Origin of the sequence: Sinorhizobium chiapasense (assembly GCF_036488675.1) — a bacterium.
Lineage (GTDB): Bacteria > Pseudomonadota > Alphaproteobacteria > Rhizobiales > Rhizobiaceae > Sinorhizobium > Sinorhizobium chiapasense.
This window is the reverse complement of record NZ_CP133152.1, coordinates 341626-571626: the sequence shown is the minus strand read 5'-3', so window position 1 is coordinate 571626 and position 230001 is coordinate 341626. Positions and strand designations below refer to the sequence as shown.

Genomic DNA, 230001 nt, shown 5'->3' with positions numbered 1-230001 from the left:
CGCGTTCGACGTGAGATACGATGGGGTGGGACACGGTTTTGATCACGCCCCGCGGATGCCGCATTACCACCAACGGTGGAAGTGGTGCACAGGCCCCCGTCCCTCGCCCACAGATAGGGCATTCGCAGCGGAAAGCGCAGCATGCAGGTAGGTCTTCGCCTCGCGCACTGCGTCAACCAATGGGCGTCCGAGCGCGAGGCCGGCAGTGACGGCCGCCGAAAGCGTACAGCCCGTGCCGTGATCGTTGCCCGTCTCGATCCTCGCTGCCGGGAGGCGGACAAGCGTGTTGCCGTCAAAGAAGAGGTCGGTTGCCTCGCTGCCCTGCCGATGGCCGCCCTTGAGCAGCACCGAGCGGGCACCGGTCTTGAGAATGACCTCGGCCTGCCGCGCCATCTCCGTTTCATCCTCGGCGATCGAACGGCCTGTCAGCAGTGCGGCTTCCGGCAGGTTCGGGGTGGCGACCAGCGCTAGCGGCATGAGTTCTTCTACCAGCGCCGCCACCGCATCCGGCCGCAGCAACCGGTCACCGGAAGTCGCCACCATGACCGGATCGATAACTGCCTGCTTGCCGAAGCGGCGCAGCCCGTCGGCAATGGCGGCGATTGTCTCCTGGCGCGAGACCATGCCGATCTTGACGGCGGCGACGTTGAGATCGGAAAAGACCGCGTCGATCTGTGCCGTCACGATTTCCGGTGAAAGATCGGCAACGGCGGTGACGCCCTTCGTGTTTTGCGCCGTCACGGCGGTGATGACGCTGGCGCCATAGACACCGAGGGCGGAGAATGTCTTGAGGTCAGCCTGAATGCCGGCCCCACCGCCGGAATCGGAGCCGGCTATGGTCAGCGCGATCGCCGTCATCGGACTTTCACCTCGAAAAGCGGCAGAAACGAAAAATAGCGCATCATGGTCGGTCTCCCGATTGGAACATCACGGAAATCCAGGAAATCGCGGAGACGTGGCGAAAGCGCCTTCAAAGGTGCTGTTCCCGTTCCTACGCCGGCATGACCCGGATCAGGTTCAAGGGTCCGGCTCACCGCCATCTCAGCACCGCCCGGTGCTCCCCTCGGAATGTTGGCATTGTATCGGACAGCGGTGCCAGTCTGTCAACAAAGTAGCCGGGCCTCAGGCCAAGACTGACTGCCGGTAGCCGGCACTGTCGAGCACGGGCCCGCCGGGGGACCGGAGAGCCGCTGCGGCGATACGGACCAGATCGGCGTTCGCGGCTGCGGTCCCGCCATCCGGTAGCAGCATCTTCTGCGAAGGCCCTCTCAATCTCGTTGCCCGCGAACTCGGCGAACGCGCCATCGACGCGCTCGCGCACGCGAGCGCTTGGTCGCCGCGATTTAGGTCGAGCACGACTGACGGCGAAGCGCCTATGTCCTTTCGTGCACGAAGGCCCGCGATGCGGTGCGCCCGATCGCGCGCAGGCGGTTAACGTCGAGACCGTCACGCGCACTTGCAGAGATGCCCGCCAGCACCGCCATCGCATAGTCCGCGATCTCATCCGGCCGGTCGGTCTCCCGGCGGGCGATCGCATCGCGCACCACCTGCCGGCTCTGACGCCAGAGCGTCTTTACCTTGTCGCAAGCGATGGCATCCGTCCCGCCCCGCGCACCTTCGATGACCAGGCAACCGGTTGCGTCAGGGTGTGCCGTGTAGGCCACCGCTGCAGCTTCGAACAGCGCCGCCAGCGCGTCCTCCAATGACTTTTCCGGCGCGAGCAAACGCTCGAAGTCCAGGCCTTCCGTCTTCGCGTAGCGCTCCAGCGCACGCCCGTAGAGATCGGCCTTGCTGCCGAATGCGGCATAGAAGCTCGGCGGATTGATCCCGAGGGCCCCCGTCAGGTCCGTGAGGCTGACGGCGTCGTACCCCCGTTGATGGAACAGCGCCTGTGCCTTGCCAACGGCTTCGTCGACATCAAAGGCACGGGGCCGCCCCCGCGGTTTGGCATTTTTTGTATCAATCACTACAAAATTCCTTGCATTCGCTTCCCGCCCATATTATGTAGTGCTTACTACATTTTTTCTCAAGGAGCGAACAATGGCAAATTTCAATGGAAAGAAAATCTTGGTCATCGGCGGCAGCCGCGGGATCGGTGCGGCGATTGTCCGGCGCTTCGCCAGTGAAGGCGCAACTGTTGCGTTCACCTATGCTGGGGCAACCGACGCGGCAAAGGTACTCGCCTCGGAAACGGGCTCGACTGCAATCCGATCGGATGCCGCGGACCGTGATGCCGTCATCAAGGTCGTGAAGGATCAAGGCGCGCTTGACGTACTCGTCGTGAACGCAGGGACCCTGGTGCTCGGCGATCCGCTCGAGGTGGATGCGGATGCCGTCGACCGGATGATCGACGTGAATGTACGCGCACCTTATCACGCGGCGGTCGAGGCCGCGCGCCAGATGCCCGAAGGCGGTCGCATCATCATCGTCGGTTCGGTAAACGGCGACCGAATGCCCTTCGCCGGCGGTGCCGCTTATGCGCTGACCAAGTCGGCCGTGCAGGGCATGGCCCGTGGTCTCGCCCGCGATTTTGGCGCCAAAGGCATAACGGTCAATGTCATCCAGCCCGGTCCGACATCGACGGACATGAATCCGGAAGACGGGCCGATGAGCGATTTCATGCACAGCTTCATGGCGATCAAGCGCCATGGCCGCCCGGAGGAAGTCGCCGGTCTTGCAGCCTATCTCGCCGGCCCCGAAGCCGGCTTCACGACCGGAGCGCTTCATACGATCGACGGCGGCTTTGGCGCCTAAGGCGCCGCGATCCTGCCCCGTGCAGCGGTTGCGACCGGGCACGGGGTCGTGGCGTGTCGGCAATAACCCCGGATACGCACAAAATGGACGCGCGACACGGCCACGCCGTTGCTAAGGCTGCACATTTTGGTGAAGGCGGCCCTCCAGCACACATCGTGATTGGACTTCGGGACCCGCAAGAGTCACCTTTATAGCGGGCTGAATTCGGAACTGGGGCGGAGCAACTATCGTCTGAATGGAGGCCAAAATGAAGCACCATGCACTCGAGCAACTGCAGATCGTCGCAGAGGTCAAACAGGACTTCCCGCGCCGGGTTACAACGCGCGCAGAGCGTCTGGAACGCTGGGCGGAACTCCTGGAACAAATCCCGCACAGACACCTCTCGACGCTGCACGAGACCGAGTATCAGCCGGCCAGAGTGCGTGCGACTATGCGCGGCGACGACTCGCCGATCTCGGTCGCATTCAAGGATCCCGTCCTGCGCGCTGCCGGAATGGAAAATGACACTTATGGCGAAGCAAAGCGGTTCTTCGAACTGAGCGATGAGCAACTGCACAGGGTTATCTGCTATTGCCACTTCGGCGCTACGGTGAGCGCTGCGACGGCAGCCCGTCACATCCGCTCGGCGATAGCCGGCAAGCAGACAGGCCTGTTCGCGCGTTTGCGCGCTATATTTGTCGGTTGAGGCCAGCCGGCCACGCTCTGCGGGCTGATGGTTGAAGCGGCTGGCCGCTTGGCCTGACCGCAAAGCAGATGCTTATGGCTGGCTCACTTACATCAACCCGGCCGCTTCGGCCGGGATGAGAGCGTTTGGTCTCCTGGGTTCGGGGCCCGTCTGTGGCCCCGCCTCTTCATGCGCGCGGGATTTCCCCGGGATTTCCCCATGAGTGGGAATTGAGTGGGAATTGGCCGCTGTGGTCCCGCGAGATAAGCCAACATCATTTCGCAAACGGAATACCGCTCGTGCGGCGATCACAACGCGCAACTAAACAGCGTCACGTCGGGATCGCGCCTTCTGCCGTGCCATTGTCTTAGAGCAATTCCAGGAAAAGTGTGTAACGGTTTTCCGTCCGGAATTGCGTAATTTCAAAGAGTTAGATCATTTCACTGTGTTTCAAAGAAACAATGAAACGATCTAGTCCCCCGCCCCCTCCACGTCGCGACCGGTTTGCGCCACCGCCTCCAGTCGGGTGGCAAACTCGCGCCTCAGCGTCCGGCGCAACTCGGCTGCGCGATGTCGGCGCTGATCCGTCGCCGTCTCGGGACGCCACTGCGGCACTTCCACCGGGCGGCCCCCGCTGTCTACGGCAACCATCGTGAAGTAGCAGGAGTTCGTATGCCGCCGGGTACCGGCACGGATATCTTCCGCCTCCACGCGAATGCCGACCTCCATGGAGGTCCGGCCGGCATAGTTGATCGAGGCGCGGAAGGTCACCAGTTCGCCCACGTGGATGGGCTCCTTGAAGATCACCTGGTCGACGGACAACGTCACCGCATATTGCTTGGAAAAGCGCGAGGCACAGGAAAAGGCCACGCGATCGAGCAGGTTCAGGAGCGCACCGCCATGAACCTTGCCACTGAAGTTGGCCATATCCGGCGTCATCAGAACCGTCATTTCAAGGCGTCGCGCATCCTGTTCCGTCGATGTCATGAGTCCCACCCTTTCGTTTTCACCACAATAGCCGCGCGCGCAATCCGATGCGCAAGGGACGCAGCACTTTAAATCGCCAGATGTTTCTATCCTTAAATCGGCGACGATTTAACGATAGACATCGATAGCGCCTGTCTGATTTTTACGATCCCGACGGCTGATCGGCGAATGCTTTAGATTGTCGCCCCACGCGCCAACGCCGCGACCTCCTTGCTCGCAGATCGCGACATCAGTCTCCGTTCGCCAAGCCCATCGCCGCACTCTGACTTGTTCCCCGGCAGCAAAAGTGCTTCGCCGAACACGAGCATTCTCACTTTCGCTTGTCGTTGTAGTGTCACGGCGAAACAGGGATAGAACGATGGCAAACTACAGAGAAACGATCAGCCTTGCACACGAAGGCGCAATGGACGCGCTCTCGGCGGCCGTGCGCCACGCAGAAAGCATCGGCGTTCCGCAATGCGTCTTCATCGTCGACGCGAGCGGCGAGACGATCGCCAGCATCCGCATGGACGGCGCGAAATATCTGAGCATGCATACGGCCCGCGCCAAGGCGCGCACCGCAGCGTCGATCAACGCACCGACAGGCGCAATGCCCGTCGAGTTCGGTGTTGCCGCCGGGATCGCATCGCAGGGCGGCGTGACGCATCTTGCGGGCGGCCTGCCCATTCGCTTCGGCGGGAAACTCGCCGGCGCCATCGGCGTCGGTTCCGGCACGGGAGATCAGGATTTCGAAGTGGCACGCGCCGCGTTGAAGGCAATCGGCGCCGATCCGGTCTGAGCAGTCGAGTACCGCACCGCAGTCGCCGGCCTAACCTTTGACCGCACCCGTCAAAGAAGCCGAGATCTGCCGATACATCAACAGGCCCAGCAAGGCGGGAGGCAGCGCCCCAAGCACCATGACGGCGGAGGCGGTGCCCCACTGCACGCCGCCCCCGCTCGCGGCGAAGAAGAACGACGCTCCGACCGTCATCGGCACCGCCCGGCTCGTCGTCAGCATCAGGCCGAAAAGGAATTCGTTCCAGGCCGTGATGAACCCGAAGATGAACGTCGTGACGAGCGCCGGGCGCACCACCGGGCGGATGATCATCAGCATGACTTGCCAGGAGCTGGCGCCGTCCATTTTTGCCGCCTCATCCAGTTCGGACGGCACGTCGGAGATCGCATTGACGAGGATGACGAGCGCCAGCGGTGTGTTGACGATCGTCAGGATCAGGCCGAGGCCGAGCTGCGTGTCGAGCAGCCCCAGCCACTGGTACATCATATAGAGAGGGATCGCGAAAATGATGAGCGGCACGGCGCGCAAATTGATGATGAGCGGCAGCAGCGTGCGTTTCCCCGCCTCGCTGCGAGCGATGGCGTAGGCCGCCGGAAAGGCGAGCGCGATCGCCACGCCCGTACCGATCAGGGAGGCGACGGTGCTGTTGAAGAGATAGCCGTAGATGTTGAACCGATCGGTCTCGCCAAGCACCCGCGTGTAATTCTCAAGCGTCGGTTCGCCGATCCAGAAACCGGGATTGAACGATAGTTCGCGCGCGCTCTTGAACGACGTGATCATCGTGACGATGACGGGAAAGTTCATCGCGAGCACGGCGATCGAGAAGACAAGCCAGCGCATGAGATTGAGCATCGGTCAGCGCCTCCCGCGGCCGGTTATCCAGTTGAGACCGTAAAGCACGGCGAGCGACGCCAGGAATAGGACGACGGATGCCGCAACAGCCTTGCCGATCGCCCCGCCCTTGAAGAAGGCCTGGTAGATGTAGATCGAGAGCGAGGTCGTCGATCCGCCCGCTCCGCTGCCGGTGAGTGCATAGACGTTGTCGAAGACTCGGAAGCCGTCGATGAAACGGATGAAGAAGGCAATCACCAGCGTCGGCAGCATCAATGGCAGTTCGATCCACCAGAGCGCCTTCAGAGCCGACGCGCCATCGAGCGAGGCGGCCTCGCGGACCTCGAGCGGTATCGCGGCATAGGCCATGTAAAAGAGCAGGAAGGCGAATGGCGTCCACTGCAGGATTTCGACGACAAGCAGCGTGCGGAAGGCGTTCTCGACGTCGAGGAAGGCCGGGCTGTCGCCGAACCATTCGAACAGGTAATAGGGCACCGGGCCGGCGAACTCGTGCAAGACAAGCCGATACATGAGGCCGATCATCGCCGGCGCGACCATCAGCGGCAGCATCAACGGAGCCATCAGATAGGAGCGCTTGGCGAGAAGCGGTGTAAGGAAGACCGCAAGAAAAAGTCCGATCAAGCATTCTGCAACGGCCGTCAGCACACCGAAGCGCATGGAAAAGGAGACGGCGCCCCAGAATTCACGGTCGGCAAGCACCGCGGCGTAATTGCCGAAGCCGCTGAGGCTCGGACTGCGCAATGTCTCGAAGGAGACCGTCGAAATCGAATAGACGAGATTGACCGCCGCAGGAAAACCCAGAAAAAACAGCAGGAAACCCACGAGCGGTGTGAGATAGGCTCTGCCTTCGGCGCGGTTTACGATAGCCATTTCCATCCGCCAGATGCACCGGACGCCAGGCTTTTGCCCGGCGTCCGGCTGGAATTATTTCTTCAGCAGATCCTGCATCCCGGTCTTGGTGTGCGCCAGCGCATCTTCGAGACTTTGCTGGCCGGCCCAGTAACCGGTGAATTCCTTGGCCTGCAGCTCGTAGATCGAAAGCGCATTTGCCGAGGTGGCGCCATTCATCACGTAGCCGTATTGGCTGGCGAATTCCCCGAGCTTGACGAGGTCCGGCCGCTCCTTTGAAACCTTGGCCGCAACATCGGGGGCAAGCGCCGGCGAGCCGCGGCTGCGGGCATAGAGCAGAGCCGCATCTTCGGTGGCCAGCCATTTCAGGAACTTGACGGCGCCCTCCTTGTTCTTGGCATTCTTGTTGAGGCCAAGACCGAGGCCGTGGATATGGTCGGCGCGACCATTCGGGCCGGCCGGAGGCGCGACGATCCCGGTGACTGCAGCAACCGCAGGGGTCTTTTCCGCATTGGTCAAATCAGCCGCCGCGGCATTCCATTGCAGCGCCGTCGCCGCCTGGCCGGCACCATAGGCCGCGTTTGTCTCCGCATATTCGTAGCTCAGCGAATCTTTCGGCGAGGCACCGGCGTCATAGAGCTTCTTGTAAAGTTCCAGTCCGGTCCTGTACGCGTCGGAATCGACGGTGACGTTGCCGTCCTTGTCCATCCAGTCCGCACCATAGGAGCGCGGCAGCGACTGGAAGACCATCATGTTGAAAAGCAGGTTCTTCATCTGCAGCACCGTGCCGTAGCGTACCGGGCTTTCGGAATTCACCTGCTTGCTGAAATAAAGTGTCGTCGCCGCCCAATCGTCCCAGGTCCAGCTGTCCGGATCCTTCGGCTGCAGATCCTTGCCTAGGTGTTCCTTGGCGATTTCAGCATATTTCTTCTTGGCGGCATTGTCCTGCATCAGCGCGTCGACGAGATCCTTGCGGTAATACATGAAATGCAGCGACAGATCGGTCGGCACGCCATACTGCTTGCCATCGAACTGCATCGTCTTCAGCACGGACTCGCCGAACACCTTGCCCGCATCGGCGCCGAGATCGACCGGTTCCATGTAGGGCGCGTAGCGGCCGACCGAATAGGTCGCGACGAGATTAACATCGAAGGCGTTGGAGCCAGCCGCCATGTCCGCCTGCAATTTGTCGAAGAAGCCGTCGCGGTTGAAGAAGAGCAGTTCGACCTTGTCGGCGTCGGCAATGCCCGACTGGGCGTTATAGGCCTCGACTGTCGCGCGCAGGGCCGTCTCCTCCGAACCGCCCGGCCAACCGAGGACTGTGACCGTTGCATGGGATATACCCGGCAGGGCAACGCTTGCGAGAAGAACGGCCGCAGCCGAAAAAGACGTCCTGTTCAGTTTCATCGTTGTTCCCTTTCTTATATTTTGGCGGTTCGAATGCATGCGAAGCAGCGTCGCTATCCGCCCTCTCCGGCGAGGTCGGCGACGCCGATGATGCCGGCGCGGCTGCCTAGCTTGGCCGCGACAAGACGCGGGGCGAGGCGCGGTTCAACGTCCTTAAGATGTTCGCGCATCTCAGCGATGTAGCCGGCAGCAAGCCCGATGCCGCCGCCGATGACGATCTGGTTCGGATCGAGCACCAACTGGATGTCGCGGCAGAGGGTTGCCGCGCGCAACGTCGATTGCGAAACGATCGCTCGCGCCCATGGCTCTCCCTGTCTCGCTTTTTCGAAAACCTCGGTGGCGTCCGCCTCATGGCCGGCCGTCAGCGCCTCGGCGGCGATCCAACGGCCAGACGTCTCATCTTCCAACGGCGACAGCCCCTGCGACGGGCCGCGAATGAGACCGAAATGACCTGCAAGCCCCGGAAGCGGCCGTCCGTTGATGACGATCCCGCCACCGATGCCGGTCGAGATGGTCAGAAAGACGAGGTTTTCACCGGAGCCGGCGCCGTACCTGTATTCGCCCCAGGCGGCTGCCTGCGCGTCGTTCATGGCGAAGACCGGTTTGCCGAAAAGGCGTGTCGCCTTATCGACCAGGGGATAGCCGTCGGGAATGCCGAGCGTCGCCGGATTGAGTGCCGACCAGCGCCCGTCCTTGACGATCCCGGTGACTGCAAAGCCGATGCGGGCATAACGGCCGCGCCATTCGTCCGTCTTCTCGGCAATAGCGCCGAGCCATACGTCAGGCCCGGCGCCGCGCCCCGTCGGGATGAGGATCTCGTCGACAATGGCGGCGCCTTTGACCAGTGCCGCCATCGTTTTCGTGCCGCCTATGTCGACAGCGAGCACGGTTTCCGCCGACCTTCCTTCCTGTCTGGTGTAGGCTTTCGCCAAAGCTTCATGAAACCACGACGTTACGTGCTCCGTGCGGGTTATGGCCGACCCGACCACGACGGCATAGGCACCGGCTTTGACGGCGGCAGCCGCCTGTTCCGGCGAGCGGATGCGTCCCTCGGCAATGACATAAGGCGTGAACCTCCGCATGGCCGCAATGAGGTCCATGTCCGGATCGACCGGTTCGGGGCCGCCCACATATCCGGAGAGGGTCGTGCCGACGAAGTCTGCACCGGCAGCGAGCGCGTGCTCGGCATCCTCCAGCGAGGCGCAATCGGCCATCGTCAGCTTGCCCTTCGCCTTTATGGCCCGGACCAGTTCCTCGATCCCGGCCGGGCGCACCCGGTGCGTCGCATCGAAAGCAACGACGTCCGCACCGGCATCTGCAAGGGCCTCGGCGTCGGAGACATGCGGCGTGATGCGCACGGGGCTGTCGGAAAGATCGCGCTTGACGATACCGATGATCGGCACGGTTACGGCGGAACGTACAGCCCTGACATAGGCGACGGATTCAATCCGAAGCGCCCGAGCGCCGGCATCGATCGCCGCCTTGGCGAATCCGGTCACGAATTCGGCATTGTCCATCGGGCCGGCCGGAACCGGCTGGCATGAGACGATCAGGCCGTTCTTCAAGTCTTCGCGCTGCAATCGTGACACTCCCCTTCGGCATCACGATAGATGGAAAATACCAGATTACAACCAGTTTATGACTGGTATTACCGCTGCAGCTCGAACACGAAGTCGTAGACGTCGCCCTTGTAGCGCGTCTCGCAATATTCGACGATCTGACCGTCCCCCAGAAAACAGCGCCGCTCGGTCATCAGCAGCGGCGCGCCGGGGTCGCAGTTGAGGTGCTGGGCATCTTCCTCGCTGGCTGCTCTCGACCGCATTCTTTGGAACGCGCGCTGAGGCAGAAAGCCACGCGCCTCCAATGCCTCATAGAGGGAATCTCCGACGAGATCCGGCGACGGCAGGAAGCGGACTGGCACCGCGGAAATCTCGACGGCGATCGGCACGGAATCGGCGGTTCGCACCCGCTTCATGCGAACGACATTGACGTTGCCGGCAACCCCCAAAGCCATCATCTCGGCCGGCGACGGACGGCTTATCTGCTTGGAAAGCCAGACGCATCCGGGCGTCAAGCCGCGTGCGCGTATGTCCTCGGAAAAACTCGTCAGCGTCGACAGGGATTTTTCGACGCGCGATCCAACCTCCGTGCGAAAGCCATGCCGGCGATTGAGCAGCCCCTCCTCATCAAGCAGCGCCAGCGCTTTTCGCACGGTCACGCGGGAGAGCGAAAATGCATCGGCAATAACGCGCTCTCCCGGCAGGGCTGCACCCGCTCTCAGAGCGTTGCAGCGGATTGCGGCCTCGATTGCCGACTTCAATCGCTTGTAGAGCGGTGAACCGGGCGCCGCGCCGGCAAGTTCCTTGCCCACCAGTTCGATGAAGATATCGGTTTCCATTGCCGCTCCATGCAAATCGAACCGCCTGTGGATTTCGTCCACAAACGCCAGCTGGAGCTATACTGGTATTATCCCCTCAGCGCAAACAGGCCCGCGCGGAGTTCATTTCGCCGCTGCGCCGCCACGTCTTTTCCGCGAGGAAGATCATCGATCCGCAAAGAGCGCACGGCCCGTCATCGCCTCTGGCTGCCGGATCCCCATGAGCGCCAGAATGGTAGGAGCGACATCGGCGAGAATACCGTCGCGCAGGCGCGCGCCAGGTGACGCGGCCGACAGCAGGACTGGCACCGGATTGACGGTGTGGGCCGTGTGCGGCTCCCCGTTTTCGGGATCGATCATCGTCTCGCAGTTACCGTGGTCGGCGATGACCAGCATCGACCCGCCCGCACGGGCAACGGTCGCATCGATTTCACCGAGTGCCCTGTCGACCGTCTCCACGGCGAGAATGGCCGCATCGAGCTTGCCGGTATGGCCGACCATGTCGGGATTGGCAAAGTTGACGACCACCAGGTCGTAGTCCCCGCTCTCGATCGCAGCAACGACCTTTGTCGTCAGTTCCGGGGCCGACATGGCGGGTTGCAGGTCATAGGTGGCCACTTTCGGCGAAGGTACGAGGATACGATCCTCGTGTTGGTATGCCGCCTCGCGCCCGCCGTTCAGAAAATACGTTACGTGCGGGTACTTTTCCGTTTCCGCCAGGTGGACTTGCGTCTTCCCCGCCTTTGCGACCGTCTCGCTCAATCCGTCATCGAGACGCTGAGGGGGAAACAAGGTGGGCATATATGGGTCGAGCTCTGATCCATAGGAGACCATTCCAACGGCGGCCGACAGTTCGGGCCTCCGGCCCCGATCGAAGCCATCAAAATCCGGAAGCGTCAGGGCAGCCAGGATCTCGCGCACACGATCCGAACGGAAGTTCGCGCAGAGGATTGCGTCTCCGTCGCGAATACCGGCATAGTCGCCGACGACGCTCGGCGGAATGAATTCGTCCGTCTTGCCCTCGGCGGCGGCAAGAGCGATCGCCTCCTCTGCCGTACCGGCACGAACGCCCTGGCCCGAGGCGATCGACTCGTAGGCGAGCCTGACCCGGTCCCAGCGGCTATCCCTGTCCATCGCAAAGAACCGGCCGCTGACCGTGGCAACGGTAGCACCGTCCGGAAGCTTCTCAGTGAGTTGGCGGAGATACGCCGCCGCCTGCCCCGGTTGCGTATCACGGCCGTCGGTAAAGGCATGAATAATCGGCCGCACGCCGAGGCTCGCGAGCTCCCGGGCGGCCGCCGCGACATGGTCCATGTGGGAATGCACGCCGCCCGGAGAAACGAGTCCGAGGATATGGCATGCGCCACCCGACCGCTTCAGCGTGTCCGGCATCCCGCTTTCGGCGAGCAGAACGCGCAGGGTGCCGTCGGTGATCGCGGCATCGATACGCGGCAGCTCCTGCATCACGATGCGCCCCGCTCCGATATTCAGATGTCCCACCTCGGAATTGCCCATCTGCCCCTCGGGCAAGCCGACCGCGGGGCCATGGGTTGTCAGGAACGCATGCGGACACGTCGCCCACAAGCGATCGAAGTTCGGCGTCCTCGCGAGCAGGACGGCGTTGCCCACCGTTTCTTCGCGCCAGCCCCATCCGTCCAGGATCATCAGGACGGTCGGTTTCTTCTCAGCCAAGGTAACCCCCTATCGTTTCAGTCCCGAAGTCATTCCGCACCGGGCCGCATCGCATCCTTCAGCCGCGCTTCCAGGATAGCCAGGAATGCCCGAAGCTTCTTCGGCACGAAGCGGCTGCGTGGATAGAACGCCTTGATCACACGGTGCGAGACGATTTCGCCGTCGAAAACTGAAAGCAGCCTGCCGGCACGGATTTCCTCGACGACGCTGTAAAGGGGAAGACGGGCAATGCCCGCGCCCTGAAGCGCCCCTAGCAAGATCGCGCTCTCGAAATTCGAATGGAACGTGCCGTCCACCTGCACGGTGATCTCTTCGTCATCGAAGCGCGCGCTCCAGGTCCGCGGATCGGGCTTCTGCGTCGTGTGGATCAGGCAGTTATGTTCTCGAAGGTCGGCCGGCTTGCGCGGCCTCGGCCGCTCGGCAAAGTAGGAAGGCGCGGCGCAAATGACATAGGGCGCCGGCCCGAGCTTGCGCTCGAAGAGACCGGTGTGGAAGGACTCGTCGTCATCGAAATCGCGGCTGCCTATCACGACGTCCACGCCGCGTTCCATGAGATTCACCGAGTAGGCGCTGACGGTGAGCTCGACCTTTATCGAAGGATATCGCGCGGTGAAATCGACGATCGCCGGCGCAACGAGCGCCTGGCCGACGCCCGGCGTGCTGTGAACCCGCAGCGTGCCGATCAGTTCGCTGCTGAGCCCACTCGCATCCGCCTTCGCCGCGTCGATCTCGGCAAGGATGCGCGTGCAATGATCGAAGAAGACGCTGCCGGCATCGGTCAGAAAGACGGCATGGGTCGAGCGGTTAAGCAGGGTGAGCTTCAACGCCTCCTCGAGCTGGGAGACGTGCTTGCTCATGTAGGACGGCGATTTCCCAAAGAGCTTTGCCGCCGTGGTGAAGCTGCCATGCTGCACCACGCGTGTGAAGATCACGATGTCATTGAGATCGAGCCCGTCAAAGCTCGATCTCGGCATGTCGGAAGACTTGATCATCTCCGGCGTCTTGGCACAACTCTGCGCCGGGGACAATTCAAGAAAAGAGCAGCGACTTGATAACAACGGGAATGACCCCCGGCGGGTTCATAAACTCGCCGAGATCGACGAAATCCAAATCCTTGAGCCGCACACCGTCGATGGAGATCAGGTGAGACTGGATACCAAGCTCCCGGTCGAGGATCCGGCCGATCGTCTGGCCGACGTCGCCATCGATCATCAGCACCAGCAACTCCTTGCGCTCGCCCTCCGGCGCGGCAACCATCTTGATCGCCTTTGCCATCGCGAGAAGGCGCTGGTAGTCCGGCGGCCCTGTCCATGAAAACGCGAGCGCCGTCATCGCGGAAACATCGTGATCCTGCCTGTCGGCACTCTCGCGGAATGCAGCGGCGATTTCCTCCGGATCGATATCTTCGGAAAGCGTCTTCCCGAGATGGACCACAGGGATGTTGTGTTTCGGCAGAGCGTCCGCGCCGTTCATGTAGAGCGTCTTGCCGCTAACTTGCACGGTGAATTGCGAGGCGCCGATGACGGTCGCACGAATGCGTTGCCCGGCATCGACGATCGGTATATCGATGCGGGGCTTGAGCTGCGCCACGATTTCGTTGGCAAGATCGCGCGCTATATCGCCATGGTCATTCGGCTCGTAGTCGAAAATGTACTCCGAGACGCCGCCGGAAAAGGTGATGTAGGCCGGCTGGACCGTGCGTTCGAGAGGTTCCGTCAGGAGGAGGCGCTGGCCGAGCGCGTCGAGCGGCTCGCCGAGAATTTCATCGACGGCGATCGCCGCCAGGCGCTTTGCAATGGCACGGCGGTTCTCGGCGTCGGCAATCGTCGCGGGATCCGTGCCGAGGCCAAGTTCCTCGGCAACGATCCTGGCTGAATCGTCGATGCGCGACCAGGTGCCCTGGCTATCCTGTGCCAGCAATCGCCCGCCGACGGCGAAGGCCGCAACGCTTACGATTTCTCCCTTGTCGATCAAAGCAAGCTTGGTCGTGCCGCCGCCGATGTCGACGTGCAAGCCGCAGGCGTCCCTTTTCTTCGACAGCGCCGTCGCGCCCGAACCATGAGCCGCGAGCATGCATTCGAGCTTGTGGCCGGCGGTTGCGCAAACGAAGCGTCCGGATTCGTTTGCAAAGATCTCATCGATCGCGCGCGCATTCTTTCGCTTGATCGCCTCGCCGGTCAGAATGACGGCGCCGGTGTCTATGTGGCTGCGTTTGTAACCCGCGTCGTGGTAGCAATGCTGAAAGAAGTGCCGCAACTCGTGCGCATCGATCGTTCCATCCGGCAGAAACGGCGTCAGCAGGATCGGCGAGCGCCAGACCACCCGCCGGTCGACGACGACGAAACGGCTGGAAAGATCGTCCGTCTCCCGCCGCAGGACAACGTTTGCAAACAGCAGGTGAGACGTGGAACTGCCGATATCGATGCCGACCGTCAACAGATCGACGGTTTCCTGCTTCCACAGCCAGTCCGCGATCTGCTGACGTTCGCTGTCAGACAGACTGTCATGCTCGTGGTCGAAATCGAGATCGTGCACGCAACTCCTCCTGCCGCTGCAGCGCCCGCGCCAGACGCGCGCCGGCGCTGTAGAACTATGAAATGCTGCATGATTTTGTCCTTAAAGCGGTTCCGGTTTAAGGAATCTTGCAGTGATGCCGGGCCTCACCCACCCGGCCGTACTGATCCGCACCGCCTAGGTGGCCGGACCGGCAAGAATCGGCGTCTGGATGACGCCCGTCAGGCTTTCCTTCGGCAGAGCCATGATCGCCGCCTCGTCGAAGATGTCGCCCATTGCAGAGGGAACACCGGTCTTCTGCAACTCCTCAAGGAACTTACGGTGTACGCGCGGATCCTGATCCTCGTATTCGATCTGCCGTCCACCGTCCTTGACCGACGTCGCACCGCCGCCTTCCGCACTTTTGCGCCGCAGCGAGATGAACGGGTAGCGCCGGCTGCCGAGGCTGCAGGCGACGTAGCGCGCCGGCTGATCGCAGGTGTTGAAATGCTGATGGTACATCCAGAACGGCGGCGTATACATGAAGCCGTGGCGCCACGGGATTTCCTTGAACTCGGAGTCTCCCTCGTACCACATCAGCGAGTACCCCTCGCCGTCGACGGCGTGCACGTGCGTTCCTGCGGCGTGGCGGTGCGCCTTCTTGTAGCGACCGACCGGCATCTGCGAAACGTGGGAATGCATCGTTCCGTCGGCCAGCACGAAATTGACGTTGAGCGAACCTTTGCCGCGTCCCTCGAATTCGTAGAGCTTGAAGCTCGTCAGATCGTGGACGAAGTTGGTCTCCCAGATGTTCTGGACCTTTCGCGCCGATTCCAAGCCATAGGAATAAAGCGCACCCTCGCCTTCAAAATGCTTGGCCTGGCCGATGCGGTCCTTGAAGGCGAAGTCATTGTCGAAGACGAAATCAAGGTTGTGATAGAGATTGATGGTCAGCGGCGCGTTGTTGGTGCAGGAGAGGCGGACCGTGTCGACACCTGACCCATTGTTGAACTGGTAGAGGCAGTTCAACGGGATCGCAAAGAGCGCCTTCGGCCCCCACTCGAACGTGCGGACCTCGCCGTTCGGAAGCCATACGGTCGTCGAACCATAGCCTGACAGGGCATAGAAGAACGCTTCATAGAGGTGCTTGACGGGCCGCGTCTTGCGGCCAGGCAACACTTCGATCACGTAGTTCGCCATGAAGTCGCCCATGCCATGGGTATGGGCGAAGCAGCCGCGTGCGTCGTAGCGATCCCACGGGCCGGTTTCGAGCGCGAGCAGATCGTGCCCGAGATCGAAATGGATCGGGATGCCCTCACCCTTGGACCAGTCCTTATAGGGATCGACAAGGAACTTGCTGTTGCCGGGATCGGGAACCGCAACCGGTTCACCACTGAGCGGCGTTGTATCGACTGTACTGGCCATCTGGTTCACTTTCATTTCGCTTTGTCGTTCCCGCATTCGGCGCGAACTATGAGTCTTTTGTGCCGGCATCGGTAGTGTGTTTTCGGAAAAGGCGTTTTCCCGACACCATACCCCTGCCGGTCGCCCGCGGTCTTCCGAAAGGGCGAACTGCCGTGAGACGAGGCCGCCTTCAGAGGGCGCGAGCGCTATCCCGCTGCGCCCAGGATAGGCCTCGCCGCAATGCCGCGCACCACGGCTGCGGTGAGCCGCTCGTCGCCGATGTCGAAAGCCGAAACCGTGAAGCCTCTTCCAGCATGTGGCCCGCCATCGTGAACCCCATTTTCTCCCGCTCCAACCACACCGATTTTCACGTCCACCTCAGGATTTTGTTTGCCGCGCTACAGCGCCACGCCTCTTCTCGGGCGTGAAAGATCCCGTGCAACCCTTTGAACTGCAAATAATTTTTCCATCGGCTCTGATTCAAGGAAAGGCGCCGGCACATCGCGCATGGCGCCGATGGCGCGCTCGTTCTGGCGTTGCTAGGTAAACGGGCGGCGGCAAGACCGCCGCCCACAAAGCCGCAAGGCTCAATTCCGCGACAGGAGGGCCTCTTTCAGGAACTCGACGACATCCGGTTTCTGATCGAGTGCCGCCTTGACCGTAACCGCCACGTCGTCGCCGACCTTCGGATCCACCGGCAGGCTGAGAGACTTGGCCTTCTCCAAGAATTCCGGATCGGACGTGGCGGCATTGTAGGCGTCGCGCAACGCCTTCAGCCGATCTTCGGGAATGCCGGTCGGACCTGCCGTCAGACGAGAAATGTTGCTTTGCGAGGCCACCAGCGCGATGACCTTCTTGGCGTCTTCATCGTCGACCAGCGAAGCGAGCTGCGGCACGTCCGTCTCCGAACCGCCGATCTGCGCGATGATGCGACCGTTGCCCTCATCCACGAACTGCTGGAAGGAGGAACGCGAGGCGATGATCCCCTGAACTTCGCCCCGGCGCATGGCAAGCTGGTCGTCGCTGCCGTTGTAGCCGGAAACGATCTGGATCGGCAGGTGGAGCGCCTTGACCAGCATCGTGGTCTCGATCGTGGAGGCGCTGCCGACACCGGCGGACGCGAACCGGATCGGCTCCTTCAGAGCCTTGAGCTGCTCGTAGCTCTCGATGCCGGATTCCTTGGTCACGACAATGACGCGTGGGTCGGAGGCGACCTTTCCGATCCAGGACATGTCCGCGAGGTCGAATTTGATGCCGGGGTCACCGCCGAGCTGTCCGTAGATGAGGCCGGTGTTGAAGGTACCGAATGTCAGGCCATCCGGCTCGGAAGCGTAAATATAGTTCGCTCCGATGAGGTGGCCGGCGCCGGGCATGTTCTGAACGACGAAGGTCGAGCCCGGCAGATACTTCTGCATGAACTGCGCGACGAGACGGCCATTGGTGTCGTAGCCGCCGCCCGGTCCGGTCGCGACGATGTAGTTGACCGTCTTGCCGTTGAAGAACTCCTTGCCTTCCTGCGCCCAGGCGGCGGTCGTCGAGATCGTAAGCAAAGCCGCAGTCGCGCAAGCAGCCATGCGAATTGAATGCCATTTCATTGATTTTCCTCCCAGTTGAAGCTTGAAGATTCGGCCGAGCGGGATGAGGAAAAGTGTGCGCGGTTTTCCGCCCGCATCCCGCTCTAACTTATTAGAATCGATCACGTATATGACTTTGGGTCGATTCGACCCAAAGTCATCGTGATCTCGCGCGCATCAGCCTTCGCTGAGCGCCTCTTTCAATACGTTGATGACCTCCGGGGCCCGGTCCAAGGCCTTCTCGACCCGCGTTCCGACCTCGTCGCCGACCGCCGGATCGACGGGAAGACCGAGTGCACGCGCTTTCTCGATGAATTCCGGATCGGTTGTGGCGGCCTTATATGCGTCCCGGAGAGCCTTCAGGCGATCCTCCGGGATCCCGGCCGGGCCGGCGGAAAGCCGCGAAATCCCGCTCTGCGACTCGATCAGGCCGACGACTTCCTTTGCCGTCGCGTCGTCGACCATCGAGGCGAGTTGCGGTACGTCTGTTTCAGTGCCGCCGACTTGCGCGATGAAGCGACCCTTGCCCTCATCGACGAACTGCTGAAATTCCGACCGGGACCCGATCACACCCTGGACCTCGCCGCGCATCATCGCGAGTTGATCCTCGTTGCCGTTATAGCCCGAAACCACCTGGATCGGCAGTTTGAGCGCCTTCACGAACATCGTCGCCTCGATCATCGAGGCGCTTCCCTTTCCGGCAGTCGCGAATTTGATCGGTTCCTTCAGCGCCTTCATCTGTTCGTAGCTTTCGATCCCGGATTCCTTGGTAACGAGAATGATCCGCGGGTCGGATGCGACCTTTCCGATCCAGGACATCTTCGTCAGGTCGAATTTGATATTCGGATCGCCGCTGAGCTGACCGTAGAGCAGCCCGGTATTGAAGGTTCCGAAGGTCAGACCGTCCGGTTCGGAGGCATAGATATAGTTCGTGCCCAGCAGATGGCCGGCGCCCGGCATGTTCTGCACGACGAAGGTCGAGCCAGGCAGGTATTTCTGCATGTATTGCGCAACAAGACGTCCGTTGGTGTCGTAAACGCCGCCCGGCGCCGTCGCGACGATGTAGTTGATGGTCTTACCGTTGAAGAACTCGACACCGTCCTCGGCCAAGGCGAGACCTGGCCACAGTGCCGACAAGATCGCAGCACCCGATACCGCGATGCGAAGTGTTTGAATTGCCATTGTTTCCTCCCATTGCCTTTCGGCGTAAGCCGCCCGCTCGCGGCGAGCATCTGGTTTCCGACAACATCTGCAAGCGGCAAGCCAATCCCGCTCACGGTGGCGCTGCCAACGTGAAGGCCATCCTCGCAATGCGTTTGCTGTTTCGTTTGCGCGCGCCCCGAAGGGCACCCGCTTTTTCTCAACCCGCCTCCCCGCGGATCCCGATCAGGCTGCCCCGACCGTCTGTACCAGCCACGGTGTAACGAAGCCGGGATGGAGCTGGATGTGCAGCAGCGCGCCGAACATCAGGTAGAGCACAAGCGTGGCTGCTGCCGCCAACGAAAGGGCGAACCGCCATGACGCTTCAGCTTCCCGACAGAGGAACGTGACCAGCAGCACGGGCACGCTCACATAGAAACCGAAGGCCAGGATTCCGGCGACAAAGGCCACGAAATAGGTCCACATCAGGAGCTCCTGCGAGACCGTATGCGGCCCGAACTCCGGCAGGTCCGGCTCCTGACCGGTCTGCTGTGCCAGACCGGCACGGGGCGCACCGTGGAATGCGCTCTTCGAGGACGGCATCAAATCGATGCCGAGCTGGACGAGGCAGAGCGCGATGGCCGGCAGGCCGACGATCAGGGGCATGAAGCGCGCCTTAGCTGGAAATTCCATCGAGAGGCCAACCATGACGACGAAGAAGACGAGCATGACGATGGTGAGCCAAGTGCTGAAGGAAAGGTTCTTCACGTATTGATCTCCACGCTAGGCTGGCGATCGCCGGGCCGGAAATTGCGGTAGAAGGCGTAGACCATCAGCGCGACAATCATGCCGATAAGGACCAGCGACATCGGGCGCAGGAAGAAGGAGTAACCCCACAACTGCAGCGCCTGGTGCAGCGACGCTTCCGCCTGGCCGCCGAGAACGAGGCCGATAACGAAGGGCGAGCGCGGCCAGCCGGCCCGCTGGAAGCCGTAGCCGATCGCGCTGAAGAGCACGAGAACCACGAGGTTCTGCCACTGCACATCGCTGACGAAGCAGCCGATCGTCACGAAGACGAGGATGAAGGGCGCCAGCATTCGACCATTGACGAAGGTCAGAACCGCGAGCCAGCGACAAACGACGAGCAGCATGGCAACGGCAATGAGGTTGCCCACGACCAGCGCCCAGATCAGCGTCCAGACCAGATCGAGATGCTTGGTGACCATCATCGCGCCCGGCTGGATGCCGAGGATGAGGAAGGCGCCGAGCAACACGGCCATGCCGGAGCTGCCCGGGATGCCGAAGAAGAGGGTCGGAAGCAGAGAGCCGCCTTCCTTGCCGTTGCTGGCGGTCTCCGGTGCGATAACGCCCTCGATCGCGCCCTTGCCGAAGCGCTCCGGCGTCTTCGAGCTTTGCACCGCATGGCCATAGCAGAGCCACGCCGCAGTCGAGCCGCCAAGGCCTGGAATCATCCCGATGACCGAGCCGATGACCGAGGTGCGGACCACGAGCCACCAATGGCGCGGGACTTCCATGACGCCGGAAAGCAGCTGCCGATACGAGAAAGCCTTGTCCATCGGCACGGCCGAGATCGAACCGCCCTTGGTGGCCAGCGAAAGCATTTCCGGTACGGCGAACATCGCGAGCACCGCGGTGACGAGGCTGACGCCGTCCCACAGGAAAAGCATATCGCCCGCATAGCGCGGCGTGCCGGTGATCGGATCCATGCCGATCGTCGACAGCATGAGACCGTAGAAGCCGACGATCAGGCCTTTGACGATCTTGCTGCCGCTCGCCAGGAACGCGATGAAACTGATGCCGAGAAGGGCAATCAGGAAGAACTCGGCAGGGCTGAACATCAGGATGACCGGTTCCAACACCGGAATCATGATCGCGAAAACGACCGCGCCGATGATGCCGCCGACACCGGAGGCGGTAATACTGGCACCGAGCGCGCGCGCCGCCTGCCCCTGTTTGGCAAGCGGGTAGCCGTCAAGCGTGGTTGCCGCATCGTCACCGTCGCCGGGGATGCCGAACATGATGCTCGATATCTGACCGCTGGTGCCGTTGACGGCGTGCATGGTCAACAGGAAAACGGCGCCTGCCACCATGTCCATGCCATAGACAAAGGGAATCGCCATGGCGATGGAGAGCTTGCCTCCGATGCCGGGCGTCACGCCGACGAGCAGTCCAAAGACGACCGCGATCAGCATGAGACCCATGGTGTGTGGGGTGCTCACAAGATTAAAGAGCGCCCCGAACATAGTCTCGATCATTTCTGGTTCCAATCCTCCCGTAGAATGGAGCTCCCGCCGATCAGATCGCGGCTCCATCGGGCAATCACTTGCGAACTCCTCCTGCAAACAGGGCGATTGCCATCATTTGCGCTGGCCCTGTCTGTCGCGTGGTTTCATTAGTGCCATCGCCGTGACCTTTGTCCAAAGCAAAAAATTATGCTTAGTCCAACAGTTTTCGCGCGGACAGAATTTGGGACGGTCATCAAGGGTTCCGTTGCAGCCATGCGCAACCATACGTTTATGTAATTGATATCACGGCTATTTCCTTTGTTTAGAACGTAGTAATACGCGTTGGGCTGGCCATTCTGCGATCTCTCTGGTTGTGACGCGGTCGGGGCGAGATGGGCTTCAACCGGCATAATCGCCGGACATGCCTTGCACAGATGAATCGCGTCGATAAATTTTTCTTACTACGCCGCTAAGACGAAATGGCATGGACTTTCCGTGGCTTACGCCACTAGCATACCGATGCTCACATGCGCGCAGGGCAAGCGCGCCGCGCCAATCGCACCTCTAATCATTTGCTCTCCCCGCGGCTTCGGACAGCCGAGGGGAGCTTGCGGCTATCGGAGTACCAATGGACAAACCCGTCGGCGACATCGGCATGGAGAGGGAGGAGAATGTGACCTCTCTTGCGCTGCTCGCTTCGTTTCTGCGGCTCGGCGCGTCCTCTTTCGGAGGGGGCATGGCCGGCTGGACCCACCGCGAGATCGTCGAACGCCGCGGCTGGTTGACCGATGACGAGTTCCTCAAGACACTGACGGTCGCCCAGATCATGCCGGGCGCCAATCCGGTCAACCTCGCCGTCTATATCGGCCTCAAACTGCGCGGGGTTGCCGGCGCCTGTATCGCGCTCTTCGGCATGGTGCTGCCCGCCTTCGCTGTGATCCTGGCGATGAGCGTCACCTATCAGCAACTCAGGTCCCATCCGGAGGCACAGGCGGTGCTGCGGGGACTCGCCTGCGTCGGCATCGCCTCGTCATTAACGATGGGGATCAAAACCGCCCGCCGGCTCCAAAGACATGCGCTGCCAATTCTGATGGCGTTGGCCGTCTTCCTCATGGTTGGGGTTCTGCGCTGGTCGCTCGTCGCCGTTGTCGCGGGCACCATTCCCGTCAGCATCGCCGCAACATTCTGGATCGAGCGGGAGAAATCGCGTGATTGACGACAAGCTGCTCGGCCTGATCCTGCTCTGCATCCCACTGTCCCTGGTCTCTTTCGGCGGGGGCCAGACGATCGTGGCGAGCCTTCAGCATCAGACAGTCGATATCCTGCATCTGCTGAGCGGCCCGCAGTTTACAGATCTCTACGCTATTTCGCGCGCGGCCCCCGGCCCCGGCACCTTGATCGTGGCGTTGATCGGATGGGAGGTCAGCGGCCTGTGGGGGGCAGTTCTCGCAACGCTCGCAATATTCATTCCCTCGTCCATCCTGCTCTGTATTCTGGGCAGCTATTGGCAGCGCCATCGTCGCTCCGCCTGGGCGATTGCGGCGGAGAAGGGCCTCGCTCCAGTCGCCGTCGGCCTGATTTTCGCCGGCGTTTTTGCGGTCGGCCAGTCGGCCAGGTTCACGCCGCTAGAACTGGTAACGTCCCTCGGTGCGGTTGCCGTCTTGCTGACGACGAAGACCGGCCCCTATCCCGTCCTTGCCTTTGTCGGTGTCAGCTATTTTCTGCTGAGCCTCGCCGGAATGGCCTGAACCCAAAGCAAGCCGATGCGCTCGCGTGTCGTGGTCTCACCGGCTGCGACCGAGGCTGTCGGCCGTCCGCACTAGGCTACTGCTCCATCACCCCGGAACCTGACGAAAGATAAAAATCTACAGGGCGCGATTGACCAGAGGGTGATTCACAGTATGATACTTAAATCAGAACATCGTTCCGTATAACGGAACATGAAATGAGAGGATAAGAACGCAAATGGCCGAACCACTGGTTTTGCGGACCGCGGTCGGGAAACACGACCACGTAAAGCCCCTGAAGGATGGCAGGGTGCGATCAAGCCGGGTAACGCTCGAGTTCCAGGATTTCGATCCGCTGCCCAAGGCGTTTCGCACGATGGTGCGTGGCGGCGACCTCGATCTTTCGGAAATGGCGATCGTTACGCATCTCCTTGCACACCACTATGGGAAGCCGATCACCGGGCTTGCGGTGCCGCTCTGGAGCCGGCTGCCACATACCAACCTCGTCTGTCCCGTCGAATCGACGGTCGAAGGGCCGCGCGACCTGGAAAACACGAAGGTCGGGGTGCGCGCCTATGCGCAGACGTCCGGCGTCTGGGTCCGTGGCATCCTGCAGCATGAATACGGCGTCGACCTCAACAGCATCACCTGGGTCACCATGGAGGATGCGCATCTCGAAGAATATGACGACCCGGCCATCGCGGTACGCAATCCATCGGAGATGGCCCTGCGGCCGCTGATGCTCGCGGGCGAGCTTTCGGCCATCATGGGTGAACGCGAGGTGGATCCGGCAGGGATCCGCAGTGTGATCCCCGATGCCGAGAAGGCCGCGAAGGACTGGATTGGCGCGACCGGCATCGTTCCGATCAACCACGTGCTGACGGTCAAGACTGCCCTGACGGAAGAGCACCCGTGGCTCGCCGGTGAACTGATGGAATTGTTCGACGAGGCGCGGCGCGTCGCCGAAGCCGACGGCGCGGCACCGCCTCCGCCCTACGGGCTGGAAGAAAACCGCCGCTCGCTGCAGCTCGCCTTTGCCTATTCGGCGGAGCAGCAGATCACGCCCCGCGTCTATGACGTGGATGAACTCTTCCCTTCGATCTGAGGCTTGAGGAAGTGGCGGACGCGTTCCGCCCTCGCCCATTGCAGCACAAGGATGCCGCCATGATCATCGACATTCACGGACACTACACGACGGAGCCGCAGGCGCTCCACCAGTTCAGGGACAAGCAACTCGCCGGTCTCGCAGACCCGATGCGCCGGCCGCTCTCGTCGGACCTCGGTATCACCGACGAAATGCTGCTGAAATCGGTCGAACCGCAGCTCAAGTTCCAGAAGGAGCGCGGAAGCGATCTGACAATCTTCTCGCCGCGCGCCGCCGGCATGGCCCATCACGTCGGAACCGAGGCCATCAGTATGCAATGGTCGGCGATGTCGAATGACCTGATCTATCGAATCTGCAGCCTGCTGCCCGACAATTTCGCGGCGGTCGGACAATTGCCGCAGCATCCGGGCGCACGGCCGAAGAATTGCATTCCCGAGCTTGAGCGCATCGTCAACGAACTTGGCTTCGTTGGCGTCAATCTCAATCCCGATCCATCAGGCGGCTACTGGACCGATCCGCCGCTCACCGACCGGCAGTGGTACCCGCTCTACGAGAAGCTCTGCGAGCTCGAGGTACCGGCGATGATCCACGTGACATCCTCGTGCAACCCGTGTTTCCACCATACCGGCGCGCACTACATCAACGGCGACACGACCGCCTTCATGCAGTTGATCCAGGGCGATCTGTTCAAGGATTTCCCGACGCTGAAGTTCGTCATTCCGCACGGAGGCGGCGCGGTGCCGTTCCATTGGGGGCGCTATCGCGGGCTTGCCCAGGAGATGAAGAAGCCGCTGCTCTCGGAACACCTTCTGAACAACGTCTTCTTCGACACTTGCGTCTATCACTTCCCCGGCATCGAGCTGATGGCCAAGGTCATCCCGGTCGACAACATCCTCTTCGCCTCGGAAATGCTCGGCGCCGTCAAGGGCATCGATCCGGAGACAGGCCACCACTACGACGACACGAAACGCTACATCGACCAGCTCGAAAAGCTCGACGAGGAAAGCCGTTACAAGATCTTCGAAGGCAACGCCCGCCGCGTCTATCCGCGGCTCGATGCCCAGCTCGCAAAGCGCGGGCGACCGGCGCGGGCAGCTTGACACGTCATGGGGGGCGTTTCAGCCATCATCGACCGCTGTCCGTCGGCCCAAAGTCGGGTCGCTTCAGCAGCAGGACGCGTCGTCGTCCGAGATGATCGCGTTCTTCATCCAGGACGGCGGCAGATCGTCCTCCCGAACTTCGACGGCACGTTTGAAGACCTTGAACTGATGGCGCCGGTCGGGCGCCGTCCAGAAGGCGACCACCGTTTCAAGCGGCGGGCATCCTGGCAGGCCGCAGGCGATCTCCGACACCATGATCGCGACATCGTCGGCAAGCGCGAAACGCTCGCGCGTCCAGGCCTTCACCTGGCGGATGGCGGCGAGCTGTTCTGGTTTCGAAGCGGCAGTCTTGAGCATGATTTTGAACCAGTCGCGCCGGCGCCAAGGCCTGGGGCGATCCCTCTCTACATAGGGCGCCGCGGTCGCGCCTGTCAAAAACGAATTCGGAAAAACCAGCCGGACCGGAACGCCATGCCATGCACGCGGCCGGACCGACAGCACTCGAAAGGAACAACGATATGACGGAACAGGTTCTCGCGGCGGTCCGCACCGGTCCGGGCAAGATGGAACTCAGGGAATTTCCCATGCCAGACATCCCGGAGGACGCGGCACTTCTGAAGATGGAAGTTGCCGGCATCTGCGGCACGGACGTGAAGCTCTTTAAGACCCCACCCAATAATGCGCCCACCATCATGGGCCACGAGAACATCGGCTATATTGCCAAGGCCGGCCGCGAGTTCACCCGTCGCAAGGGCTTTAAGGAAGGCGACCTCGTCTTCGTCGAGCACTATGTCATGTGCGGCAAGTGCCAATGGTGTCACCAGGGGCAGTATCGCCATTGCGAGAACACCGACTGGCGTAACAATCCGGATGGCATCCGTTACGGCTACACCTCGGCCGAACGCGCGCCGCACCTGTGGGGCGGTTTCGCACAATATGTCTATCTGCCATGGAACGCCGTCGTCCACCGGGTGCCGAAGGGCGTGACGCCGGAACTCGCGGGTCTCGTCACGCCGATGGCGAATGGCGTGGAATGGTCGCTCTTCGACGCAGGCGTCGGCTACAACTCCACCGTCCTCATCCAGGGGCCGGGCCAACAGGGCCTGTCGCAGACTGTCGTCTGCAAGCAGGCCGGCGCATCGCTGATCATCGTCACCGGAACCTCGAAGGACGCGGCCCGCCTGGAGGTCGCGAAGACCCTTGGCGCCGATTACGTGATCGACGTCCAGAAGGAGGATCCGCTTCAACGCATCATGGAGATCACCGGCGGCAAGGGCGTCGACATATCGCTGGACTGCACGGCCGGCGCCGGAACTATTCCGATCCTCCTTGGTGTCGAGGCACTGAAGCGCAAGGCCGGCACCATCCTCGTTCAGGGCGAGATGAAGGAGTTCCCGAACTTCCCGCTCGAGAAGGTGACGACAAAGGCGATCACCATCAAAAGCGCGCGCGGTCACAGCTATCTCGCCTGCGAATTGGCGCTCGAGCAGATCGCGTCGAACCGCTTCCCGCTCGAAAAGATCACCACGCATCGCTTTGGCCTCAAGGACGCCGACCTGGCAATCAAGTCCGTCGGCGGACAGGGCGTGCCCGATGTCATTCACGCATCGCTGATGCCTTGGATGTGAGCCGAGCGATCAAGGGAGGAACAGGAAGATGACACTGGGTTTCAGGATCCTTGAGCGCCGGCGGCGCGTCAGTGCGGCGATGGTCGAAAAGTATCTCGACTTGCCGGTAGCCAACGTCAGCGACGTCATGTCCCGCATGACGGCGGGCGGGGCAGCCCTCAGGCCGCTCCACGCCTCCGGCGTGCTCGCCGGCGCGGCCTTCACCGTGAAGACGCGGCCGGGCGATAATCTGATGATCCACAAGGCGCTGCTGATGGCCGGTCCCGGCGACGTCATCGTGGTCGACGCCGGCGGGGATCTGACCAACGCTCTCGTCGGAGAGCTCATGCTCTCCCATGCGAGGGCGATCGGGGTCACCGGCGTCGTGATCAATGGCGCCGTCAGGGACTACGGCTGGATCAAGACCAATACCTTCCCGGTTTTCGCCGCCGGCATCACCCATCGCGGCCCCTACAAGGACGGACCGGGCGAGATCAACGTTCCGATCTCCCTTGGCGGAATGATCATCGAGCCGGGCGATCTGATGCTCGGCGATGACGACGGCCTCGTCTGCGTACCGTTCGACCAGGTCGAGGAAATCTACGCCCAGGCAAAAGCCAAGAACGAGGCAGAGGCAAAAACGCTCGCCAACACGCTCGCCGGCAAGCTCGACCCCAAGCTCTGGGTGGACGAAAGCCTGAAGAAGCTCGGCTGCGAGGGCGTTTGAAGCGCCCTGCCGGGCGCGATTCAGGAGCCGCTTGGTCCGACGCGTCACCGTGCCTTCCAAGGCACGGTCCGAGGCGCGCATGCCAAGCGGCTTTGAAAAGGATGATGCGCCGTTTCGAGGAGGAATGAACATGGCAATGACAACGATCGACGGCATCGCGACACGCTACGAGGTACTGGGTTCGGGGCCACCGCTGCTCATGTATTCGCCCGGCGGCTTCGATGCGACCATCGAGAAATGGCGGACGCAGGGCATCTATGCCGAGATCCAGTTCCTGGAACAACTACCGGAGCATTTTACCTGCATCACCTTCGACCGGCGCGAGACCGGTCAATCCGGCGGCCGCGTCGAGCGGGTGACCTGGTCGGATTACGTCAAGCAGGGCAAGGGCCTGCTCGACCATCTCGGCATCGACAAGGCCTATCTGATGGGCGGCTGCATGGGCTGCAGCGTCGTCGCCGCCTTTGCGGCCGAGCTTCCCGAATCCGTGCTCGGCATGGTGCTCTTCTGGCCGGTCGGCGGCGCCCGTTACCGCATCGCGGGGCATCAGCGCTTCGCCGAGCACCTGGCCTTCGTCCACCAGAACGGCCTGGAGGCGGTCGTCGCACTGGCGAAAGAGAGCAACAAGGCCTTTGGCGCCGATCCGCGAGGCGGCCCCTGGGTTTCGGTTCTCAGGCATGATTCCGAGTTCACGGCACGCTATGTCCGGCAGAATGTCGATCACTACAAGACGATCCTCGCGGGCATGCCGAAAACCCTGCTCGATCGCGACACCTCGCCCGGCGCCGAACCGGAGGACTTGCTGCGCCTGAACATCCCGACACTGATCGTTCCGGGGGCCGACGCCTCCCACGCCACATCGGCCGCGAGGTATCTCCAGGAATGCATCCCCGGATCGCACTATTGGGACGTTCCCGTCTCGGAGCAAACGTCTGCCGCCACCAACGCGCGCGTGATCGAGTTCCTCCTCCAGACGGAAGCGTCGCGGAACGGGCGATAAGAATTGCCAAAGCGGTCCCTGACGATCAGGGGGCCGCATCCTCCGCGGCCAAGAGGTCCGGGAGGAATTCTTTCCCCTGGGTGGCGAGAAAGTCCTCGAAGGCTGCAATGACCGGCGTCATTGCGCGATCGGTCCGGCTGACGGCGAACCATTGCCGGCGGATCGGAAGACCGACGACATCGAGGATCGTCAGTTCGCCTGCCTGAACCTCGGCAGCGACGCTGTGCGCGGCAAGAAAGGCGACGCTGGTATCCACCATCACCGCCCGTTTAATATCCTCGATCGATTCCATCTCCGTGTTGGGGCCATCGGCCCTTCCCGGAATTTCGCTCATGAACCGGTCGAAGAAGTTGCGTGTCGCGGAGTCCGGACTGCGCAGGAAAAAATGCTCGCGCGCTATTTCCGCCTTTGAAATACCCTGCCGCTTGGCAAGCGGATGATTGGGCGCACCGACGACGACCAGCGAATGCTCCCCGAAGACTGCCGCGCGCACCGAGAACTCCCGCGGCGGGCGCCCGAGCAGCGCGACGTCGATCGTTCTATTCTTTAACCGTTCAACGGTTTCGGTGCGGCGGTCGATGAAAAGCTCGAGGTCGATGTCGGGATAGGCGCTCGAAAAGGCCGCGACCATCGGCTTCGCAAAGTACTTCACCGTCGAAACCGCGCCAACGGCGATGCGCCCGCGCTTTACGCCCTTGAAGGCGTCGAGCTCCGTTTCCAGAAGGGAAAGGCGCTCCTCGATATCGCGCGCGGCAGCCAGGACCGCGTGTCCGGCTTCCGTCGGAAACATCCCGTGGGCCATGCGCTCGAACAACTGCACGCCGGCTTCCGCCTCGATCTGCTTCAACTGCAAGGTGACGGCCGGAGCGGTCAATCCAAGCGCTTTCGCAGCGCCGACAATCTTGCCGTGCGCCTCGATCGCTCGTATCGACTTCAACTGCCGAAACGTGATATTTTTCATACGGGGAGCATAAAAAAACTTAACGCGCACGTAAAGAGATTAAAATTTACTTTCGTGCGTGGATGGTTGATTTTCAACGTAGCAGGTTCGCCCCCAATGAGATCCGCACAGGTACCGAGCGGTTGGCATCTGCAGAATCGTTCGCAACATCAAGGGAACTGAAAGATGAAAGCAGCAATCAAAAGCGGTCTGCTGGCATTGGCTGCCGTAGCCCTCCCGGCCGTAGCCCATGCCCACACCGGCGTCGGCGCGGCAGGCGGCCTCGCACACGGCTTCATGCACCCGGTCGGCGGCCTGGACCATATCCTCGCCATGGTCGCCGTCGGCACATTCGCCTCCATTCTCGGCGGTCGCGCCCTCTGGCTCGTTCCGGCAAGCTTCGTGCTGATGATGGCCGCAGGCGGCGCCCTGGGGATCGAAGGCATCGCCGTGCCGTTTGTCGAGATCGGCATCGCGGCATCCGTGATCGTGCTTGGCCTTGCGATAGCGCTTCGCTGGAACCCGCCGACTGCCGTCGCAATGGGCGTCGTCAGCCTCTTTGCAGTCTTCCACGGCCATGCCCATGGCGCTGAAATGCCGATGGACGCGTCTGGCGTCCAATACGCGCTCGGCTTCATGGGTGCGACGGCATTGCTGCATGTCGCCGGCATTGCACTGGGTCTCGCCCTTGCACGCGTCGGCGTCAAGTCCCACGCCGCAGCGCGTCTCGGCGGCGGTGCCATGGCGCTTGCCGGCCTCGGCATCATGACCGGCGTCCTCTAAGGACGGCTCCCGCAGAGGCGGAACGTCTATCTAGGCAAGAAAAAAACGGGCTGCTTTACGAGCGGCCCGTTCATATGTTGGGAAATGCGTGCTGCGCTACTGCATGTTTCCTTAAATCGTACCCGGTTTAAGGATAAAAACATGCAGCACTTAAAAGTGTTACAGCGTCCGCTGTGCGTCTGATCAGACGCACAGCGCTGTAGAAACCGGCTTGTACTAACCGCGGTCAGCGGCGCTTGAGCGCGCGGCCGAAGGCGCCCGCGTCGATGCCGAGCGTCTGCAGCGCAGCGGCGGACGGGTGGCGGCGCTCTCTGGTCGCCATCGCGCATTCATGCGCGGCACTGACCAGGCTCATGCCCTCCATGAAACCGCCGAACATGCTGCGAACCCACTGTGCGTTTGCGGGACGACGTGCTGCGAGCGTTGTCATTTCAATCATCTCTCCGTTGCATACGCACTGCATATAATGCTGCTTTGCAACAACAAGAAGATCAACGCCAACAGCCCTGCCATGCAGCATCCGCATGGCAGGGTAAGTTTCCTCCAAGCCCCGCTAACACCTTACGCGGGTTCAACAAAGCTCTGTTCGGCCCGCTTCACCAAACGGACATCGTCCCGGTTCTAGATGACGAAACTCTCCATCGTCTCCGGCGCGAAAATTTCCTCCGCGCAAAGCTTCCGCTTCGACAGCCCCTGCTCGTAGGAGTAGCGGAGAAACGTTTCGAGCGTCGCCCGATTCTCTTTGAAGCCGTAGCTCCAGTAATCGTCACCCATGAGCCGACGCGCTTCCTCGACGTGCGCGTTCAGCCAGGGCAGCATGACCTTCAGCGCCGCCGTCTCTTCGAGGTCGCGATAGACGCGCGACTGCGCCTCGGCAAACGCCTTGTAGAGCGATTGCGCGATCCAGCGGTGCGCCTCGTAGACCTCCCGCCGGATGACGATCGTGTGCATGATCGGAAAGATGCTTGTCCGCTTGAAATAGGCGCGCTCAATCTCGACGAAATTCTCGAAGAGACGCCGGACACGACCGGTCGGCCCCTCGTAGGAAGAGGGTTTTCTGGCCGTGTAGAGCGCGTCGATCTCCCCGTCGCGCAGCATCGCCGAGAGCGTCTGCGTCGGGCCGATGCGGTTGACACGGATGTGGCCCGGCAGGTCGAGCGGCAGTTTTTCCGGCCGGTTCGGCTGCTCCTCGCCGCCGGCGTAATAGGTGACGTCGTCGACCTTCACGCCATACTCGTCGGAAAGGATGCCGCGTATCCAGACCGGCGCGGTCATCTGATACTCGGGCGTCCCGACGCGTTTGCCGATCAGATCCTTCGGCTCTCGAATGCCCGATGCGGCGTTCACGTAGATCGACGAATGCCTGAAATAACGGGACGGGAAGACCGGAATCGCCACAAAAGGGCGCGTTTCGGCGAAGCAGGACATGACGTAGGAGGAAAGCGACATCTCGGCGATGTCGAATTCCCGATGGCGCAGCATGCGAAAGAAAGTCTCTTCCACCGGCATATTGAGATAGACGAGATCGATCCCGTCAGGCGCGACCGTTCTGTCCATGAGGGGGCGTGTCCGGTCGTAGTTCCAACAACCGAACGACAAACGAAGCGACGAAGTCAGAATAGTCTCCCTAGCAGTACCGGGGGGTCAGGAAAGCTTGGGTTGGTCGAGCGCAAGTCCGCGACTTACAAGCGCAAATCCTGGACGGCTCCTCCGCCATTTCCCGCCCTTTTACATCTCCAATCTGCTGCGATCATCGAATGCTGGGTCCTAAATGTCCAAGATAAAACCTATTGGCTTGCTCAAAGAGAATCCGCTTGCTCCATGGGAACCAGGCGATCGATCGGGTGCGCGTAAGGCCCAACCTCGGCCATCAGCCGGTCGACCATCTTGTCGATGAACGCAAGGAAAGGCTTTTCGTCCGCGACCCCTCTATGGGCCGGATGAGCGAGAAACAGCGTCCGCTTGACGCCGGGCCGGTCCACGCGCCGCCCGATGATCTGGCCCGTCCTGATCTCCTCCGCGACGATCCCGTAGGGCATGATGCTTTGCGCAACGCCGTGCAGCACCAGCGCCTTGATCGCCTCGTTCGATTGAACCTGGTAGGTGATCTTGACGTCGACGGAGAGGCGCGAGGCTGTCTCGTGCACCCGCCGCCAGATGATGTCACGGTTCGAAACCAGGGCAAGATCGCCGGCGACCGCCTGCCGGAAGGAAATATCACCGCCCTGCTCCCCGCCGTTCGCCGCCGACACATGGAGGAGGTCCTCCTCCATCAGCGCGACACGCCGGATACCCGGGTTTTCCTCTATGTCGTAGGCAAGCACATAGTCGAGTTCGCCGCGTTCGAGGGCGTCGGCCAGCACGAAGCTCAACTCCTCCACGACATGGAGCGCGATTCCGGGCAGCTGCGCGTTGGCGGCGACGAGCAGCTCCGTCCCGATCAGCTTGAGAATGCTCGGCGTTGCGCCAAACCGGATGCGTACCCGCTCGCCGCCGAGCGCGATCAGGTCCCGGCGCGTCTCCTCGAGCCGTTGCAGAATTTCGATCGAGCGCTCGTATAGCAGCATGCCTGCGGGCGTCGCACTCACGCCGCGCGAATGGCGGTCGAGCAACTGGATCTGCAGGGCGTCCTCGAGATTGCGGATCTGGATGCCAAGCGCGGTCTGGGCGAGGTTGAGCTGCTCGGCCGCCCGCGTAATGTTGCCCACTTCGACGACTTTGACGAAGTAGGCAAGCTGGCGGAGCTTCATTGCATGTCCAAGCATTTCTGAGGCGCGCCTTTCACCGGTCAGTAGAACTGGTCGAAATGAACCTGGGCCGGCGGGACGCCGAGGTCAATCAACATCTTCTGGATCGCCTGCCCCATCAGCGGAGGACCGGCAAAATAGACCTCGCATTCCGGAAGGCGATCGGAAAAGAGCTTTCCCGCCAGCTCGTGCACGAAGCCGCGATGGCCGCCCCAGCCGTCATCGTCCGCGTTCGAAACGACGGGATGGTAGTGGATGTTGGAGCCGAAGCCGGGAAGCTCGGCCAAAATGTCCTCGCCGCAGATATCGCGTGCCGTGCGCCCGCCGTAGATGAAGTCGATCCGGCGTCGGGCCAAGAGCGGCGTCGCCGCGGCGGCGCGGGTGACTGATATCATCGGCGAAAGGCCGGAACCGCCGGCAAGACAGATGATATCACGGTCCGACTCGGCTCTGAGATAAGCCGTGCCGTAGGGACCATCGACGCCGATGCGATCGCCGATCGAGAGGCCGTCGAACAGTTTTCCCGTCGCCGCCCCGTTCGGCACGCGGCGGATCTGGAAATGCCATTCGCCCGCCTCGTTTTCGACGTTAGCCATGGAATAGGCGCGGCTGCCCGTGACCCCCGGAAGGCCCAGCAAGGCATATTGGCCGGCGAGAAAGCGAACCGGCTTTTCCAGCAGGAAGCGAAACTCGCGGATGTCGTGGGTGATGTCACGCACTTCGATCAGTTCCGCCTCCCGCCGCGCCGGCGGGAAGCGGCTTTCATATTGCGGCATCAGCCGGAGGTTTACGACACAATCCGTCAGCGGCCGAGCCTGGCAGCCGAGGCGCCGTCCGCGGTCACGATCACGATCGCTGAGACCGGGCGCATCGGGTCGCAATTCCTCGATCTCTCCCTCGAGGAGATCGAAACGGCAGTTGCCGCAGGAGCCGACATTGCATTCATAGGGATAGCCGAGACCCGCGCGCAACGCCGAGCGCATGATCGTGTCGTCATCTGCGCAAGTCCATTGGACGTCGCTTCCCTTGAGTGCAATTGCCGGCATGTTCAACTCCCTAAGTCGTATCTCTCTCGAAAGGCCGCCGTGTAACCGAGGCGGGATGAAATGGCTGCGACCGCATCGAGAAGCGCAGGCGAAAAGCCTTCAAGCGCCTCCAGCGACAGCCGCTGTAGTGGGCCTGCGATGCCGACGGCTCCAACGACGGCACCGGTCGAATCGCGTACCGGGGCGGCGATGCCCCGGATTCCGGGTTCGCTTTCCTCGTCTTCGATGGCAAAGCCCCGCTGCCGGGTCTCGGCGAGCATTTCTCTCAGACGCACCGGATCGGTGATGGTCTTCGCCGTTCGCCGCTGCAGCGGACCGGCCAGCAACCGCTCGATCGCCTGTTCCGGGGCAAAGGCGAAAATTGCGCGCCCGACGGCGCTGCAATGGGCGGGCTTGCGCGCGCCGAGGTCGGATTTCATCGCCAGAGCCTGCGGACTTTCCAGATCGTAGACGTGCATCACCTCTCCATCGGAAGGGACACCCAGAATGATCGTTTCGCCCGTCAGCTTGCGAAGGTCGAACAGATAGGGTCTCGCCTCGTTGGAAAGATCCATGCGCCGGCGCACAAGCGTACCGAGAGCGAAGAGGCCGACCCCGAGGCGATAGCGCTCCGTTTGCGGGTTCTGCTCCAGCAAACCCTCGGTCACGAGCGTCACCGCCAGACGATGGACCGTGCTCTTTGCGACCTTCAGCCTTTGCGCCAGCGCACTGACGCCGATCTCGGCCTCGTCCTCGGAGAAAGCCTTCAGGAGACGGATCGCCGTCGTGACCGAAGAGAGGCGGTTGCGCTTGCCGGCGGGGCCTTTTCCTCCGCGCGCGGGTGGTTTGGTGGGTGCGTTCATGGCGTGATTGTCCGTTTCATCGCGAGAGTTACGGCTCGTCCATAACACAGTTGTCATGGTCTCACATCACCACCCTGTTTGCCTCAAACCCTGAGCGCGCTCAGCATTTCGCCGACATATTCGTCGCCATTGGAGATCACCAGCATCGCCGCGAACGGACGCATGGTTGTCAGCGTCCGTGCAAGATCTTCCGGAGAGGCTCCTTCGGCGTTGCGCACCAGGCCAGTCGTCAGCTTGTTGCGGACGAAGCAGGCATTACCGATCACTTCCGCGGCGTCCGCTGCAGTGCCGGCTGTCGTGATCATGACGATGATGTCGGCGTCGGCGATCTCGTCGGCGAGGCTGACCGTCTTCCCCTCGAGGTCCTCCAAGACCGCGTCGACCGGCAGCATATGCAGCGAATCGGTGGCACCCTTCGCGCTCACGTAGCGCAGGAAATGCGCGCCGCTCCAGGGCATGTCGGCTAGAGTGCGCAGCAGCGCCAGACCCGGCTCGTCCAGGGCGATGACACGCGACTTGCGCGGGCTGGAGTTCGGGTATGCGATACGGAAACGTGCTTCCTCCGCGCTGGCGAAGCGCGCACTTTCGCTCAATCCGAGTTGCATGGCTTTTCTCCTCGTTAAAGCGGCTGCCAAGTCCCCGACGCACAGCGCCGGGGCCACCGTGGTGACTGCAGCGTCAGACGCTCGTTTGCGCCTTGCCTTCGATCACGGTCAACGCCTCCTCGGCGACGTCGACATAGGACTTGTCCACGGGCAACACGATCGCGGCCGAGCGGACGCGGTGATGCGCCGGATCGACACCAGGAGGAACGACGCCCTTGTCGCGCAGAGCGCGAGCGGCCCTCATCAGGCGGTGGCGGGCCATTATGATGCCGTTGTCGGTCGACACCAGGTTTTCCTTGCTGCGGTCGACGATCGGACCCATGCTTTCCTGCAGCGAGGCATCCTGCATGGCGATGCCTTCGACACCAGAATAGGTGATGCCCTTGCGCTGGGCCTCGCGGTCCATGAGGTAGTCATTATCCTTGTTGGCGAGCGGCCGGTAGGTTCCCGGCACATAGGCGACATGGATGCCCTTGCCGTCGATCATCGCCTGGCGCTCCTCTTTCGTCAGCGCACGAACGGGGTGATAGTCGAAACTCCAGGCCCAGCAATTCTCGTCGTCGATCGGGATCCAGAAGTGGCCGTGAACCGGATGGTCGCCACGAGGAGGGACCATCGTGAAGGACGGCATCACCCAGGGCGTGACGCGCCAATAGTAGTGGCCTTCCTCGGCGTTGCGTCGTGCGCCAATGAAAAGGCCACCCTCGTTGTCCGTCACCTCGAAGAACGGCCTTGCATCGGACATGTTGTACTTGTTGCCGCGGGCGCCCTTGAAGAGCGGGTCGCTGTTGAGATTGCCGCTGTGGAGCCAGGACACGTGGCTGGAATCGATGCCACCTTCCATGGCCTGCAGCCAGTTGCACTCCTGCCAGCGCTTCGACGTGAATGTCTGTTCCGAGGGAACGAGCGCGAATTCCCATTCGGGATGCGGCGGCTGCTTTTCCGCCGGACCCATATAGGTCCAGAGGATGTCGCCGATCTTGATCAGCGGATAGGACTTCAGCTTGATCTTGCCGCAGTAGCCGCTTTCCTTCGGCTCCGACGGTACTTCAACGCACTGGCCGGTGTGGTCGTATTTCCAGCCGTGATAGGGGCAGCGCAGTCCGCCTTGCTCGTTGCGACCGAACCACAGCGAAACGCCGCGATGGGCGCAGAATTCGTCGATCAGGCCGTAGCGCCCTTCACTGTCGCGGAAGGCGAGCAGTCGCTCGCCCAGGAGCTTCACCCGGACCGGCGCGCAATCGTTGTCCGGCAGTTCCTCCGCGAGCAGCGCCGGGATCCAATAACAGCGAAACATGTCGCCCATCGGTGTGCCCGGGCCCGTCTGCGTTAGAAGATCGTTCTGTTCCTTCCTGAGCATTCTCACTTCCTCCAGGTTGCGGACCGCTTGCGCGGTGCGCGGATTTGCATCGCCACGTCCCTTTTTTCGACCGCCTCGCGGCTTTTCCGAATTCCGGGTTGACGTTCTCGACCGATCAGGTATCTTTTCTGTGTTCCTTTATGCGGAACGCTGTTTCTTTTTAAGCAACGTACAATCTGATCACCGCCCCGTCAAGCGGGCCTGCAACGCACCGAAGGAGGAGCCAGGAATGGCCGACGCAAGCACCAGAATTAGGCTGTGTTCCACGAGCGACGTCGACTGGGACAGCGCGATACGGGTTGAGGAAGGCGACCTCACCCTCGCCGTCTTCAACGTCAACGGCGTGTTCTACGTCACCGACGACCTGTGCACGCACGGCCCGGGGTCGCTTTCCGAGGGCTATCTCGACGGCCACACCATCGAGTGCGACTTCCACAACGGCGCGTTCGACGTGCGCACGGGCGAAGTGGTCACGCCGCCCTGCATGATCCCGATCAAGACCTACAAGGTGGTGATCGAGGACGAGCACGTGACGATCGAGGTTTGACAGCTCGCGTCTCAAGCGCGGCGGCGCGCTTGCGGAAACGATAAAGTCGTATAATGTGGGATTTATTCAATCTCACGGAGGAACGCATGCAGGTTCATGGAAAAAGCGGCGACGGCGCGTCGGCTGTGGAGGCAACGGACGTGCCATCGGAGGCGTCCTCGCGCCTCGATGTGGCGATGAGCACGCGGCTGCTCAACAGCCTGAAAATACTGGAGTATAGTGGCCATGTCAGCGCCCGGTCGCCCGGGGGCGTGACCTTTCTGATCCAGCCGCAGGAGAAGAGTCGCGCGGAGGTCTCTCCCGACGATCTCCTGGTCTGCGACCTCGACGGTAAGGTCGTGTCCGGCCCGTCAGGCGTCAAGCCTCCTTCCGAAGTTTTCCTTCATTGTGAGATTTGCCGAGCAAGGACGGATGTCAACTCGATCGCTCACTTCCATCACGACGTGACCAACGTCTTCACACTTGTCGAGGACGTGCCGCTGCTGCCCTTCAAGAACCACGCGATACGCTGGAAGAGCGGCATCCCGGTTCATGCCGACCCGGCGCACGTGGACGACGCCGAGAGGGGAAGGGATGTCGTCGCGACGCTTGGACCGCACCACGCGATGCAAATCCGCGCACACGGACAGATCGTCACCGCCGAAACGGTGCGCGGCGTCTTCATCGATTCGGTGCATCTCGTCGAAAACGCCGAGGCCGCCTATCGTGCCGCCGCAATCGGCAAGGTGAAGCCGCTGACGGAAGCCGAAATCGAGTCGTTCTCGCACGGCTTCAGGCGCGGGCATCACATCCGCAAGCTCTGGAACTATTATGCGCGCGGCGCCATCCGGGACGGTATCTTTCCTGAAGCCTGGAACGCGGCCGCCTGAAGCAACCGCCGCTGACGAACATCGACGAGGCCGGGCGACCGGCCTCTGAAATTGTTGCTTGATGGAAGCGATGGGCTGGCACAAGATATGCGCGAATCCCACATTGACGGACCGGCAACCTCCGGTCAGTCGCGCAGAACGGGGCACCGCGCCCTAGAAGCTTCGAGTGCAAGTATCGATGTCGCCTTCAATCGGCCTGTCTTCGCGATCTCCCCTCTTTTCCGCGTTCCGCCCGGCTGAGCTACGGGAGACCGTCGCGTGAACAGCCACGAGAAGATGCTCGGCATCCTCGATCTTTTCGACAGCGGCGAGGACGCCGTTGCCGTCACGTTCGACGAGATGCATGAACGACTCGGCTACACCCGTTCGACGCTCTATCGCTACCTGAAAACACTGACGGACGCGGGCCTTCTCACCTCGCTGCCCTCGGTCGGCTACATGCTCGGCCCGCGGATCGTCGAACTGGACTACAAGATCCGGACGGGCGACGTGCTGATCCGGGCGGCGCGGCCGGTGATGGAAGAGCTCGCCAGCCAGTTCCGCGGCATCGCCCTCCTCTGCCGCCGATATCGCTTCGACGTTCTTTGCGTCCACCAGGAGAGCGGCACGGATACGATCCACAGCAACTATGAGCGCGGGCGCAGGCGGTCTCTTCTTCACGGCGCCGCATCGCTCGGAATCCTCGCCTACCTGCCCGACCACCAGCTGCGCAAGTTCTATGGCTTGGTACCCGAACAATTCGCCGGTGCCGGCCTCGGCGCGACGCTGAAGGAAGTTAAAACTACGCTGAGGGAGCACCGACAGCGGGGCTGGGTGAGCACGACAGGAGACGTGACCCCCGGCGTGACCGGCGTAGCGGCCCCCGTGTTCGACAGCCGTTCGGAAATTCTCGGTAGCCTCAGCCTGACGCTTAGGGATTCCCGCACCAACTCGAAAATGATCGAGGATGTCGCCGAGCGCGTCGTGTTCTGTGCCGGCATCATTTCCAAGACCGTCGCCCGCAGCTGAGAAACGAAGCTCTTCGCGCCCGCGCTGGCTCGCCGAGCGCCTGCCGACTTTCGATCGGATCGGAAAGGAGGCCTTTCCGAAAACGCACTACCGTCATTCCCCCCGTCTGTTAGCGTTTGGCTGAAACGGGCAATGCGAAGCGGAACGCTCGCACGGCGCGAGCTCGGCTCGCCCTGCCCAACTGCGGACCAACCAAGAGGAGACAGGAATGCATCAGGACCCACTTGGCGGCGGCACCGGCACGCATTGGCACGAGCCCGCCGGCACCAAGAAGGCAGGCTTCGGCGAGTTCAAGAAGCAGCCGACGCCCTATGACCAGTTCATGCAAGAGGAAGGCATTCCGGTCTTTCGCGATCTCGGCGTCTCGAGCGTGAAGAACCTGCCGTTGAAGCCGTGGAAGCGGACCGGCGGCAACGGCACCTATATCCAGCTCTACGGCACCGAAACCAAGTGGGGCTGCCACCTCGTCGAGGTTCCCGCCGCCGGCGCGCTCAATCCCGAAAAGCACATGTACGAGGAGATCTACATCGTGGTCGAGGGACGCGGCTCCACCGAGGTCTGGCTCGAGGGCGAGGGCCGCAAGCATGTCTTCGAGTGGCAGGAGGGCTCCATGTTCTCCATCCCGATGAATGCCTGGCACCGCATCGTCAACGCCACCAACAGCCCGGCGCTGCTGCTCGGCGGCACTACCGCGCCGAACGTGCTCAACCAACTCCAGAATGCGGACGCCGTCTTCAATAACCCTTACGTCTTCCGCGATCGCTTTTCGGGCGCCGACGACTTCTACAAATATCGCGAAGAGATCGAGCCCGATCCGGTGCGCGGTCTCGCCATGCGCCGGACGAATTTCTTGCCGGACGCGGTCAACTGCGAACTGCCGCTCGACAACCGGCGCTCGCCCGGCTACCGCCGCGTCGAGCCCTTCATGACCAACAACACCTTCTACTACTGGATCGGGCAGCACGAGAACGGGCGCTATTCCAAGGCGCACGCCCACACCTCGGCCGCGATCCTGATCTGCCTGAAGGGCGAAGGCTATACCTACACCTGGCCCGAGCAATACGGCGTCAACCCCTGGAAGGACGGCCACGCGGACAAAGTGCGCCGCCTCGACTACGGCCCGTTCGGCATGGTGACCGCGGCCCCCGGCGGCGCCCGCTGGTACCACCAGCACTTCAGTGTCTCCAAGGAGCCCTTCCGCCTGATGGCCTGGTTCGGCCCGCACAACCCGGGCCGCGATCCGGGCGCACCCGGTGAAAAGCACACCGACTACACGGCGATCGACGTCAATGAAGGCGGCACCGCCATCCCCTACTGGATGGAAGATCCCTTCATCCGCAACGAATACGAGGCCCACCTCCGGCGGAACGGAGTTGAGATCCGCATGAAGCCGGAATGGTACGAGAAGCCGGCCGATACGACCAAGAAGATGTCGACGGTCGTCTGATTGGCGAAGCGATGTCAGAGGAAGAAGAACAGGGCGGCCGGATATTCTTTTCGAATGTCGGCCGCAGCATGGAACTCGAGGACGAGATCCGGCTGACCAGCGTCGGCATCGACATCGGTTCGTCGACATCCCACCTTGCCTTTTCGCGCATCGTGCTCGAGCGGCTCGATACGCGCTACATGGTGGTGGAGCGCACGCTGCTGCATCAATCCGAGGTCTTGCTGACGCCCTATGCCGGCGACAACAAGATCGATGCGGAGGCGCTCGGCGCTTTCATTGCCGAGCAATACGAGGCGGCCGGTCTCAAGCCCGAGGCTATCGACACCGGCGCACTTATCCTGACTGGCGTTGCGGTCCGTCGCCGCAATGCGCGGGTGATCGGCGCGATCTTTTCCGCACAAACCGGAAAGTTTGTCGTCGTCAGCGCCGGAGACGGGCTGGAAACGACGCTCGCCGCGTTCGGTTCCGGCGCGGTCGCGCGTTCGGGCAAAGCGGGACGGGTGCTGAACGTCGATATCGGCGGCGGCACGTCCAAGCTCGCTTTTTGCGAAGACGGCGCAATCCGCCATATCAGCGCCATCGATATCGGCGCACGTGTAATCGCCTTCGCCGCCGACCGCCGCATCACCCGGATCGAGGAGGCAGGCTATTATTTTGCACGTCGCGCAGGGGTCGCCATCGAACTCGGCGCCTTGTTGACGGCCGAGGATGCTCGCCGCATCGCCGCATCGATGGTCGATGTGCTGTTCGAGGCCATGCACGGCGGCGAGATGCGGCGGGAGACTGCGGATCTCCATCGGTTGCCTCCTTTGCCGGCCGGTCCAGCGCCCGACATCGTGACGATCTCGGGCGGTGTTTCTGAATTCCTCTACACAGATGCGGAGCAGGATTTCAGCGATCTCGGTCCACTTCTTGCCGTGGAACTTCGACAACGCCTGGCGAACTGGTCGCCGCGTCTGGAGCGCCCGCAGCAGGGCATCCGCGCAACCGTCGTCGGCGCCTCGCAATATACGGTGCAAGTGAGCGGCAGCACGATCTTCGTCGATCCGCTCGACATGCTGCCGGTGCGCAACGTGCCGGTCATCAAGCCGGCGCTCGTCTTCGGTGAGGACATCGATGCAACAGCCATCGCAGAAGCGGTGCAGGAAGCCCTCGCACGGCTCGATCTCAGCGACGGCGAGAGTGCGGTGGCCGTCTGCTACGAATGGGAGGGATCGGCGAGCTACCGACGCCTCGACGCTTTCTGCGGCGGTATTGTCGAAGGCCTTGCACCGATCCTTCACCGCGGTCATCCGCTGATCCTCGTCGGTGAAGGCGATATAGGCGGTCTTGTCGGAATGCACTGCAAACAGGAAGCCGGCATCGCGAAGCTCGTCTCCATAGACGGCATCAAGCTCGACGAGTTCGATTTCATCGACATCGGCGCCATGCTTGAGACGTCCGGCGCGGTGCCGGTGGTGATCAAGTCGCTGGTCTTCCCGAGCCTCGGTCTCGGCCATGAAGCTTTCGACCGCGCTTGAAAGCAGCAACCGACCGCTGTTCGTGCCTGCCGCGAAGCCCCGGAGGCTTCGCGGCATTTCTCGTTCAGTGGCCTGTCACCATGGCCGCGATCGCAGCCACATCGTCCGGCGCCTGGTTGCCACGCCAAACGACATGCATATCGGGGCGCACGAGGATGAGATTGTGGCCGTAGATGTCGCGCGCCCGCTGCTCCGCGATATCGACGATCGCGAAGGGCACGCCGCGCGCGCGAAAGGCCTTGCCGAGGGCGCCGCCGTCGGCGCCCGTGCCACCGAGCCGCAACAGCGTGTAGCCTTGGCCGATGCGGTCCTGCACCGGCTCGCCGTTGTCGAGCCAGAGATGCGGCAGCCGGGCACCGGGCCAGGTGGTCGGATGGTATTCGCGGAAAAGATGCTCCGGCCCACCGGGTTCGTCGGTGATGATCGGAGAGCCCACGTAGCGATAGCCGAGTTCGGCGCCGATCATCTCGTTGGTCTTGCGTTGCTCGACGTCTGCGACGCGCGCGAGATTGTCGCGCGTCGCCTGCCCCGCCGGCGTCGCGTCGCGGATGTCCGGGCGGTACTGAGACCGCCACTTGCGTCGGCCGAGCGAGGCATAGCGCGACGCACCGACATTCCGATCGCCCACCTGTCGCCGCTCGATCTCGTAGGAGCGCAGCAGGTTGGGTCCGCCCCAGCCCTGCAGCGCCGCCGCAAGCTTCCAGCCAAGATCGACGGCGTCGCCGACGCCGGTATTCATGCCGAGGCCACCCGTCGGAATGACGAGATGCGCCGCGTCGCCTGCGAGGAAGACCCGCCCGGCGCCGTAGTGGTCCGCCAGAAGCAGGTTCTGCTTCCACTGCCCGACATAGAGCATCGTGTAGTCGACCGGTGCACCGACAGCCTTCTCGAACTGCTGCGCCATGTCCTCGTCGCGTTCGACGACCGCATGAAGCGTCCAGTGTTTGGTCGAATCCTGCATGATGAGGAACGTCGCCTGCCCGTCGGCGACATGATAGTGCCGCCCACGTCCGGGGCCATCCCCGATCGGAATGCGGTCATAAAGCATCTCGCTGCAGTACAGCGCCTGGCGCAGATGCAGAAGGTTGCCCTCGCCGCGCAGCTTGATGCCAAGCTGCTTGCGCACCGGGCTCGCGCCGCCGTCGCACCCGACCAGATACTTGGCGCGGAAATATTCGATGGCGCCTTTCGCATCGGCGGTCCGTGCCGTCACGCCTCCTTCGTCCTGTTCGAGCGACAGGAACTCGCAGCCATAACGCACCGTGACGCTCGGCAGGCTTTCGGCGACCGATTTCAGCAGCGGCTCCAACGTATATTGCGAGATGAGTTGATAGGCTTCGAGCGGTTGCGAGGCATCGGTGCTCTGCGCGATTTCCGCCAGCGACTCGGCGACCGACGGGTAAGGCAGCCGCAACAGTGGCGGCTCGTTCATCGCAAGCACGACATAGACGTCCATCGGGATCGAGGCATCGAGGCCGGCGGTCCTGATCCGCTCGGAAAGCCCCATACGCCGGAATATCTCCATTGTTCGCGCGTTGCAGCGCTCCATCTTCGGCAGGAACTCCGGCGCCGCCTTCTTCTCGATCAGCGTGCAGCGCACGCCCCTTTGGCCGAGATCGATCGCAAGCGTCAGCCCAACAGGTCCAGCACCGACAATAAGGACATCCGTTTCGCGCATGCTAAGATTCCATCACCTTTTCGTTAACGACCAATCAAACCTAGCGAACCAGCTTCACTCACAGCCACGGTGCCGGAGGCGTTGTTCGATAGGGATGACGAACTTGTACTGTCAGATCATTTCATTCGTCAAACGGATTTTCATGAAATCTCATATTACGCGAAATTGTGAATTTCTACTGGACATTCCAATCGCGTTTGGCGCATGGTGCGTTCGCTGATGCCGCAGGGCGGCTCGCATGAGGTGGGAGGAACAGGTGACGAAAAAGATTGAGCTGACGCTCGCCTGCGGCGATTACGAGATCGTGCGGGCGCTCAAGGAGGGAGATGTGAGGCCGGACGGGATCGAACTCACGATCCTGACCGAGATGGATTCGACGACGCGTCACTGGCGCTTTCTGAGAAACGGCGAGTTCGATGTCGCCGAAGTCTCCCTGTCTTCCTACATCGCAGCGAAGACGCGGGGGCTGCCCTTCGCGGCGATCCCGGTCTTTCTGCACCGACGCTTTCGCCACGGCTTCATCTTCACCAACACCCAAAGCGGAATCCGCGAACCGAAAGATCTGATCGGCCGCAAGGTCGGCGTGAAGAGCTATCTCGTCACCGCGACACTCTGGCTGCGCGGGCTGCTCGAAAGCGAGTACGGCGTCCCGCACAAGTCGATCGACTGGTATGCCGAGCTGGACGAGGACGTCGATTTCACGCCGCCGGAAGGGCTCCGGCTTCATCGACTTCCGGACGACAAGTCGGTCGAGCAGATGCTGCTCGACGGCGAGATCGACGCGCTCCTCCATCCCGACCTGATCGAGCCCATCGTCAGGCGCGATGCCCGCGTCGGCCGGCTCTTTCCCGACTACAAGCGGGAGGAGATCGCCTATTACGAGCGGACCGGCATTTTCCCCATCATGCATGTTCTCGGCATCCGACCGGAGATCGTCGAGCGTCATTCCTGGGTGCCGATCAATCTCTTTCAGGCGTTCAACGAGGCGAAGCGCATCGCCATGCGGCGCATGGAAAATCCGCGCATCGTGCCGCTCGCCTGGTACCGCGAGGCCTGGGAGGAGCAGCAGGAAATTCTCGGCGGCGATCCGTGGGCCTACGGCCTGGACGACCAGAACCGCAAGACGCTCGAAACCGTCGTCGGCTATGCGCACGAACAGGGCCTGATCGATCGCAACGTGCCGCTTCCCGAGCTTTTCCTCGACGTTTCGCAAGGCCGCAAGCGGGGAGACAAGCACCGTGTGTAGCGCCTGCGACGTACAAGACTCGAGGGGCGGTACCCTCTCGGTCGGCAATCCCTTCCTGCGCAATGAGGCATCGGAGCAAAAGACGATGCATGAGGACGTGAAACAGAGAATGGTCGAGGCCGGCAGAATTCTCGAACAGGCCGGACAGGGCGACTGGACGCGCGGCCATATATCCGTGCGCGTGCCGGATGCGCCGGATCGCTTCTACATGAAGGCCTCCAAGATCGGCCTCGAGGAAATCACGCTCGACAATCTCATCACCATCGGTCTCGATGGCGAGAAGATCGCCGGCGATCTCGGCCGCCACAACGAGGTGTACATCCATTCAGAGGTGCTGAAGGCGCGGCCCGACGTCAACGCCGTTGTCCACACGCATGCGCCCTACGCCGTCAGTTTCTCGGCCCTCGGCAAGCCGTTGCAGGCAGTCGGCCACGCCGGATCGATCTTCTCGGAAGGACTGCCGGTCTTTTCCGAAACGACCGAACTGATCACCACGGCCGAACGCGGCCGCGCGGTCGCTGCGACGCTCGGCGGCCATGGCGCCATGCTGCTGCAGAACCATGGCATTGTCACCGCCGCGGCGAGCATCGAGCAGGCGATCTACCTGGCGCTTTCGCTCGAAACCGCCTGCATGATGCAGCTTTGGGTCGAGGCGGCGGGCGGCGCCAAGGCGCTCGGCAAGCCGGAGGATATCAAGGCCAAGCGCCGGCACATGTTCCGCGAAGAAATGTTCAAGGCCACGTTCGCCTATCTCGTCCGGCGCCTGAAGCGCGGCTGACCATCGGCACCACGAGCAAATCGCACCAAGAGGAAGACGATGCACTATATCGATGCGTTCAATCACTTTTTCCCAAAGGCGCTGTGGCAAAGGATCCAAGAGCTCGATGGGGCTGGCAAGGATATCGGCCGCAGGATGCAGGGCATTCCCTGCGTCCACGACCTGGAGGCCCGCTTCCGCGTCATGGACGAGTTCAGGGACTATACGCAAATCCTCTCGCTCGGCATGCCGCCGCTCGAAGCCATGGGCGGTCCGGGGCTCGCGACGGAGTTTGCCAAGATCGGCAATGATGGCCTGGCGGAGCTCGTCGAGAAACACCCGGAGCGTTTCGCCGGCTTCGTCGCCGCACTGCCGATGAACGCCCCCGAAGCGGCCGTCAGGGAAGCCGAGCGCGCCTTCACCGAACTCGGCGCGAACGGCCTGCAAATCCACACCAACGTCAACGGCGCGCCACTCGACGAAGAGCGCTTTTTTCCGATCTTCGAAGCCGCTGCACGTCATGGCAAACCGGTGCTGCTGCACCCGTCACGGACCTCGTCCATGCCGGACTATGCGACGGAGGACAAATCGAAATACGAGATCTGGTGGACCTTCGGCTGGCCCTATGAGACCAGTGCCGCCATGGCCCGCCTCGTCTTTTCCGGCTTCATGGATCGGCTTCCGGGCCTCAAGGTTCTCGCCCATCACATGGGAGCGATGGTCCCCTATTTCGAAGGGCGTGTCGGCCCCGGTTGGGACCAGCTCGGCAAGCGGACCTCGGACGAGGATCTGTCGCTCGTGCTCAAGCGGCTGAAGCGGCGCCCACTGGACTATTTCAAGGATTTCTATGCCGATACGGCCGTTTTCGGCTCGCGCGCCGCGACGCTCTGCGGCCTGGAATTCTACGGCAGCGACCGGATTCTCTTTGCTTCCGACTCGCCTTTCGATCCGGAAAAGGGCCCGGGCTATATCCGAGACACGCTGAAAATCCTGAACACCCTCGACCTGCCCAGAGAGGATCTCGAAAAGATCTGCTTCCGCAATGCAGAGGCGCTCTTTGGGCTTTCAGGGCATGAAGTTTGAGGGGCAGTCGACGCTGGCTAATGGGGCGACCCAGCGCCGGCGTCGACAGCGCGAAAGCGTCTATCGTCCACGGCCGATCACCGGACGCTTGTCGGCTCAATAAATATGACAATACGGTGAGTCCACCATTTACTTCGACCAGAATGTGCAGAATATTAGCATCTTGGCAAATGGGAGGAAGCTTTCGGACCCCTCTCGTTACATGCGCCCGAACGGCTTCCGCCCCTTGACCACAAGGGAGGACCAACATGAGGCGAGTATTTTTGTACGCGGCATCGGTCGCGGCGCTAGCTCTTTGCGCCCAAAACGCCTTTGCCCAGTCCGGCAGCGTCGAGAAGGCGGTCGGCGGCTACAACTTCGATGAAGCCGCCAAGGAAGCGCCAGAAACGAAGAACTTCCATTCGGCCGACGGCCATCTCACTTTTGCCATCGTGACCCATACCGCCGGCAACGGCTTCTTCGATCCGGTCTATGTCGGGGCCAAGGTCGCCGGCAACATGATCGGCGCGAACATCCTGCTGCTTGGCTCGGAATCGCCGGTGGACGATCCCGCCCGCGAGATCGAGATCCTGAACCAGATCGTGCAGGATCCGACGATCGACGGGATCATCATGACAACGCCGCAGGCCGGGGCATACAACGACATCGTTAAAGCCGCCGAGGCCGCCGGCATTCCGGTCGCCACGACCAATTCCTTCGACGGCACCATCGTCAACCGCAGCGGCATCAGCCATACCGGCCAGGACGCTTCGGCCGCTGCGATCGGCGGAGAGGCGCTGGCCAAATGCGTGCTAGCAAGCGGCGCCACATCAGGCTCGATCCTGCTGCCGTCGTCGACGGCGATGGGGAACATCGAGGTCAACAACCGCGTCACTTCCGCCTTCAATGCAATCGTCAAGACGCTGAAGGATGCCGGCAAGCTCGACGCATTCAAGGTCGATGCCGGTCCGGAGAATGTCGGCATCGACACGAACCCGAACGATCCGGTCAACGCGCTCGTGTCGCTGTTCGAGTCGCGCGGCGACGTCGTCGGCGCCTTTACCGCCAACAACGTCTTCACGCCGCCGCTGGTCAAGGCGGTTGAACAGAAGGGATGGACGAACAAGTTCTGCGCCTATGGTTTCGACCTCGGGCCGGCCCAGCAGGAAGGCATCGCTGGCGGGAACCTGACCGGCTCGCTGGGGCAGCAGCCCTTCCTGCAGGGCTTCTGGCCCGTGATGCAGCTTTACCTGCAGATCGACCGTGGCATCTCGGCCGCCAATCTCGACACGCGCGCGCAGCTCGTGACGAAGGATACGGTCGCCAAGGTCGGCAAGCGCTTCGAGAACTAATCGTCGAGGCGATTGAATTTGGGCGGGAGGGTGCGAGTCCTTCCGCCCAGCGATGGCAAGGATCGGCGTAGGAACCCATGGCGCTCATGACGACGACATCGCTCGGCCGCGCGCCGCCACAGATCATCGGCGGCTGGGAGGTCGGCCTCCTGCTGTTTCTCGCCCTGCTCTACTTCGGTGGGGCGCTTGTCAATCCGGCCTTCTTCGGGTCGACAGGGGCCCTTCACGCGCTTTTGCGTGACACGTCCCGCGTAGGGATCATCGCGGTCGGCATGACCTTCGTCATCGCCAACAAGGATCTCGACCTTTCTGTCGGCTCGACATACGGGTTGATTGCTGTGATCTTCGCCCGGCTGTTTGCGCCGAGCTTCCTTGATCTCGATATCGCGACGTCGGTCATCCTCTGCGTGCTCCTCGGCACCCTGATCGGCCTCGTCAACGGCACACTCGTCACGCTCCTGAAGGTGCCGGCATTCATCGCCACCTTGACGATGCTTTTTATCGGCCGCGGTTTCGTGCTGGCGCTGACGCACGGTCAGGCGATCTATTACTCAGGCAAAGCAAAGGATTACCCGCTCTTCTTCCACCTCGGTGAGAGCAACGTCCTCGGCTTCAACAACCAGATCATCATCTTCGCTGTCGTCGCCACGGTCGGCGCCTTCGTGCTCGCCAAGACCCGCTGGGGCTACGAGACCTTCGCCACGGGAGGCAATGAGCAGGCGGCGGTCTACGCCGGCATCCCGACGAACTGGGTGCGCATCCGCGCTTATCTGATCTCGTCGCTCTCGGCGACTCTTGCGGCCCTCCTGTCGGCCGCCCAGGACAAGGGCGTGACCCCTCTCTACGGCGTCACCTGGGAGCTCACCGTCATCGCCTCCGTCATCATCGGTGGTGCGTCGATCCTTGGTGGCCGCGGCCGTGTGATCGGCTCCTGCCTCGGCACCGCCGTCGTGGTCCTGATCGACAAGGTGCTGCGTGAGGGCTGGTCGATCACACGCACGGTCGTGATCGACGGCGAGAGCATTGCCGTCAACGCCCGATACACCTTGCCGGCGGGCGCTGTACTTGTCTTCCTCGGCCTCCTCCTCGTCATCGCCGTGCTGATCGAGCCGTATCTCATTCGTCGTCAGTTGGCGGCCCGGTTCTGGGCGTGGCTGCGCCGCCAGCCACCGCCGCCGGCTTACGAGATCGGTGGCGTGGCTCTGGAGGGTGTGCAGACCAAGGGTGCGATGGCGACGGACATCGAGGTGTCGGCGACGGCGTTCGGCCGTTTCTTCGCCCGCCGCGATGCGCTTGCCATCATCCTCGCCGTCCTCCTGTGGCTGACGGGCCTTGCCTTGCGCCCCGATTACTGGTGGCATCTCTCCAACACCTTCGCGATCCTGCTCAACTATACCGAGCTGGCACTGATCACGGTCGGGCTCGTCTATGTCATCGCCGCTGGCGATATCGATCTCTCGGTCGGCGCGGTGCTCGCGCTCGCCGGCAGCACTGCGGCCTATTTTCTGAAGGTGCTGGGCGCCGACCCCCTCACGGCCGTGACGATGGGGCTCATGGCGGGGATGGCTGCCGGCCTCGTCAATGCGGTCGTCACCGTCGGCTTCAAGCTGCCGGCCTTCATTGCCACGCTCGGCATGTTCTACATCGCCCGCGGCCTCGCCGCCTGGTTCGTCGCAGGCCAGCAGCTGACCGGCTGGCCCGAAGGCTACAACCTCATCGGCCGCAAGGTGAACGACATTCTCCTCCACATGCAGATCGTGTTGCCGGAGGGACTCTCACGCGCCGTCGCCCAGGTCGTGAGCGTACAGACGATCTGGATGCTTCTCGTCGCGCTCGTCGCCGGCATCGTCCTTGCCTACACTCCATTCGGCCAGAAGGTCTATGCCACCGGCGGCAATATCCGCGCCGCGGCCTATGCCGGCATCAACACCAACCGCGTGCGATTCCTGTCGCTGCTACTGGCTTCCCTCTGCGCGACCATGGCCGGGATCATCAACGTTGCTTATTTCCGCAGCTTCAACCCGGTGGCCGGCCAGTTCCGTGAGCTCGACGCGATCGCCGCGGTCATCATCGGCGGCGGTTCGATCTTCGGCGGCTACGGCACGATGATCGGAGCGCTCGCCGGCGCTGGCGTCATCACGCTTGTTCGGGCGCTGCTGCAGCTGAATGTGCAGGGCTTCAGCATGCCGCAGCATTGGATCAACGTCTTCATTGGCGGCATCCTCATCGTCGCGGTACTGGTCGACATCTGGGTTCGCCAGGCCAATCTGTTTGGCCGTTTGCGCGAGCGTTTGGCGCGCCAAAGAGCGCCGGAGACAAGCCATGCCTGATAGCCCCGAAAACGCCCCGATCGTGGAGATGCGTGGCATAGAAAAGGCCTTCGGGGCGGTGCAGGCGCTTAGAAGCGTCGACCTCGTCCTCTACCCGGGCGAGATCCTCGGCCTCGTCGGCGACAACTCTGCCGGGAAATCGACACTGATGAAGATCCTGACAGGCGCCTACCAGCGCGACGCGGGCGAGATCTTCGTCGCCGGCGAAGCAGTCTACTTCAAGAGCCCGCATGAAAGCCGCCGGGCGGGCATCGAGATGATCTACCAGGACTTCGCTCTTTGCGGAAACATGGACGTCGGCCAGAACATCTTTCTCGGCCGCTGGCCGCGCCGCGGGTTCTTCGTCGACCGGCGGCGCATGTACGCGGAAGCCGACAGCGTGTTGAAACGGCTCAAGGTGGATGTGAACTCGGTCTACCAGAGGGTCGAGAGCCTGTCGGGTGGCCGCCAGCAATCGGTGGCGATCGCCCGTGCAATCTCGTTCGAGCCGCGCGTGGTTATCCTCGACGAACCGACAGCCAACCTCTCGGTGATGGCGACCGAGCGACTGCTGGAGACCATGCTGGAGCTGAAGAGGCAAGGCGTCGCCCAGATCATAATCTCCCACCGCCTCGTCGACATTTTTTCCGTCGGTGATCGCGTCATGGTGCTCAAGCGCGGCGAATATGTCGGCGACCGCTATATCAAGAACACGGACGAGCATGAGGTGCTGGAGATCATCGTCTCCGGCACGCGCGAGCAGGCGCTTACGGCCGATCAGGCAAGAAAAGCCTGAACGCTCGTCACCGTCACCGCGTCGGTTCCCGCATCAAAAAATGGAGATTGCCGGCGAGTTCGGAAACGACGAGCCGCCGCTCGTCCCAGACGAGAACGGAAACCGGTCGCGTCAGCCCATCGAGAATGGCCTGCCGGGCGCCCGTCGCCTTATCGAGTTTGAGCAATCGGCCGCTGCCCTTCAGAAAACCTTCCTTCTGTTCGTAACGACCATGCTCGAGGACCAGCATCCCGCCATCCATGTCGAAGCCGATTGCCACTGGCGCGTTCAGATCGTCGACATCGATCCGCGGCGGTGCCGTTCCGCCCGTCTCCGGGGCTGAAACGACCTTTCCCGCGCCGTCGAGGAATGGAAATCCGCCGAACAGCGCCACATGGATGCGCCCATCGCGAAGGGTAATGCCGGTCGGCACTGCGTCCACTTCATAGCCGCCCTCTTCGGTGAATTCCGTCGGCGAGAGTTGCCGCATTGCCGTCGTTTCCTGCCTCATGCGGCGAAAGGTCATGATCGTTTGCTTGCGGCCGTCCGGCTGCATGCGTTCGACACTGTTTCGCGCGGCATCGATCACGTAGTAGCTTCCATTCGCGACGGCGAAGTCGAATGGATTCCAGAAATCGCTGCTGATCACATGAGTGTTGCCGTCGTCGCCGACCGCCACTAGGGCATGGTCAAGCGGGCCTTCGCCGGCATCGACCGGCGTCCAGCCCTGAGCGACGATGAGAGCATCGCCAACGCGCACGACGCGATAGGGGCCGGTCGGGTCGCCAATCACGTCGAGGCCGTGAGGAAACACCGGGCCGAAGGCGACGAACTCACCGTCAGCCCCGCGTCGATGCAGCCGCCCGCTGGCAAGATCGGTGACGAGCAGAGCCTCCCCGTCGCGCGAAAGGCCGGAAAACGCCGCGCCCGGTTTCCTGACGGTTTCCAGCCGATAGCCGGGAGCGGCCACCGGGTCGGCGGCAGCCCCGGCTGCGAGGAACAGGAGACCGGTGGCGATGATCAAGGTTCGGAGCGAAGGCATCGGAAGCCGCCATTGGCTGCAAAACGGAACTCCGGATCATAGGCGAGACGATAGGTCGTGGTAAGGTGGCTTGGATCGCTGTTCCAGGAGCCGCCGCGAAGCACGCGGTATCGCCCGGCGTTCTCCGCCACAGCCTGCCCCTCGTAAGGCGCGTAGAGGTCGCTCGTCCATTCCCAGACGTTGCCGACAAGATTGAGGACGCCTTCCTCGCTTGCGCCATCGACAAAGGCGTCCACCGGCGCAGTCATCGCATAGCCGTCGCGCGCGTCGCCGGAACAGCAGCGATCCGTGCCAAAATTCGCCGGGACTACCTTGCCGCCGTGCTCACCCCAGGGAAACGCGGCCCCGTTCGAACCCCGCGCAGCCCTCTCATATTGCTGCTCCGACGGCAGTGAAAGGCCGTAGTGACGGCAAAAAGTTACGGCATCTCCCCAGCTCACGCCGACCACGGGTCTGTCATCCAGGCCGAGTGCAGGGTGATTTGCGTAGAACGCCGCGCGATGGCCGGTTGCCTCGATGAAGCGGCGATATTGGCGGTTCGTGATCTCGGTGCGGTTGATGGCGAACGCCTGTCCGTCGAGCACGCGGCGCGGGCGCTCGTTTTCGGGACCATCATCGCGACCGAAGACAAACGGACCGGCGGGGATGTCGATCAGCGGATTGTCGGCGATCGGCCCGGTCTCGGCCGCAGCCGCGTGAGATGTGAGAGCCACGACGATCGCCGCCGCGTAAAGATCAGACATCGACACGGGCTTGTGTCTCCCCGTCGAACAGAAACACACGATCCGCCGCAACCTTGACGCCGATCCGCTGGTCGATCTGGCCGGCGAAATTCTTGTCGGCCCGCAGCGTCATGAGTCGAGGACCAAGCCGCAGGCTGACGAGCGTACTGTCGCCGGTGAGTTCGACCGAATAGATCGGCGCGACCAGATTGACGTCGGGATCGTCGACACGAGCCGCATGGACGTCCTCCGGACGCACGCCGAGAACGGCTCGCGAAATGCTGACGCGGCCGAGCCCGCCGACCCTGAGACCAGCACTCGCAAACACGCCGTCCCGCGCTTCCCCGGGGATAAGGTTCATCGAAGGCGAACCGATAAAGCCGGCGACGAAAAGCGTGCGCGGATCGTTGTAGATTTCCCTCGGCGTGCCGAGCTGCTCGATCACGCCCTTGTTCATCACCGCGACGCGGTCGGCGAGCGTCATCGCCTCTATCTGGTCATGGGTGACATAGATCGTCGTGACCTTGAGTTCGTGCTGCAGATGCTTCAGCTCCGAGCGCATCTGGGTGCGGAGCTTGGCGTCGAGATTAGAGAGCGGCTCGTCCATCAGGAAGACGCGGGGGGTGCGCACGATGGCGCGCGCAAGCGCCACGCGCTGTCGCTGGCCGCCGGAAAGCTCCTTGGGAAGACGGGACAACAGGCTGTCTAGCTCGACGCGCCGCGCTACCTCGACAATCCGCTGCTTGCTTTCGGCCGGCGGCACTTTGCGGATTTTCAGCGGATAGCCGATATTCTGCTCAACAGTCAGGTGCGGATAGAGCGCATAGGACTGAAAGACCATCGCCACGTCACGGTATTTGGGCAACACGCCATTGATGCGGTCCGCGTCGATGTAGATGTCGCCCGATGTCGCTTCCTCGAGCCCGGCGACCATGCGCATGGTCGTCGTCTTGCCGCAGCCGGAAGGTCCGAGCAGGACGAGGAACTCCTCGTCCCTGATCTCGAGATTGAAGTCCGTGACGGCGACGAATTCGCCGAACTTCTTCGAGACGTTCTTGAACGTGACTGAGGCCATGGCTCAACCCTTGACAGCCCCAAGGGAAAGCCCCCGGACAAGATGCTTCTGGACGATGAAAGCGAAGATGACGATCGGAACGCAAGCCATGAACCCGGCGGCGCTGATCTCGCCCCAATAGGTGTTGTACTGCGTCACCCGTCCGGCAATGCCGATCGGCAGCGTCTGCGACTGCTCCGTCAGTGTGATGATAAGGGACAGCAGGAACTCGTTCCACGAAATGATCAGGCAGAAGATCGCCGTTGCCGCGAGCCCCGGCCGGGCAAGGGGCAAGGCCACATGCCGGAAAGCGCCCCAGCGCGTATCGCCATCGACGACCGCGGCCTCCTCCAGTTCAACCGGCAGGTCCTGGAAATAGCTTTTCATCATCCAGGTCGCGAACGGCAGGTTGAAGGCGGTGTAGGCGATCACGAGCGCCGACTTCGTGTTCAGCATTTGGAAGTAGTTGAAGAACAGGTAGAGCGGAATGATGCTGACGATCGGCGGCATCATGCGTGTCGAAAGAATCCAAAATGAAATCTGCTTGCGCCACTGCCACGGATAATTGAATCGCGCCAGGGCATATCCCGCCATGGTGCCGAAAACTACGGAAACGACTGTTGTCCCGACGGCGACGAGGAAGCTGTTCAGCGCGTAACGAAGGAAGGGACGATGGATGAAGGCTTCCTCGTAATGCTTCAACGTCGGGTTCCGCGGCAACCATTCCGGCGGCACGGCAAAGATGTCGATATCGAACTTGAACGAATTGGCGGCGATCCAGTAGATCGGGAAAAGCGTCAGGATCAACGCGACCAGGATCGCCAGGTAGGCCGACAGGCGTGTGAGCACCTCCCTGGTGCGGCTGCGTCTGTGGAGGATCCTTGTCGCCATCGTCTTCAATCCGCCAGCCGCATGCGCTTCATGAACCAGGTGCTGAGAACGATCGTCACAAACAGCACGAACAGCGATATCGCCGCCGCATAGCCAGGGTCGGCAAAACGGTAAGCGACCTGATAGATGTAAAGACTCAACACCTTGGTGCGATCGGCGGGGCCACCGCCCGTCAAGATGAAAACCAGGTCGAAAAGGCGCAGCGCGTCCATGACCCGCAGGAGAAGAGCGATCGCGATGACCGGCTTCAGGAAGGGGATCGTCAGGTCCCAGAATTGTCGCCAGGACGAGGCGCCGTCGAGCGCGGCCGCCTCATAGGGTTCCACCGGCAGGCTCGCAAGCCCCGCCAGCATCAGCAGGAATATGAACGGCGTCCACTGCCAGACATCGGCAACGATGATCGAGAACATCGCGAGATTCACGTCGCCCGCCCATGCCTGCAAGGGAAGACCGAGGCGGTACATGATTTCGTTGAGCACGCCGAATTGAGGCTCGTAGATCAGCTTCCAGGTGATGGCGACCGCGATCGGCGGCAGCATCATCGGCACCATCAGCACGGTCTTCAGAAAAGTCAGCCGGCGGATGAATTTGTCGAGAAGCAGGGCCAGACCGAGACCGAGAAGAAATTCGATCGTGACTGCCACCACGGTAAAGACAATGGTGTTGCGGAGCGCGACGTGAAACTGCGCATCCGACAGAAGCCGCGCAAAATTGCCGGCACCGACGAACTCCCACGGAAGATCGGGGTTCGGGCTGATCTTGTGAACCGCCGCGTAGAACATGTAGAGGCTCGGAAAGATCGTCAGCGCCAGCAGTATCAGGACCGTTGGCGCAAGCATCAGGTAGCGCAGATGGCGCTCCGCCCACTGCTCGAGCCCGCCACCTGGCCGAGACTGCGTGGAAGATGTGCCGTCGCTCGCGGACTTCAACATCTGTCTCTCCCTGCAGACCCCTTGTCGATCTCGATCCAGATGCGAACGGGGCTCGAAAGCCCCGTTCGCATCGGATTGCCGGCTATTTGAGGCCGGTGATCTGCTCGACCGCGGTCTGCGAGTTCTTCAATGCCTCCTCCGGCGTGATCGTGCCTGCAACGGCTTTGGAAAGCTCGATGCCAAAGGCATTTTCGATCTCCGGCCATTTCGGATGGCGCGGACGCGGGGTCGAAGCCTGGATCGCCTCCATCAGCACTGGATAGTGCCGGAACTTCTCCTGTTTGGTCAGTTCCGGATCGGTGAAGACCGAGGCCCGGACAGGCGGATTGCCGCGTTCGGCGGAAATCTTGATCTGTTCGGGCGAGGTCGCCCAGAGCATGAAGTCGAAGGCTTCCTGCTTGTTCTTCGATGCCGACATGATGCCCATGGTCCAATGGCCGATTTCCGAGCTGCCCGGCTTGGTTCCGGCTGGAATGGGGCTATAGGAGATCTTGCCGACCATCTTCGACTGGCTCGGATCCTCAAAGGTCGCGACCCAGTTCGGCCAGTTGATCGATGAAGCGGAGGTGCCCGCGGCGAGCGCCGTGCCGACTTCGTTGGCATTGTAGCTCTCGACCCCCTTCGGCGAGACGTCACGCAGCGCCATGAATGTCTTCATGGCGGCGGCACCTTCCGGCGTGTCGATCGTAACCTTGCTCCGATCGGCATTGAAGAGATCGGCGCCATACGACCAGAAGATCGGCATGAAATCGGCAACGACCGGGTTGCCCTGACCGCCGCGGAAGACATAGCCGAAATAGCGGCCGCCGCCGCCTTCGGTGAGCGCCTTGCTCGCCTTCAGCACGTCGTCCCAGGTTTTCGGGGCCTCGACGCCGGCTTCCTTGTACTTGGCGGCGTCGTAGAAGAACATCTGCGCGTTTCCCACATAGGGCAGGCAGACATAAGGCCCGGAATTGTAGGGGTTGCGGCAGATTGCCAGCGACTTCGACAGGAAATCGTTGTCCGGCCCCTCCAATCCGGCGTTCTTGAAGAATGGCGTCAGGTCCTCCAGATGCCCGTTTTCGGCAAAGAACGGAATCCACGGATCGTCCATCAGGACGATATCGAAGACGCCGGACTTGGTGGCACCGGCATTGGCTCCCTGTTCGAAAACATTGGCATAGGGCGCCTGGACGGTTTCTACCTTCGTGCCCTTCATCTTTGCGTAGTCTGCGGCCGCGGCTCTCAGGCCGTCGCCTTCGCTGCCGGATGGCACGAGGACCGTGATATCGGCCCATGCGGCTCCGCTGATCGCGAGCGCGGACGCCGCGGCAGCCAAGGTGAGAAACAGTTTACGAACCATCATACACCTCCCATTCCGAGTTGTTATTCAGAGGCCGCTTTTTCACAGGAGGACCTCACCCTATCCGGCATGGCGGAGACGCTGCTTCGAAGAGCGTTACGGCAAACTGAAATTCTCCGGCGCCTCCCTAGGCCGGAATTGCTCCCAACTGTGATTTTATCACACTGCGCGCCTTCCTCATAAGCGCAACATTAGCGACAACTTAGATGACGTCTTACACAATCGGGAGGTCGCGGGAGCCAATCTTTGGGTTTACTGTTCTTCTACTCCGCGTGTCCCGGTCAGCATGTCGGCAAACAGCGCAAGCGCCCCGCCCTCGACGCCTCGCGGCCGATCGGCCGGGCGGTAAGGAAGATCTAGGCGTGCGATGCCGCGTGCCATTCAGTTCAACGGCAGTTCGCGCATCTTCCATTCGCTTTTCGGAATTGCGCCACCGATCGCAAGGCTGAAGGAAATGACGGCCGTCGCCTCGGCATCGACCTCGCACTTGAAGTCGATATTGTACCACTTCGCCTTGCTGCGAAACGCGCTGCCCATCGCAGTGAGCGCGGAGTTCGAAATAGTCCCGGCGCGGCCTAGCATATCCGGGAAAGCGCCCGGCCTCTGATTACGGATCTGCTCCAGCGCCTCGATGCTGCAGATCTGCGCGATGCGTGCCTTGGTGGGGAGCTTCCCGAGCGCCTGCTTGACGCGTGGGTTCGACAGCGCATTTGGCGAAAAGAGTTCTTTTGCCGGCACAAGCTCGTCGGATTTCTGATCGACCTTGGCGCCTGCCGGCTCCGGGGACTGCTGTTTCTCCGCAGTTTCCGGCGGCGGCCGTTGCGCGGGAACCGGTACGCTTTCAAGGGAGGCCGATTCCGTCTCGCCCTGCTGGGTCGCCGCGTTAGGTTGAGGGGTTGCCAGCACTGGCGGCGCCTGTTTGGCTTCCGGCATTTCGCGCGCAGCAGTCTCTGCCCCGGATGGCGTCGGCTTCGGCTGTTCGACGGCTTTCGGAGCGTCTTGTATTTCGCCCTGCTTCGGCGGCGGCTGTAGCTCTTCGTTCACGTCGGCGCGTGCTGAAGCGGATTCGAAGGCCTGCGGCTGCGGGGCGGATGGTTTGGCGCTTGATTTCGCTGGTTCTGCCGGCGGCTTTTCCTCCGCCTTCGGGCGCGGCGGTGGAACCAGTTCGACGTTGACGCTCTGTTCCTTTTCCGGTTCCGGCGGTGCTTCGGGCAGCCGAAAAAGCAACAGGAACGCGACGGTCAGATGCAGGGCAACCGACGTCGGCATGCCCCATCCGATCTCTTTTTTCGGCGCCTTGGCGATCTGTTCCATTGCTCAAAAGACAGCAGCTACACGGCCAGAAGCCGGACCGCTTGACGAAGCCGTTTCCTGCACCATTTCGTTTCAGCCCGTGACGGTCAACGTCAAATAAGGACTTGCACCGCTCCGAACAAGCGGAAAGTCCCGACACGCCACCGGCGGATGGACCCGCTTATCGCGACTTTCGTGACCTCAGGCTTGTAACGGTTCATCATCTCGCCGGATCTGACGGGTACGGTACCTTTCTCGGGCGCTGAAAGGAGGTGCCTCGATGAGGTTCACACGACGAAGGGTCCTTCAGGGATTTGCATTGAGCGCGTCTCTGCCGCTTGTAGGGCAACCATCCCATGCCCAGGTCACCGGCATCATGCGCAGGACGATCCCCTCGAGCGGCGAGGAAATACCGGCGATCGGACTCGGTACCTGGATCACCTTCAACGTCGGCGATGACCCGGTGCTTCAGGACGAGTGCGCTGCCGTGATGGCCGCCTTCTTCGAAGGCGGCGGACGCATGATCGATTCCTCGCCCATGTACGGTTCCTCGCAGCAGACCATCGGCTATGGCCTTCAGAAACTGAAACACCCCGATCGCCTGTTTTCAGCCGAGAAGGTCTGGATTTCCGATCCGGCAAGCGGGGCGAAGCAGATTGAAGCTTCCCGCGCCTACTGGGGCGTTGAGAGATTCGATCTCATGCAGGTTCACAATCTCTTTGCCTGGGAAGACCATCTGCCGATGCTGTTTGAGATGAAGGCAAAGGCACAATTGCGTTACGTCGGCATCACCACGTCGGAAGAGAGAAGGCATCGGGAAATCGAGCGCGTCATGTCGAGCGAGCCGATCGATTTCGTACAGCTCACCTACAACATCTTCGACCGCGAGGCGGAGGAGCGGATCCTGCCGCTGGCGCGGGAGAAAGGCATCGCGGTCATCGTCAACCGCCCGTTCCGCCAGGGCAACCTGATCCGGCAGCTCGACGACGAACCTTTGCCCGACTGGGTTGCCGAGACAGGTGCGCGGAGTTGGGCACAGTTCCTGCTCAAGTTCATCATCTCGCATCCCGCAGTCACCTGCGCCATACCGGCGACGACCCGCGTCGACCACGTGCGCGAGAATCTTGAAGCCGGCGGCGGCGTCCTTCCTGATGAGGCGATGCGGCGGCGCATGGTCGACTATGTGGAGGCGCTGTGAGCCCCGGCCACATCGAATTGCGCCGAACGGATAAGCGGTGAAGGTCGATGTCGGAGTGGTGGACTTACACGCCTGGCGATATCCTGATGTTCTCGCCGCGCGTCTATTTTCGGCTCATCGAGCGCTACAATCAGGAATTCTGGCCGCTTCAGCTCGCCTTCGTGATCGGGGTGCTGGCGATCATGGTTCTCGCGGCTAAGCCGGTACGGTCCGCGAGGGCCGCGCTTCTGCCGGCATTTGCCGTCGCCTGGGCCTTTTGCGCATGGCAGTTCCTCTGGCTTCGCTATTCGACCATAAACTGGGGTGCAACCTATGCCGCAATCGCCTTCTTTCTCCAGGCCGGACTTCTTGTGCTTCTCAGCTTTAACACGAGCCATGCCATCACCGTGAGCCGATGGCGCCGCTACGGCGGGACAGTTCTTGCCTTGTTCGGGCTCCTGGTTCATCCCCTTCTCGCCTTGCTGGCGACGCGTTCGCTTGCCGCCGCCGAAACGTTCGGCATGATGCCGGATCCGACCGCGATTACGACGCTCGGCACGGTGCTCGCGATCAGAGGAAGACGCCTGTTGCTGCTTCTGCCCATCCCGCTCCTGTGGTGCGCGTTCAGCGGCATGACTCTGCTGGCCATGGAGGATCGCGGCGCAGTCGTCCCGCTTGCCTCGATTGTCTTTGTCGCGGTTTTGCTGCTGACCGCTGTCCGCTCCCGAACCATGCCCAGTGATCGATGATGAGAAAACCTTTTTCTGTTGACAGATCGCGTGCGAAAAGGTTTTCTCTACCTAACATTGGAGGGTGCACTGGACAATCCGGCCAACAGACGCGTGACCATTCATGACGTGGCTGCGGCGGCAGGCGTCAGTATTTCAACAGCCTCGAAGGCGTTGAACAATACTGGCCGCATGGGCGCCGAGACGCGCGAAAGGGTGAAGCGCATCGCGGGCGAAATCGGCTTCAGGCCGAACGCGCTTGCGCGCGGACTGCTCAGCAAGCGCAGCTTCACCATCGGGCTCCTGACGAACGACACCTACGGACGTTTTACCCTGCCGGTCATGGCGGGAATTTCCGAAGCACTGGTCGATCACGGTGTCTCGGTATTCCTGTGCGCCATCGAAGACGACCCGGCGCTGGGGCAGATCCATGTCGACGCCATGCTCGACAAGCAGGTAGACGGCATCATCGCCTCCGGCAAGCGCCTGGACCGGCGTTTGCCGGTCGATCTGTCGAGCCTGCCGGTGCCGGTCGTCTATGCCTTTACCGAAGGCACTGAGAACAGTGTCACGCTGCGCTCCGATGATGCGCAGGGCGCGCGTCTTGCAGTTGAATGGCTGGCGAAGCTCGGACGCCGCCGGATCGCGCATATCACCGGGCCTGAGGATTTCTTCTCGGTGCGGGAGCGCGCCAGCGCCTACCGGGAGGTCGCCGGCGATGTCGAGCCGGTCCTTTACGGCATCTGGGCCGAGAGCTGGGGACATGAGGCGGTCGGGTCGATCTGGAGCCGGCCCGGCGAAAAGCCGGACGCCATCTTCTGCGGCAACGACCAGATCGCCCGCGGCGTCGTCGACGCCTTGCGTGAGCGCGGCGTCAGGGTGCCTGAAGACGTGTCGGTGGTCGGCTTCGACAACTGGGAAATCGTCGCGGCACAAACGCGGCCGCCGCTGACGTCCGTCGACATGGGATTGAAGGAGCTTGGCCGCGAGGCCGGCCTGACTGTGCTCGCGCTCGCAGAAGGGCGACGGGTCGAGCCGGGCGTGAGGAAATTGCCGTGCCGGTTGGTTGTCCGGCAATCGTGCGGGGGCATGAGCCCCACGGAATAACGAAACGGCGCGAGGAGGCGCCACAACGGGAGGAGTGCCATGATCAAGCGTCTATTGGCAGCAACAAGCATCGTTACCTTGTGCTTGGCGTCCGGTGCGTCGGCCGCCGAGAAGATCGAAATGTGGGTTCGTTCCGGCATCGGCGAATCCTTCAAGAAGGTCGTCGAAGCCTACAATGCCAGCCACGAGAACCAGGTCGCGATGACCGAAGTGCCGTTCTCCGAGCTGGTGCAAAAATACGCGACCGCAATAGCGGGCGGGCAGGCCCCCGACGCGCTTTCGCTCGACCTCATCTACACCCCGGCCTTTGCCGCCGCCGGTCAGCTTGAGGACCTGACCGATTGGGCCAAGGCACTGCCCTACTTCAATTCGCTCTCGCCGTCGCACGTCAAGCTCGGCACCTACCAGGATCGCATCTACGGCTTGCCGCTTTCGGTCGAGACTTCTATCTTTGCCTGGAACAAGGACCTTTACAAGAAAGCCGGCCTCGACCCGGAAAAGGCGCCCACCACTTGGGAGGAGATCGAAGCCAATGCCGAAAAGATCCGCGCGCTGGGTGACGATATCTATGGTTTCTACTTCTCCGGCGGCGGCTGCGGCGGCTGCATGATCTTCACCTTCACCCCGCTTGTCTGGGGTTCGGGCGCCGACATTCTCTCCAGCGACGGCAAGACTGCGACGCTCGACACGCCGGAAATGCGTAAGGCAGTCGATGTCTACCGTTCGATGGTCAAGAAGGACCTCGTGCCGGCGAGTTCGGCCAGCGACAACGGCGTAAACTTCCTGACTTTCACGAACGGCAAGATCGGCCAGCAAAGTATCGGCGCCTTTGCCATCGGCACGCTGGTCACCGAAAACCCAGACATCAACTTCGGCGTGACGCTGATCCCCGGCGTCAATGGCGGAACCTCGTCCTTTGCCGGCGGCGATAACTTCGTCATCACAAAGGGCACGAAGAAGATCGACGCGGTGAAGGAATTCCTCGAATACACCTATTCGATGGACGGCCAGAAGGTCATGGCGAAATACGGCAGCCTGCCGACCCGCGGCGATATCGCCGACAAGGTGCTTGAGGGTCTCGACCCGCGCATGCAGGTGGGCATCAAGGCGATCGAAGTCGCCAAGACACCCTATACGCTGCAGTTCAACGATCTGATCAACAGCGCCAACGGCCCCTGGGCGACCTTCACCAATGCGGCAATCTATGGCGACGATGTCGACGGGGCATTCTCGAACGCCCAGTCGGAAATGCAGTCGATCATCGACACCGGCCAGTGATCTCAAGGCAGGCCGGAGGGCAATCCTCCGGCCCCTCTTTCTGAACAGGCGGAGAATTGCGATGGCCGGCTCTGGCCCAGGAAAAGCATTGCCCGTGCGCAGGAGACGGCGCCACTCGCAGTGGCGCGGCCTTCTTTACATCGCCCCGGCGATGGCCCTCGTCATCGTCTTCTTCGTCATGCCGGTGCTGTTTACTGGGTGGATGAGCCTGCACAACTGGCCGCTGCTCGGCTCGCCGCGCTGGATCGGGTTCAACAACTATTTCCGCATGGCGAACGACGCGCGCTTCGTCTCGGCACTCCGCTTCACGACCTACTACACGGTGATCGTGACGATCGCGATCTTCGCCGTCGCCTTCCCATTGGCGATCTTCGTCGAGAGGCACCGACGCCTCGTCGGCGCCTACCGCACCATCATCTTCCTGCCCGTCGTCGTCGGGCTGGCCTCGGCGTCGTTGCTCTGGGTCTGGCTGGCGAACGTCGACAGCGGCTTCATCGGCCCCGCGCTGAGAGCGCTCGGACTCGTCGAGAAGAGCCCCAATCTGCTCGCGACCTTCGATAGCGCCTTTTTCACGATCATCGTCATGGTCGTCTGGAAGATCGCCGGCTTTACGATGATCATCCTGCTCACCGGGCTACAGGCAATTCCGTCCGAATTGACCGAAGCAGCACGCATCGACGGCGCCGGCCGTTGGCAGCGGTTTCGCTATCTTACCTTGCCGCTGATGCGCCGGACGATCGCGCTGGCGCTGATCATTTCGGTAACCGGCTCGATCCTCGCCTTCGACCAGTTCTACATCATGACAAGCGGCGGTCCGCAGAACCGCATGATCTCGGTCGTCTACTACATCTTCAACCAGTCCTTCGTGTCCTTCAATCTCGGCTATGGCGCGGCTCTCTCGATCGCGCTCCTCGCCATTCTCGTGGTTATCAGCATCGTGCAATTGCGGCTGCTTCGCGTCGGGGAGGATCGCCCTTGACCCTTTCCAAAATGAACCCCTCCATGAGCCTCTCCAGGCGGCGCCGGGAACGCAAGGCGTTCCGGGCCGAATCGACCTATCACGCAACCGGCGTGGCGATCGCGCTCTTCTTCCTGGCGCCTTTCGCCATCACCTTGCTCGCGTCGTTCCGACACGGCACCGAGGCCCGTCTGCCGCCGTTGCCGCCGTGGCCCGCGAACGGAATCAGTCTCGATTCCTACCGCTCGCTCGACACCTTCGGCGCCGGCGTCTGGCAGCACACGTTCAACTCATTGCTCGTGTCGCTCGCGACCGTCGCACTGACCGTCGCCGTCAGCGTGCTCGCGGGTTATGGCTTCTCGCGCTACCGCTTTCCGTTGAAGAACGTGCTGTTCGTGCTGATCATTGCCACGCTGATGATCCCGTTTCAGTCGATCCTCACGCCGCTCTTCATCATCCTCGCGAGGCTCGGGCTCAACAATTCGCTGTTCGGACTGACGCTCGTCTATGTGACGCTGCAACTTCCCTTCTCGGTTTTCATGATGCGCAATGCCTTCGATGCGGTGCCAAAGGAGATCGAGGAGGCGGCCCGCATCGACGGCGCCCGCGACCTGAAGCTGCTCTTCCGGGTGCTGATGCCGCTGGTGTTGCCCGGCATCGCGACGGTCGCGATCTTCGCTTTTCTCAATGCCTGGAACGAATTCCTGGCGGCACTCGTGCTCTTGTCGAGCAACGAGAAATACACGCTCCCGGTGCTGATGATGGCAGTTCGCGCCGGTCGCCTCGGCGCGGTCAACTGGGGTGCGGTTCAGGCCGGTGTCGCGGTCATGACACTGCCCTGCCTCGTCGTCTTCCTGCTTCTGCAACGCTACTACATGCGCGGGCTGATGGCCGGCGCGGTGAAATGAACTCCAAGAAACGGATGAAACCATGAACAAACCCCGACACGATCGCCAGTTCCGCCCCCTCCCCGTTCCGAGCGTTGAAGTGCACGGCCTTTTCGGCGACCGCCAGGACGCGATCTGCGAATCCACCGCCGAAGTCCTGCTCGACCGCTGCGTCGAGGCCGGCATGCTCAAGGCGATCGACGTCGGCCAGCCGAGCCCCGGCATCGTCATTCCGCTGCAGGCCTGGTCGGGCTCGACGCAGATGTTCTGGGACAGCGATCTCGGAAAATCGATCGAGACCATTGCCTATTCGCTCTACCGCAAGCCCAACCCCAGGCTCGAAGCGCGCGTCGATGCCATCGTCGACATGTATGAAAAGCTGCAGGACAAGGACGGTTACCTGAACGCCTGGTTTCAGCGGGTGCAACCCGGCCGGCGCTGGACCAATCTTCGCGATCACCACGAGCTTTATTGCGCCGGCCACCTGATCGAGGGCGCGGTCGCCTACTACCAGGCGACAGGAAAGCGCAAGCTGCTCGACGTCATGTGCCGCTTTGCCGACTATATGATTAAGGTCTTCGGTCATGGCGAAGGGCAGTTGCCGGGCTACTGCGGCCATGAAGAAATCGAGCTCGCGCTGGTAAAGCTTGCTCGCGTCACGGGGGAGAAGAAATATCTCGATCTCGCCAAGTTCTTCATCGACGAGCGCGGCCGAGAGCCTCACTTCTTCACCGAGGAAGCGATCCGCGACGGCCGCGATCCGAAGCAGTTCATCCAGAAGACCTACGAATACAATCAGGCACATCTACCGGTGCGAGAGCAGAAGAAGGTCGTCGGCCATGCCGTGCGCGCCATGTATCTCTATTCCGGGATGGCGGACATCGCGACCGAATACAACGACGACAGCCTCACCTCGGCGCTCGAAACCCTTTGGGACGACCTGACGACCAAGCAGATGTATGTCACGGGCGGCATCGGACCGGCGGCGTCGAATGAAGGCTTCACGGATTACTACGATCTTCCGAACGAGAGCGCCTATGCCGAAACCTGTGCTTCGGTCGGCCTCGTCTTCTGGGCAAGCCGCATGCTCGGGCGCGGCCCGAACCGGCGCTATGCCGACATCATGGAGCAAGCGCTCTACAACGGCGCTATGGCCGGTCTTTCGCTCGATGGGAAAACCTTCTTCTACGAGAACCCGCTTGAAAGCGCTGGAAAGCATCATCGCTGGATTTGGCACCATTGCCCCTGCTGCCCGCCGAACATCTCGCGCCTGCTCGCGTCGATCGGTTCCTATATGTACGCCGTCGCAGAGGACGAGATCGCCGTCCATCTTTACGGCGAGAGCAAGGGCCACTTCGAAATCGGCGGCAAGAAGGTCGAGCTTGCGCAGACCACCCGCTATCCCTGGGACGGCGCCATCCGCTTCGATGTCACGGCGCAGGATCCGGTGCACTTCTCCCTGTCGCTGCGCATTCCCGAATGGGCGGAGGGCGCCGCGTTGAAACTGAACGGCGAGACGGTCGATCTTTCTGAGGTAACGATCGACGGCTACGCGCGCGTCGAGCGTGATTGGCGAAGCGGCGACCGTGTGGAGCTCGATATTCCGCTGACGCCGCGGGCGCTCTGGGCAAATCCGCAGGTGCGGCAGGATACCGGCCGTGTCGCGCTCATGCGCGGGCCGCTCGTTTATTGCGCAGAGGCAACCGACAACGGTGCGGGCTTGAACGGGATCGTGCTCAGCGGTGACCTCTCGAATGCGAAGACGGCAGAAATCGCGGAGCTGCAAGGGGCTGTCGCGCTCGACATTTCCGTCGCCCGCGATAAAGCGGATGATTGGGGCGCCACTCTCTATCGCACGTCACCGCCGAAGGTGAGCCATGCGACCACCCGTTTCGTTCCCTATCACCTGTGGGACAACCGCACGCCCGGCGAGATGCTCGTCTGGGTCCGCGCCGGTGAAGTCGGGCGGTGACGGCATGCATGAAACCGGAGTTGTATTGACGGACATTCGCAAGAGCTTCGGCAGTCTGGAGGTCATCCATGGCATCGACCTCAGGATTGCGGAAGGCTCGTTCGTCGTTTTCGTCGGCCCATCCGGCTGCGGAAAGTCGACGTTGCTGCGCATGATTGCGGGCCTCGAGGAGGTCACGGACGGCGAGATCGAGATCAAGGGCCGCAACGTCACCGATCTCGATCCATCCGACCGCGGCATCGCGATGGTCTTTCAATCCTATGCCCTCTATCCGCACATGAGCGTGCGCGAAAATCTCGCCTTCGGGCTGAAAATGGCGCGTACCGAGACGGCCGAGATCGAGGCGCGCGTGAAAGCCGCCTCGGCGATCCTGAAGATCGACCACCTGCTCGACCGTCGCCCGGGCCAGCTTTCCGGAGGCCAACGCCAGCGCGTTGCGATCGGGCGGGCGATCGTGCGCAAACCCGACGTCTTTCTGTTCGACGAGCCGCTTTCCAACCTTGATGCGGAACTGCGGGTCTCGATGCGCATCGAGATCGCCCGGCTCCATCGCGAGCTCGGCAATACGATGATCTACGTGACCCACGACCAGACCGAAGCGATGACGCTCGCCGACAAGATCGTCGTGTTGCGTGACGGCCGCATCGAGCAGGCGGGAACGCCGCGCGAGGTCTACGAAAACCCCGCCAATATCTTCGTCGCGGGCTTCATCGGCTCGCCGCGAATGAACCTGCTCGACGCAGTCTGGCTAGGCAACGGACGCGTCCGCGTTGCGGGCAGCGAGATGTCAGTGCCGGTCGCGGGCGAGGGTTTGCAGATCGGAGAGAAGGTTTGTTTCGGAGCGAGGCCGGAACACCTCTTCGTCGCCAACGGCGGAGAGGAATGCATTGTCGCGAGGGTCGATTTTGCCGAATATCTCGGCGGCACCCAGTATCTTTATTGCCAGCTTGCCGATGGCCAGCCGCTCATTGCCGAATATCGCTCGGGACAGGAAATCAATGCGGGCAGCACAATAGACCTTTCGGTCAATGACCGTCAGCGGCGGCTGTTCGCTGCGGACGGTCGACGTTTGACCTGACGCCGGGTTCACCCGCGGCGTCGCTGGCCGCCAGGGAGCGCAAAGGCAGTTCGCTCCGGAGCCGATGCTCGCTTCTACGCGAAAGCGGCAAGTTCTGACGCCGTCATTTTGGTCCAGAGTATTTTCATCGTGGCGGTCGCCTGCCCTCCCAGGCGTCCTGCAACAGAGCACGTATCGATCGCCGGTCGACCGGCCGCGGATTCCAGTAGGGATTTTCCGTGGCGATCTCCGCGACCCGATCAAGATCAGCCTCGCTCAAGCCAAGTTCTCTTAGCGCCAACGGCGCGCCGATTTCCCTGGCGAAATCCCAAAGACCCCCGCCGACCGACCCACCAAAGATGTCGGCGATCGGAGCCAGTAGTTCCCGGGCCGCGACCGCATTGTAGCCGGCCGTGTGCGGCAGCATGATCGCGTGCGTTTCGGCATGTGGTGTGTCGAAGGTGCCGCCGAGCGTGTGACAGATCTTGTGATGCAGCGCCATGCCTACGGTTCCCAGCACCGTGCCGCAAAGCCAGGCACCGTAGAGCGCTTCGGCTCGCACTGCGATGTCGCGCGGAGCTTCTACTATTTTCGGCAGGCTGGTTTTAAAGGCGCGCAGCCCCTCGATAGCGATCAGCGTCGAGATCGGATTTCGGTCCTCAGCGTAAAGCCCCTCGATCGCATGCGCCATAGCGTTCAGCCCGCTGTTGACGCTCATGCCGACCCGGAGGTCCAGCGTCAGCGCTGCATCGTAGATCACGACTTCCGGCAGGATGCTCGGATGACGCACGGTCGTCTTCCGGCCGGCCTCCGTTTGGCCGAGGATCGGCGTCACCTCCGAGCCCGCATAGGTCGTTGGAATGACGATCTGCGGCAGGTCGGTCCGATAGGCGATCGCCTTGCCGAGTCCGGTGGTCGAGCCGCCGCCAAACGAAACGACGCAATCGGCACTCGTTCTCGCAACGATCTCCATCGCCTTCTCGGTTACCTCGACCGGCGTGTGCATGACGGCGCCAGCAAAAACGCCGGCGGAGAGCCGTCCCAAGCGCTCCGCCAGCGCTTCGGCATCTGCCTGCTGCCGCGGCGTCGAGAGCACGAGCGCTTTCCTGCAGCCGATTTTTTCCACCCATTTCCCGGCAAGGGCGCTTTTCCCCTCGCCGAAGACGATATGAGCGGGACTGCCGCTATAAATGAAATTGCGGTTCATGGTTCCGCTCCTGCTTTGCGCGAGCCATCACAAAGAAAAATCCCGACGCCGCCAGAATACCGGCCTGTCATGCGACCGCGGAGATTGTAGCGCAACAATCTCGCACGAGTTCGCCGCGCTGAAAATCAGTGCCAGTGGACCCGACCTACTCTTCTTCAAGATATCGGCTTTCCTTCGGCGCGAACGAGCACAAGATTCCCTGTTCCGGCGGCTCTTTGACGAGTATCGTCAAATACGTGAAGGCAGCAGACGCCATCCCGACGGCGTCGCTTTTACGCCCAGGACCGGACCAGAATCCCAGTGCGGTAAAAAATGCATTCACGGAAAGGCTGGCGAAGGCTATAGCGGTCTGAACGCTGATGAACAGATTGGACCCGCCATGACCGACACCGTTACCGATCGCTTCCTCCGCTATGTCGTCATCGACACCCAATCGGATCCCAAGTCGTCGACGCAACCCTCCACCGAAAAGCAGAAGAACCTTGCCCGGATATTGGTCGAGGAATTGCTGGCGATCGGGCTTGCCGATGCGCATCTCGATGAGCACGGCTACGTCTATGCGACGATCCCGTCGAATGTCGACAAGCCGGTACCGGTGATCTGCTTCTGCTCGCACATGGATACCGCGCCCGACTTCACCGGCACCAACGTCAAGCCGCAAGTGGTGCCAAACTATGCCGGCGGCGACATCCGGCTTCCCGGCGATCCCCAGCAGCTCATTCGCGTCAGCGACAATCCCGAGCTTGGCAACCAGATCGGCAACGACATCATCACCACCGACGGCACGACGCTGCTCGGCGCCGACGACAAGGCCGGGCTCGCCGAAATCATGACGGCCGCGCAAGTCCTCGTCGACAATCCGGACATCAGGCACGGCACGATCAAGCTTCTCTTCACGCCGGACGAGGAAATCGGGCGGGGTGTCGACAAGGCCGACCTCAAGAAGCTGGGAGCCGAGTTCGGCTATACGGTGGATGGCGAAACGGCGGGCCATATCGAGGACGAAACCTTCTCGGCCGACGGCGTCGAGATCACCATTCAGGGCGTCGCCATCCATCCAGGCTTCGCCAAAGGCAAGATGGAGAACGCCATCAAGATCGTCGGCGCGATCATCGACCGCTTGCCAAAGGGCATTGCGCCGGAGACGACGGCAGGCAGGGATGGCTTCATCCATCCGATCGGGGTGACTGGCTCGATGGAAAAGGCCACCCTCGACTTCATCATCCGCGACTTCGAAGAAGGCGGCCTTGCCGTCAAGGAGAAGATGCTCGAAGACATCGTGACAGACGTGATGGTGGCCTTTCCCGGTTCCAGCTACGCGTTCGAGGTCAAGCAGCAGTACCGCAACATGAAGGCGATCCTCGATCGCCATCCGCAGATCGTCGAGAACGCCGTCGAGGCGATCCGGCGCGCCGGCATGGTACCTGTGCGCGGCAGCATCCGGGGCGGCACCGATGGTTCGCGGCTCTCCTATATGGGCCTACCCTGCGCCAACATCTTCGCCGGCGGGCATGCCTTCCATTCACCGCTCGAATGGATCAGCCGGCAGGACATGGAGAAAAGCGTCAACACGCTCGTCGAACTGGCCAAAATCTGGGCGGAGCGCGCGTAATCCACCCTGCTTCGGCTCCGACGACGGGTGCAAGCAGCCGGCATCTCGAACCGGCCGCTTGTCGAGCTTACGTCGGCATCGCTAGCAGCACCGATGCCGGGGCATTGGTTCGGTTCGACAGCGCGCGCGCCTCGCCCGGCGCAAGGCGGCAACTGTCGAGATAGCCGAGCGTTACCGTCTCATCCTGCGTCTCGATCGTTACCTCGCCGGCAAGGACGACGTAGATCTTCTCGACGGGTGCGTCCTTCAGCGACGTGCGCGCCCCTGGGAGAAGGTGCGACAGACCGATCCAGATCGCATCGGTGTCGGTCGCTTCCTTCCCCTGGAGACGAAGGCAGCGCATATCGTAGTGCTCCGCTGCCTCGTAAGGTCTTGCCTCCCGATAGAGGGTCACCTGCATCCGCGAACCCTCACGGCTTCAGGAGGACGCGGTCCGGCGTGCCGCGCAGCACCGAGGCATAGGCCTTGGCTGCGTCGGCAAGGCCGTAGACGGTGGCCGGGTTGATCGGGAAAGGCTTCAACAAGCCCTCCTCGAATTTCGGCTTCAGCCGATCGAAGATGCGCGCGCCTTCGACCGAGGAGAGCGCCAAGGTATCAATGCCGATATATTTGTGGCGGCCGCGGAAGAAGTTGAAGATATCGAACGGCACGGCGCGATCGAAGGTCGAGATGAAAATCTGCCGGGCTTGTTTCGCCATCGCCTTGTTGGCGATCTCGAAATAGGGGCTGCCGACCGTATTGAAGACGATGTCCGCACCGTGGCCACCGGTCTTTTCCCGAATGATCGCCGCCACGTCGTCACGGCTGCTGTTCAGCATCTCAACCGGCGCGTTGGTGTGGCCGAGCAATGGCTGGTCGTTGTATTCGACGGCGAAAACCTTGGCCCCTGCCATGGTCGCAAGCTGGATCGCGGCCTGCCCGACCTTGCCGTTGCCTCCGCAGACCAGGACGACGTCGGTCGGTTGGACGCCGCCCGCCTCACGCAGGCCCTCATAGGCGGTGATGAACGGAACGCCGATCGATCCGGCCTCCTCCATCGTGAAATTCTTGGGCTTTTCGCGCACCGCCTTCTGGTCGAGGACCATCCATTTGGCGTGGCTTCCGTCCTGGCTGATGCCGAGTTCACCGCCGCCGCCCCAGATCTCCATCCCGATCATCGATTTCGGCCCCTCGCGCACGATACCGCCGAAATCGCGCCCGGGGATGCGCGGCCAGACCGCGTGCGGCATGTGGCCGAGCGAGGCCTTGACGTCGCTGGGGTTGACACCCGCCGCCACGATCTCGACCAGCACCTGCCCCGGTCCGGGTCGCGGCACGCTGACGTCGACCACGTCGATCCGCAGATTGTCGAGATCGGCGGAGGCTTGCGAGACGCGCAGCGCTTTCGCGACCTTCGTATCAGTCAGCATATTCATGGCATTCCCCTTTTCATGGATGCGGCCGCTCAGGCCTTCAACTGCAGGATCTCTCGGGCTTCGAACGGATTGGCGATTTGCCCGCCCAGCTTCTCGACGATGTCGCGGGCACGCTCGACGAGCTCGCCATTGCCTTTCGCGAGCACGCCCTTGGCGATGTATGAGTTGTCTTCGAGGCCGACGCGGACATGTCCGCCGAGCAGGTAAGCCTGGGCTGCCATCGGGAATGACATGCGGCCGACGCCGAAGCCGGTCCAGACCGCATCACGCGGCAACATCCGCGCCGCGAGCGCCATTGCGTCGGTCGTCGACGGCAGGCCGTATTTCACACCCGTGACGATCGTGAACATTGCCGGAGACTTGAGCACGCCTGCCTTCAGAAGATCCTGCGCGAGCTGGATATCGCCGGTATCAAAGACCTCGAGCTCCGGTTTGACGCCGGCTCCATTGATGAGGTCGGCCATGATCTTGACGTTGCCAGGCGTGTTGATCACGACCTCGGCGCCGAAGGTCATCGTGTTGAGGTCGAGCGTCGCGATATCGGGCTTCAATTCGAGAATATGTTCGACGCGCCGCTCCGGGCGCATCAGCGTCGTACGGGGACCGGCGACCGCTGGGTTCTCGTCGCTCGGGTGATAGCGACCACCCGGCCCGGTCGTGACGTTCAATATCACCGCGTCGTTCTTTGCGCGGATCCGCTCGATCACCTCGCGATAATACTTGATCTCCATCGACGGTTTTGCCGTTTCAGGATCGCGCACGTGGATATGAACCACGGCCGCCCCCGCTTCGGCCGCCTCGAGCGACGAGTTGGCGATTTCTTCCGGGGTTACCGGCAGGCCGGGGTGGTTTTCCCGGGTGGTCAGATTGCCGGTGACGGCGCACGTAATAATGACTTTCGGCTGCATCAGAGGTGCCTCCCTCCGTCGACGACGATCCGGGTGCCCGTCGAGAATTTCAAATGCGTGGCGCAGGCAAGGATCGCCTCTGCGACGTCCGTAGGCGTCGTCAGCCGCTTGAGCGGCGTTGCGGCCGCAGCCTTCTCCTTGAACTCCTGGCCGCGGCCCGGAACGAATTCCGTATCGACGACGCCGGGAGAGACAGCCATGACGCGGATATCCGGTGCGAGCGCACGTGCGAGCGAGTTGGTCATGAGGTCCAGCCCGGCCTTGGCACCGCAGTAGGCGATGTTCGAGCCGACGCCGGTAAAGGCGGCGATCGACGAGACATTGACGATCAGCCCGTCACGACTCGCTTTCAGCGCCGGTGCGAAGGCGCGCACGGTCGAGAAAACGCCCCGCCAGTTGTTGACGAAAATCTGGTCGATCAGTTCATCGGTCAGACCGTCGAGATCGGCATGGGCGACCGGGCTCGTCACGCCGGCGGTATTCACGAGGATATCCGCGCGACCGAGCGCAACAAGCGTGCTGTCCCGAAACGCATTGATGGTCGAGGAGTCCTCGATCGAGACCGGCAGGGCGAGATGTCCCTCGCCCGGCAAGGCTGCGACGATCGCCTCGGCCCGCTCCTTTCCGGAGCGGTAACCGACCACGACCCGAGCACCCGCCTCGGCGAACAGGCGGCAGGCTTCCCGCCCGATGCCGCCGGACCCGCCGGCGACGACTGCAACTTTCCCCGTCAGGGCATCAGACAAGCTCATTATCGACGCCCTCACGATTTGCTGCCGGAGATCGGCGGAACCGGATAGGTCGGTTCGCCCTCGACCAGCTTGAACTGGTACTCGCAGCTATAGAAAGGCAGCGGCGTCTCCGGATAGTCGGGATGCTGCTTGGTATGCTCGACGAAATTGCCGACGATCTGGGTCTTGGCTCCAAAGACCACGTCCGTCACCAGCGCCTGCGGCGTGTCCGAGAAGATCTGGGTGATCAATGTCTTGTGGCCTGGTGCCGAGACGATGAAGTGGATGTGCGCAGGCCGCATCGGATGGCGTCGCTGTGCCCGCAGAAGATCGCCCACGGGGCCGCCCGTCGGCACTGGATAGCCGGCCGGCTTCACCGAGGTGAAGTGGAAACGTCCGTCGGCGTCCGTGCGGAACACACCGCGGAGATTGAAATCGTCCTGTTCCGCGTCCTGGTTTTCGTAAAGTCCAACGGGGGACGCCTGCCAAACATCGAGTTTCGCATCGGCAATCGGCTTGCCGTCGACGCCCGTGACGCTGCCCCTGAAATAGAGCGTCGAACCGGGTGTATCGGAGCGCGCAATGCAGTCACCGCGTTCGCAGGCCGGCGCCTGCCCGCGATAGAAAGGGCCGAGCAGTGCCGACATCGTCTCGCCCTGCATCCCGTCATTGTTGATGAGGTCGATCAGCGTCGAGGCGCCGACCACGTCGGCTGCAAGCACCACCTCGTTGTTGGTCTCGTGCGTGTGGTGGCCGAGTGCCGCGATCCAGCGCAGTCCGTATTCGAATTCCTCCTCGGTCGGTCGCGTCTCGATGATGAATTCGTGGAGATGGCGCACCATCGAGTCCATCAGTTGCTTGAGCCGTTGGTCCGATGTGCGCGACATCGCGGCCAAGACGGTCGGCGTCACGTCGGCGACGGTTTCGATGAGTTTCGGCTCGACTGTTACATGTTGCATCCTGCTTCTCCTGTCGTTTGCCGGCGTTCAGGCCGCCGCTGTTTTCAAGGCCTGGAGATGTGGATATTTCTCCGTCAGCAGCGAGCCGTGGTAATAGGTCTTGGGGAAGGCCTCGGTCGCGCGAATGCGATCAAGCCAGGCAGCGATCGCGGAAGCTCCGTCCCAAAGGCGGCCGAGATTGATGTCGTCCATCCGAACGATGACCGGCATGATGGCGATGTCCGCTAACGTCATGTCTTCGCCCATCAGCCATGGCCCGCCGCTTTCGTTGAGCCAGCGCGCCATGCGGTCGACCCCGCGTTGCAGGCGGGCGAGCGCCTCATCCATTTCCGATTGCGGAAAGCCGGTGCGTCCCATTTTCATCAGGAACTCACGGCGCAGCGGCTTGCTCTCGCATACCGCCAGGAATTCCTCCTCCGTCATCGCTTGGTAATGCGGCAGGAAGGCCAGGTTGTAAGACGGCACGCGCACGGCCGGCGTCGGCACTTCGTCGATGTAGCGCATCATCGCCCGCATACGCGCGACCTTGACCGGATCCTCCGGCCGCAGGGGCGCGACGTCGCCGAGGATGTCTTCGAGATATTCCATGATCACCGAGGAATCGATCACAGCGGCGCCGTGATGGACGAGTGCCGGAACCAATCCGTTCGGATTGATCGCGAGGTATTCAGGCTTCAGCTGGTCGCCTCTGAAAAGGTCCAGCTTGTGCTCCTCGAAGGTCCTCCCCTTGGCATGGAGCATATAGCGCACCCGTTGACTGCAGGTGGATTGCGGCGCGTTGTAAAGTGCATATTCCGACATGACTTCCTCCTCTCGCCATTCCGGCAAGGCTCAATCGATGAGGTTCAGGAACGGCCGCTCGGGCGGCGCTGGCGCTCAGTCCCAGTTGAGCACGCGTGGCAGTTTGCCTTTCTTCGCAAGCGTGCCGACTAGCCCGAGCGGAAAGAAGATGAGACCCACCGCCATCACCAGGCCGGTCCCGAGAATATTGACCTCCGAGGCGCCCATCGTGGCGACGAAGAGCTCGTTGAGCGCGACGATCAGGATGGCGCCGACGACCGGCCCGACAATCGTGCCCTTGCCTCCCAGGATGCACATCAGCACGAGGTTTGCCGAAATGAGGATCAAGAGAAAAATATTCGGGCGGAGATAGGTCAGATATTCACCCCAGACCGCGCCCGCCATGCCGACAAAGAACGCCGAGAGGGCGAAAGCCATGACCTTGTAGAAGCGGGTGTCGATGCCGGCGCTTTCCGCCTTGATCTCGTCTTTCGAGATCGCCCTGAGACCAAGGCCGAACTTGGAGTGCTTGATGCGGTAGGTCGCCCAGACGGTGAAGGCCGCGATCGCGATCATCGCGTAGTAATAGGGAAGCTTTGCCCACTGCACGGGCAGGTCGTTGGTCGGCAGCGTCAGGCCGTTGGCACCGCCGACGAACTCCCAGTTGTCGAACAGGATACGGGCGATCATCAGAAGCGCGATGGACGAGATGATGAAACTGGGGCCGCGCACCTTGAGCGTGACCAGACCAACCAGGTAGCCGAGAACAGCCGCGACGAGGCCGGCAAGAGGCGCCGTGATGATTGTCGAGATGCCGTAGCGCGCCAGCAGCATGCCGGCGAAATAGCCTCCGACGCCGAAGAACACGCTGTGGCCCAGCGAGACGTAACCGGCAAAGCCGCCGAGGATGTTCCATCCCGAGGCCATCGCCACGTAGGAGGCGGTGAACAGGACAAGATGGAGCACGTAATTGTAATTACCCACGAATTGCAGAAGCGGCAGGGCCAGAAGGATCGCCAGCAGCGCCAAGGGAAACCAGGTCACTCTCGTCTGATCGGCACGGCGGGCAAGTTTCTCGTTATGCGCACGACGTGCCTCGAGGACGGAATTGGCGCTCGATTGTTGAAGGGTAACGGCCATCATGCCATCTCCGGTTTTTCGCCGAACAGACCCTGGGGACGGATCAGCAGGATGAGGAAAAGGGCGAGGAAGAAGGTCATGGTCGACCAGGTGGCGCCGATCCACGTGCCGACGAAGGCAGCCACGACGGACAGCAACAAAGCAGCGACAACGGTGCCGAGAATGCTGCCCATGCCGCCGAGCACCACGACCGACATCAGCATCGCCACCCATTCCCAATGCTTGGCCGGGAAAAAGCTGAAGACGAAGCTCACCAGCGAGCCGGCGGCTCCTGCCAAGCCGATGCCGATCGCAAAGGCGAGAATGCTGATGAAATTGACATTGACGCCGAGGAGCTCAGCCGCCTCACGGTTCTGGGTGGTGGCGCGGATGGCATAGCCAAGCCGTGAATATTTGAGGAAAAGCGTGAGCGCACCGATGATGGCGAGCGACAAGAGGCCCGCATAGAGCTGTCCCTTCGGGATGAAGAGGTCACCGATGAAGAAGGCATCCGTTGCGTAATCGGGTGACGTGACACGCTGGGTGTTGGTGAACAGGCCGCCGAGCACGCCTTCCGCCATCATTGCGAGTGCGAAGGTCAGAAGCACCGTCATTTCCGAGTATTTGGCGCTCTTCGTCTCCTTCTCGAACATCAGGCGGTAGACCAGGACGCCGATCGCCGCCATTATGGCCGCCGACACCGGCAGCATCACGATCGGATCGATGCCGAGACCCTTGAAGGCCCAGTAGGCGATGTAAGCACCGGCGATAATCAGCGATGGATGCGCGAGATTGACGATGCGCATGACCCCGAAGACGAGCGAGAGGCCGGATCCCATCAGGGCGATGACGCCGCCGAGAGCCAGGCCGAGGATCAATATCTGAAGGATGTCTGCCATATTTCCCTCTTCAGGCGGCCTTCTTGCCGCCAAGGTAGAGTTCCTGGATGCGCGGATCGGCAAGCACGTCGGCAGCCGGGCCCTCAAACAGCGTGCGGCCAAGGTCGAGCACGACGCCCCAATCGGAATTCTTGAGCCCCATCAGGGCGTTCTGCTCGACCAGCAGTACGGTGACGCCTTCGGCCGACATCATCTTCATGATGTCGAACATCTCCTGGATCACCTTCGGTGCCAGCCCGAGCGATGGCTCGTCGAGCATGACGATCGCAGGTTTGATGATCAGCGTGCGAGCCATGGCGAGCGTCTGCTGCTGCCCGCCCGACATGGTGCCGGCATGCTGGTCGGCACGCTCGCGCAGGATCGGAAAGCGCTCCAGAATGCCGTCGATGCGACGATCGAGTTCCTTTTGATTATTGAGGATGAACCCGCCCATGCGCAGGTTCTCGCGCACGGTCATCTTGGGAAAAAGCGCCCGCTCCTGCGGCACGAAGCAGATGCCTTCGCGCAGAATCTGATCCGGCCGCATCCCATTGAGGCGCTTGCCCTTGAAAATCACATCGCCCTTGCGGATGGTCAGCATGCCGCAGATCGACTTCAGCAACGTCGACTTGCCCGCGCCATTCGGCCCGATGATGCAATGGACCTTGCCGGGCTCGACGGTCAGATGCGCACCGTCGAGAATGGCCGGTCCGTCGCCATAGCCGGCGGTGATGTTGGTGACCTGGAGCAGTTCGGTCATCAGGCAGCCTCCTCTTCGAGGACACCGCCGAGATAGGCGTCAAGCACCTGCGGGTCCTTGCGAACCATCTCCGGCGGTCCGTCGCAAATCACGCGGCCTTGCGCCATGACCACGACTTTGTGGGAGAGCCGCATGATCAGGTCCATGTTGTGCTCGACGATCAGGACCGTGAGGCCCCTCTTCTCGTTCAGCGCCCGGATGTGGCCGATGATCTCCTCCATCAGGGTCGGATTGACGCCGCCGGCCGGCTCATCGAGCAGGATGATCTTCGGATCCGACATCAGGAGCGCTGCCAGGTCCATCAGCTTCTTCTGGCCGTAGGAGAGGTTGTGGCCGTCCTCGTAGGCGATGCGGGTGATACCGAGGAAGTCGAGGATGGCCATTGCCTTGTCTTTTTCTTCCGCGCTCATCGCCGGCCGCAACATGCCGCGAATGCCGTCCACGCGAGACTGCACGATGACATTCTCGATGACCGTCATGTCGGAAAGGTTGCGGGAGATCTGGAACGTGCGGCTGAGGCCCTTCGCGGTGATTTTGTGCGGCCGCAATTGATCGATCCGCGCGCCATCGAGCCAGACTTCGCCGGACGTCGGCGTTACCGTGCGGCTGATACAATTGAAGGCTGTCGTCTTGCCGGCGCCGTTCGGCCCGATCAGGGCAGTGATCGAGCCCCTTTCGACGGCGAATGTCGCGCCGTCGACGGCCTTGATACCCCCATAATGCTTGCAAAGGTTCTTCACTTCGAGCATGCGCCCGACCTCCCATTTCCTCGACACGATTTCTTGCGGTCCGGACGCGGGTTCATGCCCGCGTCCCGATGCGCTCAGAAGCCGGCCTTCGGATAGTTGAACGGAACGACGCCTTCGAACTCGCCGGTTGGATAGACAAAGTTCAGCTTGCCGTCCTGCCACTGCGTCATGATGTGCGATTTGTCCTTGGCGAGGCCACGCTCGTCCCATGTGAAGCGGCCGAGAACCGTGCGCACCGGATCGTCGTTGATGCGGGCGTGCAGCCATTCGCCCATCTTGGCGTTGTCGGTGGTGCCGGCGCCGTTGATCGCCTGCTCGATCCCCTGGCAGACGGCAAACGGAATGGCGCTGTCCTCATCCGGCTCGACGCCGTATTCCGCCTCGAACGCCTTGACGAAATCGGCATTGCTGAAGGGCTTGCCGGCAAGCGTGCTTTCGAAAGGCACGTCCTTGTGCCAGGTCGTGTGGATCATCACGCCGTTGGCGGCGTTTTCGCCGACACCCTCGATGAATTCCGTCTGGGCGCCCTGGCTCAGATAGACGAGTTTCGGCGTCGCGCCGACGGTTTTGAGGCTGCGGGTGAGCTGCACCGCCTCCTCGGCTGACGCTGTCAGGCCGATGATCATCTCGGCGCCGGAGCGCTTGATCGAGTTGGCGAGATTCAGCCAGTCGTTGAAGCCTTCTTCCGGCCATTTCTCCTGCATGACGACCTTGATGCCGGCGTCGGCGAGATACCCGGGAGCGAGATCGGCAATCTCCTTGTCGGTTGCCGGATCCTTGACCTTTTCGCCAAGCAGGCCCGCCGCAATCGCATTGGCGAAGAAGTCATCGGCGGAAACGATTGCCGCGGTCTTCGGACCCTGCCCTTGAGGGATGAGATCCTTGATTACGGCAACGACGTCCTTGCCGGTGTATTCCGCCGCGCTGACCTGGAAATAAAAGAGGTTGCGGTATCCCTGCTCGTAGATGCGCAAGGCGCCGCCGGAGGGAACGGCGTGGACCATATTGTATTTGGAAAGAATGCTGCCGACCGGAAAGGTCAGCCGGCTCGAAAACGTGCCGTAAACAGCATCGACCTTGTCGACGTTGATGAACCGCTCGTACTGGTTGATCGCGGTCGCCGGATCGGAGCGATTATCGCTCACCACCAGTTCGACCTGGCGACCGAGAATGCCGCCGGCTTCGTTGATCAGCTTGGTGCAGAGTTCATATCCGCGCTTATGCTTCTCGCCGCTGACCGACAGGCCACCGGTGATCGGCAAGGATGCGCCTATTTTCAGGGTTTGCGCCCGAGCGGCCGTGGCCGCAAGCGCCAGGGCGGTCGTTGCCGCCAGAAACCGTCCGAGAGTTTTTCCAAGTCTCACTGATGCTCCTCCTTCTCCATCGCGAAACTGCCTGCAATCGATTGCACGCGGCGCCAAAAAATAAGGGCGGCAGCCATCCCGCAATTTTCTTGCGAAGACTCCTCTTCCCGCAAGAAACGACCGTGGTCCGCCAACCGAACCGCTTGCGCATGAATGCAACATGAATGCAATCGATTGCATAGAACTGTTAACATGACCTTTGTCAAGCGTCAAGGAAGATTGTGCAATCGATTGCTTCTTTGCCGTCCCGCTGTAGAATGGCGTTCGTGTCGGGGCACGGAAAATGCTGAAAAAGAGAACTACTCTCAAGGATATAGCGCGCGAGACGGGGGTCCACGTCTCCACCGTCTCGCGTGCACTCGATCCGGTCGAGCGCAAGAACATCACGGAAGAGGTCGTCAAGCGCATCCAGGCAGCGGCGGACGCGCTCGGCTATCGGCCAAACAGGATTGCGGCGGGTCTCAGGACCAACCGGACGATGAGCGTCGGCGTCATGATCCCTGATATCACCAACCTCATCTTCCCGCCGATCCTGCGCGGCATAGAGAGCGTACTGGAGCCACTCGGTTACGCCTCGATCATTGTCAACACCGATAGCGACAGAGACCGGGAGATACGGCTCCTGGACGTTCTGCGCGATCGCGGTGTCGATGGCATCATCCATGCCGCCGTGTTGCGAAGCGACCCATCGATCGCCAAGGCGGCCCAGGACGGGCTTCCGGTCGTGACCTTGAACCGCAAGGTGGAATACTCGGACATACCCTATGTCATCAGCGACGAAGACGCGGGCATCTGTCAGATGCTGCGGCATCTCCGCCAGCTCGGACACGAACGGATCGCGCATATCGCCGGCCCCCAGGAGCTTTCGACCGGGCAGTTGCGCCTCGCGGCGTTTCGCAAAGCTGCGGACGATCTTTCCGTCGCCGTCGACGAGGAACTGATCGTCACCGCCACCCGTTTCGACGAACAGGAGGGTGGCCGATGCCTGGCGGCCCTGCTCTCTTCAGGGAAACCGTTCACGGCGGTGCTTTGCGCCAATGACCGACTGGCGCTCGGCGCAATCGAGGCACTGCGCGAACGCGGCATCGACTGCCCTCGCCAGGTTTCCGTCACCGGCTTCAACGACATGCCGCTTCTCGAACTCATCCGACCGAAGCTGACGACCGTCAGGATCCAGCAGCACGGCGCCGGACGGGCGGCGGCGAATATTCTGTTGCGGCTGATGAATGCCGAGACGCCCGGCGTCGACATCGAAACCGTACTACCCGTCGAACTCGTCGTGCGCGAGAGCACGGCGCCGGTCTTTGACGCCAGGAACCGGCGCGGGATGGCCGGCTCGAATTGATTCCGTTTCGCTCCGACTTCGGTCGGCCGCGGGGCCGCATGCACGCGTGGGACAAGTCGGCGTCTGGTTACCAGCCCCAAAAGAACAGGAACCAGCCCGTGTTTGTGATCGCGACGGCGAGCCCGACGCTCGCGAGCGCCAACACGCGGCGCCCGCAAGGCTTGCAATAAAGCCCTGTAACGTGCCAGCAGAGCACGCCGGACCAGCCGCTTGCAAGGAAGAGCATTGCCGCCCGCGCTTCAGCGACCCACGGCAGATCGATCCCATCCATCCGAAGCTGCGTGACTGACAGCGCAGACAGTCCGAGGAAGACGCCAGCGGCCGCGAGCGGGATCAGCGTTTGCGCCAGATGATGAAACCGCGCAGGGTTCCAGCGACCAAGGCAGAGCGTGGCAAGCGCAAGCAGCAGCGTGATTGCGAGCCCGACGGCGAGCGCCGTCGTGAGCACGTAGAGAATCAGGATGGTCCCATCGAGCAGAGACAATACGTCATTTCTCTCCGGATAGTTCGTCAGTACCCACCAGGGCGGCGAGATCTCCAGCGGCCACAGCACGCCGCGCTCGACAAGCCATTCGGCAACCCGTTGTTTTGCCGCGTTGAACCAGGGGCTCACGCTCCAATGGAAGGCGCCGAGAGCAACGCCCATCAGCCCGAAGACGATCAGCACCGTTTCCCACGGGTTCGGATGTTCCCCCGCCACATGTACTATCTCATTAAGGGGCGACCGGCGCGCGAGCCGGATCGCTCCGCGGAATCCGCTGCACCGGCCGCACATATGGCAGTCGCTTGCGCCCCGCATGGTCTTCAACGGCACCAGCGGCGCACAGTTGACCGGGCCCGGTTTCAGCCCTGCGCGCTGTGTCTCCCGCCAGACCTCCGGATCGACGCGGAAATGGAGCGGCGCGAGCTTGGCGAACAGGCCGAAGACCCCGCCGACCGGGCAGAGATAGCGGCACCACACGCGCTTTTCCTTGCCGTAGAGATAACCCACCGCGGCGGCGGCCAGCGTCGAACCGCCGAGCACCAGCAGCGCCGGTTTCGGATACTGATAGACGCTGACCATCTGGCCGTAGAGCGTCGTGCTGGCAAAGGCGAGGGTCGGCCATCCGTTCCATTTGACCCATCGCGGTATGCCGCCTCCCCGTCCGTGCCGACTGCTGAATTCGGAAATTGCCCCCTCGGGACAAAGAAGCCCGCACCACACGCGTCCGACAAGCACCGTCGCAAACAGCACCATTGGCCACCATATGCCCCAGAACGCAAACTGCGCGAAGCGGGTCAAATCGTCCCATATATGCGCGGCGTTGCCGGGCATCGGCAAAAACACCGGCACGACGAGCAGCACCGCATAGACAGCGACGACACTCCACTGGATCCAGCGGATTTGCCGTTGATGTTGCGCCAGCCAGTCACCGATCCGCTGCCAGACATCGCTCTGTGGCCGCGACAAGAAGACAGTCGTGGTCATGCGACGTGCCGCCGCCTCGCCCGGTTCGTCCGCGTTTCTCCGAGCAGCACCGCAGGCCCGGCGCGAGACAAGAAAGTTTGGAGAAGAGGCGCCATGTTGTTCCGGACATTGCTATTACGGAAACAAAGAGGCCGCGCGGCGATGCTATTCGCGCGGCCTCCCCGGCAGTTGGGCGCGGAGCCTATCGTCACGATCGGCCGCCCCGCTCACGCCGTGGGACGACAGGCTCTAGTAGCCACCCTTTTTCCCCACGCCGGCGTAAGTGAATTCATATTCGACGGAAAATGCCTCCGGCCAGGGCGCGACCCCTGTTTCCTTGTCGACGTGGCGGCCGAAATGGGCAGTCTCTTCCTGCGGTTCCGAGTGGATGGTCAGCTCGAGCCTGTATTTGCCCGGCCCCATCAGCTTGACGTTGTCGCCGTAGTGAGGACCGTCGCTCGCCACCATGGACATGAAGGATCCAGCCGTCTCCTCGCCGGTGTCAGCCTTGGTCAAGCGATATTCCACGTGGAGGTTGGGCACCCAGTCCCCTTCCGCAAAGCCGTTCTTGTTATCGGCCGCGGCGTGGACGTCCGCCTCCAGATGGATATGGGCTTCAGCCGCCGGCAGCATCATGCCGGGAGGGTCCATCTCGATCGGCTGCAGGTAGACGGCAGCGATCTCCATGCCGTGGCGCAACTGCGGATCGCCGATCCGATATTCTGCCGCCGACGCCAACGAGACTCCCGTGACGAGGAGGCCAGCCGATGCAATCGGGAGCAATTTGAGGCAATTCATGCGCGATTTCCTTCCGGGGAACGAGCCAGCTGGCTCTTATTTATGAGTTGTTTTCTCACCTTTTATGCGCGCGATATTTGAAGATCATTGCGCTGGAGCAAACAACTCACGTGCCGGTTTTCAGGCGACCGCTTTCTCGACGTTTTCGTCGCGTCTCGCTCACATGGACAAATCCGACGTCTGCAAAGATCGGATTCAGTCTTTTTTGGTAATTTTCCGTTAGCAATTCCCGTCAGTGGGTTCGACGGCTGTTCCGCTGTCACCGAAAGTCTTGCGTACGGGTTCCTATGCGTCTCTCAACTGTGCCAGTGGTCCTCCTTGCCGGCCTCGTTTTGTCGGGCTGCGGATTCAGTTCCAATCGGGATAGGGTTGCGGCTCAGCAACCGTCACGGGAAACGACGAGCTCCGTTGCACGGCCGCTTGCGCCCATGCCCGCCGCGAATGTCGGCACGGCCGCTTCGCAAACTGCGCCGCCGCAGGAAATGCTGGCCTGGGTGGGGCCGGCTCCAGAGCCGCAGGCCTTCGTGCCCGTAGCCAGAACAACCGGCATGCCCGTGCCTTCGGAAAGACCGATCGCTCTCATCACTCCGGAAAATTCCGCGATCGAGGAGGCGCCAACGCGGGGACAGGTCTACAGCCATCGCTTCCGCGACGCCAAGCCGATCAATTTCGGCTCGCGGTCTCCGAGGAAACTTGCCGTGCACGGCGTCGACGTTTCACGCTGGCAGGGCGACATCAACTGGGCGAAGTTGCGGACGCAGGGCGCGAACTTCGCCTATATCAAGGCAACCGACGGCGGCGATCATCTCGATCCGATGTTCAAGAAGAACTGGCGCCGGGCCAAGGAAGCCGGGCTGAAACGCGGCGCCTATCACTTCTTCTACTGGTGCCGGACGGCCGGCGAACAGGCCGACTGGTTCATCCGCAACGTGCCGAGGGAAGCCGGCGCCCTGCCCCCGGTCATCGACGTCGAGTGGAACGGCGAGTCGAGCTGCAAGAGGCGCCCCTCGCGCGAACGGGTCCTGGAAAAGATGCAGGTCTTCATGGACAAGCTGGAAAGGTACTACGGCCAGCGCCCGATCATCTACACCGCGCCGGACTTCTATCGCGACAATCTGAAGGGCGCCTTCCCGAACCATCCATTCTGGTTGCGCTCGGTGGCCGCTCACCCGTCCAAGGTCTATCCGGGACGGAAATGGCTCTTCTGGCAATATTCCGGCTCCGGCCTTTCGCACGGCGTCGACGGCAGGATTGACCTCAACGTGTTCCACGGTAGCGAGAACGACTGGCATCGCTGGGTGGCTGCAGGGTCCAGCATGGCGAGCCGCGACTAGCCTGTCCGATCAGAAACAGGACCTCCTCCTTAGTCGTGCCCCCGCAAAATCCGACGGAAAAACAGCATCTCCGGCGTCGCCATAAAAGCTGTTGGGGCCGACGGCCTGCGGGCATTTCTCCCGGGTCGTAGGGCAGGTTGATACGGATCAAGGATAGAAAGAACGCCTCGGCTTAACTTTTTTTCGAAACGCAGTGCGTTTCGACGTAGACTGATGGCTCGATGAAAGTCCCTTCTACGCTCTTTCGGCAAAGCGGCGGACCGTTCGGGGCCTGCTTGCCGACCGGACGAATGACGAGCCCTAGAACGAGGAGTCGTGTCGATGCCCAGCATGATCGCAACCCCCACGCCCCCCTTACCGACGCAAAGCTGGCCGGTGATGGCCGATGGTGCGAAATACCTTCTCTCTATGGGGCGCTTCCAGGCAGAGGCCGTGAGGATGACGCTGCGTTATCAGGTCGAAATGCTGAATTTCCTGAAGAGCCGACGCGAGCAGGACCTGAAGCTACTCGAGGACTTGCTCTCGCCGGACCACTTGAACGAAACCTTCGACCTCTATTGCAGCTTCTGGCAGAACGCAGTTCTCGACTATTCCGACGAGGCTGCGCGCATTGCGGAGATCGGCTCGGACATGGCAGCCGAGACGGCAAAACAGGTTCGCGAGGACAAGGAATTGCTAACCAAGGACATGGCCGGGCAATTGGTCATGTGAGTGCGGCCTCGGGCCGTAACCGCAACCAGGCGCCGGAACTTTAAGGCTGCTGGCAGAAATTCCGCGGCAAGAGCATCGGATTGCCGCGCACAAGTTGCATAGTCACGGCCCGCCCTCTCCTTTCGGTATGAGAAAATAGCCCCTGGCGAAACGAGCCTCGAACAAACGATGCTCGCGCCAACCGTGATCGGAGATGTTACAGATGTAACAAGCGTCAGAGCGTCTATGCGGTATGATGAAAGCTACCGTTGAAGAATACTGACAATACTTGGGTGACTGCCGAGCGGGTCTTGGACCAGGACTTGGGCGATTTATTTGGTCACACGACGGTCAAAGACACGTCGTTAGTAGCTTATAAAGTTCGGTTAGCGCTCGGGGAGCTGAACAGGCTCCGCGTGACTCTTGATGTAAGTCGGCGCACGTTTCGGCCGAAATGCATTTTGTTCCCGCGCCTAATCGCTGATTTTTCGATGCTTAAACCCTGACTATCGAACACGCATGGAAGTCCATGGCGCGGGAGAGAACTCGCGACCACTTGGAACAAGGCGAAACAACACTTTGGGGTGGTCATCATGCGAAAAGTTCACTTAGCGGCAACGATCGTATTACTTTCGCCTCTCGATGCCCTCGCGGCATCGGGCGACTATTCATGCAGCAACGGAGAGTTCGAAATCCACTGCAACTCCGACAAATGCGAGAGTTCGGAGGACTTCACGCCTGCTGGCGGTGTGGTCAATACCAGCACCAAAGATATGTCGGTATGTGCATATAGCGGGTGCTGGGAAGGGAAAGCCGACAGCATCATTTCTTCCCAGGGCCATATCATCGCCTACTCGGACCGGCTCCGAGGCAACAACCCCGGTCTTCAACCAACCTCCGCCGCCATTGTCATTAACCGCGAGACATTGGGCGCAACGCTCAACGCATTCGGATTCCAATCACCGATGTCCTGTTCTCTCAAGTGAGCCTTGAACATAGGAGGCACGAATGCCATTCGATCGCACATTCTTCTTCAATCAGGTTCGGCCAATGTTCGGAGGCCGGCTGACTCAAGGTCAAGTGGACGGGATGTCGGCCATACTCGACGAGTGGGAGCAGAGACTGCCCGACGGCGACCCGCGCTGGCTGGCCTATATGCTTGCCACGACATTCCACGAAACGGCCCGACAGATGACGCCGGTAAAGGAGGCATATTGGCTCTCCGAAGCCTGGCGACGGCGCAACCTTCGTTACTATCCCTACTACGGGCGTGGATATGTCCAGTTAACCTGGCGGGATAACTATCGCAGCGCCGGAGAGCATGTCGGCGACAATCTGGTCGGCAACCCCGATCTGGCTCTGCGGCCGGACTATGCAGCTGCCATCATGTTTATTGGCATGGGGGAAGGTTGGTTTCGAGGCGACAGCCGCGGTCGGCATAGCTTGGCGCGATACTTCAAGCACAACGTAAACGACCCTGTTGGAGCGCGCGCCATCATCAACGGGTACGAACCGGGGATTGCGGAAGCGATCGCGCGGTATCACGGAAGGTTTCTTGGAGCCCTCAGGCTCGTTGTGCCCGTCAGAGGCGGGCTGGAGGCTGCCTTAGCGCCAGAACTTGTGCCAGGGATCGGCGCGCGTTCGGCGTTCCCGATCGCCGCAGCCCATTATGACGGCGACTCGGAATTCACGGAGACACCCAGGGCTCCGTTGCTCCCTGTCGGGACGATGGACAATGACGCGGCACAGCCGGATCCGATATTGCAGATGACCGCCGAGATCGTGACCGGGTTCGTGAGCAACAACAAGCTCGATCCCTCCAAGATATCTGAACTGATTGCGGACGTTTACTTTGCCCTTTCGAACTCCGACGACCTGTCTCGCCGCCGGCAGCTTGCTGACCCAGACGCCGAGTACCTCGAAGGCAGTGAGGAAGCGGAACCCCGCGCCGCATAGTTCATGAGGGTGACGCCCGGCATTCCACGCCGGGCGTCACCCGATCAGAAATCTATTCATGGCGTTTTGGGCGCTTATTACCATGCAGGTCTTTTCTCGCAAGCGGCAGGAGATGGTGCGCAATGTTCCGCGCGATCCGACAGATTTGCGCGATCAGATCTACACGCCGAACCTTCGCCCGCTCCTTCCGGCACTGTCGCCGGCAGAACTCGTCCTTGATGCACTGAAAAGCGCCGAACCTCTATACTGGCTGCCGCGAAACCAGGGCGCGGAGGGCACGTGCAGCGCCCAGGCGCTCGCCAGTCTCATCGATCTCCAGAGAGTGCTCAATTGCCAGGATGCGGCTGCCAACATGCCTGTTAGCGCGCGCATGCTTTACGAGATGGCTCGACTGCGCGAAGCAGCTGACGGCAATGAGGGTCTTTCTCTTCGGGAGGTCATCAAGGGCTTTTACCACCATGGCGTTTGCTCCGACGATCTCTGGAAGTACGAACCAGGCAATTCCTGCGGGACGCTGAACGTAAGGCGTGCCAAGGCGGCACGCGAAGTGTCGTTGGGCGCCTATTATCGCCTGCGGCCGAGCCTCAACGACTATCACGCAGCGCTGAACGAAGTTGGCCCCGTCCTTGTTTCCGCCGCGACGCACGGCGGCTGGAATATCGAAGCGGTGCGCGCGAATGAGGGCAAGATCATACAGTCGACCGGAGACGGGGGCGGCCATGCCTTTGTCGTCGTCGGCTACGATAGCACCGGTTTTCTAGTGCTGAATTCGTGGGGGACGGAGTGGGGCGGCTATCTTGGCTGCAACGGATTGGGCCACTGGTCCTACCAGGGCTGGGCCGACAACATCTTCGATGGCTGGGTACTTCGGCTAGGCGTTTCCACCCCCGGCGCCTTCGACCTCTCAATCGGAGAACAGGGCATCTTTTTTACTCGCAAGCCTGCCCGCGTTGCCGGTGTGCTGGGTTACGAGGTGCTCGGCCACCTCATCCACCTTGACGATGGGGAAGAAGTCAAAAGGGCGCCTTATCCGTACACCGCCAAGACATTCGACGAGACCGTCAGGTTCCTCAGTCGGGATAGCCAGGACGATGAACCCGTCGCGCCGGTCTGGGAGCCGGAGAACGGCCCGGCAAATCGTGGCTACCGCGGAATTCTCCTGCGGTTCGGCGGCAGTCTGCTAGGGCTCGGCCCGACCGCCCAGCAGATCGCGCGAGAAAAGAATGCGATAAAACAGCACGGCCTCTACCCGCTGACGATCGCCTGGTGCAACGACTTCGTCGACCAGACCACAGCCGTCCTCTCCGGTCTTTTCACGGAAGCCACAAAGCAGATCGACGTCCGCAGCGATCGGCTGGACCACCTGATCGAGGACCTTGCACATGGGATCGGCCGGTCGTTCTGGCGGGACGTCGAGTCGGCCAGCAGGAAGTCGGCGGCAAGGAACGGTCCGGTCGATCATGTTCTGGCGTGCCTGTTGTCGCTGGATCAATATTCCCTGCACATTATTTGCGACGGTGCCGGCGTCCTTCTCTTTCGCGACCTCATCGAGAGATGGAGACGTGATCGCGTCGCGTCGTTCCGTCTGCTCGCCAGGCGTCTCGCCAGCCTCGACTTCATTACGCCGACCATTGGCGCAAAGGACTTTGCTGACGGTTTCACGCAGCTGATATCGGCGCTGTTGTCCACAGACCAAACCAGTGCGCGAGCTGTCGCACTCCACGTCCCTGATTCCGCTACGGATGGAAGGCTGACAGTCGGCATGTACTCCAAATCCGTACTCGATCTCATAGAGAAAGCCTTCTCCGATCGCTCGAGCGGCCCGCCGACGGTCTTCATTGGCAAGTCGCTTCGCAATACGCGGATCGTCGAGATCTGGAAAGATCACCCCGCCTTCTCGAAGATCCAGATCAACGAAATCTCGATCCCGCCCCGTCTCGGAGAATTGCTCCAGCAAGAAGATCTTCAGCTGAAGACCGACCTGCTCGCCCAGATACTCAACCGCATCGCGCCCGTGTCGGATGCTCCCGACCGGCAAAGAGGGAGGACGCGTTATGACATCAAGCAGCAAAATATCTTTGGAGGAACTGAACAGGAAGCTTGCTGATCCCAGCTTGAGCGAGCAGGAGCTTCAGAAATACTTCCTCGTGGATGACGAGAAGTCGGGGCCCTTTAACCCGGTGCTCGAGATCAATCGCGAGCTGGTCACCGTGCCCGCGACGCCGGAAGGACGGGCCCGCAGCGCCGCACTTCTAAACAGCGCGAACTTCATCTCGCGCCTTCGCCGCCAGGCCGCCTTCCACAATCGCATCGGCAGCGGAGACTACCAGGGGCCGATCATCGTCTCCGAGGGCGACAGCTGGTTTCAGTATCCCTTCCGTCTGATGGACGTAATCGACCAATTGACGAAGCGCTATGCAATCTTCAGCCTGGACGCCGCTGGCGACACGCTGTCGAACATGCTGAGACAAGCCGAATACATGGACGCGATCGAAAACACGGGAGCATCCATCTTCCTGTTCAGCGGCGGCGGCAATGATGTCGTGGCGGGCGGCAACCTCGCCGCGCATCTCTTCGATTTCGATGCGGCCTTGCCGCCAGAGGGACATCTCAGGCCCTCGTTCGAGACCATGCTGGACGATGCAATCGGCATGTACGGCAAGCTCGTTCGGCAGGTCGCCAAGGCATTTCCGAAAGTGCAGATCCTTTGCCACGGTTACGACTACACGATCCCGGCAAAAGGAACATGGCTTGGCAAGCCGATGGAATCGCGAGGTATCAAGGACCCGGATTTCCAGCGAGCGATTGCACGCGTCATGATCGATCGCTTCAATGAACGCCTGGCGCTGCTGCAAAGCTCATCGGCGCGGCTGAACTACATCAATTGCCGCAACACGGTGAACGCAACAGAGTGGTTCGACGAGTTGCATCCGACGGACAACGGCTATGCCAAGGTGGCACAAAAATTCTCGGCTCTGATCGAACAGTTCGCCTCGAAGGCGCGCGAGGTCGAGCACAAAGCAAGCAAGGCGCGCGCCGGGAGAGCCAAGGCACCATCCGCCGCAACAGCGGCCCTCGAAACGCCTTCCCGCCCGGCGGCCACGAGTTCGCGGGCAACCGACGGGCCGTCCGGAATGTCGCTCCACATTGGCCTGAATATGGTCAGCGCCACTCACTATGCGGGCTGGGAAGGACCGCTGCGCGCATGCGAATTCGACGCGAGCGACATGCAGGAAATCGCCGACGGTCTCGGATACGAGACCAAGTCGCTCCTCACCAAGGAGGCGACGCGGCAAAACGTCATCAGCGAGGTCAAGAAAGCCGCAAGGGATCTCAAGGAGGGCGATATCTTCTTCATCAGCTATTCGGGTCACGGCGGGCAGCTCCCGGATTTCAACAACGATGAAGACGATTCCACCGACGAAACCTGGTGCCTCTATGACGGCCAGCTTGTCGATGACGAGCTCTATGGCCTCTGGTCCAAATTCAGTGCGGGCGTCCGCGTGCTGGTCGTTTCGGACAGTTGTCATAGCGGCACCGTGGTGCGCGCCACCGTCGCCGACGGACATGCATTGGCGAACGGTCACGCGGTAGCCGCGGGAATACCACGCGCTATGCCCATCGATGTCGCCACGCGGACGTTCCGCCAGAACCGCGACTTCTATGCACGGCTGGGCGCGTCCATGTCACTTGGCGAAGGACGCAATCTGACCCGCGAGATCACGTCTCCAATCTCGTGCAGCGTCCGCCTGATTTCCGGATGTCAGGACAATCAGGTCTCGCTTGACGGGATCGGCAATGGCGCCTTTACCGCTGCGTTGATCTCCACCTGGAACCATGGCCGCTTCAATCGCGACTATGCCGCCTTCCACCGGGCCATCATGATGAAATTGCCACCCGATCAAACCCCCAACCACTGGCAGGTCGGACCGAGGAACCCGATTTACGATGCGCAGACGCCCTTTGCGATCTGATCATCTCCGAGCAGGTCGCTGAAAGGATGCAGGGGTGCCCAGTCGGCTCCCGACGAGGGAGCCGCCTCTGCCCATAATGTCAGTGGAAGGGGCCGCCATCGGCTCGCCGATGCAGTTCGCCGCTTCGCAAGCTCGCATCACGAAAACGATACTTGGATTGATGACAGCCGAAGAAGCCATAGTGTAACAAATGTAACAGGTGCGGCGATCAACGCGCGCTATCATGTAATATCTACAGGCCGCCTCCGCATCAGAAGACGATTATTCTTTCCCAGGGTGGCTTTGTATCGAAACTCAACCATCTCACGCCTGAAATGTGCCGCGAGATCCTGTTCGTGGAGCTGGCCATGCGAAAGAAATTCCTTCTGAGCCTGCTTTTGACGGCCGCCATAGCATGCGGGCTGGTTCCTGCTGCATCGTGGGACGCGAACGCACAATGTAACCCGCAAATCAATCGATGCTGAGGAGTGCACACCATGGGCGCGTTGCTTTCGCTCGACTGGTTGCGTGACCCAACAAGCCTGACGTTCCTGTTCGGGGCTTTGACTATCGCCTTTCATTCAAGGAAGCGGGTTGAGTCCCTGATAACGCCGCCCAGAGGCGAGGAATTCGACTTCGTACGTCTTCTTTCGCTGCCGGCAATTGTCGGGAAGAGCGTTTTCCGCAAGGCCTACCTCATCTACACGGTGTCACTGGAAATCCTCTATTTCTTCATGTGCGCATCACAGCCGATCATACGCGTCCTCGCCGAGGGAAAACTCGATGGTTTTGAAGGACCGGCATGGCCGCTTGGTGCGGCCCTTATTGTGATAGGCGTCATCCCGTCCACCCCATTGTTCGCCCAGATCGAGCTGTCCCTGCGCAGCATGGCCCATAGCGTATCCAACATTCCCGATGAGTTTTTCGAGCGTGTCACCAAGCTCTCCCAGAGCGAGATCGAAGCGTATGTGGGAAGGGATCCCCGCTATGAGCCGGACCTCCAACGGTTTCGCAAGATTCAAAGTCTTGCTCTTTACGCGGGCTGCTCGCGCGAAGAGGCTGACAAAGTCGCAAGGCGGACGGTGGGCGCGGAACTGTTTGCCAGATGGACGATCAACGGCCAGGACATTTGGTCGGCGGGAGAATTCGACAAATACCGCGATGTCCTGGATGTTCTCAGGCCCAAGTCCGAAAGCCTGAAGCAGGAAGTAAAGGAACTTGTTTCAAAGACCTTAGCGTCACCTGTCGTGAGATACATATTCGAAAAAAGCAACACTTCACCAGAAGTCCCGATCAGGGACGGCGATTCGCAAAGAATTCAATCCATTTCCGCCGAAATTCTCGCCAATCCGGCGTCGTCTTTTGCCTCCTTGCAGCATGAGGATATTCGGTCCTATCTGACGCTTGCGGATTTGTGGCGCGCGAAAGCAACGGAAATCGGCATATCCAACCGCAGATTGAGTGCCCTCTTTGCTATCATCGCTCTCAACGACTCGAGAGTGATGAAGGCATATCTGCATCCCGATCAAGGATCCCGGTCGCTCGACGTCGTGCTGAGAGAGCTGCTGTTGCTCGTACGAAAGAGCCGCAGCAAGCCTCGGCCATGGAACAATGCAGCCTTGCTGTCGACCTTCACCGCGTTTGTAGGCTGCGTGATGCTGCTAACCGCATATCACAAAATACATGCTGTCTTCTTGCCCAGCGCTTTGAGCGTAGGGCCGTTCGCAGAGGCTTTCTTCACATCAGCGTCACTCTTTACGAGCTTCCTCGCGGCCGGGATTTGCGCCCTTTTCATACGAACCCACAAGATAGATCAGGGTTCATGGGTACCCTTCTCGGATATTCGGAGTTTCCCACTTTCCCAGTATGGCGGCGTCGTCTTCGCTGCGATGACTTGCGCCTTCGCGACAGCCATCATTTGGGTCATTTTGTATCAGTGGAGATATGACAGCGTGACTGCGCTTTTACGCATCGGCCAAGGAGGAATTCTTGTGCTGACGGGGTATTACGCAATCTGCTCTCTTATTCCGGCAATGTATGGCGTCGGCATCTGTGTGATAACGGATTGCGTTACCGAGAACGAGGGAAGATCTGAAGGCCTCAGGCTCCCCCTTTATTGCTTCGCAGCAATATTCATCGTGATTTATATTCTGCTTGAGACGAGCATCCTGATCGAACCTGCCTATCGAACGATATTTCTGGTTAGCTTGGTATCCAAATCTATGTTCTCGTTGATCGCGCTCGTGACCTTCGCTTTGAGCTTGCAGTCAAATGGCCAGGCCAGAAACCAGGCAACTTTGGCCGGTGTACGGCCGGTGTAGATTCACCCGCGATCATCATGGCAACGGCGGTGACGGGCTGTGACCGCCGTTGCTGGTCTCTCCTGTACGTCATCAGAATTCGACAAATGGCGCGGTCACGATCATCGGCGGACTGCCCGATACGCCGCGTTCAGTGGGGGCTCGCCGTTGGTCGGATGATGATCTCGCGGACATCGACGTCTTTCGGCTGGCTGACTGCGTAAAGGATCGCGTTGGCGACCGCTTCGGGACTGATCGTGATCGCGCGGTAAGCCTTCATCGCGTCGCTGGCCGTCGGGTCCGTAATGGTGTCGGCGAGTTCGGACGTCGTTGTGCCGGGCGAGATGACGGTAACGCGGATTTTGTCGGTCTCCTGCCGCAAGCCATCGGAAATGGCACAGACGGCGAACTTGGTAGCGCAATAGACGGCGGCGGTCGGCGAAACGCTGTGACCGCCGATCGATGCGAGATTGACGATCTGCCCGCTCCCCTGCTCGCTCATGATCGGCAGCGCCGCCGCAATGCCGTAGAGGACGCCTTTGATGTTGACGTCGACCATGCGGTCCCACTCGTCGACCTTGAGCGCGGCCATCGGCGACAACGGCATGACGCCCGCGTTGTTGACGATGACGTCGAGACGTCCGAATTCTGATCGGGCGTGACGCGCAAACGCCTCGACATCCGTTCGGCTGGTCACGTCCAGTTTTCTCATGCGGACGGATCCGCCGGCAGCGGCGATCTCGTCAGCCAGACGCTCCAGCCGATCCGCGCGCCGGGCGCCGATCAGCACATGGGCACCCGCAGCCGCCAGAACACGTGCCGTGGCCTCACCGATACCGCTGTTGGCTCCTGTGATCGCGACGACTTTCTCATGAATATCCGACATCTCTAGCTCCATTCCATATTCGCCTCGCGCGGCGCGAGGGGTTCCTGTTTGAAAAGGCTCGACATTCTGCGCGAAACCGCGCGCCGCGACCTGGTGTCCAGCCGCGTGCGGCTTTCTCTTTCGCGGTCGAATCTGGGGGCGTCATCGGCGGCGAAGGATCATGCCGCCGTGGTGGAGCGTGTTCTCGTCCACAAAATCGCCGTCGGCGGTGAAGCCGGTATCGTCCCAATATTCGATGTGATTGCCGAACACCTCGTAACGTCCCTCGTAGGCGCTCTGCCGGGTGCCACGGGCTTCATCATAGCGCCCGTTGCCGAGGAGTTCGTGCCGGACGTATCCGTCGTCCGTCACCCACATCCCGACATAGGGATGCGGTGACGGATCGTGGATCTCAGCTTCACCGGAGGCGGAACTCACTGATGCGCAGGTCGCAAGCAAGGTAACGGCCGGACCGAGCGCCAGGTGTTTGGGAAAGGTGGTGGACATGTTTCCTCTCATGAAGGTGCGGCTCTGATGACAATCGCAGAGTATGCGCCTGATATGTCGCGATCGAGTTGCCAATCCCGGATGTCTTAGTTAGAATTTCTAACCAATGGTCGATGATTTCGAAGGCATTTCGGTGTTTCTGGCGATAGCCGAAGCGCGCAGCTTCCGCGTCGCGAGTGAGCGACTGGGCGTCACCCGCTCGGCAGTAAGCCAAGCACTTCAGCGCCTGGAAGATCGCATCGGTGTAGCTCTCGTGCAGCGCACGACGCGCAGCGTTAGGCTGACGGAAGCAGGCGAGCTCTTCTACGAGAGCGTGCGTTCATCGGCCGCCCAGGTCAGCGCGGCAGTACAGACGGTGCGGGAGATCGAAGCCCATCCGAGCGGGCGCCTGCGGATCGCCGTTTCGTCGGTCGCAGAGAGCTTCCTGTCAGGCAGGCTGCTCGCGGGTTTTATCGAGGCCTTTCCGAAGGTGAGACTGGACCTGACGATCACGGACGAAGAGTTCGACATTGTCGAGGCCGGTTTCGATGCCGGCGTGCGCCTTGGCGAAGTGCTTGAGCAGGACATGATCGCCGTGCCGGTATCGACGGAGCAGAGACAATGCGCCGCCGCCTCCCCCGGATATATCGAGCGACACGGCAGCCCCGGCCATCCGCGCGACCTTTCGATGCATGTCTGCATCGGCTGGCGGCCCGGTCCGGACACCGCGCCCTACCGCTGGGAATTCACGGAAAATGGTCGAGATTTCGATGTCTCAGTGGATCCGGCCGTGACGACCAACGACATGGGAATGATGATCCGTCTGGCCAGGGCCGGTGCGGGCATCACGTTCGGGATGATGGAGACATTCCAGCCCTATATCGAGCGCGGCGAACTCGTGCCGCTGCTGGAAGCTTACTGTCCTCCCTTCGCCGGCTTCTATCTTTACTACCCCACACGCCACCGGCAGCCGCTGAAGCTCCGCGCACTGGTCGACTACATTCGGAAATCGGGAAAGACTTAAACGAGCAACGTCTGCCTCACCGGAGGAAGATCAGCGTCCGCCGGTGGATGGCGCTGTGGGAACATCTCGGCGAAAGCGGTCCGAGCCGCATAAGCGGACCGTCCCCTTGCCCTCACATCATCCATTTGGAAGCGACCGCGTGCCGGGCGGAATTCACCTGTCCGCAATGGACGGGCGGCAGGGTCGGCTCGGACAGGAGAAACCCCTGCACATGTGTCGCCCCGGCTGCTTTCGCAGCCTCCAGCTGGGCATATGTCTCGATGCCTTCGACGACCACGGTGGATGCCGCGCAGGACGCCAGACCGACCATGTGGTGAAGGAACCGCTCCGCTTTATCGCCGCGGCGCTGTATGAAAAAGGCGTCAATCTTCACGATGTCCACGGGAAGGGACAAAAGCGTTTCGGGCGTCGAATACCCGGTGCCGAAGTCGTCTATCGCGACTTTGTATCCCAGTTCGCGAACACTCTGAAGCAACTCAGCGGCGGCAGAGAGCGTCGCAACTGGCAGGCTTTCCGTTATTTCGAGAACCAGGCGCGGAGCCATCGCTCGATGCCTGTGAAGCAGATCGTACAGAACAGCCCAATTCTGTTTGTCGGCAAGATTTTCCGCCGAAATGTTGCAGCCCAAAGAAGCCGTTGGATGGCAGGCCAACCAGTCGAATGCGAGATCAACCACGTGCCGGTCAAAAGCGGGAGCGCGCCCCGACGCTTCGAGAAAGGCTATGAATTCGCCGCAGGTCCTGATTGTGCCGTCAGGCTCGATGAGCCTTCCCAGGCATTCCGAATAGAGAACTTGGCCTGGGTCGTCGACCGAATTGATTTGCTGGAGCGAAAAACCGATCCGTCCATGTTGCATCGCCTGTGTCACATGGCGAACGACACTGCTGAATTTCTCCAGGTTCATGGATCGACCCGTCCCCTTCGGCTTAAGGCCGGCTGCAGCGGTTACCGCCACTGCCGGCCAGGCTTACAGCGCCGCGCGTCTTATCAGACGCGCAAAGGACGCTGTAGCACTTTGAATTGCTGCATGTTTTTATCCATAAATCGGCTACGATTTAAGGAAGCATGCAGTAGGTTCAGTTTACGGTTTCCAACTCCGGATCGGTTGTCTCAGGCTCCAGCTCCGGATCAGTAGGCTCCGGAAGCGTCTCGCGGATCTCGTCGATTTTGCCGAATGTCGGTCCGACACCGAGGATGTCCTTGGCGTCGGCGAGGGTGTCGTCGGTTACAACGCCGTCCTTCGTGAAGCTCTCGAGTGCTTCGCGGAGCGCTTCATCGCTCAAGGCCGGATCTGTCGGAATGGCGTCTGGGCCGTTCTCAGCCTCGAACTCGGCATAGGTGGTCGCATAGGCGGAAATGGCCTTCATGCGAGGATCATTGGAATTCAAATAGGCATGATAGTTCCGGTTCAGCGAACTGAGCTTTGCCGTGTCGGAAGCTGTGTTCTCCAGCTCGGTTACGGTCACTGTTTCCGCATCTGCGGCCGTCGCCGCCTCCGGATCGGCCGTGTCAGGCTCCAACTCCGGATCGGTAGGTTCCGGCTCCGGGAGCGTCTCGCGAATCTCGTCGATTTTACCGAACGCCGGACCGACACCGAGGATGTCCTTGGCGTCGGCAAGGGTGTCGTCGGTCACAATGCCGTCCTTCGTGAAGCTCTCCAGCGCTTCGCGGAGTGCTTCATCGCTCAGGGCCGGATCCGTCGGAATGGCGTCAGGGCCGTTCTCGGCCTCGAACTCGGCATAGGCGACGGCATAGGCGGAAATGGCCGCCATGCGGGGGTCGTTGGAGTTCAAATAGGCATGATAGTTCCGGTTCAGCGAACTGAGCTTTGCTGTATCGGAAACCGTGTTCTCCGGCGTGGTTACGGTCACCGTTTCCGTTTTCACGGCGTTTGCCGCCTTGACTGCCGCGCCGGATTTCTTGTGTGTGATGACGGACTTTTGCTTCGACGTACCGTGGTTATTGCTGCTTTTCTTGCTCGTCCCTGACGTTCCCGATTTGGACGTTCCCGATTTGCCCGAACTGGAATGCGAGCCACCGTGGCCGCCACCATTTCCACCACCGCCGCCATTTCCACCGCCGCCGCCATTTCCACCGCCGTTGCCGCCCTTGGCAAAAGCAACAGTCGATGCGCCGAAGGTAACGCCTGCCACGGGAGCGATGGAAATCGCCAGTGCGACGAAGCTTCGTCCGATTACTTTCGAAATGGTCATGAATGTCTCCATGTCTTTTGATGTTCGCGCCGCCTATGATGACGGCGTCGCCCGAACCGCATTCGAATTGGTGCAACGTTAACTTGCGCCGCAGGAGGACACCACCGTCCCCGGACCATTGCGTTGGTGGATCGGACTTAGGTCTGATCGGCCCGCCATCAAAAGTCCGATGGACATGACCAAGACCGCATGGCATTGACCGGCTGTCTGGGCGCATTAGTTTTACCGACGCGACTGCGAGCGACGTCCAGCTGCTTTGTCGAGCGTATAACTTCGAGATTCCTCTTGCGTGCCAATGACCTGATCAAACGATGGAACGCGCAGCCGCTGGCGAAGCAGTTCCTGCTGATCGGCGGCATCGTTGCAATGTCCGCCATGCTGGTAGTCGGCGCTTTCGTCACCAGCCTCATTGAAGGCGCTGTTACTCGAAACTCGGCAGCGGCGACTGCACTATACGTCGACAGCGTCATCGCACCGCTCTTGCCCGACATGCAGACGACGCAGGTTCTCGACGACACGGTTGCGCGCGCGCTCGACGAGACGCTTGGACAAGGGGCTCTCGGAAACCGATTGCTGGCATTTCGCCTGTGGCGCTCGGACGGCACCATTCTCTACTCGAACGAAGAGAACATGGTCGGCCGGCGTTTCGAGCTCGGCGATGAGTTGAGAACCGCATTCGGCGGCGAGATGGTGGCTCAGTTCAAGCCGGTCGACGACACCGCGGACGAGACGAACCAGCGGGCGAGCAAGCCGCTGCTCGAAATCTACAATCCTGTGCTCCAGCCCTGGTCCGGACAGGTCGTCGCCGTTTCGGAATTCCATGAAATCGCCCACGACTTCGAACTCAGCTTGACTCAGGCCCGTTTTCTGACCTGGCTGGCCGTCGCGGGCTTCACGCTGGCCTTCTTCATCATGCTTTCGGCAATCGTCATGCGCGGCAGCAGAACCATCGAAAGGCAGCGCCATGCCTTAAAGCAGCGTGTGGACGAGCTTTCGGCGCTGCTCTCGCAGAACGAGGCCCTGCGTGGGCGCTTGCAGCACGCGTCGCAACGCGCAACAGCGTTGAACGAGAACATGCTGCGCCGAATCGGTGCCGATTTGCATGACGGTCCGGCACAGCTCGTCGCCTTCGCCTCGTTGCGGCTGGACAGCAACGCATTGGTCAGTCCATCGACTTCCGCCGCGGTACGCGAACGGGAAATCACAGCCATCAAGGCAAGCCTCGACGAGGCGATGCACGAGATCAGAACGATATGCAGCGGACTGGTCCTGCCGCAGATCGAGACGGCCAGCCTGCCCGAACTCCTCGAGCGTGTCGTTCGCGCCCATGAACAGCGAACCGGGTCAACTGTCGAGCTATCGTTGTCCGATCCGCCCGAGCGCCTTTCTCCCTCCGCAAAGATATGCATATACCGCTTCGTGCAGGAAACGCTCAACAACGCTTACCGCCACGGCGGCGGTGTCGGGCAACGTGTGGCCCAAAGCACTGAAGGCGACAGGGTCTGCATCGCGGTTACCGACGGAGGAGAGGGTTTTGATCCCAAAGACATACGGCCGACAAGCCTCGGACTGGCCGGGCTCAGGGAACGGATAGAGAGCCTGGGCGGCACGTTTGAAGTCGACGGCGCCGGCCCCGGCACCATCGTTAGGATGTCACTTGGCATCGAGGAGATTGGACAGGCATGACTGCAGCGATACGCGTGGCGGTAATCGACGATCACCCTCTGTTCAGAGAGGGCGTGACGAGAAGTCTTTCGGAGATCGACGGGTTTGAAATCGTTGCCGAGGGAAGCTCGCGCGACGACGCGCTGAGAATCGCCCAGAACCTATCCCCGGACGTCATGCTACTCGACATTTCCATGCCGGGAGGCGGATTGAACGCGATACCGCTTATCCTTGAATTGGTACCGCTGCAGAAGATCGTAATGCTCACCGTGTCCGAGGCCGGCGACGACGTCACGGCCGCTCTCAATGGCGGCGCGAAGGGCTATGTCCTGAAGGGGATCGGGTCGAGGGCGCTGGCGGACGTCATACGGACAGTGGCCTCCGGCGAGAGCTATGTCGCTCCGACGCTCTCTGCCAAGCTGCTCTCGAACCCTTCGCCGAGCACTGCGAACAAATCCGACCTCATCGCGGAACTGACCGCTCGGGAACAAGAGGTCCTGCACCTTGTGGCCTCCGGCATGAGCAACAAGCAGGTCGCAAGAAAGCTCGATCTCCAGGAGAAGACCGTCAAGCATCACATGACGCAGATCATGACGAAACTTGGCGCCGCCAATCGGACGGAAGCGGCGATGGTGCTGCGCGACGCAATCGAAGGCCGCTCCGGTTAGATCATTTCATTGATTCATTGAAATGGTGGTCTAACCCTTTGACCTTAGGCAATTCCGGACGGGAAACCGTTACAGAGTTTTCCTCATCCCGCGCTAGCCCGGATTATTCGCGACGTCACGCTGCCGGGTTTGGCGGGCGTAGCGTAACTCTCTGAATGCGTTAGGGACTCGGTGTCGAGACCTGATCGCCACCCAGCCGGGGAGCGCAAGAAAGTCACAGCCGGCTTCGACGGAGGCTACGTCCGACGGCGGCGTGCTGCTCTTGAGCCAAAGCCGACAAGCGCTGCGGGATCGCCGACCGGCTCGCCGCGCTGATCCCCGACGCCCGCGACCAAGGCCAGGTGACCCACTCATATCACCTCTCAGCCAAGGATCGCGCGGCGAAGGACTTTCTCGCACCACTGGCGGAAGCTGGTTGGAGTTGTGTTGTCACGGTTTCTTCGACGCCCAGCGATCGAGCCTTTCGGGCGCCTCTGAACCGGCAAAGGAAGTCGAATCCTGTCTTAACCGGGAGCTGCGGTCATGGCCGCCTTTGTGTCCGATTCCTTCAGCAGGTCGATAAAGGCGCGCAATGCCGCAGGCACGTGACGGTGCCCGGGATAGTACAGCATCAATCCGGAGAACGGCGGGCACCAGTCTTCAAGCACTGTCACGAGGCGACCAGCGGCAAGGAAATCACCCGCGGCGGTTTCGGGCACATAGGCGATGCCCAGGCCATTGGCGGCCGCTTCGGCCATCAGTTCATTGTCGTCAAGCGTCAGCGCGCCTGAAGGATCGACGGCAATTTCCTGCCCGCGCTTCTCGAATTCCCAGCGGTAGCGTTTGCCGCTTGGCAGGCGCTGGCGAATGCAGCGATGCCGAAGCAAATCGTCCGGAACGGCGGGTTTGCCGAAACGGCTCACATAGTCCGGGGCCGCAACGGCGAGGAATCGGAGATCGTTGCTGATCCTCACCGCGATCATGTCCTGGGGTACCGCCTCTGCGAACCGGACGCCCGCGTCGAACCCTTGCTCTACGATATCGACAAGCCGCCCTTCGCTGACCAGGTCGACCTCGACGTCCGGGTGTCTCGCGAGATAAGTCGGCACGACGTGGCGCAGCAGCAGCTGGGCCGCTCCTCTGCCGGCATTGATCCGCAGCACGCCACTGGGGTTACCCCGGTCTTCCGCAAGCGTATCCAGTGCCGAGTCCAGGTCTCTCAGGGTCGGGCCGATCCGGGCAAGTAATCGATTAGCCGCGTCTGTCGGGGAGACGCTGCGGGTCGTGCGGTTCAGCAACCGCAGACCTAGCTGCTCTTCCAGCTTTCTCATGCGGTGGCTGAGCGCCGAGCGGGATACGCCCAGATGGTCGGCCGCCCGCCGAAAGCTGCGTTCGGCGGCCACCACCGCAAACGCTTCCAGGTCAGCCAGAGTTGGTTTCGCCATTGGTGAATTCCCTTCACCACGCCATCCTAAACTGGCGCTCTTCTCTTTCCAATCGAAAGCTCCAAAATCTGCCTCGAAACAGAAAGGAGCATTCTCATGAGCAAGACATGGTTAATCACCGGCGCGTCCTCAGGCTTCGGGCGCTCGCTGACAGAAAAGCTACTGGCGCGCGGCGACCGGGTGGCAGCAACCAGCCGCAACACGCAAGCGCTCGATGACCTTCGCGAACGCCATGCCGATCGGCTGTGGGTTGAGGCTCTGGATCTGCGGGACTTGCACGCTGTGCGGGAGACAGTCGACCACGCATTCAGCGAGCTTGGACGGATCGACACCATCGTCAGCAATGCCGGGTACGGCGTTCTGGGCGCAGCCGAAGAAACCACAGATGAGCAGCTGCGCGACATCGTCGACACCAATCTCAGTGGATCGATCGTGCTGATCCGCTCCGCACTCCCGCACCTGCGAGCCCAGGGTGGAGGACGGGTTCTGCAGGTCTCGAGCGAGGGCGGGCAGATCGCCTATCCCGGTTTCAGCCTCTATCATGCGACCAAGTGGGGCATTGAGGGATTTGTCGAGGCAGTGGCGAAGGAGATGGCGCCATTCGGCATCCGCTTCACTCTCGTCGAGCCGGGGCCAGCGCGCACCAATTTCGGCCGCGGCCTGGTGCAGCCGGAGCCGATTGCAGCTTATGACGGCACTCCCGCCCACCAGACGCGGGACGCGTTGCTGAGCGGCGACTGGATTGTGACCGGCGACCCCGAGCGCATGGCCGCGACGATGATCGCGGTTGTGGACCAAGCTGAACCCCCGCTGCGTCTTGTGCTCGGCAAAACGTCCTACCATGCTGTTCGCGATGCGCTTTCCACCCGGCTTAACGAGCTCGAAGCCCAGCGGGAAATCGCCTTCTCCACCGATTATCAGGCAGAGGAACTGGCCTGACGATGGAGCGGCTGGAGGCGCGCTATTACCTGTTCTTCGGTATTCGCGCCTTCCACACCATGGCGGCTGAAAGAAGTATTCCCGCTATTGCTGAACCACTGAACGAGGGAATCCGCCCGTCAGCGAGCCTGCCGAGAATTGGCTGAACGATTCGGCTGGTTCGCACACTCCGAAACGATGGATGTCCCCACCTCCGGCCAGCGAATGCAGAAACGCGCACCCTTTGTGCGTCCAAAAGGACGCACGGCGCTCTAACTAGCGCCCGCTATGGAGGAACGATGCGTCTCGGCCCGCGGCGGGCGATTGCGATGACAGTGCTGTTTGTCGTAAACGTTCCGTCGCTTGATTTTGGAGGAGGACGCAACATGGACCGATTCACGGGCGGTTGCCTGTGCGGCAACGTGCGCATTTTGGCGTCGGGACTCCCATACCGGGTGGGCCTCTGTCACTGTCTCGACTGTCGCAAGCATCACGGGGCTCTCTTTCACGCGTCTGCGATATTCCCTCAGGATGCGGTGACGATCGATGGCGAAACACGCGACTATGCCGGGCGGTTTTTCTGTCCCCGCTGCGGCTCGCCCGTTTTCGCACGCACCGCAGACGAAATCGAAGTGAACCTCGGATCCCTGGACGCCCCTGACCAACTGATGCCAACCTACGAACTGTGGACCGTCCGTCGCGAGTCCTGGTTGCCGCCGTTTCCGCTCAAGAGACGCTACGAGCGCGATCGTGACGCCACGAGTCGCTTCGAGGAGTAGGTGGTACGGACGCTGCGCAGGCGCCGTGACGACCAGATACTTGAGGACGGCGCCGCCGGCGCGTCACTCCGGAACACCGGCCTTGCGGAAGCCATCAACGAAGTGCTCAAGCGTCGCAGCGTCGCGAAGCGGCTCCGTCGCGGCCCAGTGGCGGGTTGAGAAATGCGGGTTGCCGACGAGGAACAGTTCAACCTCTGCGCGCGCCTCGTCGATCCTGCCAAGTTGCGCAAGGCTTGCCGCCAGGAAACGGCGTGAGCTTGTATGATAAGTCTCCTCCCTGCGCAGTGTCTCGACGGCGGCTTCGTATTCGCCGGCCGCATATTGCGCCTGCCCTAGCGCCAGATAGTACCAACTTGCCGGAAACGGGTTCAGCCGAAACGCCTTGCGAATGTGCTCGAGACCCTCCTTGACCCGCCCGTCCAAGACCGCGATGTCGGATAGTGCCGCCCAGGCGTCGGCCTCGTTCGGGTCGAGCTCGATCGCCTTGGCAAATTCCGCATCGGCCTCGGCGAAGCTGCGTTCATAGGCAAGCAGGTAAGCCAGGACCCAGTGGCAGCCAGCATCGTTGGGATCGAGCGCGACCGCTTTGCGTGCCAGTTCCAAAGCAACGCTACGATTAGCTTCAGTGGGTCCGCCCGAATGCACCCATCCCATCCAGTGGTTCATGGCAAGCCAGCGATAGGGCTCGGCGTATCCCGGATCGAGCGAAACCGCGCGCGCGAGCATCAGATGCGCTTCCCGCGCCGACTGCGGCGAATCATCCATCAGCTTGCGCGCCCGCACGCAGAGATCGTAAGCCTCGAGATTCTTGGGCCGATTGCGCGGCGGCGCTGCGCGCAGCCGGCCGAGCAACGCCTCCACGATCTTGCCGGTGACCTCGTCCTGAACGGCAAAGATATCTTCCAGGCTGCGATCGAAGCGTTCCGCCCACAGATGGTCGCCACTCACCGCGTCGACCAGTTGGGCGTTGATGCGCACGCGCCCCGCGGCGCGTCTTGCGCTGCCCTCCAGCAGGTACCGCACGCCAAGGTCCTCAGCGATCCCGCGCACGTCCATTGCCTTTCCTTTGTAGGCAAAGGCCGAGTTGCGCGCGATGACGAACAGGCCGGAGACCCTGGACAGGTCGGTAATCAGGTCTTCGGTCAACCCATCCGCGAACGATTCCTGCTCGGGATCGTTGCTGACATTCACGAAGGGCAATACGGCTATCGATGGTTTGCTGGGCAGCGGCGGCGGTTTTCGCTTGGCGTCACCTAGTTTTTCGACGGCGCCTGTGAAGCGGTAGCCGACGCGCGGAACCGTGGTGATCCACTCACCGCCGTCGGCGGCCGGACCTAGCAGCTTCCTGAGCTGCGCGATCTGGACCGTGAGGTTGCCTTCCTCGACGGCCGTGCCCGGCCACGCTGCGTCCATCAACTCGGCCTTGGCAAGGATTTCGCCGGGCCGTTCGGCGAGCGCCGCAAGCAGCTTCAGCCCGCGGTAGCCAACGGCAACGGGATCATCGTTCCGAAGGAGCGTTCCCGCACCCGGATCAAGCACGAACGGGCCAAAGGCAAAGCGCGATCCCTGCATGCGGCGTACCTATAGAGCCCTTCAGGGTTAAATGGAAACAGTTCTGTTGGCTCAAAAGGAGCGCGGCGTAGCCAAGCTCTACGGCCAAGCCGGCCGGTCGATCAAGCGGCCCGTTTCAGCCAACCCGAAGGGCCGGGCATTTTTCCGCCAGGATCAGAGGCGATCGGCTCGGACGTACATCCGGGTATGTCCTTCGCCAATCGCCTCTGGCCTGACGAAAACCTGCTCCGGCAGAACTGCTTCCATTTAACCCTGAAGGGCTCTTAGCGCATCGGCCCGAAAATCGGAATCGATTTTCGGAAAGCACGATGCGTAGATTCAAAAACTTACAGCGTCCTTTGTGCGTCCTGAAAGACGCACGGCGCTGTAGTCCGTTTGGAAGTTTTTGAGAACAATTTGGGAGGGCTTAATTACGACGCTGTCCGTGTCCTGCAGAATTCATCCTCGTTCTGGTCGAGGCGCCCTGGGGCCCTCAATCCCTATGGAGGCCGCTATGAACGATACTCCCATCCTTGCGTTGGCCCGGCATCAGGCAGCGGGAACGGGAACGCCCGTGGGGCCGGCGGAAGTGTCGCGTCGGCACTACAGCCTCGCGACCCTACGAAGCACTATCGCGACCTGGGACAAGCGGATGCGTTTTCGCTGGGACCTTGAGCAAAAGTCGCGGGCCAATCCCCATTTGATCGACGATATCGGTCTGACGAGAGATGAGGTCGAGGCAGAGATCGCCAAGCCCTTCTGGCGGCGATAAGGCGAATGCTGCAATGACACCGGATTGCCAGTTTCCGCCTGCCGCAGCAGTTCGCCGGCCCTGCTTCGAAGTCCGCATGACTGCCGAAAGCACGACATCACTGCGAAAAGACCGGATCCCATGGGCCGCGATGGCCGGCATCATCGCGACCGTCACGGTGTTCGCCGTGGCGCCCCTGCTCAGCTTCATCCTGGAGCGGCAGGGGACAACGCCTGGCCTGATCGGCCCGTCGGCGGCGATGACGCCCTTGGTTTTCATCGTATCGTATCGTATCGTATCGTATCCTCTCCCCTCATTCCGGCGCTGGCGTGGCGCCTGGGCGCGGCGCGGCTGCCAGGTGAAGGCGCAAGGATTTCCGCGGCGGAGGATGCCGTCGCATCACGGCGAAGGCGCATTCCAGCATTCCAGCCGGTTTGGTGCACTACGAAGAGCGGGTTTTGTCGCGTCCAAGAACCAGACGTCGCAGCATCAACGAAAGCGCTCTAATCAGCGAAGGCTTGAAGCCGCTTTTCATCTGCCGAGGTTGCGCGCCGGTTGACGATCGTACGGCCGCGCGAGTCCTTCATGATGTAGCGGCCGCCCCTGATTTCCTCGCTTAATCCGTCGGAATGGCGAACACTCAGCCCCGAGCCGTTGTCTCGGACAGTCGTGCTCGTTGCGGTCGACCTGGTCGGACTGCTGCTCGACCGGCTGTTGCCCGAGCCGCCGCTACCCTTGCCATTGCCACTTCCGCCGCCGTTTCCGTTTCCGCCGCCGTTGCCGCCGCTTCCATTTCCGCCGCCGTTGCCATTGCCACCGCCGTTGTTGCCATTCTTGGCGAGGGCGGATTGGGAGGCGAGATCAAGCGTGGAGCCGGACACCGTGATCTTATACGGGAGGGCCGCGATGGCGAAGCCGATCGACGCGGTACACAACACGGTGAGGAACTTTCGACGCTCCATCATTTCAGTCCTTTAACAACCTCCATCGGCGCTTCGTTCACCTCGACGACGGTATTGTAACATGCGCGGGGGCGATGCCTGTCATCTCCGGGCGGCGGACAGGTGCCATTGACGCGACGAGCCCGAAGCGGAAACACAATGAAATCTTTGCTCACGCTTCGATCCCGCCGTCAACTCCGAGCGCCGAAAACCCAGGCTGCCCCGGACCTTTGACCCGACTCGCTCAGACGTTCGTCCGGCCCGTTTAAGACCAAGGTCTGAGGCAACCAAGGCGCTTCCCGCATCGGCCACTAGCACACGATCCGGGCGCAGATCGGACGCGCCCAGTCGATGCTTTTACGCGCCATCGCGCTGCCGCTTCGAGCCCGCCCCGGCTTCCATCGCCGTTGCCAATTGTATTCCCAAAATGGCAGAAAAGGGCAGCACCCGATCGCGCGATTCGGAACGGCCAGGCGAAACGCTTCTTCTGATTCAGACGGACCCAGGACTCGAGCTGATGATGCATCCAACAAAGACCATAAGCCTTTTCCTGGCAAGCCTGGCCCTGGCGAGTTGCCAAAGCGATCTGGCGATGGTGGCCAACGCTGCCTTCAGTGAGCCGCCCAGGCCTCCGATCGAGCAGCAACCCGTCTCCGAGCAGCCGGCGGTCCCGCCCGCGCCGGCCCCGGACAAAACGGAGCCAAAGCCCGCCTGCGGCGCTGACGTGCATGCCAAGCTGAAGGCCCCCGGTACGAATGCCGTTGCGCTCGATTGCAGCATCCGCCTTTCACCGACAGACGTCGTCACCCATCCCCTCGTCTTCGAAGGCGCCACCGCCTCCGGATCTGTCCTCGATTGCGGCGGAGGAACCATCGATGTCAGCGCCGGCACATCCCGGAAGCAGAAAACGGCGGTTGTCGTTCGGTCCAGCAAGGCCGGCTCCGGCGCGTGGTCAGCGCCATCGAACGTCACGATCCGCAACTGCAGGATCAACGGCTTCGTACGCGTCTATGGGCTTGGGGAGAACGCCAATGGCGAGATCATGAAGGCATCTTCGCTGAACGCCAACCACACGGCATTCGCACAAGCCTCGGCCCCGAAGAACGTCCGCCTGGAAAATGTGACCTTTAATGCGCCAGCCGGCATACCGCTTTACATTGGACCCGGGGTGACCGGGGCGGCCCTCGTCGACTCGCGAATTAACGGCAAGTCGACGTCCGTCGCGGTTTATCTCGACGCGGAATCCGCCAACAACACGATCAGCAACAATGTCTTCGCAATCTCGACGGAAAGCCGGGAACTGATCGCCATCGACGGCTCGGCGAACAACAGGATTGCCAACAACACATTCGAACACCCCGAGAACGGCGGAATATTCGTCTATCGCAACTGCGGAGAAGGCGGTGTCATCCGCCATCAGAAACCTGAGTTCAATCAGATCACCAGCAACACATTCCGCTACGGATCGACTTTCCCGACCCAGCCGGCTGTCTGGCTGAACTCCCGCAACGGCAACCGAAGCTACTGCTCCGACGAGCCGGCTTCTCCCTTCGGCAGCAGCGCCAGCAATCTCGACTTCGCCCAGCACAACATAGTGCGCAACAACAAGCTCAAGGACGGCTCAGAAAGCCTCATCCGAAATGATGATCCTACGAACGATATCGGGGCGAATGTGGTGACTGGCGGGTGATGATCGTTCGCCTGTTTCGTCCGTGGTCCGAAATGGCGCGCCCACTGAGACACGGCGCGAGCCCAGAGCGTATGATGTCGGCGAGATGCATCCTGGAAGTTCGAATTCCTCGCGGGCGAAAAATTCAAGCTGTGACGTCATCGGCGGATTATTCCTTAGTGCACGACGGCTATGGGCAAAGAACAGGCCATGATAAAACGCCAGCTGGAATGTGACGGCGCGGACGCGGCCTCAACATCAACAGGACAAGCGACCGGAAATCTGTTGAAATATGAGGGGACTGCTTCTGCAGCCCGCTGGCGGACGCTGAGATCGAGCCGTTCCCGACGCGCAGTTGCTGGGACCTGTCGCAGGCGCCGCAGGACAAGCGCGGCTGGCAGTCACGCGACACGGGCAAGGCGTTCGCAGACGGTGCTGGCCACGTGGTTGAGAAGCTTAGCGACCGCGCGCGCCACTTCTTCACGATCAACGAGTTCCGCTCGTTCGCGGACTTTGGCCACGACAGCGCCGAAATCAAAGTGCGGGACGGCGGCGTCCACGTCGAGCTCGCCCCGGGGGGTCAAGCTCGATCCTGGTCTGCTCAAACAGGTCCATGCCCATTCTCGCCCACGGGATGGCGGTGCAGACCATCCAGGCAATAGCCAAGGCGGGAACGAAGGTCGGCTCGGCGGAGGTAATGGAATGCGCCGTTCGAGGGCGACGGGAAGAGTTTCCAGAGCCATGTTTTCACCTTGCTGTTGAGGAAGAAACCCGCTCGACGGCGGGGCTGGTTTTCGTTTTGCGTAGATTCTCAGAAAGGCGCATGTATTATTCGCGCCCATGTCGTTTAACTTCACTGCGCTGTTTTTTGCTGCACTGGCCTTTGGCTCGACCGCGCACGGACATGAAACACCGTGCGACGCCATTCAGGTCGCGGTTTCCACCACGCCTGTGATTGAGCAGAGTCCCGGAAAGCTAAAGGCTGCGATCGAGGCAGGTATTGCGAACGCTCCCGACGTCGATGTCATGGTGGCGGGAGATTCCTTGGCTGCTGGCTGGCAGGAATTCGCTGATAGAGACCTCCCCGGTCGCAGGGCTCACTGGTTCGGCGTCAGGGGAGAAAGAACGCAGGAATTTCTATGGCGCCTGCAACACCACTCCCCAGACATTTCCCCGCGGCACATCATTCTCATTATCGGCACGAACAACCTGTCAGACAGGACGGCCACCGCCTGTGGGATAGCGGCTGGCATATTCGCTGCCGTCGCTTCGATCGAAGACAGGTGGCCCACAGCCGCAGTCACTCTCGTGCCAATCCTTCCCAGAGGGAACGGCTACGCCTTCAGGAAGAATGATAGAGCCTTCATCAATGCGGCGTTGCGACGCCGGTTTATCGATCATACGCCTGTGCGCGTTCTGGATTTGGATGAGCATGTCCTTACATGCGGCGGCAAGATGACCGGCTGCCGGAACTACGTGAAGGATAACCTCCATCTCAGCGGTGAGGGTTACCGGTTCTTGGCCTCAAGTGTGCCGAAACTATAGGGTGACACGAAGGAGGATGGATTTCCTCCAAGCCGTGTGTATGATCGGCCTCCATGTCTCTAGAAGAAATCATAGAAGTTCTGAAATCAGCCGAAACCCCGTCACGGAACCTTGACGCAGATATAGCAACCGCGATCGGTTGGCGTAGGGGCATCGGAAAAGCGGCCCCTGGACGAGCTGTTAAGGTCTGGATATCTCCGACCCATCAGGAGGCGGATAGGGTTCCTTTCTATACCGACGATATACAGCACGCCATGGATTTGGCTGATTTTGTCGCACCAGGTCGCAAGGGTGTCTCGTGGGAAGGTGGAACCGGTTTCGCCAAGATAAACGACGGCCCGTCTTTTCAGGCCGCAACTCCAGCGATCGCACTCTGTCTTGCTGCTCTAGATGCCCTCATGAGAAATCAGAATGACGGAACAAGACCGAGCTCGGGCAGCACTCAGCGCTGAAATCAATCCAGGCGCAACCGATCTTTGCATCCACTTCACCGCCCGAAACGGGGCGGCGGGACAGTTCAACAGATTCCCCACTCCTCCCGGATCCTCGAACATCTACGTAAACTCGATCAAGCCGAACTGGTATCTTGACGGGCTGCCGGGGCGCGACGGCATCGATGGAACCGTAGGCGAGTTACGAGAGCGGATCGATCAGTCAAAGGCGAAGCGGATCACCACAATAGGTAGTTCTATGGGTGCGTGGGGTGCCTCGTACTATGCGCCGATGATAGGAGCAAATACCGCCATTCTGTTTGGGCCCGAACTTTCACTCAACTGCTTCGGTGGCTTCTCTGCTGCGGACCTCACCAAACGAACGCCCCTGCCTACGATCAAGGCAGGAGGAGAATGCCGGTACGTCACCGTTGCCGGCGGTCTTTCCCCATCCGATCTCGCTTGCTCGATAAACTTTTTCAACGACGACCACAGCAACTGTTTCATCATCCCCAGGATGGCGCATGGGACCAGTGCCGAACTTAGCAACCTCGGTCTGCTGGATCGTATCATTGCCGAGCTCGTCGAGGGGCGATCGGCCATTCTCGACATGTTACAGCATCCACAAATCGACCAGCTCGTTCCGCTGTTCTACGGCAGGGACTATGATTTCACCGTCCTCTTAGAGTACGTCCGGTTTCATGTCAGAAAGGCCGGCTATGGCCGGATGGTTCTGCGCATTGCCGAAGACTTGGTCGCGAGAAGATTGCCAAAGGAGGCGGCCTTTCTTTTGGAAGACGCCCATCCGAGCGTATCCGCCAACATCGAGGCAAGGGCTCTGCTCCTCAAATGCGCCCAAGCGACGAAGCAACATGATCGGGCGGTTTCCCTGGCAGACGGACTTCTTCCGAGCAGAGAGCACCGGCAGATGGCTCTGTGGGCGAAAGGGCTGGCGCTGGAAAGCCTTGGCCGGAATGACGAAGCTCGACAGGCTTTCCAGTTGATATGCGACGAACACCGCGAGAACGATTTGTTCGTTAAAGCTGTCGCCAAGCTGGATCCGCCGCAACCACAGCCAGAAGAGGTAGGCGCCGCACCCAAGACAGGAAATTGGGTTCAGCGGCTGTTGAAGCTGGTCAGAAATCACCAAGACAGGGCCGATGCCACAGCATGAGCGCGATACGTGTGCCGCTAGTCCGTCGCGTATTATTGACGACCGCAGCCCCGGAGCGGCGATGGCGAGGATCAGGTTCCAGAGATCCAGCCGCCAGGGTTCGCCAGCACTAAACGAACGTCTGTTCCCATTTGTGCGCTGATGCCCCCGACGGATTCGTATTCCTTGAACTCTACGAACAGCATATTCCCGTCTGGGTACATTACAGTCCGTTGGTAACCTGATGCACCCACCATGTCCGATGGCGACGCAACTGCCGCGTTGGCTTCCATCGGGTCTGCACTCGTGGATAGGCTTGTCGCTTTTGCCCATCGCCAGATCGTCTGATCTGCCTGACGATCACAATAACCAAGCAAAAGGTGCGGTTCTCCTTTGGACCATATCACATCCAGTGACGGCGCCACGTCAGCAGGCCTGCTCCACGAGGCTCGAACCGGCGCCGACCAATTGTCTCCTCCATCCGCAGTGACGGACCAGTGAAGACCGACGCCAGAATTCCGGATCGCAGCAAAACCGATGTCCGCGCTGAGCCACGCGATCTCCATCTCCGAAAGCTCGCTGGCATCTGTACCGGTCCAGACAGGCGTCCCTTCCACCCAAGACAGACCATCGTCGTCTGAATAAAAGTACCCAACGCGCTTCTTCGTCCCGTCATCCGTGTCGAAGTAGTATGCCGACGAGATCAAACGACACCCGGCGGCGTGCTTTACGCACTTGATCGCTCCATACATTCGAGCATCGAACTTCGATGAGAACGTTACGGGGGCAGACCATGTGCTCCCCCCATCGTCTGAATATATCGCCTTCAACTCGGCAAGGGTTCCGCCCGCACTATCCGCGTCTGTATAAGTGCAGACAATCCTACCTGTCGGGGTGACACAGAGGTTCGGGTCTCTATGATCGATCCCATCTGTGTGTTCGACTACCACAAACTCATCGGATCTCGACGCGTAATCGGGCTCAACAAACAGAGCGCAAATCTCCCCCGGGAAAGAGACTACGTGCCCTGAGGCTCGACGATACATAACTAATATCCGTCCATTACTAAGACGCGCTATGCCGCCGAAATGCCGATGGTAGACTGGCGCCCCGCCATTCTCCGTGAGGCCCCTGACAAGGATCGCGTTGGCCGGCACGTCAGATGAAGGCTTGGAGCGCTCCGACCAATTCAAAGGAAATTCTGCGTCGCAGTAGATGTCCATTCGAGTGTTCACAACCTTTCTGCGGTCTCGCCGACAGCCGAGATCAAAAGACCTTCCTGAAGGAGTGGCGCCGCCAACTCGAGGAGACGGCCAAAGGAAACATCAATGGTTTCCGCTATTTGGAACAAGGTACGCGTCCCATCGCAATACGAGATCATGTTCATCATGTCGCGGACGCTATTACCGGAACCTTTTTGCGAAAGGTCCGGGTACAGTCCGCGCTTTCCAAGCTGCGGCTCTCCTGTAGTTGTCACGAGAGGGACGAAATCGTTCTCAAGAACGCTCAGAGCCGCCCGCAGAGCCCCAAATCCGCCCGCCAAGCCTTGAGCAGTAACAACGGTGCCTAGGCGGTCCAATGACGTATGGTACTCTGGATACTGGCCATATTTGGAACGCATGATCGTTGCCACTGGCAGATCCGCCCCAGGCGCGCAGTACTGTCTTTCGTCACTTCCACGATCCAGCCAGGTGTAGCGTTTGTAATCGGGATCGATGTGCTTCAACACATGCTGCGCCACGACATCCGCAGGCGTATTCCCCGCCCGAGACGGCAGAAACGAATAGCAGCGGTCATCGCCAATGCAGGAGACATTAAAGCCTGCAAACACCCGGCTCCGAAGCTCATCTAAATTGCGGCTCAGATAGACAATAGAGCCGATCGTCTCGGGAATGAACACGATCCGATAGCTGTACCGCAAGGCTGGCTGGGCTAGCAGCCACTTGGCGATCGCTGTTGTGACCACCGGGCCTGACAATTCGTTGTTTGCCATAGACGGGTGGCAGACGTAAGTTGAGAGGAATATCTGTTTCCCAGTTTCTCCCGGTATCAACAGTTCGCCATAGTTCAGCACGCCCGGCTTCAAATCAGCGTCGATAAATGCGCGGTACCTTCCAGGCGGCAAGCTGTGCCGTTGCTGCTCCGAAAGGCAAAATCCCCATCGGCGCTTATAATACGACGTCACATAGGGGATCGCCTCGGGCTGATCAGGTTGCGAATACAGGTGGGATTGCAATTCTTCCAAGTCGAGCCACTTGTCGACCGGCTCGGAATATCCCAGCAAGTGAAGGTTGTTGTCCTGGAAGTCGACTACGCGATTGCCGGTTTCATCCTCAATGAACGCTCCGCGAACAGTCCATTCATCCGGCACCACCCAATCGAAAGCCGCCGTGCCGGAAGGCACCTCGTGCACAGCGAGGGCCGGCAATTCGTCCTTGATGCGGGCCAAGGTCGTTCTAACGCCTTCGCCGGTCAGAGATCGGTTTATGGGCCACAATTCTTCAGCGAGAGAAAAACACCATTCGCCAACAGACGCATTACCCGGAGCCTTGAAATCACTCAACATCGTATAGGTATTCCCTCGCTTTCCCGTCCCGGATAACGGAGGCGACCTCGTCATAGAGAGCGGCGGCTGAGACTACCCGCAGACCAGACGCTTGTTTCGGTCGATCGCCGCGGTACAGTCCTTTGTCCCACAGCAATTCACCCATTCGATCGACGCTTGTGAGAACTCCGCGGCCCAAATCGCGGACGAAAATCGAGTACGTCTTCTCCCTCTGCACGCCATCCCACCCTGTGTAGGCGCCAGTGAACTCCTTGTGAAAGCGATAATCGACCTCGAGCATTTCCTCGACGTGATGGTAGAACGTCATCGAATGCAGATCTGGAAGATCTAGGACGGCGATATCGCCGTCCATCTGCCGCAGCAGTGCGAATGGGGAGTCATCTCCGTAGCCCGATTGGTTATCGACCCCGCTAAATAGATCGGCCTTGGCGCCGATGACTGCAAACGAATAGATTGGATGGCCGGTGCGCACCGCCCCTGGCCAAAGTCTCCCCGCCTCTGTAAGTGCCCCCATTTGGCTAGGAGTGGTTCGGATATCGAAAGCCACTCCCTTTGGAAAGTCGAAGTTGAATAGCGGCAGCAATAAGGTTCCCTCGCCACCGAGTCTTTCAAAGAGCTTCTCGATGAATTGCTCCGGCCGCCAGCGATGCTCGCGATGAATTCTTGAAAAAGAACTGTGAAGCAGTACAGTTGAACCGCGTCGAATGTTAGAAAAATCCATATCTCCCGCGCCTATTTAGTAGCCACTGAGCCCGGACCCATAGCGAGCCGTTCTTATCTCATCTGCGATACGCAGCATGACACGGTTCAGGCGGTCGACCTGGTCTGCGTCGGGATCTGAATAGCCTTGCGGATCACAGGCAACGAAGGAGTTTTTTGTGTGACGGCAGGCAGCCCCAGCTCCCTTGTGCAGCCGAATCCCCACTGTTTCGAAATTTACGCCAGGAATGATGGCTGGTGTCCCGACCGCTGCCGCCATTTCCAACGGAAGCGTGCTTGGCCCCACCACGACATCCATCTCAGATGCTATGGCGGCTATCCCTTCGAAGTCCTCAAAAAGATCGACATCCAAAATGTTGATACCGTTCGCGAGGCACCACTCAATCTCTTCAGGCTTTGCGGCGTGCTGTAGCGAATACAGCTCGCAACCCGCCATTTCCATCAGAGGTCGGAGCGACTCAAGCTGGAAATAGAAACGTCCTCGTTTGCGATCCACCACGCTGCTGCGCCACAGGACGCCAATCCGTTTTCGGCCGCAAGCTTTTCTGGATATCTCCTCTCCCCAAGAATGTCTAAGGCTGGGATCAGGCAGAAGGTATCCACCGGGCGTTTGGTCAGGGATTAAGGTTCCGCGCTCCTTCACCGTCGCAAGAACCATTTCGTTGGTAAAAACGACCTTCTCGAACTCCTTCAGGGTACACAGTGCTTTCCCGTCGAGATAATGCGCGAGTTCCCAGCTTGGGACATCCTCCCGTAGATCGGTGAACCGCTTTGGCGACTCTCCCCAAATTCGGTTGACCGCATGAAATTTGATATCCGGGAAACTCCGTTGCATGATGCCTAGTAGACGAGGCTCACATGTCGCCTCCACGCGGCCAAAGCGCGGGGCGAACCGATTTAGATGCTGCGCCCAGCGAACTTCGTCGCTAACCCCATCGTCGGCGATTAGAAACAGCGACTCCCCGCCCCAAGAAAGATCGAAATCCAAACCTGGTGGACGGTTTCTCGGGCTAAGATAGGTCAACGAGTTGAGAGCGCGACGATTTACTTTTTCTCGAAGCCCGCTTTCGAATTCGCCGTTGATGTAGTGTAGAGCGATAAGGTCGGGGTTCTGATGTAGCGTGCGACCATGGGAGTCAACTTGCCGGAAGCGAGGGACGTTACCGCGCCTTGATCGTATGACATCAGCAATCTCACTCACAATATCTTCGCTTGCTGCGGCTGCCGTGTAGAGTTGGTGATAGGCTGCGTCCAAGTATGGCGCAACCTGCAACACCTCCTTCAGTTCAGTCAAAGCGGCGCGGAATTCCCCGTCTGCTAGGTTACAGAGGGCAAGAACATACCGCGCAAGTGGCGCAATTCCGCCCCCCTGGATATATCGTATCGCGATGTCCTCCGCGAGATCGCGGCGTCCTGCGAGAAGGACGGTATGAGCATAATCGAGAGACCAGAAGGCGGTTCTATTCTTTGTCGCAACCTCTACCCGCTCAATCGCTGCGTTGATGAAATCATCGACAGAAGGGTCCAGCTTCCTCGCCTTAAGAGCATGGTTCATCACGGGTCCAGAGACCATGGACCTAAAGCAAAGAGCTTTCTTGACCGAATCAACGAAGTCCGTCGAATTGCCCATCGACCAATATATTCGGCAGAGCGTGGCCTGTAAGCTCAGATCTTTCGGCCACCGAAGCTGGGCTTCCATCGTCATCGCGAGCGCCGTCTTATGATCGTTGATGCGATGGAAATGATTGATCGCAGCCTTGACGAAGCCAAGCTTGATTCCGCGTTTCTCTATAAGAGATCTATAACCTGCCGAGGCCTCGTCAAGCTGGCCCAGGGAGGCAATGGCCTCCAACCGCTGTTGCTCCAATTCGAATGGTAGTGCACGCTCGAATGCGCCAAGGTAAGACAGTATTCCATCAAAGTCGCCGCGGTCCGCAAGTAGTTGGCACTGCAGCACATGAAACTTGATAGCCTGCCCCCCGGTTAAGCGGCTGGCGTCAATCTTGCCGATGCTTTGCTCGCACCTCTCACTGTCACCCGCCTTGGAGAACGCAACGGCAAGCCGGAGCCAAATATCCGCTGGCCTCGACTCGACAGGTATTTGTTCCAAACACTCGATCGACTTGAATGGCAACCCGAGAGCCGCGTATATATCTGCCACTGCCCCCACCGACTTAGGGTGCGCCTTGCTCGCAACGGATGCCAGAATTGCAACTTTAAGGTATGAATCGTAGTCAGGCTTCGTATTCGGCCTTTTAGGCTTCTTGCCGGCAGCTCTCTTGCGCTTGCCGTGGAAGACGCTAGCGATGCTCGCCAGAACCGTTCGGAACATTCTCAACAACTCTGTTTCGGATAGGCAGGGGCACCAATACACGATAGGGAGATGAGAGCAAACACGGAAAGGAGATCAACATGGCCTGGATTTGGCAGGTTGCCGTGAGTTGGTTCTCGCACAGCAAGCCACTCTACGCGAACGACAAGGCGCGCGGTTGACCCCGCTATCGCGGAAACGTACTGACTGTTAATCCTAAGTACCTGCGAGTGTCGATCATCAATAATCCCCTGCACCAACGCCACACCAAGTTTTACCGCATTTCACCTATGCGAGCAGTTCGATGTGTTTTAACGAAATCCACGAGCGCATCGTGAAGCGATGCGACCAAGGACATTTTATCGCCCCGTATAGCACCTTCGACGTGGGTCATGTTGCTGTGCCAAACGTCGACAAGGCTGTCCTCATCAACTTTTCGCCCATCAAGTTCAACCGTATTTGACAGGAGCCAAGTCTTGACACCGCAGGCGCCGGCTAACTCTGCGACCGTGGTAGCCGGAGCGATGACCAAATCCAGTTCCGACATGAGCGATGCCACGCTGTCGAAATCGTTGAATTGGTCAAGGTCAGCAAAATCAACTATCTTCCCCGGGAATCTAGCCTCGATCCACGCAAGTTCTTCCCTGCATTCGTCGTATTGAAGATTGACGAACTGCACGCCATCAATTCCAAAAACGGAGGCGAGTTCCTCCACCCGAAGGTAATGGAGGTTTCTGGAAAATTTCGAGATGCTGCTGCGCCAACTTATGCCGACCAGCAAACGATCCTGCGGCAACCTGCACCGGAACTTTTCAGATTTCGTTCGGTCCACCCTCAAAAAACTATCTCCGCGAAAATCCGCGTAGGACCGACGGTACTTCGCCAATAAATCAACAATTAGAAGGGCGCGATCCGAATTTAGCAGGTGACTATGACCATTGTTGTCGAGTATCTCGCACAACTCAAAAGAGGGTAATCGCGAATATCGGCTGATCTCGCGAACGGCACTTCGCTGGGCAACACGATTGACCGGAACAAAATGCACCCCCGGAAACGATCGCTGCAAAATTTGTTCCAGCCTCGGATCACACGCGATCGAATAGCGCCCGAAATCTGGGTCTTCCGCAATATCTGCGTATATCTGCGCATACCGTATCTCATCACCGGGACCGAAAACGTTTAGAAAAAAAACGTCTTCCGAGCGGAAATCGCCGTCCGCCATATCAGGATCGATGTAGTGATCGGGATAATACGTATTGATTTCCTTATGCAGCGATATCTCTCTCGCGCAGTGAAGGGCCTCTTGGATCCGTCTTGCACCGTAGAAAATCTTCCTCCTGGATATCTCGCCAACCGCTACGCCCCGGTCCTTAGCGCTTTCAAGCAAATCCTCTCCCCAAGCTATATCACCCGAAGTGATCGCGACCCTCATGGCTTCCTTAAAGAGGTTTACATGACCATAGCGTGAGAGCCCCTGAAGACAAATCTCGCGGGCCTTTAGGAAGTCGCCTGAGTACGAGTAAGCTTGGCTCAACGCGACAAGCAGGGGTACGGTTTCTCCTCTGGCCGTATGCAGATCGATCAGAATTGGAAGTGCCTTCTCTGGTCGCTCGAGTGAAATCCAACCCTTAGCCTTTCCAAGGGTTATGTCGTTGTCGAGCAGCATCATTGCGAGAAAGATATTTTCGAAGCTGTCGACATCGCATTCGGCCTTCATGCGCTCTGCAATCTCCATCGTCTCCCAGATACTTTCTGGAGAAACGACGGCTCTTGCAGTTACTGCCCAGAGAAATTTCTCAGCATTGAACGGGTAAACATAGCGCAAGGCTGTAATCATTCTCGCTAAGTTTCGGCTTCTATATTTTAGATCTCCGGTTCGGAAGTCGAACTCTGCGAGCATTGCAGCTGAAGAAAATTCAAGCTTGAAGCTTGACGCCTCGATCAGCAACTGCATGGCTTCCTCAGTATGCCTGTTGCTGAGCAAGAGTTCAAAACACCCAGAAAGAACCTCATTAAGTTGACGCGTACGAAACGAAGACTGCACCGAGGATAGGGTTGAATTCGCCTGCTCTTCTGAAACTTTCCCCACCTCGTTCTGCGTCTCGGCCGCCAGCCTCCCCACCCATCGCTGCGTCGCCGTGCCCGTCTCCTTGCGAGACGTCTCGCTGCGAACTAACCTCTCGGCGTTTTCTTTGCCCCAAGGCAGGTCGAGGATCGATGAGAAAACGTCACCCGACGCAGCAAGCCGGGCTCTTCCAAGAAATTCCTCGATGTCACTCCAAGAGGATAATAGGCCGACAATTCTGCATATAAACGCCACTTGAAACGTGTGAGCGGACTGGTCGACAAAAATTTTAGAGAGATCCAAACTTCGAACAAAGACTGTCAGATCGCGGGCATCGAGCCTCGCGAGTACGGCTTGACTGAATGCCATTGCCCAGTCATCTGATCTAGCGATGTTCTCCAGCAATTCTTTTCTTTTCGCTTGAGCAACTGGGAGTTTCACTGGCGGTCGTTTCAATTGGCGTTCGCCAATGATTTTCATGCACGCCGCCGTTAGTCCTTCATCACTATCCTGGCTGGCGAGATATTTGGCGTAGAGCAAATAAGCGCCGGCAAACAATTGCAAAGCGCTCAGTTTGGCAGTGCGACGACTGAAGGTCGCTTTCCCCATCTGAATGGAACACCTGTCATCAGTTACTCCCCAGCCTGCATAGAATGGCAGCCCGACTGTCGTAACGGGTATATTCCGCATGACCGCCTCCATCCCGACGAGAGACGAAATGGTATACACACGCCTCATCGAGGCCATAAGATCAAGAAGCCCGACGGACGGCGGCACGATCGTTGCAAGCTTTGCGATCGCTTCGTGATTTTCCTTATAGCGGGCAGGCTTGTTATAGACGTCAGGATGGGGACGGTAAATCACCTCGCATCCCGGGTTCTCGTTGCGAGCAAGCGAGATCAGAGTGTGAATTGTCCAGCGGTCCGGATTACCAAACTTCAGCGACGCATCGCCTGGAACCTGACCGATCACGAGAACTGCGGGCCTCTGCCGGACCGGTGCGAACTCCTCACCCGCCCCTCGCTGGCCATTATATTTTGTAATGCTGTTGTGAATGATGAAATTCAGGTGCTTTTCAGCCGTCGCGAGGAATTGTTGGTCTTGGAGACGCAAATCCGTATTTAGGATATCTTCAAGTTCGGATGGCTCAAGCGGGTTAAAATAAAGTCCCTTCTTGTCCGTTACAAGCGAATAAGGCGTGGAGTGGTTAGCGCCAAGCTCGACAGAGCGCACAAATCCATCCTCCATTCTATGAATCGTATATCCCCATTTTTTCGCCAGGCGGGTTATTAGCGGATGTGCTTCGTTGTAGCCCCAGATCATCAGGTCTTGCGATAGTTCCCGACATTTCCATAGAACTCTCGCGGCCATGAGGGCAGGCATTTTCCTCGGCAGGAAAGCGGTGCGATAGTCGAGTAGGTACGCGCTTACAAAACCCAATTTCCACGAATTAAAGCCCATCATCAGCATGATTGGCTGAACACCATCTGCTCGACTCGCACGCCAGTTTTCACCAACCAACGTTGTCTTTTTTAGCCCTTCGCTTTCGCAGGAAATTTTGTCATGCGAAATAATATGATAAGAGTAGGCGAACTGCCTCGTTCTATAAAATCGCTTCGCGGAATGATTTTTCAGTGATTTGTACAGGCCCTTGGCAAGGACTTTGACTTGTGAAAAGGCCTTATGCACGCCGCCCCCCGATCACATCATGTTCCAGAGGGCTGGCTTAAACCAAGGATAACTATCGATGTCAAACGCTAGATAGGCCGATCCTCACACCACTACCGCCAGGATCACGCCGATGCGTTTGCACGCGTGGCAACACCCTTCCGGTGATGAACCCCGAAGAGAATTGGTCTGCATTGGACGAGTTCAATCCCCTGCATATTGGAATAGCCGCCCTCATCCCGAACATGACTTCGAGGGAGACGGCCTCCCGAATATTGCTTACCTTGCTGTTGACGGAGGTGTCTGCCTTATAGGTAATAAAGTCCCCGCTCCACGGCAGGGCGGCGTTTCCGCGATGGACTCCCAAAAAGGCGCGTGTATCATCCACACCCATGTCTTTAGAGCGAACTATGCAATTGCTTCAGACGGCAACAAACCCGGCCAGAAGTTTGGATGTTGCCATCGGCACCGCCATTGGATGGCGGAAATCAGTCAAGAAGATACCCGACACCACAGGGCAGATGAAGGACGTGGCAGTCTGGATCGTTCCGAACTCAGACGACGCCGGCAAAATGCCTTTCTATACCAGCAACCTCAAACATGCCGTTGAACTGGCAGAGCAGATCGCACCGAACAACGTTGGCGGGTGCTCCTGGAGCGATGGTCTAGGCACCGCCAGAATCGACGATGGGCCTTACTTTCAGGCATGCAACCCGCAAATTGCGCTGTGTCTCGCGGCGTTGCACTGCCTTAAAATCAATCAAGAACCCTAGCCTAAGAGGTTTCGATCACTACCTAGCTGCGCTCCGCCTCGTCAAGGATCGCCTCGACGCTTTTCAGCGGCTACTGAGATATGGACCCGAGGGGGCCCGCGCCCTGTCGCCGGACAACGGCAAAGGATGCCGATTGGTTCATGCTGCTGGGCAGATTGCGTTTCGCGGTGGATTTCTATGTATGATCCGCACCAATGTCTGTGGAACACAGTGATAAAACGCTAGAGTCTGCGCGAAGCTTTGAGCTGTTGCATAAGAAACTCGCACGAGCGACGAGTATCATTGACCGGCGCGCTCGGCGCTAACCTTAATCCCAGGCGATGGACTCATTGTCGACGGAATCATGTGAAAATTTCCGGCTCTCGGCAGATAGGGTCGACAGAAACAAAGATCCGCTTGAGGCTATGCCGTGGACAACTTCCCTGGCCCGGCGATCCGCGGCTACGGGCGCGATAGATCGCCTCGATCGTGCCGAAGCTCAACCCCGGCCGCAAGTAGCCGATCCGGAATTCCTTGTCCCTGCTAACCGGATGGTGATAGGCAGCGCCGCCGTTGGTGTATCCGGCCTCGGCAGCGTCGCTTCATATTGCATCTCCGCATGTGCTTGCCTGGCAAGCCTCACCCTAACATCGGCAGGCCTGCCGATGTTAGCACAAGCAGGAAGGTGACCTATGCTCGTTACGCTAGAGCGTTTCATGTTTTGACGGAAGCGTAGCCGGCGTTTGCGAAGTAGTTGCTGCATTCGCCGGGTTGGATTGTCGTGACGAGAGAGCCAATGTGTCGCCAGGTGTCCTCGATTGTTCGCTTTTGTGCATGGCGCATCCAGTGCTTGATCTTGGCGAAGGCCTGTTCGATCGGATTGAGGTCGGGGGAATAGGGCGGCAGGAACCAAAGCCTTGCGCCGGCCGCTGTGACGATCTGACGGACGGCGGCAGATTTGTGGCTGCCGAGATTGTCCATGATGACAATGTCGCCAGGCTTGAGGATGGGCACGAGTTGTTGCTCGACATAGGCGCGGAAGCATTGGCCATTGATCGGCCCGTCGAAGACGCAGGGTGCGGTGAGCTGGTCGCAACGCAGTGCGCCCAGGAATGTCAGCGTGCGCCAGTGACCATGCGGGGCAAAGGCGCGCAAGCGTTTGCCCTTCGGACCCCAGCCGCGCAGCGGCGTCATGTTGGTCTTGATCCAGGTCTCGTCGATGAACACCAGCCGTCTGGGATCGAGACCAGCCTGCCATGCCTTCCAGCGCTGACGTCGGCGGGCAATGTCGGCGCGGGCCTGCTCAAGGGCGAACAGCGTTTTTTTTGAAGCGCAGCCCTTCGCGCCGGATGAACTGCCACACCGCATTGTGCGAAACAGCCACACCGCGCCGCGCCAGTTCAGCCTTCAGCCCATGCAGGGTCAGCTGCGGGTTCTGGGTGAGCCGCTCGGTGATGAACGCGCGATGTGGCTCCAGAATGCGCTTGCGATGGCCGCCCATCTTGCCCGGTGCGACAGAACCGGTCGCCCGATAGCGCCGCGACCACTTCACCACGGATGAGACCGATACGCCAAATCGCGACGCAACCGAACGGCAGTTCTCGCCTGCCAGAACTGCCGCAACAACACGCTCGCGAAGATCATTCGAAAGGGCTCGTGTCATCAGATGCTGGCCTCCGCCCAGCCAGCATCTTGAATCACAAAACCGACTTGCCGGGAATCCCATCCGATTCACTTAAGCAATGAAACGCTCTAACGCACAAACCGTTCAGCTTGCTCAACCAGAGATCTCGTCCTACGTTGCGTAAAATTGAAACCGTCTCTTCCACTCGGGTGATTGGCGTGAGCCATCTCTACACTCACGTTCGTGTCGTAGGCGCCCTCTTGGTGCGCGAGATGTCGACGCGCTTCGGCTCGAAGCCCGGCGGCTATGTCTGGGCGTTGCTCGATCCCGCAGCGCACATCTTGCTGATGACCCTAATCTTCCGTGCTATCGCTCGCGCGCCGGCACTCGGCACTAGCTTTGCCCTGTTTTTCGCAACGGGCTACATCGCCTTCCAGTTCTACCAAGCGATGACCAGCTATCTCAATAGCGCCGTAAGGGCCAACAGATCGCTGCTGAGCTACCCCAGAGTCGCGCCCATCGACACAGTCGTCGCACGCTTCATCCTGCAGCTGGGGACGACGACGCTCGTCGCGTTCGTCGTCCTCGGCACGGTCGTTGCGACCATGCGTGTCGAGACTAGCCTGCATTGGCCGGCGATCCTTGAAGCGGTAGCGATGGCTTGTCTTTGTGGTCTCGGAGTGGCGATGGTCAACAGCGTGTTGTTTCTGAAATATCCGCTCTACGAGCAGGTGTTCAACATCGTTAACCGACCACTCTTCCTCATATCTGGTGTGATCTTCCTGCCTGATTCGATCCCGGCGCCCTATCATGATCTTGTGCTGCTCAATCCTTTAGTTCACGTCATAATGGGTTTCCGTCAGGGCTTCTATCCGGAATACCGGGCAGCCGGTCTCGATATGGAATATCTCTATGTATTCGCACTTCTGACATTGTTTGCCGGAATGCTTGTGTTCACCCTTTCGTCAAAGACGCTGAGAAACGAATGATCCGATTCGAACAGGCGACCAAATATGCCCGCACCAAGGGCATCAAGAAGCCGATCATCGAAGACGCCTCCCTCACACTTAACCGAGGAAAGAGCGTCGGTCTGCTCGGTCGCAACGGCGCCGGCAAGTCGACGCTGCTGCGGCTAATCGCTGGCGCGATCAAGCTCGACAAGGGCCGGATCATTCGCCAGGGCAAGATATCATGGCCGCTCGGCTTCCAGGGCAGCTTTCAGCCGTCGATGACTGGTGAGCAGAATGTACGATTCGTCGCCCGCATCTATGGTGTCGAAACCGAGCAGCTCATAGACTATGTGGAGTGCTTCGCCGAACTTGGTCCCTTCTTCAAGGCACCGGTCGGCACCTACTCCTCCGGCATGAAGGCGCGTCTTGCCTTCGGCTTGAGTATGGGCGTCAACTTCGATTATTATCTCGTCGACGAAATCACTGCCGTTGGTGACACAAATTTTAAGAAAAAGTGCCACGCTGTCTTCGAAACCAAGTTACAAGATTCCGACGTGATTATGGTTTCGCACAGCACCGGAACGATCCGCGCATATTGCGATTGCGGGGTTGTACTGGAAAAAGGCGTGCTGACTTATTATGAAGACGTCGAGGACGCGATCCGCGCGCACGACAAGAATATGAAGGAAAACTAAATGGCGGCAAGCAAAGACGCGGCAGTCAACAAGCCTGGTTCCGCGCAGGCCGCCGACAAGGATGCCCCAGCCGCCAAAGGCGTTACGAGAAGCAAGGGTATCGCGGTTCTCGAAGGTCTCCTAGACAAGCACAGGGCGCCCGTCATTCCGCTTCCGGAGCTACCCGACAAGATTGAACCCGCGAAAAACGCGGACTGGAAGACACATTGGCTGAGCAAGCTGCGCCGGCGCCACGCCATCATCGGCGCCTCTTTCCTCGGCCTGGTTGCCATCCCTGCGACACTCGCTTCGCTTTACATGGCCTTTATCGCCGTAGACCAATATCACAGTTCCACGTCCTTCGCCGTGCGCAGCATCGAGGGCGGTGTTTCGTCCGATATCTTGGGCATGTTCACCCAAGCTTCCGCTGGCAGCACGATCTCCGACAGCTATATCCTCATGGATTATATCCTGAGCGAACGCATGGTCGAGGTAGCGGATCGCAAGTTTAAGCTCGAATACATGTATGCCACCCGCGGCCTGGATTATTTTTATGGCATCGGCTCCGAGATCCCGATCGAGGACAAGCTTGAATACTGGCGCAATATGGTGACGGTGAGCTTCGACCACGCGTCCGGTATCATGCAAGTGACTGTAAAGGCGTTCGATCCGAAGCAGGCGCGGGAGATGGCGCAGTTCATTGTCGACCAGAGCGACAATCTAGTGAATAGCCTTTCGCTCGCGGCGCGTAACGACGTGCTGCGGGCCGCTCAGGACGAGGTACTCGCGGGTGAGGCCCGGCTGTCGAAAGCGCGTGCCGGACTGCGTGAATACCGCGACCGCTCGCAGGAAGTCGACCCGGTCGAAGGCGCCAAGATCGCGCTGCAGTTGATCGGCTCTCTGGAGCAGCAGTTGACGCAACTGAACGCCGATCTCGCGACTGCCAAGAGCCAGATGGGCGACGACACTCCGCGCATCCGCGTGCTTAAGACGCGTATCGAAAGCCTGGAGCAGCAGATCGCGGTTGAACGCCAGCGTCTCGGCACAGGTGATAATGCGGGCGTATCGACCGCTCGAGACACGAGCGCCCAAGACGTCGCTGGGCGAATCGCGCAGTTCGAGGAACTGGAAACCGAGCGCGAGTTCGCGGAGCGCGCTTATACGGCGGCTTTGACTTCTCTCGAAAAAGCACGCCTCGAGGCAAACAACCGTCAGCGCTATTTGGCACTCTTTATCGAACCGACTCTTTCTGAGATGGCGCAATATCCTAGCCGGCTGCTAAATGTGTTTCTGGTAACCCTTGGGCTGTTATTCGCGTGGGGGATTGGCGTGATGAGCTACTACAATATTCGGGATCGAGCATAGGCACCTTTCTCCGGCGCGTTCACCGGTTCCGGCACGCAATGTTTGAACGTTGTCCAGATTTTGATGGTGCAGTTTTCTCGCAGATCGGCCCGTACTAAAGCGCGTCGCGGTTTTGAGATTCAGGATTTTCAAATCATTGGAGCTGTGATTCCCTTTGTTTGACGACGGGAGAAGCGCCGTAGAGCGCGCACCGCTCCAATGTCGGCCGTCTTCTCCATCGGTTCGGGGGCTGAGCCATAAAAAAGCCGTAAGCGGTGCATTGACCCCGTCTGGCGATAGCGGTGGATCGGGTTTATTCGTGTGAGCTCAGGGAATGAGCTTGGTATGAATTGCTATGTCTGAACCTATGTCCGAACATAGAACGTTCCATATGATCGAAGCCGTTGCGGGTCGCCTGGAGGGCGCGCCGCGAGAGGTTCGACGTTGGTCAAATGAGTTGAAGGCTCAGGCGGTAGCCGAAAGCATGGAGCCAGGTGCGAGCGTTTCTGCGATAGCGAGGCGCATAGGGATCGACCCATCGCAATTGTTCACGTGGCGGCGCAATGCCCGACTGAAAGCGGAGGCTGTTGTTGATACGGCTCGGGGCGAAAGCTCCACCGCGGACATCATGATCGGCGACGCTGTGATCCGGGTGAATGTCGCGATCGACGAGCCACATCTCGTCAGGCTGATCCGCGCGGTACGCTCTGCATGATACCGGCTGGTACGAAGGTGTTCTTGGCCAGTCATCCCGTTGACTTCCGCAAAGGTCCAGACAGTCTTTTGGCGCTGGTGCGTGATGCTGGAAGTGATCCCTTCAATGGCTCGCTCTACGTTTTCCGCGCCAAAAGAGCAGACAGAATAAAGATCGCCTGGTGGGATGGCTCAGGCGTCTGCCTATATTCGAAGCGGCTCGAAAAAAATCAGTTCGTCTGGCCGAAGATCGGACCGGCCCGCGTGCAGCTCAATCACGCGCAACTGCTTGCACTCGTTGACGGCATGGACTGGAAACGGGTCCGCTCGGCTACGGTGAAACGACCGGAATTTGTTGGGTAAAAGCCCTGCGGCAGAGTGAATCAGGCGGCTGAAACTGAGGGTAAATCTCGCCGAAACATGCTCTACATAAGGGCATGAAACCAGCCGATCTCGAGCTTCCTGATGACGTTGATGCGCTGAAAGCCATGGTCATGGCGATGGCAGCAAAGGCTGCGCGCGCCGATGTTCTGGAAGACGAAGTCGCTGATCTGAAGGCCCGCAATACGGACGCGGACGAACAGATCGCCAAGTTGAAGCTGATCCTCAAAGCTTTCAATCGATACAGGTATGGCCGCCGTTCGGAAAAGCAGGGCAAGTCCATCGAGGCAGACCTGGACGAACAGGGCGCGTTTGTCTTCGAAGAAATCGACATTGGCATTGCCGCGATTGAGGCGCTGGTTTCCAAGGGCCGCAATCCAGGCGCTGCAAAGCGTGCGCCGCGCCCGCGCAAGGGCTTCCCGCCGCACCTGGAGCGGGTCCATGTAGTCATCGAGCCGGACGAACTGCCCGAACACGCTGGCAAACAGAAGGTCCTGATCGGGGAAGATACCTCCGAGCGGCTTGATGTCATTCCGCCGAAGTTCCGGGTGATCGTCACCCATCGCCCGAAGTATGCCTTCAAGAACGAAGACGGCGTCATCCAGGCCTCAGCCCCGGCGCATATCGTCGAAAGCGGCATTCCGACGGAAGCGCTGCTCGCCTATATCGCGGTCTCCAAATATGGCGACGGGTTGCCGCTCTATCGACAGGAGGCGATCTTCCTGCGCGACCATGTCGAGGTCGAGCGCGGTATCATGGCGCGGTGGATGGGTAAGCTCGGGTTCGAACTCGAGATCCTCGCGGACTACACCTTCAGCCAGATCAAACGAGGTGAACGAATATTCGCCGACGAGACGACATTACCGACACTTGTTCCCGGATCGGGGTCGGCAAAGACAGCGTATTTATGGGCGTACGCGCGGGACGATCGACCGTTCGGCGGCAGTGGTCCGCCGATGGTGGCCTATCGTTTTGAAGACAGTCGATCCGGCGATTGTGTCGCGCGGCATCTCGAAGGCTATCGCGGTATCCTGCAAATCGACGGATACACTGCCTATAACCGTGTTGCCCGCCCCGACCGCGGAAACGACGGCGCTCTATTGGCAGGATGCTGGGCGCATGGTCGCCGTCGGTTTTACGAACTGCACGCGAACGACAGTTCCAAGGTGGCAACGGCGACAATCGAAAAGATGGGCGCACTTTGGTCGATTGAGGAAAAGGTGCGCGGACAAAGCCCCGATGTTCGCGCAGCCGCCCGCCAGGAGGCCTCCGCTGCAGTCGTTGCCGATCTCTACAAACTCTGGCAGGACACGCTGCCCCGCATCTCTGGAAAATCAAAGCTCGCCGAAGCCATTCGCTATGCCCTTCATCGACGGGAAGCCTTCGAACAGTTCCTCCATGACGGGCGCATCGAAATAGACTCCAACATTGTTGAGCGTGCAATCAGACCCCAGGCAATTGTTCGGAAGAACAGCCTATTTGCCGGAAATGCAGGGGGCGGAAGGACTTGGGCCACACTCTCTACGCTCATCCAGTCCGCCAAGATGAACGAAGTTGATCCGCTGGCCTGGCTGACGCAGACGCTTGAGCGTATCGCCGCAGGTTGGCCATCAAGCGATCTCGACGCTCTGATGCCCTGGAACTTCAAGAAGTAACGGCCTCACGTCACCGCTTACAAAAAGCCCGCGAGCTAGCGAGCATCGACGCCAGCAAAATCGCGCGTTCCCGTGAGTTGAGGACCGTAAGCATCCGGCAAAGACCGCAGGCTGAAGGACTTTCAGATTTTTCGGCGTGATTTGCGGGCCCACTTTGCCGCCAGATCATCGACGGCTTTGTTGAGCTCGGCGAAGTTGCCCTGGTCCGGATCGTATTCGTTGCTGCCCCACCATTCGACGAGCTCGGCGTGCCGCTCGTGGGTCGGATCGGCGAGAGCCTCGCGGAACTCCTGATAGCCCCATGGCCCGCCGATGTCCTCGGGAGGGCAACGTCCGGCTGCTTCGAGAAGCATTGGCTCCGCAGGGCCGATGACGGGGAACGTGCGCTCGATCTTGATGCTGTGCGTCCAGCCGTCGCCGAAGTCGTAAAGGTACTTGAACGATTTCGCGCCGATGTCTTCGACTGCCGCCAGCAGCGAGATCTTGCGCGCATCGAGCGGGCCATCTCCCCAGTCCTGATCAGGCAGACCAAAGCCGACGTCGCGGATGCGGAATTCGTAAAGGTGGCTGTTGCTCCAGCCCATCGCCGCCTGCAGCACCTCATGAAGGCGATGGAGCTTGATGCGGAACGGCACCACAACGCGCCGCATCACCGTCGGTTCGACGTGGTCGAGGGTGATCTTCAGGCGGACCAGAGAAGCCGGCATCTTCAGGCTGCCAGCTTGTGCGCCACTGGCGACGCGCTCTTCCAGTTCCAGGGCAGGAGCTCATCGAGCCGATGCGCGGGATAACCGGCAATGCGGTGAAGCACGTCGGCGAGCCAGGCTTGCGGATCGACGTCGTTCATCTTGGCCGAGACAATCAAGCTGTACATAGCGGCGGCGCGCTGGCCACCGCGGTCCGATCCGGCGAACAACCAGGATTTCCTGCCCAAGGCTATGCCGCGCAGGGCGCGTTCGGCGGCATTGTTCGACAGACAGACACGCCCGTCGTCGAGGAAGAGGGTGAAGGCAGGCCAGCGTTTCAGCAGGTAATCGAAGGCCTTGGCGAGATCATCGTTGCGAGACAGCTTGGCACGCTGAGCCTTCATCCATGCTTCCAGCTCGAGGACCAGAGGCAGGCTCCGATCCTGACGAGCGGCCTTGCGGAGCTCCACGCTCTGACCGTTGATCTCGCGCTCGATGTCGAACAGGGCATCGATCCGCTCCACCATTTCCAGCGCGATCGGCGAGATGACGGCCGCCTTCTTGCCCTGCGCTTTTCGGCGCGCATTCGCCTCGACGTCGGCCATCGCAAAAAAGGGCCGCCTCGCATGGACCCAGCAGGCTGCTTCCGTTATCGGGCCTGGCCGTCGATCCGGAAGATAGAGTTTGGTGTAGCCGGTATAGGCGTCCGCCTGCAGAATGCCGCTATAGCCGGCAAGATGCGCCTGCGGGTGCTCGCCCGCGCGATCACGGGAATAGTAGAACATCGCCGACGGTGCGGCTGTGCCGCCGAACGGTCGATCGTCGCGGACATAGACCCAACTTCGGGCGATATCGGTCTTTCCTGCCGCCAGAACCGGGACCGTCGTGTCGTCGCCGTGCAATCGATCTGCCCCAAACGTATGGGCCTCGATCCGTTTGATGATCGGATCGAGTACGGCACAGCATGCGCCGATGCTATCGGCCACCGTCGACAGGCTGAGGGAAACGCCTTCGCGTTCGAAGCGCTCGACCTGACGATTGAGCGGCAGATGCTGGCCGAACTTGTCGAACAGGATCATCGCCAGGAGATTGGGGCCGGCCCATCCGCGCGGGATGGCATGGAAAGGGGCCGGAGCTTGGCTGATCTTCTCGCAATCGCGGCAGGTGAACTTCTCGCGCACCGTCTGGATCACTTTCCATTGGCGCGGAATGACCTCGAGGGTCTCGGTGATGTCCTCACCCAGCTTGCGCAGTCGGTCGCCGCCACAGCATTGGCAGCTCACGGGACCGGGCACGACGACGCGTTCGCGCGGAAGATGATCGGGGAAAGACTTCTTCGCCGGCCGGCTGCGGGTAAAGCCGGCGACATTGACGGTGGCCGCGACCGCCATTTCGGCCGCGAGTTCGTCCTCGGTCACCGCCATCTCCAACTCTGCCAGTTGGAACTCCATCTGATCGATCAGCCGGGCGCGACGCTCTGCCTTCGGGCCATAGAGCTGCCGCTCGAGCTTTTCGATGCGCAGCTTCTGCCGGGCAATGACGGCAAGATCCTCCGACGCCTTGGCCTTGGCAACGGCAAGTTCAGCCTCGATCTGTGCGCCCTTGGCGCGTACCGCGATGAGCTCTGCCCGCAGGGCGGCAACATCGTCGGGAAGCAAATCAGGGCTGTTTTCCATGCCCGAAGTGAATCACAGAAGTCCTGATTTGCCTAGTGTTTCAAAGGACTTGCCCCGGAATATTCGCGTTCGGGCGGCTCACCCGGCACTCGTCGGCCGCCATGTCTGCTGCGGATTTCGCCAATCAATCCCCTCCAGCAGATAGGACATCTGACCGGCGGTCAGCGCGATTGCGCCACTCTCCGTCGCCGGCCAGATGAAGCGGCCGCGCTCGAGCCGTTTCGCATACAACGATAGGCCGATCCCATCATGCCAAAGGGCTTTTATCAGTCGGCCGCTACGACCGCGAAAGACGAAGACGTCGCCCTTAAACGGATCGCGACCGAGGCCCTCCTGCACCAGCAGAGCCAGACCCTGCATGCCCTTGCGCATGTCGCAGTGACCGCTCGCGATCCACACCCGCACCCCGGAACTGATCGGGATCATTTGAGCGCCCGCATGATCGCGGCTGCCAGGTCGCATGGCGCTGCTGAGCCAATTCTCACCTTGACGCCGTTCGGGAAGTCCACCGCCATGGCCAATTCGACTGCGTCACTGCTGGCAGAGTCAACGAGCTTTGCCGGCACAAAGGCGGGCTCGGCCTCTTGGACCAAAGCCTGCCGCCGCCATGTGTAAATCAGGCCGGTCGAAACCTCGAAGCGGCGTGCAACTTCGGAAACAACCGCGCCTGGGGCGAAAGCCTCTGCCAGTATCTGCGCGCGATCTTCCAACGACCACCGCCGCCGCCGCTCTGGTCCGGTCAGCAAAACTGCATGTCCCATGAATTGCTCAGTGCGCTCTTAAGTCCACTCTTAAGAGCGCAGACTCACGGGATAAGCGGAACTTCGCAAGGCGGTCCCCGCCGGAGGGATACTGAGGACCCGCCCACACCAGCGCTTCTTCAACTCTTCCACAAGGTACTGGCGTGGCTGATCTTTATCGATGAGACATCGACCCATACGAATCTGACCAAGCGCTCAGGAGGTCACCAAAAGGACGGCGTTACCGCAGTCACGCGCCTTTCGGGTCGTGGGAAACACGGGCACCTTCGTGCCGGTCTTAGATCGCATACGATGGTTGCGCCCTTTATCGTCAATGCGCCGATGAGCCGGCTCCCTCCGAGACCTCGATCAAAACGCAACTCGCCCCCGATCCTGTCTCCGGGCGATGTCGTCATTCTCGACAAAGTCGGCTTCCATATAGGAGCGAGCGCGCCGACGCACTGGTCAAGGCGCGTCGCTTTTTGTTCCTGCCGCCCTTTTCACCCAATCTCAACCCGATCGACATGGCCTTCCACAAACTCAAGGCGCTTCTGCGAAAACGTGCCGCCCGCAGTTTCGTCACCATCGCCGACGCCCTCGGCGACATCCGCAGTCTCTTCTCCCCCACGGAGGGCCGCAACTACTTCAGGGCCGTCGGATATGAGGCTCGATTAAACGCGACACGCTTTAGTGAGCGGACAACCCTAACAGCTCAGGTTCCATATCTCTCTTCCCGACACGAAGCCCGAGGACTCGTTTGCAGCAAGAAGACATCCGCAAAGGGGCCAGACGTCACAACGCGACCGCATCAATCGTCACCGGTGTATTAACTTCGACGTCTCTCGTCAGTGTTTTACCTAGGATCCGATCAAAGTGCTTAGGCGCCAGTCCGAAGCCCGGTCTGACACTCCTGACGGCATCCTCCGTGACAACATCACCCGCCTTAAGGGCCTTGACGAAATAAAGCGATCGCCGGAACTTCACATTGCCTGTCTCGCTCGACTTATGGCCATAATCGACATTGCCAAGAGCCTGCCAAGCAGTTTTCGCATCGCGGCAAAGAGCCGAAAACTCCTGTGGCTCAAGGGAGAAACTATCGTCGGGACCACCACCGCTTCGATCAAGAGTAAAGTGCTTCTCAATCAAGGAGCCTCCTAAGGCGACACTGGCGATGGCTGTTGTATTGTCGAGCGTGTGGTCAGAGAGCCCTGTTGGCAGACCAAAGCGCTCAATCATATCAGGTATCGTGCGCAAATTGTAATCACTAGCCGGTGCCGGGTAACCGCTCACACAATGGAGAATGGCAAGATCCTTGCATCCGCCCTCCCGCGCGGCGCCGACTGCTTCCGCGATTTCCTCATCGTCCGCCATACCGGTGGAAATGATCATCGGTTTGCCGGTGCTCGCGGCGTAGCGAATCAGCGGAAGATCCACTGCCTCGAACGAGGCGATTTTGTACGCTGGCGTATTTAGGTCCTCAAGCAGATCAATTGCGGTCGTGTCGAAGGGGGAACTAAATATCGTGATGCCAACCTTCCGGGCGTGATCGAAAAGCGGCGCATGCCACTCCCACGGCATATAGGCCTCGCTGTACAGCTGGTAGAGCGTCTTCCCGCCCCAAAGCCCACCTTCGATCCGGAAATCTTCCGCATCACTGTCCAATGTTATTGTGTCCGGTCGGTAAGTTTGAAGCTTTACGGCGTCAGCTCCCGCTTCCTTCGCACGGTCAATCAACGACAACGCTGTCTCGATCCGACCGTTGTGGTTAGCGGACATCTCGGCAATGACATAAGGAGGGAAATCCGGCCCGATCTTCCGCCCAGCGATCGTGAGAACTCTGCTCAATTTACTCTCCTCTAGATACGGGAATGCTCGCAAGCATGTCGTTGCGTTTACTTGCCCATTCATTTGCCAGCATCCCAAGTCGATGGATATTGTAATATTTTCCGTCGCGCAGGTATTGTTGGCGAAAGATGCCCTCCTCCACGAAGCCGAACTTCTTGTGGAGCTTGATGACAGCTGCATTGAAGTCCAGAACTTCGCAAAAAAGCTTGTGCAAATTTAAGTCAAAAAAGGCGTAGTCCAAGGCCAAGAACTCCATTCTTGAACCTGTACCCCGCTCGGCATCAGGCGATGCGTAAAATGCCCAACTCGCGTTTCGGTTTTCCTGATCTATGTTATTGAACGAAACGACGCCCAGGGGTACGCGTCGATGTTCGTAAATGAAGTATCGATGATTATCTGCAGATCTTGTTCGCGCCCACCACCGCTGATGCTCTTCCTCAGAGATCTCATGCCAAGTATACATCTTCTCGCGCACTGCGGGAATATTGCGCCACATTCTCATTATAGTGATATCGTCGTCAGTGGCACGACGCAGGCAGCCATGAACACCGTTCGCCATTAGATGGACCTCGCACTAGACAGGTGGCGGTTAGCGACCTCTCGGGCGACCTCAAGACCTCCCTCGCCACTGCAAATGGTTGCCGCGCGCGACGACATGGCTTCAAGTGCAGCCTTGTTCCAAATAAGACCCTCGACGATGCCACCGAACGTCGAATCAAAACCGGATCCGAGCTCCGCCAGCACAGCCGCACCCTCAGCAGCCAGCCTTTGCGCTACTTCGCGTTGGTTCTCCGCAAGAACCATCAGAATTGTCGGTACACCGAGAGCACACCGCTCCCAGGATGTACTTCCAGCCGCACCGATAGCGAGATCAGCCTCGGCCATCAGACTCGCCATATCGTCAACATTTGACAGGACACGCGTCTTCCATCGCAATTGTGCGGCGTTTTCACGCACTGCATTCGCCCATGGGGCGTGCTGCCCCATAACAACGGTGATCTCGGCGCGGTCGGGTAGCGTGCATCGTTCAAGGGCACTGAGCACCCGGCTGGTCACATTGTCCTTGTCTACCCCTCCAAGCGTCACCAGCAGCCGACAAGGAACGGTTTGCCGACGCCGAGCGAGGCTATCGGACCGCCTTTGCACAAACTGAGGTCGAAGGAGTGCGAAGTGTGCCCCCGCCCGAATCTGGCAGTTCGCCGGTGTCAGCGGTTGGTAGTCGCTCGCCACCCTACCAAGGCTCTGATCGAGCAGCAGATCGCAATCATGCTCACGATCTGCGAGATCGTCTAGCACCATGAGGTATCTGCAGGACGAGCGTAGAAACCGCTCCCAGCGAATATCAAGTGCGTAATGATCGACGACCACCCAGTCCGGACGCACATTTCCGATTGCTGCCACAGTTTGGCGCGCATCCGTCTGCCAATCGACACCGAGCCAGTGAGCGTGGGCGAGCTTCCCGTCATTCGGTTTTTCCCCGTTAACCTCCAAGGGAAGCTCCGCCACGGGAAAGCCCCTATGCCGGATGAGTCCGATTAAATTCCCGCGATGAGCACGGCACACAAAGCCGCATTCGAAGCCCGCCTCCGACAGCATATCGGCGAGCGTGAGGCAACGCATGATGTGACCGGTACCGATGTCAATCGACGCATCGGCTCGAAAAAGCACGTCACATCTACGAGAAGGTGTCACCAGATTCATACAGAGCCTTAAACATGAGTTCTGCCCGCAACCAGTCGTCGGGTGTATCGATATCTTGCACGCGATAACGGGGCAGAATGACGGCAGTTGCAGAGTTTGAAAAGACTGGCTTGCCTGCAAGCCAGGCTTCGGACCGTCCCCAATAGAACTGGCCTGCGTCATGATAGACTGGCTCGAGGTCCTGGGAACGAATGTTGAACTGCTCGGGCATAAGCATTTCGACCCGTCCTTCCGCCGTCAGCCTGATGGCACGCTGGATTGGAAAGGCGTAGCTCGTTGCCGAGAAGACAAAATCCAACCCGCTTGACTTGAGTAGGTCGAATCCCCCAGCTATGTCGTCCGCTCGCAGAAAGGGCGCTGTTGCGTAAATACAGCACACCCGTTCCGGAGTCGCATAGTTTTCGGCTACCCAGCTGATTGCATGGCGAATGACCTCACTTGTCGTTGCGTGGTCGTCAGACAGTTCGGCGGGCCGGAGGAATGGAACGTCAGCCCCTGATTGCTGTGCAATCTCGGCGATTTCCTGGTCATCTGTGGATACGATGATGCGATCGAAGCATCCACTTTCAATTGCCGCGCTGATCGACCAAGCGATCATAGGCCTCCCACCGAACTGCTTAATATTCTTGCGGGGTATCCGCTTGCTTCCTCCTCGCGCTGGAATAACGGCGAGCTTCATGTTGTCAGCTCCGCCTCCAGGGCCGCCACCACCTCATCTTGTTGCACTTCCGTCATGGTCGGGAATATCGGCAATGTAATCGCTTCATCGTAGTACCGTTCTGCTACAGGGAAATCGCCGTTGCGGAATCCCATCCTCGCGTAATAGGGCTGAGTGTGGACCGGAATATAATGCAGGTTCACGCCGATACCCCGCGCTCGAAGCCCCTCGAATACTGCGCGGCGGGTCTTCGAAATCGTCGCGAGTTCCAGGCGGATCACGTAGAGGTGCAGACCAGAGTAGCCGTCGGGATGCTGCCACGGTGTCACCACCGGGAGATCGGCAAGCAGTTCGTCATATCGCCGCGCCAGAGCATGGCGCCGTGCGACGTACTCGTTAAGGCGAGCCATCTGGCTCAATCCCAAAGCCGCTTGTATGTCCGTGAGACGATAATTGTACCCAAGGTCTACTTGCTGATAGTACCAGGGGCCGTCCGGTTCGTGCGTCATGATCACGGGATCGCGTGTGATCCCGTGGCTGCGAAACAGCGCCATCCTGTCGGCAAGCTCTTTACTGTTCGTCAGGGCGGCGCCCCCCTCCGCCGTGGTGACGATCTTCACCGGATGAAAACTGAAGACGGTAACATCGCTGTAACGGCAGTTGCCGATCGGTTCACCCTGATATTTGCCGCCAATAGCGTGGGAAGCATCCTCAATGATCCTGAACCCATATCGCCTTGCAAGTTCATGGAAATCCGCCAGGGCGCAAGGTTGGCCACTGAGGTGCACCAAAACCACGATCTTGGGCAGCAAGCCGTCGCGTTTAGCCTTCACCAGTTTCCGCTCAAGCTCGACCGGGGAAAGATTGTAAGTCCGCGGGTCCACGTCCACGAAGTCCACCCTTGCTCCGCAATATAGCGCGCAATTGGCAGACGCCACAAAAGTAAGAGGCGTCGTCCACAACCAGTCGCCAGGTCCCAGCCCCATCGCCAGACAGGCAATATGAAGCGCCGATGTCGCGCTGTTTACCGCCAATGCGAACTTGGCGCCCGTGTGCTCGATAAGAGCCTCCTCAAAACGAGGCACCATTGGGCCTTGCGTAAGAAAATCTGAGCGGAGCACGTCTATGACGACGTCGATGTCAGCCTGCGTAATGTCTTGGCGCCCGTAGGGGATCATCGCTCAGACGCTCCCAATCTTTTCGGCATTGGCGGCGACCCAGGCTCGAAGCTCCTCCGAGGTCATCCACGCACTGTTGTTGTCGCTTGTGTAGCTGAAGCCGGCCGGAACCTTCCTGCCATCCTTGATGCGAGCCTCCGATGCCGTCCAATTATGAATGGCCGGGAGTATCTTGAAATGCTCCTCATACTCATAGGTGTGGAAGGCATCCTCCTCACCAATCATTTGCTCATGAAGCTTTTCGCCAGGCCTGATGCCGACAATTTCAAGCCTGGCCTCCGGCGCGATCGTACGGGCAAGATCGGTAACCTTCATCGAGGGGATCTTCTTGACGTATATCTCTCCCCCCTCCATGTCATCGAAGGCGTGCCAGACCAACTCAACGCCCTGCTCGAGCGAGATCATGAAGCGTGTCATCCGCTCATCGGTAATCGGCAACACTCCCTTGTGCTTGATAGACAAAAAGAAAGGAATGACCGATCCACGAGATCCCATAACGTTGCCGTACCGAACCACGGCGAATCGAGTTTCATGTGCGCCGGCATAGGAATTGCCGGCAACGAACAGCTTATCTGACGCCAGTTTCGTCGCGCCATAGAGATTGATCGGGCTGCTCGCCTTGTCAGTGGACAGGGCGACGACCCGCTTCACCTTTTTGTCAATGCAGGCATCGATAAGATTCATGGCGCCATTGATATTCGTCTTCACGCACTCGAATGGATTGTATTCGGCCGTTGGCACAATCTTTGTCGCAGCCGCATGAACCACGTAGTCCACGCCGTCCAGAGCTCGGTAAAGGCGCTCACGATCCCGAACATCACCGATGAAGAAGCGGACGCGCGGATCGTTTCCGTATTTTTTCGCCATCTCCCACTGCTTCATCTCGTCTCGAGAGTATATGATAATCTTTGCAGGGTTATACTTGGCGAGCGTCATTGGGACGAACGCATTTCCAAACGACCCTGTGCCGCCCGTAACAAGTATGGTGCTGCCAGAAATCATTCCCATCTCCTTCAATATTTAAGCGAATTTATCAGGCAAATTTGCTGAGATAGGCATCGCTTCATCTAACTATTCTCATTTATCGCCACAGCAAGCCGCCCGCTCTCGAGCCAGTTGCCGGTCTCTGACGCTGCATACACGTCCTTTGCTTGGCCCGCACTGGCAAAAGCTAGACCCGAGCCTGCGGTGGGGCCCGATAAAGTCTCGGACGCCATGCGCATGGCGAACCCGTCATTGGATATCCCCTGATCTCGCACCAATGGTACAGCCCCCATGGAGGAGGCCGAAATCTCGAGGGCCTAATTACTGAGAGGAATCGTTTCTGACAAGCAAGTGGAGCAAAAAAGCGATGCCAAGCCACTACCCGTCGCGTCCAACAAAGTACTGGATCCGGGGATCACGCTTCAGATTTTTTTTGCACTGAAGGTTTTTTCCGAGGAAAGCAGACCGTGGTGTCGTGGACGCAGGGCACGCAGCTTGGGGAAGAGCGCTTCGCTCCTAGTCTCTGCAAAACTGAACGCTTCAATTGACGACAAACTACGAAATAGTCGCTGGTTCGAAGTCGCATCAAACTTTCTTTAGAGTCGCACCGGGTGCAGGATAGACAGTGCGCACAGCACCGACGGATATGGGGAACCGTCACCTATAGGTCTTCAACAGAGAAATTACTCGGGCGTCTTCTCATCGTTGTGTGCATTCATATATTTCTCCCTTGCCGCCCAAATGTTTCCACGTACCGCGTAGACTTGATGATTATCGTCAATGGGGAATACAACATTCTTCCTGAACAACCCCTGGATGTCGTCAGACCATTCGCTGAAGTGCGGACTACCCCGTCGCATGAGACAGAGAAGCGCAAAACGCTCGGAATCAGATAGAACATCCCAATTTCGGAGCGCTTCGTTCTCCTCTTGATCCGCCCTGTCGTTTCGCCACATCTCGACGTGCTGTCTCATGCTTGCCTGCGCCTTCACTAAGCGTCTCCGTTATTATTGTTAGAACCGACTTACGCAAGCGGTGCTTCCGTAGCAACCGCGGCTTGGAAACACCCCGGCCCAATCCTCCTTGCCAACCCTTCAACATCAATATCGTTCGATGATATTGCCGAAGAGTATGCCCAGCGCTACACCACTTACGTCGACGACGCCCCGATCGCCATCAATTATCTGTCGCGGTCATCGCTCAGTGATCGGCGTGAACTCTGTGATCTCTTCCCGCACGGAATTGATCGAGCCGTCGAGTTCACCGAACCGGTTGAACCGTTAATCCATGCGCCGACTCAGCGGCCGTCGTCCGCTTTGTCTTCCGACCGCCCAAAAAACCGACGAGTTTGCCGAACCATATGCAATATGGGATCCTCAAAGCCGGTCTTCCCGAATCTCGCGCGTTGACACAGTCAGCAGCATCAGGCCTAGGGCAAAACACACGAGCGCAAATTCAATGACATAGCCCTTGTCGAGCCCGTCGGCGCGATATTCCGAATATATGCCACTCCGGAACCACATGATGATGTGCACGAGCGGATTGTAGAGGATGAAATCACGGAATGGGTTTGGCAGGGTTTCGGGCAGGAAAAAGACACCAGAGACCATGAAGAGCGGTCGGTTGATGATCCCGAAGATCTGCTCGTAAAGGGGAAAACGGGCAAACATGACGATATTGATCGTGCCGATGCCGAGACCGAGCACCGCAGCCACGCCTGCAGCCTGAACCATGCCGGCGATGTACATTGGCATGGCGACACCCCCGAATTCGATGATCATCAAGAGGATCATGGCTGCCACCAACGCATCGGTCATGAACTGCAGGATGAAACGAGAGATGATCGCATCGAAGGGTGAGACGACTGGATAGGAGAGCAGCGTTTTGTTCGCCTTCATCGTGCCAGCCATAAAGGAGGACATGCGCTGGTAGAAAGTGAACGGCAGATAACCGCTCGCAAAAAACAGCGGAAAGCTCAAGCCCAGCGCCGGCATCCGGGCAATCGCCTGAAAGATCACCGTCATCATCGCGACATGCGCCACCGGGTCGAAGATCGCCCAGAGATACCCGCCCGGCTTCGAACCGTAGCGCGTCGACATTTCGCGCACGATCAGCGCCGCAGTCACTCTAAAATGTTGCTCGATGAGCTTCACGTCTCGCCTCGATGGTCTGCGATATGGGCTTCGGGCCGGCATATTCCACAAACGGCGCTTCCTGGCAAATCTTTGGCAGACACGAGAGCACAAGCGGCCTTCCCACAAAAAAGACCGCCCTGACCATTTTCGCTCAGGGTGGACCGGAAGCTGCATCGCTCAGATAGGCGCTGGTGACATCGAACTGGCCCGAATGCGTCCGCCACTGACCGTTGAATTTCGCGACGCAATCGCGGAGCGGGTCCTGGTACCTGGCAGTTTCGTCGATCAGTGCGGATCGCATGCGCGCGAGTACATCCGCATAGTCGGCCACGGCGGCGAGGTTCCGCATCTCGCCTGGATCGCTGTCGAGATCGTAGAGTTCGTCCATGTCACCGGGCGAGAATACGTATTTGAAGTTGTCGCGCGACACGAGTATGCGCTGGGAATAAAGGAACCGCAGGCCGTGATATTCGGCGAGCAAATAGTCCCTACCCTGCTCGCTTATCCCAAGGACTTGCGCCGAGAGATCCTCCGCTTGCCTGGGCGCGTAACTGACGCCGAGCAACGACAGGGCCGTCGGCATGATGTCCATATTGAGCGCTAGGCCGTCCCGATTTCCGCCCTGCAACGATGGATGGCTGAAGATCAGTGGCACCCTCATGGCCTCGTCATAGGGCAGGCCCTTGTCGATGAGACCGCCGTGCGCCCCGGTCATGTCGCCATGGTCAGACGTGAAGACCACAAGCGTCTCTTCTGCCAGGCCGCTGTGATCGAGATAGTCGAGCAGCCGGCCAATCTCATAGTCGAGCATGGCCACGTGATCGCAGTAGTAACCGATATACGCGACGAGCTCCTCCTCGGTCCTCGGATGGTTGCGGTAGAAATCATCACGCTCGCGCAGCACGCGTCGCGGCTTGCCTGAAAGATCGTCCGAGAAATTGCTCCAGGGCGTAATCTTCGTACGGTCGGTGACGCCGTAGAAATCGTCTGAGATCACGTGTGGCCCATGCGGATCCCAATATTGCACCGTGGCGAAGAAGGGTTCGCTTCCACCTGCCAGACCCTGCAGCATGCCGATGATCTGGTCGGTCAGGAAATGGCAGGGCGTCGACGCCTGAGGGCCGCACCATCGGCCGGCCGCCATGGTCTGCTGGTCGGGATTGAAGTAGAGCTCCGGATCGATGCGGTAGCTCAAACCGTTCGACGCGAGATAATCCTTGAAAACCTTGGTCTTGACGATGTTGCCGTAGCCGGCCGGTGCTTCGCCCTCGAAACCATAGTCACCCGGGCCTTTCTCCACGCCGACGTGCCATTTGCCGACAAAGCCGCAGCGATAGCCGGCGCGACGAAGATCATTGTGCAGCAACCGCTCCGGCCGCGCCAACTCCCGGGCGAGCGCGTGATACATGTCGCAATTTGTGCCCATGCCGTGGGTGAAGGCATAATCGCCGGTTAACATCGAGGCGCGCGAAGGAGTGCAGAGCGGCGAGGTGCAATAGGCGCGATCGAAGCTCACGCCGTTCTGGATCAGCCGATCGAGGTTCGGGGTCTTGACCGGCACAGTCTTGCGCGGCCCGAGGCAGTCCCATCGAAGCTGATCGACGCCGATGAAGAGCAGGTTCTTCATGGTCGAGATCCCCTCCCTATTCCTTTGGATCAGTCGAGGTCGTCACGGATACAAGCCTTGAAGTGTCCTTTCGCCGTTTCTCGCAGGGGCGGCACGATGCTGGCACAGGCCTCGATCGCGACCGGGCAGCGGGTGCGGAAGACGCAGCCGCTGGGAGGATTGGCGGGGCTCGGTATATCGCCCTTGAGAATCTGCCGGCTGGACCGCTTCGAAGGATCGGGCGACGGGACCGCCGAGAGCAAGGCGCGCGTATAAGGATGCTGCGGGCGGGCATAGAGCTCCCGGCTGGGCGCCATTTCCATGATCCGCCCGAGATAGAGCACGATCACGGTATCGGCGATGTATTCGACCACCGCAAGATCATGCGCAATGAACAGCATGGTAAGGCCCAGGCGAATCTGCAGGTCGCGCAGCAGGTTGACGATCTGCGCCTGGATCGAGACGTCGAGTGCCGATACCGGTTCGTCGGCGACGATCAGCTCGGGTACAAGCGTCAGCGCCCGTGCGATGCCGATACGCTGGCGCTGACCGCCGGAAAATTCATGCGGGTAGCGAGAAATCGCATCGGGCGGCAGGTCCACCGACGCAAGGGCCTTGGCGCCCTTGGCGATCCGCTCGGATTTGCTGCCGATACGTTGAATATCCAGCCCTTCGGTGAGAATTTCACCGATGGTCATACGCGGCGACAGGCTCGCAAAGGGATCCTGGAAAATATACTGGACGCGCGCATGCAGACGTCGAAGTTCGCGGCGGCTAAGGCTCGTCGTTTCGACACCGTCGAAACGAATGCCACCGGAGGTCGGCGGAACCAACTGCGCGACCATGCGGCCGATGGTCGTCTTGCCGCTACCGGATTCCCCGACGAGGCCGACGACTTCGCCGCGTCTGATGTTGAACGAGACGTCCTGAACGGCACGGACGACAGGCCCGCGCCCGAACGCCACCGGGGCGAAATCTTTGGTCAGCCCGCTGACCTCAAGGAGCAATTCATCTGACATCGTTTAGATCTCCTGCCAGCGAATGCAGCGACTGAACTGGCCGTCGCCGGTTTCGACGAGCGGCGGGTAAGCCTCAGAGCAGGCCTCTATCCGATAGGGACAACGCGGCGCAAACGGACAGCCTTCAGGCAGGTTCATGAGACTTGGAACCGATCCGGCAATCGTCGGCAGCGGCGTGCCCGCTTCCTTGAGGCGTGTAGCTGTTCCAAGCCGCGGCACCGAGCGCATCAGCCCCTTGGTGTAGGGGTGGCGCGGATGGGCGAAGACCCGCGCCACGCTACCGGTCTCGACGACCGAGCCGGCGTACATGACTGCGACGCGATCGGCGATCTCCGCGACGACTCCGAGGTTGTGGGTGACGAACAGCATGCCCATGCCGCGTTCCCGTTGCAGGTGGCCGAGCAGGTCGAGGATTTGCGCCTGAATGGTGACATCGAGGGCTGTTGTAGGCTCGTCGGCGATCAGCAGCGTCGGGTTGCATGCCAGAGCCATGGCGATCGTCGCCCGCTGCCGCATGCCGCCCGACAATTCGTGCGGATATTGTCCGGCACGCCGGCGCGGATCGGGAATGCCGACATCCTCCAGCCGCTGGATGGCATCCGCCAAAGCCTCCCGGCGGGACTTGCCGAGATGGATGCGGATCGGCTCGGCAATCTGCTCACCGACAGTATAGACCGGATTGAGGCTGGTCAGTGGTTCCTGAAAGACCATACCGGTGTCGTTGCCGCGCACCCGGCGCAGCGCCTCGCCGCCGATCGTTTGAAGGTCGACGACCTCACCCGTCTTGCGTCTGAGGCGAAGCGTTCCGGCGGCGATACGGCCGACGCCGCGCGGCAGGAGGCCCATGATCGACAGGCTCGTCACCGACTTTCCAGAGCCCGACTCGCCGACCAGTGCCACGGTTTCTCCCGTCGCCACGGTGAGATTGAGGTCGCGCACGGCGACGATCTCGCGATCGCCGATGTGAAAAACCGTGGTCAGTCCGGAAATTTCGAGGATCGGCTCTACACTCATCATCAGTCCAGGAGGCCGGTTTGACGGAGAATGCGGTCGATGATTGCCGCCTCCTCGTCATTGAGGGATCGTTGCGGACGGGCCATGATATTGGTGTCGATAACGCCGAGCCGGCGCATGGCGGTCTTTGAAGGCGCCCACCCCCGCAGACCCTGCACTGGTCCGCGGCAGGCTGACCCAGACCATCTCGAAAAGCCGGCAAAGCCTCTCCTGTTCCTGGCGTGCAGCCGTGAAATCGCCCGCCTGGCACAAATTCCACAGGCGTACATAGCCGTGCGGATCGACGTTGCCGAGGCCGGGAACGATGCCATGTGCGCCCATGTTCACGACGCTGTCGGCGACGATTTCGGATCCGGTCATGACGAAGAAGTCGGAAAGATCGGCAGTGTCGGTCATGACGTAGCGAAGATTGCCATCGTCACCGCTTGAATCCTTGAGCCCGACGACGGTGCCTTCACGCGCGAGCGTAACGGTGGTCTTGCGCTCGAGCTTAGTGCCGACGCAGACCGGTATGTCATAGGCGATCACCGGTATGTCGACAGCGTCCCGGATGTAGCGGAAGTGGTCGATGGTCTCGGACTGATTGGTGCGCGTATAGAACGGGGCGGTCACGACGACCGCGTCGGCACCTGCCGACTGCGCTGCCCGTGCGTGGGCGATGACACGATCGGTCGTAGGGTCGATCACACCGACTAGGATCGGCACGCGACCGCGCACCTGCTCGACCGCATGTTCGATGATGCGCCGCCGCGTGGTTTCGTCGTGGAAGACGACCTCGCTCGTCGAACCGAGCACGAACAGGCCGTGCACGCCGCCGTCAATGAGATGGTCGATGACACGTGAGAACGAAGGGTAATCCACTTCGAAGGTCGTGGTGAGCGGAGTGACGACAGGGGGAATGACGCCGGTAAAGAGGGGCATTGCAGACCTTTCACTTGAGTTCGGAGCGCGGGTCGAAGGCATCACGAAGCCCATCGCCCACGAAGTTGATGGCAAGAACGGTCACGACGAGCGCCGCGCCGGGGAACATCCATTGGAAGGGATAATTTTCGAGCACATGCGTGGCGCGAGCGGCGTTCAGCATGTTGCCCCAGCTCGCTTCCGGCGGCGTGACGCCGAGGCCGAGGAATGAGAGGCCTGCCTCGAGCAGGATACCGTTCGCCACCTGCAGCGTGGCATAGACCACGAGAATATCGATCGTATTGGGCAGGGCATGGCGAATGAGCAGGTGCCACAGGCCGGCGCCCATACCACGCGATGCCACGACGAAATCCCGCTCGCGCAGCTCCAGCAGCCGGGCCCGGACCATGCGCGAGAGCACCGGCCATGACAGCAGCGAAATCACGAGGATCGTCGGCACGATGCCGCTACCGACGATCGAGGCAAGCACTAGGAGGAAAATGATCGGCGGCAAGGTCATGGCAAGGTCCACGAACCGCATCGTAGCACTGTCGACCAGGCGCCCTCCCAAGCCGGCGACGGCGCCGATGAAGAACCCGATGAATGAGGAAATCACCATTGACGCTGTGGCCACGAGCAGCGAGATCCGCCCCCCCTGCATGAGCCGCGCCATGATGTCCCGCCCCACGCCGTCGCTTCCAAGCCAGTGGGCTGACGACGGCCCCTGGTTCATCGCCAGGAGATCGATGTCGTTGGGTTTGTAAGGCCACCACAGATCATAGGTAAGGGTGAACAGCAGGATCGGAATCAGGATGCCCGCGCCGGTCACGGCCGCACCGTTGTCGAGAAAGCGCGACATCGCGCGACGGATGGGGCCGGCCGAACGCGTCTTCGTGAGGCTGGTCATCTTACGCCACCTTGATGCGCGGATCGACAGCGGCATAGGCGATGTCGGTCAAGAGGTTGACGAGTATGACGCAGGCGCCGGTGAGCAGCGTCGCACACATGATGACCGGATAGTCGCGCCGGACCACGGCGTTGATCATCAACAGGCCCATTCCCGGCCAGTCAAACACGCTCTCTATGAAGATGGCGCCGCCGATGGCGATACCGATCGTGGATCCGATCACCGTGATCACCGGCAGCAGGGCATTGCGCACGGCATGTTTGACGATGACCCAGAACTCGCGAACGCCCTTGGCGCGCGCCGTCCGCACGTATTCCTGCGACAGCACCTCGAGCAGTGAGGAGCGCATGTAGCGCATGATCAGCGCACCATGGCCGATCGACAGCAGGGCGGCCGGCAGGATGAGATGCGCCAGCAGGTCGCCGACGGAGAAGGGAGCGCCCGGTGTCAGCATGCCGCCGGCCGGCACCCACCGCAAGACGACCGCAAACACATATAGTCCCAACAGGGCCGTCAGGAAGGCGGGGCTCGAGATGCCGACGAAGGCCGCCGTCGACAGCGAGAGATCGGCGAACTGGTTGCGCCGGACCGCGGCAAGGATGCCGGCTGCTATCCCCACGACCACGGAGATGGCAAGCCCGCTGAACATCAAGAGGATCGTCGGTCCGATGCGGCCGAGGACGAGCGGCAGCACCGGTTCGCCGCCGCGCTGGATGGAATAGCCGAAATCTCCAGTCACGGCCGCACCAAGCCAGGCGAAATACTGCACCGGCAGTGGCTGATCGAGGCCGAGGCGCGTCCGCAGCGCCACAAGGTCGGCGGCTGACATCGGGACCGACGGGTTGATGTAGGCATCGATAGGGTCGCCGGGCGTGAGCCGCAGCAGCGTGAAGATGAGGACGGTCAGGGCCAATAGCATGAGCAGGCCGACGACCGTGCGGCGGAGGATATATTGCAGCATGTTTCACCAACATGGTCCATACAGCGCCGCGCGTCTTATCAGACGCGCAAAGGACGCTGTAGCACTTTGAATTGCTGCATGTTTTTGTCCTTAAATCGGCTACGATTTAAGGAAACATGCAGCAGGGGATGCAGCCGGACTTGACCATCCGGCCGCCCCTCGGCCCAGCCCCTTTAAGGAGCGATATCCCACTTCTCCGGGTGGGAGACGAATGGACCACCGGCCGGAGCAGGCGTCCAGAAGAAGTCCTTGAGCTTGCTGGACGCGACCCCGTAGCGGCTCGCGACCCACATCGGGCTCCAGGGAAGCTCAGCGTTCATTTCCTTGCAGACTTGCTGCCACTTCGGGTCCGCCTTGGACGGGTCGGTCTCCGCCATCGCCGTGTTTAATGCCTCGGTGAGCTGAGGCATCTCGACACGCATGATGTTGTTGCCGGCCGGCGGTATCTGCGCGGCGTTCAGCCCGATGTTGAGCGAAGCCGGGTTGGGGCCGTTCTGCAGGCCGGCATAGACCAGCGGGAACTCCTCAAACTTTTCACTGCGGACGATGCCGCTGTAGCTGGGGACGTCGAGGGCGCGCGGAACCACGTTGATGCCAACCTGCGCGAGCATGGCCTGGATTGCCGCCATGACGTTGGCGACCTGCGGCGTGTTATAGTAGGTCAGCCACGGGATCGCCTTGTCGCCGTTGATGTCGTCCCAACCCGCCTCCTCCAGCAGTTCCTTCGCCTTCTGCGGATCGTAGGCATAGTCGTGAAGACCGTTCGGAACGAGCCGCGGCGCGACGTAGCCGCAGTTGGCGAGCTTTGCCGCTCCGCCAAACAAGCTCGAGATGATGGCGTTTCGATCGATGGCGTGTATGACCGCCTGACGCACGCGAAGGTCGCTCCAGATTCCAGCCTTGTGATTGAAGCCGATGTAGTTCACCACATAGGAGTCGCCTTCGATGATCCGGAAGTTGTCATTGCCCTTGAAGGTCTTGGCGTCATCAGGCTCGGCGAAGGTGAACTGGATCTCTCCCGCCGAGAGTGCCGAGACGGCCGCAGCTGCATTGGCAAAATACCGATTGATCAGGCGATTGACCTTCGGCTTGCCGCCGCGATAGCCGTCATAGGCAGCCATTTCGACATACTGGTCGCTTACATACTTCGCGAACTTGAACGGTCCGGTGCCGACAGGCTTTGTCGACCACCATTGGCTCTTGGCGACTTCCTTGATGTCGATCGTCGACAAGGCGTGCTGCGGCAGCATCATCACCTGCGACAGAACGGACAGGAAAGCCGAGTTGGGCTTATTAAGCTTGACGACCGCCGTATGCTCGTCAGGAGTCTCGATCGACGCGATGTCTGCGAGACGGGCGGCAAAAATACTGCCGCTATCGGCGTTCTTGGCGAGTTCCAATGTGAACTTGACGTCCACCGAGGTGAAGGGTTCGCCGTCGTGCCATTTCGTGTCGACCAGCTTGAAGGTGTAGGACAGGCTGTCTTCGCTCACGGTGAACTCGGACGCGAGCGCGCCGTCGAGCTTTGATAGATCGGATGTATAGATGACCAGCGGCTCGAAATAGGTATTGAGCCAGGTAAAGCCGGCGGTGGCGGTAAGCGGGTTGAAGTTGCCCGGGAATCCGCCCGGCCCCACGTCGAAGCCGCCGACAATTGTCTTTTCCTCCTGCGCCAGAACCGGCGTGGACACCATCGCGGTGGCGCTGGCAAAAGCAAAGGCTGCCGCCGCCAGAAGGCGGCCGAAATTCCGTCGATGCATGCTCTCCTCCTCTTTTATTCGGTTTATTGTTGGACCGGCTCGACCTCCCCGGGCCGGTTCGACGCGATAACCCTCCTGATTCCAGAGTAGTGATCTCCGAGACGCCTGCGGGCAGCCTCGACATCTCTGGCCGCGACAGCTTCGACAATTTCGTGGTGATCGCGCCAGGTATCCAGAGGGGTCGGGTTGGTCAGATTTGTGAGATCCGAAGCCTTGTAGAAAGCGGACCAGAAGATGTTGATCAGCGCGCTCAGCATCTTGTTGTTCTGGCAACGGAACAGAAGCTGGTGAAATTGCTGATCTTCCTCAGCAAAGCTCTCGCCACGTTCAGCGCGTTGACGCATGCGATCGGTAAGCTTGCGGAGCTCGGCAATATCATCCTCGCCGATCATCTCGATGGTTCTGTCGATCAGGCCGGTTTCCAGGACGCGACGGATCTCCTGCAACTCCTCGACGTCGCGCAGCGACGCCTGCAGACCGTAGGCAAGGTTGTCCAGCAACGGCGCAAACGAGAATTCCTTGACGAAAACCCCGATGCCGCGTCGCGTCTCGAGGACGCCGACCGATTCCAGCGCCTTGATCGCCTCGCGCACGGAGTTGCGCCCGACCCCCAATTGCTGCGCCAGGAAAGTCTCCGGTGGCAGAGCTGCGCCAGCCGCAAGCTTATTGTCCTCGATATAGCTGCGCAGGCTCTCCTGCACGCTGACGTGCAGAAGCGGCGGACGCGCTAGCGGCTTTATTGGCTTGGCCAAGAATTGCTCCCTGTCATCTGGCTTCCAACATGGTTGAGGTATATCGACTTGTAGGATATCTTGCAAGTCTATAAATGAGGAGCGAGTGGATTGAGCCGCCGGCGCTGCCGGAAGTTGCGCTGAAATCCCGAGGCCGCAAAGGGAGGTGAGGTGTGGCAGTCACAAAGTTCGAACGACAGGATGGTCGCTGGGGCCGTATTCGCGGAAATTGGGCGACGCTGATCTTGCCGATCAATGACGACGATTCGATCGATTTCGCGCGCCTCGCCGACGAAATCGAGCACCTGATCGCAGCCGGCGTGGACGGCATCTACTCCAACGGCACTGCGGGCGAATTCCACAATCAGACAGAGGAGGAGTTCGACGCCATTCAGCAACTACTGGCAGACCGCTGTAGGCCCGCGGCGATGCCTTTCATCATCGGGGCCTGCCAGGCTGATCCCCGGATATCCCTGGAACGTGTGCGCCGGGCGGCAAGGCTCGAGCCCGAGGCAATCCAGGTCATCCTGCCCGACTGGTGGCCCGTGACGGCAGAGGAGGCAACGGATTTCCTTGGGATGGCAGCGGAGGCGGCCGGCTCGATACCGCTGGTCCTCTACCATCCGCCGCATGCCAAGCGCGTCTTTGCTCCGGTTGAGTTGGCCGCGATCCTTGCACCTGTACCGCAGGTCGTCGGCGTCAAGCTCGCAGACGGAGATCTGAGCTGGTACAAGCAAGCCCGTCAGCACCTCGGCGCGTGGGGAATCTATGTTCCGGGACACCACCTTGCGACGGGCGTCAAACTAGACGTCGCGGTTGGGGCATTTTCGAATGTCGCCTGCCTGAGCCCATTCGGGGCGCAGCGATGGACCGCATCGATGGGCAGGGACATCGAGCGGGCGCTCGAGGTGGAGCAACGGCTATGCGCTTTTCTCGAAGACCACATCACACCCCTGGCCAAAGTGCACGGCTATTCGAATGCCGCACTGGACAAGTTGCTGGCGGCGATCGGGGGATGGGCGGACGTCGGCACCCGGTTGCGTCGGCCGTATCGCTGGCTCGATCCCCAGATCGTGCCGGGGTTGCGAGAAACAGCCAGAACCGCCCTCCCCGAAATCATGCTGTGACTGTTGAGGTAAGCATCATGACGCCGCCGAACATTTTGATGATCATGACGGACCAGCAACGTCGGGATACGCTTGGCGTCTACGGCTGTGACTGGATCCCTACGCCCAATCTCGACCGGTTAGGGAAGGCCGGCGCGGTCTTTGAGCGCTGCACTGTCGACAACCCCATCTGCACCCCTTCGCGCGCCAGCATCCTTACAGGCAAGCCCGTGCCGGGTCACGGGGTTGAGCGGGTGCATGACAATCTGCCCCCGGATGAAGTGCTTTTCACTGAGCGGCTGCGACGGGAAGCGAGTTATCGAACCGCGCTTTTTGGCAAACTCCACGTTAGCAGCCGTCTCAAGGAAGAACACGAGCGGCACCCGCATGACGGTTTTGATATCTATGAATGGTGCCTGGAACCGTCGGTCGCGATAGGAAGCCCGTTCAACGGCTATACCGCCTGGCTTCGCGAAACCGCACCGGACTTCCTCGCTGCGCTCCAACGCAACGGTCGCGGCGAGCTTCACCACCCTGAGGCCGTGCACATGAGCAAGTGGGCGGCCGATCGGACCATCGCGTTCATTCAGTCGATGAAGGCGGAACGGCAGCCGTTCTTTTGTCTGATGAGCCTTTTCGATCCCCATGATCCCTATGAGGATTACCCGTCGACGTTTCGGGATCGAATAGATGCAGGGAAGATTCCTGATCCGGTCGTTTCGCGCACGGAGCAACCCGAATGCGTTGTGCGCGAGCAGCAAGGCTCCTATCTCGGGCGTCTCGGGGACTTCTCGCCGGAAGAAATCCGCAAGATCCGGAGCGGCTATGCCGTCTCGATTGCATTCCTCGACGAACAGGTCGGCCGCGTCCTAAGCGCACTGGACGATGCGGGTTTGACGGAAGACACACTCGTCATCTTCCTGTCCGACCACGGCGACCAGCTTGGCGACCATGGGCTCTTCGTCAAGGGAGTGGCGCTCTACGAGCCTACCGTCGGCGTGCCGTTGTTACTGCGCTGGCCCGGCCGCATCGCCGCCGGAACCCGGTGCACCGCGCTTGCCCAGGGCCACGACGTTGCTGCCACATGCCTCGCCGCAGCGGGCCTCAGCACGCAATCATGCCCGCAGAGCGAGGATCTCGTAGCCATGGCATCGCAGAACACAACGAGGCGCAGCAGCGCAATCTGTGCCTACCGCAACTCCGGCGTAAACGAGAGCGGCAGCTTTTGGGATCCATCGATGCAGGCGACCATGGCACGGGACCAACGGTTCAAGCTCACACTTTACAGCAGCAACGGCTCGAGCGAACGAGAGCTATACGATCTTCAGACCGACCGACAGGAAACCACGAATCTCTCAGGTGACCCCGCCTACGCCACGACCGAACTCATGCTGCTCAACGATATCGCCTCGTTTCTCCAGCATGAGGCAGCGACAGCAACTCCCCGTGCAACCTCGTCCATTCCCAATGCGACTCAGCGGCTACGGAACAGAATTAAGTAGTGCTCGGCGCTGTGGCAGGCAGAAGCTGATAACGTGCAAGCTCGGTGAGTGGAAGCGAGCTATTGGCACGCAAGCACCGATACTGATGGCTGACCGCAGATCGCTAGCTGATTGCTCCAGGTGCGCCGCGTGCGACCCTGCGAAGAGAGACCGCCTTGATCATTTTCGATCAAGGCGGCCAGGCGGCCCCACTGGGAGGTGAACTCAAAACCCCACCTTCAACCGCACTCGCGTTCGCCGAAGAAGGCGGTCCATTATTTCTCCCGAAAAGTCGTCCTTTTCCGGGCAGATATGTCCATCGAGTGCGCATCTCTCGATCGACATCCCTGCTGCCACCCCTGTCACCCCCGCTCACCCCATCCGCTCCGAGGCATAGCTTCCCGGGCTCGGCGGGAAGACAACGACGCGGTTGCCGTTGATGAAGCAGCGGTGGTGGATGTGGGCGTGCACGGCACGGGCCAGCACCTGGCTTTCGACGTCGCGGCCGATCGAGACATAGTCCTCGGCCGACTGCGCATGGGTGATGCGGGCGATGTCCTGCTCGATGATCGGACCCTCGTCAAGATCCGCGGTGACATAATGCGCCGTCGCGCCGATCAGCTTGACGCCGCGCTCATAGGCCTGCTTGTAGGGGTTCGCGCCCTTGAAGCTCGGCAGGAACGAGTGGTGGATGTTGATGATCTTGCCCGACATCTTCTTGCAGAGCGCGTCGGACAAGACCTGCATGTAGCGGGCGAGCACGATCAGTTCGGCACCGGTCTGCTCGACGAGCTCCAGCAGCTGGGCTTCGGCCTTCGGCTTGTTCTCCTTCGTCACCTTGATGCAGTGGAACGGGATGTCGTGGTTGACGACCACCTTCTGGTAATCGAAGTGGTTGGAGACGACGCCGACGATGTCGATCGGCAGTGCGCCGATCTTCCAGCGGTAGAGCAGGTCGTTCAGGCAATGGCCGAAACGCGACACCATCAACAGCACCTTGGTACGCTCCGACTGGTCGTGAAGAGCGGTGGCCATTGCGAATCTCGCGGCAATTGGCTTCAGCCCTTCCTCGAGGGCCGCGCGGGCGACGCCTTCTTCCGAAATGAAGCTGATGCGCATGAAGAACAGGCCCGTCTCGAGGTCGTCGAACTGCGAGCTATCGATGATGTTGCACCCCTGTTCGGCGAGGTAGCCGGAAAGCGCCGCCACGATGCCGCGGGTGGATTTGCAGGATACCGTCAAAACGTAAGTGTGCATCATTCGTCCTTGCTGTCGTGTCTACTGCCTGATTCTTCAAGTCGGAATCGATTTAAGAAATCATGCAGCCATTCAAAGTGTCCAGCGACCTTTGCGCGTCCGATTGGACGCGCCGCGCTGTAGGCACCCGGTCTCACTGCGTTGCTTCCTTAAAGGGGCCGATTAAAAGATAAACCTACTGCGATACAAAGTGCTGCAGCGACGTTTTGCGTCTGAAACGGCGCTGTCGCTGTCACCTTGCGCGGAAGGACGTCTCCTCCTGCGCATCGAGCTTGCCGAGGAATTCCTCCAACTCCCGCGGCTCGATGCCAACCATATGCGCCTTTTCCGGATGGGCACCGGAACGGACGTCCTCGGCATATTCGCGGAAGGCCGCGGTGCGCTCCTGCTGCAGCCTGTCATATTCGGCGGCAAAATTGCGGTAGACCTTCGCGTGGCGAGGGTAATGACCTCGATTTTGACCGAGTACGTCTTCCGCGAAAAGATATTGCGCATCGCATCCGGCGCCAGCGCCCATGGAAAGCATCAACAGCGAGCTCCGCTTCGAGATCGCCGTCGCCACCTCTGCCGGAACGACCTCGATCTCGGCCGCGAATGCTCCGGCCTCCTCGAGCGCCTTCACCTGCCGCCAGACCTCAAGCGCGCTTTCCGCCGTTTTGCCGACGGCGCGGAAGCCACCGGTCCAGGTCGCCTTGGAGGGGATGAGCCCGACATGGCCGCAAACGGGAATGCCCTCGTCGCGCATGCGTCGGACGGTCGAAAGGCTCGCGGCGCAGTAGACGGCATCACCGCCTGCCTTCAGCGCCTTGAAGGCGGCGCGGATATAGTCGTCGGCCGTGACATGGTCGCCATATTCGAGGCCCGGGAAGGCGAAGACGGAGGGGGCTGCCTCCCTGAATTCAGGGCCGAGCAGCGCGGGAGGAACCGAGACGAGGTCGATGCCGGCCCTTTCCGCGGCTTCCGCCTCTTCAAGCGTGACGACGCGCAGCATCGTAAGCTGCCTCTGGCCCTTCATCGACAAAAGATCGGCAACAGTCGGGCGGCGATGTCTCATCGAGATCTCCCTGGGAATGCAGTGATGAATGGTTGTGCTGGCGGCTTTCACGCCGCCAGCAGCTTCCTGAGCTTGATGTCCGGAGAAGCGAGCGCTTGCCGGTCCGGCCGGCTGCTGGCAGCGATCAGCATTTCGGCAAGTCGGATGTCGCGGGCAACGGCATTGCCGGGACCGATACCGCTTGCGGCGATCAACCGGCCTTCGTCATCCAAATGAAAGAGAATGAACGCCCCCTCCTCCATGTCGCGCCGAACCGTCGCGGCCGCACCGTCGGCAAGGCCGGCGATCTGCAGCGTCAGGTCGTATTGATCCGACCAGAACCACGGCACGCTGGAGACGGGCTCGGTCCCGCCGATCAGATTGGCGGCGACCAGCGTTCCCTGGTCCTGGGCGTTGCGCCACGCCTCGAGCCGCACCCGACGCCCGCCGTAATGCGACAGCGGGAAAGAGCAGCAGTCGCCGGCGGCGTAGATGTAGGGATCCGACGTCCGCAGCGTCTCGTCGACGGCAATACCATTGTCGATCGCAAGGCCGGCCGCTTCCGCCAGTTCCGTGTTGGGTATTGCGCCGATGCCGACGACGACCAGATCAGCGGAAACACTGCCGCCATCGGCAAAGAGGACACGCGCCTCGCATCCGCCATCCTCGAGCGCCGCAATCTTCGCACTACAGATGATTTCAACGCCTTCATGCCGATGCCTTTCGGCAACGACGGTGGCGATCTCTTCCGGCACACCACGAGTGAGCAACCGTGGCATCCCTTCGACAAGAGTGACCTCGGCGCCCAGCTTACGCGCCGTTGCTGCCAGTTCGAGGCCGATGAAGCCGCCGCCGATGACGGCGATCTTTCGGCCCGGTGCAAGCGCTTGGCGGATCGACAGCGCGTCGGCGTGCGTCCTCAGCATTCGGATCCGCTCGGAGTTTTCCGCAGCGCCTGGAAAGGCCCGCGGCCGCGCGCCGGTCGCAAGCAGCAGCCGGTCGTAACGGATCGATCGGCCGTCCGACAGCCGCACCGCCTTACCCTCACGATCGATCTTGTCGACGGGGGTATCTGTCAGCACCGATATCCCGGCCTCCTGATAGCGCTCTGCCGCCGCCACATATTTCGGGGGCATGGGGGCTGCAAGGCCGTCCTTCGAAAGCGGCGGGCGCTCGTAGGGAAGATGCGGTTCGGCGCCGATCAGCGTGACCTCGCCGTCGAAACCCTTTTCTCTCAGCGCAAACGCTACCCGCGCGCCACACTCGCCGGCGCCGACGATGACGATATGTGTCATGCCTTCTCCTCCCTCCGCCGGTTCGGCGCTAAGGCAAATGTCTTCAGGAAATCGCGATGAAGACGCTGCCGGCCTCAACCTTCACCGGATAGGTCCGGAGGTTGACGCAGACGGGGGCGCCCCTGGCCTGGCCGGTCTTGTAGTTAAAGCGACCGTTGTGCTTCGGACATTCGATGATGTCGTCCATCACCAGACCGTCGGCGAGATGAATGTGCTCATGGGTGCAGAGCCCATCGGTCGCGAAATATTCGTCATCGGGACTACGGTAAACGGCGAAGGTTCGCCCCTCGTGATCGAAACGGATAACGTCTTCCTCATCGATCTCATCGGCCGCACAGACCTCGACCCAGTTCGAGCTCATGGGTTTCCTCCATTCAATGCAAGGTTCTTGATAGAAGTCGCTTCCCACGCTCACTCGGCGGCGTGAATGACCCGATCGTTGTGGAACTCTTCGCGATAGGGTTTTGCCGTCGGCGGCAATTCGCGCCTCAGGAAATAGTCCTCGTTCTTGAGCTGCCTGAGGAAGGCAGGGATCATTTCGCGATAGCCGTGAAGCATGGACGGGTTCGGCGCCGGCAGGTCGTGCTTGATCATTTCATGCAGCTTCGGCAGCGCGTGATACGGCACCATCGGGAACATGTGATGTTCGACGTGATAGTTCATGTTCCAATAGATGAAACGGCTCACCGGGTTCATATGGACCGTGCGGCTGTTCAGCCGGTGGTCGGTGACGTTGTCGGCAAGCCCGCCGTGCTGCAGCAGGCCCGTCAACACGTGATGCCAGGCGCCATAAAGGCGGGGTAGCCCGATCAGCATCAAGGGCAGAATGGACCCGAGATAGACCGACAGGGCGATCGTCGCGACATGGATCGCCAGCCAGGTGCGGGCGACCAGGATCGCCTTCGGCTGCTCCATCTCGGGAATGAAGGTGTTTTCGGCGGCGCTGATCACGCCGAAGGCGTTTCGCACCATGTCGATGACGGCATGCCAGACGTCGATGATGCCGAAGAAGTTGAGAATGAGGCGCAGGAGGTCCGGCGGGCGCATGACCGCGATTTCCGGGTCGCGGCCGACGATGACCGTATCGGTGTGGTGGCGGGTATGACTCCAGCGCCAGGTCACCGGATTGCGCATGATCATGAAACAGGCGATCTGATAGACGACATCATTCATCCACATCGTCTTGAACGCGGTGCCATGGCCGCATTCGTGCCAGCGGCTGTCGGAGGCCGAGCCGTAGAGCACGCCGTAGGCGAGGAAAAACGGCACGGCCATCCACGTGCCCCAGAAATAAATGCCGAGCCCGCCGACAAGCACCATGCTGCCTAGCCAGAGGAAGGTGTCGCGGATAGCCGGGCCATCCTCGCGTTTCATCAATTCCTTCATCTGTTTGCGCGGAATATCGGTGTGATACCACTCCGCCGCGGAAAGGCCATTGGCGACTGCCGCGGCGGCGTCGCGCCCGAGCAGGCTGTAATCTCTTTTCGTGGCAACCGTCGTCATCTCGCCCTCCCGAAGCGCACTCCCGACTGCGCCTCAAATTCGATGAGAGAAGGGTATGTTGACTTTTGACAATTCTCAATGCAGTCATGATATATTCTATCAAATTCCATCATGACATCGACGTCATGCTTGAGAGGATAATTTCAGGGAGGAAGCTCATGACGAGGAGGCCAACGATCGCGGATCTTGCACAGGCGGCGGGCGTGAGCGTTGCCACGGTCGATCGCGTCCTGAACGGGCGTCATCCGGTGCGAGAGGAAACGGCGAGAAGGGTTTATGACGCAGCCAAGACGATCGGCTATCACGCCGTCGGCCTGCTTCGCCAACGCGTGTTCGAGGACCTTCCGCAATATCGTCTCGGCTTTCTCCTGCAAAAGCCGCAGCAATCCTTCTATCAGGCCGTTGCGAAAGAGATCGAGAACACGGCACTGTCGCTGACCCACGTTCGCGCACTCCCTCAGGTGGACTTCGTTGCCAACTCGACCCCGGCCGGCGTCACCGAAAAGCTGAAGGCGATGGCGGCGCGCAATCAGGCGATCGCGCTTGTCGCACCGGACTATCCGGCCGTCACCGCGGTGATCGAAGAACTGAAGGAGCGTGGCATTCCGGTCTTCTCGCTGCTTTCCGATTTCGCAGCCGGGGTGCGTGAGGGCTATGTCGGCCTGAACAACCACAAGGTTGGGCGAACCGCGGCCTGGATGATCGGCAAGGCAGCCAAGCGCCCCGGAAAGGTCGCGGCCTTCGTCGGCAGCCACCGCTTCCACGGGCATGAACTGCGCGAAATCGCCTTTCGCTCCTATTTTCGCGAGAACGCGCCCGAATTCGAAGTGCTCGACACGATGGTCAACCTCGATACGGCCGAAATCACCCACGAGGCGACACTCGATCTGCTGCGGCGCCACCCGGACCTCATCGGCTTTTATGTCTGCGGCGGCGGGATGGAGGGGGCGATTTCGGCGATCCGAGAGGAAAAGCTCGAGCGCAAGCTGCTGGTCGTCGTCAACGAATTCACACCGGAGTCACGCGCAGCGCTCGCCGACGAGGCGATCACGATGGCGATCGCGACGCCTGTTCCCGCACTCGTGCGAGAAACCATCAGTCTGATGATCGGGGCGATCGATCGAGGCGCGGCCGGCGTGCCGGGACAGACCTTCCTGCCTTTCGACATCTTCACACCGGAGAATATCTGATTCTGTCGACGGGCCGGTGAATTTCAAGGATGAAGTACGACCTGCGAGAGCGCGTATTTAGTCGCTCGCTTCTATCCCGGTTTTGGCGGAATACGCAGCCTGCCCTCCATTTGAGTGCTCTCCAGGCTGATTTGGTCTCCCCGTCAGATCATCGAGAAAATCCTGGCACCAGCGCGTAACGTCGTGTTCCAGCAGGTGATCCATCATCGTCTTCCAGCGCTGCTTCCGTTCTTCCAGCGGCATGCTCAGCGCCCGCGCCATGGCGTTCGCGGTGCCCTCTATGTCGTACGGGTTGACGAGCAGCGCGCCGTTCAGCTTGCGAGCAGCTCCGGCGAAACGCGAAAGCAGAAGCACGCCGGGATCGTCCGGATCCTGCGCGGCCACATATTCCTTTGCGACGAGGTTCATCCCATCTCGAAGCGGGGTCACGAGGCCAACTTTGCCAAGCCGGTAAAGCCCAGCAAGAATGTGGCGGCCGATCGAACGGTTGATATAGCGTATCGGCACCCAATCGACGGCACCGAGAGCGCCGTTCACCCTGCCGGCCTGTTCGGCAACCATGCGTTGCATGGATTCGTATTCCGGCACTTCGGAGCGGGACTTCGGCGTGATTTGTAGATAGGTCACATGCCCATGCTGGGCCGGATTGTCCAGGATGAAGCGCTCAAACGCATCGATGCGCTGCGTGATCCCCTTGGAATAATCGAGGCGATCGACGCCGATGATCAGGCTGCGGTTTCCAATGCTTTCACGCGTTCTTTTGACCGTCTTGTTGGTCGATGCCTTCTTGGCGAATTCGGCAAAGGCCGCAGTCTCAATACCAATTGCATAGGCATCGCCCTTGAATACGCGACCATAGGCGCTGTAGCGACCTCCGCCAAGTTCGTCACCGATGCCTTCCCGCCTGAGACAGCCGGCGAAGTTCTCGAGGTCATGGTCGGTCTGAAAGCCGACGACGTCGTAGTGGGACAGGCCACGCATGATCTCTTCATGAACGGGCATCGTGAAGAGCACGTCAGCGGGCGGCCAGGGAATGTGGAGGAAGAAACCGATGCGGTTCTTCAAGCCCATCTCGCGCAGCTCTGCCGCGAGCGGGATCAAGTGGTAGTCATGCACCCATATGACGTCATCGGGTTTGACAAGCGGGGCAAGCCGGTGGGCGAAGAAGCGGTTGACGCGGAAATACCCGGCCATTTCCTTGCGACCGTACTCGGCGAGATCAAGCCGGTAGTGGCAGATCGGCCAAAGAACCCGATTGGCGAAGCCTTGGTAATATTCCTCGACATCGGTGTCGGTCAGATCCGTCAGTGCATAGGTGATGTTGCCCTGATGCAGTTGTGCAAGCGTTTGCGGCTCGTGCTCTCCACTCGACTTCCCCGACCAGCCCATCCATAAGCCGCCATGCTCTTCGAGGGCGACTTTCAGCGCAACCGCCAGCCCACCGGCGGGCGCAATACCACCCTTGTCCGGAACAGGTACGCGATTGGAAACAACGACGAGACGGCTCATCCCGAACTCCTTTCATGGAATAAAATATGTCAGGTGCTCAAATATTCACGCGACCAACGCAGCGATGATGCCGCGCAGGGCCTTGGCAGAGGGGACGGAGCCGAGCGCCTCGCTCGCAGGCCACGGAGATCCGACGCGGATCGAGTAGCCGCCGAGCCGGTTGACCGTGCGAAACATCGCTTCGTCGGTCACGTCATCGCCGATGGCGATCGCACGTCTTCCCGCAAAAGCTGGCTGCGCCAGAAACGCGGCGACTGCCTCGCCCTTGTCGGCGCGGGCCGGACGGATTTCGATCACCATCTTGCCATGCTGGATCGTCCAGCTTGGCCCTGCCCGGATCAACGCCCGCTCGATCAGCAGCTCAAGTTGGAGTTTTCTGTCCGGAGCAAGCCGGTAGTGCGCGGCGACTGCGGCTCCCTTGTCCTCGATCAGAACCCCAGGCCAGTTGGCTGTATCGGCGACAAGATCGGCCTTCAGCCGCTCAAATTCCGCCGTTTCGGCGGCTTTGTGCACACGGCCGTCCGAATCGCGGCGCTCGGCACCATGAAGACCTGCGATTGGAAAAAAGAATGGAGAGAAAAGCTGATCGACATAGTCGAGACCACGACCAGTCACGAGTGCCAGAGCACCTTCGAGTTTTCTCGACAAGGCATCGAGGTTCCCGGGCAGCGAAGGCGGAACGGCTACTGCGTCCGGCGTTTCGGCTAGGTCAAGCAACGTACCATCGATATCGAGGAACAGGGCCCAGCCTTGCAGATCCGTTGAGAGAGCGGCGAGAATGAAGTCCTCTGCTGAAACCGCGTCCGGTTTCGAGGCGCTGAGAAACTGCTTCCGATGTGACATGCCCCCATACTTATGTCACAGTCCGCGATCGGCCAACCCTGAGTTTCCATGAAGCGGATATTTGCCGTCCAAGCGAACAGGCGCGCGAGGCGATATCCCGACGACGCTCTCAGACGACTATCACTGTGAGTTCCCCCAACCCGTCGACATGGCCTTCAAGGCGGTCGCCACGGTTGACCGGACCGACGCCGGCAGGTGTTCCGGTCATGATGATGTCGCCCGGGGCCAGCTGAAAAAGCCCTGAGAGATACGAGATCGCCTCCGGCACCTTCCAGATCATCTGGTTCAGATCGCCGTTTTGGCGCAGCTCGCCGTTGACCTTCAACCAGATAGCGCCCGCTTCCAAATGCCCGATCTCGCTTGCCCTGACGATCGGCGATACGGGCGCGGACTTCTCGAACGCCTTGGCGACCTCCCAGGGCCTGCCCATTTTCTTCGCCTCGCTTTGCAGATCGCGCCTCGTCATGTCCAAACCGATCGCATAGCCGTAAACGTGCGACAGCGCCCGGTCGACCGGAATATTCTCGCCGCCCTTGCCGAGACAAACGACGAGCTCGATCTCGTGATGCACGTCCGATGTCCGGCTCGGATAGGGAAATTCGCCGTCGAGGACCAGATTGTCCGGGTTCTTCTGAAAAAAGAAGGGAGGTTCGCGGTCAGGGTCATGACCCATCTCCTTCGCGTGGTCGGCATAGTTCCGACCCACGCAATAGACACGTCGGAGTGGGAACAAGTCCAATGTATTCGTGATCGGGAGAGCAGTCACCGCGGCGGGCCTGAAGGCGTAGGACATGGAGGAAGTACCCTTTCTTTGCATAGGATCGAGATCGAGTCAGCCGCGGGTTGCGGCGTAGAATTCGACACGGCGTTCAAGCCAGGCGAAGGCCTCGGCAAGCACGAAGGCCAGCGCGAAGAGAACGATGAGAACCGCCCAGAAGTGCTCCATGAGAAACCGCGAGCCATAGAGCCTGAACAGTGCGCCGAAGCCGACGATGGATACAAGAAGCTGACCGATGATGACGCCCTTTACCGAGCGGATAACGCCGAGCCGAACTCCCGCCAGGATCTCGGGGAGCGCCGCCCAAACGCAAATCTGGCGAAACGTCTGCCAGCGGCCGGCGCCGAAGCTTGCTGCCATTTCGATGAGCGAAGGAGAGATCGAACGCACGCCCGCCCGCGTGTCGAGCACGATGATCCAGATGGCAAAGAGGACGACCGTGAGGATGATCGTCGTCTGGCCAAGCCCGAAAAGCACCATGATCACTGGGACGAGGGCCGTCAGGGGTGCCGAGAGAAACAGGTTGACCCAAGGCAGAAAGATTCGGTCGGCCACAACCGAACTGCCCATCAGGATGCCGAGCGGCACGCCCACCAGGACCGCGATCAGGTTTCCGGCCACAAAGGCGGAGGCCGTCACTCCGAAGGCTGAAAGAAACGTCTCCGTCGGCACAATCTCGAAGGCCCGCACGACGACGCGGGAGAGCGGCGGCAGCAGGATCGTGAGCTTGAGCTGACCGACGAGTTCCCAAACGAGCCCCCAGAGGAGGAGAGAACCGGTCATAGGAATGCGATGCCCAAAAGCGATCATGGCACGCCTCATTCGAGATAGGTCTTCAGCGACTGCCAGATGGCATCCACCGTATCAAGATAGACGGGGTGGCGCCGGATCGCGTCTGGATCGCCGCCGCGCTCAATCGCCGGCTCGATGATCTGCGCGATCCTGCCCGGTCGCGGCGACAGGAGCACGATCCGGTCCGAGACATAGACCGCCTCCTCGATGGAATGCGTAACGAAGATAAAGGTCTTTTTCTCCCTGGCGATGAGGGTGAGAAGATCCTCCTGGAATTTTCGCCGGGTCTGTTCGTCAACGGCCGAGAACGGCTCGTCCATCAGCAGAACATCTGCGTTCACCGCCAGTGCCCGCGCGAGGCCGACGCGCTGGCGCATACCGCCGGAAAGCTCGTGCGGATAGCGCGCTTCGAACCCGGCAAGGCCGACCTGGGCGATATAGCTTCGGGCGATCTCCTCGCGTTCGCCTCTTGCGATGCCGCGCATTTTGAGGCCAAAGGCGACGTTGCGCAGCACATTTGCCCAGGGCAGCAAAGCGAAATCCTGGAAGACAAAGGCGCGTTCCGGCCCGGGGCCGGCTACGGGACGATCATCGACAAGCACTTCGCCTGAGGATGGCGGCAGAAGCCCCGCGATGATCTTGAGCAGCGTCGTCTTTCCACACCCTGATGGACCCAGCAGGGAGGTGAGTTGGCCGCGCGGAAAATCGACGTTGATATTCTCAAGTGCCGTGACCGCCTCGGCATAGATTTTGCCGACATTGAGAACGCTGACCGCACAATCGGTGACCGGGGAGGGGTCGGCAAAGAAATGGTGTGCCGTCGCGGTCATGAGACGGCTCGCTTTTCCGGTCTGAAGATCGTGACTTCGACGCGTCCGAGCACCTCGATGAAGAGCACGGAGAACGCCATGATCGAAAGGATCGCGGCGTACATCGTCGGATAATCGGCAATGGAGCGGCTATAGGTGATCAGGTCGCCGACGCCGGTCGGCGTGATCAGCAACTCGCCCAGCACTGCACCGATAAAGCCCGATGCGCAGCCAAGACGGAGACCCGCGAAAATGACGGGGCTCGCCGCCGGCAGGATGATCTGGGTGATCACCTTGGGCCGGGTTGCAAGAAAGGATTCGCCCATCTCGATGAGTGATTTCGGGGTATGGCGGACCGCGGCAAACGAATTCAGGACGATGACCGGCATCGCCATTATACAGACGACGATCGTCTTCGACGTGATGCCGATGCCGTAGGCGAAGACAATCAGGGGGATAAGGGCAGCCAGCGGAGCCGACTGCGCCACAACGAAAATCGGCGACACGAGCCATTCGGTCTTCGGACTGAGGCCCATGGCGACACCGAGACCCACGCCGAGGGCCATCGAGATGACGAGCCCGAGCGCAAGCGGCTGGAGCGTCACGGCATACGCCGCAGCGAGCGAACCGTCCGCGCTTATCGACCACAAGGCGGCCATAGTTTCGCGAAAGGTCGGGAAGGCAGGACTGATCGGAACCAGCCCGGCCCATTCCCAGGCGCCGCAAAGAGCGGCGGCCGAGAGAAAGCTGAGCGTGAGGTGATGTGTGGCGAAGGAAGCGACCGCGTTTGGGCGTTTCTCCCGCAGCGCTTTCCCCGAAGCCTGAAAGGGAAAGATGCGAGAGAAGCGAAGGCCCTGAGGCTCGGCCTCGACCCCCATTCGATGCTCAGCCACCGATCTTCGCCTTTGCCGCTTCGATCGGGCCGAAGTCCCAGAATTCCTCAATCTTCAGATTTTCGGCCGGACCTTCCAGTTGTCCGGAAGAAGTGTAAAAGGCGAAGTCATCCTTGGCGATCTTCTCGCTTGCTCCCTCCGGGTTCCAAAGTCCTGCTTCGACCCCCTCCTTGTAGTAGCTGTCGACCTCGGCAAGCACTTCTGCCGGCTGATCGGAGAGGAGCTTTCTGGCCGCCCTTTCTTTCTCGATGACGGCTGGATCCGCATTCATTTCCCGCCAGAGCGTAAGAAGCTCTTGCGTCAGGATGGTCGCTGCGTCTGAATGATCCTTTATCCAATTTTCGTTCGCGAACAGAATCTCGTCGGAGACCCTCTCCTCAATCCCGGGAAGAACGTGGAAGCGGTCGGGCGCCTGCTTGAGGAGCAGGTTCTTGTTCGACAGATCGACGATCGTCGCCTTGATGGTTCCATTCAGCATGGCGACGACCCGGTTTTCCGATCCCGGCACATAGGAGCGCTGCCCGAATGTGATCCCCTCCCTCGCTGCGATCACATTTCCATAAGCTTCGGTGGCTGTTCCGCGAGCGTGAAAGGCAAAGGATTCGCCATCAAGATCCTTCCAGGTCTTGTACTCGGTCGAGACCACAGGGAAGAAGACCAGAGTAGAAACCTGGAAGATATTCCGCAACGGCACCTTCGTCTTCTGAATGATGGAATAGGGTGTGCCTATGCCGACATCCGCCTGACCGCCGACGATCGCCTGGATCGCCAATTCCTCTTCTGCAAAGGAGGTCAGCTCGCAGTCTAGTCCCTTTTCCTTGGCGCGCTCGAGCGCGATGAGGAAGGCGAGAGTCTCGACTGAAACGACATCACCCAGGGCGACGCGAACCTTTTCCTGCGCCGCGGCCGTCTCAAGCGCGCCCAGGCTGATCACCATGACAGCGCCGGCAACGACGGCGCCCGCTATCCTGCTCCACAGTGTCATCGGTTTCCTCCCTTTATTTCATTCTCAGCACTGTGTGCCCAACACATCTCAGTGTCAACCAATCCGTTGCCAATGTGCGATTGGTCACGATATAAGGGAGCATTGATCAGGATGGAAGCTGGATTTATATGACGGTGTTTACCGAGGACAGACTGCACTTGGCGACCGCAGCAGAAACCGATCTGGGCGGCGGGCAAAGCGCGCTCGTGCAGCTTCGCGCATATCTGGCGCAAGCGAAGTTTCCGCCGACGACGCGGCTTCCGCCGGAGCGCGAACTGGCGGAAATTCTGGGGGTTTCGCGTGGCGACCTGCGCAAGGCGCTCGCAATCCTGGAAGACCAGGGCGAACTTTGGCGTCATGTCGGCAAGGGCACCTTCATCGGAGCTCGTCCGGCGGGCGACCTGTCATCCGTTGCCAACATCGCCAACCAGACGAGCCCCGCCGAGGTGATGCATGCCCGCCTTGTCATCGAACCAGAGCTGGCCCGGGAGGCGGCGCTTCACGCCACAGCGGACGACGTCCGAGCCCTAAGGCATTGCGCCTCAAGCGCCCGCATGGCGGAGACATGGCGCCAGTATGAGAATTGGGACAACCGGCTCCATCGGACCATTGCCCAAGCATCGAGAAACGCCTTGCTCCTGGCTGTCTTCGACACGATCAACGCTGTGCGCCGGACGGTGGTATGGGGCCGGCTTCGGGACGATCTTCCACGCCCTCCCGCCGATCACCACAGCTTTGCCGATCACGACGCCATCGTGGATGCGATCGAGGAACGTAATCTTGCTGCCGCCGCAAGCGGCATGCGGCTGCATCTGCAGCGCGTCCAGGCGCGGCTGCTGGGCCGCCGTGACATCGCCGAGTAGCTTGGGCTCGGCCCAGTGCCGGACCAAGCCATCCGCAATCGTGGATCAGGTCAAGCAAATGTCGATTCGGTGAAAGTCCGGTTTTATCCGGCTGCCACACCTTACGTGCGCCACGGTCGAGATCATCCGCGCCCCGTCGCCTGGCGGACGCTTCAGCCTCTGCGTCTCCATCGACTTCTCTCGGGACTTGGTGCCTCACGGAACATCGCCGCGCCGCTCACGTTATATCCCTCACTCCGGTCTCGGATCAGTTCAGGTGAAGCGGCATACGGGAGGTTGCGTGAGCAGATCCGCGAACGAGAAGTCAAACGGCGCCCTCCTCACGCATGGTGGCGAGGATCTGCCGTCGGTCACGGTCGATGGTTACAATATCGAATTGCGAAGCTCCGACGGCTTTCTGGGCGACAAGGCCAACAAATATGCTTTTCAGGAAAAGCTCGAGGCCTGGCGCAAGCGAGTTCGCCGGGGTGGCGACGATCCGCTCGGGAAGACGCCGACCAGCGAGCTGTCGAAAAAGCAGGTCGATGCCCTTCTCGTTGGCGACGACAAGGAGGCAGCCGCCATGGTCATGGGAGCGGTCGACGATTTCGCCGAGGAGCTCGCCGCTGTTCTCGCCAAATTGCTGGACCAGAAGAGCTGGAAGAAAACCGAACGTGTCGTGGTGGGCGGCGGCTTCAGAGAGCGCGTCGTCGGCGAGCTTGCAATTGCCCGTGCGATGGTGCTGCTAAAGGCCAAAGGCATCAAGATAGAACTCACGCCGATCGTCCACCATCCGGACGATGCGGGGCTTATCGGCGCGGCTCACCTCATCCCGCCCTGGATGCTAAAGGGGCACAAGGCGATCCTGGCCATTGATATCGGCGGCACCAATATTCGCGTGGGCATAGTCGAGATGCGCCAGAAGGAAGGCACTGACCTCTCAAAGGCCAAGGTCTGGAAGTCCGATATTTGGCGACATGCCGACGACAAGCCCAGTCGGACCACCGCGACTGCGCGTCTCATCACGATGGTCGAAAGACTTATTGCCAAGGCAGACAAGGCGCGGCTCTCGCCGGCCCCCGTGATTGGCGTCGCCTGTCCCGGCGTGATCGACGTCGATGGATCGATCGCGCGCGGCGGTCAGAACCTGCCAGGCGGTAATTGGGAAAGCGAGCACTTCAACCTGCCCGCCGCGATCAAGGAGGCCATTCCGCAAATCGGCGAGCATGAGACCTTCGTGATCATGCACAACGACGCCGTCGTGCAGGGCCTTTCGCAGGTATCTTTCATGCTGGACGTCTCCGGTTGGGGAATTCTGACGATTGGCACGGGCCTCGGCAACGCCCACTTCACCAACAAGCGCGAACGCGATGCCGATTGAGCTACGGCTGCAATAAAATCGCGCGTTCGCCCGAGGGCGGTAGCCTCCCGACGGGCGAGAGCACACCCCGATCATGGGAAGGATGGCACGATGAACCGGAACGGGCTCTATCTCATTATCGCAGTTCTTGCTGTCGTTGCGATCGGGCTCGGCATCTACGTCTACCGCGAAGAAAACAAGCCGGGCATCGAGATCAGGATAGGCCAGGATGGTGTTTCGGTGGAAGAGAACTGAAGACGCTTCCAGTCGTTGACGGACCGGCCACCGTCAAGCGCGGCGAGCAGCCTCAACTTCAGCGACCAGGAAATCGATCGCCGCGAACACGTCCATCGGCCGCCAGTCTTTCGGATTGCGATAGGTGGGATAGAGCCCCAGCGTTGCTGCCGTGAGTTGATCGACGGAGGGTCTCGCGCTGGCGCGCCGTGTCAAGGCGGCGTCGGCGGCGCCGCTCGCCCGATCATCCGTCAGTCCCCATCCCGCGTAGAACGGTACGGCGTAGCAGCGCACGGGTATCTTTCGCAGCAAGGCATCGAATCCGACCTGGCTCGAAACGGTCCAGACCTCGTCGACGACGTCGAGAATCGAAGCGACCGACACGCGGTCGGCAAGCAGAACGACACCGGCTGTCCTTGCCGCGCGCTCGGTCATATAGCCTTTTCGGTAGCCGGCCATAACGTCCGGATGGGTGCGCACGACGCACTGCGCGCCGCTTGCCAAGGCATCGTCGAGCATCCTGTCGAAGGAGCGACGGCTCCCGAGTGCACGCTCCACCGAGACGTCACCGAAGACCTGGTCCACAAGCAGAATACGTCTCCGGGTGCTCTGTTCGATCGACGGCGGTTTGTGCGGCAGGTTGTTGTATTTCGACAGCTTGTGCTCGATCATCCGTTCACGGATGCGCTCTCCAAGGCTGTCGCAGCCCCCATTGGCCGCGGCCGCGATCAGTAGTTCCAGGCGCGACGCCCTGCCGCCGTCGACTGGAAGCGCGCGGTCGTCCACGATGATCGAGACGGGCGCGGCTCCATCCTTGCCAAGGCCGACGGAGCGCAGGAAACCGTCTTCGAGGTGCCAATGCGGCAATCGCCGCAAGCGAGCAGCGGCCATGGCACTTTTTGCCGGAATGCGTCCGCCCCAGGAGACTATTCCGTCGATCCCGGGAGAGAGAGTAGAGCCGAGAGCAATTCCGCCAAAATAGTGACCGAGCCATGGAAACGCGCTGCGGACAAAGAATGTCGCGCCGAGCGTGGTTCCTTCCGGCGGGTACCAGCTCTTGTCGGTCGCGCCAGGCAAGCTGTCCGTGGCTTTTAGCACAAGTACCTCATTTTCGGGGCACCTCATCTCCGGCACCCCATCTCCGGGAGGCTTCGGCGCCGATCGCTTTCTCACTGTACGTTCAAGAACCAGTTTGGACGCGAAAACGCAATGGCCTTGATCGGCCTGCCAGGTGAACGTTTGCAGACTTTTACGACCGAATCGGCTTTCTGACTTAAACCGGCGGCAGGGATCGCAAAAAACGGGCCAAGAGCTTCCGCGCGTTAGATTTCTGGCCGGCGCCCTCCAACGTCAGACCATAGTCCTATGCCTCTCGGACTAAGTGCCGATACCCAGTTTTTAGTGCTGCGGTAGTCTTGCTAGCCTGTGAAAAGGTGGTGGAGTTTTTGTTGTGACTAAGATCTTCGTTGTGGCGATGTCGCTGGTATTGGTTGGCTTCTGGGGTTCTGTCGGCGTTCTAATTTACTCGCTGCTCACGTGATCCAATGGAGGGGTACGTCTTATTTTGTAGCGGAACCGGCCGTAGCCCCCTATAGTTTCCCCTGGTAATGGAGGTTGCCAGAGGAGGATCACATGAGCGACACCACTTTCGGGTTTCTGTTAGCGGCTGAATTGTCAGCGTTATTTTGGGCCGCAGTAGTCATGGTGGCCTTCTCGGCTTGGTGACCGCCCTCTCGGCTTCATCAATCCCTAATGACCTTGGTGGCCGCCGCGGCGATACGTTCGTGTTCGGAGTCTCTTGCTCGGGCGGCTTCCCGCGCGGCAAGAAGCCTGGTGGCCGACCGGTGTTACCTTGGGGACTCGACCGTCCAACTCCAATGATGTTTTCATAGCGCCGGAACTGTTCTTGCCATGCAGCCAGGGGCTGAAAAGGTGGTTCACGATCGGCATGACAGGCGTTCGCGCCGCATTCAGATGATCAGGTTCTTCGGTGCGTTATTGCTGCCGGTCATTTTGCTCGGCTCGGCAATCGCCGCGGCCGAGTGGATGGGAAGCACGCACTGACGACTGAAAATTGTCGGCACGCGCCGCCCCGTCGGATTGGTCGCGAAAAGCGGCGCATCCATTTGGGTGCGATCGCTCGCACATCGGTGGTAAGCCGTTTTGGCGAATGGCCGTTTTCCCGCTCTGGTGGTAAATTTCTGTCCAGCCGTTTGGAAAAGCTGACGGTCAGGGGCCTGCGCCGTCGATCTTTAAAATCGCTGCAGGCCTCGCCCAACCCTTCCCTCGTCTCCCCACTCGACCGCGCTTCTTCTCGGTTGTCCCCGTTTAGAGAAATGGCCGACAAAGGACGCTGGCACGCGCTATTCCTTCACCGCCCCCGTCATCGACGAAACGTAATAGTCGACGAAGAAGGAGTAGAGGATGACGACCGGCAGTGAGCCGAACAGTGCACCCGCCATCAGTGCGCCCCATTCGAACACATCGCCTCGCACGAGCTCGGTCAACACGCCGACGGGTACGGTCTTGTTCTCCGACGACTGGATGAATGTCAGCGCATAGATGAATTCGTTCCAGGAGAGCGTGAAGGCGAAGATGCCCGCCGATATCAGCCCGGGCACGGCGAGCGGTAGGATGATCTTGACGAGGATCTGCCAGCGCGTCGCACCGTCCACGAGCGCGCTCTCTTCCAGCTCGAAAGGAATCGAGCGGAAATAGCCCATCAGCAGCCAAGTGCAGAATGGGATGAGGAAGGTCGGATAGGTGAAGATCAGCGCCAGCCTGGAATCGTAGATCCCGAACTTGAACACAATGAAAGCGAGCGGGATGAAGAGGATCGACGGCGGTACGAGGTAGGCGAGGAAGATCATCAGCCCGACCGGCCGCGAGCCGGTGAAGCGCACGCGCTCGATCGCGTAAGCTGCGAAGACCGAGGCTGCGAGCGACAGGATCGTGGAGCCGACGGCAACCAGCATCGTGTTCCACAGCCAGCCCGGATAGGACGTCTCGAAGAACAGATACTTGATGTGGTCGAGCGTCGGTCCGACGACCCAGAACGGGCTGAAATTGGTGTAGTCGGTCAGCTGTGCATTCGGCTTCACGGCGGTGATTGCCATCCAGTAGAACGGGAATAGCAGGACGAAGACGAAGACTGCCATCGGCAGGTAGAGCACGACGATCCGGCGCGGCAGCCGGTTGAGATAGCTCATGCCCTCCGCGTGGTCGGTAAGGACGTCGTCCGGGATTTTCGTGGTGGTGTTCAAGGGAAAACTCCTAATCCTGGCCGCCCTGCTGCCATTTGCGGCGCTGCAGTCCGAAGAAGCTGAACATGATCGCGGCAAGCAGGAAGGGGATCATGGCGACGGCGATCGCCGCCCCTTCGCCAAGCTGACCGCCCGGGATGCCGCGCTGGAAAGAAAGCGTCGCCATCAGATGGGTGGCGTTCACCGGACCGCCCTTGGTCAGCACGTAGATCAGCTGAAAATCGGTAAAGGTGAAGAGCACCGAAAAGGTCATGACGACGGCGATGATCGGCGTCAGCATCGGCAGGGTCACGTAGCGGAAGCGCTGCCAGTTGGTCGCGCCGTCGAGCGAGGCCGCCTCCTGCAGTGATGCGGGGATCGTCTGCAGCCCGGCGAGCAGCGAGATGGCGACGAATGGAATGCCACGCCAGACATTGGCAACGATCACCGAAATCCGCGCATTGGTCGGATCACCGAGGAAGTTGATCGGTCCGTCGATGAGCCCGAGCTCCATCAGCGACCAGGAGATGATCGAGAACTGCGAATCGTAGATCCACCAGAAGGCAAGTGCCGAAAGCACGGTCGGCACAACCCAGGGAAGCAGCACGATCGCCCGGAAGAAGGACTTGAACGGCAGGTTTTCGTTGAGCAGCAGGGCCAGCCACAGGCCAAGCACGAACTTCAGGATCGAGGCGACCGAGGTGTAGAGCAGCGTGTTGAAGACCGAAAGCCAGAAGACCGCGTCCTCGGCAAGGAAGATATAGTTCTCGAGACCGATGAAGATGCCGTCGCGGCCGATGCGCGTGTCGGTGAACCCGAGCCAGACGCCGAGCCCGAGAGGATAGGTGAGGAAGCACACCAGGAACACCGCGGCGGGCAACATGAACAGGAAGCCGAGCACGTTGTTGTTCTGCATGAGCGAAGCCATGAAGGATGGCGGCTTTCCGGACGGTACAGTGGGCATCGAACTTCTCCGCGGGTGATCTCGCAGTTTACGCCGGCAAGATTTGCCGGCGCCATCCCGGCTTCGGGCGGCTCGATCAAGAGCCGCCCGATAGGGTTAGACGCGATAGTAACGGTTTGCCCGCCGTTCGGCCTCGGTGACAGCGTCTTCCGGCGTCATCTGCCCGGTCACGGCTGTGGCAAACATGTCGACCAGCACATAGTCGGCCATGACGCCGGCGGAGGCATAGCCGAGCGGCCCGGCATAGCCGTTCGGACGCAATGTTTCCGAAGCGCGCGCATAGGGCGCGTGGATCGGATCGGCCGTCCAGACCGGGTTGTCGGCGAAGGCCTTCAGCGGCTGGCAGCAATAGGCGCTCGAACCCTGGATCCAGGCGTTCATCTGGTCGGCCTCCATCATGAACTTGATGTAGGCCTTGGCCGCTTCCGGATATTTGGTGTGGTTGAAAAGCAGCAGCGAACTCGTCTGGTGGAGCTCGACGCTCTGGCCGACCGGACCGACCGGGAAATTGGTGGTGCGGATGTCGGCTGCCAGCTCGGCGAGCGCCGGATCCTTCTTGGACGCATAGTAGAGCGAAACGCCATTGGCCGTCAGCGACACCTGGCCCGCAAGGAAGGCGCGGTTGTTGTTGATGTCGAGCCAACTTTCGGTTCCCGGAATGAAGGTCTCGTAGAGCTGCTTTGCGTAGTTGATCGCGGCCAATGTCTCGGGGCTGTTGATGGTGACCTTGCCAGACTCGTCCACCATTTTGCCGCCATGGCTCCAGAGCAGCCAGTGGGCATAATTGTTGCCGTCGCCGACCGCCTTACCGTGCGGGAAGCCGGCCGGCGTTCCCTTGGCTTTCAGCGCCTTGCAAAGTTCGAGGAATCCTGCGGTGTCCTTGGGGAATTCGCTGAAGCCCGCCGCCTTCATGTGGCTGTCGCGGTAGCAGACGGCGTTGCCGATCGCCGTCAGCGGCATGGCGATGAACTTGTCGTCGTGGGTCGCGTAACCCTTCAGGCCGTCATACCAACCGCCATATTTGTTGCCGAGATAGTTGGCCAGCTCGGTGACGTCGACGAGCTTGTCCGGGTATTGATGTGCATCGTCGAACCAGCACATCACCATGTCCGGACCCGACCCGACATTCGCGGCGACCGCAGCCTTCGGGCGAATATCTTCCCAGCTTTCCTTGTCGATGCGCACCTGAACACCGGTTGCCTCGGTGAACTTCGCGGTATTGGCAAGCCAGGCATCCTCGTCGCCCTTGACGAACGGCGTCCAGCGCAGAAGCCGAAGGCTTGCGCCTTCCTCCGGTTTGTAGCTCGGCTCGGCGGCCTGCGCGAAGGACGGGCGGATGCCGAGCGGCGAAAGGCCCGCCACACCGGCAAGGGCGGCCGAGGCTGCAAGGAAGTCACGTCTCTTTATTGGCATAATACTCCTCCTGAAAAGCGGGAGCAGATCCTTCCCGGCATTCACCGTCCCGCTTGGCGAATGCGGCGGCAATGATGCCCGGCCCCTGCCGGACATCTCCGCGCGAAGGTTGCCGAAGGCTCCTCTTTCCCTCGGCGGCCTCTCCGTGCGGCATCAATCGAACAATCGTCGTCCGCTCTCGGCGTCGAACAGGTGAACATGGGCGGCATCGATCGACAGGCGGATCGTGTCGCCCGGCTTCGCATTCACTCTTTCGCGGAAAACACAGGTGACATCGCTGCCTCCGAGCCGGACGATCATCTGCGTCTCGTAGCCAGTCGGCTCTATCACCGCGATCTCGGCGGGCAGTCCGTTCGGATCCAAGGCCATGTATTCGGGCCGAAGCCCGTAGACCAGTTCCCGTCCGTTGGCTGCCGTGGCCGCGCGCGCCACCGGCAGCGCCGTGCCATCCTCTGTCACGAATGCATTGCCATTGGCCGGATCGAGCCTGCCCTTGATCATGTTCATCGCCGGCGAGCCGATGAAGCCGGCGACGAACAGATTGGCAGGGTTATCGTAGAGATCGAGCGGCGCGCCGATCTGCTCGACGATGCCGTCATGCATCACGACGATCTTGTCGGCCATGGTCATCGCTTCGATCTGGTCGTGGGTGACATAGACGGTGGTGGTCTTGAGGCGCTGATGCAGTTCCTTGATCTCGGCGCGCATGGCTACGCGCAGCTTCGCATCGAGGTTCGACAGCGGCTCGTCGAAGAGAAACACCTGAGGGTCGCGCACGATCGCCCGGCCCATGGCGACGCGCTGGCGCTGGCCGCCGGAGAGCTGGCGCGGATAGCGGTCGAGCAGCTTGGACAGGCCGAGGATTTCCGCTGCCGCGCCGACGCGCTTGTCGATATCCGCCTTGGGCGAGCCGGCGAGCATCAGCGAGAAGGCCATGTTGTCGGCGACCGTCATATGCGGATAGAGCGCATAGTTCTGGAACACCATGGCAATGTCGCGCTCTTTCGGCGGCAGCGCATTCACCACACGATTGCCAATGCGGATTTCACCCGCGGAGATGTTTTCAAGTCCCGCCAGCATCCGCAGCAGCGTGGATTTTCCGCAGCCGGAAGGGCCGACGAGGATGACGAACTCACCGTCCTCGATTTCGATGTTCACGCCCTTGATGACGGGAACGGCACCGAACGATTTCCTGACATCGACGAAGTCCACGGCTGCCATATGCGTTCCTCCCAATATCTGCCCATGCTGGTCGCTTGCGTCCGGTTATCCCCCTGTCCGTCCGCAACCGACCTTTTGGAATTCTCCTATCCGCGTCCGACCAGCGGCATCTTCGTCGCCATGACCGTCATGGTGAGCACGTTGGCCGTCAGCGGCAGGCTCGCCATGTAGACGACGGCTTCTGCGATGTGCGCGACCGGAATGGTCGGTTCGGGCGCGATCTCGCCATTGGCCTGCAGCACGCCGCTGCTCATCTTCTCAGTCATGTCGGTCGCCGCGTTGCCGATGTCGATCTGGCCGCAGGCGATGTCGTGCGCGCGCCCGTCAAGTGCTGTCGATTTCGTCAGCCCCGTGATCGCGTGTTTGGTCGCGGTGTAGGGGGCGGAATTCGGCCTCGGCGTCGTCGCGGAAATGGAGCCGTTGTTGATGATCCGTCCGCCGCGCGGGTTTTGGGATTTCATCAGCCGGAAGGCGTGCTGTGTGCAGAGGAATGCGCCCGTGAGGTTCGCAGCGACGATCGTGCTCCACTGCTCAAAGGTCACCTCTTCCAAGGGAACCGGCGGCACATTGGTGCCGGCATTGTTGACAAGTAAATCGAGCCGACCGAAGTCATCGCGGATTGCCCCGAACAGCGCCACGACCTCAGCCGGATTGCCGACGTCGCAGGTGATCGCCCGCACAGTGCCGCCGGTCTCCCGCGCGATTTCGTCGGCCGCGCCCTCAAGCACGTCGGGCCGGCGGCCGGTGATGACAAGGCTGTAGCCCTCGGCGCTCAAGGCCTTGGCGATCCCGCGACCGACGCCGGTGCCGCCGCCCGTCACGAGCGCGATCTTTCCTTCGCCCGATCTTTTCGCTTGCGTCATGTCAGATATTTCCTCCGAGCTCGTCCTCGATGTGGATCCGGATGATCTCGTCGAAATTGCTTTCCGCTGCAAATCCGAGTTCGCGCGCTCGGCGGGCGTCAAAATCCGTGGCCCAGCCGGAGACGATCGAGGCAATGACAGGATCCGGTTCGCGGCGGATGAGGCGCACGGCCTTCTCGCCGGCAACCCGGCCGAGCGCGGCGATTTCCTCGCCCACCAGTGCCGACAGGCCCGGCATGGTCAGGTTGCGCCGAGGCCCGATCTGGTTCGTATCCATGCGTGCTGCGTGGACGAAGAAACCGACCGCGGAGCGCGGGCTTGCGAACCAGTGGCGGACATTCTCGTCCACCGGCAATACCGCCTCCTTACCGACCAGCGGCTCGCGCAGAATGTTCGAGAAGAAGCCGGACGCGGCCTTATTGGGCTTGCCGGGCCGAATGCAGATGGTCGGCAGGCGGATGCCGATGCCGTCGAAGATGCCCCGGCGCGTATAATCGGCGAGCAGCAATTCGCAGATGGCCTTCTGCGTGCCGTAGCTCGTCAGCGGCGTCGTGAAGAATTCGTCCCCGATCTTTTCCGGGAACGGCTGGCCGAAGACGGCGATCGACGAGGCGAAGAGGAGGCGCGGAAAATAGGGTTCGTGTTGCCCCTCCCGGCGGATCGCCTCGAAGAGCGAACGCGTGCCGTCGAGATTGACGCGGTAGCCCTTGTCGAAGTCGGCCTCCGCCTCGCCGGAAACGATCGCCGCCAGATGGAAGATGACATCCGGCCGTGACGCGATGAGCCGTTCTGCGCCGCCTTCGGACGACAGATCGAGCGCTGACGCGGTCGAAGTCGCGGAAAGTGTCGCCGGCACCGGTGCCTCGACCACGTCTACCAACGTGAGCCGGGTGATCTCGTAGCCGAGGGCATCCGGCTCTGCGGCGAGTTTCTCGACCAGCTTGCGGCCGATCATTCCGGCTGCACCTATGACCATGACATGCATTCGCGGCGAACCTCCGTGTTCGGCCCGGGATTCCCGGGTTCAGCGTGTCTTTCCACCCTTGCCTACCGGCTTTTCCGCTCGCCCGTGCTCGGCGAGCAGTTCCTTCGTCGTCTCGTAGATTCGCATGAGATGATGGCGAAACGCCGCGACGACGGCTTCGCGGTCACGCCGCGCGAGCGCAGCCACGATCTCGCTGTGATCCTTGTAGCTGGCGGCTATCGCCCCGGGCCGCGACATGGCGCTGCGCCGGTAATTCATCATGTAGGTGTAGAGGTCGGTGACGAAGTCGGAGAGCAGCGGATTGCCGCAAGCCCGATAGATCGCCACATGGAACTCGCGATCGCAGATCAGGAATCGCATGGCATCGTCGCCGCCGAGCCGCTGCGCTTCGAGCAGGCTCTCCAGCTTGCTGAGCGTATCCTCATCGATGTTTTCGGCGGCATCACCCACGACCTTCAGCTCGATATGCAGCCTCGCGGCATGAACCGCCTCGAGGTCGTAGCTGTCGATGGCGTTCGGCGAGGCGATCGTGACGGTGACGTCGCTGAGGTCGACATTGGCGACCCGGCTGCGGCTGCCCTGGGAAACCTCGATGATGCCACGCGCCGCAAGTGTTTGGATGGCGCCGCGCACCGTCTCCCGGCTGACATGGAGCACATTGGCGAGCTCGCGCTCGCCCGGAAGCTCGTCGCCCGGGTGCAGCATGTTGGTCGCAACGAGAACCATCAGCTTGTCGGCAATCACCTCACGCGCGGTGCGGCGTTCGAGGCTCCGCCCGATCTTCGGCATTTGCGTGAGTATGGGACTGCCATTCACTGCGGCGCACCTCCAACTGATCCACTGGTTGGTCCACCGGATCAGTGATGCAAATAGATCCCGCAAAGGAGGAGGCGGTCAAGGGCAGTTCATCGCCGCAGCGCATCAAAAATGCGCAAACATCTTGTGCGGCGCACGCGGATTGCGAGACGTTTTCCGAAGGAAAAAACGCGGGGAAACCCAGCCCCCCTACGCGGCTAACACACTGTTTCGCCAGTAGGTTCAGCCGTGATCGTGCCCTTGATGATCGCTACGGGATGGGAGGTCGAGCCCGAAGGTTTTCGCAAGGTCATCCACCTGCTGCGGGCTGAGATAGCGTGGGTTGAGATTGCGCAGCAGCAGATAGAGCTTCGCGGTTTCCTCCAGTTCCTCGGTGGCAAACACGGCCGCCTCGACGCTGTCGCCTGCCACGACCGGGCCGTGATTGGCGAGCAGCACCGATGAGTACTTGCCCGCAAGCCCACGGATCGCTTCGGCAACCGCCGGGTCGCCGGGACGATAGTAGGGAACGAGGGCGGTTTCACCGGCCCGCATCAGGTAATAGGGCGTCATCGGCGGCAGAGCGGCACGAGGATCGATCTCCGGCAGCATCGTGAGCGCTACGGCGTGGGTGGAATGAAGATGGACAATCGCACGGGCACTGCCGCGCGTTTCGTAGAGGGCCGAGTGAAGCGGAATTTCCTTGGTCGGCTTGTCACCCGAGATGAGTTGCCCCGCGGCGCCGAGCCGAGAGATGCGCGCGGGATCGAGGAAGCCAAGCGAGGCATTGGTCGGCGTCACCAGCCAGCCACCGTCGTCAAGCCTCAGCGATATATTGCCCGAAGAGCCGGGTGTCAGGCCCCGCTCGAAAAGCGATCGCCCATATCGGCAGATTTCCTCACGCAGACGGTTCTCGGACATTTGCAATCCCTTTCCTGTCAGGCGGTCGCCCCTTCGATCAATTCGAATCCGAGATCGACGACCTGCGGCGGTGCATCCGTCACGACAAGTTCAGCCGCCACCCGCCCCGTCTCGACGCGGGGTGTGCGAATTGTCGAGAGCGGCTGTGGTGTGACCCGGCCGATATCGAGACCGTTGTACCCGAAGACCGCCAGTTTCGAGGGAACCGAAATCCCATGTGCCAGACAGTGGAAATAGCCGCCCAGCGCCATGTCGTCGTTTGAAAAATAGACCGCATCGAGATCCGGCTTTCTGGCAAGCAGGCGCTCCAGCCCGAGCCGTCCGCTTTCCACCGACGATGCGCCGGTGCAAATTTCGCGGTCGACGAGCGCAAAGCCGGCCGAGCCGAGCGCCTCGCAGAAGCCGTCAAAGCGCTTGCGGGCGCGGGTGTCGCGCGTGAGATCGTGCCCGACATACCCGATCCGGCGATAACCGCGCTTCACCAGGAAATCGGCGCTTGTGCACCCGGCTGAACGGTTCGAGAAACCAACAGCCAGATCCAGCGCCGCTCCGTCGAGATCCAGCATTTCGACCACCCGGCAGCCGCTCGCGTGCAGCCTCCTCACCGTGCCCTCGGTATGCTCGAAGCCTGCAAGCATGACTGCCGTCGGCCGCCAGGCGAGCATCGCGGCGACAAGCGCCTCCTCCCGTTCCGCGTCGTAGTCGGTGACGGAAAAGACGGCCTGATGCTGATTTGCTTCCAAAACGCTGCTCGCGCCGCGCAGCACATCCGGAAAGACGATGTTGGACAGCGAGGGAATTACAAAGGCCACAAGGCGCGACCCGGCGGAAGCGAGCGTCCCGGCGATCCGGTTCGGCACATAGCCGAGCCGTTCGACCGCCTCCATCACCCGGTCTCTGGTCTCGCGGGAAAAGGAGCCATGATTGCGAAGCACCCGCGACACCGTGCTCTCGCCGACGCCCGCTGCTTCCGCGACCTCGGCAAGGGTCACCGCCGGGTGCTGCCTGAATTCCAAAGTCACCTTCGCGTGCTCCTGACAGTCTGCCGTCACCTCAAGACGTCGATGCCAGCCGGCCCTGAGGTTTGCCATCCGATTCAATAACAACAAATTTTGGCAGCGCTACCATTTTTTGATTGGCAGCGCTGCCAAAATGGATTAGCAATGCGAATGGCAGCGCTGCCAATTTCGGCAGAGCCACGTCGGGGAGGGAGAACGGGTCCCGACAACCTTGAGGAGGAAATCATGACGCTGCAAACGCAAGCGCCGGCCGAAGGCGCTTACATGGAACGGGCGGTCGAGGATCGCGCCTATGCCAAGGTCTTCTGGAGGATCGTTCCCTTCCTGATGCTGTGCTACGTGGTCGCCTATCTCGACCGCGTCAATGTCGGCTTCGCCAAGCTGCAGATGTCGAGCGAACTCGGCCTGTCGGAAGCGGCCTACGGGGTCGGCGCCGGCATCTTCTTCATCGGATATTTTCTCTTCGAGGTGCCGAGCAACGTCATCCTCAACAAGGTCGGCGCGCGTATCTGGATCGCCCGCATCATGATCACCTGGGGCATCATCTCCGCCGCCTTCATGTTCACCTCGTCGGAAACGGTGTTCTACGTCCTGCGCTTCCTGCTGGGCATCGCCGAGGCCGGGTTCTTCCCCGGTATCATTCTCTACCTGACGTCGTGGTATCCGGCGCACCGCCGCGCCAAGATCATTGCGACCTTCATGTCCGCAATCCCGATCTCGGCCATATTCGGCAATCCGCTCTCCGGCCTCATCATTGACAGCTTCCATGGAAGCCATGGTCTTTCCGGCTGGCAATGGATGTTCCTGATAGAAGCCGTCCCTGCGGTCGTGCTTGGCGTCGTCACTTTCTTCTATCTCGATGACAACATCGTCGATGCCAACTGGCTCACGGACGAGGAAAAACACGTGCTGTCCGTCAACATCAAGGCCGAGAACCGGGCCAAGGCAGAGAGCCCGCACGGGATCGTCGGAACGATGACCGACCCTCGCGTCTGGCTGATGTGCCTGATCTACTTCTGCTTCGTGCTCGGGCAATACGGCCTGAATTTCTGGATGCCGACGATGGTGAAGGCCTCCGGCGTGACAGGCAATCTGCAGATCGGCCTCTTTTCTGCGATTCCCTATGTCTGCACCTTCATAGCCATGCTGGTGCTCGGGCGCTCCTCGGATAGGTTGCGTGAACGGCGCTGGCATCTGGTTGTCCCGGCCATCATCGCCGCAGGCGGCTTCGTCGCAGCGACGATGGCGACGAGCACGGCGGTCGCCATCATCTGCCTCTCGCTCGCCGCCGCCGGCGCCATCAGTTGCGCGCCGCTCTTCTGGTCGCTTCCGACGGCCTTCCTCGCCGGCACCGGTGCTGCAGCTGGTATCGCCTGGATCAACTCGGTCGGCAATCTTGCCGGATTCCTTGGACCGTTTATGGTCGGCTATCTGAAGGACTTCACCGGCAGCAATAGCGCAGGCATGTATTTCCTCGCCGCCGTTCTCGTTGTCGGCGCGCTCGCCGTGCTGACGGTTCCGGCCAAGATGGCCAACCGTTAAAAACGCCTCCCTCCGGCCACGGCGACCGGAGGGGTCACCTCGACCACACAAGACTGGAGCATACCGCTATGTCAGCGCATGTTGAAAATCCGGGACACGAGACGGTAGCCGTAATCGGCCTCGGCTCGATGGGGTTTGGAATGGCCCAGTCGATGAAACGCGCCGGCCTCGACGTCACCGGATACGACCTTGTGCAGCCCACCGTGCAGCGCTTCGTGGCGGAAGGCGGCCGCGGCGCGGGGACGCCAAGAGAGGCCGTCCGGGATGCCGGCATCGTTGTCTCCGTCGTCGTGAACGCCGTTCAGACCGAGGCCGTGCTGTTCGGCCCGGACGGGGTCGCGGCGGCGATGAAGCCCGGCGCCGTATTTGTCTCTTCGGCAACCATGGATCCGGCGGTCGCGCGCAGCCTGTCGGAGCAGGTCGAAGCGCTCGGTCTCCACTATCTCGATGCGCCGATCTCCGGCGGCGCCGCAAAGGCGGCGAAGGGCGAGTTGACGATCATGGCGTCCGGGTCGGAGCAAGCTTTCGCCGCGGCGCGTCCTGCGCTCGATGCCATGGCCGCCAAGGTCTACGAGCTGGGTAATACCGCCGGCACCGGCGCAGCCGTCAAGATGATCAACCAGCTTCTTGCCGGCGTACACATCGCGGCGGCCTGCGAGGCGATAAGCTTCGCTGCCAAGCAGGGGCTCGATCTCACGAAGGTCTACGAGGTGATCACCGCTTCAGCCGGCAATTCCTGGATGTTCGAAAACCGGATACCGCATGTGCTCGCGGGCGATTACACACCCCTCAGCGCGATTGAGATTTTCATCAAGGACCTCGGCATCGTCCAGGACATGGCGCGCGCCGAACGCTATCCGGCGCCGTTGGCGGCGGCTGCACTGCAGATGTATCTCGCCGCGTCCGGCGCCGGCATGGGGCGCGACGACGATTCCTCGCTCGCGCGGCTTTACGCGCAGCTTTCGGGCGCTGAATTGCCCGGCCAAAACAAAGAGCCGCACAAAGCATAAGGACGACGCCATGCCCGTTTTCGCCGCCAATCTGACGATGATGTTCACCGAGTGGGCTTTCCTCGACCGGTTCGAGGCCGCAGCGGCGGCCGGCTTCACGGCCGTCGAATATCTCTTCCCCTATGAGGCGCCGCCCGAGGCGATCGGCGAACGACTTGCCCGCAACAGGCTCGAGCAGGCGCTCTTCAACCTACCGCCGGGCGACTGGGCCGCTGGCGAACGGGGCACTGCCGCCCTCCCCGGCCGCTTCGATGCGTTGAAATCGGATGTCGAACGGGCGCTCGACTACGCAGCGGCGACGGGGGCCAAGCGGCTGCATCTGATGGCCGGCCTCGCCGACCCGTCCGACCCGGAAGCCGCATCCTCCTATCGGCGCTCCATCGTTTACGCGGCCGAACGGCTCGCGGAAAGCGGCATCGATCTGCTTATCGAGCCGATCAACGGACGAAACATGCCGGGCTACTTCCTCAACGACTTTGGCGCGGCCGAGCGCCTTATTGCCGAACTCGGCCTCACGAACCTCAAGCTTCAGTTCGATATCTATCACCGCCAGATCCTGCATGGCGACATCGTCATGGCGCTCCGTCGCCTGTTGCCCATGATCGGCCACATCCAGATCGCGAGCGTCCCTTCCCGCCATGAACCCGACAACGAAGAGCTGAACTATCCATATCTCTTCGAGGAAATCGACCGCCTCGGATATGATGGATTGGTCGGTTGCGAATATATTCCGCGTGGCCGGACGCTCGACGGCCTCGACTGGTTCAAGCCTTTTGCCCGGAGCTGACCGATGACCATACTGCTCGGATCGATCGCTGACGACTACACCGGCGCCTCGGACCTCGCCAATACCCTGACAAAGAACGGGCTCCGCACGGTGCAGACGGTCGGTATTCCCGATCCGTCGCTGCCGTTGCCCGATGTCGACGCGGTGGTCGTTTCGCTGAAGATCCGCTCGGTTGCGGCCGGTGAGGCCGTGGCCGCCGCGGGCACGGCCGAACGCTGGCTGCGCGGGCGTGGAGCGATGCACGTGCTTTACAAGATCTGCTCGACCTTCGATTCGACCGACAAGGGCAATATCGGCCCGGTGACGGAGGCGCTCGCGGAGCTTGCGGGCGGCGGTATCGTGCTCGTCACCCCTGCTTTTCCGGAAACCGGGCGCACCGTCTATCTCGGTCACCTTTTCGTCAACGGCCAGCCGCTCGACGAAAGCCCGCTCAAGGATCATCCGCTTAATCCTATGCACGACGCCAATCTCGTCCGGGTCATGGCCCGCCAGTCGCGTGGCGCGATCGGCCTCATCGACCTGTCGGCCGTGGCGGCCGGACCCGATGCGGTGAAGGCGCGGCTCGATGCCCTGCGCGCCGACGGCGCCAGCGCGGCGATCGCCGATGCAGTCTTCGACCGCGACCTGGAGACCCTCGGCGAGGTGACGCTTCGAACGCCGGTGTCGAGCGGCGCCTCCGGCCTCGGTCTCGGTCTGGCACGCGCACTTGTGCGGTCCGGTCGTGTCCCGTCGAGGGTCAGCGGCACGGCCGATGCCATCCGCCCCGTCGGCGGGCATGCAGCCGTCATCGCCGGCAGTTGCTCCAACGCCACCCTTCGCCAGCTTGCCATCGCCGAACAGGCAATGCCGGTCCTGAGGCTCGATCCCGAACGCTTGCTCACCGCCGCGCCGGACGAAATCTCAGCCGCACTTTCCTGGGCGGAGGCGAGAATGGAGGCAGGGCCAATCATCATTGCCGCCAGCACCACGCCGGAGGCCGTTTCCGAACTTCAATCGCGCTATGGGCGCGAAATATCGGGGCGCGCAATCGAGGCCGCCACCTCGGCGATCGCCGCCGAACTGGTGGCACGAGGCGCCCGGCGGCTCGTCGTCGCTGGCGGGGAAACCTCCGGTGCGGCGGTGGACAAGCTTGCCATTCCGGCGTTCCTGATCGGTCCGGAAATCGCGCCGGGCGTGCCGGTGCTGCGAACGGTCGGCAATCCCCAGGGCGACATGCTTCTCGCCCTGAAGTCGGGTAATTTCGGCGGCGACGATTTCTTTGCCGCCGCGCTCGCGATGATGCGATAAAGGGGGCGGCGGGTGCCCCTCGTCCATCTCCCGCCGCCCGCTGCCGCATGCTTCCCTCGGTCGGAACCGATTGAAGACATGCAGCCATTCGAAAGGCCCCTGGGTGGCACCCCCACCCTGCCGGGCATCCTCCCCACACAAGGGGGGAGATTGAGGTCGCACGGGCGCAAAGGGATTACAGGCCGTTGTCCTTCATGATCTGGCCAGCGTTCTCCTTGGTGACCCTCATCGTGTCGAGCGTCACGGTCTTCTCGACCTTTTCCCCGTTCAGGAACTTGATCGCCTGACGGAGCCCTTCGGCACCGGGCGTCGCATAGAGGAAGGTCGCTGTGAGTTCGCCGTTATTGACCCAGGTCACGCCTTCACCCGGCAAGGCGTCAATGCCGATGAACTTGATATCCTTCTCACGGCCGGCGTCCTTCGCCGCCAGATAGGCGCCGTAGGCCATCGGGTCGTTGTGGCCGTAGACGAGGTCGATCTTTTCGTTGTTGCGGAGCGCCGTCGCCATGATGTTATAGGCTTGGTCCTGCTTCCAATCGCCGGACTGCTGGTCGAGCAGGTTCTTGATGCCCGGTTCCTTGTCGGTAAATTCGTGGAAGCCATCGTGCCGATCATGCGCCGGCTGCGTGCCCATGCCACCCCAGATCTCGACGACATTGCCCTGAGCCTTGCCCTTGCCGCCGAGAAGCTCGACCGCATATTCGCCCGCCGCCCGGCCGATCAGCTTGTTGTCGCCGCCGACGAACTGGGTGTACTGGTCGGTCTCGACGTTGCGGTCAAGGACGAAGACGGGGATCTTCGCGTCGATCGCCTGCTGAACAACGCCGGTCAGACCGGCCGATTCCTTCGGCGAGATGAGCAGCGCATTGACTTCCTGACGGATCAGGTTCTCGACGTCGGCGACCTGTTTCTCCGTCTTGTCCTCGCCGTCCGTGACGATGAGCTCGACTTCCGGATGTTTCGCCGCTTCGGCGATGATGTCCTTGTTGAACTGCGCGCGCCACGGCTCGATGGTGGTCGCCTGGCTGAAGCCGATGCGCCACTTCTTGTCCTGCGCCAGCGCATCCTTGCCCGGCAAGAGGGCGGTGGTGGCAGCCAGAACGGCCGCAAAGGCCGCCAGTCTCATGATGTCACGACGTTTCATTCTTCCTTTCCTCCCATGGTTAGAGACAAGGTCTCTCTTGACGCCCGCTCCTCCGCGGCCGTTTCCCGCTGCGCCGGGCGGCGGCTTGTCAGCCGCAAATGGGCGAGCACATCGTAGGCGTTGCGCTCCTGGACGAGCACCGTGCCGATGATGATCACGCCCTTCAGCACCAGCTGAAGATTGGAGTTGATGTTGTGGAGCTGCAGGATATTGGAGAGCAGACCGAAGATCAGAACGCCGCAGAACGTACCGGCGAGACTTCCGCGCCCGCCCATGAGACTTGTGCCGCCGATCACCACAGCCGCGATCGCGTCGAGCTCCAGCCCCGCCCCGGCATCCGGCTTGCCTTGCCGATACTGTGCCACGTAGAGAACCGCGGCGATGCCGGCGAGCAGCCCTGAGATCGCGTAGGTGACGATCTTTACCCGCCCGGCATTGATGCCGGAGAGCCGCGCCGCCTCCTCGTTGCCCCCGATCGCATAGACGTAGCGGCCGAAGGGCGTGAAGCGCAGAACGACGCTGTAAAGGATGATCGCGGCGATGAAGAAGATGCCCGGCATCGGTACGATGCCGAAGACGAGCTGGCGAAGCACGTCGAAATCCGCGGTGGCGTTGCTCCCGGTATAAACGGGCAGTACCGCATTGTTCTGGCCGGCGGTCAGCCGGGCGATGCCAAGTGCCGTCACCATCATCGCCAGAGTGACGATGAACGGCTGCAGCCTGCCGACAACGATGATCGCGCCATTGATCGCCCCGAAGAGCAAGCCTACCGCTGACGCGACCAGAAGCACCCCGAGCACGCCGAACTTTGTCTGCACCTGCGGCAGCAGGAAGCTCAAGACGAGGGCGCATAGAATGACACCGCCGACGGCGGGCAGCAGCGTGCCGCGCATACGATCGAGGTGCACGTCCCGGATATTGGCGATGCCGCTTCGCGTCTTTTCGATATTGACGAAAATGAAGCGAACGACGACCGCACCGATAAGAAGCGACGCCAATCCGACAGCCGGGATCCCCAGGAAAACGGCAGGCGTTTCGCCGGGTACGGTCAAAAGCATGGCGCAAACGACGCTGCAGATCGCCATCAGCGAACCGACGGAGAGATCTATTCCGCCCGTGAGAATGACAGCCGTCATGCCGGTGGCGACAAGACCCGTCGTCGAAACTTGCCGCAGCACGTCGAGAAGGTTGCCGGAAGAAAGAAAGATGTTTCTGCCCGACGAGGTCACCGGCGAGGAGAGAACGCCGATCAGGAAGATGGCGATCAGGCCCCAATAGAGTTTCGTCTGCGATAAAAGTCTTAAGAATGTCATGCAACGGCCCTTCCAAGCGCACCGCCCCGCGGCGCGGCGAGCTGCATGAGGCGCTCCTCGTTCGCCTCCTCCCGGGAAATAAGGCCCGTCTGACGGCCCTCCGCCATCACCAGGATCCGGTCGGCAAGATGCAGCAGCTCCGGCAATTCGGAGCTAACCACCACGATCGCCAGCCCCTCCCCCGCGAGCGCGAAGATAAGGTCGTAGATCTCGCGCTTCGCGCCGACGTCGATGCCGCGCGTCGGCTCGTCGAGCAGAAGCACGCGCGGCCCGGTGGCAAGCCATTTGCCGATCACCACCTTCTGCTGATTTCCGCCCGAGAGGGTCCCGGCGATCTGGTCGATGCTGCCGCAGCGCACGCCGAGCGTCTGGACAGCCTTCCTGCTCAGCGCACCCTCGGCATCGAACGACCGCAAACCGAAACGCGCCAGCCGACCGACCAGCGGCAGAGCCACGTTGTCCGTGATCGAGTCGTGGAGATGCAGCCCTTGGGTTTTCCGGTCTTCCGTCACCAGCGCGATGCCGAGGCGGCGGGCATCGAGCGGAGAGCGGATGTCGACCGGCGTGCCATCGAGGCTGACCTCGCCGCCGCGCCGACCATCGCTCGAACCGAAGATCGTCTCCAGGATTTCGGTGCGCCCGGCACCGAGCAGCCCGCCGATGCCGAGGATTTCGCCGGCGCGCACGTCGAAGCTCACACCCTTCAGCACATCGCGCCAGCCATGCCGGCTGGACGTCGAAAGCGAGAGGCCACGCACCGACAACACCGGGTCGCCCCGCGTCGATCGGTCGATCCGCTGCGCGTCGAGCAGGCTGCGCCCGACCATGGCGGCGATGACCTTGTCTTCGTCGAGTTCAGCCCTCGGCCGGGTCCAGACATGGCGACCATCGCGAAAGACGGTGATGCGGTCGCTCAAGTGCATCACTTCGTCGATGCGATGGGAAATATAGATGATGCCGACGCCATCGGCGGCGAGCTGCCGCATGATCTTGAAGAGCCGCTCGCACTCGCCGGGCGAAAGCGCAGAGGTCGGCTCGTCCATGATGAGAATGCGCGCCTCAAGCGAGAGCGCCTTGGCAATCTCGACAAGCTGCTGCTCGCCGACCCGGAGCTGACCGACGCGCGCTTCGGGATCAAGTTCGATGCCAAGACGACGCAGCAGCACGCGCGACGCATCGAGGCTTGCCTTGCGATCGACGAAGAGGCCGGCGATCACGCGTTCGCGGCCGAGAAAGATGTTGTCGGCGACACGGAGCTCCGGCACGAGATTGAGCTCCTGATGGATGATGGCGATCCCGGCCGCCTCTGCATCCCTGACTGTCGAGAAGCGCACCGGCGCGCCATCGACACGCACGAGGCCGTCATAATCCGCATAGACGCCGGAAAGGATCTTCATCAGCGTCGATTTGCCGGCGCCGTTTTCGCCCATGAGGGCATGGATCTCGCCGGCGCGCAGATCGAAGCGCACATCCTTGAGCGCAGCAACACCCCCGAAGGACTTGGAAACGCCTTCGGCGGTCAGAACGACGCGCCGGTGATCGCTGTGCGGATCAGGATGAGGCGAGATTGCATTATCATCGCGCATGACATTGGCGGCCTCCCCACCACCGATATCCGACGATCATTTCGCATGTCTTTCGCAGCCTATTCTAAACGTTTCGAGTGTGTCAAGCGGCCAGGAAACCGAGTCGACGCCCGCTATTGCACAAATTCACCGGCTCACATAAGGTTTTTCCAATCGAATTTCGAAACGTTTTGATCAAAGATGCAGCGCCGCCGTTTACGAAAATCCACCGCACCCACGATGCTCGACGTCGCGAAGGCCGCGAGCGTCTCGGTGGCCACGGTTTCTGCGGTGATCAACGGGTCCGCTCCCGTCAGCCCCGAACTGCGCGCCCGCATCGAAGAGGCGATCCAGGTCATCGGCTACAAGCGCAATGCGATCGCCCGCAGTCTCAAGCTCGGCATCACGCGTACGGTCGGCCTGATGGTGGCCGACATCACGAACCCGTTCTTCACCGACGTCGTGGCGGTGATCCAGGATGTCCTCCATCGCGCCGGCTACGCGGTGATGCTCTGCTGCAACGACGAGGACGTCGAGATGCAGGACGAACAGATCGAGCTCTTGATCGATCGAAGCGTGGACGGCCTGATCATCGCGCCCGCGGGAGACGACGAGACGCTGAAGCGCATTATTGCCGGCGCCAATCTGCCGACGGTTTTGATCGACAGGCTCTTGGACGGGGTCGATACCGATGCCGTCGTGCTCGATAACCGCCGTGCGGTTCAGGATGCGACCCTCTATATGCTCGGCCTCGGCCATCGCCGCATCGGCTATATTTCAGGCTCGCTCGATACGTCGACGGGACGAGAGCGCCTGGCGGGCTACAAGGCCGCATTGGAAGCGGCGAAGCTACCTTACGAGGACCGCCTCGTGCGGATCGGCAACTTCCGCGAAAAGGACGCCTACAAGGCTACGATGCAACTGCTCGCGAGCGCCGAGAGACCGACTGCGATCTTCTCCGCAAACAACCTGATGGTCATCGGCGTGATGAAGGCGATCCGCGATATCGGCCTCAAGTGCCCGGAAGACGTGTCCGTCGCAAGCTTCGACGATTTCCCCTGGGCGGATGTTTTCCAACCGCATCTGACGACGATCGCCCAGCCGGTTCAGGCGATCGGTGAGCAGGCGGCACAGCTCATTCTCGACCGTCTTTCAGGCAAGAGTCCGGCGACGCCGCGCCGGCTCGTGCTGCAGGGGCGCCTGATGATCCGCGAATCCTGCCGGCCGACCAGTCTGACACCGCGCGCGATCGCGTAGAGCGCCGTGCGTTCAAACGAACGCACAAGGACGCTCTTATCCGCTTTCAATGATTCCGTTTGAAACCGGGATGCTCCAGCGCATGTCGAAGCGCGCGGAGGTTTGGGCACCACGGCATGCCCGAGAAAAAGAGATAAAGTGCATTCGCATTCACGCGATGCTCTTCACAGCCGTCAATCCTCGTGCAGCGCGCGGAGAATCGCCGGACCGACCGTGAAGTCGCGAAAGCCTGCCTCAAAGCCTGCGCGCTCCGGAGAGCAGGCCATGACACCGATCTCGGCATCCGCCGCTGAAAACGGGCAAAGTCGCGCCATCTGCCAGGGCGCATCGCCGAAGCGGAACTGCACCCGGACCGCGTCGCCATGGCGCGTCAGCCGCACCTCGATCGCGTCGGAAGGCGTCGCGTCATGGAGAGGGATCACCGACCAGTCCGAAACGCCGCGCGTGACGACGACGCTGAAATGCATCAGCCCATCGGTATATTCGATGCCGCACTTGATCCAGTTCTCCTCGTCGAGCCGCAACATCAGCCCGGCCTGGTCGTAGAGTTGCTCGTAGGCGCCCGTGATCGTGGCGCAGGCGGTGAAGTCGCCGGAAACCGATCGGAGATAGGCGTGGCCGCTGTCCCGGACGAACCCATAGAAGGTCTCACGCCAGAAATCCGTATTGCCGTCCGTCTTGAGCGACAGCGCCCTTTCGTCGCCTTCCCAGCTTGCCGGTACATTCAACCAGCGATGGTTTTCTCCCATCTCTGCCCTCCCCTTCCTAATGTTCAACACGCCTTTCCGCGTTGACTTCAACGTCATATTGCGGGCTCGCCGCATAAGCCATAGCGTAGGGACATGGCGACATCGAAGCTACAGGTCTATCGCAAGAAAAGGGACTTTTCGAAAACGTCGGAGCCGCCCGGCAGCCTTGCCGGCGAGAGCGGCAACCGCTTTGTTGTCCACAAGCACCATGCGACCGCCGACCACTACGACCTGAGGCTGCAGGTGGGGAACGTGCTCAAGAGCTGGGCCGTTCCGAAGGGGCCATCGCTCAACCCGGCGGACAAACGGCTCGCAGTCGAGACGGAGGATCACCCGCTGGAGTATATCGACTTCGAGGGCGTCATCCCCGAGGGCGAGTATGGCGGCGGCCCGATGATCGTCTGGGACACGGGCGTGTGGGCGCCGATGGACGACATCGAGAAGAGCTTGCGGACGGGAGCCTTCAAGTTCCGCCTCGCCGGCGAAAAGCTCAGTGGTGGCTGGATGCTGGCGCGGTTGAAACCCAAGCCCGGCGAGGAAGACCAGCGAAACTGGCTCCTGTTCAAGGAACGCGACCTCGCCGCCGACGCCGCCATCGATATCCTCGCCGCTCGCCCGGAAAGCGTCAAATCCGGACGGCGGATCGAGGAACTGGTGGAGAAGCCGAAACCGCTGGCCAAACCGGTCAAGCTCAATCCCGGCGCACTTCCCGGTGCCATAAAGGGCGCAGCGCCGACCCGCATCGAACCGCAGCTCGCGACCGCTGTCGACCGACCGCCCGGCAGCGCTCCACAGGGTGGCGACTGGTTGCACGAAATCAAGTTCGACGGCTACCGCACGATGGCGCACGTCTCTGACGGCGAGGTGCGTCTTATCACCCGTGGCGGCCTCGACTGGACGAAGCGTTACGGCGACCTGCCGGAGGCCTTCAGGCGGCTGCCATGCCGTGATGCCGTCCTCGACGGCGAAATCGTCGTTCCGGACGACAGGGGAATCAGCCGCTTCAGCCTGTTGCAGGAGGCTCTTTCGGGTGGCGCAGGCAACAAACTCGTATTCTATGCCTTTGATCTACTGCACCTCGATGGGTGGAATCTCCTGGCCGTTCCGCTCGAAAGGCGCAAGGCGCTGCTGGCGCAATTGCTGTCCACACACGTCTCGGCGCGCTCGGCCATCCAGTTCAGCGATCATGTCCCTGGCGACGGGCGAGCGCTTTACGACCAGGCTTCGGAACTGGGGCTTGAAGGCATCGTCTCCAAGCGTGCCTCGGCGCCGTACCAGAGCGGCCGGTCGAAAACCTGGACCAAGACCAAGGCGCTGCAGCCGGACGACTTCGTGATCGCCGGATACACCACCTCCGAGGCGGCGGAGGGACTTGCCGCGCTTGCGCTCGGCGAATGGGTCGAGGGCGAACTGCAGTATCGCGGCAAGGTCGGAACCGGCTTCGACGCGCACACGGCGCAAGACTTGCTCGCGCGGCTGGAGCCGCTGCGCGCCGGTGCGGCGAAGCTCGACGGCGCGCCCAAAGAGATCGTCTGGGTCCGGCCCGTGTTGTGGGCGCATATCCACTATGGCAACCGCACCGCGGACAATCTGCTCCGCCATGCCGTATTCAAGGGGCTTCGCGAAGTCGAACTGTCGACGCCCGCCACACCGCAACGAAAGCGGCTGATTTCGGATGCCGATCTCGCCAGCATCTCGATCACCAATCCGACACGCCGGCTCTTCGGCAGGTCCGGACCGACCAAGCTCGACATCGCGGTCTACTACGCGCTCGTCGGCGATTTCATGCTGCCGCATATTCTCGGCCGCCCGGTCTCGCTGGTACGCTGTCCGACCGGAAAACCGCAGGATTGCTTTTTCCAGCGCCATCCTTTCACCGGCATGCCCAATTCGGTGGAAACCTTTCAATCAATCAACTCGGAAGGCGAAACGAAATCCTACCTCTCCGTCGAGGACGCCAAGGGATATCTTGCGCTAGCGCAGTTCGGCGTGGTCGAATTTCACACTTGGGGTACCGTTCGCAAGCAGCTTGAAAAGGCCGACCGCGTCGTCTTCGACCTCGACCCCGGCGAAGGCATCACCTGGCGCGAGGTGGTCGAGGCCGCGGTCCACATCCGCGGCGAGCTCGAGGCGCTCGATCTTGTTCCCTTCGTCAAGACATCGGGTGGCAAGGGCGTCCACGTGGTCGTGCCGATCGCGCCGAAGCACAACTGGAAAAAGGTGCATCAGGCAACAAGCGCTATTGCCACACGCTTGGCCGCAACCGCGCCCGAGGTTTTTACGACGACTATGGGCAAGGACAAGCGCGTGAAGCGCATCTTCATCGACTTCCACCGCAATGCGCGCGGCCACACCGCTGCGGCCCCCTACTCTCTTCGCGCGAGAACGAATCTGCCGGCTTCAACCCCGGTAAGCTGGGGCGATCTCGAATCTATCGACGCCCCGGAGGATTTGAACTATTCTTCGCTGCCTGACCTCCTGGTCACGTCCGGCGATCCATGGGCGGAAATAGATGCTTTCGCGAGGGATCTGCCGCTGTTGTCCGAGGCGGGGAAGTAGTTCGTGTTGCCGCGCAGGAGACGATCATGGCCCCCAGGGCAAGTTGGAAAGGTTATCTCAGACTCAGTCTCGTAAGTTGTCCCGTCAGGCTCTACCCAGCCACCAGTTCAAGCGAGCGCATCAGCTTCAATCAGCTTCACAAGGACACCCACAACCGGATCAACATGAAGCCGGTGGATCCGGAGCTGGGGCTGGTCGAACGTTCCGACCTGGTGAAGGGCTACGAATACGAGGACAAGAAATACATCATTATCGAGGACGCTGATCTCGAAAGCGTCAAGATCGAATCCAACCACACAATGAACATCGAGGCCTTCGTCGACGAAGGATCGGTGGATGTCATCTACCAGGATGCGCCCTATTATTTGGCACCGGACGGCGCGATGGCCGAGGAAACCTTCATCGTGCTGCGCGAGGCTCTGCGCAAGACTGGCAAGATTGCGATCGCACGCCTCGTGCTCTCCAGCCGAGAACGGGTGATCACCATCGGTCCGCGCGAGAGCGGCATGTTCGTGTGCACGCTCAGGAACCCGAACGAGGTGCGCGGCACGGCAGAGTATTTCGGCAATATTCCGGTCGGAAACCCGGATCCTGAAATGCTGCAGCTGGCGGAAGCGCTCATCGAGCAGAAGCTGACGACTTTCGATCCGAAGAACTACGAGGATCGCTACGAGATCGCGCTGATGCAGATGATCCGCGAGAAGCTCAAGGGCCACAAGCCTATCATCGCGGCGGCGCCCGAGCGTGGCAACGTCATCAATCTCATGGATGCGCTGAAGGCGAGCCTCTCGCAATCGAAACCGCCGGCCAAGAGCAAGCCGGCGGCCAAGCGGACCGCGAAGGCGGCAACGACCAGCGGCAAGCCGGCGGCCAAGAAAAAAGTCTGATGGCGGTTGCGCGCAAGACTTTCGGCATCGTCGGCGCACTTGCCGCGTTTCCCCGCCGATTGGCGGCGCGCGAGGTTGAGCGTCAGTTCGGCCATTTGAGGCGCGGCATCACGCGCCAGACCTCGCACCTCGTCTTCGGCCGCAGCCTGCTTTCAAGGGCGAGCGAGGCGGAAATCGAAACACGGTTCGACTCGGAGATACACCAGAACAGACTTCCTCTCAGCGAGAACGGCTTTCTTCGGCTGCTGGGACTGATGACGGCGCCGAAAGCATCGGCCTTGACGCGGCAGTCGCTGCTCGATCAGTCGCGGCTTGCAGCACGTACCTTCGACCTTCTTTCGCTGTTCGACGCCTTCGAGCACGACAGCGAACCCTATTCTTTCCGGGACCTGATCCTCGCCCGGAAATATGCCGGCCTGATCGAAAGCGGCGCCGCCTGGAGTGCGATCGCGCGATCGGTTCATCGCTCCGGATCCGTAGCGGCGCTCACCGCGCTCTCGCTCCATCACGAAGGGGCGGACACGATCTACGCTCGCCTCTCCGAGGGCCTCAGCGAACTCGACGGGCAGTTGCTGTTCGACCTTGGAGCGTCCACCGATGCGGAGCTTGAAGAGCTTTTCGCCCGGGCGGAAGCTGCGGAGGAGGACGGCTTTTACGAGGAAGCGGCGGCCTACTATCAACGTTGCCTCGCCATCGATCCGACGGACTCCGTCGCCGCATTCAACCGCGCGAACTGCCTGAAGGCAGCGGGCCGGCAGGTGGAAGCGGCGCATGATTATATACGCGCGGTCAAGCTCGACCCGAGCTTCGTCGAGGCCTGGTTTAACCTTGCCGGGCTCATGAACGAACGCGGACGGATCGATGCTGCCCGCCGGTACCTCAAGAAAGCCATCGAACTCGACGGCGACTATGCGGACGCTGTCTTCAACCTGGCGAAACTCGAATTCGACGCGGACAATCTCGCCGAGGCGCGACGCTGGTGGAGGCGCTATCTCGAACTCGACACGCATTCCGAATGGGCACGGGCTGCCGAACGCGGCGTGCAGTTCGTCGACCTCCATCTCCTTCCAAGGACGGCCGGCTGAGATGGGCGAAAAATTTCTGTTCGACGGACCGGACGATGCCCCCGTCACCATTCTGCTCGCGCACGGCGCCGGCGCACCGATGGACTCGGCCTCCATGACCGCGACTGCGAAGGCGCTTGCCGCCGCCGGCTTTCGCGTCGCCCGCTTCGAGTTCGGTTACATGGCGGCTCGTCGGACCTCGGAAGGCCGCAAGCCCCCGCCCCGGGCCGAGACGTTGAAGCCCGAATATGAGGCCGCCATTGACGCGCTTGGCGCGACCGGCCCGCTCGTCATCGGCGGCAAGTCGATGGGAGGGCGGGTCGCGAGCATGATCGCCGACGAGCTTCGCTCGGGCGGCAAAATCGCCGGGCTGGTCTGTCTCGGTTACCCGTTTCATCCGCCAGCCAAGCCGGAGCAGCTTCGTACGAAGCATCTCGCCGACTTGAAGACGCCGACCTTGATCTGCCAGGGGACACGCGACGAGTTCGGCACGCGCGAGGAAGTTGCCGGCTACACGCTCTCCGGTGCGATCGAGATCTTGTGGCTCGAGGACGGCGACCATGACCTCAAACCGCGCAAGAGCGTATCCGGTTTTTCCGCCGCCGATCATCTGAAGACGGTGGCTGAAACAGTTGCCGCCTGGACCGGCCGGCTGGTGCGCTGAGCGCATGAAGATCGCGACCTTCAACATCAACGGTATCAACCGGCGGCTCGAAAACCTGCTCGCCTGGCTCGCAACAGCCGAACCGGATGTCGTCTGCCTGCAGGAACTCAAGGCAACGGACACCCAAATTCCGAGGGAAGCGATCGAGGGAGCCGGCTACGGTGCCGTCTGGCGCGGACAGGCGGCCTGGAACGGCGTTGCGATCCTGGCGCGCGACAGCGAGCCGATCCTGACCCGGGCCGAGTTGCCCGGCGATCCGTCCGACGCGCAAAGCCGATACATCGAAGCGGCCGTGAACGGCGTTCTGATCGCCTCGCTCTACGCCCCGAACGGCAATCCGCAACCCGGACCGAAATTCGACTACAAACTGGCCTGGCACGAACGCCTGAGGTTGCATGCTTCCGAACTGCTGGCGACCGGTCTGCCGGTCGTGCTCGCCGGCGACTACAACGTGGTGCCCGAGCCGCGCGACATCTACCCGACCCGCTCCTACGACGACAACGCCCTCGTCCAACCCGAAAGCCGCGCCGCCTTCCGGCACCTTCTCGACCAGGGCTGGCTAGACGCGCTGCGCGCGATATATCCGGAAGAGCAACTTTTCACATTCTGGGACTACCGCCGGAACCGCTGGCAGCGCGACGCCGGGCTGCGTCTCGACCATGTTCTCCTGAGCCGGAAGCTCGCACGCCGACTGAGTGGTGCAGGCATCGACCGCGACGTCCGCGGCGTCGACGGCGCAAGCGATCACGCTCCGGTGTGGATCACGTTGCGAGACTGACTCCAGGTTCCCGAACAATCCGGGATCGACAATCGAGAGGGTTAAGTTGGCGATCGGCCTTCGATCGTGCAGGATAACGACGACCGGATATCGCAAGGCAGGGAGGCGACCAATGACGAAGGCGAATGTGGGTTTCATCGGGCTCGGGCTCATGGGTCAAGGCATGGCGACAAACGTCGTGAGAAAGGGCTGGCCACTTGCGGTGATGGCGCATCGCAACCGGGCGCCGGTCGAAGCGCTCCTCGCCGAGGGCGCGACGGAAGTCAAAACGCCGCGCGAGATGGCGGAACGATCAGACATCATCGTCCTCTGCGTCACCGGTTCTCCGGAGGTGCTTTCGGTGGTCGAAGGCGCGGACGGCATCGCGGCGGCAGGCAAGCCGCTCACCATCGTCGACTGCTCTACCTCCGATCCCTCCGTCACCCTGAAACTCGCCGAGGATCTGGCCGGAAAGGACGTCACGCTCCTCGACGCGCCGCTCAGCCGCACGCCGGCCGATGCCGCCGCCGGCACGCTCGATGTCATGGTCGGCGGCGCTGACGACGATGTCCGCCGCGTCTGGCCGGTGCTCGAATGCTTTGCCGGCCGTATCGTTCATACCGGCCCGACTGGCACCGGCCACACGATGAAGCTCCTCAACAACTTCCTGGCGATGGGCTACGCCGCGCTCTATTCCGAGGCCTTGATGCTTGGGCAGAAGGCCGGCCTCACGCCGCAGGTCTTCGACAGCGTCATCCGCGGCGGGCGAATGGATTGCCCGTTCTACCAGACCTTCTTCCGCTGGGTGCTCGAGCGCGACCCGAATGCGCACAAGTTCGCCATCCGCAACGCCTTCAAGGACATGAGCTATCTCGCGGCCTTCGCGAATGCCTCCGGCGCCGCCAACCCGATCGGTGCGGCGGTCCGCAACTCCTTCGCGCAAGCCGTCGGCACCGGCCACGGCGAAGACTATGTGCCGATGCTGTCCGATTTCATCGCCGAGGCGAACGGGATCAAGTAGTCGCAGCGAACAGATGAATCGCGTCGTCAACCACTGTACCGGAGGGGCCCGCCTAGCGCACCGTGCTCCGCAGGCCTAGCCCTCCAACCTGTTCGTCGCTCCGGCCGCTTCTATTTAGTCCTTTATTGGTCTATTTCGGTCGAAGGAGTATGGCATGAAATTATCCGAACAAGTCAAACCGATCAGTTATCTCAGAGCGCATGCGCCCGAAGTCATTCGAAAGCTTGGTGAGGACGGGCAGCCGGTTGTGATCACTTTACACGGCGAGGCCAAAGCGGTGCTTCAGGCGCAATATGAGGAAACCCAGGAGACGCTGGCGCTTCTGAAAGTTCTGGCGCTCACCAACAAAGAGGTCCAGGACGGCAAGGTCCGGCCTGCTGCCGAAGCATTTGCACGCGTTCGGCGCAGACTCGCGACGCAGCCCTGATGACGTTCAAGTGCTCCTTGCCGGCGATGGACAGGATCTCGAGGACCTCTTTCGATACATTGCAGCCAAAGACGGCGAAGCGGCCGCCGAACGCATACTTGCCGAAATTGAGGACGCCCGCGCAAGCCTCTCCGAGTTCCCCGAGCGTGGCAACATCCCCAAGGAACTGGCAGTTCTTGGAATCTCCGAATATCGTGAATTGCACCACAAGCCGTAGCGAATGATCTATCGGATGGTCGGGTCGAGTGTCGTGGTCTACTGCGTCGTCGACGGTCGACGCGACATGCAGAGTTTCCTCGAGCGTCGGCTCACGCGGTAGGCCTGACAGCACACCAAGAAGACCCGGACGCTGCAGACTTGATCCGCGGCGAGTGCCTCCTGCAGCGACGCCATGACAGGATTCCATCATTAGCAAAATGCAATCTTGCAGAAATGCAAGACGACTGCCCACCTATCGCTTTGACGGACGCCTCCCAAGTGATGATTGTGGCATCAGACCTGAAATGGAACAAACGTTCCGCTCAGGTGAAAGCCATTCCAAACATTCCTGGAGGATACACCTGCCATGACCGCCCTTCCCTTCGCCCTCAACCATATGGCGGCACCCGGTCTGCCGCTTGATGCGTTCTTCGCGCTCGCCAAGTCGCTCGGCATTTCCGCCGTGGAAATCCGCAACGACCTCTCCGGCAATGCCATCCTTGACGGCACCAGCCCGGATGCCGTGAGGGCGCTTACTGAAAAGCACGGGCTGACGATCATCTCGATCAACGCGCTGCAACGCTTCAACGAATGGAACGACGAGCGCGAAGCGGAAGCACGCGCGCTTATCTCCTATGCGCGCGATTGCGGCGCCAAGGCGCTGGTGCTGGTGCCGGTCAATGATGGCAGCGGCCAGAAAGATGGCGAGCGCCAGGCAAACCTGAGAACCGCGCTGAAAGCCTTGAAGCCATTGCTGGAAACCGCGGGCGTTACCGGGTTTGTCGAGCCGCTCGGCTTCGAGATCTGCTCGCTGCGTTCCAAGACCGAAGCCGTCGAGGCGATCCGCGAGGTCGGCGGCGAGGCGACATTCCGTCTCGTGCACGACACCTTCCACCATCATCTTGCCGGCGAGGACGCCTTTTTCCCGGAGCTTACGGGGCTGGTGCATATTTCCGGCGTCAGCGACAAGGCGGTCAGGGTCGCCGACATGCGCGACCCGCATCGCGTTCTCATCGATCAGGAAGACCGGCTGGACAATGCCGGGCAGATTCGCCGCCTCACCGATCAGGGATACAAGGGCGTGTTTTCCTTCGAGCCCTTCGCCCTGTCGGTGCACGAGCTCGCCGATCCAGCAAAGGCGCTTCAGGAAAGCATGGCTTATCTGCAGGCCAAGGCCTGATCATCCTCTCGCAGGAAAACACCGAAAATGGCTCGGGCGCCGCAAGACAGGCTTGACGGCGCCTGGATAAAATGGAATACATATTCCGTAATCGCAATTTACTGGTTCGTTTATTCCGTTTTGACCGAAAGAGCAGCGGGAGTGCGGCTTTCGGTTCGGGATGGGTTCGACCTGCGAAAAGGGTCGCACTTCCGGCTGGAGAAGGTGTCGCCGGGCACCGAATGTGGAGGAAAAAGAAATGAAGAAATTTGTGCTGGGCGCCGCGATGGCCGTCATGATGTCGACAGCTGCGCATGCCGAGACCATCGGTGTGTCGATGGCGCTGTTCGACGACAACTTCCTGACGGTTCTGCGCAACGGCATGTCCGATTACGCCAAGACCCTCAATGGGGTCGAACTGCAAATCGAGGACGCGCAGAACGACGTCGCGAAACAGCAGAGCCAGATCCAGAACTTCATCGCGGCTGGTGTCGATGCCATCATCGTCAACCCGGTCGATACCGATGCAACTGCCGCCATGTCGAAGATCGCCGCCGATGCAGGCATTGCGCTGGTCTATGTCAACCGCGAACCGGTCAACGTCGACACCCTGCCGGACAAGCAGGCTTTCGTCGCTTCGAACGAAATGGAATCCGGCACGCTGGAAACCCAGGAGATCTGCAAGATCCTCGGCGGCAAGGGCAAGGCTGTCGTCATGATGGGCGAGCTTTCCAATCAGGCTGCCCGCATGCGCACGAAGGATGTACATGATGTGCTTGCCACCGAACAGTGCAAGGGCATCGAGATCGTCGAAGAGCAGACGGCCAACTGGTCGCGCACCCAGGGCGCCGACCTCGTGACCAACTGGCTTTCCGCCGGCGTGGAGTTCGATGCCGTCATTTCGAACAACGACGAGATGGCGATCGGCGCCATCCAGGCACTGAAGGCTGCGGGCCGTTCGATGGACTCGGTCGTCATCGGCGGCGTCGATGCCACCCAGGATGCGCTTGCCGCCATGGCGGCCGGGGACCTCGACGTGACCGTGTTCCAGAACGCGGCCGGCCAGGGCCAAGGCTCTGTCGACGCCGCACTCAAGCTCGCCAAGGGTGAGCCGGTCGAAAAGAAGGTCTACATCCCCTTCGAACTCGTGACGAAGGAAAACCTGGATAAATATCAGGCGAAGAACTGATCGTTCGCTTGGGAGCGCGACAAGAGCCGCGCTCCCTCCTGAAATCAGGTCCCCGCACGAAGCCCTGACGGCAGGGCTCAATGAGAAGGCGTATGCGCCCGCCGCGGGACTTTTCGGCCGATGCCGGAACCGGGAGGCTATGAGAATGACGCTCAGTCCCACAACCATGGCAGCCGTGCGTGCGAGTGGCGCCGTACCGAACGCCGACTACCTTCTTTCCGCGGAAGGCGTGCGCAAGGAATTTCCGGGCGTTGTCGCGCTCGATGACGTCGAGTTCAAGTTGAAGCGCGGCACCGTACATGCGCTGATGGGCGAGAACGGCGCCGGCAAATCCACCCTGATGAAGATACTCGCCGGCATCTACCAGCCGGACCAGGGCGAGGTGAAGCTGAAGGGCGTCGACATCCGCTTGAAATCGCCGCTCGACGCGCTCGAAAACGGCATCGCCATGATCCATCAGGAGCTGAACCTGATGCCCTTCATGACGATCGCGGAAAACATCTGGATCCGCCGCGAACCGAAGAACCGGTTCGGCTTCGTCGATCACGGCGAAATGCGCCGCATGACCGCCAAACTGTTCGAGCGGCTGAAGATCAATCTCGACCCGGAGATCGAAGTCCGCCACCTCTCCGTCGCCAACCGTCAGATGGTCGAAATCGCCAAGGCGGTTTCCTACGAATCCGACGTCCTGATCATGGATGAGCCGACATCGGCGCTGACCGAGCGCGAGGTCGCGCACCTCTTCGAGATCATCCGCGACCTCAGATCGCAAGGCATCGGTATCGTCTACATCACCCACAAGATGAACGAGCTCTTCGAGATCGCCGACGAATTCTCGGTGTTCCGCGACGGCAAATATATCGGCACGCACGCCTCCAGCAACGTCACCCGCGACGACATCATCCGCATGATGGTCGGCCGCGAGATCACCCAGATGTTCCCGAAGGAGGAGGTGCCGATCGGCGATGTCGTGCTGTCGGTCAAGGACCTCACGCTTGATGGCGTGTTCCGCGACGTTTCCTTCGATGTGCGCGCCGGTGAAATTCTAGGCGTCGCCGGACTCGTCGGTTCCGGCCGCTCGAATGTCGCGGAAACGCTGTTCGGCGTCACGCCGGCAAGCTCGGGCACGCTTGCGATCGACGGCAAGGAAGTCGTGATCGACGACCCCAACACGGCAATCCGCCATCGCATGGCGTTCCTGACGGAAGACCGCAAGGACACCGGCTGCCTGCTCATCCTCGACATTCTCGAGAACATGCAGATCGCGGTGCTGCAGGACAAGTTCGTCAAGCGCGGCTTCGTCAGCGAGAAGGCGATCACCGCCGCTTGCGAGGAGATGAGCCGCAAGCTCAGGGTCAAGACTCCGAACCTGCAGGAGCGCATCGAAAACCTGTCGGGAGGCAATCAGCAGAAGGTTTTGATCGGCCGCTGGCTTCTGACCAATCCACGCATTCTCATCCTTGATGAGCCGACGCGCGGCATCGATGTCGGCGCCAAGGCGGAAATCCACCGTCTTGTCACCGAACTCGCCCGCAACGGCGTCGCCGTCATCATGATCTCGTCGGAAATGCCCGAAGTGCTCGGCATGAGCGACCGGATCATGGTGATGCATGAAGGCCGGGTCACCGGCTTCCTCGACCGAGCCGAAGCGACCCAGATCAAGGTCATGGAACTTGCCGCGCGCTGAACGCGCGATGCCGACCGCAGGGAGGACAGAAAAATGGATACCAATGTCGCCGCGCATGGCACGAGCACGACCCTTGTCGGGTCAAGGCGGCGCATGCCGCCCGAATTCAACATCTTCCTGGTGCTGCTCGGGATAGCGCTTGTCTACGAAATTCTCGGCTGGATCTTCGTCGGCCAGAGTTTCCTGATGAATTCCCAGCGGCTGACGATCATGATCCTGCAGGTCTCGGTGATCGGCATCATCGCCGTCGGCGTGACGCAGGTGATCATCACCGGCGGCATCGACCTTTCATCGGGATCGGTGGTCGGCATGACGGCGATGATCTCGGCGAGCGTCGCGCAGGCCTCCACCTGGCCACGCGCCCTCTACCCCTCGCTCACAGACCTTCCGGCAATCGTGCCGATCGGCCTCGGCGTCGGCATCGGTCTCCTCGCCGGCTATATCAACGGGCAGCTCATCGCCAAGACCAAGATACCCCCCTTCATCGCCACGCTCGGCATGATGGTCTCGGCGCGCGGCGTCTCCAAGTGGTACACCAAGGGCCAACCGGTCTCCGGCCTCACCGACCAGTTCAACTTCATCGGCACGGGTATCTGGCCGGTCATCGTCTTCCTCGTCGTCGCGCTGATCTTCCACATTGCGCTGCGCTACACCCGCTACGGCAAGTTCACCTACGCGATCGGCGCCAACGTGCAGGCTGCGCGCGTTTCCGGTATCAATGTCGAGGCACACCTGATCAAGGTCTACGCCATTGCCGGCATGCTGGCGGGCCTTGCAGGTGTGGTCACCGCTGCTCGCGCCCAGACCGCACAGGCCGGCATGGGCGTCATGTATGAACTTGACGCCATCGCAGCGACCGTCATCGGCGGCACGTCGCTGACCGGCGGTGTCGGCCGCATCACCGGGACCGTCATCGGCACGGTGATCCTCGGCGTCATGACCTCCGGCTTCACGTTCCTCCGGGTCGACGCCTACTACCAGGAGATCGTCAAGGGCGTGATCATCGTCGCGGCCGTCGTCGTCGACGTCTATCGCCAGAAGGGCAGAAAGAAAGCCTAAGCTCCAGAAAAGAAGACTTGTCCTCCCAAGGAAGTGACTGGCCGGAAGGGCGCAAGCCGTTCCGGTCTTTTCTTTGCCTGTACTACCAAACTCAAGCGATTTGTTCGTCCGTCGACATATGCTTGCCTTGCAAGGCAGCCCCGTAGACTCCGCTCTGGCAAAAGCACCGTCGATACACTATATCGCTTCCATCCAAAACCACCGGAGATTTATCATGTTGTCGCAGCGCAAGCCTGCGAGCCAGTTCCAGCCGCGTTTCGTTCTTCAGCTTTGGAACGCGATGCTTCGGGTTCAGACCCGCGAAACAGCTTCCCTCTTCGGCCGCCGCGGCCGCTAGAGCAATTCCAGGAAAAGTGTGTAACGGTTTTCCGTCCGGAATTGCGTAATTTCAAAGAGTTAGATCACTTCACTGTTTCATAGAAACAATGAAATGATCTGACGCATAAAGCCCGCACTCCCACCGTTCGAACCGGCCCGGCCCTACATTGCGCGTCTCGTTAGACACGCAACGTAGGGTCGGCGCGCGCTTAATTACGCAGTAACAATTATCATATAATTCTGCTCGCTATACGAGAGCGTTGCCAGGTCTATCCCCTTGAGTGGAAGGCTTGATGCATGATGCGGACGTTCCGCGCCGGGTCAGTCCGGAATTTTTTTCATGACTTATTACTCGCTTGCGGCCTCTTCAGGAGGTTCCGTCAAGTCCAGACGCGTCAGCGTGGCAAGGATTTTCCGTGGGAGAGATTGCATGAAACTATCTATTGCGCGCGGTTTGGCGATCTTCGGGGCGATCGTCACCGCCGGCTTAATGATTTCCATCGGCATCAAGACATACGCCTTCGACAAGCTCAGGGTAAACGGCCCCGTCTATACGCAGGTGGTCTACGGAAAGGACCTGATCGCCGACATCCTGCCGCCGCCGTTGTACACGGTCGAGTCCTACATGCTGGCGATGGAGGCGGTATCCAATCCCGAACTCGCCAAAGGCAACCTCGACAAGATCGGAACCTTGAAACAGGCCTATGACGACCGGCGCGCCTACTGGAAAGCGTCGACGGCTCCCGAAACGCTCAAGGCAAAGCTGGAGAACGATGTTATCGGCAGAGCCGATACCTATTGGGCCGCGATGGAAGTAAAGTTCCTCGCTCCGCTCCGAAACGGCGATCCGGTTTCCGCGGCACAGGCGATGGGCGAACTGAAGGCAAGCTTCCACCACCATGAAGTCGCGGTCAATGAATTGGTCGCGATGGCAGACACGTTCCTGAAGCAGCAGGAAGCAGGTGCAGCTTCAGACACGGCAACCCTATCGTGGGCCGCCACCCTGAGCTCGGCGTTGTCCGTCCTTCTGCTGCTCGCCGGCCTTTGGTTCTTCCGCCATCGCGCGGTGAAGCCTCTGGCCACCATGTCTACCTATATGCAGACGTTGGCCGCCGGCGACTACGACCGCGAGGTTCCCTATGCCGAGCGTCCGGATGAGATCGGCATGGTCGCAAGATCCGTCTCGGTGTTCCGGGAGGCGGCAATCGAGCGCCGCAATGCGCGGGAGCGGACGGATGAGGAGCGCCGCCTGCGGGACGAACAGGAGGCAGCCCACGCACGACGGAAAGCGATCGAGGAGAAAGACCGGCTGCAAGTCATAGAGCATCTCACCCGCGGACTGGGACGCCTGTCTGCCGGCGATCTCTCCGTCCGCATCGACGACAATATCGCGCAAGAGTACGAGGAATTGAGAGCGGAATTCAATACGAGCGTCGAACGGCTCGCTGAAACGATCTCCAGTGTCCTCAATGCGACCGCCAGGCTGAACACGAGCTCTTCGGAAATTGCCGGGGCAACCGATGACCTGGCCAAACGGACCGAGCAGCAGGCGGCCTCGCTCGAACAGACCGCCTCCGCCTTCAACGAGATCACGGCGACGGCACACAATTCCTCGGAGCGGGCGCGAGAGGCGAGTCTGGTGATGGTGGCGGCGAAAGACAGCGCGGAGAGATCCGCGATCGTCGTGCGCGACGCAGTCGCCGCAATGGAGCGCATCGCGCGATCCTCAGGACAGATCCAGCAGATCATCAACGTCATCGATCAGATCGCTTTCCAGACCAATCTTCTGGCGCTCAATGCCGGCGTCGAGGCTGCGCGTGCGGGGGAAGCCGGCAAGGGCTTTGCCGTCGTTGCCCAGGAGGTGCGGGAACTCGCCGGTCGCTCCGCCAGCGCCGCCAAGGAAATCAAAATGCTGATCGAGGCGTCGACACGCGAAGTCGCCGGTGGGGTGGAGCTCGTCAACCAGACCGGTGAGGCGTTGATCGGGATAGTGGGGCACGTGCAGCAGGTTACCGACCTCATCGGGGCGATCGTGGCTGCCGCGACCGAGCAGTCGGCTGCATTGTCCGAGATCGATGCGGCGCTCCATACAATGGATGAAATGACGCAGCGGAATGCGGCGATGGCCGAGGAGACCAATGCAGCCTGCCGTGAGCTGAGCGGCGAGGCAGGTGACCTCAACCGCATGGCAGGCCGCTTTCAGGTGAAGGAATATGAGCGCACGGCGAGGCGCGTGGCTTAGATCACGATGATTTTGGGTTGAACGACCCAAAGGCGCCCCGAGAAAACCCCTCCCCAACCCCTCCCCACAGGTGGGAGGGGCTTAAGATGCCGCGCCCGCTCAGTTCATTCTTATCGCTTCGACGCGCTCGGAGGTCTCGAAATGGCGGCAGGCGATGCGGCGGACGCCAAAGCCCCTCCCCCTTGTGGGGAGGGGTTGGGGAGGGGTGATCCTAGCTATTTACGTCCACCGCCGCGACGGTGCGGTCACGGAATTGCGGACCACCAGATCCGGCCTCAGGAGGATCTCAGTCTCGGCGGGGCGCCTATCGGAAAGAAGGTCAAGCAGGAGTGCCATAGCCTGCTTTCCGATCAGCGTGCGCGGCTGGCGGATTGTGGTCAGCGCCGGTGTCATGAACGTAGCCTGAGGCACGTCGTCGAAGCCGGTCACCGAAAAATCACCGGGTATGTCATAGCCGCGCGCCTTCAGCCCAATCATCACGCCGAGCGCCGTCTGGTCGTTGACGCACATGAAAGCGGTCGGCAGCGTGTCGCGCACGAAGAGCCGCTCGACGGCGGCCCTTCCGCTCTCGAGCGTGCCGTCGCCCTCCTGGACGAGCCGAAGCTCCGCCGGCACGCCCGCCGCGTCAAGCCCCGCGTCGTAGCCGGCCCGTCTCCTCTTGTAGGCGAGCCGTGTGCGGGAATCGCCGATAAAGGCGATCTTGCGATGGCCTTCGGCGATCAGGAGGTCGACCACCTTGCGGGCACCCTCGATATCGTCGATGCCGACATAGGGGATGCCGCCGTTGAAGACAGGCTCGAAGATCCCGACACTTGGCGGCAATCGCGCCGTCATTGTCTCATGGCCGAACGGCAGAATGCCGGTGAAAAGGATGAGGCCAGCCGCTTGGTTGGAGTTGAGGAATTTCAGATATTCGAGCGCGCGCTGGGCGTCGTTCTGCGTGTGGCCGATCAGCACGCCATAGCCGTGCGACCGCGCCTCGTTTTCCAGGCCGACGAGAATGCTGGAAAAGTTGGGGTCGCCGATATCCGGGGCGACGACCAGAATCATGTTCGACCGGCCGAGCCTGAGGCTGCGCGCCATGGCATTGGTCGTATAGCCGGTAATGGCAATTGCCTGGTTGACCTTCAGTCGCGTGGACTTTGCGACCTTCTCCGGGGTGTGGATTGCCCGCGATACCGTCGCGATCGAAACTTCGGCGATCCTGGCGACATCTTCGATGGTTGCGGGCGTGGATTCCGACACTCTCGCTCTGCCTTGCGTCTCGTCTCGGCGGGACACTACACACACTGCCGGTAACGTCAAAGGCGGACCGGCAAATTCCTGTGCACGTCCTGATGTAAACCTTTACATAGTGTGTGTAAAGGTTTACATAACCCGTACAAGCGGATGGGAGCCGCAAGGGGGAATCGATGAATCCGGAAACCTTCGAGACCGGGGGCGTCGTGCTGGAGGCACGTCGCATCAGCAAATCGTTCAGCGGCGTGCAGGTGCTCTTCAGCGTCAATTTCGAGCTTCGTGCCGGCGAGATCCATGCCCTGATGGGCGAGAATGGCGCCGGCAAATCCACGCTCGTAAAAATCCTTTCTGGTTTCGAGCAGCCCTCCTCCGGCGAAATCCTGCTCAACGGCAAGCCGGTGACACTCCCCCCGAACGGCGCCGCCGAGGCGCTCGGCATCGTCATCATCCACCAGGAATTCAATCTCGCGGAACATCTGACCGTTGCGGAGAGCCTTTTTCTCGGCCGCGAGGTCACACGCTTCGGTGTCCTTGACCGAAAATATATGCGCGCGGAAACGCGCCGGGTTCTCGATCTCCTCGGCTGTCGCGTCGACGCGAATGCGCTGGTCAGCAGCCTGTCGATCGCCGAAAAGCAGATGGTCGAGATCGCCAAGGCGATCAGCCGCGACGCGCGGGTCGTTTTCATGGACGAACCGACGGCCGTCCTCTCGCGCGAGGAGACCAATTTCCTCTTCCGCCAGGTGCGCAAGCTGCGCGAGCAGGGCACGAGCTTCGTCTTCGTGTCCCACAAGCTCGACGAGGTCCTCGAACTGACCGACCGCGTGACGGTGTTGCGCGACGGACAATGGGTGAAGACCGCCCCGACCGCGATCCTCGACGGCGAATCGATCGCCCAACTCATGGTCGGCCGCGAGATGTCGAGCCTCTACCCCGCCAAGACAGAACCCGACGTCGACGAGGAGATCGTCCTGCGCGTCGAATCCGTCTCCACGGATTACGTCAAGGACGCCAGCTTCGAGGTGCGCAAGGGGGAGATCCTCGGCTTCTCGGGCATGATCGGCTCGGGGCGAACTGAACTGATGGAGGCGGTGGCAGGCCTCCGCTCGCGCCTTTCGGGCGAGGTGACAATCCGCGGCGAAGCCGTACCGTCGGGCGACGTGCACGCCGCCAATCGACAAGGCCTTGCCTATATGACCAAGGACCGCAAGGCGAAGGGCCTGCTCCTGAATTCCGGCATGACGGCGAACCTGACCTTGCAATCGCTCGGTCGGCATGCCCGCCTTGGCTATCTCGACCCCAACAGCGAAGCGGCTGCGCTCGAAAGGGCGCGACGTCGCTTCGACATTCGGGTGCGCGACGGCAATGTGGTGGCCAGACGCATGTCGGGCGGCAACCAGCAGAAACTGCTGCTCGCCAAGGTGATGGAGACGGAGCCCGAGATCATCATCATCGACGAGCCGACGCGCGGCATCGACGTCGGCACCAAGCAGCAGATCTATCACTTCATTTCGGCACTCGCGCGCGACGGCCGCTCGATCATCGTCGTTTCCTCCGAAATGCCTGAGGTCATCGGACTTTGCACGCGGGTTGCGGTAATGCGCGAGGGACGCATCGTCGGGATGCTCGAAGGAGACGAGATCTCCGAGCAGGAGATCATGCGCTATGCGGCGGGACTGAAGAGGATGGCTGCCGCCTGACGGTGCACGCCACCGGCTCTACGGGCAGTCGCAGGAATATGGAATTCCCCGGGGTTCGGGGCGGGAGGTTGGTCTGGACATGAGCGTGAACGAGGAAAGCATCCAAAGCACAAGTCACCGCCGCACCTGGCGGGACGTCGATCTCAGGGCCGTGGCGCCGTTTGCCGCACTTGCGCTGCTCTTGATCGTCGGTGCAATCGTCAACCCCAACTTCATCGGCCTCAACAATCTCGCCAACGTCGCCACCCGCTGCGCCTTCATCGCCATCATTGCCGTTGGTGCAACGTTCGTTATCTCGGCTGGAGACCTCGATCTTTCCGTCGGCTCGATGGTCGCCTTCGTGGCGAGTCTGATGATTCTGTTCATGAATTCCGGTGTCATCGCCGATCCGACGTTGATGCTGACCGCGGCCGTCGTCTTCGCAGTCGCGGCAGGTGCTGCCTGCGGTCTCGCCAACGGGCTGATCACCACCGTCGGCAAGATCGAGCCCTTCATCGCCACGCTCGGCACGATGGGTATCTATCGCGGCCTCACGACGTGGCTTTCGCAGGGCGGCGCGATCACGCTTCGCGAGCCGGAAATACAGGAACTTTATCGCCCGGCCTATTTCGGCAGCATCCTCGGTGTGCCGGTGCCGATCGCGATCATTCTCGCGGTCACGGCCGTCGCCGCCTTCATCCTCTATCGCACGCGCTATGGCAGGCACGTGGTCGCCGTCGGCTCCAACAGCGACGTTGCGCGCTATTCCGGCATTGCCGTCAACCGGGTGCGCACCATCGCCTTCGTGATCCAGGGCCTTTGCGTGGCGATTGCCGTCCTGCTCTACGTGCCGCGCCTCGGCTCCACCTCGGCGACGACCGGCATTCTCTGGGAACTGCAGGCCATCACCGCCGTCGTCGTCGGCGGTACGGCGCTCAAAGGCGGCGCGGGCCGCGTCTGGGGCACGATCTGCGGCGCCTTCATCCTCGAATTGATCGGCAACATCATGCTCCTGTCGAACTTCATCAGCGAATACCTGATCGGCGCGATGCAGGGTGCGATCATCATTATCGCGATGCTCGTCCAGCGCTCGCTGGCACGCAAATCGTGACAATGCCGGATCTTGCGATCCGGCCACATCAGCGAAGACCCTGACACATTGGGAGGAAGGAAAACATGCGAAAGGGACTAATGGGTATTGCTGCCGTCGCGATGATGGCACTGACGAGCGTGGCCCACGCGGAGGACAAGAAAGTCACGATAGGCGTCTCGATCCCTGCGGCCGACCATGGCTGGACCGCCGGTGTCGTGTTCCATGCGGAACGTGTCGCCAAGCAGCTCATGGAAAAGCATCCGGGCCTCAACGTCATCGTCAAGACGTCGCCGGATCCGGCAAGCCAGGCCAATGCCGTGCAGGACCTCGAAACCCAGGGCATCGACGCGCTGGTGATCCTGCCGACCGATCCCGATCCGTTGGTCAACGCCATCAAGGAGGTCAAGGGCAAGGGCACGTTCGTGGCGCTCGTCGACCGCGCGCCCTCCGTCAACGACAACAGCGTGCGTGACCTCTATGTCGCCGGCAACAACCCCGCGCTCGGGCAGGTCGCCGGCGAGTACATCAAGGCCACGACGCCGGAAGCCAAGGTCGTCGTCATTCGCGGCCTGCCGATCCCGATCGACCAGCAGCGGCAGGACGGCTTCGACCAGGGCGTCGCCGACTCGAAGGTCGAAATCCTCGACCGCCAATACGGCAACTGGAACCGCGACGACGCCTTCAAGGTGATGCAGGACTACCTGACCAAGTATCCGCAGATCGACGTCGTCTGGTGCCAGGACGACGACATGGCCGTCGGCGTGCTTCAGGCGATCGAGCAGGCCAAGCGCACCGACATCCAGTATGTCGTCGCCGGCGCCGGTTCGAAGGAAATGATCAAGAAGGTCATGGACGGCGACAAGATGATCCCGGTCGACGTTCTTTATCCGCCGGCAATGGTCGGCACCGCGCTCGAAATGACGGCCGCCAACTTCTACGGCCAGGTTCCGGTTCGCGGCACCTACACGATCGACGCGACGCTGGTCACCAAGGACAATGCAAAGGACTTCTACTTCCCCGATTCGCCGTTCTGATCGGACGCATCAGCGATAGCGCAAACTTGGCCTGCCCGCGAACGTCGGGCAGGTCGTTTGTTCGAGGGACACCCCCTCTGCCCTGCCGGGCATCTCCCCCACAAGGGGGAGATTGGCCAGAAGCAAAGCTCTGCCCGACAGCGAACTGGCAAACGCCGATGTCACCGAATTCAACGGTATGCACGCAACGAAATTGCTTGCGCGGGGGCGTCTCGCCGCTTGCCGATCTCCCCCCCTTGTGGGGGAGATGCCCGGCAGGGCAGAGGGGGGTGCCAACGAGCGCTTTCCGCCGGTGCTGTGCCGACCACATCGGTTGCAGGGGCCCTCGCCTCACCCCACCGGGAATGCCACCACCACCTTCAGTCCGCGCCCGCCCTCGCCTTCCTCCAGGCGCATCGTGCCGCCGTAAAGCCTGGCGATCTCGTCAACGATCGGCAGGCCGAGCCCAGTGCCGGGCGCCTCGTCGCCGCCGCGTTGAAAACGTTTGAGCACCGCCTCGCGCAATTCCGGTCGGATTCCGGGGCCATTGTCCTCGACCTCGAGCACGACAGCATCGTTGCGCCCTTCGACACGCACCGTGACCTCGGCGCCCCGTCCGGCATAGAGAAGTGCGTTACCGATCAGGTTCTTCAGAAGCTCGCCGACAAGCAGCGGCTCGGCGCGGATCCAGTATTCGCCCCCGCCGGCAAAACCGAGGTCGATTCCGGCCTCGCCGGCCGCCGGCACATGGTCGGCGGTGATCTCACGCGCAAGCCCGGCGAGTTCGATGCGCTCCGAACCGCGCGCCTCATCCTTCCCCGCCGCGTCGATCTTCGCCATCAGCAGCAGTTGCGCGAGTATGCGCTCTGCGTTTGCCACGGCCTCATCCGCCTTGCGCGCGGCCGCCCGCGTTTCCTCAAGCGTTCCCGCCCTCTGCGCAAGCGCCAGCTGCGTCCGGATGATCGTCAGCGGCGTTCGCAACTGGTGACTGGCGTTGCCGGTGAAATGGCGCAGCGCGTCGAGCGCCGATTGCAGACGCACCATGAACGAGTTGACGGTGTCGACGAGCCCCTGAACCTCGCTCGGCACGCGCTCGCCGATCGGATGCAGGTCGTTGGGGCTGCGCTCGGCGATGGCGTCGCCTAGCCGATAGAGTGGTCTCAGCGAAAAGGTGACGGCGATCCAGACGATCATGGCCGCGCCGGCGATCATCAGGCCGAGGCGCAGGGCGGAGCGCAGAAGGATCGTCTGCGTCAGTTGCCGCCTCGCGATCGTCGTCTCGGCAACAGTGACGACAAAGGGAACGGAACTGACACCGGTCGACGCGGAACGCCGGAGCGCGGCTATGCGAATGGGCTCGCCGCGGAAGACGGCATCGCCGAACGTCGTCGACGGGTCCTGATCCTCGGCGAGCGAGGGCAGCGTCTGATAGCCGGTAATGAACTGACCGGGCGGCCCGTCCACCCGGTAGAAGACCCGGTCCTGCGCTGCGGACGTCAGCATCTCCAGCGCGACATAGGGAATGTCGACCTGAAGCGAGCCGTCCTCGGCAACCACGACGCGTTCGGCGATCGCGAGCGCCGAACCGGCAAGCACGCGGTCCGAGACGACGTTCGCCGTTTTGACCGCCTCCCGGTAGGTATCGGTCAGCGCCAGCACCCCGATCACGGCGGTGGAAATCAAGAGCCAGCCGAGTAGCCTGCGCCGCAGCGAATAGACGCCCGTCCTCATTCGGGGCTCGCCGTCTTGTCGAGATAATAACCGATGCCGCGCGCGGTGCGCACCGTCAGGCCATAGGGCGCCAGGCGCTTGCGGAGCCGGCTCACATATTGCTCGATCGCATTGGCGCTGAGATCGTCATCGAGACCGGTGAGCGACTGGACGATTGCCTCCTTGGCGACCACTTTGCCGGCGCGCATGAACAAGAGCTCGAGCAGCCCGAGCTCGCGGGCCGGAATTTCGATCGGCGCGCCGGCGGAGGAGAAACTGCGGGAGGTCAGATCCAACGACACATTGCCATAGCTGACAACGGAGGCGCGCAATCCTGCCTGGCGGCGAAGAAGAACCCGCACCCGCGCTTCGAACTCGCCAATGTCGAAAGGCTTGATCATGTAGTCGTCGGCGCCGAGATCGAGGCCCTTGACCCGCTCCTCCGGTGTGCCGCGCGCCGTCAGGATCAGGACCGCTGCCCGGTTCTGCCGCGCCCGCATGGCACGCAGCACGTCGAGACCGTCCATTTCCGGCAGATTGAGATCGAGGATCACCAGATCGAAGCTTTCGGCGGCAGCAACGGCGTGCGCCGAGGCACCGTCGCTGACGACGTCGACCGCATAACCGCTTCCGCGCAGGATGGCGGATAAACCCTCCGCCAGCGCCTGATTGTCTTCAACGAGCAAGATTCGCAATGTCGCTCTCCCCCGATCACTTTATCGACCGCAAGCTTGCTTGTGAACGGTAGGCGGCTACTGCATAATTCCTTAAATCGGAATTGATTTAGGGAGCAAAACATGCAGCACTTCAAGCTGTTACGGCGGCCTCTGCGTGTCTGAACAGACGTGCGACGCTGTAAGGCACTGTGGAATTATGCGATACTTGATCTCCCTGCTTTTCTGTCTCCTTCTTCCGGGGCTGGCGCTTTCGGCGCCCGTGTTCTTCCCGGCCCTTTCGGGGGACGACGCGGCCCCCGTTCTCGTGGTCTATTCTTCGCTCGACGAACCGCTCGCACGGCCGATGATCCGCGGCTTCCAGAAGGCCAATCCGGAGGTAGCGGTGCGCTACGAGGACATGCTGACCGGCGAGATCTACGACCGGATCGTCAAGGAGACCGATACCGGCCAGAAAACGGCCGACTTCGCCTTTTCGTCAGCCATGGACCTGCAGGTCAAGCTCAGCAACGACGGCTACGCGCAACGCAGTGACCTGCCGATGAGTGGCCGCTGGCCGGCCTGGGCGAACTGGCGCAACACGGCCTATGCGCTGACTTTCGAGCCGGCCGTCTTCGTCTATCACAAGCCAAGCTTCAAGACCGAGCCTCCGCCTGCAACTCGCGCGGAATTCGTCGACTATCTGAAGCGGCAGGGCAGCGCCGTCTTCGGCCGGATCGGCACCTACGATATCGAGCGCTCCGGCGTCGGCTTCCTCTTCATGTCGCGCGACCAGGAGCAATTCGGAGACATCTGGAGCGTCATCCAGGCGATGGGGGCCGCGGGCGTAAAACTCTACTCGACCAGCCAGGCGATCGTCGAACGCGTGGCGGACGGTCGGTTCGTGCTCGGCTACAATATCCTCGGCTCCTATGCAGCCGACTGGGCCTCGCGCCATCCCGATGTCGGGATCGTGCTTCCAAAGGACTATACGGTCGTGATGTCGCGCATCGGGCTGGTGCCACAGGCGGCCGCCTCCCCCGAACTCGGCCGCCGCTACCTCGAATTCTTCATGTCGAAGGAAGGCCAGACCATCATGGCGCGCGAACTGCAAATCCCGGCCGTCAGCCCGGAGGTCGCGGGCGAGAACACGGCCAACACCATGCAGGAGATGCTCGGCGGGCAATTGCGGCCCGTTCCGGTGAGCCCCGGATTGATGGTCTATCTCGACCAGGTCAAGCGCGCCCGCCTGATCGCGCGCTGGAACGAGGTGCTCAGACTCCACTGAAATTTCGGCGAGTCGAACATTCCATTTACGCAAGACCGACTTGATGTCAGGTTAATGTCAGCTTTCTGTGGTGCCTTAGGGAACGCTGATGATCCGTGGAGGCGGGCCGTCAGCAGCGCATCGGGAGGAAATCACCACCACGGTCAGCGGCTGGCGCGCAAAAAACCAGCCACGTGCTTCTCCCGTACGCGATGATAATCAACGCACGCGCGATCAAACGCGCCCTACGGAGGACCGACCTTGAAACACTTCTTCCTGGCATCCATTCTCGCCGGAGCCCTGGCGCTTCCGGCATATGCCGCCGACTATACGATCATCGCGCCGGCCAACCCCGGCGGCGGCTGGGACCAGACGGCCCGTTCGCTGCAGACCGTCATGCAGCAGGAAGGCATTTCCGGCAATGTCCAGGTGCAGAACGTTCCCGGCGCCGGCGGCACCATCGGGCTTGCACAGTTCGCCAGCCAGCAGAAGGGCAACCCGAACGCCCTCCTCGTCGGCGGCTACGTCATGGTGGGCGCCATCCTCACCAACAATTCGCCGGTGACCCTCAAGGACGTAACGCCGATCGCGCGTCTGACCGGCGAATACGAGGCGATCGTCGTTCCGGCTGCTTCCGAGATCAAGACCATGGCTGACCTCGTCGAAGCTCTGAAGAAGGATCCGGGCGCCGTTTCCTGGGGCGGTGGTTCGGCCGGCGGCGTCGACCACATCACCGTCGGCCTCATCGCCAAGGCTGCCGGCGTCGATCCGACGAAGATCAACTACATCGCCTATTCCGGCGGCGGCGAAGCATTGGCCTCGATCCTCGGCAGCCAGGTGACCGCAGGCATTTCCGGCTATGGCGAATTCGAATCCCAGGTAAAGGCGGGCACCTTGCGGCTGCTGGCGGTCACCAGCGCCGAGCGTATCGAGGGCATTGATGCACCAACGCTCAAGGAATCCGGGCTCGACGTCGTCGTCCAGAACTGGCGCATGGTCGCCGCCGCTCCGGGCCTGACGGATGAGCAGAAGGCCGCCGTCTCCGCCGACATCGAAAAGCTCACCAAGTCCGCGGGCTGGCAGGAAGTCTTGAAGACGAAGGGCTGGCAGGACACCTATCTTTCCGGCGACGCCTTCAACGAGCAGCTCTCGAAGGACGTTTCGGCAACCGAAGCCGTCCTCAAGGACATCGGACTGGTCAAATGAACAAGGGGAACCACCCTTCCGTCGAAACGCGTCGCCCTGACAGGGCGGCGCTCATCATCGCCGCCGTTCTTGCGGTTATCGCCGGCCTGATCTTCTGGGATGTTTCGCGTCTGAGCGGGCTTGCCGGCTATTCACAGGTCGGACCGACGACGGTCCCTTACGCGATCGCGTTCTGTCTCATCGGCCTTGCGCTCTGGACAGCCATCGAGGGGCTCAGGGGCGATTTTGCCGAGCGAGAGCATCAGGAGTTCGGGCCGGTCCTATGGATCGTCGGTGGGCTCGCCGCCCAGATGCTGCTGCTCAACACACTCGGCTTTTCGATTGCAACCGGCATTCTCTTCGCCATGACGGCGCGCGGCTTCGGCAAGCGTATGCTCTGGCTCACCGTGCCGGTCGGCATCGCCTTCAGCTTCATCGTCTGGCTGGTCTTCGCCAAGCTCCTGCAATTGTCGCTGCCCGCAGGGCCGCTTGAACGCCTGTTCTTCTGAAAGGGCCGACGCCCATGGGTACTTTTGATTTCCTGCTGCAGGGCCTGCTGGTTGCTGTCCAGCCGATGAACCTCGTCTATGCGCTGATCGGCGTCACGCTCGGTACTGCCGTCGGCGTCCTTCCCGGCATCGGTCCGGCCTTGACCGTGGCGCTCTTGCTGCCGGTCACCTACAAGCTCGATCCGGGCGGCTCGCTGATCATGTTCGCCGGCATCTATTACGGCGGCATGTATGGCGGATCGACCACTTCGATCCTGCTCAACACGCCGGGCGAAAGCTCCTCCATCGTCACAGCGCTCGAGGGCAACAAGATGGCGCGCGCCGGGCGAGGCGGTCCGGCGTTGGCGACTGCTGCGATCGGCTCGTTCGTCGCCGGTCTCATCGCAACGCTCGCGCTCGCCTTCATCGCGCCCTACATCGTCAAGCTCGCGCTCGTCTTTGGCCCGCGTGAATATTTCGCGTTGATGGTGCTTGCGTTCGTCACGGTCTCTTCGGCGTTCGGAGACTCGACGCTACGCGGCCTCACCTCCCTCTTCGTCGGCCTGACACTCGCCTGCATCGGCATCGACCAGTTGACCGGCCAAACGCGCCTGTCCTTCGGCGTGCCCGACCTGCTCGACGGCATTGAAGTGACGACGCTTGCGGTCGCCATGTTCGCGATCGGCGAGACCCTTTACATCGCCGCCCAGGGCGATCGCGGCCCGGACAAGGTGGAAGCCGTCAAGGGCTCGGTCTGGATGAGCGCGATGGACTGGGCACGCTCATGGAAGCCCTGGCTGCGCGGCACCGCCATCGGCTTTCCGATCGGGGCGATGCCGGCCGGCGGCGCCGAGATCGGCACCTTTCTATCCTATGCGGCCGAAAAGCGCCTGACCAAACATCCGGAAGAGTTCGGCAATGGCGCCATCGAAGGCGTGGCGGGCCCGGAAGCCGCCAACAACGCCTCGGCCGCCGGCACGCTGGTGCCGCTGCTGACGCTCGGCCTGCCGACCACGGCGACCGCGGCGATCATGCTGGCCGGCTTCCAGCAATATGGCCTCCAGCCCGGACCGCTATTGTTCGCCACCAACCCGCAGCTCGTCTGGGGTCTGATCGCGAGCCTGCTCATCGCCAACTTCATGCTGCTGGTCCTGAACCTGCCGCTGATCGGGCTTTGGGTGAAGCTCCTGACCATCCCGAAGCCATGGCTCTACGCGGGCATTCTTCTCTTCGCGACGCTTGGCACGATCGGCGCCAACCCGTCCGTGTTCGAACTCGGCATGCTGCTCGCCTTCGGCCTGCTCGGCTACGTCATGCGTGTCTTCGGCTATCCGATCGCCCCGGTCGTCGTCGGCCTGATCCTCGGGCCGCTCGCCGAACAACAGCTGCGCCGGGCGCTTTCGATCAGCCAAGGTGACATCACCGTGCTCTTCACCTCGCCGATCGCGGCGGTGCTTCTGGTAATCGCCGCCTTGGCCCTCATCGTGCCGCTCATCCTGAGAGCGCGTGGGCGCGGCCAGGTGCTTGCGCAACTCGCAGCCAGCGAGGACTGACCCTTCCGCCTCCCAGGGCGCTTCACGGAGCGGGAAGAGGGAGGGGCAGCCCTCTTTCCGCTCCAATTTTCTTCCCGCTCCAGCTTAGGGCCTGCTCGCACTGCATGGCTGGGGTGAGGTTTTGTGCATTGCAAAAACACCTGCTCAGGCCCATCTTTTGCTCATCGAATAGAAACGAAAGCGAGCAAAGAGATGACTGCCACCAGCAAGAACCGCATGGGTTTCATTGGCCGCGCCTTCGCCGTTCTGGGTGCTGCCAACGCTGCCGCCGCCGCCGTCGAAGGCCACCGCCGCCCGAATGCGCGTGACCTGCGTACCCTCGGTATCGACCCGGCAAACTTTCCGGACATCCGCCGCAGCTAACAGCGCGTGGCAGCAGACACAAGCACGACCTTGGAGCGGTCTCGATTGAGACCGCTAAAATTTTGCCCTGACGGAGCCCAGGATCGTGCGGCCCGGCCCCGGAATGCCAAGCGCCAGTTCGAAGTTATTGTCGAACGCGTTTAGTAACTGCAAGCCGAGTTCCAGATGTCCGCTGGGTGACTCCCAAGTGATCGCGGCATCAGTAGTCGCATATGACTCCAATTCGATGCCGAAGGGCGCACCGACACGTTCTCCGACGAACGTCTGAGCCATCGTGACCTTGATGCGCGACGGATGAACGACCGTCAGCCCCACTTGCGCGCGATAATCCGGCACAAGCGGCACTTGGAATTCTCCCCCGCTCCCAGGTGTCAGATCGACACTATGATTCCAGGTGAACGAACCAAAGGTACCCAGCCCCTCGCCAATCCAATAGTTGGCGCTGACATGGACACGATCGATTTCTCCGCTCGTCGTGTCGAAGCTGCCGAGCAACTCGGGGACGTCCAGAGAAAGGCCGTCAAAGCGCTGATGCTGGTATTCGACCGAGGTGAAGAAGCGCTCGGACCATTCGGCTTCCCAACGCAGCGCCGCGGTTTTCGCGCTGCCCCCAATGAACAAGGGCAGGTCAAGAGGCGTCAACTCGACGGTCGAGACGGGGGAGAGCGTGTATTTCGATGAAAATCGTGTATCTTCGCGATATAGGGCCCGCAGCCAGTGATTTTCCACCGGTGACCAGGCGACACCGATGCGCGGATCGACGCAAGGACAATCGTCGGCGACATCCTCCAACCAATTCACATAAACGCCACCCTGAAACTGGAGATCGTCCGACACGTCCCATGTGGCGTCGGTATAGGCGCGCGTTGCATTGCCCTTGTCAGAAAATCGATCGACGAAGAACACGCTTCCCGTGGGGAGATCCGTATAGATCGCGGCGTCGCGTGTATGGAACCGGCCAGTCTCAGCGCCGTAGCGAAGCGTGACGGGTCCGAGACCGTAGAGATGGCTGACGCCGATGATTGCGGTTTCCTCTTCCGTTTCTTGCTCGACGCGGTACGGGCCGATCCTGTCGACCAAATCGACGCTCTGGTCCAGCTCCGTGTCGCCGACGACTCCGAACGCCTGCAAAAGATTGCGTTCGCCAAACGTGTGGCTCCAGCCGACCCCAAGGTCGGAGAATCGCGTTTTTCTCGCGTCGAACGGCGTCGGCGACCACGTCTGTCCCGGGAACCCTGTATCGAGATCGATGATATTGCCGAACAGGTAGACATTGTCCTCCAAGCTCGGATGTATGCCGACCGCGAAATTCGCGCCGGTGATGTCGTCGCGATCGTTTGTGCGCGGGCTATCGGGCCGCAATACGTCTGCCTGCAGATAGTAGCTTATGGGCGGCGACGCGTAGCTCGTGCCCTGTACGAGGATATCGCTCTTCCAGCCAAGCTCGCCATCCTGCAAGATCAAGCCACCGCCAATAGCCGCTTCGAAAAAGCTGGTTCGCTCCAGCGGATTGCGGATCGTCGGCGACGCGACCGCGAGCGGATCAAGCAGGAGGGCCTGCAAGTTGGAAGAAACGGACGAACTTCCCACCTGGGTGCGCTCGCTCGGCGAAAGCAAGGGCGAAAATCCCTCGAAAGGACTGACCCGGCCGGCCGCAGCCTCATCGAGATAGGTCGTGGATCTGAAAGGATCGTAGGAGCGGTCCGCGTAATATTGGCTCCATTCGTTCAGGCCGACATTGTCGAGTGCAATTCCCAGAAAGGAGGAAACCTGCCGGTTCGCGTCATAACCGGAGTAATATCCTCCGCGCGCCTGGCGGCGGCGCAGCGCCTCTCGCGCCTCGGCGATCGCTTCGTCAGCCCGATACTGGTCGAGGGCTATGCCGGAGCGGATCAACGAAATCGACGGATTGTCCGGATCGAACCTGTCCGCATTATCGAGCGCCTGGGCGGCCTCTTCCTCTTGTCCTAATTGGTAGCTGCCGATCGCCAGACCGATAAGGCTATCCCCATAAGTCGGGTTGACGGCAGAGGCTTCAAGCAGCGTCTTCTCGCCCTCCTCGGTCTTTCCGATCCGCAAAAGATAACGGCCTTTGGCAGCGAGAACCGCATAGGAACGCGGATCCAACGCCTCCGCCTGATCGATCTCCGCCTTCGCCGCCGCGATCTGGTCGTTATCCATCAGGAAACGCGCATAGTTTGCGTGGAGTATCGCATTTTCCGGGTTCAGCTCGATCGCGCGACGATGGGCGGCATCCGCCTCTACGATCGCATTGCGGTCGCTTTGAACGATGCCGAGCTCGTTCCAGGCGGCGTCGTCGCCGGGCGCGATCTTTGTGGCACGCTTCAGGTCCGTAAGCGCGCCGTCGAGATCGCTGGAAAGGGTCGCGCGGAAGCGCGCGTTTGCAAGGAGATAGGCCGGCTCTTCCGGATCGATCGCTCTCGCGCGGGCAAGAGCCTCCCTCACCTCGTCGCGACGGTCGAGCTGAAAAGCGAGATCGGCCCGCATCGCCGGCAGTCGCGCATCGTTCGGGAAGCGGTCTTCGGCCGCTTTCAGGATCTTGATCGCTTCCGCCTGTCCGAGCACGTGAGAGGCGGCGGTGGCCCGCGCCATCGCAGCGACCGGATCATCGGCATAGGCGTCGGCCGCCGGTGGAGCCGTCTCGCGATCGGGATGTGCCAAGGCGTCGGCGAACCATTGGCCGAAGGCTGCGGCCGCCCGGCGGTTTTGCGGCAGATGAGGCATAGCGGCAGCAAACAGGCGGCTCGCCTCGGCGTAGCGCAGCTCCTGTCCCGCAATCATCGCTTCGACGAGTTTCGCCCGCGCCTCCAGGCTGGCCGGCAAAGGGCGGCGGAGATGTACAAGCGCGTCTTTGGCGGCCGCACGCCCGTCGCTCGAAAGCAATGCTTCAGCAAGCGCAACCCAATCTTCGTTGCTTCGCCGTGCGGGCTCCATGGCCAATATGACATCACGCCTGGCGCGCGTCTCGCGACCACGCAGCCCACTCACAGGCAGACCGGCGAAAGCTCCGCGCAGCTCGGTGTAGAGAAGGATCTGCTCGCGCTCCTCCAGATTGACGAGGATGTATTTGCGCGGCGCCTGCCCAATTGCTGCAAGCGCGCCCTCACCCTGATTGACGGTCACCGACCCCTGGGCGTTCTTGAGCTCCACGCTGCCTTCGAGCACGGAGAGCGTCGTGTCGCCATTGCCGGTTACCCGGAGCGTCCAATCCGTGCCGCGAATGGCCGCGGTCGCCGCCGGTGTCTCGATGGTCAGACCGCTGCCGCCACGCTTGGCCCGCGCCCAGATGATCCCGGACTGAAGGCTGAGCTGGCTGTCTGAGTCCTGACCTATCTTCTTGACAAGGAGGGCCGTGTTTCGCCCCATGCGCATCTGCGTATCGTCGGCAAACAAAAGCGCCAGGTTACCGGTTGCATTGGTGCGCAGCACATCACCGGCAAGCAGGTCCTGGTTGACCTCGACCGTGCGCCAGGCGTCTATGTCGATGAAGCGGATTTCCTCGCCGGCTTTGCGCGCAATCACCGAGCCCTCCGGGGATGAGGCGCGCGGAAAGATCTCGGCTGCCGACGGCAGCACGCTTCCCAGCACCGCGAAAGCGGCAACGGCGAATTTCAGATTGCGCATAGCGAATTTGTCTGCCCCTGATCCCCGCGCGCAATATGCGTGCAAACGGGAATCGAAGTCAATTTCTAGTGGCTTGAGATGCCACAAGAAAATGGGCACGGAATCGAGCGGATGGCGGCTACGATCGCGGGCTTATCGCCGCTTTACGACAATGGTGCAGCCCCAGCGTGCAGGCGGGCGGCACCATGCCAAATTGCAGAACTTGACCAACAACGCCTCCGTGTCATGCTGCGACGATGATCAGCGGTGTGCTTTTGGATCTTGCCGGCGTCATCTATGACGGCGACGTGGCCGTGTCCGGCGCAACGGAGGCCGTTCTGCGCCTGCGCGAAGCAGGCCTTCCCATCCGCTTCGTCAGCAACACCACCCGCTCGACCAAGCCGGCCGTTCTCGACCGGCTCGCGCGGCTGGGCCTTTCCGTGGCGGCCGACGAAGTCTTCACGCCGGCTGAGGCGGCGCGCCAATGGCTCACCGAACATGGCCGATCGCCACATCTGCTCGTCCATCCCAATCTCGTACAGGAATTCGACGATCTGACACGCGGTCTGCCGAAGGCCGTTGTTGTCGGTGACGCGGGGGAAGCTTTCGATTACCGGGCGCTCAACGCGGCGTTTCGAGAATTGATTGATGGCGCGGAATTGCTGGCGCTTGCCCCGAACCGGACTTTCATGGATTCCGACGGGAAGCTCAGCCTCGACGCCGGAGCATTCGTAACAGGACTGGAATTCGCCAGCCAGAAGAGCGCCATCGTGCTCGGGAAGCCGTCGCAGCCCTTCTTCCGGTCTGCGCTCGCGACGATCAATTGTCCGGACACGCAAGCCGTAATGGTGGGTGACGACGCCGAAACAGATGTCGCGGGGGCCCTGCAGGCAGGCTTGGCGCACGCCCTCTTGGTGCGCACAGGCAAGTACCGGGAAGGCGACGAGAGCCGGTTCGAGCCGGCACCGACCGCGACGCTTCGCGATATTTCCGAAGCGGTCGACTGGATCATCGACGCAAGAATGCGCTGAAAGCGGCGATGGGTATTACCGATCGCTACCGATTCCGGAAGAGAAGCGGTACCGACCAGGGAAAGAGACACGGCGCCGACATTCGCGTCGGCGCCGTGGGGAGTGTTTATGCGACTTTCGCGACGCTGCCTTCGGTCGGAACGGTCGAGATCGTCTTCAGCACCTGCGAAGCGATCTGGTAGGGGCAGCCCTGGGAGTTGGGGCGGCGGTCTTCGAGATAGCCCTTGTAGCCGTTGTTGACGAAGCTGTGCGGAACGCGGATCGATGCGCCGCGGTCGGCAACGCCATAGCTGAACTTGTTCCACGGCGCCGTCTCATGCTTGCCGGTCAGGCGCAGGTGATTGTCCGGGCCGTAGACGGCGATGTGCTCATGCAGGTTCGTCTCGAAGGCAGCCATCAGCGCCTCGAAATAGTCCTTGCCGCCGACTTCGCGCATATAGGCGGTCGAGAAGTTGCAGTGCATGCCGGAGCCGTTCCAGTCGGTATCGCCGAGCGGCTTGCAGTGCCACTCGATGTCGATGCCGTACTTTTCCGTCAGGCGCTGCAGCAGGTAGCGAGCCATCCAGACTTCGTCGGCAGCCTTTTTCGAACCCTTGCCGAAGATCTGGAATTCCCACTGGCCCTTGGCGACTTCGGCATTGATGCCTTCATGGTTGATGCCGGCAGCGAGGCAGATGTCGAGGTGCTCTTCGACGATCTGGCGTGCGATGTCGCCGACGTTCTTGTAGCCGACGCCGGTGTAGTACGGGCCCTGTGGCGCCGGGTAGCCATGCTCCGGAAAGCCCAGCGGGCGGCCGTCCTTGTAGAAGAAATATTCCTGCTCGAAACCGAACCAGGCGCCCTCGTCGTCGAGGATCGTCGCGCGGCTGTTCGACGGATGCGGGGTTTTGCCGTCCGGCATCATGACTTCGCACATGACCAGTACGCCGTTGGTGCGAACCGGGTCCGGATAGATCGCGACCGGTTTCAGCACGCAGTCGGAGCTGCGGCCTTCGGCCTGCATCGTCGAGCTACCATCGAAGCCCCAGAGCGGGAGCTGCTCGAGCGTCGGGAATGCATCGAATTCCTTGATCTGCGTTTTTCCGCGCAGGTTCGGTACCGGGGTGTAGCCGTCGAGCCAGATATACTCGAGCTTATACTTTGTCATTGCGAATCTCTCATAACGTGGTGTTGCGAGGCTTTGAGCAAATCCTAACGGAACGACACGCTTGCGAAGCGCCGACCGCCAAGGGATCCGGAAGTGCTCAAGCATTTTGCGTGCCAGTTCGGCCATCACCGGCTCGCTGGTAGTGAAAGAATTGATCGACCGCCGGATGCTTGCCTGGGCGCGGAACCATCCACTCGCCGCTCGGGCCGTTGGAACGCTGTAAATAGAGTCAATCGGTTAGTCGATTGTGGTTCAGGTTCCGCCTCCCATCACGGCCCCTCTCTTGCCGCGTCAAACTAGCGCCGTCCAACCGCATGCCCCGCGAAGTCGGATCACATGCGAAAGATCTGCCCAGCCGTAAAAATTCCAACGACCGCGGCTAAATTTTCATCGCGCGAAAGCGCGTGCCCACAAATACGGCACGCAATTGATTGAGTTTTCATCATTTCGCGCAAACCATGTGCAAATCGGATGCGTTGCGCTATGCTCCCTCTCAGAACTCAAGGGAGACCAGACGATGGCCGAGAGTTTATACCGCAGGTCGGCGACGATATATCCGTTCCCCGCGAAGCCCTTCAGAAGGGCGGAGAATCGCCGCGAGGAAATGCCGGATCTCGAGGCGCAAGACATTTGCGCCGCCGCCATAGACGGCTGCTGGTACCACGAAGAGGCCGTTCGCGCCGAAGCCAAAGAGCATCCAGGCATTCCGGGCAAGCTGAACTAGCTCGAAGCCACGGCCTATTTTTTGATCATCTGCACGAATTGCGGGCGACGCCCGCTTGTGGCCGACGCAGCTATCCTTTCACGGCACCCGATGTCAGGCCAGCGACGATCTTGCGCTGGAAAATCAACACCAGCACCAACAGCGGCAACGTGACCGTCACCGACGCGGCCATGATCTGGCCGAACGGATATTCGTAACGGCTGCTGCCGGTAAGCAGGCCGATCGCAACCGGCACGGTCCGGTTCTCGTCGGTCAGGATAAAGGTGAGCGCGAAGAGGAATTCGTTCCACGCCAGAATGAACGAGAGCAGCCCGGTGCTGGCGATCGCCGGTCCCATCAGCGGCAGCAGAACGTGGGTCAGGACCCTCAGCCGCGAACAACCGTCGATGAGCGCCGCCTCCTCGAGTTCGGTCGGCAGATCGCGAATGAAGCTCGTCAAGATCCAGGTGGTGAATGGCAGCGTGAGGATAAGATAGGAGACGATGAGCGCCGACGGACGGTTATAGAGCCCAAGCCAGCCGATAACTTCGAACATACCCGAGAGCACGACCACCTGCGGGAAAATCGAGATCATCAGGACCGCGATCAGGATGATCCGGCCCGGCGAAAAATGCAGCCTCCCGAGCGCATAGGCTGCAAGAATGCCGATCACCAGCGAGATCATCGTGCTCGCGAAAGCGACGAGACCGGAATTTATGAGCGCGCCCATGAAAACCGGGTTGTGGAACAACTGCCAATAGTTGCTGAAATCCAGCGATGGCGCGAGACTGAACTGGTAGAGCGCCTGGCCGGATCTGGTCGACGACACGATCGCCCAGTAATAGGGAAAGAGCATGTAGACGAGCACGGCTGCGACGCCGACATAGAGGCCGAAAGTCCTCGCGCGCCGGATCGTGCGGTAGGTGCTGTTGGAATAGCGTTTTGCAGAGGCGGTCGTCGTCATTGCCATTTTTCGTCACCCCGTTGTCCGGTCGAGGCGCAGGACGCCGACGATAAGGATCGCGATCAGCCCGATGATCATGAAGACCCAGGTCGAGGCCGCCGAGCCGAGGCCGAGGTCCTGGAAGCTGATCAACTGGTCGCGCGCATAGATCGACATCGTCATGGTGTTTTCATTGTTTGCCGCGAGCACGTAGCTCAGGTCGAACATCCGGAGCGCATCGAGCGTGCGAAACAGCATCGCGACGCCGATCGCGGGCATCGCGAGCGGCAGCGTTATCGACCAGAAGCGCTTCCAGTGCGGCACGCCGGAAACCTCCGCCGCCTCGTAGATCTCCTCGGGAATCAACTGAAGCCCGGCAAGGATGAGGAGCACCATGAACGGTGTCGTCACCCACACGTCGATGAAGATCACCGTATAGAGGATGAGCGAGGGTTCGGCGGTCCAGGCGATCCCCTTCTCGACGAGGCCCAGCGTCACGAACAGCTTGTTGACGAGGCCGAACTGGTCGTTGAGCATCCATTCCCATATCCGTGTCGAGACGACCATCGGCATCGCCCAGGGCACGAGGATGGCAGCCCTGACGACGCCCCGGCCGACGAAGGCTCGGTGGAGCAAAAGCGCGATTGCGAGCCCCAGAAGCGTCTCAAGACCGACAGATATGACCGTAAAAAACAGCGTGTTCTTGACCGCGCGCCAGAACACCGGATCTTCGGCGACGGTTATGAAATTGTCGATCCCGACAAAGCCGTAGTTCGCCGGTGCGTCGAGGAAGGCGTCGGTGAAGGAAAAAAATATGCTGCGTGCGAGCGGCCAGATCGCGACGCCGACGAGCGCGATGATCAGCGGCAGCAGAAACAGCCACGCCGTGCGGTTCTGCTGGCGCCGCATCCTCTCGGCCGCACTCACAGCGAAGCTCCCGATGCCAGCTGGACGGCGCTACCATGATCGATCCGTCGCCCGTCCTCTCCGAATAGGTAGAGGCTTTCAGGCTGCCAGCCGAGGCCCACCGACTGGCCTTCTGCGAATGCAGGCGGGCTTCCAGTCGAGCGCACCGTCCAGACCAGCGTTTCGCTGAGCCGCACATAACAGACATATTCGTAGCCGAGGTCTTCCATGCGCTCGAATGTTCCGCGGATCGCGCCCTTGGTCTCGGCGCTCACCAGCTTGAGGGCTTCGGGCCTGAGGCCGATCTCGACAGGGCTGTCGGCGCCGGCGAGCTCGGCGGCGTGATAAAAGCCGCCAACGCCCCGGAGCATGCTGCCCGACGAGCCAGCGCGGTCGAGCGGCGCGAAGTTCATCCGCGGACTGCCGAGAAAACCGGCGACGAATCTGTTCGCCGGCCGATCATAAAGCTCCCTCGGCCGTCCGACCTGTTCTATGCGCCCCTGATTGAGGATGACGATCCGGTCGGCGAGCGTCATCGCCTCGGTCTGGTCATGCGTCACATAGATCATCGTCGTCTTCACGTCGGCATGCAGCTTGGCGATCTCGAAGCGCATTTCCATGCGCAGATCGGCGTCGAGATTGGACAGCGGTTCGTCGAAAAGGAAAAGCTCGGGCTGGCCGACTAGCGCCCGGCCGATCGCCACGCGCTGCCGCTGGCCGCCGGAAAGCTGCCGCGGGCGCCGGTCGAGCAGATGGCCGATCTTCAGCATTTCCGCGACCTTTGCGACGCGGCGGCGGATCTCGTCCCTGCCGAGGCGCGCTGTCTCGAGCGCGAAGCTGATATTGCGCGACACGTTCATGTGCGGGTAGAGCGCATAGGACTGGAAGACGAAGGCAAGCCCCCGCTTCGATGCCGGGACGTCGGTCACCTGCTCGCCACCGATGAAGACGTCACCTTCGGAGACCGGGACAAGCCCGGCGATCAAGCGCAAGAGCGTCGACTTCCCGCAGCCCGACGGGCCGACGAATACCATGAACTCGCCGTCCGCGATTTCCAGATCGATCGACCGGATGATATCGTAGGCGCCAAAGGTCTTGCTGACGTTTTTCAAGGTGACTGAAGCCATTGCCCTGTCCTTCAAAGGCCCGCCGCGGCGCGGTCGGCCAGGATTTCTCTGTCGCTGCATTCGAGCACGATGGTCGCAGGCCAGCCGGCGTCAAAGTTGCCTGCCGTCGTAATGCGCCTCAGAGCCTCCTGCTTACCGCCGCCGCTCAAAAGCAGCCTGCACTTGCGCGCCTCGCTGATCGTCCTGAGCCCGACACTTATCCCATGCGTCGGCACCTCGTCGATCGAAGCGAATGCCGGAAAGGTCTGAAGGTTATCACGCCGGGTGTCGTTCGCGAGTTCGATCACGCGTGTTCAGCTCCGCGCCGAGCTGCTCGGCAACGTAGGAACCCATTTCATCGGGCCGGTCGAAGACTATCGGCAATTCGTCGGGTCGAAGTGCATGTTTGCGGAAAGGCACCTCCGGGCTACCCGGAGGTGCCGCCTTCATCATTCGCCGGCTTTCACGTCGCGCTGCAGGCGTCGTTCGAGATCGGCGAGCTCCTTGGCGACATCGTCCTTGCCGGAGATGATGTCATGAACAGCCCGGTAAAACGTGCGGGAAATTCGGTTGTAGTTCTTGCCGGTGCCGGCGGACGGACGAGCAACCGATTCCTCGAAGGCCGTCTTCGCCATACCGAGGAAGGGAATCTTCGCCAGTACGTCGGCATCTTCGTAAAGTGCCGCGACAGTCGGGTTGTAGCCGCCTTCGATCGCGCGCATCTTCTGGTCCTCGGAGCCGACCATGTAGCGCAGCAGGTCAGCCGCAAGCTCCTGCTTCTCAGAATATTTCGAGACCCCTAGATAGGCCGTGCCGAGCGTTCCGCTCGACTTCTGCCCTTCGGCGCCGAGCGGGAGGGCGGAGACGCCGACCTTGCCGACGAGCTTGCCGCCTTCCGCCTGGGACGTGCCCCAGACATAGGGCCAGTTGCGGTGGAACACGGCATTGCCGCTTTCGAAGAGGGCGCGCGAATTTTCCTCGTCGTAGTTGAGAACGCCCTCCGGCGAAATCGTGCCGATCCAGCCGCGCGCACGCGTCAGCGCCGCTTCCGTCACAGGGCTGTTGATGGTGACCTCACCATCGTCGGAAATGATTGTTCCGCCGCCAGCCGAGGCGATCCATTCGAGCGCATCGCAGGTCAGACCCTCGTAGCTGCGGCCCTGCCAGGCATAGCCCCACATATCCGGGTTTCCGGCCTTGCGCTCCGCGTCCTGGATCTCCTTTGCGGTCGCGGTCATTTCCTCCCAGGTCTTCGGTGGTTCTTTGCCGTATTTCTCGAGCAGGTCCTTGCGATAGAACATCAGCCCCGTGTCGATATAGAAGGGCATCGCCAGAAGCTTGCCGTCGAGGCGCGCGGCATCCGTGGCCGAGGCAAAATGCGCCTTCACCTCATCCTCCGGGATCATCGACGTCACATCGAGCAGATGATCCTTGAACATGCCAAGCCAGATGACGTCGATATAGAGTACGTCGATGTCCGACGATTGAGCCGCGAAGAGCTGCTGGTAGATCGGGATCGCATCGTCGAGGTTCTGCGGCATCCGGTTGAGCTTCACCTCGTTGCCGGTCTTTTCCGACCACTTCGCGACCGCCTTTTCACACAATTCGTAGTCGGTCGCGGAGCAGAACATCGAGACCGTTTCGGCCCTCGCCGGGAGCGCCGATGCGAAGGCCACCACGGCCATGCCTGCCAGCATTTTCAGTTTGTGTTTCATGTCGTTCCCTCACTCGTTCTATTGTGAACGTCGCTATATCGCGGCCTCCCGCCGCCGATATTTCGTAAGATCTTTTTGGAAAGGCAGATTGCGGCCGCCATAGCCCGTCACCGCGAGCGATCCGCAGATGACGGCGATTTCGATCGCGCCCCTCAAATCCGGCTCGTTGAGCAGCCCGTGGACGAAGCCGGCGTTGAAGCAGTCGCCGGCACCGGTTGTGTCGAACACATCCACGGTGAGCGCCGGCACGCGGCAGATCTCTCCCTTGGACGAGGCGACGGCGCCGTCAGCGCCGCATTTGATGACGACAGTCGGGCAGAAACGGGCAATCGAGGCGAGCGCGCGCTCGACGTCGTCCTCGCCAGTCAACGCCTTCGCCTCGCTGGAATTCGGCAGGAAGACATCGATCAACCTCAGCATCTCTTCGATGCCGGGCGTCGAGAGCTTGTAGTCCACGTGCTGCAAGTCGGAGCAAACGATAATGCCGAGGTCGCGCGCCGCCTGGATGAGCGCGCGCCGCTCCTCGTCGAGCGAGAACCCCTGAAGCAGCAGGATGCGCGGCCTGACGCGGTCGAGATCCTTAGGCTTCGGCAGCGGTTCCGGCTGTTCGGCATAGCTGATGAAGCCGCGGTCATGCGCGAACGAGAATGCCGCGCTCACCCGGCGCAACGGCTTGTCCAGGTGGATGAAGAGGCCGTCATCGATGTTTTCCCGCCCCGCTTCATCGATGATCATGCGGCTGAAGATGTCGTTGCCGAAGGTGCACCACCACCCCGCTTTGGTTCCAAGCCGGGCAAGTGCCAACGCTGTCGAATAGGCAGCACCTGGCACCCACTCGAACTCTTCGGCCCAAAGATCGGCACTGATCTTCGGCACCTCCGGGAGACCGCGGAAGATCAGGTCGAAGTAGTACTCTCCAACCACCATCACGTCGTAGCGGGAGCCAGGTGCCTCACTCACGACCAGTCACCTGCATATTGCGCATGCGCCGCAAGATATTCGTCGACCAGGGGCACCGCGCGCGAATAGGAGAGCACGAGCGGATGCGCCATCAGCGCCTCGACGGCGAGTTCGCGACTCCGCTCCTTGATCGCGTGGACCGCCAGCCGCTCGTAGCGCTTGACGTTCTGGACGAGCTGCGCCTGGGCTTCGGGCATGGCGCCCATCCTGAGCGGCCTGATGCCGCTCTTGTCGACCACGCAGCTCACCTCCACCACGTCGTCGGCACGCAAGCCGTCGATCGCGCCCTCGTTGCGGACG

207 protein-coding genes, 3 pseudogenes and 1 riboswitch (1 of these 211 only partly in view) are annotated in these 230001 nt (G+C 61.0%); of the genes and pseudogenes, 92 read left to right on the top strand and 118 right to left on the bottom strand.

Annotated elements, in window-relative coordinates:
• Positions 1-63: 63 nt before the first annotated feature.
• Together thiD and RB548_RS27355 are read right to left on the bottom strand one after the other, a co-directional pair.
• Entirely contained in the window at positions 64-858 is a 795-nt protein-coding gene (gene thiD / locus RB548_RS27360; RefSeq protein ID WP_331376889.1) for a bifunctional hydroxymethylpyrimidine kinase/phosphomethylpyrimidine kinase, read from the bottom strand.
• Between the two features lie 113 nt (positions 859-971).
• Positions 972-1074: riboswitch (TPP riboswitch) on the bottom strand.
• Positions 1075-1373: 299 nt separating this feature from the next.
• A complete protein-coding gene (locus RB548_RS27355; protein WP_331377113.1) occupies positions 1374-1964 on the bottom strand; it encodes a TetR/AcrR family transcriptional regulator in 591 nt (196 codons plus the stop codon).
• A 76-nt stretch (positions 1965-2040) separates the two neighbouring features.
• Here RB548_RS27355 and bdcA point away from each other — a divergent pair, with 76 nt between their 5' ends.
• Together bdcA and RB548_RS27345 are read left to right on the top strand one after the other, a co-directional pair.
• Positions 2041-2754, top strand: a complete 714-nt coding sequence (gene bdcA, locus RB548_RS27350; RefSeq protein WP_331376888.1) for an SDR family oxidoreductase — start codon at positions 2041-2043, stop codon at positions 2752-2754.
• A 247-nt stretch (positions 2755-3001) separates the two neighbouring features.
• The gene (locus tag RB548_RS27345) at positions 3002-3439 is read left to right on the top strand and encodes a hypothetical protein (protein WP_331376887.1); all 438 of its coding nucleotides are present in this window, start codon (positions 3002-3004) and stop codon (positions 3437-3439) included.
• A 450-nt stretch (positions 3440-3889) separates the two neighbouring features.
• Here RB548_RS27345 and RB548_RS27340 read toward each other — a convergent pair whose 3' ends face one another.
• Positions 3890-4405, bottom strand: a complete 516-nt coding sequence (locus RB548_RS27340; protein WP_331376886.1) for an acyl-CoA thioesterase — start codon at positions 4403-4405, stop codon at positions 3890-3892.
• 358 nt (positions 4406-4763) lie between these two features.
• Here RB548_RS27340 and RB548_RS27335 point away from each other — a divergent pair, with 358 nt between their 5' ends.
• Complete coding sequence (locus tag RB548_RS27335; RefSeq protein WP_331376885.1) at positions 4764-5183, top strand: GlcG/HbpS family heme-binding protein; 420 nt, start codon at positions 4764-4766, stop codon at positions 5181-5183.
• A gap of 30 nt (positions 5184-5213) precedes the next feature.
• Here the strand turns inward: RB548_RS27335 and RB548_RS27330 are convergent, their stop codons facing one another.
• From RB548_RS27330 to RB548_RS27270, 13 genes are all read right to left on the bottom strand, one after another.
• Complete coding sequence (locus RB548_RS27330) at positions 5214-6032, bottom strand: carbohydrate ABC transporter permease (RefSeq protein WP_331376884.1); 819 nt, start codon at positions 6030-6032, stop codon at positions 5214-5216.
• Between the two features lie 3 nt (positions 6033-6035).
• On the bottom strand, positions 6036-6902 hold the full coding sequence (locus RB548_RS27325) for a carbohydrate ABC transporter permease (RefSeq protein WP_331376883.1): 867 nt from the start codon (positions 6900-6902) through the stop codon (positions 6036-6038).
• A gap of 54 nt (positions 6903-6956) precedes the next feature.
• Positions 6957-8288 (bottom strand): extracellular solute-binding protein, encoded by a 1332-nt coding sequence (locus tag RB548_RS27320; protein ID WP_331376882.1) that lies wholly within the window; start codon positions 8286-8288, stop codon positions 6957-6959.
• Positions 8289-8341: 53 nt separating this feature from the next.
• A complete protein-coding gene (locus RB548_RS27315) occupies positions 8342-9805 on the bottom strand; it encodes a putative N-acetylmannosamine-6-phosphate 2-epimerase (RefSeq protein ID WP_408642497.1) in 1464 nt (487 codons plus the stop codon).
• A gap of 131 nt (positions 9806-9936) precedes the next feature.
• The gene (locus tag RB548_RS27310) at positions 9937-10686 is read right to left on the bottom strand and encodes a GntR family transcriptional regulator (protein WP_331376880.1); all 750 of its coding nucleotides are present in this window, start codon (positions 10684-10686) and stop codon (positions 9937-9939) included.
• Between the two features lie 144 nt (positions 10687-10830).
• Positions 10831-12330: a 2,3-bisphosphoglycerate-independent phosphoglycerate mutase gene (gpmI, locus tag RB548_RS27305; protein ID WP_408642496.1), complete on the bottom strand. Its 1500-nt coding sequence runs from the start codon at positions 12328-12330 to the stop codon at positions 10831-10833.
• Positions 12331-12386: 56 nt separating this feature from the next.
• Positions 12387-13349 (bottom strand): LysR family transcriptional regulator, encoded by a 963-nt coding sequence (locus RB548_RS27300; RefSeq protein WP_331376878.1) that lies wholly within the window; start codon positions 13347-13349, stop codon positions 12387-12389.
• 37 nt (positions 13350-13386) lie between these two features.
• Positions 13387-14892: an ethanolamine ammonia-lyase reactivating factor EutA gene (locus RB548_RS27295; protein WP_331376877.1), complete on the bottom strand. Its 1506-nt coding sequence runs from the start codon at positions 14890-14892 to the stop codon at positions 13387-13389.
• A 156-nt stretch (positions 14893-15048) separates the two neighbouring features.
• Positions 15049-16275, bottom strand: coding sequence for a cupin domain-containing protein (locus tag RB548_RS27290; protein WP_331376876.1), 1227 nt, complete (start codon positions 16273-16275; stop codon positions 15049-15051).
• A 566-nt stretch (positions 16276-16841) separates the two neighbouring features.
• Entirely contained in the window at positions 16842-17849 is a 1008-nt protein-coding gene (locus RB548_RS27285) for a Bug family tripartite tricarboxylate transporter substrate binding protein (RefSeq protein ID WP_331376875.1), read from the bottom strand.
• A 156-nt stretch (positions 17850-18005) separates the two neighbouring features.
• On the bottom strand, positions 18006-19010 hold the full coding sequence (locus RB548_RS27280) for a Bug family tripartite tricarboxylate transporter substrate binding protein (protein ID WP_331376874.1): 1005 nt from the start codon (positions 19008-19010) through the stop codon (positions 18006-18008).
• A 204-nt stretch (positions 19011-19214) separates the two neighbouring features.
• Positions 19215-19736: a tripartite tricarboxylate transporter TctB family protein gene (locus tag RB548_RS27275; RefSeq protein ID WP_331376873.1), complete on the bottom strand. Its 522-nt coding sequence runs from the start codon at positions 19734-19736 to the stop codon at positions 19215-19217.
• Positions 19733-21244: a tripartite tricarboxylate transporter permease gene (locus tag RB548_RS27270; protein ID WP_331376872.1), complete on the bottom strand. Its 1512-nt coding sequence runs from the start codon at positions 21242-21244 to the stop codon at positions 19733-19735. The genes RB548_RS27275 and RB548_RS27270 overlap by 4 nt, the downstream gene beginning before the upstream one ends.
• A gap of 598 nt (positions 21245-21842) precedes the next feature.
• On the opposite strand from RB548_RS27270, the gene RB548_RS27265 reads away from it, so the two are divergent.
• The 4 genes from RB548_RS27265 (at position 21843) to RB548_RS27250 (ending at position 25146) form a co-directional block, all read left to right on the top strand.
• On the top strand, positions 21843-22430 hold the full coding sequence (locus tag RB548_RS27265; protein WP_331376871.1) for a chromate transporter: 588 nt from the start codon (positions 21843-21845) through the stop codon (positions 22428-22430).
• Positions 22423-22962, top strand: a complete 540-nt coding sequence (locus tag RB548_RS27260) for a chromate transporter (RefSeq protein WP_331376870.1) — start codon at positions 22423-22425, stop codon at positions 22960-22962. The genes RB548_RS27265 and RB548_RS27260 overlap by 8 nt, the downstream gene beginning before the upstream one ends.
• Before the next feature lie 217 nt (positions 22963-23179).
• Complete coding sequence (locus RB548_RS27255; protein WP_331376869.1) at positions 23180-24046, top strand: substrate-binding domain-containing protein; 867 nt, start codon at positions 23180-23182, stop codon at positions 24044-24046.
• Positions 24047-24105: 59 nt separating this feature from the next.
• Positions 24106-25146, top strand: a complete 1041-nt coding sequence (locus tag RB548_RS27250) for an amidohydrolase family protein (RefSeq protein ID WP_331376868.1) — start codon at positions 24106-24108, stop codon at positions 25144-25146.
• Positions 25147-25209: 63 nt separating this feature from the next.
• Here the strand turns inward: RB548_RS27250 and RB548_RS27245 are convergent, their stop codons facing one another.
• Positions 25210-25503, bottom strand: coding sequence for a hypothetical protein (locus RB548_RS27245; protein ID WP_331376867.1), 294 nt, complete (start codon positions 25501-25503; stop codon positions 25210-25212).
• Positions 25504-25664: 161 nt separating this feature from the next.
• On the opposite strand from RB548_RS27245, the gene RB548_RS27240 reads away from it, so the two are divergent.
• The 3 genes from RB548_RS27240 (at position 25665) to RB548_RS27230 (ending at position 28480) form a co-directional block, all read left to right on the top strand.
• Positions 25665-26774 carry a zinc-dependent alcohol dehydrogenase gene (locus RB548_RS27240; protein ID WP_331376866.1) on the top strand — a complete coding sequence of 370 codons (1110 nt, stop codon included), beginning with the start codon at positions 25665-25667 and terminating at the stop codon, positions 26772-26774.
• Between the two features lie 28 nt (positions 26775-26802).
• Positions 26803-27480 (top strand): RraA family protein, encoded by a 678-nt coding sequence (locus RB548_RS27235; protein ID WP_331376865.1) that lies wholly within the window; start codon positions 26803-26805, stop codon positions 27478-27480.
• A 130-nt stretch (positions 27481-27610) separates the two neighbouring features.
• Positions 27611-28480: an alpha/beta fold hydrolase gene (locus tag RB548_RS27230; protein ID WP_331376864.1), complete on the top strand. Its 870-nt coding sequence runs from the start codon at positions 27611-27613 to the stop codon at positions 28478-28480.
• 25 nt (positions 28481-28505) lie between these two features.
• On the opposite strand, the gene RB548_RS27225 is transcribed toward RB548_RS27230, so the two are convergent.
• Positions 28506-29441, bottom strand: coding sequence for a LysR family transcriptional regulator (locus RB548_RS27225; RefSeq protein WP_331376863.1), 936 nt, complete (start codon positions 29439-29441; stop codon positions 28506-28508).
• Positions 29442-29606: 165 nt separating this feature from the next.
• On the opposite strand from RB548_RS27225, the gene RB548_RS27220 reads away from it, so the two are divergent.
• Positions 29607-30203 (top strand): HupE/UreJ family protein, encoded by a 597-nt coding sequence (locus tag RB548_RS27220; protein WP_331376862.1) that lies wholly within the window; start codon positions 29607-29609, stop codon positions 30201-30203.
• A 226-nt stretch (positions 30204-30429) separates the two neighbouring features.
• Here the strand turns inward: RB548_RS27220 and RB548_RS27215 are convergent, their stop codons facing one another.
• The 7 genes from RB548_RS27215 to RB548_RS27185 form a co-directional block, all read right to left on the bottom strand.
• Positions 30430-30729 carry a hypothetical protein gene (locus tag RB548_RS27215; RefSeq protein ID WP_331376861.1) on the bottom strand — a complete coding sequence of 100 codons (300 nt, stop codon included), beginning with the start codon at positions 30727-30729 and terminating at the stop codon, positions 30430-30432.
• Between the two features lie 95 nt (positions 30730-30824).
• Positions 30825-31760, bottom strand: a complete 936-nt coding sequence (locus RB548_RS27210; protein ID WP_331376860.1) for an ABC transporter substrate-binding protein — start codon at positions 31758-31760, stop codon at positions 30825-30827.
• A 242-nt stretch (positions 31761-32002) separates the two neighbouring features.
• Positions 32003-32953 carry a LysR family transcriptional regulator gene (locus tag RB548_RS27205; protein ID WP_331376859.1) on the bottom strand — a complete coding sequence of 317 codons (951 nt, stop codon included), beginning with the start codon at positions 32951-32953 and terminating at the stop codon, positions 32003-32005.
• A 38-nt stretch (positions 32954-32991) separates the two neighbouring features.
• Positions 32992-33996: an FAD-binding oxidoreductase gene (locus tag RB548_RS27200; protein WP_331376858.1), complete on the bottom strand. Its 1005-nt coding sequence runs from the start codon at positions 33994-33996 to the stop codon at positions 32992-32994.
• A 2-nt stretch (positions 33997-33998) separates the two neighbouring features.
• Positions 33999-34838 carry an IclR family transcriptional regulator gene (locus RB548_RS27195; RefSeq protein WP_331376857.1) on the bottom strand — a complete coding sequence of 280 codons (840 nt, stop codon included), beginning with the start codon at positions 34836-34838 and terminating at the stop codon, positions 33999-34001.
• 83 nt (positions 34839-34921) lie between these two features.
• Entirely contained in the window at positions 34922-35443 is a 522-nt protein-coding gene (locus tag RB548_RS27190) for a hypothetical protein (RefSeq protein ID WP_331376856.1), read from the bottom strand.
• A gap of 73 nt (positions 35444-35516) precedes the next feature.
• Positions 35517-36803 (bottom strand): aromatic ring-hydroxylating dioxygenase subunit alpha, encoded by a 1287-nt coding sequence (locus tag RB548_RS27185; protein WP_331376855.1) that lies wholly within the window; start codon positions 36801-36803, stop codon positions 35517-35519.
• A gap of 229 nt (positions 36804-37032) precedes the next feature.
• On the opposite strand from RB548_RS27185, the gene RB548_RS27180 reads away from it, so the two are divergent.
• From RB548_RS27180 to RB548_RS27160, 5 genes are all read left to right on the top strand, one after another.
• The gene (locus RB548_RS27180; protein ID WP_331376854.1) at positions 37033-37350 is read left to right on the top strand and encodes a non-heme iron oxygenase ferredoxin subunit; all 318 of its coding nucleotides are present in this window, start codon (positions 37033-37035) and stop codon (positions 37348-37350) included.
• 86 nt (positions 37351-37436) lie between these two features.
• Positions 37437-38219 carry a class II aldolase/adducin family protein gene (locus tag RB548_RS27175; RefSeq protein WP_331376853.1) on the top strand — a complete coding sequence of 261 codons (783 nt, stop codon included), beginning with the start codon at positions 37437-37439 and terminating at the stop codon, positions 38217-38219.
• A 258-nt stretch (positions 38220-38477) separates the two neighbouring features.
• Positions 38478-39227 carry an IclR family transcriptional regulator gene (locus RB548_RS27170; protein WP_331376852.1) on the top strand — a complete coding sequence of 250 codons (750 nt, stop codon included), beginning with the start codon at positions 38478-38480 and terminating at the stop codon, positions 39225-39227.
• A 208-nt stretch (positions 39228-39435) separates the two neighbouring features.
• Entirely contained in the window at positions 39436-40674 is a 1239-nt protein-coding gene (locus tag RB548_RS27165) for a cupin domain-containing protein (RefSeq protein WP_331376851.1), read from the top strand.
• Entirely contained in the window at positions 40623-42194 is a 1572-nt protein-coding gene (locus RB548_RS27160) for an ethanolamine ammonia-lyase reactivating factor EutA (RefSeq protein ID WP_331376850.1), read from the top strand. The genes RB548_RS27165 and RB548_RS27160 overlap by 52 nt, the downstream gene beginning before the upstream one ends.
• 64 nt (positions 42195-42258) lie before the next feature.
• Here RB548_RS27160 and RB548_RS27155 read toward each other — a convergent pair whose 3' ends face one another.
• Positions 42259-43872 (bottom strand): FAD-dependent monooxygenase, encoded by a 1614-nt coding sequence (locus RB548_RS27155; RefSeq protein ID WP_331376849.1) that lies wholly within the window; start codon positions 43870-43872, stop codon positions 42259-42261.
• A gap of 256 nt (positions 43873-44128) precedes the next feature.
• Here RB548_RS27155 and RB548_RS27150 point away from each other — a divergent pair, with 256 nt between their 5' ends.
• From RB548_RS27150 to RB548_RS27125, 6 genes are all read left to right on the top strand, one after another.
• Positions 44129-45118, top strand: a complete 990-nt coding sequence (locus tag RB548_RS27150; RefSeq protein ID WP_331376848.1) for an ABC transporter substrate-binding protein — start codon at positions 44129-44131, stop codon at positions 45116-45118.
• 85 nt (positions 45119-45203) lie between these two features.
• Positions 45204-45896 carry a class II aldolase/adducin family protein gene (locus RB548_RS27145; RefSeq protein ID WP_331376847.1) on the top strand — a complete coding sequence of 231 codons (693 nt, stop codon included), beginning with the start codon at positions 45204-45206 and terminating at the stop codon, positions 45894-45896.
• A gap of 39 nt (positions 45897-45935) precedes the next feature.
• On the top strand, positions 45936-46958 hold the full coding sequence (locus tag RB548_RS27140; protein WP_331376846.1) for an amidohydrolase family protein: 1023 nt from the start codon (positions 45936-45938) through the stop codon (positions 46956-46958).
• 248 nt (positions 46959-47206) lie between these two features.
• Positions 47207-48289 (top strand): substrate-binding domain-containing protein, encoded by a 1083-nt coding sequence (locus RB548_RS27135; RefSeq protein WP_331376845.1) that lies wholly within the window; start codon positions 47207-47209, stop codon positions 48287-48289.
• 77 nt (positions 48290-48366) lie between these two features.
• Positions 48367-50619: an ABC transporter permease gene (locus tag RB548_RS27130; RefSeq protein WP_331376844.1), complete on the top strand. Its 2253-nt coding sequence runs from the start codon at positions 48367-48369 to the stop codon at positions 50617-50619.
• A complete protein-coding gene (locus RB548_RS27125) occupies positions 50612-51394 on the top strand; it encodes an ATP-binding cassette domain-containing protein (RefSeq protein WP_331376843.1) in 783 nt (260 codons plus the stop codon). The genes RB548_RS27130 and RB548_RS27125 overlap by 8 nt, the downstream gene beginning before the upstream one ends.
• A 13-nt stretch (positions 51395-51407) precedes the next feature.
• Here the strand turns inward: RB548_RS27125 and RB548_RS27120 are convergent, their stop codons facing one another.
• The 7 genes from RB548_RS27120 to RB548_RS27090 form a co-directional block, all read right to left on the bottom strand.
• On the bottom strand, positions 51408-52415 hold the full coding sequence (locus tag RB548_RS27120; RefSeq protein WP_331376842.1) for a ScyD/ScyE family protein: 1008 nt from the start codon (positions 52413-52415) through the stop codon (positions 51408-51410).
• Complete coding sequence (locus RB548_RS27115; protein ID WP_331377112.1) at positions 52394-53158, bottom strand: formylglycine-generating enzyme family protein; 765 nt, start codon at positions 53156-53158, stop codon at positions 52394-52396. Before RB548_RS27115 ends, RB548_RS27120 begins: the two co-directional genes overlap by 22 nt.
• On the bottom strand, positions 53151-54212 hold the full coding sequence (locus RB548_RS27110; RefSeq protein ID WP_331376841.1) for an ABC transporter ATP-binding protein: 1062 nt from the start codon (positions 54210-54212) through the stop codon (positions 53151-53153). The genes RB548_RS27115 and RB548_RS27110 overlap by 8 nt, the downstream gene beginning before the upstream one ends.
• Before the next feature lie 3 nt (positions 54213-54215).
• A complete protein-coding gene (locus RB548_RS27105; RefSeq protein WP_331376840.1) occupies positions 54216-55082 on the bottom strand; it encodes a carbohydrate ABC transporter permease in 867 nt (288 codons plus the stop codon).
• 5 nt (positions 55083-55087) lie between these two features.
• Positions 55088-56014, bottom strand: a complete 927-nt coding sequence (locus RB548_RS27100) for a carbohydrate ABC transporter permease (protein WP_331376839.1) — start codon at positions 56012-56014, stop codon at positions 55088-55090.
• 82 nt (positions 56015-56096) lie between these two features.
• Positions 56097-57356: an ABC transporter substrate-binding protein gene (locus RB548_RS27095; protein WP_331376838.1), complete on the bottom strand. Its 1260-nt coding sequence runs from the start codon at positions 57354-57356 to the stop codon at positions 56097-56099.
• A 381-nt stretch (positions 57357-57737) separates the two neighbouring features.
• Positions 57738-58625 (bottom strand): DUF930 domain-containing protein, encoded by an 888-nt coding sequence (locus RB548_RS27090; protein WP_331376837.1) that lies wholly within the window; start codon positions 58623-58625, stop codon positions 57738-57740.
• Positions 58626-58929: 304 nt separating this feature from the next.
• Here RB548_RS27090 and RB548_RS27085 point away from each other — a divergent pair, with 304 nt between their 5' ends.
• The 8 genes from RB548_RS27085 to RB548_RS27050 all read left to right on the top strand — a co-directional run bounded on the left by RB548_RS27085 (position 58930) and on the right by RB548_RS27050 (position 67834).
• Entirely contained in the window at positions 58930-59847 is a 918-nt protein-coding gene (locus RB548_RS27085; protein ID WP_331376836.1) for an aldo/keto reductase, read from the top strand.
• A 47-nt stretch (positions 59848-59894) separates the two neighbouring features.
• Positions 59895-60575 carry a DUF6064 family protein gene (locus tag RB548_RS27080; protein WP_331376835.1) on the top strand — a complete coding sequence of 227 codons (681 nt, stop codon included), beginning with the start codon at positions 59895-59897 and terminating at the stop codon, positions 60573-60575.
• Positions 60576-60605: 30 nt separating this feature from the next.
• Positions 60606-61661, top strand: coding sequence for a LacI family DNA-binding transcriptional regulator (locus tag RB548_RS27075; protein ID WP_408642495.1), 1056 nt, complete (start codon positions 60606-60608; stop codon positions 61659-61661).
• A 39-nt stretch (positions 61662-61700) separates the two neighbouring features.
• On the top strand, positions 61701-62939 hold the full coding sequence (locus RB548_RS27070) for an ABC transporter substrate-binding protein (protein ID WP_331376834.1): 1239 nt from the start codon (positions 61701-61703) through the stop codon (positions 62937-62939).
• A gap of 61 nt (positions 62940-63000) precedes the next feature.
• Positions 63001-63918, top strand: coding sequence for a carbohydrate ABC transporter permease (locus tag RB548_RS27065; protein WP_331376833.1), 918 nt, complete (start codon positions 63001-63003; stop codon positions 63916-63918).
• Positions 63919-63941: 23 nt separating this feature from the next.
• Positions 63942-64805, top strand: coding sequence for a carbohydrate ABC transporter permease (locus RB548_RS27060; RefSeq protein WP_331377110.1), 864 nt, complete (start codon positions 63942-63944; stop codon positions 64803-64805).
• 22 nt (positions 64806-64827) lie between these two features.
• Positions 64828-66756, top strand: coding sequence for a glycoside hydrolase family 127 protein (locus RB548_RS27055; RefSeq protein WP_331376832.1), 1929 nt, complete (start codon positions 64828-64830; stop codon positions 66754-66756).
• Positions 66757-66760: 4 nt separating this feature from the next.
• Positions 66761-67834: an ABC transporter ATP-binding protein gene (locus RB548_RS27050; RefSeq protein ID WP_331376831.1), complete on the top strand. Its 1074-nt coding sequence runs from the start codon at positions 66761-66763 to the stop codon at positions 67832-67834.
• 124 nt (positions 67835-67958) lie between these two features.
• Here the strand turns inward: RB548_RS27050 and RB548_RS27045 are convergent, their stop codons facing one another.
• Positions 67959-69020 carry a maleylacetate reductase gene (locus tag RB548_RS27045; protein ID WP_331376830.1) on the bottom strand — a complete coding sequence of 354 codons (1062 nt, stop codon included), beginning with the start codon at positions 69018-69020 and terminating at the stop codon, positions 67959-67961.
• 379 nt (positions 69021-69399) lie between these two features.
• Between RB548_RS27045 and pepT the strand changes: the two genes are divergently transcribed.
• A complete protein-coding gene (gene pepT, locus RB548_RS27040) occupies positions 69400-70632 on the top strand; it encodes a peptidase T (RefSeq protein WP_331376829.1) in 1233 nt (410 codons plus the stop codon).
• A 67-nt stretch (positions 70633-70699) separates the two neighbouring features.
• Here pepT and RB548_RS27035 read toward each other — a convergent pair whose 3' ends face one another.
• The 11 genes from RB548_RS27035 to RB548_RS26985 all read right to left on the bottom strand — a co-directional run bounded on the left by RB548_RS27035 (position 70700) and on the right by RB548_RS26985 (position 80295).
• Complete coding sequence (locus tag RB548_RS27035; protein WP_331376828.1) at positions 70700-71032, bottom strand: cupin domain-containing protein; 333 nt, start codon at positions 71030-71032, stop codon at positions 70700-70702.
• Positions 71033-71042: 10 nt separating this feature from the next.
• Positions 71043-72047 carry a quinone oxidoreductase family protein gene (locus RB548_RS27030; protein ID WP_331376827.1) on the bottom strand — a complete coding sequence of 335 codons (1005 nt, stop codon included), beginning with the start codon at positions 72045-72047 and terminating at the stop codon, positions 71043-71045.
• Positions 72048-72076: 29 nt separating this feature from the next.
• Positions 72077-72955, bottom strand: a complete 879-nt coding sequence (locus RB548_RS27025; protein ID WP_331376826.1) for a BKACE family enzyme — start codon at positions 72953-72955, stop codon at positions 72077-72079.
• Positions 72955-73707, bottom strand: a complete 753-nt coding sequence (locus RB548_RS27020; protein WP_331376825.1) for an SDR family NAD(P)-dependent oxidoreductase — start codon at positions 73705-73707, stop codon at positions 72955-72957. Before RB548_RS27020 ends, RB548_RS27025 begins: the two co-directional genes overlap by 1 nt.
• A gap of 11 nt (positions 73708-73718) precedes the next feature.
• The gene (locus RB548_RS27015) at positions 73719-74645 is read right to left on the bottom strand and encodes a dioxygenase family protein (RefSeq protein ID WP_331376824.1); all 927 of its coding nucleotides are present in this window, start codon (positions 74643-74645) and stop codon (positions 73719-73721) included.
• A gap of 27 nt (positions 74646-74672) precedes the next feature.
• Positions 74673-75446, bottom strand: coding sequence for a glutathione S-transferase family protein (locus RB548_RS27010; RefSeq protein ID WP_331376823.1), 774 nt, complete (start codon positions 75444-75446; stop codon positions 74673-74675).
• 75 nt (positions 75447-75521) lie between these two features.
• Positions 75522-76565 carry a branched-chain amino acid ABC transporter permease gene (locus RB548_RS27005; RefSeq protein WP_331376822.1) on the bottom strand — a complete coding sequence of 348 codons (1044 nt, stop codon included), beginning with the start codon at positions 76563-76565 and terminating at the stop codon, positions 75522-75524.
• Complete coding sequence (locus tag RB548_RS27000; protein WP_331376821.1) at positions 76565-77443, bottom strand: branched-chain amino acid ABC transporter permease; 879 nt, start codon at positions 77441-77443, stop codon at positions 76565-76567. The genes RB548_RS27005 and RB548_RS27000 overlap by 1 nt, the downstream gene beginning before the upstream one ends.
• A 10-nt stretch (positions 77444-77453) precedes the next feature.
• A complete protein-coding gene (locus RB548_RS26995) occupies positions 77454-78182 on the bottom strand; it encodes an ABC transporter ATP-binding protein (protein ID WP_331376820.1) in 729 nt (242 codons plus the stop codon).
• Positions 78182-78931 (bottom strand): ABC transporter ATP-binding protein, encoded by a 750-nt coding sequence (locus tag RB548_RS26990; RefSeq protein ID WP_331376819.1) that lies wholly within the window; start codon positions 78929-78931, stop codon positions 78182-78184. The genes RB548_RS26995 and RB548_RS26990 overlap by 1 nt, the downstream gene beginning before the upstream one ends.
• Before the next feature lie 74 nt (positions 78932-79005).
• The gene (locus RB548_RS26985) at positions 79006-80295 is read right to left on the bottom strand and encodes an amino acid ABC transporter substrate-binding protein (RefSeq protein WP_331376818.1); all 1290 of its coding nucleotides are present in this window, start codon (positions 80293-80295) and stop codon (positions 79006-79008) included.
• A gap of 283 nt (positions 80296-80578) precedes the next feature.
• Here RB548_RS26985 and RB548_RS26980 point away from each other — a divergent pair, with 283 nt between their 5' ends.
• A complete protein-coding gene (locus RB548_RS26980) occupies positions 80579-81640 on the top strand; it encodes a LacI family DNA-binding transcriptional regulator (RefSeq protein WP_331376817.1) in 1062 nt (353 codons plus the stop codon).
• 67 nt (positions 81641-81707) lie between these two features.
• Here RB548_RS26980 and RB548_RS26975 read toward each other — a convergent pair whose 3' ends face one another.
• Both RB548_RS26975 and RB548_RS26970 read right to left on the bottom strand, forming a co-directional pair.
• A complete protein-coding gene (locus tag RB548_RS26975; RefSeq protein WP_331376816.1) occupies positions 81708-83108 on the bottom strand; it encodes a 4Fe-4S binding protein in 1401 nt (466 codons plus the stop codon).
• Positions 83109-83336: 228 nt separating this feature from the next.
• Complete coding sequence (locus RB548_RS26970; protein ID WP_331376815.1) at positions 83337-83885, bottom strand: iron transporter; 549 nt, start codon at positions 83883-83885, stop codon at positions 83337-83339.
• Positions 83886-84172: 287 nt separating this feature from the next.
• Between RB548_RS26970 and RB548_RS26965 the strand changes: the two genes are divergently transcribed.
• The 7 genes from RB548_RS26965 (at position 84173) to RB548_RS26935 (ending at position 94139) form a co-directional block, all read left to right on the top strand.
• Entirely contained in the window at positions 84173-85219 is a 1047-nt protein-coding gene (locus RB548_RS26965) for a glycoside hydrolase family 25 protein (protein ID WP_331376814.1), read from the top strand.
• 321 nt (positions 85220-85540) lie between these two features.
• Entirely contained in the window at positions 85541-85930 is a 390-nt protein-coding gene (locus tag RB548_RS26960) for a hypothetical protein (protein ID WP_331376813.1), read from the top strand.
• A 572-nt stretch (positions 85931-86502) separates the two neighbouring features.
• Positions 86503-86895, top strand: coding sequence for a hypothetical protein (locus tag RB548_RS26955; protein WP_331376812.1), 393 nt, complete (start codon positions 86503-86505; stop codon positions 86893-86895).
• A 22-nt stretch (positions 86896-86917) separates the two neighbouring features.
• A complete protein-coding gene (locus RB548_RS26950) occupies positions 86918-87865 on the top strand; it encodes a glycoside hydrolase family 19 protein (RefSeq protein WP_331376811.1) in 948 nt (315 codons plus the stop codon).
• A gap of 58 nt (positions 87866-87923) precedes the next feature.
• Positions 87924-89972 (top strand): C1 family peptidase, encoded by a 2049-nt coding sequence (locus RB548_RS26945; protein WP_331376810.1) that lies wholly within the window; start codon positions 87924-87926, stop codon positions 89970-89972.
• Complete coding sequence (locus RB548_RS26940; protein WP_331376809.1) at positions 89920-91839, top strand: caspase family protein; 1920 nt, start codon at positions 89920-89922, stop codon at positions 91837-91839. The genes RB548_RS26945 and RB548_RS26940 overlap by 53 nt, the downstream gene beginning before the upstream one ends.
• Before the next feature lie 476 nt (positions 91840-92315).
• Positions 92316-94139: a hypothetical protein gene (locus RB548_RS26935; protein WP_331376808.1), complete on the top strand. Its 1824-nt coding sequence runs from the start codon at positions 92316-92318 to the stop codon at positions 94137-94139.
• Positions 94140-94269: 130 nt separating this feature from the next.
• Here RB548_RS26935 and RB548_RS26930 read toward each other — a convergent pair whose 3' ends face one another.
• Positions 94270-95004 carry an SDR family oxidoreductase gene (locus RB548_RS26930; protein ID WP_331376807.1) on the bottom strand — a complete coding sequence of 245 codons (735 nt, stop codon included), beginning with the start codon at positions 95002-95004 and terminating at the stop codon, positions 94270-94272.
• Positions 95005-95145: 141 nt separating this feature from the next.
• Entirely contained in the window at positions 95146-95490 is a 345-nt protein-coding gene (locus tag RB548_RS26925; protein WP_331376806.1) for an Atu4866 domain-containing protein, read from the bottom strand.
• Positions 95491-95596: 106 nt separating this feature from the next.
• On the opposite strand from RB548_RS26925, the gene RB548_RS26920 reads away from it, so the two are divergent.
• Complete coding sequence (locus RB548_RS26920; RefSeq protein ID WP_331376805.1) at positions 95597-96493, top strand: LysR family transcriptional regulator; 897 nt, start codon at positions 95597-95599, stop codon at positions 96491-96493.
• Between the two features lie 112 nt (positions 96494-96605).
• Here the strand turns inward: RB548_RS26920 and RB548_RS26915 are convergent, their stop codons facing one another.
• The gene (locus tag RB548_RS26915) at positions 96606-97397 is read right to left on the bottom strand and encodes an EAL domain-containing protein (RefSeq protein WP_331376804.1); all 792 of its coding nucleotides are present in this window, start codon (positions 97395-97397) and stop codon (positions 96606-96608) included.
• 172 nt (positions 97398-97569) lie between these two features.
• The gene (locus tag RB548_RS26910; protein ID WP_331376803.1) at positions 97570-98706 is read right to left on the bottom strand and encodes a hypothetical protein; all 1137 of its coding nucleotides are present in this window, start codon (positions 98704-98706) and stop codon (positions 97570-97572) included.
• A gap of 285 nt (positions 98707-98991) precedes the next feature.
• Here RB548_RS26910 and RB548_RS26905 point away from each other — a divergent pair, with 285 nt between their 5' ends.
• Both RB548_RS26905 and RB548_RS26900 read left to right on the top strand, forming a co-directional pair.
• Positions 98992-100392, top strand: coding sequence for a sensor histidine kinase (locus tag RB548_RS26905; RefSeq protein ID WP_408642482.1), 1401 nt, complete (start codon positions 98992-98994; stop codon positions 100390-100392).
• Positions 100389-101039 carry a response regulator transcription factor gene (locus RB548_RS26900; RefSeq protein ID WP_331376802.1) on the top strand — a complete coding sequence of 217 codons (651 nt, stop codon included), beginning with the start codon at positions 100389-100391 and terminating at the stop codon, positions 101037-101039. The genes RB548_RS26905 and RB548_RS26900 overlap by 4 nt, the downstream gene beginning before the upstream one ends.
• Before the next feature lie 503 nt (positions 101040-101542).
• On the opposite strand, the gene RB548_RS26895 is transcribed toward RB548_RS26900, so the two are convergent.
• A complete protein-coding gene (locus RB548_RS26895) occupies positions 101543-102463 on the bottom strand; it encodes a LysR family transcriptional regulator (RefSeq protein ID WP_331376801.1) in 921 nt (306 codons plus the stop codon).
• Between the two features lie 96 nt (positions 102464-102559).
• Here RB548_RS26895 and RB548_RS26890 point away from each other — a divergent pair, with 96 nt between their 5' ends.
• From RB548_RS26890 to RB548_RS26880, 3 genes are all read left to right on the top strand, one after another.
• On the top strand, positions 102560-103402 hold the full coding sequence (locus tag RB548_RS26890; RefSeq protein WP_331376800.1) for an SDR family oxidoreductase: 843 nt from the start codon (positions 102560-102562) through the stop codon (positions 103400-103402).
• Positions 103403-103404: 2 nt separating this feature from the next.
• A complete protein-coding gene (locus RB548_RS26885) occupies positions 103405-103548 on the top strand; it encodes a hypothetical protein (RefSeq protein WP_331376799.1) in 144 nt (47 codons plus the stop codon).
• A gap of 219 nt (positions 103549-103767) precedes the next feature.
• Positions 103768-104160 carry a GFA family protein gene (locus tag RB548_RS26880; protein ID WP_331377108.1) on the top strand — a complete coding sequence of 131 codons (393 nt, stop codon included), beginning with the start codon at positions 103768-103770 and terminating at the stop codon, positions 104158-104160.
• A 63-nt stretch (positions 104161-104223) separates the two neighbouring features.
• Here the strand turns inward: RB548_RS26880 and RB548_RS26875 are convergent, their stop codons facing one another.
• Positions 104224-105732, bottom strand: a complete 1509-nt coding sequence (locus RB548_RS26875) for a winged helix-turn-helix domain-containing tetratricopeptide repeat protein (RefSeq protein ID WP_331376798.1) — start codon at positions 105730-105732, stop codon at positions 104224-104226.
• 493 nt (positions 105733-106225) lie between these two features.
• Between RB548_RS26875 and RB548_RS26870 the strand changes: the two genes are divergently transcribed.
• Positions 106226-106483 carry a DUF1127 domain-containing protein gene (locus tag RB548_RS26870; RefSeq protein ID WP_331376797.1) on the top strand — a complete coding sequence of 86 codons (258 nt, stop codon included), beginning with the start codon at positions 106226-106228 and terminating at the stop codon, positions 106481-106483.
• Positions 106484-106559: 76 nt separating this feature from the next.
• Positions 106560-106816 (top strand): annotated as a pseudogene (locus RB548_RS26865) (MFS transporter); the annotation flags it as partial.
• A gap of 149 nt (positions 106817-106965) precedes the next feature.
• On the opposite strand, the gene RB548_RS26860 reads toward RB548_RS26865, so the two are convergent.
• Complete coding sequence (locus RB548_RS26860) at positions 106966-107427, bottom strand: hypothetical protein (RefSeq protein WP_331376796.1); 462 nt, start codon at positions 107425-107427, stop codon at positions 106966-106968.
• A 493-nt stretch (positions 107428-107920) separates the two neighbouring features.
• On the opposite strand from RB548_RS26860, the gene RB548_RS26855 reads away from it, so the two are divergent.
• The 4 genes from RB548_RS26855 to RB548_RS26840 all read left to right on the top strand — a co-directional run bounded on the left by RB548_RS26855 (position 107921) and on the right by RB548_RS26840 (position 112222).
• Complete coding sequence (locus RB548_RS26855) at positions 107921-109093, top strand: right-handed parallel beta-helix repeat-containing protein (protein WP_331376795.1); 1173 nt, start codon at positions 107921-107923, stop codon at positions 109091-109093.
• Between the two features lie 296 nt (positions 109094-109389).
• Entirely contained in the window at positions 109390-109734 is a 345-nt protein-coding gene (locus RB548_RS26850; protein ID WP_331377107.1) for a family 1 glycosylhydrolase, read from the top strand.
• Positions 109735-109912: 178 nt separating this feature from the next.
• Positions 109913-110617, top strand: coding sequence for a GDSL-type esterase/lipase family protein (locus tag RB548_RS26845; protein WP_331376794.1), 705 nt, complete (start codon positions 109913-109915; stop codon positions 110615-110617).
• Positions 110618-111028: 411 nt separating this feature from the next.
• Complete coding sequence (locus RB548_RS26840; RefSeq protein WP_331376793.1) at positions 111029-112222, top strand: tetratricopeptide repeat protein; 1194 nt, start codon at positions 111029-111031, stop codon at positions 112220-112222.
• A gap of 71 nt (positions 112223-112293) precedes the next feature.
• Here RB548_RS26840 and RB548_RS26835 read toward each other — a convergent pair whose 3' ends face one another.
• From RB548_RS26835 to RB548_RS26815, 5 genes are all read right to left on the bottom strand, one after another.
• Positions 112294-113247: an exo-alpha-sialidase gene (locus tag RB548_RS26835; protein WP_331376792.1), complete on the bottom strand. Its 954-nt coding sequence runs from the start codon at positions 113245-113247 to the stop codon at positions 112294-112296.
• Positions 113248-113432: 185 nt separating this feature from the next.
• Positions 113433-114767, bottom strand: a complete 1335-nt coding sequence (locus tag RB548_RS26830; protein ID WP_408642481.1) for a DUF4910 domain-containing protein — start codon at positions 114765-114767, stop codon at positions 113433-113435.
• Positions 114757-115488, bottom strand: a complete 732-nt coding sequence (locus RB548_RS26825; RefSeq protein ID WP_331376791.1) for an AAC(3) family N-acetyltransferase — start codon at positions 115486-115488, stop codon at positions 114757-114759. Before RB548_RS26825 ends, RB548_RS26830 begins: the two co-directional genes overlap by 11 nt.
• A 15-nt stretch (positions 115489-115503) precedes the next feature.
• Positions 115504-117819, bottom strand: coding sequence for a hypothetical protein (locus RB548_RS26820; protein ID WP_331376790.1), 2316 nt, complete (start codon positions 117817-117819; stop codon positions 115504-115506).
• A gap of 253 nt (positions 117820-118072) precedes the next feature.
• Entirely contained in the window at positions 118073-121552 is a 3480-nt protein-coding gene (locus RB548_RS26815) for a capsular polysaccharide export protein, LipB/KpsS family (protein WP_331376789.1), read from the bottom strand.
• A gap of 389 nt (positions 121553-121941) precedes the next feature.
• Here RB548_RS26815 and RB548_RS26810 point away from each other — a divergent pair, with 389 nt between their 5' ends.
• Complete coding sequence (locus RB548_RS26810; protein WP_331376788.1) at positions 121942-122304, top strand: hypothetical protein; 363 nt, start codon at positions 121942-121944, stop codon at positions 122302-122304.
• A gap of 693 nt (positions 122305-122997) precedes the next feature.
• On the opposite strand, the gene RB548_RS26805 is transcribed toward RB548_RS26810, so the two are convergent.
• A protein-coding gene (locus RB548_RS26805) for an IS630 family transposase (RefSeq protein WP_331372853.1) occupies positions 122998-123946 on the bottom strand; the annotation gives its coding sequence in 2 pieces (ribosomal slippage) (positions 122998-123609 and positions 123611-123946; 948 coding nt in all).
• Positions 123947-124125: 179 nt separating this feature from the next.
• Between RB548_RS26805 and RB548_RS26800 the strand changes: the two genes are divergently transcribed.
• The 6 genes from RB548_RS26800 (at position 124126) to tnpC (RB548_RS26775) (ending at position 129604) form a co-directional block, all read left to right on the top strand.
• Positions 124126-124896 carry an ABC transporter permease gene (locus RB548_RS26800; protein ID WP_331376787.1) on the top strand — a complete coding sequence of 257 codons (771 nt, stop codon included), beginning with the start codon at positions 124126-124128 and terminating at the stop codon, positions 124894-124896.
• Positions 124893-125552, top strand: a complete 660-nt coding sequence (locus RB548_RS26795) for an ABC transporter ATP-binding protein (RefSeq protein ID WP_331376786.1) — start codon at positions 124893-124895, stop codon at positions 125550-125552. Before RB548_RS26800 ends, RB548_RS26795 begins: the two co-directional genes overlap by 4 nt.
• Positions 125553-126896 carry an RkpR, polysaccharide export protein gene (locus RB548_RS26790; protein WP_331376785.1) on the top strand — a complete coding sequence of 448 codons (1344 nt, stop codon included), beginning with the start codon at positions 125553-125555 and terminating at the stop codon, positions 126894-126896.
• 370 nt (positions 126897-127266) lie between these two features.
• Entirely contained in the window at positions 127267-127590 is a 324-nt protein-coding gene (locus RB548_RS26785; protein ID WP_040669324.1) for a transposase, read from the top strand.
• A 23-nt stretch (positions 127591-127613) separates the two neighbouring features.
• Positions 127614-127931: an IS66 family insertion sequence element accessory protein TnpB gene (tnpB, locus tag RB548_RS26780; RefSeq protein WP_158539472.1), complete on the top strand. Its 318-nt coding sequence runs from the start codon at positions 127614-127616 to the stop codon at positions 127929-127931.
• Positions 127932-128005: 74 nt separating this feature from the next.
• Entirely contained in the window at positions 128006-129604 is a 1599-nt protein-coding gene (gene tnpC / locus RB548_RS26775; protein ID WP_331371316.1) for an IS66 family transposase, read from the top strand.
• Between the two features lie 122 nt (positions 129605-129726).
• Here tnpC (RB548_RS26775) and RB548_RS26770 read toward each other — a convergent pair whose 3' ends face one another.
• From RB548_RS26770 to RB548_RS26680, 19 genes and pseudogenes are all read right to left on the bottom strand, one after another.
• On the bottom strand, positions 129727-130311 hold the full coding sequence (locus RB548_RS26770) for a plasmid pRiA4b ORF-3 family protein (protein WP_331372419.1): 585 nt from the start codon (positions 130309-130311) through the stop codon (positions 129727-129729).
• 2 nt (positions 130312-130313) lie between these two features.
• Positions 130314-131966, bottom strand: a complete 1653-nt coding sequence (gene tnpC, locus RB548_RS26765) for an IS66 family transposase (protein ID WP_331372418.1) — start codon at positions 131964-131966, stop codon at positions 130314-130316.
• A 78-nt stretch (positions 131967-132044) separates the two neighbouring features.
• Positions 132045-132392 (bottom strand): IS66 family insertion sequence element accessory protein TnpB, encoded by a 348-nt coding sequence (tnpB, locus tag RB548_RS26760; protein WP_041414013.1) that lies wholly within the window; start codon positions 132390-132392, stop codon positions 132045-132047.
• Positions 132389-132727 carry an IS66-like element accessory protein TnpA gene (gene tnpA / locus RB548_RS26755; RefSeq protein ID WP_331372417.1) on the bottom strand — a complete coding sequence of 113 codons (339 nt, stop codon included), beginning with the start codon at positions 132725-132727 and terminating at the stop codon, positions 132389-132391. The genes tnpB (RB548_RS26760) and tnpA overlap by 4 nt, the downstream gene beginning before the upstream one ends.
• Before the next feature lie 771 nt (positions 132728-133498).
• Positions 133499-134551 (bottom strand): pseudaminic acid synthase, encoded by a 1053-nt coding sequence (gene pseI, locus RB548_RS26750; RefSeq protein ID WP_331376784.1) that lies wholly within the window; start codon positions 134549-134551, stop codon positions 133499-133501.
• A gap of 1 nt (position 134552) precedes the next feature.
• On the bottom strand, positions 134553-135110 hold the full coding sequence (gene pseH, locus RB548_RS26745; protein WP_331376783.1) for a UDP-4-amino-4,6-dideoxy-N-acetyl-beta-L-altrosamine N-acetyltransferase: 558 nt from the start codon (positions 135108-135110) through the stop codon (positions 134553-134555).
• Positions 135110-136252 (bottom strand): UDP-2,4-diacetamido-2,4,6-trideoxy-beta-L-altropyranose hydrolase, encoded by a 1143-nt coding sequence (gene pseG, locus RB548_RS26740; RefSeq protein WP_331376782.1) that lies wholly within the window; start codon positions 136250-136252, stop codon positions 135110-135112. The genes pseH and pseG overlap by 1 nt, the downstream gene beginning before the upstream one ends.
• Positions 136227-136931 (bottom strand): pseudaminic acid cytidylyltransferase, encoded by a 705-nt coding sequence (pseF, locus tag RB548_RS26735; RefSeq protein ID WP_331376781.1) that lies wholly within the window; start codon positions 136929-136931, stop codon positions 136227-136229. Before pseF ends, pseG begins: the two co-directional genes overlap by 26 nt.
• Complete coding sequence (pseC, locus tag RB548_RS26730; protein ID WP_331376780.1) at positions 136928-138088, bottom strand: UDP-4-amino-4,6-dideoxy-N-acetyl-beta-L-altrosamine transaminase; 1161 nt, start codon at positions 138086-138088, stop codon at positions 136928-136930. The genes pseF and pseC overlap by 4 nt, the downstream gene beginning before the upstream one ends.
• Before the next feature lie 3 nt (positions 138089-138091).
• Positions 138092-139090, bottom strand: a complete 999-nt coding sequence (gene pseB / locus RB548_RS26725) for a UDP-N-acetylglucosamine 4,6-dehydratase (inverting) (protein ID WP_331376779.1) — start codon at positions 139088-139090, stop codon at positions 138092-138094.
• Positions 139091-140448: 1358 nt separating this feature from the next.
• Entirely contained in the window at positions 140449-141225 is a 777-nt protein-coding gene (locus tag RB548_RS26720; RefSeq protein WP_331376778.1) for an ABC transporter permease, read from the bottom strand.
• A gap of 133 nt (positions 141226-141358) precedes the next feature.
• Positions 141359-142834 (bottom strand): sulfatase-like hydrolase/transferase, encoded by a 1476-nt coding sequence (locus tag RB548_RS26715; protein ID WP_331376777.1) that lies wholly within the window; start codon positions 142832-142834, stop codon positions 141359-141361.
• 29 nt (positions 142835-142863) lie between these two features.
• Entirely contained in the window at positions 142864-143832 is a 969-nt protein-coding gene (locus tag RB548_RS26710) for an ABC transporter ATP-binding protein (RefSeq protein WP_331376776.1), read from the bottom strand.
• 3 nt (positions 143833-143835) lie between these two features.
• Positions 143836-144846, bottom strand: coding sequence for an ABC transporter ATP-binding protein (locus RB548_RS26705; RefSeq protein WP_331376775.1), 1011 nt, complete (start codon positions 144844-144846; stop codon positions 143836-143838).
• A gap of 2 nt (positions 144847-144848) precedes the next feature.
• Positions 144849-145767 (bottom strand): annotated as a pseudogene (locus RB548_RS26700) (dihydrodipicolinate synthase family protein).
• A gap of 10 nt (positions 145768-145777) precedes the next feature.
• Entirely contained in the window at positions 145778-146689 is a 912-nt protein-coding gene (locus RB548_RS26695) for an ABC transporter permease (protein ID WP_331376774.1), read from the bottom strand.
• Positions 146655-147614, bottom strand: coding sequence for an ABC transporter permease (locus tag RB548_RS26690; protein ID WP_331376773.1), 960 nt, complete (start codon positions 147612-147614; stop codon positions 146655-146657). The genes RB548_RS26695 and RB548_RS26690 overlap by 35 nt, the downstream gene beginning before the upstream one ends.
• 173 nt (positions 147615-147787) lie before the next feature.
• A complete protein-coding gene (locus RB548_RS26685; protein ID WP_331376772.1) occupies positions 147788-149374 on the bottom strand; it encodes an ABC transporter substrate-binding protein in 1587 nt (528 codons plus the stop codon).
• A gap of 23 nt (positions 149375-149397) precedes the next feature.
• Positions 149398-150168 (bottom strand): FadR/GntR family transcriptional regulator, encoded by a 771-nt coding sequence (locus RB548_RS26680; RefSeq protein ID WP_408642494.1) that lies wholly within the window; start codon positions 150166-150168, stop codon positions 149398-149400.
• A 182-nt stretch (positions 150169-150350) separates the two neighbouring features.
• Between RB548_RS26680 and RB548_RS26675 the strand changes: the two genes are divergently transcribed.
• Together RB548_RS26675 and RB548_RS26670 are read left to right on the top strand one after the other, a co-directional pair.
• Positions 150351-151232 carry a dihydrodipicolinate synthase family protein gene (locus RB548_RS26675; protein WP_408642480.1) on the top strand — a complete coding sequence of 294 codons (882 nt, stop codon included), beginning with the start codon at positions 150351-150353 and terminating at the stop codon, positions 151230-151232.
• Between the two features lie 17 nt (positions 151233-151249).
• Positions 151250-152713, top strand: coding sequence for a sulfatase family protein (locus RB548_RS26670; protein ID WP_331376770.1), 1464 nt, complete (start codon positions 151250-151252; stop codon positions 152711-152713).
• Positions 152714-153064: 351 nt separating this feature from the next.
• On the opposite strand, the gene purU is transcribed toward RB548_RS26670, so the two are convergent.
• The 5 genes from purU to RB548_RS26645 form a co-directional block, all read right to left on the bottom strand.
• Positions 153065-153949: a formyltetrahydrofolate deformylase gene (gene purU, locus RB548_RS26665; protein WP_331376769.1), complete on the bottom strand. Its 885-nt coding sequence runs from the start codon at positions 153947-153949 to the stop codon at positions 153065-153067.
• 232 nt (positions 153950-154181) lie between these two features.
• Positions 154182-155003 (bottom strand): 3-methyl-2-oxobutanoate hydroxymethyltransferase, encoded by an 822-nt coding sequence (locus RB548_RS26660; RefSeq protein ID WP_331376768.1) that lies wholly within the window; start codon positions 155001-155003, stop codon positions 154182-154184.
• Between the two features lie 47 nt (positions 155004-155050).
• Entirely contained in the window at positions 155051-156277 is a 1227-nt protein-coding gene (locus tag RB548_RS26655) for an NAD(P)/FAD-dependent oxidoreductase (RefSeq protein WP_331376767.1), read from the bottom strand.
• Positions 156278-156320: 43 nt separating this feature from the next.
• A complete protein-coding gene (locus RB548_RS26650) occupies positions 156321-156638 on the bottom strand; it encodes a MocE family 2Fe-2S type ferredoxin (protein WP_331376766.1) in 318 nt (105 codons plus the stop codon).
• Between the two features lie 50 nt (positions 156639-156688).
• A complete protein-coding gene (locus tag RB548_RS26645) occupies positions 156689-157780 on the bottom strand; it encodes a fatty acid desaturase family protein (protein WP_331376765.1) in 1092 nt (363 codons plus the stop codon).
• 158 nt (positions 157781-157938) lie between these two features.
• On the opposite strand from RB548_RS26645, the gene RB548_RS26640 reads away from it, so the two are divergent.
• Positions 157939-158970 carry a LacI family DNA-binding transcriptional regulator gene (locus RB548_RS26640; protein ID WP_331376764.1) on the top strand — a complete coding sequence of 344 codons (1032 nt, stop codon included), beginning with the start codon at positions 157939-157941 and terminating at the stop codon, positions 158968-158970.
• A gap of 57 nt (positions 158971-159027) precedes the next feature.
• On the opposite strand, the gene otsA is transcribed toward RB548_RS26640, so the two are convergent.
• The 7 genes from otsA to RB548_RS26605 form a co-directional block, all read right to left on the bottom strand.
• Positions 159028-160479: an alpha,alpha-trehalose-phosphate synthase (UDP-forming) gene (gene otsA / locus RB548_RS26635; RefSeq protein ID WP_331376763.1), complete on the bottom strand. Its 1452-nt coding sequence runs from the start codon at positions 160477-160479 to the stop codon at positions 159028-159030.
• A 45-nt stretch (positions 160480-160524) separates the two neighbouring features.
• On the bottom strand, positions 160525-161322 hold the full coding sequence (otsB, locus tag RB548_RS26630) for a trehalose-phosphatase (RefSeq protein WP_331376762.1): 798 nt from the start codon (positions 161320-161322) through the stop codon (positions 160525-160527).
• Between the two features lie 109 nt (positions 161323-161431).
• On the bottom strand, positions 161432-162115 hold the full coding sequence (locus tag RB548_RS26625; protein WP_331376761.1) for a fumarylacetoacetate hydrolase family protein: 684 nt from the start codon (positions 162113-162115) through the stop codon (positions 161432-161434).
• A gap of 39 nt (positions 162116-162154) precedes the next feature.
• Positions 162155-162910, bottom strand: a complete 756-nt coding sequence (locus RB548_RS26620) for an ABC transporter permease (protein WP_331376760.1) — start codon at positions 162908-162910, stop codon at positions 162155-162157.
• An 8-nt stretch (positions 162911-162918) separates the two neighbouring features.
• Entirely contained in the window at positions 162919-163722 is an 804-nt protein-coding gene (locus tag RB548_RS26615; protein ID WP_331376759.1) for an ABC transporter ATP-binding protein, read from the bottom strand.
• A complete protein-coding gene (locus RB548_RS26610; protein ID WP_331376758.1) occupies positions 163719-164594 on the bottom strand; it encodes an ABC transporter permease in 876 nt (291 codons plus the stop codon). Before RB548_RS26610 ends, RB548_RS26615 begins: the two co-directional genes overlap by 4 nt.
• Positions 164587-165579, bottom strand: coding sequence for an ABC transporter substrate-binding protein (locus RB548_RS26605; protein WP_331376757.1), 993 nt, complete (start codon positions 165577-165579; stop codon positions 164587-164589). Before RB548_RS26605 ends, RB548_RS26610 begins: the two co-directional genes overlap by 8 nt.
• 128 nt (positions 165580-165707) lie before the next feature.
• Here RB548_RS26605 and RB548_RS26600 point away from each other — a divergent pair, with 128 nt between their 5' ends.
• The 3 genes from RB548_RS26600 (at position 165708) to RB548_RS26590 (ending at position 168036) form a co-directional block, all read left to right on the top strand.
• Entirely contained in the window at positions 165708-166442 is a 735-nt protein-coding gene (locus RB548_RS26600; RefSeq protein ID WP_331376756.1) for a FadR/GntR family transcriptional regulator, read from the top strand.
• Between the two features lie 280 nt (positions 166443-166722).
• Positions 166723-167802, top strand: a complete 1080-nt coding sequence (locus RB548_RS26595) for an ROK family protein (RefSeq protein ID WP_331376755.1) — start codon at positions 166723-166725, stop codon at positions 167800-167802.
• A gap of 90 nt (positions 167803-167892) precedes the next feature.
• Complete coding sequence (locus RB548_RS26590; RefSeq protein ID WP_331376754.1) at positions 167893-168036, top strand: hypothetical protein; 144 nt, start codon at positions 167893-167895, stop codon at positions 168034-168036.
• Between the two features lie 33 nt (positions 168037-168069).
• Here RB548_RS26590 and RB548_RS26585 read toward each other — a convergent pair whose 3' ends face one another.
• The 11 genes from RB548_RS26585 to RB548_RS26535 form a co-directional block, all read right to left on the bottom strand.
• Complete coding sequence (locus RB548_RS26585; RefSeq protein ID WP_331376753.1) at positions 168070-169140, bottom strand: capsular polysaccharide export protein, LipB/KpsS family; 1071 nt, start codon at positions 169138-169140, stop codon at positions 168070-168072.
• 845 nt (positions 169141-169985) lie between these two features.
• A complete protein-coding gene (locus RB548_RS26580; RefSeq protein WP_331377197.1) occupies positions 169986-170141 on the bottom strand; it encodes a hypothetical protein in 156 nt (51 codons plus the stop codon).
• A 237-nt stretch (positions 170142-170378) separates the two neighbouring features.
• On the bottom strand, positions 170379-171278 hold the full coding sequence (locus tag RB548_RS26575) for a carbohydrate ABC transporter permease (RefSeq protein WP_331376752.1): 900 nt from the start codon (positions 171276-171278) through the stop codon (positions 170379-170381).
• 10 nt (positions 171279-171288) lie between these two features.
• Complete coding sequence (locus RB548_RS26570; RefSeq protein ID WP_331376751.1) at positions 171289-172221, bottom strand: carbohydrate ABC transporter permease; 933 nt, start codon at positions 172219-172221, stop codon at positions 171289-171291.
• A 96-nt stretch (positions 172222-172317) separates the two neighbouring features.
• Complete coding sequence (locus tag RB548_RS26565; protein WP_331376750.1) at positions 172318-173634, bottom strand: ABC transporter substrate-binding protein; 1317 nt, start codon at positions 173632-173634, stop codon at positions 172318-172320.
• Between the two features lie 153 nt (positions 173635-173787).
• Positions 173788-174855, bottom strand: a complete 1068-nt coding sequence (locus tag RB548_RS26560) for an ABC transporter ATP-binding protein (RefSeq protein WP_331376749.1) — start codon at positions 174853-174855, stop codon at positions 173788-173790.
• An 86-nt stretch (positions 174856-174941) separates the two neighbouring features.
• Positions 174942-175718 (bottom strand): SDR family oxidoreductase, encoded by a 777-nt coding sequence (locus tag RB548_RS26555; protein WP_331376748.1) that lies wholly within the window; start codon positions 175716-175718, stop codon positions 174942-174944.
• Between the two features lies 1 nt (position 175719).
• The gene (denD, locus tag RB548_RS26550; RefSeq protein WP_331376747.1) at positions 175720-176703 is read right to left on the bottom strand and encodes a D-erythronate dehydrogenase; all 984 of its coding nucleotides are present in this window, start codon (positions 176701-176703) and stop codon (positions 175720-175722) included.
• A gap of 39 nt (positions 176704-176742) precedes the next feature.
• Complete coding sequence (locus RB548_RS26545) at positions 176743-177519, bottom strand: FadR/GntR family transcriptional regulator (RefSeq protein WP_331376746.1); 777 nt, start codon at positions 177517-177519, stop codon at positions 176743-176745.
• A gap of 222 nt (positions 177520-177741) precedes the next feature.
• A complete protein-coding gene (gene otnC / locus RB548_RS26540; RefSeq protein ID WP_331376745.1) occupies positions 177742-178419 on the bottom strand; it encodes a 3-oxo-tetronate 4-phosphate decarboxylase in 678 nt (225 codons plus the stop codon).
• Between the two features lie 17 nt (positions 178420-178436).
• Positions 178437-179435, bottom strand: coding sequence for a LacI family DNA-binding transcriptional regulator (locus RB548_RS26535; protein ID WP_331377104.1), 999 nt, complete (start codon positions 179433-179435; stop codon positions 178437-178439).
• Positions 179436-179663: 228 nt separating this feature from the next.
• Between RB548_RS26535 and RB548_RS26530 the strand changes: the two genes are divergently transcribed.
• The 4 genes from RB548_RS26530 to otnK all read left to right on the top strand — a co-directional run bounded on the left by RB548_RS26530 (position 179664) and on the right by otnK (position 184064).
• Positions 179664-180980 (top strand): MFS transporter, encoded by a 1317-nt coding sequence (locus RB548_RS26530; RefSeq protein ID WP_331376744.1) that lies wholly within the window; start codon positions 179664-179666, stop codon positions 180978-180980.
• Between the two features lie 68 nt (positions 180981-181048).
• Positions 181049-181990, top strand: coding sequence for an L-threonate dehydrogenase (gene ltnD, locus RB548_RS26525; RefSeq protein ID WP_331376743.1), 942 nt, complete (start codon positions 181049-181051; stop codon positions 181988-181990).
• A gap of 10 nt (positions 181991-182000) precedes the next feature.
• Positions 182001-182777, top strand: a complete 777-nt coding sequence (gene otnI / locus RB548_RS26520; protein ID WP_331376742.1) for a 2-oxo-tetronate isomerase — start codon at positions 182001-182003, stop codon at positions 182775-182777.
• 3 nt (positions 182778-182780) lie between these two features.
• The gene (otnK, locus tag RB548_RS26515) at positions 182781-184064 is read left to right on the top strand and encodes a 3-oxo-tetronate kinase (RefSeq protein WP_331376741.1); all 1284 of its coding nucleotides are present in this window, start codon (positions 182781-182783) and stop codon (positions 184062-184064) included.
• 175 nt (positions 184065-184239) lie between these two features.
• On the opposite strand, the gene RB548_RS26510 is transcribed toward otnK, so the two are convergent.
• The 3 genes from RB548_RS26510 to RB548_RS26500 are packed head-to-tail and all read right to left on the bottom strand — an operon-like array spanning position 184240 to position 188107.
• Positions 184240-185208: a substrate-binding domain-containing protein gene (locus tag RB548_RS26510; protein ID WP_331376740.1), complete on the bottom strand. Its 969-nt coding sequence runs from the start codon at positions 185206-185208 to the stop codon at positions 184240-184242.
• Positions 185205-186521, bottom strand: coding sequence for an ABC transporter permease (locus tag RB548_RS26505; RefSeq protein WP_331376739.1), 1317 nt, complete (start codon positions 186519-186521; stop codon positions 185205-185207). Before RB548_RS26505 ends, RB548_RS26510 begins: the two co-directional genes overlap by 4 nt.
• Positions 186518-188107 (bottom strand): sugar ABC transporter ATP-binding protein, encoded by a 1590-nt coding sequence (locus RB548_RS26500; RefSeq protein WP_331376738.1) that lies wholly within the window; start codon positions 188105-188107, stop codon positions 186518-186520. The genes RB548_RS26505 and RB548_RS26500 overlap by 4 nt, the downstream gene beginning before the upstream one ends.
• Positions 188108-188326: 219 nt before the next feature.
• Between RB548_RS26500 and RB548_RS26495 the strand changes: the two genes are divergently transcribed.
• The gene (locus RB548_RS26495; RefSeq protein WP_331376737.1) at positions 188327-189343 is read left to right on the top strand and encodes a LacI family DNA-binding transcriptional regulator; all 1017 of its coding nucleotides are present in this window, start codon (positions 188327-188329) and stop codon (positions 189341-189343) included.
• Between the two features lie 173 nt (positions 189344-189516).
• Here the strand turns inward: RB548_RS26495 and RB548_RS26490 are convergent, their stop codons facing one another.
• Positions 189517-190092, bottom strand: a complete 576-nt coding sequence (locus tag RB548_RS26490) for a DUF1349 domain-containing protein (RefSeq protein ID WP_331376736.1) — start codon at positions 190090-190092, stop codon at positions 189517-189519.
• Between the two features lie 93 nt (positions 190093-190185).
• On the opposite strand from RB548_RS26490, the gene ligD reads away from it, so the two are divergent.
• The 13 genes and pseudogenes from ligD to RB548_RS26425 all read left to right on the top strand — a co-directional run bounded on the left by ligD (position 190186) and on the right by RB548_RS26425 (position 205323).
• Complete coding sequence (gene ligD / locus RB548_RS26485) at positions 190186-192651, top strand: DNA ligase D (RefSeq protein WP_331376735.1); 2466 nt, start codon at positions 190186-190188, stop codon at positions 192649-192651.
• Between the two features lie 26 nt (positions 192652-192677).
• Positions 192678-193538 (top strand): non-homologous end joining protein Ku, encoded by an 861-nt coding sequence (gene ku, locus RB548_RS26480; protein WP_331376734.1) that lies wholly within the window; start codon positions 192678-192680, stop codon positions 193536-193538.
• Positions 193538-194623 carry a tetratricopeptide repeat protein gene (locus RB548_RS26475; RefSeq protein ID WP_331376733.1) on the top strand — a complete coding sequence of 362 codons (1086 nt, stop codon included), beginning with the start codon at positions 193538-193540 and terminating at the stop codon, positions 194621-194623. Before ku ends, RB548_RS26475 begins: the two co-directional genes overlap by 1 nt.
• 1 nt (position 194624) lies before the next feature.
• Entirely contained in the window at positions 194625-195266 is a 642-nt protein-coding gene (locus RB548_RS26470; protein ID WP_331376732.1) for an alpha/beta hydrolase family protein, read from the top strand.
• 4 nt (positions 195267-195270) lie between these two features.
• Positions 195271-196044, top strand: a complete 774-nt coding sequence (locus RB548_RS26465) for an exodeoxyribonuclease III (RefSeq protein ID WP_331376731.1) — start codon at positions 195271-195273, stop codon at positions 196042-196044.
• Positions 196045-196156: 112 nt separating this feature from the next.
• A complete protein-coding gene (locus tag RB548_RS26460) occupies positions 196157-197044 on the top strand; it encodes an NAD(P)-dependent oxidoreductase (protein WP_331376730.1) in 888 nt (295 codons plus the stop codon).
• A 154-nt stretch (positions 197045-197198) separates the two neighbouring features.
• The gene (locus tag RB548_RS26455) at positions 197199-197471 is read left to right on the top strand and encodes a type II toxin-antitoxin system Phd/YefM family antitoxin (RefSeq protein WP_331376729.1); all 273 of its coding nucleotides are present in this window, start codon (positions 197199-197201) and stop codon (positions 197469-197471) included.
• Positions 197434-197790 (top strand): annotated as a pseudogene (locus RB548_RS26450) (type II toxin-antitoxin system RelE/ParE family toxin). The gene RB548_RS26455 and the pseudogene RB548_RS26450 overlap by 38 nt, the downstream one beginning before the upstream one ends.
• A 246-nt stretch (positions 197791-198036) precedes the next feature.
• On the top strand, positions 198037-198849 hold the full coding sequence (locus RB548_RS26445; protein ID WP_331376728.1) for a TIM barrel protein: 813 nt from the start codon (positions 198037-198039) through the stop codon (positions 198847-198849).
• A 238-nt stretch (positions 198850-199087) separates the two neighbouring features.
• The gene (locus RB548_RS26440) at positions 199088-200017 is read left to right on the top strand and encodes a sugar ABC transporter substrate-binding protein (RefSeq protein WP_331376727.1); all 930 of its coding nucleotides are present in this window, start codon (positions 199088-199090) and stop codon (positions 200015-200017) included.
• Positions 200018-200162: 145 nt separating this feature from the next.
• Complete coding sequence (locus RB548_RS26435; RefSeq protein WP_331376726.1) at positions 200163-201704, top strand: sugar ABC transporter ATP-binding protein; 1542 nt, start codon at positions 200163-200165, stop codon at positions 201702-201704.
• 33 nt (positions 201705-201737) lie between these two features.
• Complete coding sequence (locus RB548_RS26430; protein WP_331376725.1) at positions 201738-202763, top strand: ABC transporter permease; 1026 nt, start codon at positions 201738-201740, stop codon at positions 202761-202763.
• 748 nt (positions 202764-203511) lie between these two features.
• Complete coding sequence (locus RB548_RS26425; protein ID WP_331376724.1) at positions 203512-205323, top strand: methyl-accepting chemotaxis protein; 1812 nt, start codon at positions 203512-203514, stop codon at positions 205321-205323.
• Between the two features lie 219 nt (positions 205324-205542).
• Here RB548_RS26425 and RB548_RS26420 read toward each other — a convergent pair whose 3' ends face one another.
• Entirely contained in the window at positions 205543-206568 is a 1026-nt protein-coding gene (locus RB548_RS26420; RefSeq protein WP_331376723.1) for a LacI family DNA-binding transcriptional regulator, read from the bottom strand.
• Positions 206569-206735: 167 nt separating this feature from the next.
• Here RB548_RS26420 and RB548_RS26415 point away from each other — a divergent pair, with 167 nt between their 5' ends.
• The 3 genes from RB548_RS26415 (at position 206736) to RB548_RS26405 (ending at position 210368) form a co-directional block, all read left to right on the top strand.
• The gene (locus RB548_RS26415) at positions 206736-208262 is read left to right on the top strand and encodes a sugar ABC transporter ATP-binding protein (protein WP_331376722.1); all 1527 of its coding nucleotides are present in this window, start codon (positions 206736-206738) and stop codon (positions 208260-208262) included.
• A 79-nt stretch (positions 208263-208341) separates the two neighbouring features.
• Positions 208342-209352: an ABC transporter permease gene (locus RB548_RS26410; protein WP_331376721.1), complete on the top strand. Its 1011-nt coding sequence runs from the start codon at positions 208342-208344 to the stop codon at positions 209350-209352.
• Positions 209353-209432: 80 nt separating this feature from the next.
• Entirely contained in the window at positions 209433-210368 is a 936-nt protein-coding gene (locus RB548_RS26405) for a substrate-binding domain-containing protein (RefSeq protein WP_408642493.1), read from the top strand.
• A 330-nt stretch (positions 210369-210698) separates the two neighbouring features.
• Here the strand turns inward: RB548_RS26405 and RB548_RS26400 are convergent, their stop codons facing one another.
• Together RB548_RS26400 and RB548_RS26395 are read right to left on the bottom strand one after the other, a co-directional pair.
• A complete protein-coding gene (locus RB548_RS26400; RefSeq protein ID WP_331376719.1) occupies positions 210699-212078 on the bottom strand; it encodes a sensor histidine kinase in 1380 nt (459 codons plus the stop codon).
• Positions 212075-212752 (bottom strand): response regulator transcription factor, encoded by a 678-nt coding sequence (locus RB548_RS26395; RefSeq protein WP_331376718.1) that lies wholly within the window; start codon positions 212750-212752, stop codon positions 212075-212077. Before RB548_RS26395 ends, RB548_RS26400 begins: the two co-directional genes overlap by 4 nt.
• A gap of 178 nt (positions 212753-212930) precedes the next feature.
• Here RB548_RS26395 and RB548_RS26390 point away from each other — a divergent pair, with 178 nt between their 5' ends.
• From RB548_RS26390 to RB548_RS26370, 5 genes are all read left to right on the top strand, one after another.
• On the top strand, positions 212931-213998 hold the full coding sequence (locus RB548_RS26390; RefSeq protein ID WP_331376717.1) for an ABC transporter substrate-binding protein: 1068 nt from the start codon (positions 212931-212933) through the stop codon (positions 213996-213998).
• Between the two features lie 240 nt (positions 213999-214238).
• Positions 214239-215183, top strand: a complete 945-nt coding sequence (locus tag RB548_RS26385) for a Bug family tripartite tricarboxylate transporter substrate binding protein (RefSeq protein WP_331376716.1) — start codon at positions 214239-214241, stop codon at positions 215181-215183.
• Positions 215180-215671 carry a tripartite tricarboxylate transporter TctB family protein gene (locus RB548_RS26380; protein ID WP_331376715.1) on the top strand — a complete coding sequence of 164 codons (492 nt, stop codon included), beginning with the start codon at positions 215180-215182 and terminating at the stop codon, positions 215669-215671. Before RB548_RS26385 ends, RB548_RS26380 begins: the two co-directional genes overlap by 4 nt.
• A 14-nt stretch (positions 215672-215685) precedes the next feature.
• On the top strand, positions 215686-217203 hold the full coding sequence (locus RB548_RS26375; protein ID WP_331376714.1) for a tripartite tricarboxylate transporter permease: 1518 nt from the start codon (positions 215686-215688) through the stop codon (positions 217201-217203).
• A gap of 192 nt (positions 217204-217395) precedes the next feature.
• Complete coding sequence (locus RB548_RS26370) at positions 217396-217566, top strand: hypothetical protein (RefSeq protein WP_331376713.1); 171 nt, start codon at positions 217396-217398, stop codon at positions 217564-217566.
• 54 nt (positions 217567-217620) lie between these two features.
• Here RB548_RS26370 and RB548_RS26365 read toward each other — a convergent pair whose 3' ends face one another.
• Positions 217621-221211 carry a FecR domain-containing protein gene (locus RB548_RS26365; protein WP_331376712.1) on the bottom strand — a complete coding sequence of 1197 codons (3591 nt, stop codon included), beginning with the start codon at positions 221209-221211 and terminating at the stop codon, positions 217621-217623.
• Positions 221212-221447: 236 nt separating this feature from the next.
• Between RB548_RS26365 and RB548_RS26360 the strand changes: the two genes are divergently transcribed.
• On the top strand, positions 221448-222221 hold the full coding sequence (locus tag RB548_RS26360) for a TIGR01458 family HAD-type hydrolase (RefSeq protein ID WP_331376711.1): 774 nt from the start codon (positions 221448-221450) through the stop codon (positions 222219-222221).
• A 106-nt stretch (positions 222222-222327) separates the two neighbouring features.
• On the opposite strand, the gene RB548_RS26355 is transcribed toward RB548_RS26360, so the two are convergent.
• Positions 222328-223368 carry a glutamine synthetase beta-grasp domain-containing protein gene (locus RB548_RS26355; RefSeq protein WP_331376710.1) on the bottom strand — a complete coding sequence of 347 codons (1041 nt, stop codon included), beginning with the start codon at positions 223366-223368 and terminating at the stop codon, positions 222328-222330.
• 517 nt (positions 223369-223885) lie between these two features.
• Between RB548_RS26355 and RB548_RS26350 the strand changes: the two genes are divergently transcribed.
• Complete coding sequence (locus tag RB548_RS26350) at positions 223886-224092, top strand: DUF2735 domain-containing protein (protein ID WP_331376709.1); 207 nt, start codon at positions 223886-223888, stop codon at positions 224090-224092.
• A 70-nt stretch (positions 224093-224162) separates the two neighbouring features.
• Here the strand turns inward: RB548_RS26350 and RB548_RS26345 are convergent, their stop codons facing one another.
• The 7 genes from RB548_RS26345 to RB548_RS26315 all read right to left on the bottom strand — a co-directional run.
• The gene (locus tag RB548_RS26345) at positions 224163-225041 is read right to left on the bottom strand and encodes a carbohydrate ABC transporter permease (protein ID WP_408642479.1); all 879 of its coding nucleotides are present in this window, start codon (positions 225039-225041) and stop codon (positions 224163-224165) included.
• 6 nt (positions 225042-225047) lie between these two features.
• On the bottom strand, positions 225048-225941 hold the full coding sequence (locus tag RB548_RS26340) for a carbohydrate ABC transporter permease (protein ID WP_331376708.1): 894 nt from the start codon (positions 225939-225941) through the stop codon (positions 225048-225050).
• Positions 225938-227047 (bottom strand): ABC transporter ATP-binding protein, encoded by a 1110-nt coding sequence (locus tag RB548_RS26335; protein ID WP_331376707.1) that lies wholly within the window; start codon positions 227045-227047, stop codon positions 225938-225940. Before RB548_RS26335 ends, RB548_RS26340 begins: the two co-directional genes overlap by 4 nt.
• An 11-nt stretch (positions 227048-227058) precedes the next feature.
• Positions 227059-227334 carry a sugar phosphate isomerase family gene (locus RB548_RS26330; protein WP_331376706.1) on the bottom strand — a complete coding sequence of 92 codons (276 nt, stop codon included), beginning with the start codon at positions 227332-227334 and terminating at the stop codon, positions 227059-227061.
• Positions 227335-227475: 141 nt separating this feature from the next.
• Positions 227476-228741 carry an ABC transporter substrate-binding protein gene (locus RB548_RS26325; protein WP_331376705.1) on the bottom strand — a complete coding sequence of 422 codons (1266 nt, stop codon included), beginning with the start codon at positions 228739-228741 and terminating at the stop codon, positions 227476-227478.
• A 33-nt stretch (positions 228742-228774) separates the two neighbouring features.
• Complete coding sequence (locus tag RB548_RS26320; protein ID WP_408642492.1) at positions 228775-229668, bottom strand: carbohydrate kinase family protein; 894 nt, start codon at positions 229666-229668, stop codon at positions 228775-228777.
• Between the two features lie 29 nt (positions 229669-229697).
• Positions 229698-230001: the final stretch of a family 4 glycosyl hydrolase gene (locus RB548_RS26315; protein WP_331376704.1), read on the bottom strand. It continues 1082 nt past the right edge of the window; only the last 304 of its 1386 coding nucleotides appear in the window; its start codon lies off the right edge, out of view; the stop codon is at positions 229698-229700.

Excerpts from the sequence above, each read along its gene's own strand:
- RB548_RS26655 (WP_331376767.1), bottom strand. The coding sequence starts at position 156,277 with ATGACACATATCGTCATCGTCGGCGCCGGCGAGTGTGGCGCGCGGGTA.
- RB548_RS27345 (WP_331376887.1), top strand. The coding sequence starts at position 3,002 with ATGAAGCACCATGCACTCGAGCAACTGCAGATCGTCGCAGAGGTCAAA.
- RB548_RS26445 (WP_331376728.1), top strand. The coding sequence starts at position 198,037 with ATGACCGCCCTTCCCTTCGCCCTCAACCATATGGCGGCACCCGGTCTG.
- RB548_RS26490 (WP_331376736.1), bottom strand. The coding sequence starts at position 190,092 with ATGGGAGAAAACCATCGCTGGTTGAATGTACCGGCAAGCTGGGAAGGC.
- RB548_RS27180 (WP_331376854.1), top strand. The coding sequence starts at position 37,033 with ATGGCCGACGCAAGCACCAGAATTAGGCTGTGTTCCACGAGCGACGTC.
- RB548_RS27200 (WP_331376858.1), bottom strand. The coding sequence starts at position 33,996 with ATGCCGGCAATTGCACTCAAGGGAAGCGACGTCCAATGGACTTGCGCA.
- pseB (WP_331376779.1), bottom strand. The coding sequence starts at position 139,090 with ATGATTTCTGGCAGCACCATACTTGTTACGGGCGGCACAGGGTCGTTT.
- pseH (WP_331376783.1), bottom strand. The coding sequence starts at position 135,110 with ATGGCGAACGGTGTTCATGGCTGCCTGCGTCGTGCCACTGACGACGAT.
- RB548_RS26990 (WP_331376819.1), bottom strand. The coding sequence starts at position 78,931 with ATGCTCGAAGTGAAGAACCTTTGCAAGCATTATGGGGGTATCAAGGCC.
- RB548_RS27325 (WP_331376883.1), bottom strand. The coding sequence starts at position 6,902 with ATGGCTATCGTAAACCGCGCCGAAGGCAGAGCCTATCTCACACCGCTC.
- RB548_RS26835 (WP_331376792.1), bottom strand. The coding sequence starts at position 113,247 with ATGTATCGTCGAGCCTCAGGGCACGTAGTCTCTTTCCCGGGGGAGATT.
- RB548_RS27120 (WP_331376842.1), bottom strand. The coding sequence starts at position 52,415 with ATGCCTTCGCTCCGAACCTTGATCATCGCCACCGGTCTCCTGTTCCTC.
- tnpB (WP_041414013.1), bottom strand. The coding sequence starts at position 132,392 with ATGATCCCGATCAGTTCCGGGGTGCGGGTGTGGATCGCGAGCGGTCAC.
- RB548_RS26475 (WP_331376733.1), top strand. The coding sequence starts at position 193,538 with ATGGCGGTTGCGCGCAAGACTTTCGGCATCGTCGGCGCACTTGCCGCG.
- RB548_RS27055 (WP_331376832.1), top strand. The coding sequence starts at position 64,828 with ATGAACAAACCCCGACACGATCGCCAGTTCCGCCCCCTCCCCGTTCCG.
- RB548_RS27235 (WP_331376865.1), top strand. The coding sequence starts at position 26,803 with ATGACACTGGGTTTCAGGATCCTTGAGCGCCGGCGGCGCGTCAGTGCG.
- RB548_RS27010 (WP_331376823.1), bottom strand. The coding sequence starts at position 75,446 with ATGTCGGAATATGCACTTTACAACGCGCCGCAATCCACCTGCAGTCAA.
- otnI (WP_331376742.1), top strand. The coding sequence starts at position 182,001 with ATGCCCGTTTTCGCCGCCAATCTGACGATGATGTTCACCGAGTGGGCT.
- RB548_RS26585 (WP_331376753.1), bottom strand. The coding sequence starts at position 169,140 with ATGAGGTGCCCCGAAAATGAGGTACTTGTGCTAAAAGCCACGGACAGC.
- RB548_RS27250 (WP_331376868.1), top strand. The coding sequence starts at position 24,106 with ATGATCATCGACATTCACGGACACTACACGACGGAGCCGCAGGCGCTC.
- RB548_RS26885 (WP_331376799.1), top strand. The coding sequence starts at position 103,405 with ATGGAGCGGCTGGAGGCGCGCTATTACCTGTTCTTCGGTATTCGCGCC.
- denD (WP_331376747.1), bottom strand. The coding sequence starts at position 176,703 with ATGCATGTCATGGTCATAGGTGCAGCCGGAATGATCGGCCGCAAGCTG.
- RB548_RS26605 (WP_331376757.1), bottom strand. The coding sequence starts at position 165,579 with ATGACACTGTGGAGCAGGATAGCGGGCGCCGTCGTTGCCGGCGCTGTC.
- RB548_RS27140 (WP_331376846.1), top strand. The coding sequence starts at position 45,936 with ATGCACTATATCGATGCGTTCAATCACTTTTTCCCAAAGGCGCTGTGG.
- RB548_RS26715 (WP_331376777.1), bottom strand. The coding sequence starts at position 142,834 with ATGAAGAACCTGCTCTTCATCGGCGTCGATCAGCTTCGATGGGACTGC.
- RB548_RS26505 (WP_331376739.1), bottom strand. The coding sequence starts at position 186,521 with ATGACATTCTTAAGACTTTTATCGCAGACGAAACTCTATTGGGGCCTG.
- RB548_RS27215 (WP_331376861.1), bottom strand. The coding sequence starts at position 30,729 with ATGCGGATGCTGCATGGCAGGGCTGTTGGCGTTGATCTTCTTGTTGTT.
- RB548_RS26695 (WP_331376774.1), bottom strand. The coding sequence starts at position 146,689 with ATGCCGCTGTCGATCCGCGCATCAAGGTGGCGTAAGATGACCAGCCTC.
- RB548_RS26345 (WP_408642479.1), bottom strand. The coding sequence starts at position 225,041 with ATGGCAATGACGACGACCGCCTCTGCAAAACGCTATTCCAACAGCACC.
- RB548_RS27245 (WP_331376867.1), bottom strand. The coding sequence starts at position 25,503 with ATGCTCAAGACTGCCGCTTCGAAACCAGAACAGCTCGCCGCCATCCGC.
- RB548_RS27095 (WP_331376838.1), bottom strand. The coding sequence starts at position 57,356 with ATGGTTCGTAAACTGTTTCTCACCTTGGCTGCCGCGGCGTCCGCGCTC.
- RB548_RS26325 (WP_331376705.1), bottom strand. The coding sequence starts at position 228,741 with ATGAAACACAAACTGAAAATGCTGGCAGGCATGGCCGTGGTGGCCTTC.
- RB548_RS27110 (WP_331376841.1), bottom strand. The coding sequence starts at position 54,212 with ATGGCCTCAGTCACGTTCAAGAACGTCTCGAAGAAGTTCGGCGAATTC.
- RB548_RS26405 (WP_408642493.1), top strand. The coding sequence starts at position 209,433 with ATGGGTATTGCTGCCGTCGCGATGATGGCACTGACGAGCGTGGCCCAC.
- RB548_RS26810 (WP_331376788.1), top strand. The coding sequence starts at position 121,942 with ATGCAATTGCTTCAGACGGCAACAAACCCGGCCAGAAGTTTGGATGTT.
- RB548_RS27230 (WP_331376864.1), top strand. The coding sequence starts at position 27,611 with ATGGCAATGACAACGATCGACGGCATCGCGACACGCTACGAGGTACTG.
- pseC (WP_331376780.1), bottom strand. The coding sequence starts at position 138,088 with ATGATCCCCTACGGGCGCCAAGACATTACGCAGGCTGACATCGACGTC.
- RB548_RS26560 (WP_331376749.1), bottom strand. The coding sequence starts at position 174,855 with ATGGCAGCCGTGGACTTCGTCGATGTCAGGAAATCGTTCGGTGCCGTT.
- RB548_RS26890 (WP_331376800.1), top strand. The coding sequence starts at position 102,560 with ATGAGCAAGACATGGTTAATCACCGGCGCGTCCTCAGGCTTCGGGCGC.
- RB548_RS26690 (WP_331376773.1), bottom strand. The coding sequence starts at position 147,614 with ATGCTGCAATATATCCTCCGCCGCACGGTCGTCGGCCTGCTCATGCTA.
- RB548_RS26945 (WP_331376810.1), top strand. The coding sequence starts at position 87,924 with ATGGCGTTTTGGGCGCTTATTACCATGCAGGTCTTTTCTCGCAAGCGG.
- RB548_RS27155 (WP_331376849.1), bottom strand. The coding sequence starts at position 43,872 with ATGCGCGAAACGGATGTCCTTATTGTCGGTGCTGGACCTGTTGGGCTG.
- RB548_RS27165 (WP_331376851.1), top strand. The coding sequence starts at position 39,436 with ATGCATCAGGACCCACTTGGCGGCGGCACCGGCACGCATTGGCACGAG.
- RB548_RS26645 (WP_331376765.1), bottom strand. The coding sequence starts at position 157,780 with ATGACGACGGTTGCCACGAAAAGAGATTACAGCCTGCTCGGGCGCGAC.
- RB548_RS27000 (WP_331376821.1), bottom strand. The coding sequence starts at position 77,443 with ATGGCAGACATCCTTCAGATATTGATCCTCGGCCTGGCTCTCGGCGGC.
- RB548_RS27030 (WP_331376827.1), bottom strand. The coding sequence starts at position 72,047 with ATGAATATGCTGACTGATACGAAGGTCGCGAAAGCGCTGCGCGTCTCG.
- RB548_RS27025 (WP_331376826.1), bottom strand. The coding sequence starts at position 72,955 with ATGCAGCCGAAAGTCATTATTACGTGCGCCGTCACCGGCAATCTGACC.
- RB548_RS26840 (WP_331376793.1), top strand. The coding sequence starts at position 111,029 with ATGACGGAACAAGACCGAGCTCGGGCAGCACTCAGCGCTGAAATCAAT.
- otnC (WP_331376745.1), bottom strand. The coding sequence starts at position 178,419 with ATGTCCGAGAACCGTCTGCGTGAGGAAATCTGCCGATATGGGCGATCG.
- RB548_RS26970 (WP_331376815.1), bottom strand. The coding sequence starts at position 83,885 with ATGAATTGCCTCAAATTGCTCCCGATTGCATCGGCTGGCCTCCTCGTC.
- gpmI (WP_408642496.1), bottom strand. The coding sequence starts at position 12,330 with ATGATCCTGGACGGATGGGGCTGGCGCGAAGAAACGGTGGGCAACGCC.
- RB548_RS27195 (WP_331376857.1), bottom strand. The coding sequence starts at position 34,838 with ATGAACGCACCCACCAAACCACCCGCGCGCGGAGGAAAAGGCCCCGCC.
- RB548_RS26830 (WP_408642481.1), bottom strand. The coding sequence starts at position 114,767 with ATGTTGAGTGATTTCAAGGCTCCGGGTAATGCGTCTGTTGGCGAATGG.
- otsA (WP_331376763.1), bottom strand. The coding sequence starts at position 160,479 with ATGAGCCGTCTCGTCGTTGTTTCCAATCGCGTACCTGTTCCGGACAAG.
- RB548_RS27290 (WP_331376876.1), bottom strand. The coding sequence starts at position 16,275 with ATGGCCAGTACAGTCGATACAACGCCGCTCAGTGGTGAACCGGTTGCG.
- RB548_RS26785 (WP_040669324.1), top strand. The coding sequence starts at position 127,267 with ATGATCGAAGCCGTTGCGGGTCGCCTGGAGGGCGCGCCGCGAGAGGTT.
- RB548_RS26375 (WP_331376714.1), top strand. The coding sequence starts at position 215,686 with ATGGGTACTTTTGATTTCCTGCTGCAGGGCCTGCTGGTTGCTGTCCAG.
- RB548_RS27145 (WP_331376847.1), top strand. The coding sequence starts at position 45,204 with ATGCATGAGGACGTGAAACAGAGAATGGTCGAGGCCGGCAGAATTCTC.
- RB548_RS26370 (WP_331376713.1), top strand. The coding sequence starts at position 217,396 with ATGACTGCCACCAGCAAGAACCGCATGGGTTTCATTGGCCGCGCCTTC.
- pepT (WP_331376829.1), top strand. The coding sequence starts at position 69,400 with ATGACCGACACCGTTACCGATCGCTTCCTCCGCTATGTCGTCATCGAC.
- RB548_RS26660 (WP_331376768.1), bottom strand. The coding sequence starts at position 155,003 with ATGAGACATCGCCGCCCGACTGTTGCCGATCTTTTGTCGATGAAGGGC.
- RB548_RS26965 (WP_331376814.1), top strand. The coding sequence starts at position 84,173 with ATGCGTCTCTCAACTGTGCCAGTGGTCCTCCTTGCCGGCCTCGTTTTG.
- thiD (WP_331376889.1), bottom strand. The coding sequence starts at position 858 with ATGACGGCGATCGCGCTGACCATAGCCGGCTCCGATTCCGGCGGTGGG.
- RB548_RS26580 (WP_331377197.1), bottom strand. The coding sequence starts at position 170,141 with ATGGATGCGCCGCTTTTCGCGACCAATCCGACGGGGCGGCGCGTGCCG.
- RB548_RS26590 (WP_331376754.1), top strand. The coding sequence starts at position 167,893 with ATGAACCGGAACGGGCTCTATCTCATTATCGCAGTTCTTGCTGTCGTT.
- RB548_RS26710 (WP_331376776.1), bottom strand. The coding sequence starts at position 143,832 with ATGTCAGATGAATTGCTCCTTGAGGTCAGCGGGCTGACCAAAGATTTC.
- RB548_RS26355 (WP_331376710.1), bottom strand. The coding sequence starts at position 223,368 with ATGACAAAGTATAAGCTCGAGTATATCTGGCTCGACGGCTACACCCCG.
- RB548_RS26390 (WP_331376717.1), top strand. The coding sequence starts at position 212,931 with ATGCGATACTTGATCTCCCTGCTTTTCTGTCTCCTTCTTCCGGGGCTG.
- RB548_RS27270 (WP_331376872.1), bottom strand. The coding sequence starts at position 21,244 with ATGATCGAGACTATGTTCGGGGCGCTCTTTAATCTTGTGAGCACCCCA.
- RB548_RS26400 (WP_331376719.1), bottom strand. The coding sequence starts at position 212,078 with ATGAGGACGGGCGTCTATTCGCTGCGGCGCAGGCTACTCGGCTGGCTC.
- RB548_RS26790 (WP_331376785.1), top strand. The coding sequence starts at position 125,553 with ATGGCGGCAAGCAAAGACGCGGCAGTCAACAAGCCTGGTTCCGCGCAG.
- RB548_RS27210 (WP_331376860.1), bottom strand. The coding sequence starts at position 31,760 with ATGGACAGAACGGTCGCGCCTGACGGGATCGATCTCGTCTATCTCAAT.
- RB548_RS26670 (WP_331376770.1), top strand. The coding sequence starts at position 151,250 with ATGACGCCGCCGAACATTTTGATGATCATGACGGACCAGCAACGTCGG.
- RB548_RS27240 (WP_331376866.1), top strand. The coding sequence starts at position 25,665 with ATGACGGAACAGGTTCTCGCGGCGGTCCGCACCGGTCCGGGCAAGATG.
- RB548_RS26565 (WP_331376750.1), bottom strand. The coding sequence starts at position 173,634 with ATGCCAATAAAGAGACGTGACTTCCTTGCAGCCTCGGCCGCCCTTGCC.
- RB548_RS26465 (WP_331376731.1), top strand. The coding sequence starts at position 195,271 with ATGAAGATCGCGACCTTCAACATCAACGGTATCAACCGGCGGCTCGAA.
- RB548_RS26495 (WP_331376737.1), top strand. The coding sequence starts at position 188,327 with ATGCTCGACGTCGCGAAGGCCGCGAGCGTCTCGGTGGCCACGGTTTCT.
- RB548_RS27205 (WP_331376859.1), bottom strand. The coding sequence starts at position 32,953 with ATGAAGCTCCGCCAGCTTGCCTACTTCGTCAAAGTCGTCGAAGTGGGC.
- RB548_RS26940 (WP_331376809.1), top strand. The coding sequence starts at position 89,920 with ATGACATCAAGCAGCAAAATATCTTTGGAGGAACTGAACAGGAAGCTT.
- RB548_RS26650 (WP_331376766.1), bottom strand. The coding sequence starts at position 156,638 with ATGAGCTCGAACTGGGTCGAGGTCTGTGCGGCCGATGAGATCGATGAG.
- otsB (WP_331376762.1), bottom strand. The coding sequence starts at position 161,322 with ATGTCACATCGGAAGCAGTTTCTCAGCGCCTCGAAACCGGACGCGGTT.
- RB548_RS26620 (WP_331376760.1), bottom strand. The coding sequence starts at position 162,910 with ATGATCGCTTTTGGGCATCGCATTCCTATGACCGGTTCTCTCCTCCTC.
- RB548_RS27105 (WP_331376840.1), bottom strand. The coding sequence starts at position 55,082 with ATGGCGACAAGGATCCTCCACAGACGCAGCCGCACCAGGGAGGTGCTC.
- purU (WP_331376769.1), bottom strand. The coding sequence starts at position 153,949 with ATGCACACTTACGTTTTGACGGTATCCTGCAAATCCACCCGCGGCATC.
- RB548_RS26625 (WP_331376761.1), bottom strand. The coding sequence starts at position 162,115 with ATGTCCTACGCCTTCAGGCCCGCCGCGGTGACTGCTCTCCCGATCACG.
- ltnD (WP_331376743.1), top strand. The coding sequence starts at position 181,049 with ATGTCAGCGCATGTTGAAAATCCGGGACACGAGACGGTAGCCGTAATC.
- RB548_RS27300 (WP_331376878.1), bottom strand. The coding sequence starts at position 13,349 with ATGATCAAGTCTTCCGACATGCCGAGATCGAGCTTTGACGGGCTCGAT.
- RB548_RS26705 (WP_331376775.1), bottom strand. The coding sequence starts at position 144,846 with ATGAGTGTAGAGCCGATCCTCGAAATTTCCGGACTGACCACGGTTTTT.
- RB548_RS26570 (WP_331376751.1), bottom strand. The coding sequence starts at position 172,221 with ATGCCCACTGTACCGTCCGGAAAGCCGCCATCCTTCATGGCTTCGCTC.
- RB548_RS27080 (WP_331376835.1), top strand. The coding sequence starts at position 59,895 with ATGTCGGAGTGGTGGACTTACACGCCTGGCGATATCCTGATGTTCTCG.
- RB548_RS27160 (WP_331376850.1), top strand. The coding sequence starts at position 40,623 with ATGGTACGAGAAGCCGGCCGATACGACCAAGAAGATGTCGACGGTCGT.
- RB548_RS27310 (WP_331376880.1), bottom strand. The coding sequence starts at position 10,686 with ATGGAAACCGATATCTTCATCGAACTGGTGGGCAAGGAACTTGCCGGC.
- RB548_RS26500 (WP_331376738.1), bottom strand. The coding sequence starts at position 188,107 with ATGCGCGATGATAATGCAATCTCGCCTCATCCTGATCCGCACAGCGAT.
- RB548_RS26875 (WP_331376798.1), bottom strand. The coding sequence starts at position 105,732 with ATGCAGGGATCGCGCTTTGCCTTTGGCCCGTTCGTGCTTGATCCGGGT.
- RB548_RS27135 (WP_331376845.1), top strand. The coding sequence starts at position 47,207 with ATGAGGCGAGTATTTTTGTACGCGGCATCGGTCGCGGCGCTAGCTCTT.
- RB548_RS26365 (WP_331376712.1), bottom strand. The coding sequence starts at position 221,211 with ATGCGCAATCTGAAATTCGCCGTTGCCGCTTTCGCGGTGCTGGGAAGC.
- RB548_RS26910 (WP_331376803.1), bottom strand. The coding sequence starts at position 98,706 with ATGACCATTTCGAAAGTAATCGGACGAAGCTTCGTCGCACTGGCGATT.
- RB548_RS26950 (WP_331376811.1), top strand. The coding sequence starts at position 86,918 with ATGCCATTCGATCGCACATTCTTCTTCAATCAGGTTCGGCCAATGTTC.
- RB548_RS27045 (WP_331376830.1), bottom strand. The coding sequence starts at position 69,020 with ATGAACCGCAATTTCATTTATAGCGGCAGTCCCGCTCATATCGTCTTC.
- RB548_RS26895 (WP_331376801.1), bottom strand. The coding sequence starts at position 102,463 with ATGGCGAAACCAACTCTGGCTGACCTGGAAGCGTTTGCGGTGGTGGCC.
- RB548_RS27115 (WP_331377112.1), bottom strand. The coding sequence starts at position 53,158 with ATGTCTGATCTTTACGCGGCGGCGATCGTCGTGGCTCTCACATCTCAC.
- RB548_RS27185 (WP_331376855.1), bottom strand. The coding sequence starts at position 36,803 with ATGCTCAGGAAGGAACAGAACGATCTTCTAACGCAGACGGGCCCGGGC.
- ligD (WP_331376735.1), top strand. The coding sequence starts at position 190,186 with ATGGCGACATCGAAGCTACAGGTCTATCGCAAGAAAAGGGACTTTTCG.
- RB548_RS27005 (WP_331376822.1), bottom strand. The coding sequence starts at position 76,565 with ATGGCCGTTACCCTTCAACAATCGAGCGCCAATTCCGTCCTCGAGGCA.
- RB548_RS26795 (WP_331376786.1), top strand. The coding sequence starts at position 124,893 with ATGATCCGATTCGAACAGGCGACCAAATATGCCCGCACCAAGGGCATC.
- RB548_RS27085 (WP_331376836.1), top strand. The coding sequence starts at position 58,930 with ATGAGGTTCACACGACGAAGGGTCCTTCAGGGATTTGCATTGAGCGCG.
- otnK (WP_331376741.1), top strand. The coding sequence starts at position 182,781 with ATGACCATACTGCTCGGATCGATCGCTGACGACTACACCGGCGCCTCG.
- RB548_RS27320 (WP_331376882.1), bottom strand. The coding sequence starts at position 8,288 with ATGAAACTGAACAGGACGTCTTTTTCGGCTGCGGCCGTTCTTCTCGCA.
- RB548_RS26870 (WP_331376797.1), top strand. The coding sequence starts at position 106,226 with ATGAACGATACTCCCATCCTTGCGTTGGCCCGGCATCAGGCAGCGGGA.
- RB548_RS26510 (WP_331376740.1), bottom strand. The coding sequence starts at position 185,208 with ATGAAACGTCGTGACATCATGAGACTGGCGGCCTTTGCGGCCGTTCTG.
- RB548_RS27090 (WP_331376837.1), bottom strand. The coding sequence starts at position 58,625 with ATGCCGACGTCGGTTGCCCTGCATCTGACCGTCGCGTTCCTGTTGCTT.
- RB548_RS26555 (WP_331376748.1), bottom strand. The coding sequence starts at position 175,718 with ATGACGCAAGCGAAAAGATCGGGCGAAGGAAAGATCGCGCTCGTGACG.
- RB548_RS26900 (WP_331376802.1), top strand. The coding sequence starts at position 100,389 with ATGACTGCAGCGATACGCGTGGCGGTAATCGACGATCACCCTCTGTTC.
- RB548_RS27265 (WP_331376871.1), top strand. The coding sequence starts at position 21,843 with ATGGACAAACCCGTCGGCGACATCGGCATGGAGAGGGAGGAGAATGTG.
- RB548_RS26845 (WP_331376794.1), top strand. The coding sequence starts at position 109,913 with ATGTCGTTTAACTTCACTGCGCTGTTTTTTGCTGCACTGGCCTTTGGC.
- RB548_RS26825 (WP_331376791.1), bottom strand. The coding sequence starts at position 115,488 with ATGGATTTTTCTAACATTCGACGCGGTTCAACTGTACTGCTTCACAGT.
- RB548_RS26915 (WP_331376804.1), bottom strand. The coding sequence starts at position 97,397 with ATGAACCTGGAGAAATTCAGCAGTGTCGTTCGCCATGTGACACAGGCG.
- RB548_RS26975 (WP_331376816.1), bottom strand. The coding sequence starts at position 83,108 with ATGACCACGACTGTCTTCTTGTCGCGGCCACAGAGCGATGTCTGGCAG.
- tnpC (WP_331371316.1), top strand. The coding sequence starts at position 128,006 with ATGAAACCAGCCGATCTCGAGCTTCCTGATGACGTTGATGCGCTGAAA.
- RB548_RS26430 (WP_331376725.1), top strand. The coding sequence starts at position 201,738 with ATGGATACCAATGTCGCCGCGCATGGCACGAGCACGACCCTTGTCGGG.
- RB548_RS27255 (WP_331376869.1), top strand. The coding sequence starts at position 23,180 with ATGGCCGAACCACTGGTTTTGCGGACCGCGGTCGGGAAACACGACCAC.
- RB548_RS26425 (WP_331376724.1), top strand. The coding sequence starts at position 203,512 with ATGAAACTATCTATTGCGCGCGGTTTGGCGATCTTCGGGGCGATCGTC.
- RB548_RS27225 (WP_331376863.1), bottom strand. The coding sequence starts at position 29,441 with ATGAAAAATATCACGTTTCGGCAGTTGAAGTCGATACGAGCGATCGAG.
- RB548_RS26360 (WP_331376711.1), top strand. The coding sequence starts at position 221,448 with ATGATCAGCGGTGTGCTTTTGGATCTTGCCGGCGTCATCTATGACGGC.
- RB548_RS26320 (WP_408642492.1), bottom strand. The coding sequence starts at position 229,668 with ATGGTGGTTGGAGAGTACTACTTCGACCTGATCTTCCGCGGTCTCCCG.
- RB548_RS26955 (WP_331376812.1), top strand. The coding sequence starts at position 86,503 with ATGCGAAAAGTTCACTTAGCGGCAACGATCGTATTACTTTCGCCTCTC.
- RB548_RS27285 (WP_331376875.1), bottom strand. The coding sequence starts at position 17,849 with ATGAAATGGCATTCAATTCGCATGGCTGCTTGCGCGACTGCGGCTTTG.
- RB548_RS26440 (WP_331376727.1), top strand. The coding sequence starts at position 199,088 with ATGAAGAAATTTGTGCTGGGCGCCGCGATGGCCGTCATGATGTCGACA.
- RB548_RS26855 (WP_331376795.1), top strand. The coding sequence starts at position 107,921 with ATGATGCATCCAACAAAGACCATAAGCCTTTTCCTGGCAAGCCTGGCC.
- RB548_RS26460 (WP_331376730.1), top strand. The coding sequence starts at position 196,157 with ATGACGAAGGCGAATGTGGGTTTCATCGGGCTCGGGCTCATGGGTCAA.
- tnpA (WP_331372417.1), bottom strand. The coding sequence starts at position 132,727 with ATGGGACATGCAGTTTTGCTGACCGGACCAGAGCGGCGGCGGCGGTGG.
- RB548_RS27125 (WP_331376843.1), top strand. The coding sequence starts at position 50,612 with ATGCCTGATAGCCCCGAAAACGCCCCGATCGTGGAGATGCGTGGCATA.
- RB548_RS27060 (WP_331377110.1), top strand. The coding sequence starts at position 63,942 with ATGAGCCTCTCCAGGCGGCGCCGGGAACGCAAGGCGTTCCGGGCCGAA.
- RB548_RS26380 (WP_331376715.1), top strand. The coding sequence starts at position 215,180 with ATGAACAAGGGGAACCACCCTTCCGTCGAAACGCGTCGCCCTGACAGG.
- RB548_RS26455 (WP_331376729.1), top strand. The coding sequence starts at position 197,199 with ATGAAATTATCCGAACAAGTCAAACCGATCAGTTATCTCAGAGCGCAT.
- RB548_RS26410 (WP_331376721.1), top strand. The coding sequence starts at position 208,342 with ATGAGCGTGAACGAGGAAAGCATCCAAAGCACAAGTCACCGCCGCACC.
- RB548_RS27130 (WP_331376844.1), top strand. The coding sequence starts at position 48,367 with ATGGCGCTCATGACGACGACATCGCTCGGCCGCGCGCCGCCACAGATC.
- RB548_RS26435 (WP_331376726.1), top strand. The coding sequence starts at position 200,163 with ATGACGCTCAGTCCCACAACCATGGCAGCCGTGCGTGCGAGTGGCGCC.
- RB548_RS27050 (WP_331376831.1), top strand. The coding sequence starts at position 66,761 with ATGCATGAAACCGGAGTTGTATTGACGGACATTCGCAAGAGCTTCGGC.
- RB548_RS26925 (WP_331376806.1), bottom strand. The coding sequence starts at position 95,490 with ATGTCCACCACCTTTCCCAAACACCTGGCGCTCGGTCCGGCCGTTACC.
- RB548_RS26415 (WP_331376722.1), top strand. The coding sequence starts at position 206,736 with ATGAATCCGGAAACCTTCGAGACCGGGGGCGTCGTGCTGGAGGCACGT.
- RB548_RS26860 (WP_331376796.1), bottom strand. The coding sequence starts at position 107,427 with ATGATGGAGCGTCGAAAGTTCCTCACCGTGTTGTGTACCGCGTCGATC.
- RB548_RS27020 (WP_331376825.1), bottom strand. The coding sequence starts at position 73,707 with ATGAGCTTGTCTGATGCCCTGACGGGGAAAGTTGCAGTCGTCGCCGGC.
- RB548_RS26920 (WP_331376805.1), top strand. The coding sequence starts at position 95,597 with ATGGTCGATGATTTCGAAGGCATTTCGGTGTTTCTGGCGATAGCCGAA.
- RB548_RS26350 (WP_331376709.1), top strand. The coding sequence starts at position 223,886 with ATGGCCGAGAGTTTATACCGCAGGTCGGCGACGATATATCCGTTCCCC.
- RB548_RS27035 (WP_331376828.1), bottom strand. The coding sequence starts at position 71,032 with ATGCAGGTGACCCTCTATCGGGAGGCAAGACCTTACGAGGCAGCGGAG.
- RB548_RS26935 (WP_331376808.1), top strand. The coding sequence starts at position 92,316 with ATGGGCGCGTTGCTTTCGCTCGACTGGTTGCGTGACCCAACAAGCCTG.
- RB548_RS27315 (WP_408642497.1), bottom strand. The coding sequence starts at position 9,805 with ATGGACAATGCCGAATTCGTGACCGGATTCGCCAAGGCGGCGATCGAT.
- RB548_RS26930 (WP_331376807.1), bottom strand. The coding sequence starts at position 95,004 with ATGTCGGATATTCATGAGAAAGTCGTCGCGATCACAGGAGCCAACAGC.
- RB548_RS26600 (WP_331376756.1), top strand. The coding sequence starts at position 165,708 with ATGACGGTGTTTACCGAGGACAGACTGCACTTGGCGACCGCAGCAGAA.
- RB548_RS26995 (WP_331376820.1), bottom strand. The coding sequence starts at position 78,182 with ATGACCGAACTGCTCCAGGTCACCAACATCACCGCCGGCTATGGCGAC.
- RB548_RS26530 (WP_331376744.1), top strand. The coding sequence starts at position 179,664 with ATGACGCTGCAAACGCAAGCGCCGGCCGAAGGCGCTTACATGGAACGG.
- RB548_RS27280 (WP_331376874.1), bottom strand. The coding sequence starts at position 19,010 with ATGGCAATTCAAACACTTCGCATCGCGGTATCGGGTGCTGCGATCTTG.
- RB548_RS27100 (WP_331376839.1), bottom strand. The coding sequence starts at position 56,014 with ATGTTGAAGTCCGCGAGCGACGGCACATCTTCCACGCAGTCTCGGCCA.
- RB548_RS26980 (WP_331376817.1), top strand. The coding sequence starts at position 80,579 with ATGCTGAAAAAGAGAACTACTCTCAAGGATATAGCGCGCGAGACGGGG.
- RB548_RS26470 (WP_331376732.1), top strand. The coding sequence starts at position 194,625 with ATGGGCGAAAAATTTCTGTTCGACGGACCGGACGATGCCCCCGTCACC.
- RB548_RS26685 (WP_331376772.1), bottom strand. The coding sequence starts at position 149,374 with ATGCATCGACGGAATTTCGGCCGCCTTCTGGCGGCGGCAGCCTTTGCT.
- RB548_RS27065 (WP_331376833.1), top strand. The coding sequence starts at position 63,001 with ATGGCCGGCTCTGGCCCAGGAAAAGCATTGCCCGTGCGCAGGAGACGG.
- RB548_RS27335 (WP_331376885.1), top strand. The coding sequence starts at position 4,764 with ATGGCAAACTACAGAGAAACGATCAGCCTTGCACACGAAGGCGCAATG.
- RB548_RS26640 (WP_331376764.1), top strand. The coding sequence starts at position 157,939 with ATGACGAGGAGGCCAACGATCGCGGATCTTGCACAGGCGGCGGGCGTG.
- ku (WP_331376734.1), top strand. The coding sequence starts at position 192,678 with ATGGCCCCCAGGGCAAGTTGGAAAGGTTATCTCAGACTCAGTCTCGTA.
- pseF (WP_331376781.1), bottom strand. The coding sequence starts at position 136,931 with ATGAAGCTCGCCGTTATTCCAGCGCGAGGAGGAAGCAAGCGGATACCC.
- RB548_RS27330 (WP_331376884.1), bottom strand. The coding sequence starts at position 6,032 with ATGCTCAATCTCATGCGCTGGCTTGTCTTCTCGATCGCCGTGCTCGCG.
- RB548_RS26770 (WP_331372419.1), bottom strand. The coding sequence starts at position 130,311 with ATGCCGGCTTCTCTGGTCCGCCTGAAGATCACCCTCGACCACGTCGAA.
- pseG (WP_331376782.1), bottom strand. The coding sequence starts at position 136,252 with ATGAATCTGGTGACACCTTCTCGTAGATGTGACGTGCTTTTTCGAGCC.
- RB548_RS26960 (WP_331376813.1), top strand. The coding sequence starts at position 85,541 with ATGCCCAGCATGATCGCAACCCCCACGCCCCCCTTACCGACGCAAAGC.
- RB548_RS26820 (WP_331376790.1), bottom strand. The coding sequence starts at position 117,819 with ATGTTCCGAACGGTTCTGGCGAGCATCGCTAGCGTCTTCCACGGCAAG.
- RB548_RS27190 (WP_331376856.1), bottom strand. The coding sequence starts at position 35,443 with ATGCAACTCGGATTGAGCGAAAGTGCGCGCTTCGCCAGCGCGGAGGAA.
- RB548_RS27340 (WP_331376886.1), bottom strand. The coding sequence starts at position 4,405 with ATGACATCGACGGAACAGGATGCGCGACGCCTTGAAATGACGGTTCTG.
- RB548_RS26615 (WP_331376759.1), bottom strand. The coding sequence starts at position 163,722 with ATGACCGCGACGGCACACCATTTCTTTGCCGACCCCTCCCCGGTCACC.
- bdcA (WP_331376888.1), top strand. The coding sequence starts at position 2,041 with ATGGCAAATTTCAATGGAAAGAAAATCTTGGTCATCGGCGGCAGCCGC.
- RB548_RS27220 (WP_331376862.1), top strand. The coding sequence starts at position 29,607 with ATGAAAGCAGCAATCAAAAGCGGTCTGCTGGCATTGGCTGCCGTAGCC.
- RB548_RS27015 (WP_331376824.1), bottom strand. The coding sequence starts at position 74,645 with ATGCAACATGTAACAGTCGAGCCGAAACTCATCGAAACCGTCGCCGAC.
- RB548_RS27070 (WP_331376834.1), top strand. The coding sequence starts at position 61,701 with ATGATCAAGCGTCTATTGGCAGCAACAAGCATCGTTACCTTGTGCTTG.
- tnpC (WP_331372418.1), bottom strand. The coding sequence starts at position 131,966 with ATGGAAAACAGCCCTGATTTGCTTCCCGACGATGTTGCCGCCCTGCGG.
- RB548_RS26880 (WP_331377108.1), top strand. The coding sequence starts at position 103,768 with ATGGACCGATTCACGGGCGGTTGCCTGTGCGGCAACGTGCGCATTTTG.
- RB548_RS26335 (WP_331376707.1), bottom strand. The coding sequence starts at position 227,047 with ATGGCTTCAGTCACCTTGAAAAACGTCAGCAAGACCTTTGGCGCCTAC.
- RB548_RS27175 (WP_331376853.1), top strand. The coding sequence starts at position 37,437 with ATGCAGGTTCATGGAAAAAGCGGCGACGGCGCGTCGGCTGTGGAGGCA.